The 187814-nt window shown below is 61.4% G+C and carries 179 protein-coding genes and 2 tRNA genes; 120 read left to right on the forward strand and 61 right to left on the reverse strand.

Annotated features, from left to right (window positions below; translation table 11 throughout):
* Positions 1-438: 438 nt before the first annotated feature.
* Positions 439-1176, reverse strand: a complete 738-nt coding sequence (gene ompR / locus AC1D13_RS18205) for an osmolarity response regulator transcription factor OmpR (RefSeq protein ID WP_007866319.1) — start codon at positions 1174-1176, stop codon at positions 439-441.
* A 362-nt stretch (positions 1177-1538) separates the two neighbouring features.
* On the opposite strand from ompR, the gene AC1D13_RS18210 reads away from it, so the two are divergent.
* Positions 1539-2255, forward strand: coding sequence for an SIMPL domain-containing protein (locus tag AC1D13_RS18210; protein ID WP_457280540.1), 717 nt, complete (start codon positions 1539-1541; stop codon positions 2253-2255).
* On the opposite strand, the gene AC1D13_RS18215 is transcribed toward AC1D13_RS18210, so the two are convergent.
* On the reverse strand, positions 2224-2766 hold the full coding sequence (locus tag AC1D13_RS18215; protein WP_457280541.1) for a multidrug/biocide efflux PACE transporter: 543 nt from the start codon (positions 2764-2766) through the stop codon (positions 2224-2226). The two genes, AC1D13_RS18210 and AC1D13_RS18215, sit on opposite strands and share 32 nt — an antisense overlap.
* 125 nt (positions 2767-2891) lie before the next feature.
* On the opposite strand from AC1D13_RS18215, the gene AC1D13_RS18220 reads away from it, so the two are divergent.
* Positions 2892-3800, forward strand: a complete 909-nt coding sequence (locus AC1D13_RS18220) for a LysR family transcriptional regulator (RefSeq protein ID WP_477690048.1) — start codon at positions 2892-2894, stop codon at positions 3798-3800.
* Positions 3801-3943: 143 nt separating this feature from the next.
* On the opposite strand, the gene AC1D13_RS18225 is transcribed toward AC1D13_RS18220, so the two are convergent.
* Positions 3944-4567: an outer membrane beta-barrel protein gene (locus tag AC1D13_RS18225; RefSeq protein WP_477665843.1), complete on the reverse strand. Its 624-nt coding sequence runs from the start codon at positions 4565-4567 to the stop codon at positions 3944-3946.
* A gap of 215 nt (positions 4568-4782) precedes the next feature.
* Between AC1D13_RS18225 and AC1D13_RS18230 the strand changes: the two genes are divergently transcribed.
* The 3 genes from AC1D13_RS18230 to AC1D13_RS18240 all read left to right on the forward strand — a co-directional run bounded on the left by AC1D13_RS18230 (position 4783) and on the right by AC1D13_RS18240 (position 7852).
* On the forward strand, positions 4783-5628 hold the full coding sequence (locus tag AC1D13_RS18230; protein WP_477690049.1) for an N-formylglutamate amidohydrolase: 846 nt from the start codon (positions 4783-4785) through the stop codon (positions 5626-5628).
* 72 nt (positions 5629-5700) lie between these two features.
* Entirely contained in the window at positions 5701-6747 is a 1047-nt protein-coding gene (locus AC1D13_RS18235) for a histone deacetylase family protein (protein WP_477665845.1), read from the forward strand.
* A 1-nt stretch (position 6748) separates the two neighbouring features.
* Complete coding sequence (locus tag AC1D13_RS18240; RefSeq protein WP_477690050.1) at positions 6749-7852, forward strand: NAD(P)/FAD-dependent oxidoreductase; 1104 nt, start codon at positions 6749-6751, stop codon at positions 7850-7852.
* Positions 7853-7855: 3 nt separating this feature from the next.
* Here the strand turns inward: AC1D13_RS18240 and AC1D13_RS18245 are convergent, their stop codons facing one another.
* Positions 7856-8638 (reverse strand): 3-hydroxybutyrate dehydrogenase, encoded by a 783-nt coding sequence (locus AC1D13_RS18245; protein WP_477690051.1) that lies wholly within the window; start codon positions 8636-8638, stop codon positions 7856-7858.
* Between the two features lie 118 nt (positions 8639-8756).
* Here AC1D13_RS18245 and AC1D13_RS18250 point away from each other — a divergent pair, with 118 nt between their 5' ends.
* The 5 genes from AC1D13_RS18250 (at position 8757) to rimO (ending at position 14418) form a co-directional block, all read left to right on the forward strand.
* Positions 8757-9668, forward strand: a complete 912-nt coding sequence (locus AC1D13_RS18250; RefSeq protein WP_477665848.1) for an alpha/beta fold hydrolase — start codon at positions 8757-8759, stop codon at positions 9666-9668.
* An 82-nt stretch (positions 9669-9750) separates the two neighbouring features.
* Positions 9751-12012: a RelA/SpoT family protein gene (locus AC1D13_RS18255; RefSeq protein WP_457280549.1), complete on the forward strand. Its 2262-nt coding sequence runs from the start codon at positions 9751-9753 to the stop codon at positions 12010-12012.
* Between the two features lie 90 nt (positions 12013-12102).
* A tRNA-Val gene (locus tag AC1D13_RS18260) sits at positions 12103-12179 on the forward strand.
* A 185-nt stretch (positions 12180-12364) separates the two neighbouring features.
* Entirely contained in the window at positions 12365-12943 is a 579-nt protein-coding gene (gene phaR / locus AC1D13_RS18265; protein ID WP_457280980.1) for a polyhydroxyalkanoate synthesis repressor PhaR, read from the forward strand.
* A gap of 65 nt (positions 12944-13008) precedes the next feature.
* Entirely contained in the window at positions 13009-14418 is a 1410-nt protein-coding gene (gene rimO, locus AC1D13_RS18270; RefSeq protein WP_457280550.1) for a 30S ribosomal protein S12 methylthiotransferase RimO, read from the forward strand.
* A gap of 135 nt (positions 14419-14553) precedes the next feature.
* On the opposite strand, the gene AC1D13_RS18275 is transcribed toward rimO, so the two are convergent.
* A tRNA-Leu gene (locus tag AC1D13_RS18275) sits at positions 14554-14638 on the reverse strand.
* Between the two features lie 167 nt (positions 14639-14805).
* Between AC1D13_RS18275 and rnr the strand changes: the two genes are divergently transcribed.
* Together rnr and AC1D13_RS18285 are read left to right on the forward strand one after the other, a co-directional pair.
* Entirely contained in the window at positions 14806-17127 is a 2322-nt protein-coding gene (gene rnr / locus AC1D13_RS18280) for a ribonuclease R (protein WP_477665849.1), read from the forward strand.
* Between the two features lie 75 nt (positions 17128-17202).
* On the forward strand, positions 17203-17772 hold the full coding sequence (locus AC1D13_RS18285) for a YggT family protein (RefSeq protein ID WP_457280552.1): 570 nt from the start codon (positions 17203-17205) through the stop codon (positions 17770-17772).
* A 36-nt stretch (positions 17773-17808) separates the two neighbouring features.
* Here the strand turns inward: AC1D13_RS18285 and AC1D13_RS18290 are convergent, their stop codons facing one another.
* The 3 genes from AC1D13_RS18290 to AC1D13_RS18300 form a co-directional block, all read right to left on the reverse strand.
* A complete protein-coding gene (locus tag AC1D13_RS18290; RefSeq protein WP_477690052.1) occupies positions 17809-19350 on the reverse strand; it encodes an NAD(P)H-hydrate dehydratase in 1542 nt (513 codons plus the stop codon).
* Between the two features lie 71 nt (positions 19351-19421).
* The gene (locus AC1D13_RS18295; RefSeq protein WP_477665851.1) at positions 19422-20681 is read right to left on the reverse strand and encodes a D-amino acid dehydrogenase; all 1260 of its coding nucleotides are present in this window, start codon (positions 20679-20681) and stop codon (positions 19422-19424) included.
* A 121-nt stretch (positions 20682-20802) separates the two neighbouring features.
* Complete coding sequence (locus tag AC1D13_RS18300; protein ID WP_477665852.1) at positions 20803-22146, reverse strand: amidase; 1344 nt, start codon at positions 22144-22146, stop codon at positions 20803-20805.
* Between the two features lie 162 nt (positions 22147-22308).
* Between AC1D13_RS18300 and rpsB the strand changes: the two genes are divergently transcribed.
* The 20 genes from rpsB to AC1D13_RS18400 all read left to right on the forward strand — a co-directional run bounded on the left by rpsB (position 22309) and on the right by AC1D13_RS18400 (position 43564).
* Positions 22309-23061, forward strand: coding sequence for a 30S ribosomal protein S2 (gene rpsB, locus AC1D13_RS18305; protein ID WP_457280556.1), 753 nt, complete (start codon positions 22309-22311; stop codon positions 23059-23061).
* Between the two features lie 126 nt (positions 23062-23187).
* Positions 23188-24102 carry a translation elongation factor Ts gene (gene tsf / locus AC1D13_RS18310; RefSeq protein ID WP_457280557.1) on the forward strand — a complete coding sequence of 305 codons (915 nt, stop codon included), beginning with the start codon at positions 23188-23190 and terminating at the stop codon, positions 24100-24102.
* A 61-nt stretch (positions 24103-24163) separates the two neighbouring features.
* A complete protein-coding gene (gene pyrH, locus AC1D13_RS18315; RefSeq protein ID WP_036838012.1) occupies positions 24164-24874 on the forward strand; it encodes a UMP kinase in 711 nt (236 codons plus the stop codon).
* Positions 24875-24926: 52 nt separating this feature from the next.
* A complete protein-coding gene (frr, locus tag AC1D13_RS18320) occupies positions 24927-25487 on the forward strand; it encodes a ribosome recycling factor (RefSeq protein ID WP_457280558.1) in 561 nt (186 codons plus the stop codon).
* A gap of 26 nt (positions 25488-25513) precedes the next feature.
* Positions 25514-26254 carry a polyprenyl diphosphate synthase gene (uppS, locus tag AC1D13_RS18325; RefSeq protein ID WP_457280559.1) on the forward strand — a complete coding sequence of 247 codons (741 nt, stop codon included), beginning with the start codon at positions 25514-25516 and terminating at the stop codon, positions 26252-26254.
* Positions 26254-27114 carry a phosphatidate cytidylyltransferase gene (locus AC1D13_RS18330; RefSeq protein WP_457280560.1) on the forward strand — a complete coding sequence of 287 codons (861 nt, stop codon included), beginning with the start codon at positions 26254-26256 and terminating at the stop codon, positions 27112-27114. The genes uppS and AC1D13_RS18330 overlap by 1 nt, the downstream gene beginning before the upstream one ends.
* A 13-nt stretch (positions 27115-27127) precedes the next feature.
* Entirely contained in the window at positions 27128-28315 is a 1188-nt protein-coding gene (ispC, locus tag AC1D13_RS18335) for a 1-deoxy-D-xylulose-5-phosphate reductoisomerase (RefSeq protein WP_457280561.1), read from the forward strand.
* A 1-nt stretch (position 28316) separates the two neighbouring features.
* Positions 28317-29690: an RIP metalloprotease RseP gene (gene rseP / locus AC1D13_RS18340; protein ID WP_457280562.1), complete on the forward strand. Its 1374-nt coding sequence runs from the start codon at positions 28317-28319 to the stop codon at positions 29688-29690.
* A 13-nt stretch (positions 29691-29703) separates the two neighbouring features.
* Positions 29704-32001 carry an outer membrane protein assembly factor BamA gene (gene bamA, locus AC1D13_RS18345; protein WP_457280563.1) on the forward strand — a complete coding sequence of 766 codons (2298 nt, stop codon included), beginning with the start codon at positions 29704-29706 and terminating at the stop codon, positions 31999-32001.
* Positions 32001-32507, forward strand: coding sequence for an OmpH/Skp family outer membrane protein (locus tag AC1D13_RS18350; RefSeq protein ID WP_457280564.1), 507 nt, complete (start codon positions 32001-32003; stop codon positions 32505-32507). The genes bamA and AC1D13_RS18350 overlap by 1 nt, the downstream gene beginning before the upstream one ends.
* A 48-nt stretch (positions 32508-32555) precedes the next feature.
* Positions 32556-33620, forward strand: a complete 1065-nt coding sequence (lpxD, locus tag AC1D13_RS18355; protein ID WP_457280565.1) for a UDP-3-O-(3-hydroxymyristoyl)glucosamine N-acyltransferase — start codon at positions 32556-32558, stop codon at positions 33618-33620.
* Positions 33617-34057: a 3-hydroxyacyl-ACP dehydratase FabZ gene (gene fabZ, locus AC1D13_RS18360; protein ID WP_457280566.1), complete on the forward strand. Its 441-nt coding sequence runs from the start codon at positions 33617-33619 to the stop codon at positions 34055-34057. The genes lpxD and fabZ overlap by 4 nt, the downstream gene beginning before the upstream one ends.
* Before the next feature lie 155 nt (positions 34058-34212).
* Complete coding sequence (lpxA, locus tag AC1D13_RS18365; protein WP_457280567.1) at positions 34213-35007, forward strand: acyl-ACP--UDP-N-acetylglucosamine O-acyltransferase; 795 nt, start codon at positions 34213-34215, stop codon at positions 35005-35007.
* Between the two features lie 92 nt (positions 35008-35099).
* On the forward strand, positions 35100-36236 hold the full coding sequence (gene lpxB, locus AC1D13_RS18370; protein ID WP_457280568.1) for a lipid-A-disaccharide synthase: 1137 nt from the start codon (positions 35100-35102) through the stop codon (positions 36234-36236).
* Positions 36208-36825 (forward strand): ribonuclease HII, encoded by a 618-nt coding sequence (gene rnhB, locus AC1D13_RS18375; protein WP_477665853.1) that lies wholly within the window; start codon positions 36208-36210, stop codon positions 36823-36825. The genes lpxB and rnhB overlap by 29 nt, the downstream gene beginning before the upstream one ends.
* Complete coding sequence (locus tag AC1D13_RS18380) at positions 36822-37613, forward strand: TrmH family RNA methyltransferase (protein ID WP_457280570.1); 792 nt, start codon at positions 36822-36824, stop codon at positions 37611-37613. The genes rnhB and AC1D13_RS18380 overlap by 4 nt, the downstream gene beginning before the upstream one ends.
* A 470-nt stretch (positions 37614-38083) precedes the next feature.
* Positions 38084-39268, forward strand: a complete 1185-nt coding sequence (gene carA / locus AC1D13_RS18385; RefSeq protein WP_477690053.1) for a glutamine-hydrolyzing carbamoyl-phosphate synthase small subunit — start codon at positions 38084-38086, stop codon at positions 39266-39268.
* Positions 39268-42498: a carbamoyl-phosphate synthase large subunit gene (gene carB, locus AC1D13_RS18390; protein ID WP_457280572.1), complete on the forward strand. Its 3231-nt coding sequence runs from the start codon at positions 39268-39270 to the stop codon at positions 42496-42498. The genes carA and carB overlap by 1 nt, the downstream gene beginning before the upstream one ends.
* A gap of 134 nt (positions 42499-42632) precedes the next feature.
* On the forward strand, positions 42633-43109 hold the full coding sequence (gene greA / locus AC1D13_RS18395; RefSeq protein ID WP_457280573.1) for a transcription elongation factor GreA: 477 nt from the start codon (positions 42633-42635) through the stop codon (positions 43107-43109).
* Positions 43110-43126: 17 nt separating this feature from the next.
* Positions 43127-43564, forward strand: coding sequence for a DUF4149 domain-containing protein (locus AC1D13_RS18400; RefSeq protein WP_477690054.1), 438 nt, complete (start codon positions 43127-43129; stop codon positions 43562-43564).
* A gap of 99 nt (positions 43565-43663) precedes the next feature.
* On the opposite strand, the gene folD is transcribed toward AC1D13_RS18400, so the two are convergent.
* The 3 genes from folD to AC1D13_RS18415 all read right to left on the reverse strand — a co-directional run bounded on the left by folD (position 43664) and on the right by AC1D13_RS18415 (position 47858).
* The gene (folD, locus tag AC1D13_RS18405) at positions 43664-44530 is read right to left on the reverse strand and encodes a bifunctional methylenetetrahydrofolate dehydrogenase/methenyltetrahydrofolate cyclohydrolase FolD (RefSeq protein WP_457280575.1); all 867 of its coding nucleotides are present in this window, start codon (positions 44528-44530) and stop codon (positions 43664-43666) included.
* Between the two features lie 83 nt (positions 44531-44613).
* The gene (locus AC1D13_RS18410; protein ID WP_348047552.1) at positions 44614-45240 is read right to left on the reverse strand and encodes a response regulator transcription factor; all 627 of its coding nucleotides are present in this window, start codon (positions 45238-45240) and stop codon (positions 44614-44616) included.
* 50 nt (positions 45241-45290) lie between these two features.
* Entirely contained in the window at positions 45291-47858 is a 2568-nt protein-coding gene (locus AC1D13_RS18415; protein ID WP_457280576.1) for a PAS domain S-box protein, read from the reverse strand.
* Positions 47859-48209: 351 nt separating this feature from the next.
* On the opposite strand from AC1D13_RS18415, the gene aceE reads away from it, so the two are divergent.
* The 5 genes from aceE (at position 48210) to AC1D13_RS18440 (ending at position 57112) form a co-directional block, all read left to right on the forward strand.
* Positions 48210-50945, forward strand: coding sequence for a pyruvate dehydrogenase (acetyl-transferring), homodimeric type (gene aceE, locus AC1D13_RS18420; protein WP_457280577.1), 2736 nt, complete (start codon positions 48210-48212; stop codon positions 50943-50945).
* A gap of 44 nt (positions 50946-50989) precedes the next feature.
* Positions 50990-52657 carry a dihydrolipoyllysine-residue acetyltransferase gene (gene aceF, locus AC1D13_RS18425; protein WP_477665861.1) on the forward strand — a complete coding sequence of 556 codons (1668 nt, stop codon included), beginning with the start codon at positions 50990-50992 and terminating at the stop codon, positions 52655-52657.
* A gap of 13 nt (positions 52658-52670) precedes the next feature.
* Complete coding sequence (locus AC1D13_RS18430) at positions 52671-53261, forward strand: Ntn hydrolase family protein (RefSeq protein WP_457280579.1); 591 nt, start codon at positions 52671-52673, stop codon at positions 53259-53261.
* Complete coding sequence (gene lpdA, locus AC1D13_RS18435) at positions 53258-55126, forward strand: dihydrolipoyl dehydrogenase (RefSeq protein WP_477690055.1); 1869 nt, start codon at positions 53258-53260, stop codon at positions 55124-55126. Before AC1D13_RS18430 ends, lpdA (AC1D13_RS18435) begins: the two co-directional genes overlap by 4 nt.
* Before the next feature lie 558 nt (positions 55127-55684).
* A complete protein-coding gene (locus AC1D13_RS18440) occupies positions 55685-57112 on the forward strand; it encodes a reverse transcriptase family protein (protein WP_477690056.1) in 1428 nt (475 codons plus the stop codon).
* 63 nt (positions 57113-57175) lie between these two features.
* On the opposite strand, the gene AC1D13_RS18445 is transcribed toward AC1D13_RS18440, so the two are convergent.
* The 12 genes from AC1D13_RS18445 to AC1D13_RS18500 all read right to left on the reverse strand — a co-directional run bounded on the left by AC1D13_RS18445 (position 57176) and on the right by AC1D13_RS18500 (position 67972).
* Positions 57176-57970, reverse strand: a complete 795-nt coding sequence (locus AC1D13_RS18445; protein ID WP_477690057.1) for a bestrophin-like domain — start codon at positions 57968-57970, stop codon at positions 57176-57178.
* A gap of 361 nt (positions 57971-58331) precedes the next feature.
* Positions 58332-59243: a polysaccharide deacetylase family protein gene (locus AC1D13_RS18450; protein ID WP_477690058.1), complete on the reverse strand. Its 912-nt coding sequence runs from the start codon at positions 59241-59243 to the stop codon at positions 58332-58334.
* A 7-nt stretch (positions 59244-59250) separates the two neighbouring features.
* Positions 59251-59616 carry a nuclear transport factor 2 family protein gene (locus tag AC1D13_RS18455; RefSeq protein WP_477685860.1) on the reverse strand — a complete coding sequence of 122 codons (366 nt, stop codon included), beginning with the start codon at positions 59614-59616 and terminating at the stop codon, positions 59251-59253.
* 110 nt (positions 59617-59726) lie between these two features.
* A complete protein-coding gene (locus AC1D13_RS18460) occupies positions 59727-60707 on the reverse strand; it encodes a Bug family tripartite tricarboxylate transporter substrate binding protein (protein ID WP_477690059.1) in 981 nt (326 codons plus the stop codon).
* Between the two features lie 338 nt (positions 60708-61045).
* Positions 61046-61717, reverse strand: coding sequence for a sulfur oxidation c-type cytochrome SoxA (soxA, locus tag AC1D13_RS18465; protein WP_477690060.1), 672 nt, complete (start codon positions 61715-61717; stop codon positions 61046-61048).
* Positions 61718-61815: 98 nt separating this feature from the next.
* The gene (gene soxZ, locus AC1D13_RS18470; protein ID WP_457280586.1) at positions 61816-62139 is read right to left on the reverse strand and encodes a thiosulfate oxidation carrier complex protein SoxZ; all 324 of its coding nucleotides are present in this window, start codon (positions 62137-62139) and stop codon (positions 61816-61818) included.
* On the reverse strand, positions 62139-62612 hold the full coding sequence (locus tag AC1D13_RS18475; RefSeq protein WP_457280587.1) for a SoxY-related AACIE arm protein: 474 nt from the start codon (positions 62610-62612) through the stop codon (positions 62139-62141). Before AC1D13_RS18475 ends, soxZ (AC1D13_RS18470) begins: the two co-directional genes overlap by 1 nt.
* A 4-nt stretch (positions 62613-62616) precedes the next feature.
* Positions 62617-63063: a sulfur oxidation c-type cytochrome SoxX gene (soxX, locus tag AC1D13_RS18480; protein WP_457280588.1), complete on the reverse strand. Its 447-nt coding sequence runs from the start codon at positions 63061-63063 to the stop codon at positions 62617-62619.
* Positions 63060-65267, reverse strand: coding sequence for a xanthine dehydrogenase family protein molybdopterin-binding subunit (locus tag AC1D13_RS18485; protein ID WP_457280589.1), 2208 nt, complete (start codon positions 65265-65267; stop codon positions 63060-63062). Before AC1D13_RS18485 ends, soxX (AC1D13_RS18480) begins: the two co-directional genes overlap by 4 nt.
* A complete protein-coding gene (locus AC1D13_RS18490) occupies positions 65264-65767 on the reverse strand; it encodes a (2Fe-2S)-binding protein (RefSeq protein WP_457280590.1) in 504 nt (167 codons plus the stop codon). The genes AC1D13_RS18485 and AC1D13_RS18490 overlap by 4 nt, the downstream gene beginning before the upstream one ends.
* A gap of 166 nt (positions 65768-65933) precedes the next feature.
* Positions 65934-67058, reverse strand: a complete 1125-nt coding sequence (locus AC1D13_RS18495; protein WP_457280591.1) for a winged helix DNA-binding domain-containing protein — start codon at positions 67056-67058, stop codon at positions 65934-65936.
* A gap of 2 nt (positions 67059-67060) precedes the next feature.
* Positions 67061-67972, reverse strand: coding sequence for a glycosyltransferase family protein (locus AC1D13_RS18500; RefSeq protein ID WP_457280592.1), 912 nt, complete (start codon positions 67970-67972; stop codon positions 67061-67063).
* 532 nt (positions 67973-68504) lie between these two features.
* Here AC1D13_RS18500 and AC1D13_RS18505 point away from each other — a divergent pair.
* Complete coding sequence (locus AC1D13_RS18505; protein ID WP_457280593.1) at positions 68505-70208, forward strand: ShlB/FhaC/HecB family hemolysin secretion/activation protein; 1704 nt, start codon at positions 68505-68507, stop codon at positions 70206-70208.
* A 41-nt stretch (positions 70209-70249) separates the two neighbouring features.
* On the forward strand, positions 70250-75295 hold the full coding sequence (locus tag AC1D13_RS18510; protein WP_477690061.1) for a beta strand repeat-containing protein: 5046 nt from the start codon (positions 70250-70252) through the stop codon (positions 75293-75295).
* 91 nt (positions 75296-75386) lie between these two features.
* Here AC1D13_RS18510 and AC1D13_RS18515 read toward each other — a convergent pair whose 3' ends face one another.
* Positions 75387-76088 carry a C40 family peptidase gene (locus AC1D13_RS18515; protein WP_457280982.1) on the reverse strand — a complete coding sequence of 234 codons (702 nt, stop codon included), beginning with the start codon at positions 76086-76088 and terminating at the stop codon, positions 75387-75389.
* A gap of 244 nt (positions 76089-76332) precedes the next feature.
* On the opposite strand from AC1D13_RS18515, the gene AC1D13_RS18520 reads away from it, so the two are divergent.
* Positions 76333-77493, forward strand: coding sequence for a PQQ-dependent sugar dehydrogenase (locus AC1D13_RS18520; protein WP_477690062.1), 1161 nt, complete (start codon positions 76333-76335; stop codon positions 77491-77493).
* Positions 77494-77505: 12 nt separating this feature from the next.
* Here the strand turns inward: AC1D13_RS18520 and AC1D13_RS18525 are convergent, their stop codons facing one another.
* From AC1D13_RS18525 to AC1D13_RS18535, 3 genes are read right to left on the reverse strand one after another with little or no spacing between them, the layout of a single operon-like run.
* Entirely contained in the window at positions 77506-77982 is a 477-nt protein-coding gene (locus tag AC1D13_RS18525; protein WP_477690063.1) for a RidA family protein, read from the reverse strand.
* 49 nt (positions 77983-78031) lie between these two features.
* The gene (locus AC1D13_RS18530; protein ID WP_477690064.1) at positions 78032-78679 is read right to left on the reverse strand and encodes a LysE family translocator; all 648 of its coding nucleotides are present in this window, start codon (positions 78677-78679) and stop codon (positions 78032-78034) included.
* Between the two features lie 47 nt (positions 78680-78726).
* Positions 78727-79083 carry a hypothetical protein gene (locus AC1D13_RS18535; RefSeq protein WP_477690065.1) on the reverse strand — a complete coding sequence of 119 codons (357 nt, stop codon included), beginning with the start codon at positions 79081-79083 and terminating at the stop codon, positions 78727-78729.
* Between the two features lie 198 nt (positions 79084-79281).
* Here AC1D13_RS18535 and AC1D13_RS18540 point away from each other — a divergent pair, with 198 nt between their 5' ends.
* Complete coding sequence (locus AC1D13_RS18540) at positions 79282-80754, forward strand: aminotransferase-like domain-containing protein (RefSeq protein WP_477690066.1); 1473 nt, start codon at positions 79282-79284, stop codon at positions 80752-80754.
* 87 nt (positions 80755-80841) lie between these two features.
* Here AC1D13_RS18540 and AC1D13_RS18545 read toward each other — a convergent pair whose 3' ends face one another.
* The gene (locus AC1D13_RS18545; protein ID WP_477690067.1) at positions 80842-81492 is read right to left on the reverse strand and encodes a LysE family transporter; all 651 of its coding nucleotides are present in this window, start codon (positions 81490-81492) and stop codon (positions 80842-80844) included.
* Between the two features lie 102 nt (positions 81493-81594).
* Here AC1D13_RS18545 and AC1D13_RS18550 point away from each other — a divergent pair, with 102 nt between their 5' ends.
* Genes AC1D13_RS18550 through AC1D13_RS18565 form a run of 4 tightly spaced genes read left to right on the forward strand, consistent with a single transcriptional unit; the run spans position 81595 to position 84482 of the window.
* On the forward strand, positions 81595-82401 hold the full coding sequence (locus AC1D13_RS18550) for an MlaE family ABC transporter permease (RefSeq protein WP_457280601.1): 807 nt from the start codon (positions 81595-81597) through the stop codon (positions 82399-82401).
* A gap of 40 nt (positions 82402-82441) precedes the next feature.
* Positions 82442-83467 (forward strand): MlaD family protein, encoded by a 1026-nt coding sequence (locus AC1D13_RS18555; protein ID WP_457280602.1) that lies wholly within the window; start codon positions 82442-82444, stop codon positions 83465-83467.
* Positions 83464-84144, forward strand: a complete 681-nt coding sequence (locus AC1D13_RS18560) for a hypothetical protein (RefSeq protein WP_477690068.1) — start codon at positions 83464-83466, stop codon at positions 84142-84144. The genes AC1D13_RS18555 and AC1D13_RS18560 overlap by 4 nt, the downstream gene beginning before the upstream one ends.
* 32 nt (positions 84145-84176) lie before the next feature.
* Positions 84177-84482 (forward strand): hypothetical protein, encoded by a 306-nt coding sequence (locus AC1D13_RS18565; protein WP_477665874.1) that lies wholly within the window; start codon positions 84177-84179, stop codon positions 84480-84482.
* 21 nt (positions 84483-84503) lie between these two features.
* On the opposite strand, the gene AC1D13_RS18570 is transcribed toward AC1D13_RS18565, so the two are convergent.
* Together AC1D13_RS18570 and AC1D13_RS18575 are read right to left on the reverse strand one after the other, a co-directional pair.
* On the reverse strand, positions 84504-84743 hold the full coding sequence (locus AC1D13_RS18570; RefSeq protein WP_457280605.1) for a hypothetical protein: 240 nt from the start codon (positions 84741-84743) through the stop codon (positions 84504-84506).
* Between the two features lie 20 nt (positions 84744-84763).
* Positions 84764-84958, reverse strand: a complete 195-nt coding sequence (locus tag AC1D13_RS18575) for a hypothetical protein (RefSeq protein WP_477665875.1) — start codon at positions 84956-84958, stop codon at positions 84764-84766.
* Here AC1D13_RS18575 and AC1D13_RS18580 point away from each other — a divergent pair.
* Both AC1D13_RS18580 and AC1D13_RS18585 read left to right on the forward strand, forming a co-directional pair.
* Positions 84957-85391 carry a nuclear transport factor 2 family protein gene (locus AC1D13_RS18580; RefSeq protein WP_477690069.1) on the forward strand — a complete coding sequence of 145 codons (435 nt, stop codon included), beginning with the start codon at positions 84957-84959 and terminating at the stop codon, positions 85389-85391. The two genes, AC1D13_RS18575 and AC1D13_RS18580, sit on opposite strands and share 2 nt — an antisense overlap.
* 18 nt (positions 85392-85409) lie before the next feature.
* Positions 85410-85868: a MerR family transcriptional regulator gene (locus AC1D13_RS18585; protein WP_477690070.1), complete on the forward strand. Its 459-nt coding sequence runs from the start codon at positions 85410-85412 to the stop codon at positions 85866-85868.
* Here the strand turns inward: AC1D13_RS18585 and AC1D13_RS18590 are convergent.
* Complete coding sequence (locus AC1D13_RS18590) at positions 85865-86443, reverse strand: TetR/AcrR family transcriptional regulator (RefSeq protein ID WP_457280609.1); 579 nt, start codon at positions 86441-86443, stop codon at positions 85865-85867. The genes AC1D13_RS18585 and AC1D13_RS18590 overlap by 4 nt on opposite strands.
* A gap of 121 nt (positions 86444-86564) precedes the next feature.
* On the opposite strand from AC1D13_RS18590, the gene AC1D13_RS18595 reads away from it, so the two are divergent.
* The 3 genes from AC1D13_RS18595 (at position 86565) to AC1D13_RS18605 (ending at position 88936) form a co-directional block, all read left to right on the forward strand.
* Positions 86565-87032: a nuclear transport factor 2 family protein gene (locus AC1D13_RS18595; protein ID WP_477690071.1), complete on the forward strand. Its 468-nt coding sequence runs from the start codon at positions 86565-86567 to the stop codon at positions 87030-87032.
* A gap of 129 nt (positions 87033-87161) precedes the next feature.
* A complete protein-coding gene (locus AC1D13_RS18600; RefSeq protein WP_457280611.1) occupies positions 87162-87683 on the forward strand; it encodes a hypothetical protein in 522 nt (173 codons plus the stop codon).
* Complete coding sequence (locus AC1D13_RS18605; protein WP_457280612.1) at positions 87680-88936, forward strand: Hsp70 family protein; 1257 nt, start codon at positions 87680-87682, stop codon at positions 88934-88936. Before AC1D13_RS18600 ends, AC1D13_RS18605 begins: the two co-directional genes overlap by 4 nt.
* 28 nt (positions 88937-88964) lie before the next feature.
* Here the strand turns inward: AC1D13_RS18605 and AC1D13_RS18610 are convergent, their stop codons facing one another.
* Positions 88965-89825, reverse strand: coding sequence for a LysR family transcriptional regulator (locus tag AC1D13_RS18610; protein ID WP_457280613.1), 861 nt, complete (start codon positions 89823-89825; stop codon positions 88965-88967).
* A gap of 120 nt (positions 89826-89945) precedes the next feature.
* Here AC1D13_RS18610 and AC1D13_RS18615 point away from each other — a divergent pair, with 120 nt between their 5' ends.
* From AC1D13_RS18615 to AC1D13_RS18630, 4 genes are all read left to right on the forward strand, one after another.
* Complete coding sequence (locus tag AC1D13_RS18615; protein ID WP_477690072.1) at positions 89946-91295, forward strand: class-II fumarase/aspartase family protein; 1350 nt, start codon at positions 89946-89948, stop codon at positions 91293-91295.
* Positions 91296-91313: 18 nt separating this feature from the next.
* Positions 91314-92288: a tripartite tricarboxylate transporter substrate-binding protein gene (locus tag AC1D13_RS18620; RefSeq protein ID WP_477690073.1), complete on the forward strand. Its 975-nt coding sequence runs from the start codon at positions 91314-91316 to the stop codon at positions 92286-92288.
* 175 nt (positions 92289-92463) lie between these two features.
* On the forward strand, positions 92464-92790 hold the full coding sequence (locus tag AC1D13_RS18625; protein ID WP_457280616.1) for a helix-turn-helix domain-containing protein: 327 nt from the start codon (positions 92464-92466) through the stop codon (positions 92788-92790).
* A 3-nt stretch (positions 92791-92793) separates the two neighbouring features.
* Positions 92794-94131 (forward strand): type II toxin-antitoxin system HipA family toxin, encoded by a 1338-nt coding sequence (locus AC1D13_RS18630; RefSeq protein ID WP_477690074.1) that lies wholly within the window; start codon positions 92794-92796, stop codon positions 94129-94131.
* Here AC1D13_RS18630 and AC1D13_RS18635 read toward each other — a convergent pair.
* On the reverse strand, positions 94128-94895 hold the full coding sequence (locus AC1D13_RS18635) for a glutathione peroxidase (RefSeq protein ID WP_477690075.1): 768 nt from the start codon (positions 94893-94895) through the stop codon (positions 94128-94130). The genes AC1D13_RS18630 and AC1D13_RS18635 overlap by 4 nt on opposite strands.
* 244 nt (positions 94896-95139) lie before the next feature.
* Here AC1D13_RS18635 and AC1D13_RS18640 point away from each other — a divergent pair, with 244 nt between their 5' ends.
* Together AC1D13_RS18640 and AC1D13_RS18645 are read left to right on the forward strand one after the other, a co-directional pair.
* A complete protein-coding gene (locus AC1D13_RS18640; protein ID WP_457280618.1) occupies positions 95140-95592 on the forward strand; it encodes a DUF2721 domain-containing protein in 453 nt (150 codons plus the stop codon).
* 384 nt (positions 95593-95976) lie between these two features.
* Positions 95977-96531 carry a hypothetical protein gene (locus AC1D13_RS18645; RefSeq protein ID WP_457280619.1) on the forward strand — a complete coding sequence of 185 codons (555 nt, stop codon included), beginning with the start codon at positions 95977-95979 and terminating at the stop codon, positions 96529-96531.
* A 21-nt stretch (positions 96532-96552) separates the two neighbouring features.
* Here AC1D13_RS18645 and AC1D13_RS18650 read toward each other — a convergent pair whose 3' ends face one another.
* On the reverse strand, positions 96553-97539 hold the full coding sequence (locus AC1D13_RS18650; RefSeq protein WP_477690076.1) for a LysR family transcriptional regulator: 987 nt from the start codon (positions 97537-97539) through the stop codon (positions 96553-96555).
* 91 nt (positions 97540-97630) lie between these two features.
* Between AC1D13_RS18650 and AC1D13_RS18655 the strand changes: the two genes are divergently transcribed.
* The 8 genes from AC1D13_RS18655 to AC1D13_RS18690 all read left to right on the forward strand — a co-directional run bounded on the left by AC1D13_RS18655 (position 97631) and on the right by AC1D13_RS18690 (position 103442).
* The gene (locus AC1D13_RS18655; RefSeq protein ID WP_477690077.1) at positions 97631-99049 is read left to right on the forward strand and encodes an acyclic terpene utilization AtuA family protein; all 1419 of its coding nucleotides are present in this window, start codon (positions 97631-97633) and stop codon (positions 99047-99049) included.
* A complete protein-coding gene (locus AC1D13_RS18660; protein WP_477690078.1) occupies positions 99046-99417 on the forward strand; it encodes an AtuA-related protein in 372 nt (123 codons plus the stop codon). Before AC1D13_RS18655 ends, AC1D13_RS18660 begins: the two co-directional genes overlap by 4 nt.
* Before the next feature lie 83 nt (positions 99418-99500).
* A complete protein-coding gene (locus tag AC1D13_RS18665; RefSeq protein WP_457280623.1) occupies positions 99501-100508 on the forward strand; it encodes a Bug family tripartite tricarboxylate transporter substrate binding protein in 1008 nt (335 codons plus the stop codon).
* Positions 100509-100840: 332 nt separating this feature from the next.
* Positions 100841-101410, forward strand: a complete 570-nt coding sequence (locus AC1D13_RS18670; protein WP_477690079.1) for a TetR/AcrR family transcriptional regulator — start codon at positions 100841-100843, stop codon at positions 101408-101410.
* Positions 101411-101449: 39 nt separating this feature from the next.
* Positions 101450-102073: an isochorismatase family protein gene (locus tag AC1D13_RS18675; protein ID WP_457280625.1), complete on the forward strand. Its 624-nt coding sequence runs from the start codon at positions 101450-101452 to the stop codon at positions 102071-102073.
* 103 nt (positions 102074-102176) lie between these two features.
* The gene (locus AC1D13_RS18680; RefSeq protein WP_457280626.1) at positions 102177-102593 is read left to right on the forward strand and encodes a hypothetical protein; all 417 of its coding nucleotides are present in this window, start codon (positions 102177-102179) and stop codon (positions 102591-102593) included.
* A gap of 63 nt (positions 102594-102656) precedes the next feature.
* Positions 102657-103019: an energy transducer TonB gene (locus AC1D13_RS18685; protein ID WP_477690080.1), complete on the forward strand. Its 363-nt coding sequence runs from the start codon at positions 102657-102659 to the stop codon at positions 103017-103019.
* Positions 103020-103067: 48 nt separating this feature from the next.
* Complete coding sequence (locus tag AC1D13_RS18690) at positions 103068-103442, forward strand: lysozyme inhibitor LprI family protein (RefSeq protein WP_477665889.1); 375 nt, start codon at positions 103068-103070, stop codon at positions 103440-103442.
* A 70-nt stretch (positions 103443-103512) separates the two neighbouring features.
* Here AC1D13_RS18690 and AC1D13_RS18695 read toward each other — a convergent pair whose 3' ends face one another.
* On the reverse strand, positions 103513-103875 hold the full coding sequence (locus tag AC1D13_RS18695) for a hypothetical protein (RefSeq protein WP_457280629.1): 363 nt from the start codon (positions 103873-103875) through the stop codon (positions 103513-103515).
* Between the two features lie 92 nt (positions 103876-103967).
* Between AC1D13_RS18695 and AC1D13_RS18700 the strand changes: the two genes are divergently transcribed.
* The 7 genes from AC1D13_RS18700 to AC1D13_RS18730 all read left to right on the forward strand — a co-directional run bounded on the left by AC1D13_RS18700 (position 103968) and on the right by AC1D13_RS18730 (position 110170).
* Positions 103968-104480, forward strand: a complete 513-nt coding sequence (locus tag AC1D13_RS18700; protein WP_477690081.1) for a DinB family protein — start codon at positions 103968-103970, stop codon at positions 104478-104480.
* Positions 104481-104572: 92 nt separating this feature from the next.
* A complete protein-coding gene (gene arr, locus AC1D13_RS18705) occupies positions 104573-104968 on the forward strand; it encodes an NAD(+)--rifampin ADP-ribosyltransferase (protein ID WP_477690082.1) in 396 nt (131 codons plus the stop codon).
* 148 nt (positions 104969-105116) lie between these two features.
* A complete protein-coding gene (locus AC1D13_RS18710) occupies positions 105117-105350 on the forward strand; it encodes a Cif family virulence factor (protein WP_457280632.1) in 234 nt (77 codons plus the stop codon).
* A gap of 368 nt (positions 105351-105718) precedes the next feature.
* A complete protein-coding gene (locus AC1D13_RS18715; protein WP_457280633.1) occupies positions 105719-106237 on the forward strand; it encodes a DUF2199 domain-containing protein in 519 nt (172 codons plus the stop codon).
* A 202-nt stretch (positions 106238-106439) separates the two neighbouring features.
* The gene (locus AC1D13_RS18720) at positions 106440-106784 is read left to right on the forward strand and encodes a hypothetical protein (RefSeq protein ID WP_457280634.1); all 345 of its coding nucleotides are present in this window, start codon (positions 106440-106442) and stop codon (positions 106782-106784) included.
* A 463-nt stretch (positions 106785-107247) separates the two neighbouring features.
* Positions 107248-108225, forward strand: coding sequence for an acrylyl-CoA reductase (NADPH) (gene acuI, locus AC1D13_RS18725; protein ID WP_477690083.1), 978 nt, complete (start codon positions 107248-107250; stop codon positions 108223-108225).
* Positions 108226-108259: 34 nt separating this feature from the next.
* Positions 108260-110170, forward strand: a complete 1911-nt coding sequence (locus tag AC1D13_RS18730; RefSeq protein ID WP_477690084.1) for a propionate--CoA ligase — start codon at positions 108260-108262, stop codon at positions 110168-110170.
* 58 nt (positions 110171-110228) lie between these two features.
* Here the strand turns inward: AC1D13_RS18730 and AC1D13_RS18735 are convergent, their stop codons facing one another.
* The 4 genes from AC1D13_RS18735 to AC1D13_RS18750 all read right to left on the reverse strand — a co-directional run bounded on the left by AC1D13_RS18735 (position 110229) and on the right by AC1D13_RS18750 (position 112988).
* Positions 110229-110636: a hypothetical protein gene (locus AC1D13_RS18735; RefSeq protein WP_477690085.1), complete on the reverse strand. Its 408-nt coding sequence runs from the start codon at positions 110634-110636 to the stop codon at positions 110229-110231.
* Between the two features lie 52 nt (positions 110637-110688).
* Positions 110689-111216, reverse strand: coding sequence for a hypothetical protein (locus tag AC1D13_RS18740; protein WP_477690086.1), 528 nt, complete (start codon positions 111214-111216; stop codon positions 110689-110691).
* A 175-nt stretch (positions 111217-111391) separates the two neighbouring features.
* Positions 111392-112078, reverse strand: a complete 687-nt coding sequence (locus AC1D13_RS18745; RefSeq protein ID WP_457280638.1) for a hypothetical protein — start codon at positions 112076-112078, stop codon at positions 111392-111394.
* Between the two features lie 34 nt (positions 112079-112112).
* On the reverse strand, positions 112113-112988 hold the full coding sequence (locus AC1D13_RS18750; RefSeq protein ID WP_477690087.1) for a lysostaphin resistance A-like protein: 876 nt from the start codon (positions 112986-112988) through the stop codon (positions 112113-112115).
* A 219-nt stretch (positions 112989-113207) separates the two neighbouring features.
* On the opposite strand from AC1D13_RS18750, the gene AC1D13_RS18755 reads away from it, so the two are divergent.
* From AC1D13_RS18755 to AC1D13_RS18765, 3 genes are all read left to right on the forward strand, one after another.
* Positions 113208-113672, forward strand: coding sequence for a (2Fe-2S)-binding protein (locus AC1D13_RS18755; protein WP_477690088.1), 465 nt, complete (start codon positions 113208-113210; stop codon positions 113670-113672).
* 11 nt (positions 113673-113683) lie between these two features.
* On the forward strand, positions 113684-115834 hold the full coding sequence (locus AC1D13_RS18760; protein WP_477690089.1) for a xanthine dehydrogenase family protein molybdopterin-binding subunit: 2151 nt from the start codon (positions 113684-113686) through the stop codon (positions 115832-115834).
* Between the two features lie 62 nt (positions 115835-115896).
* A complete protein-coding gene (locus AC1D13_RS18765) occupies positions 115897-116925 on the forward strand; it encodes an XdhC family protein (RefSeq protein ID WP_457280642.1) in 1029 nt (342 codons plus the stop codon).
* 117 nt (positions 116926-117042) lie between these two features.
* On the opposite strand, the gene AC1D13_RS18770 is transcribed toward AC1D13_RS18765, so the two are convergent.
* The gene (locus tag AC1D13_RS18770; protein ID WP_477690090.1) at positions 117043-119247 is read right to left on the reverse strand and encodes an O-linked N-acetylglucosamine transferase family protein; all 2205 of its coding nucleotides are present in this window, start codon (positions 119245-119247) and stop codon (positions 117043-117045) included.
* A 44-nt stretch (positions 119248-119291) separates the two neighbouring features.
* On the opposite strand from AC1D13_RS18770, the gene AC1D13_RS18775 reads away from it, so the two are divergent.
* Positions 119292-120308 carry a glycosyltransferase gene (locus AC1D13_RS18775; protein WP_477690091.1) on the forward strand — a complete coding sequence of 339 codons (1017 nt, stop codon included), beginning with the start codon at positions 119292-119294 and terminating at the stop codon, positions 120306-120308.
* A 19-nt stretch (positions 120309-120327) separates the two neighbouring features.
* On the opposite strand, the gene AC1D13_RS18780 is transcribed toward AC1D13_RS18775, so the two are convergent.
* The 3 genes from AC1D13_RS18780 to AC1D13_RS18790 form a co-directional block, all read right to left on the reverse strand.
* On the reverse strand, positions 120328-121647 hold the full coding sequence (locus AC1D13_RS18780) for a FecR family protein (RefSeq protein ID WP_457280645.1): 1320 nt from the start codon (positions 121645-121647) through the stop codon (positions 120328-120330).
* Positions 121648-121714: 67 nt separating this feature from the next.
* Positions 121715-123130 carry a FecR family protein gene (locus tag AC1D13_RS18785; RefSeq protein ID WP_477665899.1) on the reverse strand — a complete coding sequence of 472 codons (1416 nt, stop codon included), beginning with the start codon at positions 123128-123130 and terminating at the stop codon, positions 121715-121717.
* Between the two features lie 39 nt (positions 123131-123169).
* Positions 123170-124501: a surface lipoprotein assembly modifier gene (locus AC1D13_RS18790; protein ID WP_457280647.1), complete on the reverse strand. Its 1332-nt coding sequence runs from the start codon at positions 124499-124501 to the stop codon at positions 123170-123172.
* A gap of 254 nt (positions 124502-124755) precedes the next feature.
* Between AC1D13_RS18790 and AC1D13_RS18795 the strand changes: the two genes are divergently transcribed.
* From AC1D13_RS18795 to AC1D13_RS18860, 14 genes are all read left to right on the forward strand, one after another.
* Positions 124756-125139 (forward strand): ArsR/SmtB family transcription factor, encoded by a 384-nt coding sequence (locus AC1D13_RS18795; protein WP_457280648.1) that lies wholly within the window; start codon positions 124756-124758, stop codon positions 125137-125139.
* An 18-nt stretch (positions 125140-125157) separates the two neighbouring features.
* Positions 125158-126492, forward strand: a complete 1335-nt coding sequence (gene soxC, locus AC1D13_RS18800; RefSeq protein ID WP_477665900.1) for a sulfite dehydrogenase — start codon at positions 125158-125160, stop codon at positions 126490-126492.
* Positions 126479-127666 carry a c-type cytochrome gene (locus tag AC1D13_RS18805; protein WP_477690092.1) on the forward strand — a complete coding sequence of 396 codons (1188 nt, stop codon included), beginning with the start codon at positions 126479-126481 and terminating at the stop codon, positions 127664-127666. The genes soxC and AC1D13_RS18805 overlap by 14 nt, the downstream gene beginning before the upstream one ends.
* Before the next feature lie 149 nt (positions 127667-127815).
* The gene (soxY, locus tag AC1D13_RS18810) at positions 127816-128283 is read left to right on the forward strand and encodes a thiosulfate oxidation carrier protein SoxY (RefSeq protein WP_457280651.1); all 468 of its coding nucleotides are present in this window, start codon (positions 127816-127818) and stop codon (positions 128281-128283) included.
* Between the two features lie 159 nt (positions 128284-128442).
* Entirely contained in the window at positions 128443-128754 is a 312-nt protein-coding gene (gene soxZ, locus AC1D13_RS18815; RefSeq protein WP_457280652.1) for a thiosulfate oxidation carrier complex protein SoxZ, read from the forward strand.
* Between the two features lie 63 nt (positions 128755-128817).
* Entirely contained in the window at positions 128818-129624 is an 807-nt protein-coding gene (gene soxA / locus AC1D13_RS18820; RefSeq protein WP_477665902.1) for a sulfur oxidation c-type cytochrome SoxA, read from the forward strand.
* An 18-nt stretch (positions 129625-129642) separates the two neighbouring features.
* Positions 129643-130302, forward strand: coding sequence for a sulfur oxidation c-type cytochrome SoxX (gene soxX, locus AC1D13_RS18825; protein WP_477690093.1), 660 nt, complete (start codon positions 129643-129645; stop codon positions 130300-130302).
* Between the two features lie 106 nt (positions 130303-130408).
* Positions 130409-132124, forward strand: a complete 1716-nt coding sequence (soxB, locus tag AC1D13_RS18830; RefSeq protein ID WP_477690094.1) for a thiosulfohydrolase SoxB — start codon at positions 130409-130411, stop codon at positions 132122-132124.
* A gap of 276 nt (positions 132125-132400) precedes the next feature.
* Positions 132401-135289 carry a 2-oxoglutarate dehydrogenase E1 component gene (locus AC1D13_RS18835; RefSeq protein ID WP_457280656.1) on the forward strand — a complete coding sequence of 963 codons (2889 nt, stop codon included), beginning with the start codon at positions 132401-132403 and terminating at the stop codon, positions 135287-135289.
* Between the two features lie 57 nt (positions 135290-135346).
* Entirely contained in the window at positions 135347-136603 is a 1257-nt protein-coding gene (odhB, locus tag AC1D13_RS18840) for a 2-oxoglutarate dehydrogenase complex dihydrolipoyllysine-residue succinyltransferase (RefSeq protein ID WP_477665905.1), read from the forward strand.
* A gap of 8 nt (positions 136604-136611) precedes the next feature.
* Positions 136612-137085, forward strand: coding sequence for a hypothetical protein (locus AC1D13_RS18845; protein ID WP_477665906.1), 474 nt, complete (start codon positions 136612-136614; stop codon positions 137083-137085).
* A gap of 6 nt (positions 137086-137091) precedes the next feature.
* Positions 137092-138519, forward strand: a complete 1428-nt coding sequence (gene lpdA / locus AC1D13_RS18850) for a dihydrolipoyl dehydrogenase (protein WP_477665907.1) — start codon at positions 137092-137094, stop codon at positions 138517-138519.
* A 19-nt stretch (positions 138520-138538) separates the two neighbouring features.
* Positions 138539-139642 carry a cell division protein ZapE gene (gene zapE, locus AC1D13_RS18855; protein WP_477665908.1) on the forward strand — a complete coding sequence of 368 codons (1104 nt, stop codon included), beginning with the start codon at positions 138539-138541 and terminating at the stop codon, positions 139640-139642.
* Positions 139639-140298, forward strand: a complete 660-nt coding sequence (locus AC1D13_RS18860; protein ID WP_457280661.1) for a hypothetical protein — start codon at positions 139639-139641, stop codon at positions 140296-140298. The genes zapE and AC1D13_RS18860 overlap by 4 nt, the downstream gene beginning before the upstream one ends.
* Here AC1D13_RS18860 and AC1D13_RS18865 read toward each other — a convergent pair.
* Positions 140287-141072: a PP2C family protein-serine/threonine phosphatase gene (locus AC1D13_RS18865; RefSeq protein ID WP_457280983.1), complete on the reverse strand. Its 786-nt coding sequence runs from the start codon at positions 141070-141072 to the stop codon at positions 140287-140289. The two genes, AC1D13_RS18860 and AC1D13_RS18865, sit on opposite strands and share 12 nt — an antisense overlap.
* A gap of 82 nt (positions 141073-141154) precedes the next feature.
* Here AC1D13_RS18865 and AC1D13_RS18870 point away from each other — a divergent pair, with 82 nt between their 5' ends.
* The gene (locus AC1D13_RS18870; protein WP_457280662.1) at positions 141155-141358 is read left to right on the forward strand and encodes a DUF465 domain-containing protein; all 204 of its coding nucleotides are present in this window, start codon (positions 141155-141157) and stop codon (positions 141356-141358) included.
* Positions 141358-143364 (forward strand): ATP-dependent DNA helicase, encoded by a 2007-nt coding sequence (locus AC1D13_RS18875; RefSeq protein ID WP_477690095.1) that lies wholly within the window; start codon positions 141358-141360, stop codon positions 143362-143364. Before AC1D13_RS18870 ends, AC1D13_RS18875 begins: the two co-directional genes overlap by 1 nt.
* Here AC1D13_RS18875 and AC1D13_RS18880 read toward each other — a convergent pair.
* Positions 143327-144151 carry an outer membrane protein assembly factor BamD gene (locus AC1D13_RS18880; RefSeq protein ID WP_457280664.1) on the reverse strand — a complete coding sequence of 275 codons (825 nt, stop codon included), beginning with the start codon at positions 144149-144151 and terminating at the stop codon, positions 143327-143329. The two genes, AC1D13_RS18875 and AC1D13_RS18880, sit on opposite strands and share 38 nt — an antisense overlap.
* Before the next feature lie 17 nt (positions 144152-144168).
* On the opposite strand from AC1D13_RS18880, the gene AC1D13_RS18885 reads away from it, so the two are divergent.
* The 23 genes from AC1D13_RS18885 (at position 144169) to AC1D13_RS18995 (ending at position 166980) form a co-directional block, all read left to right on the forward strand.
* A complete protein-coding gene (locus tag AC1D13_RS18885) occupies positions 144169-145203 on the forward strand; it encodes an RluA family pseudouridine synthase (protein ID WP_457280665.1) in 1035 nt (344 codons plus the stop codon).
* Between the two features lie 124 nt (positions 145204-145327).
* Entirely contained in the window at positions 145328-146101 is a 774-nt protein-coding gene (scpB, locus tag AC1D13_RS18890) for an SMC-Scp complex subunit ScpB (protein ID WP_477690096.1), read from the forward strand.
* A gap of 3 nt (positions 146102-146104) precedes the next feature.
* Positions 146105-147715, forward strand: a complete 1611-nt coding sequence (locus tag AC1D13_RS18895) for a pseudouridine synthase (protein WP_457280667.1) — start codon at positions 146105-146107, stop codon at positions 147713-147715.
* A gap of 125 nt (positions 147716-147840) precedes the next feature.
* Positions 147841-148266 (forward strand): nucleoside-diphosphate kinase, encoded by a 426-nt coding sequence (ndk, locus tag AC1D13_RS18900; protein WP_457280668.1) that lies wholly within the window; start codon positions 147841-147843, stop codon positions 148264-148266.
* 79 nt (positions 148267-148345) lie between these two features.
* Positions 148346-149494 carry a dual-specificity RNA methyltransferase RlmN gene (rlmN, locus tag AC1D13_RS18905; protein WP_457280669.1) on the forward strand — a complete coding sequence of 383 codons (1149 nt, stop codon included), beginning with the start codon at positions 148346-148348 and terminating at the stop codon, positions 149492-149494.
* Positions 149491-150300, forward strand: coding sequence for a type IV pilus biogenesis/stability protein PilW (pilW, locus tag AC1D13_RS18910; RefSeq protein WP_457280670.1), 810 nt, complete (start codon positions 149491-149493; stop codon positions 150298-150300). Before rlmN ends, pilW begins: the two co-directional genes overlap by 4 nt.
* Entirely contained in the window at positions 150293-151303 is a 1011-nt protein-coding gene (locus AC1D13_RS18915) for a RodZ domain-containing protein (RefSeq protein ID WP_477665911.1), read from the forward strand. The genes pilW and AC1D13_RS18915 overlap by 8 nt, the downstream gene beginning before the upstream one ends.
* Positions 151303-152580 (forward strand): flavodoxin-dependent (E)-4-hydroxy-3-methylbut-2-enyl-diphosphate synthase, encoded by a 1278-nt coding sequence (ispG, locus tag AC1D13_RS18920; protein ID WP_477690097.1) that lies wholly within the window; start codon positions 151303-151305, stop codon positions 152578-152580. Before AC1D13_RS18915 ends, ispG begins: the two co-directional genes overlap by 1 nt.
* A 5-nt stretch (positions 152581-152585) precedes the next feature.
* On the forward strand, positions 152586-153935 hold the full coding sequence (gene hisS / locus AC1D13_RS18925) for a histidine--tRNA ligase (RefSeq protein WP_477690098.1): 1350 nt from the start codon (positions 152586-152588) through the stop codon (positions 153933-153935).
* A 92-nt stretch (positions 153936-154027) separates the two neighbouring features.
* Positions 154028-154720, forward strand: a complete 693-nt coding sequence (locus AC1D13_RS18930) for a YfgM family protein (RefSeq protein ID WP_457280984.1) — start codon at positions 154028-154030, stop codon at positions 154718-154720.
* Positions 154717-155871, forward strand: a complete 1155-nt coding sequence (bamB, locus tag AC1D13_RS18935) for an outer membrane protein assembly factor BamB (RefSeq protein ID WP_457280674.1) — start codon at positions 154717-154719, stop codon at positions 155869-155871. Before AC1D13_RS18930 ends, bamB begins: the two co-directional genes overlap by 4 nt.
* 29 nt (positions 155872-155900) lie before the next feature.
* Positions 155901-157244: a ribosome biogenesis GTPase Der gene (der, locus tag AC1D13_RS18940; protein WP_477690099.1), complete on the forward strand. Its 1344-nt coding sequence runs from the start codon at positions 155901-155903 to the stop codon at positions 157242-157244.
* Between the two features lie 51 nt (positions 157245-157295).
* Positions 157296-157565 (forward strand): RNA chaperone Hfq, encoded by a 270-nt coding sequence (gene hfq / locus AC1D13_RS18945; protein ID WP_411883131.1) that lies wholly within the window; start codon positions 157296-157298, stop codon positions 157563-157565.
* A gap of 17 nt (positions 157566-157582) precedes the next feature.
* Positions 157583-158743, forward strand: a complete 1161-nt coding sequence (gene hflX / locus AC1D13_RS18950) for a GTPase HflX (protein ID WP_457306705.1) — start codon at positions 157583-157585, stop codon at positions 158741-158743.
* 57 nt (positions 158744-158800) lie between these two features.
* Positions 158801-160225 (forward strand): FtsH protease activity modulator HflK, encoded by a 1425-nt coding sequence (gene hflK / locus AC1D13_RS18955; RefSeq protein ID WP_477690100.1) that lies wholly within the window; start codon positions 158801-158803, stop codon positions 160223-160225.
* Between the two features lie 11 nt (positions 160226-160236).
* Positions 160237-161139 carry a protease modulator HflC gene (gene hflC, locus AC1D13_RS18960; protein ID WP_457280677.1) on the forward strand — a complete coding sequence of 301 codons (903 nt, stop codon included), beginning with the start codon at positions 160237-160239 and terminating at the stop codon, positions 161137-161139.
* A gap of 6 nt (positions 161140-161145) precedes the next feature.
* Positions 161146-161334 (forward strand): DUF2065 domain-containing protein, encoded by a 189-nt coding sequence (locus tag AC1D13_RS18965; protein ID WP_457280678.1) that lies wholly within the window; start codon positions 161146-161148, stop codon positions 161332-161334.
* Positions 161335-161463: 129 nt separating this feature from the next.
* On the forward strand, positions 161464-162654 hold the full coding sequence (locus AC1D13_RS18970; protein ID WP_457280679.1) for an ATP phosphoribosyltransferase regulatory subunit: 1191 nt from the start codon (positions 161464-161466) through the stop codon (positions 162652-162654).
* 45 nt (positions 162655-162699) lie between these two features.
* Positions 162700-164040, forward strand: coding sequence for an adenylosuccinate synthase (locus AC1D13_RS18975; RefSeq protein WP_457280680.1), 1341 nt, complete (start codon positions 162700-162702; stop codon positions 164038-164040).
* Positions 164041-164113: 73 nt separating this feature from the next.
* Positions 164114-164638: a phosphoribosyltransferase gene (locus tag AC1D13_RS18980; protein WP_411877599.1), complete on the forward strand. Its 525-nt coding sequence runs from the start codon at positions 164114-164116 to the stop codon at positions 164636-164638.
* A 53-nt stretch (positions 164639-164691) separates the two neighbouring features.
* Positions 164692-165477: a hypothetical protein gene (locus tag AC1D13_RS18985; protein ID WP_477690101.1), complete on the forward strand. Its 786-nt coding sequence runs from the start codon at positions 164692-164694 to the stop codon at positions 165475-165477.
* A gap of 68 nt (positions 165478-165545) precedes the next feature.
* On the forward strand, positions 165546-166727 hold the full coding sequence (locus AC1D13_RS18990) for a PLP-dependent transferase (RefSeq protein WP_477690102.1): 1182 nt from the start codon (positions 165546-165548) through the stop codon (positions 166725-166727).
* A 67-nt stretch (positions 166728-166794) separates the two neighbouring features.
* Complete coding sequence (locus AC1D13_RS18995; RefSeq protein WP_457280683.1) at positions 166795-166980, forward strand: hypothetical protein; 186 nt, start codon at positions 166795-166797, stop codon at positions 166978-166980.
* A gap of 154 nt (positions 166981-167134) precedes the next feature.
* Here the strand turns inward: AC1D13_RS18995 and mnmH are convergent, their stop codons facing one another.
* Together mnmH and AC1D13_RS19005 are read right to left on the reverse strand one after the other, a co-directional pair.
* The gene (mnmH, locus tag AC1D13_RS19000; protein WP_457280684.1) at positions 167135-168202 is read right to left on the reverse strand and encodes a tRNA 2-selenouridine(34) synthase MnmH; all 1068 of its coding nucleotides are present in this window, start codon (positions 168200-168202) and stop codon (positions 167135-167137) included.
* The gene (locus AC1D13_RS19005; RefSeq protein WP_477690178.1) at positions 168199-168804 is read right to left on the reverse strand and encodes an arylesterase; all 606 of its coding nucleotides are present in this window, start codon (positions 168802-168804) and stop codon (positions 168199-168201) included. Before AC1D13_RS19005 ends, mnmH begins: the two co-directional genes overlap by 4 nt.
* A 103-nt stretch (positions 168805-168907) precedes the next feature.
* Here AC1D13_RS19005 and AC1D13_RS19010 point away from each other — a divergent pair, with 103 nt between their 5' ends.
* Complete coding sequence (locus AC1D13_RS19010; RefSeq protein WP_477665915.1) at positions 168908-169654, forward strand: ABC transporter ATP-binding protein; 747 nt, start codon at positions 168908-168910, stop codon at positions 169652-169654.
* 112 nt (positions 169655-169766) lie between these two features.
* On the opposite strand, the gene AC1D13_RS19015 is transcribed toward AC1D13_RS19010, so the two are convergent.
* Complete coding sequence (locus tag AC1D13_RS19015; RefSeq protein ID WP_457280686.1) at positions 169767-172046, reverse strand: protein kinase domain-containing protein; 2280 nt, start codon at positions 172044-172046, stop codon at positions 169767-169769.
* 59 nt (positions 172047-172105) lie between these two features.
* Positions 172106-172984, reverse strand: coding sequence for a c-type heme family protein (locus AC1D13_RS19020; protein WP_457280687.1), 879 nt, complete (start codon positions 172982-172984; stop codon positions 172106-172108).
* Positions 172985-173143: 159 nt separating this feature from the next.
* Between AC1D13_RS19020 and rlmB the strand changes: the two genes are divergently transcribed.
* Positions 173144-173896, forward strand: coding sequence for a 23S rRNA (guanosine(2251)-2'-O)-methyltransferase RlmB (gene rlmB, locus AC1D13_RS19025; RefSeq protein WP_477649216.1), 753 nt, complete (start codon positions 173144-173146; stop codon positions 173894-173896).
* Complete coding sequence (locus AC1D13_RS19030) at positions 173893-175044, forward strand: NAD(P)/FAD-dependent oxidoreductase (RefSeq protein WP_457280689.1); 1152 nt, start codon at positions 173893-173895, stop codon at positions 175042-175044. The genes rlmB and AC1D13_RS19030 overlap by 4 nt, the downstream gene beginning before the upstream one ends.
* An 18-nt stretch (positions 175045-175062) precedes the next feature.
* On the opposite strand, the gene AC1D13_RS19035 is transcribed toward AC1D13_RS19030, so the two are convergent.
* From AC1D13_RS19035 to AC1D13_RS19050, 4 genes are all read right to left on the reverse strand, one after another.
* Positions 175063-175647: a chromate transporter gene (locus AC1D13_RS19035; protein WP_477649214.1), complete on the reverse strand. Its 585-nt coding sequence runs from the start codon at positions 175645-175647 to the stop codon at positions 175063-175065.
* Positions 175644-176219, reverse strand: a complete 576-nt coding sequence (locus AC1D13_RS19040; protein WP_457280691.1) for a chromate transporter — start codon at positions 176217-176219, stop codon at positions 175644-175646. The genes AC1D13_RS19035 and AC1D13_RS19040 overlap by 4 nt, the downstream gene beginning before the upstream one ends.
* Positions 176220-176383: 164 nt before the next feature.
* The gene (locus AC1D13_RS19045; protein WP_477690103.1) at positions 176384-177373 is read right to left on the reverse strand and encodes a bifunctional helix-turn-helix transcriptional regulator/GNAT family N-acetyltransferase; all 990 of its coding nucleotides are present in this window, start codon (positions 177371-177373) and stop codon (positions 176384-176386) included.
* A 67-nt stretch (positions 177374-177440) separates the two neighbouring features.
* Positions 177441-177797, reverse strand: a complete 357-nt coding sequence (locus AC1D13_RS19050; protein ID WP_457280693.1) for a cupin domain-containing protein — start codon at positions 177795-177797, stop codon at positions 177441-177443.
* Between the two features lie 98 nt (positions 177798-177895).
* Here AC1D13_RS19050 and AC1D13_RS19055 point away from each other — a divergent pair, with 98 nt between their 5' ends.
* The gene (locus tag AC1D13_RS19055; protein WP_477665917.1) at positions 177896-178753 is read left to right on the forward strand and encodes an AraC family transcriptional regulator; all 858 of its coding nucleotides are present in this window, start codon (positions 177896-177898) and stop codon (positions 178751-178753) included.
* Between the two features lie 2 nt (positions 178754-178755).
* On the opposite strand, the gene AC1D13_RS19060 is transcribed toward AC1D13_RS19055, so the two are convergent.
* Positions 178756-179106: a hypothetical protein gene (locus AC1D13_RS19060; protein ID WP_477658772.1), complete on the reverse strand. Its 351-nt coding sequence runs from the start codon at positions 179104-179106 to the stop codon at positions 178756-178758.
* 272 nt (positions 179107-179378) lie between these two features.
* Here AC1D13_RS19060 and AC1D13_RS19065 point away from each other — a divergent pair, with 272 nt between their 5' ends.
* Positions 179379-179984 carry a hypothetical protein gene (locus AC1D13_RS19065; RefSeq protein ID WP_457280696.1) on the forward strand — a complete coding sequence of 202 codons (606 nt, stop codon included), beginning with the start codon at positions 179379-179381 and terminating at the stop codon, positions 179982-179984.
* A gap of 64 nt (positions 179985-180048) precedes the next feature.
* On the opposite strand, the gene fabG is transcribed toward AC1D13_RS19065, so the two are convergent.
* The 4 genes from fabG to AC1D13_RS19085 form a co-directional block, all read right to left on the reverse strand.
* Positions 180049-180792 carry a 3-oxoacyl-ACP reductase FabG gene (fabG, locus tag AC1D13_RS19070; protein WP_477690104.1) on the reverse strand — a complete coding sequence of 248 codons (744 nt, stop codon included), beginning with the start codon at positions 180790-180792 and terminating at the stop codon, positions 180049-180051.
* A gap of 65 nt (positions 180793-180857) precedes the next feature.
* Positions 180858-183005: a 3-hydroxyacyl-CoA dehydrogenase NAD-binding domain-containing protein gene (locus AC1D13_RS19075; RefSeq protein WP_477690105.1), complete on the reverse strand. Its 2148-nt coding sequence runs from the start codon at positions 183003-183005 to the stop codon at positions 180858-180860.
* Positions 183006-183010: 5 nt separating this feature from the next.
* Complete coding sequence (locus tag AC1D13_RS19080) at positions 183011-184219, reverse strand: acetyl-CoA C-acetyltransferase (protein WP_477690106.1); 1209 nt, start codon at positions 184217-184219, stop codon at positions 183011-183013.
* Between the two features lie 196 nt (positions 184220-184415).
* Entirely contained in the window at positions 184416-184820 is a 405-nt protein-coding gene (locus AC1D13_RS19085; protein ID WP_457280700.1) for a GFA family protein, read from the reverse strand.
* Between the two features lie 61 nt (positions 184821-184881).
* On the opposite strand from AC1D13_RS19085, the gene AC1D13_RS19090 reads away from it, so the two are divergent.
* Complete coding sequence (locus AC1D13_RS19090) at positions 184882-185397, forward strand: MarR family winged helix-turn-helix transcriptional regulator (RefSeq protein WP_477690107.1); 516 nt, start codon at positions 184882-184884, stop codon at positions 185395-185397.
* 35 nt (positions 185398-185432) lie between these two features.
* On the opposite strand, the gene AC1D13_RS19095 is transcribed toward AC1D13_RS19090, so the two are convergent.
* The 3 genes from AC1D13_RS19095 to AC1D13_RS19105 form a co-directional block, all read right to left on the reverse strand.
* Positions 185433-185603 (reverse strand): hypothetical protein, encoded by a 171-nt coding sequence (locus AC1D13_RS19095; RefSeq protein WP_477690108.1) that lies wholly within the window; start codon positions 185601-185603, stop codon positions 185433-185435.
* A 103-nt stretch (positions 185604-185706) separates the two neighbouring features.
* Positions 185707-186885, reverse strand: coding sequence for an ROK family protein (locus AC1D13_RS19100; protein WP_477690109.1), 1179 nt, complete (start codon positions 186883-186885; stop codon positions 185707-185709).
* Between the two features lie 15 nt (positions 186886-186900).
* Positions 186901-187680 carry an ATP-binding cassette domain-containing protein gene (locus AC1D13_RS19105; protein WP_477690110.1) on the reverse strand — a complete coding sequence of 260 codons (780 nt, stop codon included), beginning with the start codon at positions 187678-187680 and terminating at the stop codon, positions 186901-186903.
* Between the last annotated feature and the right edge of the window lie 134 nt (positions 187681-187814).

Consider the following 187814-nt stretch of genomic DNA (forward strand, 5'->3'; position numbering starts at 1 on the left):
AAGGTCCGCCAGAACAGGCTGAAACCCCTGCGCGGGCGCATTTCCAGCGGGGCCGGGGCGGTTTCGAGGGGAACTGGGTTGGTAGCGTCCATAGGAGATCAGTGCATACCGCAAAGCGCGGGCGAAAAATGGACGTTAGCACGATACAGCTGGGCAGCGGCAGGCAAGCTGTTGCCGCCTGTTGCTGGCGCGCCATACAGGCCCCCACGGTCGCTCACTTCGTGTGGCTCCCTGCCCCCCCGAGGGGGCCGCCCGCCTGCGGCCTGGCAAAGCCAGTTCCGCGGCTCATGCTGGGTTGAAAAATTCCAGCGGGCACAGTGGGAGCACATGTTTTTACCAGCATGAGCCGCAGGGCCGGCTTTGCCGGACTGCAGGCGGGCGGCCCCCTCGGGGGCAGCGCATTACACGAAGCCGAAGGCGCAGTGAAAAGCGTGGGGGCTAGTTCGTGCCGTCCGGCACAAACACGTAGCCAATACCCCAGACCGTCTGAATGTAGCGGGGCACCGCTGCGTCCACTTCGATCAGTTTGCGCAAACGCGATACCTGCACGTCCAGGCTGCGGTCAAAGGGCTCGAATTCGCGCCCGCGTGCCAGTTGTGCCAGTTTTTCGCGGGACAGCGGCTGCCGCGGGTGGCGCACCAGGGTTTTCAGCATGGCGAATTCGCCGGTGGTCAGCGGCAGCTCTTCGCCGTTCTTGTGCAGGGTGCGCAAGCCCATATCGAAGGAAAACGGCCCAAAGGTAATCACTTCCTGGTCGCTGGACGGCGCACCCGGCACTTCGGCCGTCGGCCGGCGGCGCAGCACGGCGTGGATGCGGGCGAGCAATTCACGGGGATTGAACGGTTTTGCCAGGTAATCGTCGGCGCCGACCTCCAGGCCGACAATGCGGTCCACGTCCTCACCTTTGGCGGTCAGCATGATGATGGGCGTACGGTCATTGGCGGCGCGCAGGCGGCGGCAGATGGAAAGGCCGTCTTCGCCGGGCATCATCAAATCCAGGACGATCAGGTCGACGGCGTCGCGCAGCATGATGCGGTTCAGCGCTTTGCTGTCTTCGGCGAGGATGACCTCAAAACCTTCCTGGGCCAGGTAGCGGCGCAGTAGATCGCGAATGCGGGCATCGTCATCAAGGATCAGGATTTTGTCGGCACGGGCGTTGGGTTGAGCTTGGGTCATAGTCATCTGGTAATTTGTAACAGAGCCATTTTGAAGGCTGAAAAGGCGGGATGTCGCATTTTTCAGTCGGTTTGACACACTGTTACAAAAGTTGCGGCCACATGCAAGTGTGCGTGTTGACTATGGCAATGCGCCTACATTCGATTGAAAAAACACATGTAAAAATAATCGGCCGCTCCCCGGGCACCGCGCTGGCGGGCCTTTGCAAGAGCAATACCGGGCGAATGCGCCTGGTTACTTGCGGTGAACAGGCTGCTTGATTTGCAGCGTTCCGGATGTTCACCGCGATTTTCCCCTCCATTTCACGCTTGTCTTTTTTAGCCAGAAGCGGCTGAAATTCACCACCCCGAAAGGTAATTCTGATGCGAGCTCCAAAATCGATCGCTTTGTGTGTCCTGTTGGCAGGCGCAGTGCTGGGTAGCCATGCCATGGCCCAGACCAACTTCCACGAATCCCTGCAGAACGTGGCCCAGTTATCGGTCAGCGGCTCGGTGGAGGTGCAGCAGGACCTGTTGTCGATTTCATTGACCACAACCCGTGACGGTGTTGACGCAGGCGTCGTGCAAAGCCAGCTCAGGCAGGCGCTTGAGACCGCGCTGACCCAGGCCAAGCAGGCGGCAGTGCCCGGACAGATGGACGTGCGCACCGGGAATTTCAGCCTGTATCCGCGCTATGGCAAAGACGGCAAGATCAATGGCTGGCAGGGCTCCACCGAACTGGTGCTGGAAGGCAAGGACTTCCCGCGCATCACCAGCACGGCGGGCAAGATCCAGACCCTGACCATGGGCAACGTCAGTTTTGCATTGAGCCGGGAGCAGCGCGCCAAAGTCGAGGGCGAGGCACAGGCGCTCGCGATTGAGCGTTTCAAGGCCAAAGCCAGCGAGGTGGCGCGCAGTTTTGGTTTTGCCGGCTACTCGCTGCGCGAAGTCTCGGTGAATGCCAACGACCAGGGCTCTCCACCGCGTCCCCGCATGATGGCAATGTCGGCCAAGGCCGAAATGGCCGATGCATCAGTGCCTGTGGAAGCCGGCAAGAGCACGGTATTGGTCATCGTGTCGGGCTCTGTGCAGATGAAGTAAGACACTTGCCGGCGGGCGCTGCACAAAGCAGCGCGGGCGCCGGCTGCTGCCCGCCGGCCGTACGGCTGGCCATCTGGGCTTTGCGCGCGTGGCGCGCCACCACCCGTGAGCGGACATGGTCGTAAGCCCAGTTAAAGCAGAAGGTATAGGGCAGGAAGAACAGCACGATCGCAATGTCCAGTACAAAGGCTTCCCACAGGCCGATGTCCAGCCACCAGGCCGCCAGCGGAACCACCGCGATGATCAGGCCGATTTCAAACAGCACGGCATGCACGGCACGCGCCGCCAGGGTGCGCTGAAAGCCCATGCGGCGCTGCGCCCGGTCAAACAGGACGTTGAACAGCATGTTCCAGCTCATCGCCATCAGCGAAACCATCAGGGTCAGCAGGCCCATGTGCGCCAGCGAATAACCGAGGAGCCAGGTGCCGAGCGGCGCGCAGATGGCAATGGCCAGAATTTCAAAGCCGAGGGCGTGGAAAAAACGTTCTTTCAGGGATTTTTGGAGGCTCATGACGCGCGTTCTAAATGATTTACCGACCGTTGAGGCGAGATGCCTTACTGTCATGACGGTATTTTCATCGTTATTTCGAATACATTAAAATCAATAATCATCGAAAAAATAGATAGAAGACCGCCATGCGCCATTCCCCGGAAGCCTTGACCGCTTTTGCCGAGGCTGCGACCCTGGGTTCGTTCTCGGCCGCGGCCCGCAAGCTGGGAAAAAGCCAGTCAACAGTGAGCAGTGCGATTGCCAATCTGGAAATCGACCTTGGCTTGAACCTGTTTGACCGGAGCAGCCGAAAGCCGGCATTGACGGAACACGGACGGGTCATGCTGGGCAAGGTGCAGGAAATCCTGGCGGCCAGCGACCGGCTTGACCGCACCGCCAGCCAGCTTGGGGGAGGCCTGGAGCCCAGGCTCAGCGTGGTCTGGTCAGATACCTACCAGTCTGACCGGTTTGAAGAAATGCTTTCGGCTTTTGAGAAAAGCTTTCCCGACCTGGAGTTTGAATGCCTGATTGCCGAACACGGCGACCTGGTGTCGTTGGTGCAAACAGGGCGGGCAAACATTGGCGTGGTAGCCGCCCAAGGCGCCTATCCGCCCGACATCGGTTCGGCCACGATTGCCGAGCAGTCTGAAATCACGCTGTTTGTGGCCACCGCCCACCCATTGGCCAGCATGAAAGACATCACGCCCGACGTTCTGGCCAATTTCAGGGAACTGCGGCTGGATACCTATATAGAGATGGAGCAGGGGGCCCAGGGAGCCCGGGGCTCGCATGGGGCGCGCCAGTCGCGCAGCGCCTGGTCCGCTCCCAGCTACCTCATGCTGCTGGAAATGGCGGTGTTGGGTTTTGGATGGGCAGCCATTCCACGCTGGATGGTGACGCGCTTTGCGACCGGCAAACTGGTCGAACTTCATGCGCGCGGCTGGCCGCGCAGGGTGCCTGTGGACGCCGTGTGGTCACGCCAGCGCCCCCTGGGCCGTGCCGGAATCTGGCTGTTGCAGGAGATGCTGGCACCGCATCTGCCCGCGGTTTTATAAGAAGAAAGTGCTTGAAAGCAAAGAAGAACGGGCGCAAGCAGCTATGAAATTGATAGTGAATGCATGAAGCGAAAATGTGAAAAAGCCCGCATGCCATGAAAGGCATGCGGGCTTTGGGCTGGTGGCTACGCTGCCACAACGGTCTAGAAGCGGTAACGCAGGCCTATGCTGGTGGTACTGAGGCGTTCCTTGCCGCCACCGGGGTACTTCATGTCATGTTCGTCCCACTGCAGCACCGCCGACAAGGTAGGGGTGAATGCCCATTCGGCACCCAGGCCGTACGACACGCCCCAATTGCTTTCGCTGCCTGTTGCAATGCCGGACGCAGGTGCAGCGGACACGTGGCTGCGTCCATAGGTCGTCCCCAGCTTGCCCAGCAGGTTGAAGGAGTTGCTCATTGGCAAACGGCCGACCAGGCTCAGGTTGATGCCTTCTGCATCGGTCTGCCCGCCGCCACGGTTGATCTTGCCGAAATCGGTATAGCCCAGTTCCAGTCCGAAGTTGTTGTTGAAATAGCTGCCGCCGTAGATGTTGTACGACGTGTCCCTGTTGTCGGAAGGAAAACCGCCGGCACCGCTTGGCAGGGAAAAGTCTGAGCTCCCCACGTTCAGGCCGAAATAGCGCGAGCCCGGTGCGTAAAACGAATAATTGCTGCTGGACGTGGTGTTGGACGATGTCGAACCGCTTTGGGCGTTGGCCCCTGCGGCCGCAGCCAGGGCAGCGGCGGCCAGCACGGTTGCGGAGAGTCTGCGGGTCAAGGATGGCATGGTGTTTCCTTCAATGGCTGAAATTTCGGAATGCACTTTTTCGTCTGGAAAAAGCGGCTTGATTGGCTTTCCGCTGTGAAATTTAAGGGTCGTACCCACACGCTGTTGTGAGGCTAAAAGTTAAAACGCTGTAGGACAAACGGAAGTTTGCGAAGGGGCTGAACCGCGGGGACGCTACCGCTGGTTTGCCAATGTGCTGCTGCTAAAGTCAGGGCATGCCCTCCATTACCTGCCTGCCCGGAAGCACTCCGCTGGTTCTTGATTCCCCGCACAGCGGGACGGTGTATCCGGCTGATTTCAGGCATGCCTGCGAGTTCGCCGTGCTGCGCAGCGCCGAAGACACTCATGTTGAAAAACTGTATGACTTCGCGCCGGCGTTGGGTGCGCATTGGGTTGAGGCGCATTTCCCCCGAAGCTACCTGGACGCCAACCGCAACACCACCGAAATGGATGTGTCCCTGCTGGATGCGCCCTGGCCCGAACCGGTAGACGACGATCCCCGGGTCATGTCCAAGGTCCGCCTGGGCAAGGGGCTGATCTGGCGCACCACCGACGAAGGCGTGCCGCTGTATGACCGCAAACTGGGAGTGGCGGAAATCCAGGCGCGCATCGAGCAGTGCTGGAAGCCCTACCACGCCGCCGTGGCGCAGGCAATTGATGCCGCCTGGCGGCAGCACGGCTACAGCATCCACATCAACTGCCACTCCATGCCGGCAGTGGCTTCGGGCAGCGCCACCGATTTTCCGGGTGAGGCGCATGCGGACTTTGTGGTCGGCGACCGTGAAGGCACAACTGCCAGCAAGGCGTTGTCGACACTGGTGTGTGAGCACCTGCGCGCGCATGGTTACAGCGTGGCCTATAACCACCCCTATAAAGGCGTGGAACTGGTGCGCCGCTACAGCAACCCGGCCGGGCACCGGCACAGCATCCAGCTGGAGATCAACCGCAAGCTGTACATGGACGAAACCACGCTGGAGATGACACCGGGCGCCGGGCCGCTGAAGGCGACGTTGCGCTCATTGGTCGAGGTGTTGCTGAAGACCGACCCGCGCACACTTTGATGGCGGCGCGCTGCGCTGTTCGGGTGACCACCATCACCTCCTTTTCATGAACGAACCAAACCATTCGCCACCATGCTCACTTTTTTCAGCGACAGCCACCACGACCATGCCCCTGTGTTTGAGTTTTACCGCGGTGAGCGCGTGCCGTGCTTTGAAACCCCGGCGCGCGCCGAATACATCAAGGCCCGCCTGAGCGAGCGCGGCCACGAGCTGCGCACACCCCAGGCCGACAGCCGCGCGCTGTTGGCCAAAGTGCATAGCGCCCGCTACCTGGCGTTTCTCGAGCATGCCTGGCGCGACTGGGTGGCGCTTGAAGAGGGCAACGACCAGCGGCAGCCTTTTCCCTCTGTCTGGCCCGTGCGTACCTTGCGCAGCGATGTGGAGCCCCTCAATTTCACCGCACGGCTGGGGCTTTATTCGATGGACAACGGATCACCGCTTTCCGCGGGGACCTGGACGGCCGCCAAGGCCGGTGCAGATGCCGCCGCTGGGGCTGCCGCCTTGTTGGCGACTGGTCAGTCCGCCGCGCGCGGCGTGTTCTGTTGCAGCCGTCCGCCGGGCCACCATGCAGGGGCCGATTTCATGGGGGGCTACAGCTTCCTGAACAACGCTGCGGTCGCTGCCCAGGCGTTTCGGGACGGCGGCGCCGCGCGCGTGGCGGTGCTGGACGTGGACTACCACCACGGCAACGGGACACAAAGCATTTTTTATGACCGCGCTGACGTGCTTTTCGTGAGCCTGCATGGCGACCCCTTGACTGAATACCCGTTCTACCTGGGCCATGCCGATGAAACCGGAGCGGGCGAGGGCGAGGGCTTTAACCTGAACCTGCCGCTGGCCGCCGGCTGTACGGTGCTGCGCTGGTTTGAGGCGCTGGAAGCGGCATGCCTGCGCATCAAGCAGCACCGCGCCGACGCGCTGGTGGTGTCACTGGGGCTGGACACCTTTGCCGAAGACCCTATCTCCAAATTCGCGCTGCTGCCTGGCGACTTTATTCGCCTGGGCGAGCGCCTGGGCAAGCTGGGGTTGCCCACGGTATTTGTGCTCGAAGGCGGTTACGCTGCCGCGGCGCTGGGCACCAATGCCGTCAACGTCATTGAAGGTTTCGAGGGCGTCTGATATGGACCAGGTCGACTGTGTGGTGATTGGTGCGGGTGTGGTGGGCCTGGCGGTGGCGCGTGCGCTGGCCTTGCAGGGCAGGGAGGTGATTGTGCTGGAAGCCGCCGACGCGATAGGCACAGGCACCAGCTCGCGCAACAGCGAGGTGATTCACGCCGGCATTTACTACCCACAGGGTTCGCTCAAGGCGCAGCTGTGTGTGGAAGGCAAGGGCCTGCTGTACGACTACTGCGCGGAACGCGGCATAGGCCACAAGCGCTGCGGCAAGCTGATCGTAGCGACCAGCGAGGCTCAGGTGGCGCAGCTGCAGGCCATCCGTGAAAAGGCCGCCGCCAACGGCGTGAACGACCTGGTGCTGCTGACCCGCGAAGAAGCCCGGGCGATGGAGCCGCAACTCGAATGCGTGGCGGCGCTGCATTCGCCCAGCACCGGTATTGTCGACAGCCACGGCCTCATGCTGGCGCTGCAGGGCGATCTTGAGAATGCTGGCGGACTTGTGGTGCTCAATTCGCCCCTGACCCATGCGGAGTGTGCGCAAGCAGCTATTAATTTAATAGCAAAAGACGGTACGGAGCTGCAGGCCAGGACTGTCGTCAACGCCGCCGGGCTGCAGGCCCAGCGCCTGGCCAGCCGCTTTGCAGGTTTTCCGGCGCAGCATGTGCCGCCCAGCCATTACGCCAAAGGCAACTACTTCACCTTGCCCGGCCGTTCGCCCTTCAGCCGCCTGATCTACCCCGTGCCCGAAGCAGCCGGCCTGGGCGTGCACCTGACCATCGACCTGGGCGGCCAGGCCAAGTTCGGCCCTGATGTGCAGTGGGTCGAGTCACCCGACGACCTGGTGGTGGACCCGAAGCGCGGCGATGCCTTTTACGCCGAAGTGCGCAAGTACTGGCCCGCATTGGCCGACGGTGCGCTCATGCCGGGTTACTCGGGCATGCGTCCCAAGATCCAGGCGCCCGATGAAGCCGCCAAAGATTTTCTGATCCAGGGACCGCGTGATCACGGTGTGGCAGGGCTCGTCAATCTTTTTGGTATTGAATCACCGGGGCTGACAAGCTCACTGGCGATTGGCGACTATGTGGGCCGGATGTTGCAAACGGCTTGATCTTTACTGTGCCGCCCAGCCGCCATCCATGTTCCAGGCCACGCCACGCACGTTGTTACCCGCGGGTGAGCAGAAAAACACTGCCAGCGCGCCCAGCTCTTCGGGCGTGGTGAACTGCAGCGAAGGCTCTTTTTCGCCCAGCAGTTGCTGCTTGGCTGCCTCGTTGCTGATGTTGCCCGCCGCGGCTTTGGCATCCACCTGTTTTTGCACAAGGGGCGTCAGCACCCAACCGGGGCAGATGGCGTTGCAGGTGACACCGGTGGTGGCGTTTTCGAGGGCGGTGACTTTGGTCAGGCCCACAATGCCGTGCTTGGCGGCAACGTAGGCCGACTTTTCGGCGGAGCCTACAAGGCCGTGGACCGACGCCACATTGATGATGCGTCCCCAGCCCTTGCCTCCATTGGCTGCCAGCATGGCAGGCAATGCCAGGCGGCTGGCATGAAAGGCGCTGCTCAGGTTGATGGCGATCACGGCGTCCCATTTCTCGACGGGGAAGTTTTCGATGCGGGCCACGTGCTGGATGCCGGCGTTGTTGACGAGGATGTCGACCTGGCCGAATTGCGCGGCAGCAAACCGCATCATGTCCTCGATGTCGGAGACCTTGCTCATGTCGGCCCCATGGTAGGCCACGCGTACACCCAGCGCCTCGATCTCGGCCTTCGGACCGTCCACGTCGCCAAAGCCGTTAATGACGATGTTGGCGCCTTGGGCTGCCAGCGCCTTGGCGATGCCCAGGCCGATCCCGCTGGTCGAGCCGGTGACGAGGGCTGTTTTACCTTTGAGCATGATGTTTCTCCGGATGATTTACGATGGTTGAGCTGGGATTCTGAACAGCGCGCGGTGCAGGCTGCGCATCACCGATTTTTCAAGCAATTATCAAGCCTTTGAATTGAACTGCCGCACCATGACCCAACCTACGCTGAACTACGTAAATTGCCCGGACGCCGCAGGCGGGCATCGCATGGCGTACTGGCAATGGGGCCGGCCGGACAGCGCGCACGTCGTGGTGTGCGTGCACGGCCTGTCGCGGCAGGGGCGCGATTTTGATGTACTGGCGCGCACGCTGTGCGAGCAGGCGCCGGACGGCATTCGCGTGGTCTGCCCCGATGTGGTGGGCCGTGGGGAAAGCGACTGGCTCAAAGACCCCATGGGCTACCAGCTGCGGAGCTATGCCGCCGACATGCTGGCGCTGCTGGGCCAGCTGCACGTGCAGGCGCCCGTGGTTTCGCTGGACTGGGTGGGTACCAGCATGGGCGGCTTGATCGGCGTGGCGGTGTGTGGGACGCCTGGTCTGCCCTTGCCCACGGCAGTGCGCCGGCTGGTGCTCAATGACGTCGGGCCGGCCATCCAGTGGCAGGCAATCGTGCGAATCGGCACCTATCTGGGGCAGGCCGGTCACTTCGGGTCGGTGCAGGAGGCGGCCGATGCGATGTGGGCGATTTCCCAGAGTTTCGGCCCGCACACGCCCGAACAGTGGTTGGCGCTGTCGCGTCCCATGCTCAGGCGCGTCTCGGACGCCGCCGATACCAAGTGGCGCCTGCATTACGACCCGGCCATCGCCGTGCCTTTCAAGCAGGAGACCGAGGACTCCGCGCGCCAGGGTGAAGCCGTGCTCTGGCAGCTCTACGACAATATCAAGGCCGAAACGCTGGTGATTCGCGGCAAGCAGTCGGACTTGCTGAGCCCCCAGACGGCCCAGGCCATGACGGCCCGCGGCCCGCGCGCCCGCGTGGTGGAGTTTGACGGCGTAGGCCATGCACCCACGCTGGTGGCTGCGGACCAGGTGACCGCCGTGGCGGGTTTCCTGCTTGGGTAGCACCCTGGTATTGAATTGGGTAATGCTGGGTAAGTGCCGCAATGCTGCACTGCCAGCCTCGCAACTATTTGACTGAAGTTTCATGAAAAGCAATGTGGTCGGGCCCGGTAGCCCCGCAGCCTCCCAGGGGGTGAATGCCTCCATCGTGACCGCCACGGCCGACAGCCTGCCGGACCAGCCGCATGCGCTGGCCCGTGCCCGGGCGTTTGCCGAGCCCCTGATTGCCAGTGAAACGCACGACACAGGCGAAAACATCCTGGCGCACGCTGATGCGGTGGCGGCCATCCTCAAAACCATAGGCGGCTCGGAAGCCATGCAGGCGGCCACCTACCTGGTGTATGCCTGCCAGCACCTGACCAAGCCGCAGGAAGTGATCACCAAGGCCTTCGGCGCCAACTACGCGGCGCTGGCGATAGAGACCACCAAATTGGTGCAGGTGCAGCGCCAGGCGCGTTCGGCCAATGCCAAGGCGCAACTGCTGGACGACCCGGCTGCGCAAACCGAGAACGTTCGCAAGATGCTGCTGGCGTTTTCGCGCGACCTGCGGGTGGTGATGCTGCGCCTGGCCTCGCGCCTGCAGACGCTGCGCCACTACGCCTCGACCCGGCAGACCGCGCCCCTGTCGCTGGCCTACGAGTCGCTGCATGTGTTTGCACCGTTGGCCAACCGCCTGGGCATCTGGCAGATCAAATGGGAAATGGAAGACCTGGCCTTCCGTTTCCTGGAGCCCGATACCTACAAGCAGACGGCCCGCCTGCTGGATGAAAAACGCGTGGAGCGCGAAGGCTTCATGGAGGCCTTGCGTGCGCAGCTGGAGCGCGAACTGAACCAGAACGGCATTGCCGCGCTGGTGCAGGGCCGGCCCAAGCACATCTACAGCATCGTTAAAAAAATGCGCGGCAAGTCGCTCGACTTCGAGCAGGTGTTTGATATCCGTGCCTTGCGCGTGATTGCCGCCGACGTGAAGGGCTGCTATGCGGCGCTGGGCTTCGTGCATTCGCGCTTTACGCCGGTGGACGGCGAGTTTGACGACTACATCGCCAAACCCAAGACCAATGGCTACCAGTCGCTGCACACCGTGGTGCGCGATGACGCGGGCAGGGCGGTGGAGATCCAGGTGCGCACGCAGGCCATGCATGACCACGCAGAGCACGGCGTGGCCGCGCACTGGGCGTACAAGGAGGCGGGGGCCAAAGGCTACGCGGGCGTGTCGGCCAGCAGCGAGTACGACGCCAAGATTGCTGTTCTGCGGCAGTTGCTGGCCTGGGAGCGCGATCTCTCGGGGCCAGCTGCCCAGCGAGCGCGTGATGACAAGCAGGGGCTCTTTGAAGACCGCATCTATGTGCTGACGCCGGACGCGGCCATCGTGGAGCTGCCGCAGGGCGCGACCACGGTGGACTTCGCCTATAGCGTGCACACCAGCCTGGGGCATCGCTGCCGCGGCGCGCGCCTTGACGGCGTGATGGTACCGCTCAACACCCCGCTGCAAAACGGCCAGACGGTCGAGGTGATCACCGTCAAGGAGGGCGGGCCGTCGCGCGACTGGCTTAACCCGGAACTGGGCTTTTTGTGCAGTCACCGCGCGAAGTCAAAAGTGCGCGCTTGGTTCAACGCGCTGGCGATGGAGCAGACGGTTGCCAGGGGCCGCGAAGCGGTTGAAAAACTGCTGCAGCGAGAAGGCAAGACGTCCATGAAGCTGGACGACCTGGCGGTGCAGCTCGGATTCAAGACGGCGGATGATTTGTTCGAGGTGGTGGGCAAGGACGAGTTGTCCCTGCGCACGATCGAAAACATGCTCAGGCCGCCCGAGCCGGCCATGAGCCAGGACGACTACGTGCTGGCCAAAAAGGCGCGTGCGCCCAACCCGAATGCCAAAAAAGGCAATGGCGGTGTGCTGGTGGTGGGCATGGGTTCCTTGTTGACCCAGCTCGCCAAGTGCTGCAAGCCCGCCCCGCCCGATGAAATCCTCGGCTTCGTCACCAAGGGCAAGGGCGTCAGCATTCACCGCAGCGATTGCAGCAACTTCCGCAACATGGCGAGTGGCAGTCCTGACCGCGTGATTGAGGTTGAATGGAACTCGCCCAAAACCGCAGACGGTGCGGTGTATCCGGTGGATGTGGCGGTGGAAGCCGCCGACCGCCAGGGGCTGCTGCGCGATATCTCCGAAGTATTCGCCAAGGAAAAGATGAACGTCATCGGTGTGCAGACACAGTCGGTGAAAGACAACCGCGGCGGCACGGCCTGGATGACCTTCACGGTGGAAGTGGCGCAGTCAGGCCGACTGAACCAGGTGCTGGGCATCGTGGCCGAAGTGCCCGGCGTGCGGTCCGCGCGGAGACGTTGAACCCGGCTGCAGGACTTTTTTCGGCAAATTTTCGGGGCGAAGCAAGATAGCCGTTTTGCTTTGCTACAATACGAGCTTCGAACAGTCCTTAGGCGCGTAGCTCAGCTGGTTAGAGCACCACCTTGACATGGTGGGGGTCGTTGGTTCGAGTCCAATCGCGCCTACCAATTCCCTCGACGGTTCCTGATCCAGATCTGCATTCTTTGTAATGCGGACTGGCACACAGGGTAAACCAAGGGGATTGAGTACATCAGAATTCCTAGAATGTATTGAGTCCCGGCGTTTCGACGCCGGTCGTCATTCAGAGGAGAAATCAGTGCCAAAAAGCAAATCCACCAGCCCGTCATCCGGCATGCCGCCTTCACAGGGCGACGCCTCTGCCGACGGCACTTCCGGCGCCAAAAGCGGCCGGGCTGCCGGTAAGGCTGCGGCTTCACGTGTGATCAAGAAGTACCCGAATCGCCGGCTGTACGACACCGAGACATCGGCCTACATCACGCTCACGGAAGTCCGCCAGCTGGTGATGGACAGTGCCGATTTTGTGGTGCGCGATGCCAAGACCAATGAAGACTTGACGCGCAGCATCCTGCTGCAGATCATCCTTGAAGAAGAAACCGGCGGTGCGCCGATGTTTACCGAAGCCGTGCTGGCCAACATCATCCGTTTTTACGGCAATGCGATGCAGAGCTTCATGGGCGCTTACCTCGAGAAGAACGTGCAGAGTTTTATGGACCTGCAGGTCAAGATGGCCGAGCAGTCCAAAGGGCTGAGCCCCGAAATGTGGGCGCAGTTCATGAATGCGCAGTCACCCATGATGCAGGGCATGATGGGCAATTACGTGGAGCAATCCAAAACCGTTTTTACGCAAATGCAGGAGCAGATGCAAAAGCAGAGCGAGCAGATGCTGCAGGCTTTCGGCCTGAAACGTTGAGTTAAAAGCCAGGGGTTGAATCTCTGGTGGTCCCTGGAAATCAGGGACCTGAGACAATACACCCCATGAGCGAAGTTATTTCCCCACCTGTTTCCGTAAACACCAAGCCCGCGCCGCGCGTCGGCTTTGTCAGCCTGGGCTGCCCCAAGGCCTTGACCGATTCCGAGCTGATCCTCACGCAATTGAGCGCCGAGGGCTACCAGACCTCCAAGACCTTCGAAGGTGCGGACCTGGTCATCGTCAACACCTGTGGCTTCATCGACGACGCGGTCAAGGAAAGCCTGGACACCATCGGCGAGGCGCTGGCCGAAAACGGCAAGGTCATCGTCACGGGCTGCCTGGGCGCCAAGGCGGGCGAGGGCGGTGGCAACCTGGTGCGCCAGATGCACCCGAGCGTGCTGGCCGTGACGGGCCCGCACGCCACACAGGAGGTGATGGACGCGGTGCACCTGAACCTGCCCAAGCCGCATGATCCTTTCGTGGACCTGGTGCCGAATGCCTTTGGCATTGCCGGCATCAAGCTGACGCCCAAGCATTACGCCTACCTGAAGATCAGCGAAGGCTGCAATCACCGCTGCACCTTCTGCATCATCCCGTCCATGCGCGGCGACCTGGTGTCGCGGCCTATCGGAGACGTGCTCAACGAAGCGCGCGCCCTGTTTGAAGGCGGCGTGAAGGAATTGCTGGTGATCAGCCAGGACACCTCGGCCTACGGCGTCGATGTGAAATACCGCACCGGCTTCTGGGATGGTAAGCCTATCAAGACGCGCATGCTGGAACTGGTGCAGGCACTGGGCGAGATCGCCGAGCCGTATGGCGCCTGGGTGCGCTTGCATTATGTGTATCCGTACCCAAGTGTGGACGAAGTGCTGCCGCTGATGGCCACCGGCAAGGTGCTGCCTTATCTGGATGTACCGTTGCAACACAGTCATCCGGATGTGCTCAAGCGCATGAAGCGGCCAGCCAGCGGCGAGAAGAACCTTGAGCGCATTGCGCGCTGGCGCGAAATCTGCCCTGAAATTGTGATTCGCAGCACCTTTATCGCCGGTTTTCCCGGCGAGACGGAAGCAGAGTTCGACCATCTGCTGGACTTCATGCGCGAGGCCAAAATCGACCGTGCAGGCTGCTTTGCCTACAGCGCGGTAGAAGGTGCGACGGCTAACGATATTCCCGGTATGCTGCCGCTGGCGTTGCGTGAAGAGCGGCGCGCCCGCTTCATGGCCGTGGCCGAAGCGGTGTCCAGCCAGAAACTGCAGCAGCGCATAGGTGCAACCATGCAGGTGCTGGTGGATTCGGCGCCGGCGCTAGGCCGAAAGGGTGGCACCGGGCGCTCTTATGCCGATGCGCCGGAGATCGACGGCATCGTCAAGCTGTTACCGCCCGAGAAAATCAGCAAGACGCTGAAAGTCGGCGAATTCACCCGGGCCCGCATTGTCGGAACCCAGGGCCATGACCTGGTTGCCGTGCCTGTTTGATTAACGATACTGCGGACGCTAAACCGGGCCTGAAGAAGAGGCCCGGCCACAAAAAAAGCCACTGGGTCACAGTGGCTTTAATCTTGCTTTACCCCAGAGTCAGTTTAAGAGTCTGGAGAAGCTGTTTGGTGTATCTGGTGCCCGGGAGAGAACTCGAATCTCCACATCTTGCGATACACGGACCTGAACCGTGCGCGTCTACCAATTCCGCCACCCGGGCACAGCTAGCAGTGTACCATTACTTCAATGCTTTCTCAGGCTCGGCCCCTCAAATTTTCCTGAAATATTTCGGCTGCATACTTAAACCCGGCAGCCTCCAACGAAAAGAGACTTTCTATCAAAACAACTCACTCCCATCCGGGCGGATCGTCCGCCCATTCATCCGGTTTGCTCGCTGAATTCGAGGGCACCGTTTCCGGCCACCGAGACGGCCATGGTTTCGTATTGCGCGATGACGGCGAAGCAGATATTTACCTGCCGCCCAACGAGATGCGTGCAGTCCTGCACAAGGATCGCGTCAAGGCCCGCATCGTGCGGCACGACCGCAAAAATCGGCCCGAGGGCCGCGTCACGGAAATCGTTGAACGATCCTCGAATCCCATCATCGGCCGCCTGCTGCAGGAAAGCGGCGTCTGGCTGGTTGCACCCGAAGACAAGCGCTACGGCCAGGACGTCCTGATCCCCAAGGGCGCTACCGGCACGGCCAAGGCCGGCCAGGTGGTGGTGGTGCAACTCACCGAGCCGCCGGCGCTGTTCGGCCAGCCTGTGGGCCGCGTCAAGGAAGTACTGGGCGAGATCGACGACCCCGGCATGGAAATCGAGATCGCGGTGCGCAAGTACGGCGTGCCGCATGAATTCAGCGACGAAGCGCTGGCCCTGGCCCGAACCCTGCCGGACGCCGTGCGGCCTGCCGACAAAAAGCACCGCGTTGACCTGACGGACGTGCCGCTGGTCACCATCGACGGCGAAGATGCCCGCGACTTTGACGACGCCGTGTATTGCGAGCCCGCCAAAGTGGGCCGCGGCAAAGGCTGGCGCCTGCTGGTGGCGATTGCCGACGTGAGCCACTATGTGGAAACCGGCAGCGCCATCGACATCGACGCTTACGACCGCGCTACCAGCGTGTATTTTCCGCGCCGCGTGATTCCCATGTTGCCGGAAAAATTGTCGAATGGCCTTTGCTCGCTCAACCCGAATGTCGAGCGCCTGTGCATGGTCTGCGACATGCTGGTCAATGCCAAGGGCGAGGTCCACGCCTACCAGTTCTACCCGGCGGTGATGTTCAGCCAGGCGCGCTTTACCTACACTGAGGTCGCCGCCATCCTGGCCAACACACGCGGCCCTGAAGCTGCGCAGCGCAAGGCGCTGGTGCCGCACCTGCTCGACCTGCACGACGTGTACCAGGCGCTGCTCAAGGAGCGTGGCGAACGCGGCGCGGTGGATTTTGAAACCACCGAGACCCAGATTGTTTGCGACGAAGCAGGCCGGATTGAAAAAATCGTCCCCCGCACCCGCAACGTGGCGCACCGGCTGATTGAAGAAGCCATGCTGGCGGCCAACGTCTGCTCGGCGGACTTCATCTCGCAAAGCAAGCACGTGGGCCTGTACCGTGTGCACGAAGGCCCAACGCCCGAGAAGAAGGAGATGCTGCGCAACTACCTGAAGGCGGCCGGCATCGGCATGACCATCACCGATGACCCGGCGCCCGGCGAATTCCAGAAGATCGCGCTGGCCACCAAGGACCGGCCTGACGCACAGCAAATCCACTCGATGCTGCTGCGCTCCATGCAGCAGGCAATCTATACGCCGATGAACAGCGGCCACTTCGGTTTGGCCTACGAGGCTTACACGCACTTCACCAGCCCGATCCGGCGCTACCCCGATTTGCTGGTGCACCGCGTCATCAAAGCTGTGCTGAACAAGGCCAAGTACCAGCTCCCGACCCTGCCCACGCCGGGCGAGGCTGAGGCCAAGCTGTCCAAACGCCTGGCCGCGCGCGTCAAGGAACCAACGCAAAAACCGAAAAAAGCCAGCGCCGACGAACTCGCCTGGCAGGCGGCCGGCCTGCACTGCAGCGCCAACGAACGCCGCGCCGACGAAGCCAGCCGCGACGTGGAAGCCTGGCTTAAGTGCAAGTACATGCGCGAGCATCTCGGTGAGGAATTCGGTGGCGTCGTCACCGCGGCCACGGGCTTCGGCATTTTTGTCACACTGGATGCGATGTACGTCGAAGGTCTGGTGCACATCACCGAGCTGGGTGGCGAATACTTCCGCTTCGACGAAGCTCGCCAGGAACTGCGCGGCGAGCGCACCGGCATCCGATATGCCATCGGCACGCGGGTGCGGGTGCAGGTCAGCCGGGTGGACCTGGACGGCCGCAAGATCGACTTCCGCCTGGTGAACGAGGGCCAGGACCTGGTCGGACGCGCCATGAAGGACAAGACAGGCGGCCATGCGGCGGAACTGCCTGTACAGGAACGCGGCGCCTCGCGCCATGCGGCGGAGCCCCGAAGCGGCAAGGCGGGCAGCAAAGGCGCTGGAAAACGCTCGGAGTCGCGCTCAGGCGGCCGCGGCGGCGGCACAGCCAGCCGCGGCGCCAGCAGCAGTGAAAGGGCGCCCAAATCGCCCATCCAGGCCCTCAAGGCGGCTGTCAAGAAGGCGGCAGGCAATCCGCCGGGCCGCAAGCAGGGCAAGAAGCCGCGCCGTTAGGCATCGGGACACCATGAGATTTCAGTTCAAACCCTTTTTCCCGACTGTGTTCCCTGCGCATAAGGCACGCCGCCCATGCTGATACGCGTATTGGCCTTCCTGCTTGAAACGCTGTTCTTCCTGTTGATTGCAGCGGCTTTGCTGCGAGCCTGGATGAACTGGGTCCGGGTCAACATGACGGCCCAGCCCGGCCGTTTTGTGATGGCCGTGACCGATTGGCTGGTCAAGCCCTTGCGCCGCGTGCTGCCCAGGCCGGTGATGCAGTCCCGGGTGGACTGGGCCAGCATTCTGGCGGCCGTGTTGCTGGCAGTGGCCTATGCGTTGCTGTGGGGCCTGTTGTTTGGCCTGCTGTTGGGGGGTACCGTGTGGACTGCCGGGGCTGCGCCTGTCGTATTGCTGACGCTGCTGTCCTTTGCGCTGAAGATGCTGATCCGGGTGGCGCTGCAAACCCTGTTCATCCTGGTGCTCGGTTTTGCCATCCTCTCGTGGGTGCAGCCGGGATCATCCGCGTATGGTTTGCTGGGGCGCCTGACCGAGCCCTTGCTGGCACCCCTGCGCCGCGTGGTCCCCACGGTGGGCGGCGTGGATTTGTCCGCGCTGGTGCTCATCGTCCTGATTCAAATCGCGCTGATGATCCTGGTGTAAGGCCTCATCGGCCTCATCTGCCATCTGCCGCGCAGGTCACTTGTGATGGCCTTGTGCACGGGCCAGTTCCGACGCCGTCAGGGCCATACCCGGGGCCTGGGCGGCCCAGTCATCGGCCAGGCGGCCATGTGCAAACACGGCGCTGCAGGCGGCGTCGAAAGCCTCCAGCCCGGCCGCCAGCCGTGCGCCCACCATGCCCGCCAGCACGTCGCCGGTGCCGGCCGTGGCCAGCAGGGCGTTGCCGGTGCTGTTGATGGCGCTGCTGCGGCCCGGCGCCGCGATCACCGTTCCTGAGCCCTTGAGCACCACCACACACTGAAACCGTTCGGCAAGCTGCCGGGCCGAAGCCAGCCGGTCGGATTGAACCGCGGCCGCTGTGGTTCCGGCCAGCCGGGCGGCTTCCAGCGGGTGCGGTGTCAGCACCGTGCGGTAGCCGCGGCCGTGACGTGCAATGAGCTGCGCCTGGAACTGCGTGTCCCCTGCAATGGCATTGAGCGCATCGGCATCCAGCACCAGCCGCCTGGCTGTCGACAGCACCCTGGCCAGCATGGCCCTGACGGCCTCGCCGCCGCCGCAGCCGCACACCACCACCTGCTGTGCGAGGTCCAGCGCCTCGGGCGCGCGGAACATCAGCTCCGGTTGTTGCGGGTCGACTGCGATGGTTGGCTTGCCGAGCAGCGCCACAAATACCCGGCCGGTGCCGGCATGCAGGGCGGCCCGCGCCGCCAGCAGCGCGGCGCCCGCCATATGGCTGTGGGCGGCGGACTCTCCCCCGAGCACGGCCACGTCACCAAAGCTGCCTTTGTGGCTGGCATGCGCGTTGGCTGACCGGGGCGGCTGGCCGGCCCGGTCGGCGCCCAGCAACCAGGCGTCGGTCTGGCCTGGTGTTGCAGCCTGCGTCTCATGGACGCCAAGATCGTTAAACCAGACCTGGCCCGCCCAATCCCGGCCGCCGGCGGTGAACAGCCCCGGCTTCAAGGTTAAAAGGCTTAAGGTAAAAATGGCCGTAGCGTCCGGTGAATGGGCGCAAGCAGCTATCAAATGTGTAGCAGACCCGGTGTCCGCGTCCAGGCCGGTCGGCACGTCCACCGCCAGCCGCGGCGCACTGCCGGCTTGCATTCGCGCCAGCCACTCCAGGATTAAGGCCGTGCCTGGGCGCTCAGGGTCCAGCGCGCCGCCTATGCCCAACAGGGCGTCGATGCAGAAATCAAAATCATCGGGCGGTTGCGCCGCCATGGGCACGCCCGCGGCGATGGCGCGCTCGCGCGAGGCATGGGCGTCGCGCGGCAGGCTGGTTTTTCCGGCGGGCAGGCCGGTCCAGGTTACGACCACTGTTTTGCCCCATTGGTGCAGATGCATGGCGGCCTCAAAACCGTCGCCGCCGTTATTGCCTGGCCCGCAGGCGATCCAGATGCGCTGCGCATGCGGCGCCAGGGCCAGCGCCAGGCGCGCCACCGAGAGGCCGGCTCGCTGCATCAGCGTGTGGGGCGGCAGCCCGGCGGCGGCATGCCGTTCAAGTTCACGCGAGGCCGCCACACTGTGAAGTGGCTCGCTGCGGGCGCTGGAAATTTTTCGCATGGCCCGATTGTGCGGCCCCGCAAAGTAAAAAGCCCGGCAGGCCGGGCTTTGGGCGTAGCCGCGGGGTGGTTTCAGCCCAGGCGGGCGATGCCCAGGCCTTCCATGTCGATGTCCGCGCTTTTGCCGGCCATCAGGTCGACCAGCGCCCGCGCGCTGCCGCAGCTGAGGGCCCAGCCGCTGGAGCCATGCCCCAGGTTGAGCCAGAGGCCGGGAATGCCGCTGTCGCCGATGATGGGCGGACCGTCGGGGAGCATGGGCCGGGCGCCTTTCCATTCCTGCACGCTGGCGCCGGTGTTGGAGAGCTGGGCCGCACCCGGGAACCAGTCGTGCAGCACCTTGTACAGCGTCTGGATGGACGATGCCCGTTTGCTTTCAAGCGTGCCGCCGATTTCGGCGCTGCCCGCCACGCGCACGCGGTTGCCCAGGCGGGAAATCGCGACCTTGTAGCGCTCGTCCATCAGTGCGCTGCGTGGTGCGTTCAGCGGTTCGCGGATCGGCGCGCTGATGGAGTAACCATAAACCGCTGCCATGGGAATCTTCAGGCCCAGCGGCCTCAGGAGTTCCGCAGACGCCAGGCCGGCGCACATGACCACATGGTCGAAGCCGCGGGGGCTGGCTTCGCCTGCTATCAAAATACTAGCTGGTTGCGCCCGTTCCAATTGGGCTACAGCCGTATTGAATTCAAAATTAACGCCGATGCGCTGGGCTTCGTTCTTCAGCAGCAGGGCAAACTGGCGGCAATTGGCCACCTCGTCGTTCGGCAGGTGCACTGCGCCCAGGAAGTCGGTGTCGGGGCTCAGTGCCGGCTCGATCTTGCGCACCTCGTCGGGGCCGATCTCCTTGAATACCACGCCGGCGTCGCGCAGCACGGCCAGGCCCGGCTGCACCAGCTTCGCGTCTTTTTCAGAGCGCAGCAGCACCATGTAGCCGGGGCTGCCGTCGTACTCGAGCTCCAGTTCGGCCGTCAGGTGGTGCAGCCTTTCGCGGCTGTAAAAAGCCAGGCGCTGCATGCGCGCGCGGTTGGCCAGATAGGTTTCGAGCTTGCAGGCGCGAAACCATTTCCACATCCAGGCCAGGTCGCGGGCCGACAGTGGCAGGCCGAGCTTGACCGGCGCGTGGCGGCTGAAAAGATGGCTGATGACCTTGCCCGGCATGCCGGGGGCAGCCCAGGGCGTGACGTAGCCGGGCGCTACCAGGCCGGCGTTGGCAAAGCTGGTTTCCTCGGCCGCCGCGCCGCGCCGTTCGAAGACGGTGACCTCGTGGCCGTCCAGGGCCAGCTCGTAAGCGGTGGTGATGCCGATGATGCCGGCGCCAATGACGGCAACCCTCATGCGAGGCTCCCGCGGTCATGTGGGGCAGGCACGGGGCGCGGGGCTGGGGAGATGTTTTTGTACATTTTTATAAGAAAAAGGCTTTGAAGCCAATAGGAATGAGCGCGAGCAGCTATCGTTTTTATAGCGAATTCGACAGGGCGGTCTCCACCTGCAGGGCCAGGTCCAGCACCGCGTCGTCATGCAACGCCGCATGCCAGAGCATCAGGCCCACGGGCAACTGGCCGGGTGTGTGACAAGGCAGGGAAATGGCGCAACCGTCGAGCATGTTCACCACGGAGGTGTTGCGCAGCAGCAGGCCGTTGACCCGGAAAAATTCGGCATCGTCATCCAGCACACCGGTGATCGGCGGCGCGACGATGGGGACGGTGGGCGAGAGCACGGCGTCAAAGCCTTGCAGGCATGTTTCCATGTGGGCCACCCAGGCCTTGCGGGCGGCCAGCAGGTCGATGTAGTCGGCCGCGCTCATGCCGGCGCCGCGCAGGATGCGCAAGGCCACGCGCGGGTCGTATTCGGCCTGGTGTCTGGTGATCAGCGTTCGGTGCCAGGCATAACTTTCCGCCGCCGAAAGGCCGCCGGTGGCATTGATGGCGGCCAGCTCGCCGATCTCTTCCAGGTCGATTTCTTCAATATGCGCGCCCGCCTGGCGAAGGATTCGCAGGCTGCGCCCAAACGCCTCGGCGACGGTGTTGTCCAGGTGGTCCTGCATCACGGTGCGGGCAACGGCCAGGCGACAGGAGGCGAGAGGTTTGCCGGCCAGTTGGACCTTGCGTGCCGCCAGGACCTCATGCACGGTGACTGCGTCGCGCACTGAACGGGTCAGGGCGCACACGGTGTCCAGGCTGGTGGACAAGGGTAGGGCGCCTTGCGTGGGCACCAGGCGCGCGGTGCTTTTGAAGCCGACGATGCCGCAAAGCGCCGCCGGGATACGGATCGATCCGCCGGTGTCGGAGCCGAGCCCGACCAGTGCCGCACCCGTGGCCACCGAGACTGCCGCACCGGAGGACGAGCCCCCGGGAATACGCGCCACCTTCGGGTCGGCCGGGTTGACGGGTGTGCCGTAGTGCGGGTTGATGCCGACGCCGGAGAAGGCGAACTCGACCATGTTGGTACGCCCCATGAACGTGGCGCCGGCAGCGCGCAGACGTGCCACGGCAGGGCAATCTTCTGCGGCAGGCGCGGCGCCTGCCAGTACGGTGGATCCGGCTGCGGTGGTGTGGCCTGCCACGTCGAACAGGTCCTTGACCGATACCGGGATACCGGCAAGCGGAAGGCCTGCAGCGTTCGAAACGGGGTTTTCCGCCGTTCCGGCGAGGTTTGGGCTCCCCGGCATGAAAACGTGGCGGCAGGCGTCACTTTGGGCCGTGGCCAGGGCCTGTTCGAAAACCCGCTGGGGGGAGGTCTGACCGGCGGTCATGGCCTGGCGAGTGGCATCGAGGTCGCCTGAGGGGGGTATCTGGCTCATGGGTCAGGAGGGTGTTATACTCGACAGGCTTTGCAAATGACGATTTTGTTGTTTGCAAGGCAAATCGCAAATCAGCCACTCAAGGTGTTGCCCCGGAAATCTCGAAAGAGGCCAACGGGACGATAAGCGCTGATTTTAGACACAACCTTTTGGAGTATTCCTATGTCGACCACTATGCGCGAAATGCTGGAAGCAGGCGTTCATTTCGGACACCAAACCCGCTTCTGGGACCCCAAGATGGCCCCTTACATCTTCGGCCATCGCAACCGTATTCACATCATCAACCTGGAAAAGTCGCTTCCGATGTACCAGGAAGCGATGAAGTTCGCGAAGCAGCTGTCTGCCAACCGCGGCACCATCCTGATGGTAGGCACCAAGCGCCAGGCTCGCGACATCGTCGCCACCGAAGCCAAGCGCGCCGGTGTTCCCTATGTTGACCAGCGCTGGCTGGGCGGCATGCTGACCAACTTCAAGACGGTCAAGACTTCCATCAAGCGCCTGAAGGAAATGAAGGCCCAGCAGGAAGCCGGCCTTGATTCCATCAGCAAAAAAGAACAGCTCACCTTCAAGCGCGAAATCGAAAAGCTTGAAAAAGACATCGGCGGCATTCAGGACATGAACGCCCTGCCGGACGCCATTTTCGTGATCGACGTGGGCTTCCACAAAATCGCGATCCTGGAAGCCAAGAAACTCGGCATTCCCCTGATCGGCGTGGTTGACTCCAACCACTCGCCTATCGGCATCGACTACGTGATCCCCGGCAATGACGACTCCTCCAAGGCTGTCGCCCTGTACGCCCGCGGTATCGCCGACGCGATCATCGAAGGCCGCGCCAATGCCGTGAACGACGTCGTCAAGGCGGTTTCGGCTGAGAGCTCGGATGAGTTCGTGGAAGTGGAAAACGCAGCCGCCTGATAGTTTTCGGCTCTGCGCCAGACGCGAAAAAGGGGCTCGCGTAGCCCCTTTTTCACAACCTAACGAAAAGCTGGGTGCGAATTGATCGCTTCCAGCGTGTCAAAAACGACAAACGGAGAAACAAAGATGGCAATTACTGCAAGCATGGTCGCTGAACTGCGCGCCAAGACCGACGCCCCCATGATGGAGTGCAAGAAAGCACTGACCGAAGCTGAAGGCAACTTCGAAAAAGCCGAAGAAATCCTGCGCGTCAAGCTCGGCAGCAAGGCCGGCAAGGCCGCTTCCCGCGTCACCGCCGAAGGCGTTGTGGCTGCGCACCGCGAAGGCGATGTGGGCGCGCTGGTGGAAATCAATTGCGAAACCGACTTCGTGACCAAGAACGACAGCTTCCTGGCCTTCACCAAGGCAGTGGTCGAAGGGATTGTCAAGAACAACCCGGCCGACGTGGAAGCTGTTGGCGCCATGCCTTTGTCGCTTGACGGCTTTGGCCCGACGGTCGAAGACGTGCGCAAGGGCCTGATCGGCAAGATCGGCGAAAACATGAGCGTGCGCCGCTTCAAGCGTTTCTCGGGCAGCAAGCTGGCCTCTTACCTGCACGGCACGCGTATCGGCGTAGTCGTGGAGTTTGAAGGCGACGAAGCCGCAGCCAAGGATGTCGCCATGCATGTGGCCGCGATGAAGCCCGTGTCCCTGTCCAGCGCTGAAGTTCCCGCCGAACTGGTCGCCAAGGAGCGCTCGGTTGCTGCAGCCAAGGCCGCTGAAGATGCCGCCAAGGCACAGGCTGAAGGCAAGGCCGTCCAGTCCGCTGAAATTGTTGCAAAGCGTATCGAAGGTGGCGTGCAGAAGTACCTGAAGGAAGTCAGCCTGTACAACCAGACTTTCGTCAAGAACGACAAGCAGACCGTCGAGCAAATGCTCAAGGAAAAAGCGACAACGATCAAGTCTTTCACGCTGTATGTCGTGGGTGAAGGCATTGAGAAAAAGGTGGACGATTTCGCTGCCGAAGTCGCCGCCCAGGTCGCCGCAGCCAAGGCTGCTTGAGCATTTCAGTCCAGCCGGAAGGCCGCTAAACTTCAGACAACCCAACAAAGAAAGCTCTCACATGCCAGCCTACAAGCGAATCTTGTTAAAACTGTCAGGTGAGGCCTTGATGGGGGATGATGCCTTTGGCATCAACCGCGCGACCATCGTGCGCATGGTGGAAGAGATTGCCGAAGTCACCCGCATGGGTGTCGAAGTGGCGGTCGTGATCGGCGGCGGCAACATTTTTCGCGGTGTGGCCGGCGGTTCCGTCGGCATGGACCGCGCCACCGCCGACTACATGGGCATGCTGGCCACCGTGATGAACGCGCTCGCCTTGGGCGACACGATGGACAAGGCCGGGCTGATCGCTCGCGTAATGTCGGCCATCGGCATTGAGCGCGTGGTCGAGCCTTATGTTCGTCCCAAAGCCCTGCAGTACCTCGAAGAAGGCAAGGTCGTCATCTTCGCGGCCGGCACCGGCAACCCGTTTTTCACCACCGATACGGCAGCCGCATTGCGCGGCGCTGAGATCGGCGCTGAGATCGTGCTGAAGGCCACCAAGGTCGACGGTGTGTACACTGCGGACCCCAAGAAAGACCCGAAAGCCACGCGCTACACCAACATCACGTTTGATGAAGCCATGGGCAAAAACCTCGAGGTCATGGATGCCACCGCTTTTGCGCTGTGCCGTGACCAGAAGCTGCCCATCAAGGTGTTCAGTATTTTCAAGCATGGTGCGCTCAAGCGCGTCGTGCAGGGCGAGGACGAGGGAACCCTGGTTCACGTCTGAGCCTCCTGTCCCAGCTTGTTCTTTTTCGCTATAAAAATCCGGAGATTCGACCATGAGCATTGTTGAAGTCAAGCAGCAGGCAGAGCAAAAGATGCAGCAGTCCATTGACTCGTTCAAAAATGGCCTGACCAAGATCCGCACTGGCCGCGCCAACCCCGGTTTGCTCGATACCGTGCATGTTGATTATTACGGCTCCATGGTGCCGATCAGCCAGGTGGCCAATGTGTCGCTGCTCGACGCCCGCACCATCAGCGTCTCGCCCTGGGAAAAAGGCATGGGCGCCAAGATCGAAAAGGCCATCCGTGATTCAGACCTGGGACTCAATCCGGCCGCGCAGGGTGACCTGATCCGCGTGCCCATGCCGGCCATGACCGAAGAGCGCCGTCGCGAACTTACCAAAGTCGTGCGCGCCGAAGGGGAGCACGCCAAAGTGGCTATTCGCAACCTGCGCCGCGATGCCAATGATGGCGTCAAGAAACTCGTCAAGGACAAGCTCGCTTCTGAAGACGACGAACGCCGTTCGCAGGACGATATCCAGAAGTTCACGGATCGTTTCATTGCCGAAGTCGACAAACTGGTCGCCGGCAAGGAACAAGACATCATGGCGGTTTGACGCCTCGTCGTCTGGCCTGATTCACCATGGCCACCGCCCATCCCATAGTCCCGCACCACGTTGCCATCGTTATGGATGGCAATGGTCGCTGGGCGACCAAACGGTTTTTACCCCGCATTGCGGGCCACAAGCAGGGCGTTGATTCGCTCAGCCGCTGCGTTCGCGCATGCCTGGACCGCGGCATCGGCGTCCTCACGGTTTTCGCTTTTTCTTCCGAGAACTGGAACCGGCCGGCTGAAGAGGTGTCCGGGCTGATGGAGTTGCTTGCCTATTCTCTTTCCAAGGAAGTCCCCAGCCTGAATGCCAACGGCGTGCAACTGCGTTTTGTCGGAGACCGCCTGCGGCTTTCCGAGAAAGTCCAGGCAGGGCTGGCGCAAGCTGAGCTCGACACCTCCACCAACCAACGGCTGGTTTTTAATGTGTGCTTCAACTACGGCGGCCGCTGGGATATTGCCCAGGCTGCCAACAGATTGGCCAGCCGCGGTGAAGCCATTACCGAGCTGTCGCTGGACAGGGAGATGGCACTGGCGCACGTGCCGGACCCGGATCTGCTGATTCGCACAGGCGGTGAGTTGCGGATCAGTAATTTTTTGCTGTGGCAGGCAGCTTATTCAGAGCTGCATTTCTCCGACAAGTTGTGGCCTGAATTTGACGAGACGGCGCTGGACGAGGCGATAGCCGTCTTTCGGACTCGCGAACGACGCTTCGGCAAGACCTCCGCCCAGGTCAGCGGCCGCAGCACCAATGAAAATACAAAGGCTGCCTGATGCTTAAACAGCGCGTGATCACAGCGATTGTCCTTCTGGCTATTTTGCTGCCAGCCCTTTTCTACAAGACGCCAGAGCCCTTTTGTGCCGTCGCGCTGCTGTTGATTGCTGCGGGTGCCTGGGAGTGGGGCCGGCTGAATGCACTCGGGCAGGGAGCCTCTGTGGGGCTCGCCGCCGTTTGTGTCGGGCTGTGCGCGCTCGCGTGGTACTTTGGCCTGCTCGTAAAGCCGCTGCCGCTTCTTTGGGCTGCTGCAGGTGCTGCCTGGGTGCTTGCCGGTGGCTGGTTGCTGCGCAATGGCGTGGCGGGCTGGCCGCGCATACCCAAAGTAATTCGCCTTCCAGGGGGGCTGGCTGCGTTGTTGGTCGCCTGGCTGGCTGTGGCACAGGCCCGTGTGGCAGGCATTGACTTTTTGCTGTCCGTTCTGCTGCTGGTCTGGGTGGCCGATATCTTTGCCTACTTTGCGGGTCGCGCCCTGGGAGGCCGGTTCAGCAAGGGCAAGCTGGCTCCTTCAATCAGCCCGGGTAAAAGCTGGGAGGGCGTGTGGGGCGGCATGGCCGGTGTGGTGGCGCTGTCGCTGGCCTGGGTGTGGCTGGGCCGCGCGGGCATTGGCGGTGGCTTCTGGGCTGACGCCACGCTTTACAGCCGGCTGGCTGATCATCACGGCATGGTCGTCATGCTGCTGGCGGTTATTTTCCTGGCCGCCATGAGTGTGGTGGGCGATCTGGTCGAGTCCCTTATCAAGCGCAGTGCCGGGGTGAAAGACTCCAGCGGCCTGTTGCCGGGCCACGGCGGCGTGCTCGACCGGGTCGACGCGCTATTGCCCACACTGCCCCTGGCGATGATGCTGGTTACCCTTTAGGCTTTGCTCCCGTATGTCCTTTGAAAAGCAGCGTGTGACCGTTTTGGGCTCCACGGGGTCCATTGGTGTCAACACGCTTGATGTCATCGCCCGCCACCCTGAGCGCTTTGAGGTGTTTGCCCTCAGCGCGGCAACCCAAACGGACTTGATGCTGGCGCAGTGCGCCCAGTTCAAACCCCAATACGCGGTGATGGCCAGTGAGCCGCATGCCCGTTTGCTGGCGGAGAAGATCAAGGTAAATCAGCTTCCGGTGCAGGTTCTATGGGCGCAAGACGCTCTCGAAATGATAGCGTCACACGAGTTGGTGGATACCGTCATGGCCGCTATTGTGGGCGCTGCCGGGTTAGGCCCATGCGTGGCGGCCGCAAAGGCGGGCAAGCGCCTGCTGCTCGCCAACAAGGAGGCCCTTGTCGTCGGCGGCGAAGTGTTTATGCGGGCGGTTCGTGAAGGGGGTGCCCGGTTGCTACCGATTGACAGTGAGCATTCGGCCATTTTCCAGTCATTGCCCGAAGACCCGGCGGTGTGGCCCCGGCGCATCGAAAAAATCATGCTGACCTCGTCGGGCGGTCCTTTTCGCGCCCGTGATCCGGCAACTCTGCGCGACGTAACGCCCGAGCAGGCCTGCACGCACCCGAATTTTTCGATGGGCCGCAAGATTTCTGTGGATTCGGCCACGATGATGAACAAGGCTTTGGAGGTGATTGAAGCCAAGTACCTGTTTGGTGTCGTGCCGGAGCAGATCGAGGTGGTGATCCATCCGCAGCAAATCATCCATTCGATGGTGCAGTTCCATGACGCATCGGTGATGGCCCAGCTGGGTACGCCGGATATGCGGGTGCCGATTGCCTATGGCTTGTCCTGGCCGGAACGGATCGAAAGCGGCACGGCGCGCCTGGATTTTGCCCGTATGGCCGCCATGACATTCGAGGTCCCGGACTTTCAGCGCTTTCCCTGCCTGCCTTTGGCCTGGGAGAGTTTGCGTGCGCCGCCGGGCACTTGCGTGGTACTGAACGCAGCCAATGAGATTGCTGTTGCGGCCTTTTTGGACCGGCGCATCCGCTTCGACCACATTCATCATGTAAACCATGCAACTTTGGAGGCCGCGGCAGTCTCTCAGGTGGACGATATAGCGGGCTTGCTGGCGCTGGATGAGCAGGCCCGCCGCGTTGCCACTCAAATCACCCAAGGTCTGGAGTCCTGAGATGCTGACACTGGTTTCTTTCGTTGTGACTCTCGGTATCCTGATTGCCGTGCACGAATACGGCCATTACCGCGTCGCAGTGGCGTGTGGCATAAAGGTTCTGAAATTTTCCATCGGATTCGGCAAACCGATTTACACCTGGAAGCTCAAAAACAAGTCGACAGAGTTTTCCATCGGCATGCTGCCTCTGGGCGGCTACGTCAAGATGCTGGATGAGCGTGAGGCCCCGGTGGATCCATCCGAGCGCCATCTGGCTTTTAATACCCAGCCGCTGAAATCGCGGGTTGCCGTGGTGGCCGCAGGCCCGGCCGCCAATTTGCTGCTGGCCATAGTGCTGTATGCCGTGGTCAACTGGAGTGGCTTGCAGGAGCCCAAAGCCATTTTGGCCAGCCCGGTGGCAGGATCGCTTGCCGAAAAGGCTGGCCTGGATGGCGGAGAAACGGTTCAGCAGGCGGCTTTTGAAGGTGACGACCTGGAGGTCGTTCATTCTTTTGAAGACTTGCGCTGGAGGCTCACGCAAGGTGCACTGGATGGTCGCGACCTCACCTTGGTGCTTGGCAGCGATGGCGCAGCGTCAGGGCAGACTGTGCGGTTGCCGCTCAGTACGCTGGGTGCACCCGAAGCAGATGCCGACCTGTTCAGGAAAATTGGCATTCTCGGCCCCTGGACCCGTCCCGTAATTGGTAATGTGATGCCCGGGGGCGCCGCCGAAAAATCCGGACTGCGTGCCGACGATCTCGTGCTTCGCATCGGCGAGACGGCCATTGTGGATGGGCAACAGCTGCGCGAGGTGATACGTACCTCTGCCCGCTCGCCCGGCGCCGGGGCTTCCGTCGTCCCGCAGGCATGGCAAATCAGCCGTGCCGGCGCATCCGTAGTGCTGCAAGTGACGCCTGAGCTCAAGGCGGTGAACGGAGTGATGGTCCCTCGGATTGAAGCCTACGTGGGGTCTCCTCCCGAGTTTGTCACGGTGCGCTACGGCCCTGTCGATGGTTTGTGGCAAGGCGCCGTCCGCACCTGGCAGGTTTCGCTGCTCACACTCAAGATGATTGGGAAAATGGTCATCGGCGAGGCGTCGCTTAAAAACCTGAGTGGCCCGCTCACGATTGCGGACTATGCGGGGAAGTCAGCCAGCCTTGGGTGGAGCAGTTATCTGCTGTTTCTGGCCCTTATCAGCGTGAGCCTTGGCGTCCTGAATTTACTGCCGCTGCCGGTTCTGGATGGGGGGCACCTGATGTATTATCTTTGGGAGGGGATCACCGGCCGGGGCGTGTCCGACGCCTGGATGGACCGGTTGCAGCGCGGTGGCGTTGCTATCCTGCTGGGCATGATGTGCGTTGCCCTGTTTAACGATGTCACCCGGCTTTTGGGCTAATTCCTTACATTTCATGCAAAAACAAATAAATCGCTTCAAAGTTCGTGCAGTTTGCGCTATCGCCGCCGGTCTTTTTGCAGCCAGTTCGGCTTGGGCCGTTGACCCTTTCACGGTGCGTGATATCCGGGTTGAAGGCTTGCAGCGCGTTGAGCCCGGAACCATTTTTGCCTCCTTGCCCTTTCGGGTCGGCGAAACCTATAACGACGACAAGGGTTCCACCGCCATTCGTGCGCTGTTTGGGCTGGGTCTGTTCAAGGACGTGCGGCTTGAAGTCAGTGGCGACGTATTGGTGGTGATCGTTGAAGAGCGTCCCACCGTTGCTGACGTGGACTTTGTGGGTGCCAAGGAGTTCGACAAGGACGCGCTCAAGAAGGCACTCCGCGAGGCCGGTGTTGCGGATGGCCAGCCGTTCGACAAGGCGCTCGCCGACAAGGCGGAGCAGGAGCTCAAGCGCCAGTACATCAACAAGAGCCTGTACGGCGTTGAAATTGTCACCACAGTCACGCCGATCGAACGCAATCGGGTCAACCTGACTTTCAGTGTGACCGAAGGCGATGTCGCGAAGATCAAGGAAATCCACATTACAGGCAACAAGGCGTTCAGCGAGTCAACCCTCCTGAGCCTCTTTGACCTTGATACAGGGGGCTGGCTCAGCTGGTACACCAAGTCGGATCGCTACTCGCGCACCAAGCTCAACGCCGACATTGAAACGCTGCGCTCCTACTACCTTTCGCGGGGCTACCTCGAGTTCAAGATCGACTCTACCCAGGTTGCGATTTCCCCGGACAAACAAAGCATTGCCATCACCGTCAACGTGACCGAGGGCGAGCGTTTTGTGGTTTCGGGCGTCAAGCTTGAAGGCAACTACCTGAACAAGGAAGAAGAATTCAAGACTTTGGTGAAAATCACGCCTGGTGAGGCCTACAACGCGGACGAGGTCGCTGAAACGACCAAGGCGTTCAGCGACTATTTCGGTACTTTTGGCTACGCTTTTGCCCGCGTCGAAGCGGTGCCGGAAATTGACCGTGTCAATAACCGCGTGGCATTTGTGCTTCAGGCAGAACCATCCCGCCGTGCTTATGTGCGGCGCATCAACGTGGCCGGAAACAATCGCACGCGCGATGAAGTTGTGCGTCGCGAGTTCCGCCAGTTTGAGTCGTCCTGGTACGACGGCGACAAAATCCGGCTTTCCCGCGACCGTGTCGACCGTCTGGGTTTCTTTACCGATGTGAATGTAGAAACGCAGGAAGTGACCGGTACAAACGACCAGGTCGACATTACGGTGAACGTGGTTGAAAAACCAACCGGTAATTTGCAGCTTGGTGCGGGGTATTCCAGCGCGGACAGCCTCTCACTGGTATTCGGTATCAAGCAGGAAAACGTTTTTGGCTCCGGCAACTACCTGGGCGTTGAAGTCAACACCAGCAAGTCAAACCGCCAGATTGTGCTCAGCACCATTGACCCATATTTCACGGCCGACGGTATTTCGCGCACCATTGATGTCTATGACCGTACGTCGAAGCCGACCTCGGGCCAAGGTGGTGACTACAGCCTGAAAACGCGTGGTGCAAGCATTCGTTTCGGTGTTCCGTTTACCGAGAACGACACGGTTTATTTTGGTACTGGCTACGAGCAATTGACGATTGTGCCGGGTACCAATTTGCCGGTCAGTTATCTGAACTATGCGAACCAGTTTGGCTATAAAAGCAACTCGATTCCGTTGACCGTGGGCTGGTCGCGCGACAGCCGCGACAGCGCGCTGGTGCCTACCTCGGGCCTGTACCAGCGTGTGTACGGTGATTGGGGTGTTGCCGGCGATATTAAATTTGTGCGAGCCAATTACCAGGCTCAAAAATACATTCCACTCAACAAGCAGTTCACGATTGCGCTTAACGGCGAGTTTGGCTGGGGTAAAGGCCTGAGTGGCCAGCCCTATCCGCTCTTCAAGAACTACTATTCAGGCGGCCTGGGTTCCGTGCGCGGATTTGAGCAGGGCTCACTGGGCCCGCGCGATGCGTCTGATCTCGCTATCGGTGGTCCGAAGAAGCTCACGCTCAATGCCGAACTCATTGCGCCGTTTCCTGGTGCGGGCAATGACCGTACCTTGCGCCTTTATGGGTTTGTGGACGCAGGCAACGTTTTTGGTGAGAATGAACGTTTCCGTGTGAATGACCTGCGGGCCTCCACAGGTATTGGTATCAGCTGGATTTCCCCAGTGGGGCCCTTGCGCATCGCTATTGCGACGCCGCTGCGCAAAATGCCAGGCGATAGAATAGAGCGGTTGCAATTCCAAATTGGTACATCTTTCTAATGAAGCATTTTTCAATCAAAATTTTCCTGGGCGTTGCCATTGCACTGGCGGGTTTCTCCGCAAGTGCGCAGGAGTTCAAGGTCGGGATTGTCAACCTTGACCGGATTTTCCGGGAAGCCAATTCCGCGAAAGCCGCCCAAACCAAACTCGAGCAGGAATTCAGCAAGCGTGAAAAAGAGCTGAACGATCTGGCGACCCAGCTGAAAACACTCTCCGACAAGTTTGAGCGTGAAGCCCCAACGCTTGCCGAGAGTCAGCGCGTTTCACGGCAAAAGCAGCTTGTTGACCAGGATCGGGACTTCCAGCGCAAGCGCCGTGAGTTTCAGGAAGACCTGAACACCCGCAAAAATGAAGAGCTCCAGCAAGTCATCGAACGCGCCAACAAAGTTGTGAAGACGCTGGCTGAGACGGAAAAGTACGACCTGATTCTCCAGGAATCGGTCTATGTCAATCCCAAGCATGACATCACCGACAAGGTGATCAAGGCGTTGAACGCTTCCCGTTGATTGCGGGGTGTTCACCACGATCACCATCGTGAAAATGGCAGGCGCAGTGTGACACTCCGTCTTGCCGATATCGTTGAATCCCTGGCCGGTGCAGTACAGCTCGAACTGGTCGGCGACCCCGGCCTGCAGATAGAGCGGCTCTCCACTTTGGAGGCTGCCGGTCCCGCGGACCTGAGTTTTCTCAGCCACCCCAAATACCTGTCCAAGCTCGCGCAGTCCGAGGCTGTCTGCGTCATTGTGGCGCCCGCCGCGCGCGAGGCCGCAGTCAAGCGGGGCGCCTGCATCGTCACAGACGATCCTTACCACGCTTTTGCGTTGGTCACCCAACTCTGGAAGAGGCGGCATTCCCCGCAGGTGGTTCCGCACATTCACCCCAGTGCCTATGTCGATCCTTCTGCCACTGTGGCGTCCGGCGTTTCGATTGGTGCATTTGCCTGCATCGGCCAAGGCGCGGCGATTGGTGAAAATGCGCGGATTGCGGAGCATTGCGTCGTCGGGCCGCATGCGCAAATCGGCGCGAACACCCGATTGTCGGCGCGCGTGACTGTCGCCGACGGCTGCCGCGTCGGGGAGCGCTGCATCGTACATTCCGGCGCGGTGATCGGCGCCGACGGTTTTGGCTTTGCGTCGCACCAGGGGCAGTGGGTGAAGATCGAGCAACTCGGCGGTGTGCAGATCGGCAATGATGTCGAGATCGGTGCCAACACCTGTATTGACCGCGGTGCGCTGCAGGACACGGTGCTGGAAGATGGTGTGAAGCTCGACAATCTGGTTCAGATCGGCCACAACGTCCGGATTGGCAAACATACCGCCATGGCCGGCTGTGCCGGCGTCGCGGGCAGCGCCACGATTGGTGCGCATTGCACGGTGGGGGGCGGCGCCATTGTGCTGGGCCACCTGACGCTCGCCGATGGTGTGCATGTCTCGGCTGCATCGGTGGTAACCCGATCCATTTTGAAGCCCGGGCATTACACCGGGCTCTTTCCCATCGACGACAATGCTGTCTGGGAAAAAAATGCCGCTACGCTCAAGCAGCTTCATACGCTTCGTGAGCGTCTCAGGGAGGTCGAAAAAGCCATCCTGCACTCAGGACACACTCAAGAAAAATCATGATGGATATCCACCAAATTCTCAAACAGCTGCCGCATCGTTATCCCATCCTGCTGGTGGACCGTGTGCTGGAAATTGAAAAAGGCAAACGCATCAAGGCGCTCAAAAACGTCACGATCAACGAGCCCTTTTTCATGGGGCACTTTCCCCATCACCCGGTGATGCCGGGGGTATTGATACTGGAAGCTATGGCGCAGGCGGCCGCGCTGCTGGCTTTCGAGACGCTGGGCGTCACGCCCGACGACAAGACGGTCTATTACTTCGCCGGTATCGATGGCGCACGCTTCAAGCGCCCCGTTGAACCTGGCGACCAGCTGATCATGGACGTCACACTGGACCGCATGAAGGCCGGCATTTTTAAATTCAAAGGGGTCACCAGGGTAGGTGACACCATTGCCTGCGAAGCCGAATTGATGTGCACCATGCGCACGATCGCGTGAATGGCCCCCACGCTTTTCGCTTCGCGTAATTCGCTGCCCCCCGAGGGGGCTGCTGCGCCTGCGGTCTGGCGGAGCCAGTCCCGCGGCCCCGGTGTGAAGGGGGACTTGCCCATGCGGCTTTTGGCCGACCTATTCGCTGAACAGTTGATTTTGTCATGACGGCTATACATTCCACCGCACTTATTAGTCCGCAAGCCCAGCTCCATGAATCGGTGAGCGTCGGTCCTTATACGGTCATTGGTCCGCACGTGAAGATTGGTGCCGGCACCACCGTGGGCGCCCACTGCGTAATCGAAGGACACACCACCATAGGCCGTGACAACCGGATTTTCCAGTTCAATTCACTGGGTGCAATTCCGCAGGATAAAAAATACGCGGGTGAACCTTGTGAACTGGTGATCGGCGACCGCAACACCATTCGCGAGTTCTGCACCTTCAACATCGGCTCGCCGGGCGACACTGGCGTGACCCGTGTGGGGGATGACAACTGGCTCATGGCCTATGTGCATCTGGCGCACGACTGCGTGGTGGGAAACAACACCATTTTTGCCAACAACACCCAACTGGGTGGCCATGTGCATGTCGGCGACTGGGTGATTCTGGGCGGCTTCACCGTCGCGCACCAGTTCGTGAAAATCGGTGCCCACAGCTTCACCGCCATGTGCTCGCTGCTGTTTGCCGATTTACCGCCTTTTGTCATGGCGCAGGGACAACCGGCCGAGGCGCGCTCCATGAATTTTGAAGGGCTGCGGCGACGGGGCTTTTCACCGGAGCGAATTTCCGCTGTCAAGGCCATGCACAAAGCGCTGTACCGTGACGACCTGACCCTGGACGTATCGCGCGAGCGCATTGCCGCTCTGACGGAAAAGTACCCGGATGCTGCGCCTGACGTGCAGATGATGCTTTCATTTCTGGAGCAAACCTCGCCGCAGCGCGGCATTGTCCGGTAAGACCTATGTCGTTGATGGAGCCAAGCCCTCTGCCAGCCCGTAGAGAGGCAGGCCTCCCCGTTGCGGATTCCCTGAGAGCCCGTTCCCCCTGCGTGGCGATGGTCGCGGGCGAAACCTCTGGAGATTTGCTCGCCGGCCTGCTGCTCGATGGTTTCAAGGCCCGCTGGCCGGCACTGACGTCAAACGGTATCGGCGGCTCACAGATGGCGAGTCGCGGTTTTAACGCCTGGTGGCCCAGTGAAAAGCTCGCGGTACGCGGGTATGTCGAGGTATTGCGGCATTACCGCGAGATTGTCGGCATACGCGAACAACTGAAGCAACGCCTGCTGGATCAGCGCCCAGACCTTTTCCTTGGCATTGATGCACCCGACTTCAATCTTGACCTGGAGGCGGCGCTCAAGGTCCAAGGCATCAAGACCGTGCATTTTGTCAGCCCCTCCATCTGGGCCTGGCGTGCCGACCGTGTTGAAAAGATACGGCGCAGTGTGGACCACGTGCTGTGCATCTTTCCTTTTGAGCCTGCGCTGCTGGCTGCTCATGGCATTGCCGCGACCTATGTGGGGCACCCGCTGGCCAATGTCATACCCCTGCAGCCTGACCGCGCAGCGGCCCGGCGCAAACTGGGTTTGCAGGATGAAGACACCGTGGTGGCCGTTCTTCCCGGCAGCCGGAAATCCGAAATAGAGTACCTCGCTCAACGATTCTTTAAGGCTGCAGCCCTTATTCAACGTGCGCAACCAGCTATCAAATTTATAGTTCCGGCCATTCCCGCGTTGAAGCACATGATTGAACGCCATGCCGACCTGGCAGGAATGAAACCCCATCTGCAGATCATCGAGGGCCAGTCCCACAGTGCACTGGCGGCATGCGATGTAACGCTGATCGCCAGCGGTACCGCCACGCTGGAGGCGGCGCTTTTCAAGCGGCCCATGGTGATCGCCTACAACATGAACTGGCTGTCATGGCAAATCATGCGGCGCAAAAAATTGCAGCCCTGGGTGGGCCTGCCCAATATCCTCTGCCGGGAGTTTGTCGTTCCGGAGCTGCTGCAGGACGCCGCTACGCCTGAGGCGCTGGCAGTGGGCGTGCTGAAATGGGTTGACGCAAAGTCTTCGGCACCTGACAAAATAGCGGCCGTAGAACAACGATTTACTGCGCTGCATGCGGAACTGCAGCGGGACACTTCAAAACTGGCGACAGATGCGATCCAGCAAATTCTTGAAAGCTGAGCAGACACCCTTGTCATGGGATACGCCTGGCCTTGTGGCTGGCGTGGACGAAGCTGGCCGGGGACCGTTGATGGGCCCGGTGGTCGCGGCCGCCGTCATTCTTGATGAGCTCAATCCCATTCAGGGGCTGGCCGACTCCAAGAAGCTCACGGCCGTGCGCCGCGAAAAACTCTATGACGAAATTCGCGCCAAAGCGTTGTGCTGCTCGATTGCGCTGGCAACCGCCGAGGAAATCGACAGCATCAACATCCTGCAGGCCACCATGCTGGCCATGCGGCGCGCGGTAGAGGGCCTGCGCCTCAAGCCCAACAAGGTGCTGGTCGATGGCAACCGGCTGCCGACACTGGTGATCCTGTCCGAGGCCATCGTGGGTGGTGACGCGCTGGTGCCTTCGATTTCCGCTGCGTCGATCCTGGCCAAGGTCTACCGCGACCGTTGGTGTGCGGAGTTCCATCTTGAGTATCCCCAGTACGGATTTGCCGACCATAAAGGCTACGGCACGGCCGAACATCTGGCTGCGTTGCGCGAACACGGCGCCTGTCCCCAGCATCGCAGGTCCTTTGCGCCGGTGGCTGAGGTCTTGCGGTGAGTTCCAGCTTCTCCGGGTCCTCCGGCTCCGCCACGTACATCACTTCGCGCGACAACCCCCTGATCAAAGAGCTGCGCAAACTGTCGCAAGACAGCACCGCGTACCGCAAGCAGGGCCGCGTCTGGCTGGAGGGGGATCATCTATGCCGTGCTGCACTGGCGCGCGGCCTGAAACCTGCCATCGCAGTTTTTTCTGAATCATTTTGGTCTGCAAGTCAGTCTGAATGGGCGCAAGCAGCTATCAAAAACATAGTGATTCCCGATGCAATGCTGCCGGAAATCAGCGGCCTGGAGTCACCCGCGCGCATGGGTTTTGTGATGGATTTGCCGGCGCCCGCCAGCCCGCAACCCCATGCATCCTCGGTCATTCTGGACCGGGTACAGGATGCCGGCAACGTGGGCTCCATCCTGCGCAGCGCGGCGGCCTTTGGGTTTGGCCAGGTTCTCGCCCTCAAGGGCACGGCGGCCCTCTGGTCGCCCAAGGTGCTGCGCGCCGGTATGGGCGCCCACTTTGCACTGCAGCTGGTGGAAGGCCTGGAGCCCGAGGCTCTGGCAGCATTGACCGTGCCCATCGTTGTCACCAGCTCGCACCAGGGCAGCTTTTTGCATCAGCAGAAGTTGCCTATGCCGTGTGCGTGGGCCATGGGCCACGAAGGGCAGGGCGTTAGCGACGACCTCATGAGCCGGGCGGCGCTCAAGGTCCGCATCGACCAGCCGGGGGGCGAGGAGTCTCTTAATGTGGCAGCCGCGGCCGCAATTTGCCTGTACGCAAGTTCGCTGAAGATATAGACCCACCCCCGTCCAGGCTCACTGCGTGTAGCCCGTTCCCCCTTGCAGGGGGCGGCGCCTGGGGCCGGCAAAGCCGGACCCGCGGCCCCCACTGGTGAAATACTCCCCTGCATTCGCCCTGAATCTTCAAGCCAGCATGAGCCGCGGAACCGGCTCTGCCGGGCCGCAGGCGCAGTCCCCTGCAAGGGGAAATGGGCTACACGTAGTGAGCCCGATAGGGGTGTGCCATTTTCGGCTTTGCCGGGCCGCAGGCGGGCGGCCCCCTCGGGGGCAGCGACTCACACGAAGCGGGGGAGCGTGGGGGCCACATCCCTAGGCTATAATCAAGGGCTTTTCAAAACACAGCTTCGCCCGAGCGCAGACAAAGCAAACACCCTCACAAAAGCAGCCAACTAAGGCAGCCAGCAAGAGTCTCCCAGAGACGTTTCTTGTGCACGCTTGGGCGAACCGTAACCAACCCGGAGAACCCAGTGCTTTTGTCTCTACAGGGATCACGCGAAAAATCCCCACACGCCATACTGGCGCTCGCAGACGGCACGGTCTTTATCGGCAATTCCATTGGAGCCGCAGGCTCCACAGTCGGCGAGGTGGTGTTCAACACCGCCATGACCGGCTACCAGGAAATCCTCACGGATCCGAGCTACTGCCAGCAGATCGTCACCCTCACGTACCCACACATCGGCAACTACGGCATCAATGCCGAAGACGTCGAGGCTGAAAAAGTCCACGCCGCCGGCCTGATCATCAAGGACCTGCCGCTGCTGGCCTCGAACTTCCGCATGACCATGACCTTGTCCGAATACCTGGTCAAGGAAAACACCGTCGCCATCGCCGGCATAGACACCCGCCAGCTCACACGCCACCTGCGTACCAAGGGCGCGCAAAACGGGTGCATCCTGGCTTTGCCCGCCGGCGAAGCGGTGAGCCAGCCAGCGATCGAAAAAGCCGTCGCTGCTGCCCGCGGCGCGCCCAGCATGGCCGGCCTGGACCTGGCCAAGGTCGTCTCGGTCAAGCAAACCTACGAATGGACGCAGACCGAGTGGAAACTCGGCGCGGGTTACGGCGTGCAGATCACGCCCAAATTCCATGTCGTGGCTTTCGACTTCGGCGTGAAGAAAAACATCCTGCGCATGATGGCCGAGCGCGGCACGCGCATCACAGTGGTGCCGGCGCAAACGCCTGCAGCCGATGTGCTCAAGCTCAAACCCGATGGCATCTTCCTGGCCAACGGCCCGGGCGACCCTGAGCCATGTGACTACGCGATTAAGGCGGTGCGTGAACTGATCGAAACCGGCATTCCGACTTTCGGCATTTGCCTGGGACACCAGATCATGGCGCTGGCCAGTGGTGCCAAGACCTTCAAGATGAAGTTTGGCCACCACGGTGCCAACCACCCGGTGAAAGACCTGGACAACGGCCGCGTCAGCATCACCAGCCAGAACCACGGTTTTGCGGTCGATGAAAAAAGCCTGCCCGCCAACCTGCGGCCCACGCACATCAGCCTGTTTGACGGCACGCTGCAAGGCCTGGCCCGCACCGACAAGCCAGCGTTCTGCTTCCAGGGCCACCCGGAAGCTTCGCCCGGCCCGCACGATATTTCGTATCTGTTTGATCGTTTCACAGCCCTCATGGAACAGCATGGAGGGAACAAATAATGCCAAAACGTACAGACATCAAATCCGTCCTCATCATCGGCGCCGGCCCCATCATCATCGGCCAGGCTTGCGAGTTCGACTACTCCGGCGTGCAGGCCTGCAAGGCGCTGCGCGAAGAGGGCTACAAGGTCATCCTGATCAACAGCAACCCCGCCACGATCATGACCGACCCGGCCACCGCCGACGTCACCTATATCGAGCCCATCACCTGGCAGACAGTCGAAAAAATCATCGCCAAGGAGCGTCCCGACGCCATCCTGCCGACCATGGGTGGTCAGACTGCGCTCAACTGCGCGCTCGACCTCTGGCACAACGGCGTGCTCGACAAGTACAAGGTCGAGCTGATTGGCGCCAAACCTGAAGCCATCGACAAGGCCGAAGACCGCCTGAAATTCAAGGACGCGATGACCAAGATCGGTTTGGGCTCAGCCCGCTCCGGCATCGCGCACAGCATGGACGAAGCCTGGGCCGTACAGAAGACCGTCGGCTTCCCGACAGTGATCCGCCCCAGCTTCACGCTGGGCGGCACCGGCGGCGGCATTGCCTACAACTCCGAAGAATTCGAAGTGATCTGCAAACGCGGCCTCGAAGCCTCGCCCACCAACGAGCTGTTGATTGAAGAATCACTGCTCGGCTGGAAGGAGTACGAGATGGAAGTTGTGCGTGACACCGCCGACAACTGCATCATCGTCTGCTCGATTGAGAATCTGGATCCGATGGGCGTGCATACCGGTGACTCGATCACCGTGGCACCCGCCCAGACGCTGACCGACAAGGAATACCAGATCCTGCGCAATGCCTCGCTGGCCGTGCTGCGCGAGATCGGGGTGGACACCGGCGGCTCCAACGTGCAGTTCTCCATCAACCCGGTCGATGGCCGCATGGTCGTGATCGAGATGAACCCGCGTGTATCGCGCTCCTCGGCCCTGGCCTCCAAGGCCACGGGTTTCCCGATTGCCAAGGTCGCGGCCAAGTTGGCGGTGGGCTACACGCTCGACGAGCTGCGCAACGAAATCACGGGTGGCGCCACCCCGGCGAGTTTTGAGCCCAGCATCGACTACGTCGTGACCAAAATTCCACGTTTCGCGTTCGAGAAATTCCCGGCCGCCGATTCGCGCCTGACCACGCAGATGAAATCCGTGGGTGAGGTCATGGCCATGGGCCGTACCTTCCAGGAGTCCTTCCAGAAAGCGTTGCGCGGCCTGGAAGTCGGCGTCGACGGCATGAACGAGAAGACGCAAGACCGCGAAGTGCTCGAGAAAGAACTCGGCGCGCCAGGTCCTGACCGCATCTGGTACGTGGGCGATGCTTTCGCCCAGGGTATGAGCGTCGATGAAGTCTTTGCGCTGACCAAGATCGACCCCTGGTTCCTGGTGCAGATCGAGCAAATTGTCAAGATCGAGCTCGAGCTGGAAACCACCTCGCTCGACAAGATCGACGCCGTCACGCTGCGCGCGCTGAAGCAGAAAGGCTTTTCCGACCGTCGCCTGGCCAAGCAACTCAAGACCACCGACACGGCCATCCGCGAAAAGCGCCGTGCGCTGGGCGTGCGCCCGGTCTACAAACGTGTGGACACCTGCGCCGCCGAGTTTGCAACCAACACGGCGTATATGTATTCGACCTACGAGGCCGAAGGCAGCGAGTGCGAAGCTGCGCCGACCGACAAGAAGAAAATCATGGTGCTGGGCGGCGGGCCCAACCGCATCGGGCAGGGCATCGAGTTTGACTACTGCTGCGTACACGCGGCGTTGGCCATGCGTGAAGACGGCTACGAGACCATCATGGTCAACTGCAACCCTGAAACCGTCTCTACCGATTACGACACCTCGGACCGCCTCTACTTCGAGCCGCTGACGCTTGAAGATGTGCTCGAAATCGTCGACAAGGAAAAACCGCTGGGCGTGATCGTCCAGTACGGCGGCCAGACGCCTTTGAAGCTGGCGCTGGACCTCGAAGCCAACGGCGTGCCCATCATCGGCACCTCGCCTGACATGATCGACGCGGCAGAAGACCGCGAACGCTTCCAGAAGCTGCTGCACGAATTGAAGTTGCGCCAGCCGCCCAATGCCACGGCGCGCACTGAACCTGAAGCGCTTGAAAAAGCCGCTGCGCTGGGCTACCCCCTGGTCGTGCGCCCCAGCTATGTGCTGGGTGGCCGCGCCATGGAAATCGTTCACGAACAGCGCGACCTCGAGCGTTACATGCGCGAGGCCGTCAAGGTCAGCCACGATTCACCTGTGCTGCTTGATCGCTTCCTGAACGACGCCATCGAATGCGACGTCGACTGCCTGCGAGACCCCGAAGGCCGCACCTTCATCGGGGGCGTGATGGAGCACATCGAGCAGGCCGGCGTGCACAGCGGTGACTCCGCGTGCTCTTTGCCGCCATATTCCCTGAGCGCCGAAACCGTCACCGAAATCAAGCGCCAGACCGCCGCGATGGCCGAGGCACTGACGGTGGTGGGTCTCATGAACGTGCAGTTCGCGATCCAGAACATTGACGGCAAAGACGTCATCTACGTGCTGGAAGTCAACCCGCGTGCCTCGCGCACGGTACCCTTTGTCAGCAAGGCCACCGGAATACAGCTGGCCAAAGTGGCAGCACGTTGCATGGTGGGCCAGTCGCTGGCTTCGCAAGGCATCAAGGACGAAGTCACGCCGCCTTACTTCAGTGTCAAGGAAGCGGTGTTCCCCTTCGTCAAGTTCCCCGGTGTGGACACGATTCTCGGCCCCGAGATGAAATCCACGGGCGAAGTCATGGGCGTGGGCAAAACTTTCGGCGAAGCCTTCGTGAAGTCCCAGCTCGGCGCGGGCACCAAACTACCAACCTCCGGCAAGGTGTTCCTTACCGTCAAGAACAATGACAAACCGCGTGCCGTGGAAGTCGCGCGCAAGCTGGCGGCCCTGAAGTTTGAAATCGTGGCCACCAAAGGCACTGCGGCCGCCATCCAGGCCGCGGGTATCGCCTGCACCGTGGTCAACAAGGTCACCGAAGGCCGGCCGCACGTGGTGGACATGATCAAGAACAACGAAATCGCCCTGGTCATCAACACGGTGGAAGAGCGGCGCAACGCGATTACCGATTCGCGCCAGATCCGCACATCTGCGCTGCTGGCCCGTGTGACGACCTACACCACCATTGCCGGCGCCGAAGCGGCCGTGGAGGGCATGAAGTACCTGGACAACCTGCCGGTTTATTCCGTGCAGGAGTTGCATGCTCAGCTAGGCTGACAGCCTCACGACCCGGGTTTTTTCCGGATTTCCGCAGGTCCGATTTGCATTAAACTTGTTTGATTGAAATTTTGGATTCAAGCGCCGCCGCCAGGTGACTGGTGGCGGTTTCGCTTTTGAGAGGAGCAAAAAACATGGCAACCATTCCCATTACCAAGCGTGGCGCGGAAAGCCTCAAGGCCGAGCTGCACCAGCTGAAAACCGTCGACCGGCCCTGGGTCATCAATTCCATTTCCGAAGCGCGTGCCCAGGGTGACCTGAGCGAAAACGCCGAATACGACGCCGCCAAGGACCGTCAGGGCTTCATCGAAGGCCGTATTCAGGAAATCGAAGGCAAGCTCTCCGCCGCCCAAATCATCGACCCGTCCGAACTGGACGCGGGCGGCAAGGTCGTGTTCGGTTCCACCATCGAACTGGAAGATGAAGATACCGGCGACAAGGTGACTTATCAGATCGTGGGTGAAGACGAGGCCGACATCAAGGCGGGCCGGGTCAACATCAGCTCGCCGATTGCACGTGCGCTGATCGGCAAGGACGAAGGCGATACGGCTGAAGTTCAGGCACCCGGTGGCCTCAAGCGCTATGAAATCATCTCGGTGATGTACATCTAAACATCCTGATTTCATTCATGAAGCAGCGCTTCAATGTGATGGTGGCAGCTCTCTGGTGGGGCAGCTTGACCAGTTTGGGATTCGTCATGGTCCCGATGCTGTTCGCCAATCTGGGAGCCCCCGCCGTGGCCGGTGCCATGGCCGCCAAACTCTTTACCGCGCAAACATGGCTGAGCACGGGCTGTGCGATGTTCCTGTTGCTGATTCTTAATAAAAAAGACGATCCAGCCCTGGCGTGGCAAGCGCAAGCAGCTATCAAATTCATAGTGGCCGGTTTGCTGCTGGCCCTGCTGGTGGAGTTCGGGGTTGCGCCGCGTATCGTCAGCGCACGCGCCGAAGGCGGCAATCTCAAGCTCTGGCATGGCCTGGGCACCGCCTTCTATGTGGTGCAGTGGCTGTGCGCCGGCCTGGCGCTGTGGCGCCTGAGTCGCTCGACGGTAACCGAAATCACCTGAGTTTCGCCGGCAAGCAGGGGCCGCGGGACCGGCTCTGCCGGACCGCAGGCGCAGCGGCCCCCTCTCGTGATGAAAGGGGCAGGGAGATGATGCCGCAGGCTACACGGAGTGAGCGACCGTGGGGGCCATTTCCGCGGCTTCCAGCGTATTGACCAGCAGCATGGTGATGGTCATGGGGCCGACACCGCCGGGTACCGGTGTGATGTAGCCCGCTACTTCCTTCACGCCGTCAAAGTCCACGTCGCCGCAAAGCTTGCCTTCATCGTTGCGGTTCATGCCCACATCGATGACGACTGCGCCGGGCTTGACCATGTCGGCCGTCAGCACATTCCGTTTGCCGACGGCGGCCACGATCACGTCGGCCTGTAGCGTCATGGCCTTGAGGTCTTTGGTGGCGCTGTGGCAAATGGTGACGGTGGCGTTCTTCTGCAGCAGCATCAATGCCATCGGCTTGCCGACAATGTTGCTGCGGCCTATGACCACGGCATGCTTGCCTTTGAGGTCGTAGCCAATGCTTTCCAGCATCTTCATGCAGCCGTATGGCGTACAGGGCCAGAAGCCAGGCTGGCCGACCATGAGCGCGCCTGCGCTGGCGACGTGAAACCCGTCAACGTCTTTTGCGGGCGAGATCGATTCGATGACTTTTTGCGCATCGATATGCGCCGGTAGCGGCAATTGCACCAGGATGCCGTGGATGGCCGGGTCGTTGTTGAGCGCCTCTACCCGTGCCAGCAGGTCAGCTTCACTCAGGGTGGCAGGGTATTGCTCAAGCACCGAATGCAGGCCGTTGTCTTCGCAGGCCTTGACCTTGTTGCGCACATAGACCTGGCTGGCCGGGTTTTCACCCACCAGCACCACGGCCAGGCCCGGTGTGATGCCGCGTGCGCGCAGGGCGGCGGCGCGTTGGGCGACTTCAGCGCGCAGTTGTTTGGAGAGGGCGTTTCCGTCGATCAGCTGGGCAGTCATTTTTATCGATTTTTCAAGTAAAAACGCCCGCAAATCCAATCATCACGGGCGCAAGCAGCTATCAAAAAGATAGCGAAAGGAGGTCAGCCCTTGGGTGCGTTGGATCCGAGGGCTATTTTGAGCAGGTCGGCCACGGTATTGGCGTTGAGCTTTTCCATGATGTTGGCGCGGTGCGCTTCTACCGTCTTGATGCTGATGCCCAGGTCGTCGGCAATCTGCTTGTTGAGGCGGCCGGCCACGATGCGCTCGAGCACCTGCGCTTCGCGCGAGGTGAGCTTGGCGAGCAGGGCGTCGCGGCTGGCAGATTGCTGGTAGTCGCTGAAGGCTTCCTTGGCCTGCTCAAGCATGCGTTCGACCAGGTTGACCAGGGCTTCTTCCTGGAAAGGCTTCTGGATGAAATCCATGGCGCCTTTTTTCATGGTGTTGACCGCCATGGGTACGTCGCCGTGGCCGGTAATGAACACGATGGGGAGCGGTGACTTGCGTTCGACCAGGCGGTCCTGCAATTCGAGGCCCGTCATGCCGCCCATGCGGATGTCGACTATCAGGCAGGCGACTTCACGCGGGTCGTAGCGGGAGAGAAAGGTTTCGGCCGAGTCGTAGCAGCGGACCCGGTAGTCCTTGCCTTCGAGCAGCCACTGCAGGGAGTCGCGCACGCCCTCGTCATCATCAACGACGTAGACGGTACCTTTTTTGGGAATCAAGCTCATGCCAAACTTTCTTTCGTGAACTTCTCGAAAAGACGGTTCTTGAAGGGGTTTCAATGAACGCCGGTATCCTTGGTTGCTATGGTATCGCTAGCAGGCACCACCGGTGCCAGCAGGGGCGTCACGGGGATCCAGAAGGTAAACCGGCACCCCACCACTTCGTCCCCATTGTAGAGGTTCTGGGCCTCCATTCTTCCCTGGTGGGACTCGACAATACTGCGGCAGAGTTTGAGGCCTATGCCCATGCCTTCGGCCTTGGTCGAATAGAAGGCTTCATACAGCCGGCCCATGACTTCAGGCGACAGGCCGCGCCCCGTATCGAGCACCGAAAACTCCACCACGGCCTGGTCTTCAATCTGCTTGGGCACCACGCGCAATTCGACGCTGCGCCGCGCCGTCGGCAGGTGCGCCTGTTCAATCGACTCAGCCGCGTTTTTCATCAGGTTGATCAGCACCTGCTCGATCAGGATGGGGTCCACCATGATGTCGGGCAGGCGGGCGGCGATGTAGTGGCTGAGCCGCACGTGATGGCGCCGCAGCTCGATGTCGGCCAGCTCCATCGCATTGCTCACGATAGTCGCCACGTCGGCGGAGCTGCGGTTGGGCTCGCTGCGTTTGACGAAGGACCGTATGCGCTGGATGATCTGCCCGGCGCGGTGCGCCTGTTTGGCGGTTTTCTCCAACGCCACCAGCAGGTCTTCGTTGCTGATCTGCTGGCCCTTGATGCGCGACACCATGCCGTTGCAATAATTGTTGATGGCCGTCAGCGGCTGGTTGAGCTCGTGCGCCACGCTGGAGGCCATTTCCCCCATGGTAATCAGGCGGCTCGCAGTCTGGGCCCGCTCGTTCTGCTGGGCCGCCTGCTCTTCGGCATGGCGCCGCGGTGTGATGTCGGTGGCAATCACCATCTGGGCCAGGCGGCCGTCCACCCACGTGAGGTAACGCGAGCGAACCTCCAGCCACTTGCTGAGTTCGGGCACAAAAATTTCGGCGTTTTCCGTCTGCGCCGCTGTCAGCGTGTCGGTCGGCAGGCCCGCCAGGCCATCGACCGCATCCAGCGCATCTTCGGTGGGTACGGCTGAAGGCACGCCGGCTTGCGCGATCAGGTTCAGGTGGCCGGAAACTTCACCGCCAAACCACGAACGGTACAGCTTGTTGGCAAACAGCAGCTCTTCACTGCCCAGCGGCGCCACGGACACGGCCGCGTCCAGCCCCTCAAGTACCGTGGTGAAACGTTCGTAAGAAGCTGTGAGTTCTTCGCGAATGCGCTTGGGCTCGGTGATGTCCGTCATGGACGTCATCCAGCCGGTTTGCTGGCCGCGCGGATCAATCAGCGGCGAGACATACATGCGAGCGTCAAAAATCTGGCCGTTCTTGCGCTTGACGCGCACCTCGAAACCACCGGGCGGCGTGCGGCCGTGCAGTTCATCGTCCAGCCGCTGCATCAGGGTCTCGATCTCGCCTTCCGGCCAATGCGGGAAGGGCGGCGTACGGCCCACCAGGTCGCCTTCAGTGAGGCCCGTCATCTGGCAAAACGCCGGGTTCACATAGGTGATGCGGCCCTGCAGGTCCAGCGCGCGCATGCCGGTCAGCATGGAGTTCTCCATCGCGCGGCGAAAGTTGGTTTCGGAAATCAGCGCCTGCTGGGCCTGCACACGGCGGCGCGTATGGCGCCAGGTGCCCAGCAGCATCCACACCGTCAGTGCGCTCAGGGCGCTGACCAGCCAGAAAAAGCCGCTGCCCACCACGCCCAGTGAGGCCCGATAGCCTTCCGCGCGAATCAAGAGGCCGTTGCCCACCGGTGAAACCGGTATTTCATATTCGGCGGCGGCATCGGTCCAGGGCAAAAGCCGGGCTGCAGGGTTGCGGGGCGGCGGGAGGTTGCCTGCCAGCACCGTGTTTTTGTCGTCGATCAGCGTGACCGCGTATTTGGCCGTCACGTCCGTCGGCACACCAAAGCGCAGCAGCCCGTCGATGGAGTATTCGCCCATGATGACGCCGGCAAATTTCCCCTGGTCATCGAGCGGCACCTGCAACTGCAGGGTAGGGGTGTTGTAGCCGCTGGCTTCCTTGGTCACCAGCGGGCGCGAATACACGGGTTGCCGCAGGTCTCTTGCCAGGTCGTAGGTGCCGTCTGTTTCGCCGACCTTGAGTTGCTCGCCCGCGCCGCGCAGCTGGCTGGCGTTGGCGCTGGGTGACACATAAGCCACCTTGATCCGCCGCCGGCTGTCCACCCAGGTGACTGCCATGAGTTCGGGGTACTGGTTGACCAGGGATTCGGCCTGCGAGATGAATTCTTCCGTATCCACTTCCTTGTTGGAGACATCCCGCCCTATGCGCATGAGCTGTTCCTGGCGCTCCAGCAGGCGCAGGCGCAGGCGTTGCTGGGCGTATTCCACATCGCGCTTGACGGCCTGCTGTTCGCGGTCGATTTCTTCGATGCGCAGGTAACCGAAGGCTGCGATCACGGCTGCCAGAAACAGTACCACGGCCAGCAAAGGCCCCAGGGTGATGAAACGGTCCTGGCGCGACGGCGACTGCTTGCGCCACCAACGCCTCCACAGGGCAAAGGTGGCGGAGTTCGCCATCGTGTCGGGGGGGGCAGGGGCTTGCTGGGTCATAGGGATGGTGCAGTTTAAGTGAGATGCCCCTCTGTGGTCAGGGTTGACCCTGATCTTTTAAGGTGAGGCTACAGGCTGCGCTGTCGCATCGTCGGTTTCAGTAACGCAGCCAATATTTGCCAGAGGCATTTGCCATGGGTATCGATTTGCCCAAGGCGTATGAAATTTCTTAATGTGAAATCAATAAGCACTATTTGAAATTTAACAAATATTGTGAGAAACTAGACGCTTGAATCTAATTTGCGTTTAAAACACGCTTAGGCGCAATTGGACACAGGCTCCGCGCACAGCCCGACAAGAGGCTGTATTGCGGATTAACAAAGCTTTATCAGGCTACTCAGGAGACAAAAAATGGCTGCCATTCCGAACCAAGCGGGCGACAACTTGCGCGCTGCCGCCAACGACGCGCTGGACAAGGACACCCAGGAAACCCGCGAATGGATGGACGCCCTGTCCGCCGTCATCGAAAGTGAAGGTCCCGAGCGCGCCCACTTTCTGCTCGAGCAACTCCTTGAGCACGCCCGCCAGAAAAGCATCGACATGCCTTTTTCGGCCAATACGGGCTATGTCAACACCATTGAAACCGACCACGAAGAGCGTTCCCCCGGCAACCTCGAGATTGAAGAACGCCTTCGCGCCTACATGCGCTGGAACGCCATGGCCATGGTCGTCAAGGCCAACCGCCTGCACCCCGCTGATGGCGGCGACCTGGGTGGCCACATCGGCTCCTTCGCCTCGCTGGCCAGCCTGTTCGGCGCCGGCTTCAACCATTTCTGGCACGCCGAGAGCGCTGAACCGGGTAAAGAGCACGGCGGTGACTGCCTTTACATCCAGGGCCATGTATCGCCAGGTGTCTATGCCCGCGCTTACCTTGAAGGCCGCCTGACCGAAGAGCAGCTGCTCAACTTCCGTCAAGAGGTCGACGGCAAGGGCCTGTCCAGCTACCCGCATCCCAAGCTCATGCCCGAGTTCTGGCAGTTCCCCACCGTCTCCATGGGCCTCGGCCCACTGATGGCGATTTACCAGGCGCGTTTCCTCAAATACCTGCACGCCCGAGGCATTGCCAACACCGAAAACCGCAAGGTCTGGGTCTTCTGCGGCGACGGCGAGATGGATGAGGTCGAATCCATGGGCGCCATCGGCCTGGCTGCGCGCGAAAAGCTCGACAACCTCGTCTTTGTCATCAACTGCAACCTGCAGCGCCTCGACGGCCCTGTGCGCGGCAATGGCAAGATCATCCAGGAGCTCGAAGGTGAGTTCCGCGGTGCCGGCTGGAACGTCATCAAGCTCATCTGGGGCAGCAACTGGGATCCGCTGCTGGCCCGCGACAAGGATGGCGCGCTGCGCAAGGTCATGATGGACACGGTGGACGGCGACTACCAGGCCATGAAGGCCAACGACGGCGCCTTCGTCCGCAAGCATTTCTTCGGCAAGGACCCACGCACGCTCGAGATGGTCGCCAAGATGAGCGACGACGACATCTGGAACCTGCGCCGCGGCGGCCACGACTCGCAAAAGGTCTATGCGGCATTCCACGCGGCCGTCAAGCACGAGGGCCAACCCACCGTCCTGCTGATCAAGACGGTCAAGGGCTTCGGCATGGGCAAGATTGGTGAAGGCAAGAACAACGTCCACCAGACCAAAAAACTGGCCGACGAAGACATCAAGGCTTTCCGCGACCGCTTCAATATCCCGATTCCCGACAGCCAGCTCGCCGACATCCCGTTTTACAAGCCGGCCGACGACACGCCCGAGATGCGTTACCTGCACGAGCGCCGCAAGGCCCTTGGCGGCTACCTGCCGCATCGCCGCGTCAAGGCCGACGAGCAGTTCACCGTGCCGGCCCTGGAGACCTTCAAGTCGGTGATCGAACCCACGGCCGAAGGCCGCGAAATTTCGACCACGCAGGCTTATGTGCGTTTTCTCACGCAACTGCTGCGCGACCAGGCCCTGGGCCCGCGCGTGGTGCCCATCCTGGTAGATGAAGCCCGCACCTTCGGCATGGAAGGCCTGTTCCGCCAGATCGGTATCTACAACCCTGACGGCCAGCAATACACGCCGGTCGACAAAGACCAGGTGATGTACTACAAGGAAGACAAACAGGGCCAGATCCTGCAGGAAGGCATCAACGAAGCCGGTGGCATGAGCAGCTGGATCGCAGCCGCCACCTCGTACAGCACCAACAACCGGATCATGATCCCGTTCTATGTGTACTACTCGATGTTCGGCTTCCAGCGTGTCGGCGACCTGGCCTGGGCGGCCGGCGACATGCAGGCGCGCGGTTTCCTGCTGGGCGGCACCTCGGGCCGCACCACGCTGAATGGCGAAGGCCTGCAGCACGAAGACGGCCACAGCCACATCCTGGCCGGCACCATCCCCAACTGCATCAGCTACGACCCGACCTTTGCGCATGAAGTCGGCGTCATCCTGCACCATGGCCTCAAACGCATGGTGGAAAAGCAGGACAACGTCTATTTCTACCTGACGCTGCTCAATGAAAACTACGCGATGCCCGGCCTCAAGCCCGGCACCGAAGAGCAGATCATCAAGGGCATGTACCTCTGCAAAGAGGGCGCCAAGCTCACGCCGCGCGTGCAACTGCTCGGCTCCGGCACCATCCTGCGCGAGTCCATTGCCGCGCAAGAACTGCTTGAGAAAGAGTGGGGCGTTGCCGCCAACGTGTGGAGCTGCCCGAGCTTCAACGAACTGGCCCGCGACGGCCAGGACTGCGAACGCTGGAACCTGCTGCACCCGACCGACAAACAGCGTGTGCCGTTTGTCAGCCAGCAGCTCGAAAAGCACACCGGTCCGGTGGTTGCATCCACCGACTACATGAAGGCCTATGCCGAGCAGATTCGCTCCTTCGTACCCAAGGGCCGTACCTACAAGGTGCTGGGCACCGACGGGTTTGGCCGCAGCGACTTCCGCAGCAAGCTGCGTGAGCACTTCGAGATCAACCGCCACTACATCGTCGTGGCGGCGCTCAAGGCGCTCAGCGAAGAGGGCACTGTGCCGGCGGCCAAGGTCGCCGAGGCCATCAAAAAGTACGGCATCAACGCCGACAAGATCAATCCGCTTTACGCTTGAGTTAAAACCCTGACGTAGCACCTGTAGCAACCGGAGACAAGAATATGGCAGTGGTAGACATTCAAGTTCCTGATATCGGGGATTTCGACGAAGTGACGGTGATTGAGCTGATGGTCAAGCCCGGCGACACCGTGAAGGCGGAGCAGTCGCTGATCACCGTGGAGTCCGACAAGGCCTCCATGGAAATCCCCTCCAGCCACGCGGGTGTGGTGAAGGAGCTCAAGGTCAAGCTCGACGACAAGGTCAAGCAGGGCTCCGTGGTCCTGACGCTGGAAGTGTCCGGCGCCGAAGCCGCCCCGGCTTCAACAGAAAAACCGGCTGCAGCGCCCGCTGCGCCTGCGCAAGCAGCTAGCAAATCTGTAGCGGCGTCGGCACCTGCACCTGTAGCGGCCCCTGCTGCTTCCGGTCCGGTGGAAGTCCGTGTGCCCGATATCGGCGACTTCAAGGACGTGTCTGTCATTGAAGTCCTGGTCAAACCCGGCGACACCATCAAGGCCGAGCAGTCGCTGATCACGGTGGAATCCGACAAGGCCTCGATGGAAATCCCGTCGTCTGCCGCAGGTGTGCTGAAAGAACTCAAGGTCAAGATGGGCGACGTCGTCAACATCGGCGACCTGCTGGCCATCCTGGAAGGTTCTGCGGCTGTGAGCGCATCGCCTGCGCCCGCGCCAGCCCCCGCTGCAGCGCCTGCCGCAGCATCTGCTGTTGCCCCTGCGCCGGCAACGTCATCTGCTCCAGCGAGCCAGCCGGCCCACAACCCCACCACCGCACCGCAGGGCAACCTGCCGCATGCCTCACCCTCGGTGCGCAAATTCGCACGCGAGCTCGGCGTGCCGCTGGCAGAAGTCAAAGGCACCGGCCCCAAAGGCCGCATCACGCAAGACGACATCCAGGGCTTCACCAAATCGGTGATGGACGGCAGCGTTCGCACCCAGGCGCAGGCCGCCAAGGCCCCCGCATCTTCGGGCGGCGGCGCAGGGCTCGATTTGCTGCCATGGCCCAAAGTCGACTTCACCAAGTTCGGCCCGGTCGAGCGCAAAGACATGTCGCGCATCAAGAAGATCAGCGGTGCCAACCTGTTGCGCAACTACGTGATGATCCCGCACGTCACCAACCATGACGATGCCGACATCACCGAACTGGAAGCCTTCCGCGTTTCGACCAACAAGGAAAACGAAAAGGCGGGCCTCAAAGTCACCATGCTGGCTTTCCTGATCAAGGCCAGTGTTGCGGCCCTGAAGAAATACCCCGAGTTCAATGCCTCGCTCGACGGCGACCAGATCGTCTACAAGCAGTATTACCACATCGGTTTTGCTGCCGACACGCCCAACGGGCTGGTCGTTCCCGTGCTGAAAGACGCCGACAAAAAAGGCGTGCTGCAGATCAGCCAGGAAATGGGCGAGCTGGCCAAGAAGGCGCGTGACGGTAAATTGACGCCAGCCGAAATGCAGGGCGCCAGCTTCACCATCTCTTCACTGGGCGGCATCGGCGGGCGTTACTTCACCCCCATCATCAACGCGCCGGAAGTCGCCATCCTCGGCGTGTCCAAGAGCCAGATGGAGCCGGTCTGGGACGGCAAGGCCTTCCAGCCGCGCCTGATGCTGCCGATGTCTTTGGCCTGGGATCACCGGGTGATCGACGGCGCAGGCGCTGCGCGCTTTAACGCTTACCTGGGCCAAATCCTCGCCGACTTCCGCCGCGTCCTCCTCTAAACGGGGCGGAACCATGACAACACTTGTAGTCGTCAAAAAGGCGGGGCAGGTTGCCATCGCTGCCGACACGCTGGTGACCTTCGGCGACACCAGCCTGGGCCACCGGTTTGAAGCCAACAGCAAGATCTTCAAGGTCGACACGCCTGCCGGCATGAGTTACGTGGGCATGGCCGGTACGGTGGCGCATTTTCCGGTGCTGCGCAAGGCCATGGCGGCCTTGCCCAAAGAGCAGCTCAAGTTGGGTTCGCGCGACGAGGTGTTCGACACCTTCGTCAAGCTGCATCCCATGCTGAAGGAAACGTTCTTCCTGCAGACCAAGGAAGACGACAACGATCCCTACGAGTCCAGCCAGTTCACCGTGGTCATTGCCAATGCCAGCGGCATTTACGGCCTCTACAGCTACCGTGAAGTCTTTGAGTTCAAGGAATTCTGGGGCATTGGCTCAGGCCGCAGCTTTGCGCTCGGCGCCATGCATGCCGCCTGGGACAAGGCCAAGACCGCGCGCGAAGTGGCCATGGCCGGCCTGAACGCGGGTTGCGAGTTCGACAAGAACTCCGCCGGGCCCGTCGACATATTCACCCTTAAATTGAAAGCCTCCAAATGAGTGCATCCCCTGTGATCGACATCAAGGTACCGGACATCGGCGACTTCGACGAAGTGTCCGTCATTGAAGTGCTGGTCAAGCCCGGCGACACCATCAAGGCCGAACAGAGCCTGATCACCGTTGAAAGCGACAAGGCCTCGATGGAAATCCCGTCTTCGTCGGCCGGCGTGGTCAAGGACATCAAGGTCAAGGTGGGCGACAAGGTCAAGCAAGGCTCCGTCGTGCTGACGCTGGAAAGCACCGGTGCTGCCGCTGCGACCGCCACAGATGCGGCACAAAAACAGGCTGCAGCGCCCGCAGCACCTGCGCAAGCAGCTCCTAAAACTGTAGCGAGCCCTGCCACCGCACCAGCCCCCGTTGCCGCCAGCTTCACCGGTTCGGCCGACCTGGACTGCGACGTGCTGGTGCTGGGCGCCGGCCCCGGCGGCTATTCCGCCGCCTTCCGCGCGGCCGATCTGGGCCTGAAGGTTGTGCTGGTAGAGCGCTACGCCACGCTGGGTGGCGTCTGCCTGAATGTCGGCTGCATTCCTTCCAAGGCCTTGCTGCATGTGGCCGCCGTGATGGACGAGGTCAAGCATTTCGACAGCCTGGGCGTGAGTTTTGGCGAACCCAAGCTCGACATCAACAAATTACGCACCCACAAGGAAAAGGTCGTCGGCAAGCTCACCGGCGGGCTGACGGCCATGGCCAAGATGCGCAAGGTCACCGTCGTGCGTGGCCTGGGCCAGTTCGTCGGTGCCCATCACCTGCAGGTTGAAGAAACCAGCGGCGCCGAAGGCCAGGAGAAAACCGGCAAGAGCCAGACCATTGCGTTCAAGAACTGCATCATCGCCGCGGGCTCGCAAGCGGTGCGCCTGCCCTTCATGCCAAACGATCCCCGCGTGGTGGACAGCACCGGCGCGCTGGCACTCAAAGAGGTGCCCAAGCGCATGCTGATCCTGGGCGGCGGCATCATCGGCCTCGAGATGGGCACGGTGTATTCCACACTGGGCGCACGCCTGGACGTGGTCGAAATGATGGACGGCCTGATGCAGGGTGCTGACCGCGACCTCGTCAAAGTCTGGCAAAAGATGAATGCGCCGCGTTTTGACAACATCATGCTCAAGACCAAGACCGTGGGCGCCAAGGCCACCAAGGCAGGCATCGAGGTCACGTTTGAGTCCGCGGAAGCTGGCGGCAGCGCCCCGGCCCCGCAGACCTATGACCTGGTGTTGCAAGCCGTGGGCCGGACACCCAATGGCAAGAAACTGGCTGCCGAAAAAGCCGGAATCACGGTCAGCGACCGCGGCTTCATTCCGGTCGACATCCAGATGCGTACCAACGTGCCGCACATCTTCGCCATCGGCGACATCGTGGGCCAGCCTATGCTAGCGCACAAGGCTGTGCACGAAGCGCACGTGGCTGCCGAAGTCATTGCCGGTGAACTGCAAGGCAACAAGGAACTGGCCAGCGCAGCCTTCAACGCCCGCGTGATCCCCAGCGTGGCCTACACCGACCCCGAAGTCGCATGGGTCGGCCTCACCGAAGACCAGGCCAAGGCCGAAGGCATCAAGGTCAAGAAGGGCCTGTTCCCCTGGACGGCTTCCGGACGCGCCATCGCCAACGGCCGCGACGAAGGCTTCACCAAGCTGCTGTTTGACGACAGTCCCGAAGCGCACGGCCACGGCAGGATCCTGGGCGGCGGCATTGTCGGCACGCATGCCGGCGACATGATCGGCGAGATCGCACTGGCCATCGAGATGGGTGCGGACGCCGTCGACATCGGCAAGACCATACACCCGCACCCGACGCTGGGCGAAAGTATCGGCATGGCGGCGGAAGTGGCGCACGGCAGTTGCACCGATTTGCCGCCAACGCGAAAGTAACGCTGAAAAGTTGCCAGAGGCGCTACTAAAGTCAGTAGCCGGCCGCGCAGACACCGCAAGGGTTGCGCGGTTTTTTTTATGGGTTGAGTTTGAACGCAGTCCTGAGAGAGCCTTGCCCAACCCAAGGCCGACGTGTAGCTGACGCCTTGCATGCGTTGGTGCGGCGTATCACCGATCTTCAAGGGAAAAGTGCCTCTAGCCCTTTCCAGATAAGCGCAAGAAGCTATTGAATTGATAGCGAAGTTCGCCCTCTTCGCGGACATATTTTTTGACATGCGTGGGCCGTGTAGACGTATACCAAAAGCATTCCCTGTTGTTTTGGCACCTTCACAGCGCGGGACAACAGCTCGTTGCCGAGGGCAAACCATTAGAATTTCGACGACGCCAGCATTCCAAGTGTTGCGAACGGTACGTGATTCGTTGCTGCCTGTCCGCACCATGGGGTACCCCCATGGCTTTTTTGTACTTTGCGATTTCGGCGCGTGAGCGGACTGCGCATTCTGCGCACCCAGCTCACGCAGGACCTGCTGGTTGGGATGCCGGTGTCAACCCAATTCCATGCGCGAAGCCAGCTTCCGACATTTGATTGCACGCGGCCTGGCTCGCGCACTGCTCGCCGACGCGGACAAGGCGGGCGGCACCACCTTGCGAGCTCTTCAGGCCAGGGCTGCCGCAGCCATCGGGCAACGCCCCGCGTGGCTTCGGGAACTGCTTGAACCGCTGTCTCTGTTGTCGGCCATCACCTGGCAAAAATTTGACGTCACTTCGCTGGCACGGCGGATGGAGGCATCGCATGCCTTTGATCTGGCCTTTCGGGAGGAGGGCGACGACGAAGACGAAGACGGGGAGCCCAATGACTCCAGGGAGCCGCAAGCCTCGCAACCGGATGATGACCGGGATGACCCCGAGCCGGAAAGGCCACCGCGCATTCGCCGGTTGATCCTGCGACCGGCGGTGATGCGCCCCCGGCCGTTGGGGCTGGAAGCTTGCGTCTTGCCCGACATCCCTACGGATGCCGATCTGGCGCGCTGGCTCCAGCTCTCCCGCGAGCAACTGCGCTGGCTGGCCCCGGCGACGCCGGCAGTTGTCGAGCATTACCGTTACGGCCTGCAGCCCAAGCAGACAGGTGGCCTGCGTTTGCTGGAGACGCCCAAGGCAGAACTCAAGCGTGTGCAACGTCACATCCTGCATACGCTGCTCAGTCAGGTGCCGGTGCATGAAGCCGCGCACGGCTTTACCGTCGGCCGCTCAGTCAAAACCCATGCGGCAGCTCACGTCGGGCAAGCCGTGGTCATCCGTTTTGACTTGCAGGATTTCTTTGGCAGCGTAGGGGCAGCCCAGGTCAATGCCGTCTGGCGCACGCTGGGTTACCCCGAAGGCGTGGCGCGAAGTCTCACCGCGCTCTGCACACACCGTACGGCGGGGATGGTGATCGAGCGTCTGCGCGACGATGGCGGGCTTGACTGGATGGGTGCCAAGCGCCTTGGTTCCGCGCATTTGCCGCAGGGCGCGCCCACCTCCCCGGCGCTGGCCAACCTCTGCGCTTTCAATCTCGATTTGCGGCTTGAGGGATTGGCCTGGGTGTTCGGCGCGAGCTATACGCGCTACGCCGATGACCTGGTATTTTCAGGCCCCGAGTCGCTGCGACGGCAGTTTCGCGCCTTGCACGCCTGGGTTGCAGAGATCGTTCGCGATGAAGGCTTTACCCTCCATCCGGACAAGACGCGTTGCCTGCCGCGGCATCAGCGGCAGCGCGTGAGCGGAGTTGTGGTCAACGTTCACCCGAACGTGCCGCGTGATGATTTCGATCGGCTTAAAGCGTGTTTGCATCAAAGCGTGTTGCACGGGCCGGCGTCGCAAAACAAAGACCGGCTTGCCGACTTTCGCTCGCACCTGCTGGGCCGGATCGGCTGGGTCGGGCAATTCAGCCTGGCGCGGCAGGCGAGACTCATGCGCCTGTTTGAGCAGATCAACTGGTCGACCTGACGGCTGCGAGGGCCGCGGAAGCGGCGCACCGCAGTTGTACGAATTTGCCGCCGCCGCGCGGCGCTAGCGCGGGGACGGCATGAGCCGTTCCTGAACCAGCTTCAGGGCGTCCGGCGAGACGCTCTCTTCGCCGCGGAAGGGGTGGTCCATCGCGGCGATGAAAAACAGCATCAAGCCGACAAAACTCGCCAGGATGCCCGACAGCACAAGGTGTAGTGCCAGCCGGTCCATGGAAAACAGCCACAGCAGCGAAAAGTTCAGCGCCGCTCCCAGGCACACCACCCACCACAGCACACCCGAGAGGGAGGTGCTGACGCTTTGCAGGCGCGCATACCGGGCCTCCAGAAAGCTGTTGAATTGCCGCAGTGTTTCGGCATGCAGGATTTCCTGGGTCCGGCTGGCGGGGGTAAATGACAGCAGCTTTTGATGAAGGTCTGAAACGCGCGTGGTGCCGCCAGCATGCAGCCGTCCTTGCCGCTGCTCGGGCCAGGCTTCGACGATCAGAAAGCGTACGTAGTCCTTCATCTGGCTTTCCAGGGTGGCGCGCGCAGGCTCCGGATAGTTCGAAAAATCACGGTACAGCGCCGCAATGGCGGTGGCCTCCTTGCCCACGGCTTTTTCTGCATCCGCGAAGTTCTGGTAGGTGGCAACCGCGATCAGGCCCAGCATCAGCCCGTAGAACACCCCATAAGCCGAAAGAAAGTAGCTGACAAATTCATTGGCGTCCGGCTGCGGGCCCACCCACTTGCGCATAAGCGGCCGCAGCAAAAGCAGGCCACCCCACGTGTAGGCCAGGCAGACGGCGCAAAAAAGCAGCGCCAGCATCCAGTGGGGTATGTCGTAGATCCAGTAGAACATGGTACCTTGCCTCCTCTTTGTATGCCGAACTCCACTCCGATGCGGATGATAACCATGGTTGCATGTCGGAAGCTTTCGGCCCGGCGGTCCCGGCAAATGCGGGGCAGTGCTGCGGCAGGGATTGAATATCTGAAAAATGTTGAAGTGAAAGTTGGCTGAAAGTCCTGTAAACACTGAGCAAGCAGCGATCAATTTAATAGCTAACTCGCTTTACGTGAACCTCAGGGCGTACACCGGGCGACTCCAACGCTGTGCCGTTCGCGCGGACATTCAGCTCAAGCTCCACCAGCTCCTGCGCGTAATAAGCAAAAGCCTCTGCCCGCGCTCCGGCACGCACACGAGCGCCTCTTTCAGGGGCCGCTCACGCGGCCAGCTGTACGGCGTGCCGGAAGATATCGCCCGGCGTGCTCATCCAGACCTGGCCCCGGTCACGTGCGGCGGCGACATGCTGAAGCGCGCGCCGCAGGTGGCGCAGGCGGTAAGGCTGGCCGACGATGTAGGGGTGCAGTGCAATGCCCATCACCAGTGGTGCTGAACCGCTGGCCTGCGATTGCTCCAGCATCTCATCAAGTTGATCGATGATCATCTGCGCAAAGTCTTTGCCGTCCATCTGACGCGCAATGATCATCGGGATGTCATTGAGTTCCTGCGGGTAAGGCACAGCCCACAAAGCCTTTCCGCTGCGGGTGCGCATTGGCAGCGGCTGGTCGTCGTGGCACCAGTTCAGGGTGTAGCCGTAGCCGCTTTCAGCGAGCAGGTCAGGGGTATGCAGGCTTTCCGAAATCCACGGTGAAAGCCACCCGGCGGGGGACTGGCCGCTCTCCTGTTGCATGCGCGTGCGGCACTGCACCAGCAGGCTGCTTTCGTCCGCTTCACTCATGGCGGCCTGGCGTTCGGCGTTGGTGTGGCCATGGCCGACCAGTTCATCGCCGCGCGCTACGCAGGCAGCCACCAGCTCGGGGCAGTGGTCATACAGTGCGGTGTTGATCAGGGCGGCCGCCGGCAGGCCCAGGCTGTCAAACAGCTCGAGGCAGCGCCAGCTGCCCACGCGGTTTCCGTACTCGCGCCAGCTGTAGTTCAGGACATCCGGCTGCGGGCTGGCCGGGCCGATGGTGGCACCCATGCCCTCGCCGAAGGCAAAGTGCTCGATGTTGAAACCCAGGTAGACAGCCAGACCAGCGCCGTTGGGCCAACGATAAGGTTTGCGCTGGTTGATCGCCTGGTAATCAAAGCGATTGTGCGTCGGCAGGGCGCCGCTGTAGCTTGCCGCCATCAGCTGATCACAGCACAGCCAGGCCTGCCCGCACCAGCAGCCATTCGGCGCTGTCGTTCCACACGTCCATGTGTGTGATCAGCCCGCTTTTGACGACATAGCGGTCCACATAGCGGTTGCCTTCGAAAGGCGTTCCGTCAGGCCATTCTCCATACAGGGTTCCCAGGCTGTAGACCACCGCTTCGTCGGGGGCGGAGCCGTTAGAGCCGGCGGCAACCGTTTCGGTGCGCTCAATCCTTTTTTTCACCCATTTGTAGCGCGATGCATTAAATTTGGTGCACTCAGCGGGGGCGCTCATGGCCCGGCCTCCGGTGAAAAGAATCTTCATGCCGGGTGCGGTGAACCGGCTGGCGGCCACCGGGTCAGGAAGCATGATGAGCCGGAGGAACTCATTGACCACGTCGGCAGCGCTTGCCGTGTCGCTGGAAAAGGTGTGAGTGCTGCTCAATCAGGATGCTCCTGCGGCTGTCGTTGCCGGAAAAATCATGTTATCACCTCGACGTTGGCCAGCTTGGCCACGCTGCGCCAGGTGTCGATCTGCGAATTGATCAACTGAACGAACTCTGCGCCGACCACCGCATTCTTGCGTGGCAGGGTCTGGATTTCTTCCAGTCTGGCTGCGATGTCCGGTTTGGCGAGAATTTCAGGGATCAGTGCCGTCAGCCGCGCAAGAATGGGCGCAGGCAGGCCTTTGGGCGCTGACAGCCCCAGCCACTGGGAACCCGTCAGCTTGGGAAAGCCGAGCTCGGCAAAGGTCGGAATGTTGGGAAGCGCTGGCAGGCGGCTCGGGGTAGAGACAGCCAGCGCGCGCAGGGACCCCGCCTTGAGTTGGGCCACGTTGGTGGTGATGGGATCGAGCAGGCTGTCGATCTGCCCGCCCAGCAGGTCTTGCATGGCCGGCGCGCTGCCTTGGTAGGGGATGTGGTCGTGTTGGGGCGCCTTGCCTTCAATCTTGAGCATTTCGCCAAACAAGTGATTGGCTGAACCGATGCCCGATGAGCCATAACGCACAGGCCGGGTTCTGGCGGCCGTCAGGTATTGCTCCAGGGTCTGGAAGGGCGACTGCGCCCGCACCAGCAGCACCATGGGCGCTTCGACCAGCATGCCCATGTGAGAAAAATCATTCACCGGGTCAAAGGGCATGACTTTGCGGGTGGCTGTGGCATAGATGTGCACCGACGCATGGCTGACCAGTAAGGTGTAGCCGTCGGCGGGCTGCTTGGACACATAGTCGGTGCCGATCAGGCCGCCCGCACCCGCGCGGTTTTCCACCACGACGGTCTGGCCCAGCGCCTGTGACAGGTGCGGCGCCGTCATGCGTGACACGGTATCAACCAGACCGCCCGGTGGGAATTGCGCGACCAGTCTGATCGGCCCACGCGAAGGCCAGGCGCTTTGGGCGCTTGTCCATGCTGGAGCGGTCAGGGCAGAGATGCCGGCGGCCAGGACGTGACGACGTTTCATGGAGTGCTCCTGAAGGGCTGAAGGCTGCATTGGCAACCATCAACAGGATTGAAAGCGGGGAAGCGGCTGATGACATCTGGCGATCAGCAACTTGTGTGCCAATTCGACTGTTCAGGCATTCGCGCTTTGGAGCCAGGTTTTCTTTGTGCCCCGACGCTGGCACCAGGAGGTGCCTCCCGGCCCAGGTCGTGTGACGGGATAAGCCTCATGTGACGGAAAGCCGGCACTGACCCGAACGGGACGGTCCGGTTTTGAGATGGTAAAAAGCGCAGCAGCCCCTCGCCGGATTTGCTCAATACGCTATGTAATTGATAGCATCCGCAGTACTGCCGCTCAAATCACGGCCGCACGCCCGGCGTCTCCATTGCCATGCCTTTTGCACGGGCATTCAGGTAAAGCTCCAGTTCCACCAGCTCCTGCGCGCCATAGGCAAACGGCTCGGCACGCACCCCGCTCATGCAGCCGCGGATGCGGCGCTGCAGCGAACCCAGCGCCTGCCATTCGAGACGGTACACCGGGTAGCCCGTGGGATGTGCCTCGGGAATCAGGCTGCTGGCCAGACGCCTGCCGGCCAAACCGTCATGGCACTGCGCGCAGGACAGGTTGAGCTGGCCCATGCGCTGCGCGAAAAGCTGCTGCCCACGCTGGCGGAAAGGCTCCAGCCGGGCATCATCGGGCGGTAATATTGGCAGGCCGCGCGACTGCAGCGCCACATAGCTTTCCAGGCTCAGCAGATCCTGGCTCTCCGGACGAAGTGGCGCGACCTGCTGGTGATGCTGGCGGCACTGGTTGATGCGCTGGCTCAAGGTGATGGGCCGGCCGAGTTGAATGTCAAACGCCGGGTATCGCGCCGACACGCCGCGCATGCTGTCCGGCGTTGTGTGGCAGCTGATGCACGCCTTTCCGTTGGCACCTGTTGGCTGTTTCCACAGCGCTTCGCCGTCCTTGACCCACAACATGCCGGGATTCAGCGCATCGTCTTTCTGCATGGCCTGGGTGGATGCGCTCATGTCCTCAAAGCCTGAACGGCGAAGGTCTTTTGGCGGCGCGGTCTGTGCGCCGGCATGGCATGCCAGCAGGAAAGACAAAAGGCCCGCGGGGATGCGCGTCATCCCGTGACGGCCAGGTTGATGCTTTCAGTCTGCGCAAAACCGTTGTCGCCTTCCCAGCGAAGCACCAGCGTACCGCTCTCGGTGGCCACGGTATGGAAGGCGAGGTAGGGATTGGCCGAGACGGCCGAAAACAGCTCGGCGCTGAAGACCAGTTCGCCGTTGTAGCGGCAGCTGAAGGTCTTGATGATGTTGCGCGGCAGGATCTTGCCGTCCTCGCCGGCGCGAAAGCCGGTTTCCATCGGGTGGCCTATGGTCGCGCGTATCTCGATGACTTCACCGCGTCTGGCGGTAGTTGGGGCATTGATGAGTGTGCGTGCCATCAGGGATCGCCTTCAATACAAGCCGCCAGGGTCACGATGACATTGACGGTGTGCGACCAGTAGCTGCCGTCGCTCATCAGCGCCACTGCCACAAGCTGCTGCGAAGTGGCGAGCCGGATGCGCGTGGTCACGCTGGCCTTGCCGGAGCGAGGCCCTAGCGTGAAGCGGGCCACATCGCGCTGGGGGTTTTTCTCGTTGAAGACGGCAATGCTTTTCACGTGGTCGGCCGCCGTCATGGGGCTGTCCACCGTGACGGTGATGGGCACCACATTGCCGTTGTCGACCAACTCGGCTATGTCAAGCTTGACTTTGCCCGCTCGTACCGGAGCGCTTTGGGCATAGGCCGCCACCGCTGCCGCCAGCTCACCGGCCTGCGCCGCTGCGGGACGCAAAACGACGCCCAGGCCCATGCTGGCCGCGCCCGCCAGAATCTGGCGCCGATTAAAAGAAATAAAACGGCCTGCTGTGGTCATGAGTTCACTTCAGTGTGAGCAGAAAGGCCACCACGTCTTCAATTTGCTGGGCGTTCATGATGGGCTTGCCCTGCCAGGCCGTACCCACGCGCACGAGGCCGTCGTTGCGGTAGTAGGCGGGCATGATGCTGGCCGGGTTCAGGCGTTGCGCGTCGGCAATGCGCAGGCGCAGCTGCCCTTCGTTCCAACGTGCGCCCGCGCCCGCCAGGTCGGGCGCCAGGTTGCCCTGGAAGCGCTCTTCGGGAATGGGCCCGGTGTGGCAGAGCAGGCACAGGCCGTGTTGGCGGCTCGCGACGATGGCGCGGCCGCGTGCCGGGTCGCCGGGCGTGACCGTCAGTGCCTGGGGTATCGCGTCGCCAACAACCTGCAGCGCCGGGACGGATTGTTGCGCGAAGCTGGTCCAGGGCGCCAGCATCATCACCCCGCCGGCGATGGCGCCATGCCAGTTCATGCCTTCTTGAGATCGTGGTTCTTCAGCGGCAGGTCGCGTATGCGTTTACCCGTCGCCGCGAACACGGCGTTGAGCACTGCAGGCGCGGCGACCGCGATCGTCGGTTCACCGACGCCGCCCCAGAAGCCGCCCGAGGCGACAATGATGGTTTCCACCGCCGGCATGTGCTGCATCTGTACGACGGGGTAGGTGCTGAAGTTGTCCTGCTCCATGCGTCCGTCTTTTTGTGTGCATTCGCCGAACAGCGCTGCTGACAGGCCGTAAGCAAAGGAGCCTTCGACCTGCGCCTCGATCTGCTGCGGATTGACCGCATAGCCCGGGTCGGTGGCGGCCACGATGCGGTGGACCTTGAGCACGCCGTCGCTGCTCACCGATACCTCGGCGCAGGCCGCCACGTAGCTGCCGAAACCCATGGTTTGTGCCAGGCCCCGGTAGACCTTCTGGCCGCCGACGTCGGGCGGGGGCACGTTCCACTTGACGCGTTCGGCCACGGCATTGAGCACGGCCAGGTGCTTGGGGTGGTTCGTCATCAGCTTGCGCCGCAAGGCCAGCGGGTCCTGCCTGGTGGCAACCGCGATTTCGTCGATGAACGATTCGAGGTAAATCGTGTTCTGGTTCAGGTTCACGCCGCGCCAGAAGCCGGGCGGCACACTGGGGTTGCGCATTGCATGGTCGATCAGCAGGTTGGGGAAGCTGTAGCCAATGGAGGCTTCAGGCCCCGGTGCGTTGAGGCCCTGAAACTGCACCGGGTCGAGTCCGTTGCGCACGTTTTGCGGCGCCACGCCGGCCAGGATGGACTGGCCTGAAATGCGCATGTGCAACGCGGTGACGTTGCCCTGCGCGTCCAGCCCGGCCTGCAGCTTGCACTGCGTAACCGGGTGGTAGCGCCCATGCAGCATGTCTTCCTCGCGCGACCACAGCAGCTTGACCGGCACACCCGGCATTTGTTTGGCAATGTCCACCGCCTGGCGTACCCAGTCGTGCACCGCGCCGCGCCGCCCGAAGCCGCCGCCCAGGTGAATCTTGTAGACCTCGCATTTGCCGGCCGGCAGGCCTGCCGCTTCGGAGGTGGCCGCCAGAGCCGCTTCACCGTTCTGGGTAGGCGTCCAGACTTCGCAGCGCTCGGGCGTCCAGCGTGCGGTCGCATTCATGGGCTCCATGGTCGCGTGGTTCTGGTGCGGGTAGGAATACACCGCTTCGATGCGTCTGGCCGCTGAGGCCAGCGCTGCTTTGGCGTCGCCGTTCTGGTTGCCGACGGCTGCGTCGGGCGCGTCCAGCCCGGCCTTGAGCATCTGGGCAACGCTGGCGCTGGAGTTGGCGGCATTGGGGCCGTTGTCCCATTCGATGGGCAGCGCGTCGAGTGCGGTCTTGGCGCGCCACCAGGTGTCGGCCACGACGGCCACCGCACTGTCTCCGACTGCCAGCACCTTCTTCACGCCGGGGCGTTTCTCAACTGCGGCGGCATTGAAGCTTTTGACCTTGCCGCCGAACACCGGGCAGTCCTTGATGGCCGCGTTGAGCATGCCGGGCAGTTTCAGGTCTGCGCCGTACACCTGCTTGCCGGTGACTTTGTCCATTGTGTCCAGGCGCGCCAGTCGCTTGCCCACGAGCTTCCAGTCTTTCGGGTCCTTCAGCTTGACCTCGGCGGGCGGCGCCACTTTGGCTGCCGCAATCGCCACTTTGCCGTAGGTGGTTTTGCGGCCCGATGGCGTGTGGGTGATCACGCTGCTGGCCGCGGTGCATTCGGCCGCCGGCACCTTCCATTCATCGGCTGCGGCCTGCACCAGCATCATGCGGGCGGTGGCTCCGCCTTTGCGCACATAGTCGTGCGATTCGCGGATGCCGCGGCTGCCGCCGGTAGAGAAGTTGCCCCAGGCCCGGTTACGCGCCAGGTTCTGGCCGGGTGTCGGGTATTCGGTGGTGACTTTGGCCCAGTTGCATTCCAGCTCTTCGGCTACAAGTTGCGCGAGCCCGGTCAGGCTGCCCTGGCCCATTTCAGAGCGCGCGATGCGGATGACCACCGTGTCGTCGGGGCGCACCACAACCCAGGCGTTGATCTCCGGCGAGGCTGCGCCCTGGGCAGCCGCCGTGCCGGCGAACGGAATGTGGAAACCTACGATGAGGCCGGCCGAGGCACCCGAGGCCAGGAAGCGGCGGCGCGAGAGACGCAGAGAGTTTGCGGAGGGCAGGGGGGTGGCGCTCATGTCGTGCTCCCGTCGGTGTGTTGAATGGCGAGCGCCGCGCTTTTGGTGTTACCGCCCGCGGCAACAACCTTGATGGCGGCGCGGATGCGGTTGTAGGTGCCGCAGCGGCAGATGTTGGTCATCGCCTCGTTGATGTCGGCATCGGTCGGGTTCGGCTTGGCCTTGAGCAGCGCTGCTGCCGTCATCACCATGCCGCACTGGCAATAGCCGCACTGCGGAACGTCCAGCGCAACCCAGGCCTTTTGTATGGGGTGCGAGCCGTCGGGTGAGAGACCTTCGATGGTCACGATTTTTTCGGTCGCACTCACCGTCGAGACGGGCCGCACGCAACTGCGTGTAGGCACGCCATCGATGTGCACGGTGCAGGCGCCGCAGGCCGCGATGCCGCAGCCGTATTTTGTGCCGGTGAGCCCAAGCTGTTCGCGGATGACCCACAGCAGCGGTGTGTCGTCCTCCACTTCAAACTCACGCACGGTACCGTTGACGTTCAGTTTTGCCATGGATGCGCTCCTCAATATTTGAAGGAAGGATGGGCCGGATGACTGGGGGATAGTAGCGCTGGTGCATGTCAAATGCACCCGGCAATGCTATACCTGAGTAATGTGCTGACTTGCGCTTGGCAATAAAGTTCGGCCGGGTAAACCCTTGTGAGACCGGCGCTTTTCGTCAGCGAGCTTCTGCCAGCGGCAGGCCGGTGAAAGCCGCGTAGCGTTGAGCGGCAAGCCGCAGTGCGCCGGCGCTGCCGCGCGGCAGTGGCGCGAAGGGCGCTGTGCTGATGCTGAGCGCGCCTTTTTTTACCTGCGCCTGCCAGGTGCCGGCCACGCGCCCGCCGACCAGCAGCGCCGGGCGGAACAGGCCATTGGGCGTCATGAGCTTGCCGGCGTGTTCGCTGTCGATGATGGCTTTGCGATCCGTATAGCCCAGCACGTATTCGTCGAAGCCGGCGAGTAATTGAAGCGCGGGCTTGCCGGCTGGCGGTAAAGGCGTGCGTTTGGACCACCACACGGTGTTCCCCTCAAACAGTGCCCGTGCCAGGCCGGTTTCGGCCATCTCCAGCGCCGCCCTGGCTTCGCCGGCGGCCAGCCCTGACCACCAGGAAAAATCGGCCAGCGTAGCGGGGCCATGGCTGGCGAAGTAGCGCTGCGCCAGTTGTTTGAGTGCGTCCTCGCGAAGCAGCTCCTTGCTGGCTTCGAGTCCGGGAGGCAGCCATTCATCGAGCAGTGTGTAGGTGGCCTGCTTGCCGCGCGGGTTGCCCAGGCAAATCAGCCCGACCTGGGCCGCGCGGTACAGGATGCGCCCCCCGCGATGGCCTTCAGTGTTGATACGGTGCTGCGCGAGTGCAGCAAAAAGTTCCAGGCGCGTGAGCTGCTGGCCGCCTTCCAGGCACTGCCGGATGGCCGGGAGGATTTTGCGGAAGGCTGCCTCATCCAGCTGGACCTCACGGTAGGCTGCCGCGGTGCGGGTCAGCAAAGCCGGTGCGGTCAGTGCCAGCAGCCAGCGCAGGTCGGCGGCCGCCACCAGGTGCAGCGTGCCGCGCAGGACCCAGCTGCGGACCACCTTGCGTTGAGCCAGTGCCTGTTCAATCGACGCGTCGGTGATGGCCGCAGCGGTTGTGAAGCGCGAGCCAACTGCCCATCGGGCGTGGGCATATTCCTGTGCCTGCACGGCGCCAAACCACTGCACGGCCTGATCGGTTCGTTTGAAATTTGAGGCCCCAGGCGGGGCGGTTGCAACAAGGCGCTGGCTGGCCTGCCGCAGCGCGAGCAGTTCCTGCCGCGAGATCTCCGCCATGCTCAGGCAACGTTTTCAAGCATGGCGAGCATGCGGCTTTGCCAGGCTGCGGAAGAAAACCGTTCACGCAGCAGTTGCTGCGACGCCTGCACCATGGCCTGGCGGCGGGGTACGTCTGCCAGCAGGTCGGCGCATGCCAGGGGCATGTCCTTGAGGTCTGCCATGACCAGATGAACGCCTGGCTCGATGCCGAAATCTTCAGCGCCTTCAAAGATGTCGGAAACGACGGCCGTGCCGGCCGCCCAGCTTTCGAATGTCCGGAACTGGTCGAAGTACGTGTGTTCCGGATCGGCATGGATGTTCAGGTTGATGCGCGCACCGGCGCGGCAGGCGTCGCGCGCGGCGCCCCACAGGCCGCTCCAGACGAATTCGGCCTTCAGGGTGGGCGCCGTGCCGGCGAAGTATTGCTCGGCATCCCGCCGCCGGGGCGTGTCGCCGCCCAGCATGATGATGTCGCGGGTTCTCTGCGCTTCAGGAAGGGGCGTTCGCACATGTTTGCCGGCCACCATATAGGGCAGCTGGCAAGTGGCAAGTGCCGGGAAATGCTGTGCGAGGTAGCGTGCTATGGAGGAATCCATCGCCAGCACAGCGTGCAAGCCGGGTGCGATGGCGTCGAAAAGATCGGTCTTGTACCGATGTACGGTAGCCAGTGCATTCTTTGTCAATGGATCAAACATCCACAGCACGTGCTTGCCGTTGCGCGGCAGGCCCTGCACGGAAAAACGGGGCAGTGCATAAATTCCGGCAATCAGCAGGTTGACGTCGCAGTGGCCGACATCGGGCAACGGCGCGTCGGTGCTGGTGCCCAGGTCAATGAACTCCACGTCATGGCCTGCCTTCACCAAAACGTCCATCCACAAGCGCGAAGCGTTGCCAAACAAGGTGTCGATGTCGGTGTAGATGTGGATTTTCAACGCGTCTTCCTGCGGCTTCTTTGTGTTGCTCTTCAGCTTATAGCGCAAGGCGCCAAGGTGGCCAGGGCCAAGCAGGCGTTGGCGATCCGCAAATAGACCCAGGAGTCATTGCCGCTGTGATCTGTTGTCATCGCCGTTCGACGGTCCGAATGGCGGCGCTTGTCGTTCCGGCAATGCCATCCGTGCGCGGTATCGGGGACCTGCGGCAAAACTTTACACAACGCACCTGGATTTCCTGGGGAATTCTTCACCGGCAAGAAAGATTTTCAGTAAGTCAAAGGTAACTGAATGTATGTCTTTCTGGCTCTAAATGTAACCAATAGGGCCGCGTAATGTGTGCAGAAAAGCCCTTTTTGAAAAAATTGGGGCGAAATCATTACATAAGACTGTTGGTAATTAATCACTTTTTCTCCCTTGTATCAGGTTTCACAATTGGTTACCGTGAATTAGTTCACAAAAAATACAGCCCGCAAGTGTCGAATCACAACACCTGCAGGCACTTCGGAAACCTTGATTTTCAACGGGGCTGGCGATGAAGCGTATCGATCATGTGGGCGTGCACAGGATGTGGACTGGTGCTTTTTCTGTGCTCATGGTCATTGCGACAACTGCGCTGGCGCAGCAGGCGCCATCCACCATTGACCCCGGCCGGGTTCGCGAGCGTTTTGATTTCCAGCCTGAGCCCGGCGCCTCAGCGGCACCTCCGGAAATCAGGACCGAGCCAACAGGGCCTTTGCCTGAATCACTCAGGGCCATTAAGGTCACGCTCAGGCGCATTGATATTGAAAGCAGTACCGTGCTGCCCGGTGGCATTCTTCAGGCGAATGCGGACAGCTATACCGGACGGGAGATTACCGGCAGCGAGATTCTGCAACTCGCGTCTTCGCTCACCGCGATGTACCGTAACGCAGGCTACATCCTGTCATTGGTGGTGGTGCCGCCGCAGTCTCTCGCCGACGGTACGCTCACCCTGCGTGTGGTTGAGGGCTACATCGACAAGGTGAACATTCAGGCAGGGGACGATGTCAGTGCCCATGTGAAGGAGCAGCTCGCAGCCATCGGCGAGAAGATCAGGGCGTCGCGGCCCATTCAGGGCCCCGTGCTTGAGCGCTACCTCCTGATCGCCAATGATTTTCCGGGTGTCGAGTTGCGCAGCGTGCTGGCCCCTGCGCATGCGCCGGGTGCGGCTGACCTCACACTGATCGCCAGCGTGAAGAAAGTCGAGGGCTTCGCTGCCGCCGACAACTATGGGTCGAAATACCTCGGCCCCGCCGAGATCGGCGTGGAAGTGAACATCAACCAGTTGCTGGGCGTCAACGACCAGTGGCGCTTTCGGGGCATGAGCAGCGGCAACTCCGAGCTGGCCTATGCACAAATTTCCTATAGCCAGGTAGTCACGACAGAGGGTCTCAAACTGTCCGCTGCCGTGTCCAGGGCTCGCACACGTCCAGGCGACATCCTGACGCCGTTTGATATGCGTGGCAACGCGGACACGATGACGGTCTCTGCTGCGTATCCGCTGCTTCGAACCCGCAATGAGAGCGTGACTGCACGGGCAACGTATGAGCACACCGACGTGCAAACCGACGTGCTGGGCACCCGGGTGATTGAAGACCATCTCCGTGTGCTGCGCCTGGGGCTTGGGTGGCGGGTGCTTGACCGCCTGGGCGGGCAGAACTCGCTGGATGTGGATTTCAGCCAGGGACTGGGTGGCACCCGGGAATCCGATCCGCTCAAAAGCCGGGCAGGGGCCAAAGGGGTGTTCAACAAACTTACCTTCGATTACGAGCGTACCCAGCCCCTTGCTTCGAACCTTGCACTTACGCTGGGCCTGAGCGGGCAGTGGGCCAACACCCCCCTGCTTTCGTCCGAGCAGTATGCGGTGGGCGGCCGGCGGTTTGGGCGGGCCTACGAGCCTGCTGAACTGGTGGGCGAGCGCGGGCTGGCGTTTCGCGCCGAACCTCGTTATTCCGGTTCCTCGGACTTCGCGGGCTTCAGGTCATGGCAGCTCTTTGCCTTTTATGACATCGGCAAGGTCTGGACGGTGGGCTGTACTTGTGTGGGCATGCCCAACAGCCAGAGCCTGGCATCGGCAGGGCTGGGGACTCGCCTCTTCCTTCCAAGGAACGTGGTGGCTGCGGTCGAGATCGCCTGGCCCCTGACCAAACCCATCGCGAGTTATCAGCCCCACGGAAAAGACCCCCGGCTACTGGGCACGCTGCTGGTGCGCTTTTGATGATTTGTTCAATGACTTTTCTTTGCCTCAAGAGGTGATCCATGAACGCTAAGCTGAACCCCCCGCGTATTTTTCCTGCCGTCCGGCGCCGGCGATCTTTTGCGCTGAAAGCCCTTCCGGCGGCGGTCGCCATGCTGTTCTCGCCGCCAGGCTGGCCGGTTGACATCGCCGGTGGCGCAGGCCTTCCCCAGAACGGCACGGTGTTTTCCGGCACGGCCTCAGGCTCGGTGTCGGGCAACCAGCTCACCATCAACCAGGGAACCGACCGCGCCGTGGTTAACTGGGGCTCGTTCGACATCAACCCCGGAAAGATGGTGCAGATCAACCAGCCCAACGCAAGCTCGGCCATGCTGAACCGCGTGACAGGCGACGCCAGCCCTTCCCAAATACTGGGCAGCCTTTCGGCCAACGGAACAGTGATGCTGATGAACCCCAATGGTGTGATGTTCGGGCAAAACGCCGTGATCAATGTGGGCTCGCTCATTGCCACCACGGGCAACATTGACGTCAACAACTTCATCAACACCGGCGGCGCACAGATCACCGGGGCCGTCGGCAGTATCACCAACCATGGCAGCATCACCGCGCAAAATGCCGGCCTGGTGGCTTTGGTCGCGCCGTCGGTCACCAACCACGGCAGCATCACCGCCACCGGCGGCACGATTGCCCTGGCCGGATCGACCGCCGCCACGGTCACCACGGTGTCGCTCAACAGCGGGCTGTATGAGTTCGCCATACCGGGCGGTGCAACGGGTTTGAGCGTGTCCAATATGAACCATGCCAGCCTGAACGGCGCGACCCTCTTGCTGGGCGTGGGCGATGCCGCCAACCTGCTGTCCGGCGTCATCAACCTGGAGGGCATTCAGCAAGCCAGCAATGCCATCGTTGTCAACGGCCATACGGTGGTGCTGAAGTCGGCACTGGACGCAACCCAGGTCAGCGGCAATGCAGGCCAGGTCGATGTGTACAGCGGGGCACGTATCCAGGACGCCGTCAACATTTCAAAGACCGGCACACCAGGAGCGGGGGGCTCTGTAGATGTTCACGGAGGCGCTTATGCCGAGCAGGTCACCCTGAACAAGGCCAACCTGACACTGACAGGCCTGGATGGCGCAAAAATCGTGGTGCCCGATGCCGGGCAGGTCAACGGCATCAGCATTACCGCCAACAACGTGACGGTGACCGGGCTGGAGATTGCCGGGCCTGTTAACCAGCCCTACACAAGTTATGCGTGGGGTTCCAACATCAGCCGCGGCATTGCCGTGGCCAATGGCGTCACCGGTTTCACGATCAGCAACAACAACATCCATGATGTGCGCAACGGCATCCTGATCGACGGGCGCAACACGGGCAGTGTGACGGGCAACCGGATTGAAAATACCAAGAGCGCCGTCTCCGTGCAGTACACCGACGGCAGCGGTATTGCCATGGCCGGTAACAGCCAGGGCCCGGTGGGCAACGAGTGGGGCCTGAACCTGCACCTGAACGGGCACATGGTTGGATCGAACCCCAACCCTGTCTCCAACAGCACGCCCATCGCTGCCGCTCCTACCCTGTCACAGCAGCAATCTCTGCTGGACCTGAGCGCGGCCAATGGCGGCTGGTCCGTGCAGGACCAGGCGTACACCTCGTCCAACCGCACGCACGTGACGGTGGCTACCACGGGCTCTTCGGGCGCACAGGGCAGCGTACTCACCCCGCTGGGAAGCATCCAGGGCGGCGTGGATGCCGTGGTCACGGGCGGCACGGTGAACGTGGCGGCCGGTAGCTACAGCGGCAGCGTCAGCATCACCAAGTCGCTGACGCTGGACGGCGCGGGGGTGGGGCAGACGGTGCTGCAGTCCGCCTCGGCTGGCACCGGCGACGCGGTCACTATCAACAATGCTTCCAACGTGACGCTCTCCGACCTGTCGATTGCCGACTACCTGTACGGCTTGCGCATCAACGGTACATCCAACGACGTGACCGTCAATCGCGTGGCTTTCAACAACAACACCTTCGGCATGCGCAACGGCACCACGACCCGGGCCGACAACTTCCGCATGCTCAACAGCACCATCACCGGCGGACAGATCGGTGTGCAGACCTACAACGGTTACCAGATGGTCGGTGGCGCTCCGGTGGCCACGGGCTCTTTTGAGAATGCACTGTTTGAGAACGTCACGGTGGACGGCCCCAGCTTCAAGGGCTTTTATCTTGAAACCGCGAACAACCTGACTCTCAGGAACGTCACCGTCTTGAATGCCGGCAACTATGGGGCGCCTGCATCTTCATCGCTGCATAAACGTTATGGCGCCGGCATCGACATCAACCTGAAATACGACAACTTCAATGCGATCAATTTTGACAACGTGACGGTCAAAAATTCTGGCGCGAGTTCGGGTGATCCGACGGCTGCGGCGGTGGTCATCAAAACACGCGGCATCGCCGGTGACAGCGCCGACTACATGGCCGCACCGGCCAGCTTGCAAAGCGTCAACATCTCCGGCGGCAGCATCGAGGGTTCCAGCCGGACAGGCATACGCTTTGAAACCATGAGCAATGGCCATGGCGGCCAGCCCACGGTCGCCATCGGCGGCGGCACCCAGTTCAAGAACAACGGGCAGGACATCTCGGTGGACGCTGTTGCGGTTGATGCTCGCGGCGCCGTCTTCGACGGTGCGGCCGACGGTTTCGCCATCGAAGACCGCGTGACCCATGCGCTCGATACCAACGGGCGAGGCCTGGTGACATGGACGGACGGCAATGTCTACGTCACGCAGGCCAGCGGCAGCATCCAGAGAGGCGTCAATGCCGTGGTTGCCGGCGGCACGGTCAATGTGGGCGGCGGCACTTATGTGCAGCCCTCCACGCTGGTGGTCGACCGTAGCGTGACGCTGGCCGGTTCGGGCCAGGGATCGACCGTGATTGACGCACACGGCGTCAGTGGTTACGGCATCAACGTGACCGCCGACAACGTGTCACTCAAGGACTTCACGCTCTACGGCCCGAGTGCCAACGTAGCCGGGTCCTACGGCATCAAGGTAGCGCCCGTCGGAGACGCATCAGCGCGGCTGCGCAACTTCTCCATCAGCAATGTCACCAGCCGCGGCGCGGGCCGGGCCGAGCTGGACCTCAATGGCGTTGACGGCGCGCTGATAGACCGTGTGACGGCCGACGGTGCGCCGGTGGGCAACAACACCGGCACGACGCAGGGCGCCGGCATACAGCTGACCGACAGCGCCAACGTCACCGTCAGCAATTCGACCACCCGCAACAACGCCTGGGGCGGCCTGGCGCTTTACCAGGCCAACCGTCATTACAACCAGCAGGTGAACAACATCACGGTGGCGAACAGCAACAGTTTTACCGAACGCAATCCGGTGTACATGCAGGATGAATCAGCGAGCCGCAACTTTGGCGCACTCAGCATCGCGGGCTTTGACTTTGCCGTACGCAATGCCGGTGCAGCAGACAACAGCTACCAGTACACCTGGCTGCAGGCCTCGCAGCAAAACGCCCTGGACTATGCCGTCAATCTGGGTAACGCGGGCTCCAGCTACGTTCAGGGCTGGAACGGCGCGCAGGCCACACAGGACTTCCAGGTGGGCATCGGCAATCTGCTGGGCGGCGGGACACAGGCGCTATCCATCGGGACGGCCATGGGCAATGCGGCAACCGGTGCCAATATCCGCGTAGGCACCGGTACCTACGCCGAGGACGTGGTGGTAAACAACCCCTACAACCTGTACTTCGGCGGCTCGACCCTGCACGGCCTGACGCTCAATGCCGGCGCGGGCGGCTCCGGCATCAGTGGCAACGTCACGGTTGACGGTGCGGGTGGCATCCTGTTCAATGCCCCGGTGAACCTGCTGGGCGACACAACGCTGGCAACCCTGGGCGCCAACATTACGCTCAACGGCGATGTGCAAAACGCCGGCAGCGCAGCCCGCGCGCTGCGGCTCGTCGCAGGCTCGGGCAGCACCCGCGGCAATGTGCACATGGTGACGGGCGGCACGGAAACCAACGCGCTCGGCCGGTTTGAGGTTGTGGCCAGTGACTTCAGCCTGGACAGCACCTTGTGGGTGAAAGGCTACGGCATTGACGCACTCGGCAATGTTGCCCTGAGCAACCACACGCTGCGCGGGCAGGACGCTGCACAGTCCAACACCCTGAACGCCGGCGGCGACGTGAGCGGCTCCACCATCAGCCTGGGTGCCGTCCAGGTCACCAGCGGCGGCGACGTTTCGGCCAACGTCACCGCCAGCGAAGTGGCGGTGGCCGCCGTAGGCGACGTAAGCGGCACCACCACCAGCCAGGGCAATGTGCAGATCAGCAGCAGTACCGGCGACATCAGCAGCAACATCACCGGCAACAACGTGGTGGTGCAGGCTCAGGGCGACGTAAGCGGCACCACCACCAGCCAGGGCAATGTGCAGATCAGCAGCAGTACCGGCGACATCAGCGGCAACATCACCGGCAACAACGTGGTGGTGCAGGCTCAGGGCGACGTAAGCGGCACCACCACCAGCCAGGGCAATGTGCAGATCAGCAGCAGCACCGGCAACGTCAGCGGCAACATCTCCGGTAACAATGTGGTGGTGCAGGCGCAGGGCGACGTGAATGTCGTGGTCACTGCCAGCAACTCGGCATCGCTGGCTGGCGACACCGTGGTGGCCAACGTGGTCGCGCCCATCATGGCCGTGGAGGCCGTCACCGAGGTGCAAATTTCCGGCACATCCGCCCAGGTGAGCATTGATTCGCCAAAAGGCAGCGTTAGCGGCAGCTTCGGGCAGGTGACCAATTCGGGCAGCGGCCTCGTTAATGTCAACGGCAAGCCGCAGGGCAACCAGCAACTTTCGTCCAATGCGGAAAATAACCGCGTGATTCCGGCCGGCAATAACGTGGCTGACAACGCCGGGGCTGACAACGCCGGGGCCGGGGCTGACAGTGCAGGGGCAGCTACGCCGACGCTTCAACTGGCGCTGGCCGGTGAAGGTACGACTTCTCTGGTTTCGAGCACCCCTGCCAAAGCAGGCGATGCCATCGACAACGGCCAGGCCGTGGAGCTGGACATGTCACCAGGCAATGGAAAAGAGAAGGAATGAGGATTGGCCGGTGAATTGCCGGGCTGGGTGCAGGGCCTGAGCTTGACCCGAAGATTGGCGCCGATGCGACGCCTGCACCCTTGATTTCGATTTAATTCCGGTATTGGTCCTGCTGCATCAGCAGCTCAGCCTGCCGCGCAGCCGACACCTGCGGGGCTGCCGCCTGAACGGATGGCTTGTCCGGCGCGGTGGCTTGCGGCTGCTGCGGGCGCGCGGGCAATACGGCCGCGCGGGGTGTGGCCTCTTGTGCCACCCCATTGGACGGCTGCACGCGGCGGGCGCCGTCAAAGCGGCGCTGCCAGTAGCTCACGCCCATGCTTTCGACGCGCACTTCAGCGCCGGGCTTGGGCGAGTGGATGAACTTGCCGTCGCCGACATAAATGCCGACATGGCTGAAAGCGCGCTTCATGGTGTTGAAAAACACCAGGTCGCCAGGTTGCAATTCGGTTTTGTCGATGCGCTGAGTGGCGGCGGCTTGTTGCTCGGCGCGGCGGGGCAGCAGCAGCCCGACGCTTTGTTCGTAAATGGCGCGTACAAAACCGCTGCAGTCAAACCCGGTTTCAACGGTGTTGCCGCCGCGCTTGTAGGGCACGCCCAGGAAGCCCATGGCGTTGACGACCAGCTCGGACGCCTTGTTGGTGACACTGTGGCGGACGTTGTCAATCTGGGTCAGCAGGCCCTTGTCGGCGAGCAGTTTGTCCATGTCGTTGTCGCCGCCTGAATTGCCGGGTGCCGCATGTGCGCCGGCTGCCAGCAGGGCGGCAGAGGCTATGACGAGGGCAGGGGCAATCATTCGCATGGCGCCAAGCATACTTGACGGATTAGTCCTACGTCAACTCATGTTGTTTCTTGATAACGTTGACAAGCCATTGATTTGTAACGAATTTGTAGGGGATTACCCGATTTATTACCCCTGTATGCCATGTTTTACACCGCCTTGGCCCCCGCTTGGACATGATCAAAAGGCGGTTTTCCCGGTCAAATGGGCCTGAATGGGCCGATCAATGTGCTTTCGGGGGCTTTTTTTAGGGTGAAATATGGCTTTAAACCAATACCAACGGGCGCAAGCTGCTATATCTTTAATAGCGGCCAGCACGCTGTTTCAACCCGCCCAGGCTCAGAGTGTTCGTCCTGAAACCGTGGCGGCGGGCCTGGAGAACCCCTGGGGCGTGGCTTTTTTGCCGGGCGAGCGTTTTCTGGTCACGGAGCGCCCCGGCCGCCTGCGAGTCGTTGGGCCGGGCGGCAAGCTGGGCGCGCCGGTGGCGGGCCTGCCAGAGATTGCCGCCGGCGGGCAGGGTGGCTTGCTGGACGTGCTGGTCGACAGCGACTTTGCCCATAATCGAACGCTGTATTTCTGCTTTTCCGAGCCGGCTGCCACCGGTAACGGCAACAGCACGGCGCTGGCACGCGCCAGCTTGAGTGCTGACGACACCCGGCTGGAGAACGTCAAGATCATCTTCAGCCAGAAGCCCAAGGTGGCCAGCACGGCGCATTTCGGCTGCCGCATCGTGGAAAGCCGCGCGGCATCGAACGGCGCGCCCGATGGCAAGCTCTTTCTCACGCTGGGTGAGCGCTTCAGCCGCAAGGACGACGCCCAGAAGCTGGACAACCACCACGGCAAGATTGTCCGCATCAATAAGGACGGCTCGGTTCCCCAAGACAACCCTTTTGTCGGCAAAGCGGGGGCCTTGCCTGAAATCTGGAGCTACGGCCACCGCAACGCCCAGGGCGCCACACTGGCGCCCGACGGCACCTTCTGGATGCATGAGCACGGGCCGCAGGGCGGCGACGAAATCAACCTTCCCAGGGCCGGGGCCAACTACGGCTGGCCCGTCATTACCTACGGCGAAAACTACGGCGGCGGAAAAATCGGCGAAGGCCTGACCGAAAAGGCCGGCATGCAACAGCCGCTGCATTACTGGGTGCCGTCCATCGCGCCTTCCGGCATGGCGTTCCTGACCAGCGAGCGTTACGGCAAGTCCTGGCGCGGCAACCTGTTTGTGGGTTCGCTCAAGTTCGGCTACCTGGACCGGATCGAACTGGCGTCGCCGTTCTCCGGCAAGGTGGTGCGCGAAAGCAAGCTACTGTCTGAAGCCGGTGATCGCATTCGCGATGTGCGCCAGGGGCCGGACGGGCTGCTTTACGTGCTGACCGACAGCAACAACGGCAAGCTCATACGCCTGCTGCCCGGTGGCTGAACGCAGGCAGGCCTAGCCGGCCACCGCGATGAGATCGATCTCGACCGAGGCACTCTTGGGTAGCTGAACAACGCCCACCGACGTACGGGTGTGGGCCCCGGCAGGGCCCAGCACGGCATACAGCACTTCAGATGCGGCATCGGCGACTTCGCTTTGCTGGGTGAAATCCTGCGCCGACTGCACAAACACCGTGATGCGCAGAATGTGCTTCACGCGGTCCAGGCTGCCGAGGCTTTGCCGCAGCAGCGCCAGCGCGCGCATGGCGCAGATTTTTGCCGCCAGCTGGGCCTGCAGAACAGACGTTTCCGAGCCTACGCGGCCGGTCACGACCACGGTACTGCCGACACGCGGAATCTGCCCGCTGACAAAGACCTGGTCGCCGTGCTGCACGACAGGCACGTAATTGCCGCCTATCTTGATCTCACCGTCAAAGCTGTAGCCGAGTTCGGCCTGCACTGCGGCGAACCGGGTGTCGCGTGAATCTTCCATGGGCAGGAATTCCTCTTTATGTAGTTGGATGGAGCGTAATGCGGGTGTTTCAGGCAGGGCTCTTGAGCCGTAGCAGGCTCAGACCCAGCAGGCCAAACGCACCGCCACAGAGACGGTTGAAAATGCGGGCCCGGCGGGGCGTGCCAAACCATTGGTGGGTGTGTTTGGCCAACAGCACATAGGTGAAGTGGGAGACCAGCACGCACGCAGCGAAGGCGCTGGTCAGTGCGAAAAATTGCGGCAGCATCGGCGCCTCCGGGTGGATGAACTGGGGGAACAGCGCGGTGAAGAACAGGATGCTTTTGGGGTTGGTCACCGCCACCAGCAGGCCTTGCCGGAACAGTGCGGCATTGCTTTTTCCGGCGGATGTTCCGACGGGTGTTCCATCTGGCAAGGGCGTGTCGAACATCGACGTCTTGCTGGTCCACTGCCGCCAGCCCAGGTACATGAGGTAGACGGCGCCCACGGCCTTGAGCACCGCAAACAGCCAGGCCGAGGTGTGAAGCAAGGTGCCCAGGCCCGCCATGGCCGCGGTGGAGACAGCGAACACGCCGAGCACATTGCCGGTAGAGCTCCACATCGTCTTGCGCGGCCCCCAGGCCACGGCGTTGGAAACCGCCAGCAAAATGCCCGGCCCGGGGCTGAGCGCGGTGACAAGTGAGATGGTGATGAAGAGCAGCCAGGCGGAAGTGGTCATGGTGAGATCAATTAAAAAATGATGAGGCGATTTATTTCCGGCGGCGGCTATGCCGCCTCGGCGCCATGCAACCAGCTGCGCACGGCCTTCACGACTCCTGAAAAGTACCTTAAAAGCACGCTTCCCGTCTGGCCCGGGGCTTTTGCCGGGGCTTGGTTCAGCACGCATGCTGCGCCCCCGTGCTGGGCGGTCACCGTGATCCATCCAGTCTGGGCGACGGTATGCGACTGCCCCGCCTCCAGCGGCATGCTGTCGCGAAAGACCTGCTCGCCGAGCCAGCGCGGGGTGCCGGTCACCAGCAGCGTGCCCGAGGTGCTGATCAGGGCACTGCCCGCTTGGGTGTGAAAAAACAGGGACTCACCGGCGTCCAGGTGAAGGTGGCGAGGGGCGAATTGCTCTTTCATGGCGGCTCCATTCATGGGTGGGTGAACTGGAAAAACGGGGGAAGGAGACACCAAGGTTAAAGAGACCGACACTATCCCGACAGAGCCAAACAAGTCCTTTCTGTATCGGTACAGATGGCTATTTATTCATCTGTTATGGTCTGATTTCGCCCCATCTGTGGCTGTGTCCCGGCTTCCCCTTCACGGATCATTCGGTTTATGGACATGCAACCCTCGCCATCCCTGTCGCAACCGCTCTATCTACAGCTCTCCAGCCACTACCGCCAGGCGATCCAGTCCGGCGTTTTGTCGCCCGGGCAGCGTATGCCGTCCGTCAGGGCGTTGACGCGGCTGCACCAGGTCAGCCTGTCGACGGCGGTGGAGGCCTGCCACACGCTGGAAGACGAAGGCCTGCTGGAGGCGCGGCCGCGTTCGGGCTACTTTGTGCTCAAGCGTCGCCGGATGGATATCCAGCCACCCAGCGAGCCGGAATGCGGCCACAGGCTGGACCCGGCACAGTACGTCGGCATCCATGACCGGGTGTCCGATTTCGTCGCCAAATGCGATGTCTACCCGCTGGTCACCAACCTGGCAGGCACCTATGGTTCGCCCGAGATGTACCCCGCCGAGGCCCTGAAAAACGCCGCCACGCGTGCGTTGCGCAAGCACCCGCAGCTGCTGGTGAACCCGCCCGACTTTCTCAACGATTCACCGCTCAATGCCGTGCTGGCCAAGCGGGCGCTGGAGGCCGGCATGCGGCTGTCAGCGGAAGACATCCTGGTCACGCACGGCTGCATTGAATCGCTGAACGTGGCCCTGCGCGCGGTGGCGCGGCCGGGCGACACCGTCGCCGTCGAGTCGCCCACCTACCACGGCCTGCTGCAGATCCTCGAAAGCCTGGGCCTGCGCGCGCTGGAGATTCCCACCAGCCCGAAGCTGGGGATTTCCGTGGAGGCACTGGATTTGGCCTTCCAGACACACGACCGCATACGCGCCGTGGTGGTGATCCCTAATTTCCACAATCCGCTCGGCAGTGTGATGCCCGACAGTGAAAAGGAAAAGCTGGTCGCGCTGTGCGAGCGCCAGCAGGTGGCGTTGATCGAAGACGACACCTACGGCGCCCTGGGGCCCGATGACATTCCGCTGAAGGCGGCCAAGGCCTGGGACCGCAGCGGCTCGGTGATTTACTGCGCGTCGCTGCGCAAGACCCTGTCGCCGGGGCTGCGCCTGGGCTGGGTTGCCGGCGGGCGTTGGCAGGCGCGCATCAAGATGCTCAAGTACGCGCAAAGCCGCGCCAACGACATGCTGGGCCAGCTGGCCGTGGCCGAGTTCATGGCCTCCAGCGCCTATGACCGCCACCTGGCCCGGCTGCGCCGCATGCTCAACGTGCAGCGCGAGCAGATGGCCGAAGCGATTGCGGCGCACTTTCCTGCCGGAACCCGGCTGTCGGTGCCCCATGGCAGCATGATGCTGTGGGTGGAGCTGCCGGCAGGCACGTCCGCGCAGGCGGTGTTTGACACTGCCATCCGGCAGGGCATACGGGTGGCGCCCGGTTCCATGTTTTCCAACTCGAACCGCTTTGACCACTTCCTGCGCATCAGTTGCGGTTCACCGTTTTCCAGCGAGACCGACAGCGCCCTGCGCAAGCTGGCAGGTATTGTGTCGGCGCAAGCTGGGCCCCGGCCGGCTTGAGGGCATGCGCTGCTATTTTGAGAGTTTCAGGGTTCTAGCCCTTTAGGTGCGCGCGCGAGCAGCTATCTTTTTGATAGCACAATGCGCTTAATGCGCCGCAGCGTGGCTGCGTTTCACGAAAAACAGGCCCGCACCTACGGCCATCAGCATGCCGCCGAACAGCCGGTTTTGCAGCCGCACCGCACGTGCATTCCTGAAGAGCTTTTGCAAGCGGCTCGCGGCAAACGCGTAGCCGTGCATCACCACAGTGTCGACTGCCACAGTCGTGAGCGCCATCACTAGCAGTTGCGGCCACAGCGGCCGGGAAGGGCTGATGAACTGCGGCAGCACTGCCACCATGAAGAGGATGCCTTTGGGGTTGGTGACGTTGGTCAGCAGCCCGGTGAGAAAGCGCCTGCGCGCTGAAATGCCGTTCGCATCAGCTGCCGGGCCGGCATCTTCCGCCGCGATGCCGTTTGATGACCGCCATTGCGACCAGCCGATATAGATGAGGTAGAGCGCGCCCAGCACTTTCACGACGCTGAAGGCCAGCTCGGACGCCACCAGCAACGAGCCCACGCCCGCCCCGGCCACCAGCAAAATCACCACCAGCCCGATCTGCAGGCCCGCGATGGTGGCACGCGTGCGCTGCATGCCGTAGCTCAGGCCATGGCTCATGGCCAGCACCGCGCCCGAGCCGGGTGAGAGCGCGATCAGAATTGAGGCGAGGAAGTAAGCGGTCCAGGTGTCGATGGCCATGATGAAGCGGTGGTGAAAAGGGAGAGAGGAGAGGGTGCCCGCACCGGGCGAAAGCCTGCCATCCTACATGGACAGGCAATAGCCCGCGGGTATCATGGCCCAATGGCTTCAACAGCATCATCCTGGCAAGGCCGCCTCTCGCAAACACGCCGCACCGCCCAGCACTGGCTGATCGAATGGTGGCGCCTGGTGAAATTGGGCGCGATCATCCTGGTGTTGACCCTCTCGCCTTCCAGCTACAGCCCGCAAAGCCGCACGGTGCTGTCCCGCCACATCTACATCAACACGGCGCCCATCCTGCTGGGCTTTACCTTGCTGTGCGCGCTGGTCACCGTGGTGCTCACGCGTATCGTGCTGGTGACTGCGCTGAGCTACGGCTTGTCGCAGTACGCGTTGCAGGTGGTCATCCGTGTGCTGGTGCTTGAACTTATTCCGCTGACGGCGGCGCTTTTTGTGGCGCTGCGCTGCACCATCCCTGATGGCGCCGAACTCACGGCCATGCAGGCCAGCGGTGAGCTTGACGAGATGCGCGAGCGCGGCATCGAGCCGGTGCGGCGCGAGGTGCTGCCGCGCGTGGTGGCGGGCATGTTCTCCGGCATCACGCTGGCTGCGCTCAGCTGTGTGGTCGCGCTGGTGGTGGCCTATATGGCGACCTACGGCTTTGCCTTGTCGGGCCTGGCGGCCTACACCCGGCTCTTCGGCCAGGTCTTCAGCCCTTCCGTCACGCTGATCTTTGTGCTCAAAACGTTGTTCTTCTGCCTGGCCGTATCGTTGATCCCCATGGCTTCGGCACTCTACGGCATGGGCGAAGCCAGCGTGCGCACCAGTGCCGAGATGCGCGGCCTCGTGCGCATGTTCGCCGTGATTTTGCTGATTGAAGTGGCTTCGCTGGTCGGCAACTACTATTGACCTGCTTAAAAAAATACCAAAAACAACACCAAAACAAACCATGAGTTCACCCCACGACCCTTCATCCCCGGAGCACGGCCGGCCGGATCCGCTCCAGCCGGCGCGCGAGGCAGAGTCTTCGCCGGCGGAGATCGCCAGCCTGGAGTTCAAGGCCCGGCTGCTGCTGCTCTTCATGCTGCTGTTGGTGGTGGGCTCGGCCCTTTATGTGATGTATGCGCGCGGGGCGTTTGAGTCCACGCAAAGCCTGGTACTCATTGCGGAGGATTCCGAAGGCGTGGTGGTTGGCATGGACCTGACTTTCTCGGGTTTCCCGATAGGCCGTGTCAAGCGCATCGAATTGGCCAGCGACGGCAAGGCCCGCATATTGGTGGATGTCGCCTCCAAGGATGCCCACTGGCTGCGCACCACCAGCGTCTTCACACTGGTGCGCGGCCTCGTCGGCGGCACCAACATCCGCGCCTACACCGGCTTGCTGAACGACCCGCCGCTGCCCGACGGCGCGGAACGCACGGTGCTGCTGGGCGATGCCGCCGGCGAGGTACCCAAAGTGATCGCTGCCGCCAAGGACCTGATTGAAAACCTCAACACCCTCACGGGTAGCGGCGGCGCGGTGGGCACCAGCCTGGCCAACCTGCAGACGCTGACGGAGCGGCTGAACGGGCCGGGCGGTGCGTTGACGGTGTTGCTGGGCAGCGAGGCAGAGGCCAAAAAGTTTGCTGCCACGCTGGAGCGCACCAACTCGCTACTCACCAAACTCGACGGGCTGGCCGCCAAGACCGACACCCAGGTGTTCGGCGACAAGGGACTGATGCCCGAAACCCGGGCCACCGTGGTTCAGCTCAACGCCATGCTGGGCGAGGCCCGCACCAGCCTCAAGAAGGTGGATGCATTGTTGCAGGATGCCCAGGCCGTCACCCGCAACGCCAAAGATGCCACTGACGACCTGGGCGCGCTGCGCGCCGACGTGGAAGCCAGCCTGCGCAAGGTCGAGGGGTTGATCAACGAAATCAGCCGCAAATGGCCCTTCGCCAAAGACGCCCGCGATGCGGAAATGAAGTTGCCATGAAGAACACCTTTACGCATACCGCCGCGCTGACTTCGGCCTTGCTGCTGGCCGCCTGTGCCGGCGGCCCGCAACCGCCCGACTGGCAACTTGAGGCCAAAGGTTCGATGGACCGCTCTGTGGCCGCCTACATGGAAGGCAACAGCCGTGTCGAGATGGCCGAACTCGGGCGTGCCCGCACCCAGCTGACACGCTCCGGCCGGGCCGAGCTGTTAGCCACTGCCGAGCTGCTGCACTGCGCCACCCGGGTTGCCAGCCTGGTGCTTGATGAGCCGTGCACCGGCTTTGAGAAGCTGCGTGAAGACGCCACCGATGGCCAGCGCGCCTACGCTGATTACCTCAAGGGTCAGGTACAGCCGCAGGGCATCGCGCTGTTGCCTGAAGCGCAGCGCCGTGCCGCGGCCGGCGACGCCGGCGCTGTGGCGGCCATTGCCGACCCTTTGTCGAAACTGGTGGCTGCCGGCGTGCTGCTGCAGGCCGGTAAAGCCAGTCCTGCGGTGATCACCCAGGCGATTGATACGGCGTCTGTGCAAGGCTGGCGCCGGCCGCTGCTGGCCTGGCTGGGCGTTCAGCTGCGCCGGGCAGAGCAGGGTGGCGACACCCAGGAAGCGGCAAAGCTGCGGCGCCGCATCGAGCTGACGCAGGGCATGCCTGCACCGGTGAAACCGCAAACACCCTGATCCTTGTCCGTTTTGCCTTGAGAGAAACAACCGTGAGCTACCGCCTCAGGCTTTACGCCTATGAAGACGCCTCCGCAGAAGAACTGCAGGCCGCCGAGCAACGCTTCAGGACGGCGCTGGAAACCGAGCTGGGAGACGAAAGCCTGGTCTGGCCGGTGTATGCGGCCTACATGAAACTGGTGGCGACGTATGGCGAAGCGCCGGCCGAAGATGTCCTGTCAGGCGACGAAATGGAAATCTTCAACCAATGGCAGGCAGCCGAGCTGGCCGCCGTGACGGCGGCGCTGGGCCCCAACCGCTACATGGGCGACGCGCAGTTTGAAATTCGTCCGGCCTGAAAGGGAGCGGACCTGAAGCGTTCAGGGAGAGCGGCTCAGCCGCGGTGAGGCCAGCGCCTGGAGCTGGTCGGCAATCGCAATGTCGACAGGCTTGAGCTGTTTGAGCAGCTGCGCTTTTTCCAGCGCGGCGTGCAATTGCTGCAAGTCCTTGCTGCTGGTGGTCGCCTTGATCTGGGCCAGCGCTGCCGGGGTGTTGCCGGTTTTCAGTACAGCCAGCATCTTGCTGACCCATTCACTCGTTGCAGGCTTTTTGGGGTTCATGCGCCATTGTAGGTTTGCTATTAAAAGAATAGCTGTTTGCGCTTTCCCACATTGCGCCGGCGGCCGATTTTATGGTGAATTTTCCGGCACCCGGCCCCGGGGGCTTGACCTTGAGTGCACTCAAGGTATTCCAATCCTTTCAGGGCCCCGGCAATGTTGCCGGCCTCCATCCACTTCGCATTCCGTGCGAAGAAGCCTTCAAGGAGTTTCATCATGAGTGCAGCATCCACCAACAACATCACAGCCGCCAACCGCCAGCGCATGCAGGAGGTCATGGCTGAACTGGACAAAGGCAACGGCCAGGCATTTGTCGGCGCCATGGCAGATGATTTTTGCTGGACCCTTGAGGGCAGCACGCCCTGGTCGCGCACCTACCGCGGCAAGCAGGCGGTCGTCACCGAGCTGCTGCGGCCGCTGTTTGCCCAGTTCGCCACGCCCTATGTCAGCACCACAGGGCGCGTGATGGCCGACGGCGACATGGTCGTCATCGAGTTCCGCGGGCAAGTTACCACCCATGCCGGCAAGGCCTACAACAACCGCTATTGCTATGTTTGCCGCATGGAAGGCGGGCAGATGAAAGAATTGACGGAGTACTTCGACACCGCCCTGGTGAGCGCTGCGCTGGAGGCGCCCGCGCTGGCCGCCTGAGCCGTTATACAGTCGGGCATGGCTGAAAGTTTTCTGATCGGGCAGCTTGCCGCACGCACCGGCCGCAGCGTGCACACCATACGCTGGTATGAGGCGCAGGGCCTGATCCCCGGCGTGACGCGCGACGCCGGCGGCCGACGCGTCTATGGCGACCTGCACATCAGCTGGCTGGACCTGATGGACCGGCTGCGACGAACCGGCATGTCGATTGCCGAAATGCGGGAGTACACCGCGCTGGTCAAGCAGGGCAGCAGCACGCTCAGGCAGCGGCAGGCGCTGCTGGCCGCGCACCGCGCGCAGGTGAAAGACATGATTGCCGAATGGCAGCTGGCGCTCAAGCTGCTGGACAGCAAGATCGACTTTTACGGCGAGTGGGTGGCGTCAGGTAAACGCCCGGCCGTGAAGGTCGCTGAGCGTGCGGGCGTTGCGCTTGCGTCGCGGCCCAAAGACAAATCGCGGCGGCCGGGTAAGGCCTAGCGATTGCCTGTCCTGGCGGCCTGGTTGTCCAGCGCGTCCAGCAGCAGGCGCAAACCCGCCAGTGCGGGATCGCTGCCCTCCATCTGCGCCCGCACGATGGCGCCGTCCACTGCCAGAGCCGCAGCCCGCGCCGCCTCGGTTTGGCCCGCGCCGTATGGCAGCAAATCGGCAATGACCTGCTGCATGTCCTGCTTGTGCCGGCGTGCAATGTCTGCCACGCCCGGCAGGGTGCCGCCCACTTCCGCCACGGCATTGATGAAAGCGCAACCGCGAAACGCCGGGTCGGCAAACCACTCGGCCATGGCCTGCACCAGCGGCGCCAGCCCACCGCCGGGTTGCGCGCCATGGCGGCCCAGCGCGTCGACAAACCAGCCCATCCAGCGTTCATGCCGGTAGTCCAGGAAGGTGCGGATCAATTCGTCCTTGCTGGGAAAGTGCCGGTAGAAGGTGAGCTTGGCCACGCCCGACTCGGCAATGATGCGGTCGATGCCGGTGGCGCGCAGGCCGTCGCGGTAGAAAAGTTCGTGTGCCGTAACGAGGATTCGCTCGCGTGCGGGGAGGGTGGAAACATCCATGGCGCCATTGTAGATGCAACATAGACAGATCTGTCTACATGTGTCAGAATTTCACAAAAGTAGACAAACTTGTCTACATCTGGTTTTTTCCAAATTTTGTTCAACCCCCCAGGAGATCCCCATGGAATCACGGCCGCCGCTTCCCCCTTTTACTTTTGAAACCGCCGTGCAGAAAGTCCGCGCCGCCGAAGACGGCTGGAACACGCGTGAGCCTCAGCGCGTGGCTATGGCCTACACACCGCAAAGCAAATGGCGCAACCGCGCCGAGTTCGTCACGGGTCGTGAGGAGATCGCGGGGCTGCTGACGCGCAAATGGGGGCGTGAACTGGACTACCGCCTCATCAAGGAGCTCTGGGCCTTTGGCGGCAACCGCATCGCCGTGCGTTTTGCGTACGAATGGCATGACGATGCGGGCAACTGGTTTCGCTCTTACGGCAACGAGAACTGGGAGTTCGACGAAAACGGCCTGATGGCCGTGCGCCACGCCAGCATCAACGACCTGCCCATCAAGGCCGCCGATCGCAAGTTCCATTGGCCGCTCGGGCGCCGGCCCGATGACCATCCGGGCCTCAGCGATCTTGGGTTGTGAGGGGTTTGGGGAGGGCTGTAAAATCCGCTCCCCCTGCGCACCGTGTTGTTTGATGTTGTTTGAAGGCGGTGCGTGACCTGAATTTGCCCCCGGCCCCTTGCCGGGGCGCTCCACCCGAGTGACCGCGTTTTGACTGACTCCCACACCCCGCCGGCCGGCCTGGCCGATGAATCCCCCAACGACACCCAGCCCATCCAGGAACCCAGGCTTTGGTGCGGCGACGGCTGGACGGCCAAGGTCATCAAGAATGAAGACGACGACGGCTGGGCTGTCGCCATGATCAAGGACGGCGAGCCCGAGCCCGCGCTGGTGGGGCCGTGGACCATGGGGCGCGACAAGAAGAACCCCAAGCCGCTGGATGGCCCGGCCTTCAGCACGCTGGTCAAAACCGCTTCCGAATTTGTGCGCCGGCATGAGCAGCAGCTGCACGCCACGCTGCACCAGAGCATTACCGTGACGGCCAACGCGGCGCGTGTCACCGTCTCGCTCGACATCGTACCGGACGAAGACAACCCACACGGCCTGCTCGGCGCCGCCGACGAAGCGGGCGAGCAGCTTGCACAAGTGCGCGTGGCGCCGTCCTTCAAGCTCAACCGCGCCAGCGCTGTGGCGTGGGCCGAAAGCGGCTTCGCCAAGCCGGCAGGGCGGTGAGCGCACCCCGCGCCTGTGGGATCGACTTCGGCACCTCCAACTCCACGGCGGGCTGGAGCCGGCCGGGGTTTCCCGCATTGCTGGCGCTTGAAGGCGGCAAACCCACGCTGCCGTCGGTGGTGTTTTTTCATGCCGAGGACGAGCATGTGAGCTACGGCCGCGCGGCGCTGGCCGACTACCTGGCCGGCTATGAAGGCCGCCTGATGCGTTCGCTCAAAAGCCTGCTCGGCACGTCGATGATCGACGACCACACCGAAGTCGCCGGCCGCGCGCTGCCGTTTCGTATGCTGTTGGCGCAGTTCATCGGTGAGCTCAAGCACCGCGCTGAAAGAGCCGCCGACCAGCCTTTCATGCAGGCCGTGTTGGGTCGCCCGGTATTTTTTGTCGACGACGATGCTGCCGCGGACAAGAAAGCCGAAAACACATTGGCCGAGATCGCCCATGCAGTGGGCCTCAAAGACATCGCCTTCCAGTACGAACCGATTGCGGCGGCGTTTGACTATGAGTCGCAAATCCGGCGCGAAGAGCTTGTGCTGGTGGTCGACATCGGCGGCGGTACGTCGGACTTTGCGCTGGTGCGCCTGTCGCCCGAGCGGGCCCGCAAGGCCGACAGGCGCGACGATATTCTGGCCAGCGGCGGTGTGCACATAGGCGGCACGGACTTCGATAAATACCTGAGCCTGGCCAGCGTCATGCCCACGCTGGGCCTGGGCAGCCTGCTTCACAGCGGGTTGCAGGTGCCGTCGGCCCAGTACTTCAATCTGGCGACCTGGCACACCATCAACCAGGCCTACAGCAAGAAGTCGTGGACGCAGATCAGCGATATCCGGCGTGGCGCAATCGAGAAAGACAAGCTGGACCGCCTGCAGAACCTGGTGCGCGAACGGGCAGGGCACTGGCTGGCCATGCAGGTCGAGGCGGCCAAGATTGCGCTGTCCGATGCACCCGAAACCGTCATGGACCTGGGGCGCATTGCGCCGGGCGAGACGCTCACCTTGCACCGGCCCGATTTCGACGCGGCCATCAATGAGCTGGTCGGCACTGTGGCGCGTACCGTGATGGGACTGGTCAAGGACGCGGTTGTCAACGCCGACGACATTGACACCGTGTTTTTCACCGGTGGCTCCAGCGGGGTGCCTTTGCTGCGCGAGCAAATTTCAGCATTGCTGCCGCAGGCACGCAGTGTGGAAGGCGACCGTTTCGGCAGCATCGGCGCCGGACTGGCACTGGATGCAGCGCGCAAATTTGGTTAGGGGCTGTGTTCTGATACCGTGCGCTTGCTCACAGCAGGTTCATGAATTGCTGCAAGGCTTGGCCGGGATGCTCGTCGCGCCGGCGGATAAAAAGTGTTTTGACGGCGTATTTCTTGCCCGTCGATGGATGGCAGCGTAAGGCGGACCTGTTGGCAGCGTTTTCGACAATGGACCGTGGAAGCAGCGAGATGCCGACCTCCGCAGCTACACAGCCCAGGATGCCTTCCAGTGTGCCCATTTCAAGCCGGGTGTACCTGGGCCAGCCGCGCTCGCTCAGAAGCTGTTCGAACCGCTGGCGATAAGAGCAGCCGGTCTTGAACATGATCGCCGCCGCGCCGTTTTCCAGGCGCCTGCCGAGCTCACTGGAGCGCACCCAGCTGGCAGACGAGACGAGCACCAGTTCTTCTTCGAACGCGACCAGGCTGAGCAGCGCATGGTTGTTGAGCGGGCCGGCGATGAACGCACCATCCAGGCGCCGCGTGAGCACGGCCTCGATCAGTGTCGCGGTCGGGCCGGTTTCCAGCGTGATGGCCACCTGCGGAAGCACGCGGCGGTATGCGGCGAGCAGCGACGGCAGCCGGACCGCAGCGGTGGTCTCCATCGAGCCGATTGTCAGGACGGCGGGAGCGTCTTCCTCCCCTTTGGCCGCGGCCTGCGCTTCATCCATCAGCGCCACGATGCGGTTGGCATAGGGCAACAGCCGCTGGCCCGCACGCGTGAGCTCCATGCCCCGGCTATGGCGCTTGAAAAGCGCCAGGCCCAGCTCCGATTCCAGCAGCCGGATGCGCTGGGTGATGTTGGATTGCACGGTGTGCAGCGTTTGCGCGGCGGAGGTAATGCCGCCCTGGCTGGCGACGGCGGCAAACGTTTTCAGGCCCAGAACATTCATGGTCAACCCATCGCTAAAAGAGAACGGAGGGATCACAACAAATCGTTTTTACAGAGACATCATATTGGATACAGTTTGTTTCACCTAGCAACATCTGTGGCAGCGCAAAGGGCCTGACGAATGAACCAGCTCTTCAGTGATTTGCATGACGGCGGGGCCATCGCTGGCATCTTTTCGGAGCGGAATTTTGTCGACCGCTGCCTTCGTTTCGAGCGTGAACTCGCTGCCGTGCAGGCTGAACTGGGTGTGATTCCTCAGGATGCGGCGGATGAAATCTGTCGCGTTGCCCACGTCGAAAACATCGATTTTGCGCAACTCAAGCAGAAGACACGCCTTGTCGGCCTGCCCATGGTGGGGCTGGTGAACCAGGTGGTCAAGCTGTGCCACGGCGATCTGGGCCAGTATGTCCACTATGGCGCAACGACCCAGGACGTGATGGATTGCGCACTGGCGCTTCAGATGCAGGAAGCGTTCGCACTGATCGGCGATTCGCTGGCGCAATTTTCGGGGGCGCTGGGTGCATTGGCCACGACCCACCAGCGCACCATCCAGGCGGGCCGGACCAATCAGCAGCATGCGTTGCCCGTCACGTTCGGCTTCAAGGCTGCGGTCTGGAATTCCGGCGTGCTGCGGCAGATGGACAGGCTTGCACAGGCTGTGCCGCGCGTGGCCACCGGGCAACTGGGTGGCGCTGTGGGCACGCTTGCTTCATTCTCCGGCGCGGGGCATGAAACACGCCGGCGCCTGATGCAAAAGCTGGGGTTGAACGAACCGGATATTGCGTGGCATTGCATGCGTGACGGCCCGGCCGAGGCGGTGCTTCTTTTGTCACAGATCGCTGCGACGCTCGGAAAGATCGGCCGGGACCTGCTGATGCTTTCCAGCACGGAAGTCGGTGAAGTGGCTTTTGCCGCCGGCAGGGGCGCCAGCAGCACCATGCCGCAGAAAAACAATCCGGTCGCGGCGTCGTCCGTCGTCGCTCTTTCGAGAATGCTGTTCCACACGGCTCCGATGATGCTGGACGCGGCGATCGTGGAGAACGAAAGGTCGCTCGACGCCTGGTATGTCGAGCTGCATGCAGTGCCGCTGTGCTTCTCTCTGATGGGAGCCCTTCTGGTGCAGGCCACGACCATGCTGGACGAGCTGGTGGTGGACTCCGCAAGGATGGCGCGCAACGTCGCCCTCACAGACGGGGCGATCGTCACCGAGACCGTGCAGATGGCGCTGGCCAGACGCATCGGCCTGAACCGCGCGCATGAACTGGTTGCCCGTGCCTGCCAGAAGTCCAGGGTGGAGGGCGTATCGATAGCGGCTGCCCTGGTGGGCTTGCAGTGCGGGCTGGACGAAGCCGCAGTGAATGCGCTGCTTGATGTGAACGAACACCTGTCTTTTGGTGCGCGCGAGGTGGACGCATCGCGCAGGCCACCGTTTGGCGCCGAAGGCCCGGCAACGCAATCCGCATCCGTTTAATCAACCCGAGGGGGATTTATGACCAGAGCCATCTGCATTGCCTTCATGTTCACCTTCTGCGCTGCGTCTGCGTGCGCTCAGGATGCCTATCCCACCAAACCGGTCACCCTCATCGTGCCCTTTGCAGCCGGGGGGCCCATGGACAAGCTGGCCAGGGAGCTTGCCGTGCCGATGCAGGCCCAGCTGCGCCAGCCTGTGGTTGTCCAGAATCTGTCCGGCGCCGGCGGCAACCTCGGCACGGTCATCGCCATGCGGGCTCCGGCCGATGGCCACACGCTGCTGATGGGGCACATCGGCATGGCGACTTCGCCGGCGCTCTACCGGAACCTGGGCTTCAAGCCGGATGTGGATTTCGCGCCGCTGGGGGTGGTGGTCGATACGCCCCTGGTGCTGGTTGCACGGCCGCAGGTGCCTGCGGACTCCTTGGTGAGCCTGATCCGGTGGATGGCCCGGCAGCCGCAGGTCAGGCTGGCGCACGCCGGTGTGGGCTCGTCATCGCACCTGTGCGGCTTGCTGCTCCAGTCTTCATTGAAAGTCAGCATTACGACCGTGCCCTACCGTGGCAGCGCGCCCGCAGTGGCAGACCTGCTTGGCGGGCATGTGGACATGATCTGTGACCCCACCCCTACGACGGTCGGCCATATCCAGGCCGGCAAGCTCAAGGCAATTGCCGTGACCTCCGCCAAACCCCTGACCGGCACGTCGCTCGCCGCCGTTCCGACCATGGCACGGTTCGGCATTTCGGGTGTCGAGCTGAGCATCTGGTTTGCCCTTTATGCGCCGAAGGACACGCCGCCGCACATCCAGCAGCGGCTCAATGATGTGCTGCGGGTGGCCATGAAAACACCTGCCTTCAGGCAGGCGCAAATTGCCTCAGGCATACAGGTTGTGGAAGATGACCGTGCCACACTGGCCGGGCACCGCAGCTTTCTGGGCAACGAAATTGCCCGGTGGGGGCCCATCATCAAGGCGGCCGGTGTTTATGCCGACTAGCCGTGGATGCTGTCCCATGTATGTGGCAGCGCTACAGGAATTAAAAGAAGAAGTCAGTCCTTGATAAACGATATTTAACTATTGTTTTTGTATAAAACGCTAGTTTAGTATTGATTGATCTGACTTAATTGGATAAAATACTATCGTTTTAACAAGAAACGATATTTTTCTATCTATGAAAACATTGTCTGAAGTTGCTGCCAGCCTGGAAAGCCAGCGCCAACGCCTGGGACTGGATTACCAGGCCGTTGCCGAAAGCACAGGGCTGACGCCTTTGTCGGTGCGCAGCGTCCTTCAGGGCAAGACGGCGCCGCGCGTGACCACGCTGATGGCCATTGCCGACCAGCTCGGGCTGGAGGTGCTGCTCCTGCCCAAGCTGGTGGCTGCAGGGCTGCAGCCGCAAGCCGCCGAAGGGCCGGCGCCGGCCTTGTCGCGGGTGGACCGCATCGTGGCCGAAACTTCCCAGCTCGCTGCGGCAAACATCAAGAACGTCAGGCCCTGATCCATGAACGTTCTGGCGCTCGATATTTATATCGGCACCTTGCGTGCCGGCCTGCTGTTCCAGTACGGCACGGGCAGCAGCGCGCTCACACGTTTCATTCCAGACGAGGTTTTTTGGTCCAACCCGGATTCACCGGTGTTCTCCTGGGCCGCTACCGACGACGACCCGCAGCGCCGGGAGATTTTCTGGCGCAGTTATGTGAACACGCCGTTCTTCAATGCCGAAGGCGGGCGCCTGCCGGCCTTCTTCCAGAACCTGCTGCCCGAAGGGCCGCTGCGCCGCCACCTGGAGCAGTTGCGCGGTTGCGGGCCGAACGACCATTTCGACATGCTGGCCGCCTGCGGCACAGACTTGCCGGGCAATGTGTATGCCTACCCTGCGCACCTTGATGCCGACGCGCTGGCAGGGGTGGTGACGCAGCACAACGATGCGCTCGAAATGTCCGTCACGGCCGATCCCTTGCCCGACGCGACATCGCTGTCGGGCGTGCAGCCCAAGCTGGCATTGGTGCAGCAGCCGGGCCGCTACGTGGCGCGTACCCGCGACGCGCAAGGCACCCACATCATCGCCAAGCTGCCCACGGCCGAATTTGCCCTGTTGCCCGAAGTGGAAGAGCTTTCCCTGCGGCTTGCGCGGGCAGCCGGCGTGAACGTCTGTGAAGCCTGGCTGGCGCCCATGGACGAGATCGTCGCCGAGCAACCCTTTGTGCTTGGCGAAAGCCGGCATTTCCTGGCCGTCAAGCGCTTTGACCGCGGGCCTGAAGGGCACATTCATTGCGAAGACTTTGCGCAGATCCTGCGCATCCAGCCGGAAGAAAAATACACGCATCCCGCCGCAACCTACGCCGCCATGGCCCGGACTTTGCGCGAAGGCATGAGCCTGGATGCGCACGTGGGCGAGGGCGCTGCAGAGGAGTTGATCCGCCGCGTGATGGTCAATGAAATGCTCGGCAACTATGACGCTCACGTCAAAAACTTCGGTGTGGTGTACCCGGGTGGCCGCACACCCGAGTTGTCTCCGGCCTACGACGTGGTGGCTTACGCGGCCTACCTGGGCGGCAGGGGCCACGCGCTGCGCTTTGTGCCCGGTGGTGAAAAGCAGGCCAGGCTGACCGCCAAAACGCTGCGCAGTTTTTGCAACGCCACGGGCATGTTTGAAACGCGCATGCGCGGCGTGCTCAATGAAGCAGTGGGAAAAGCGTGTGAGTCATGGCCGCAGATGATTGCCGCCAGTTCGCTGCTCGAACGGCAAAAGCAGAACCTGCTCAAGCACTTTGACGCCTGCGAGGCGGTGGTCAGCTGGCGCGCCCGGCGCAGGGCGAAAAGCGCCGCAGCCGGCTAGCTGAGAAACTGGCGCGGTTCCGGCTGTGGCCGGGACTCTTTCAACCAGGCTTGCAGGTCCTCCGACCCGCCGATTTTTTTCCCGCCTGCGAATACTTGTGGCGCCGTTCCCGCGCCTGCAACCGCTTGCAGCGTACTGGTGGTGATGCCCTGGCCCAGGATGATCTCCTCATAGCTAAGACCTGCTTCGTCCAGCATGGCCCGGGCTTTCGCGCAAAACGGGCAGCCCGGCTTGCTGAAGAGGGTGATGGGCTCGGGCGCCACGGCTTGCGGTGCAAGGTACTTGAGCATGGTGTCGGCGTCCGAAACCTCGAAGGGGTCGCCTTCCTTTTCAGGCTCAATGAACATCTTCTCGACCACGCCGTCCCGCACCAGCATGGAATAACGCCAGGAGCGCTTGCCGAAGCCGAGATCACTCTTGTCGACCAGCATGCCCATAGCCCGTGTGAAGTCGCCGTTGCCGTCCGGGATCAGGGTGATATTGCCGGCCTCCTGCGCCTTTCCCCATTCGTTCATCACAAAGGCGTCATTGACCGAGAAGCAGACCACGTCATCAATGCCGTGGGCCTTGAAGGTGTTGGCCAGTGCATTAAAGCGCGGCAAGTGGGTGGAAGAGCAGGTGGGCGTGTAGGCGCCAGGTAGTGAGAACACCACGACGTTTTTGCCGGCAAACAGGTCAGTGCTTTTCACGTCGGCCCACTGGTCGTTCTGGCGAGTTTTGAAGGTGACGTCGGGGACGCGCTGTCCCTCGTTGTTGGGGAGCATGGGAAATCCTTTGGCTGGTATGTGTGCGGGGGAGCGGTGTGGCATGGCTCTTGATCTAAAAATCAGGGCGCCGATGTCGGTCGCAACCTTGCCGTCTGATTCATTGTGGAGAGCGTCAACGGCAGGACATGTCGGACAGCGACGACATCTGTGTAGGGCATCGTCAGCAAGGCAGGCGACCGGCAGGCCTGCTGGCCTGATGTTTGCATGACAATACCCATTTCATGAACCCCCGGAGCCCCGCATGAACTTTGCGCCCGACCTTGCGACGGTCACCCACGGTATTCAACTGGCAGTGGCGCCGGTGTTTTTGCTCACCGCGGTGTCGGGCATGATCGCCGCCGTCGCCGGGCGGCTGGCACGCATCATCGACCGCGCGCGTTTCCTGGAGAACCGGCTGGAGACCGGCGGCGTGGAAGAGGCCCGTGCGCACCGCATGTATGCCGAACTGCGCGAGTTGCGCCAGCGCGGCTGGCTGGTCAACATCTGCATCGCCTTTCTGACCTTTTGCGCCATGCTGATCGGCACTACCATCATCCTGCTGTTTTTGGGTGAGACGAGTGAGTTGCCGACCCTGCGCATTGCCACTGTCTGTTTTTTGTCGGGCGTGGTGTGCTTTCTTCTCGCGCTGGTCTGTTTCCTGGCTGAAACGCTGCTGGCCACACGCCTGCTCAAGTTTGCCGAGCCGAAAAAATAGCGCGGTGGTTTGAGGTTTGATTGTTTTGCAGGTCTTAAATGCCTGCAGGCCAATTGGAACAAGCGCGAGCAGCTATAAAAAATATAGCAATCGGGTTTTTCTCCTGTCGTAATAGTGGCCGGCAGAAAACGCCAGACCTTCAGATACGTGACAACGTATGACTGTGAAACAGCTTGTTTCCTTACATCCCCATGCTGTGTTTCTCCGCCAGAATTGTGCAGCTCTGCGTGTAGCGGCACGCCCGTGCGGACGTGCCCGCAGCGTGCAGCGCGGCAGGTGAATGCCCTGTCAACGGCAACCGCAGGCCGCCGTTGAAAAAGGGACGCTGTGCACTTGTTGCCTGTGTCCGGCGAGCCCTGTACTGAAAACCACTGGAGAACCACGATGACAACAACACACACACCGACAACAGGTTTGCGCCTGACCAGCCGCAGCCTGGCACTTTTGATGGCAGGCGCGCTGATGTGCTCCGCGAGCTTTGCCGAGAAACCCGAATGGGCCGGCGGCGGCAAGAACAAGGACAAGGGCGGCAAGCACAGCCAGGTGGAGCAGTCAGACCAGGACGATCACGGCGGTAAAAAAGACAAGAAGTCCAAAGGCAAGAAACACGAAGACGTCAGGGTAGGCGGCTATTTTGTTCCCGAGCAACGTGTGGTGCTGCAGGACTACTACGGCAAGCAATTCAAGTCTGGCCATTGCCCTCCGGGCCTTGCCAAGAAAAACAACGGCTGCATGCCCCCCGGCCAGGCCAAAAAGTACGCCATCGGGCAACCGCTGCCTGCCGGCGTGGTGTATTACCCGGTGCCTGCATCGGTGGTGGTGCGTCTGGGCCCTCCGCCCTCAGGCCACAAGTATGTGCGTGTCGCGACCGACATTTTGCTGATTGCGCTGGGTACCAGCATGGTGGTGGATGCCGTGCAGGATCTGGGCTCGCTCTAAGCCCTAAAAAGTCCTGAAGCCCTAAGGCTTTCCGGGTTTGCGGCGTTTGAGCTGCTGCAGCCCGGGTTGCCACGCTTTCATGCGCTCCATGACCAGGTCGTGCAGCGCCTGTGCCGCCACCGAAAGGCTGCCTTCCTGCCGGCGCACGGCATAAATTTTTCGTGACAGGCCAGGCGTGGCCAGCGGCCGCGTCAGCAGGTTCTTTCGCTCAAAGTGAAAGAGCGTGAGCGCCGGCACCACGCTGATGCCGATGCCAGCCTCAACCATGCCGGTCACCGTCGCCAGCTGGTCTACTTCCAGCACCGTATGGGTCTGCAACGGGTGCAGCGCTGCGTCCAGCGCCTGTCGCACGCTGCTATTGCGCGACATGTGGATAAACGGGAAGGCCGCCAGTTTCTTCAGCGTCAATACTTTTTCTGCGGCCAGGGGATGGTCCGTGCGGCAGACCAGGTGAAAACGGTCGGTGCAAAGCAGCTGCGTGGTCAGGCCCGCGTGCGTGGCGCCTGTCGAGGCGAGCGCGAAGTCGGCTTTGCCGCTGCGCACCAGCTCAATGCAGGCGTCAGACAGCAGGTCGCTGAGGTTCAGCTCAATGCCGGGCCAGGCCAGCCCGAACTCCGCAAAAATGGAAGGCAGCCAGCCCGCCGCGAGGGAGGGCAGGGCCGCAACATGCACGCGTCCCTTGCGGCGCTCGACGTGATCGCTCAGTTCACCCACCGCGGCGCTGAAGTCACCCAGCAATTGCCGCGCCGGCGCTTCAAACAATCTTCCCTCCGCTGTCAGCTGCACGCTGCGCGTGTCGCGGTCAAACAGCCGGGTATTCAGCTCTGCTTCCAGTGTCTGGATCAGGGCGCTGAACGCAGGCTGCGACAGGTGGCAGGCGGCCGCGGCCCGGGTAAAGCTGCTCAGCTCCACCAGCGCCAGGAAAGCCCGCAGCTGGCGCGTCGACAGGTTGGGGCTGCGTGCAGGCAGGCGGGCCGCATTTTTCGGGGTGGTAGTGGACGCAGCCATTAATCTGATTTTCAAGTCAATCAATAGGAATTTTGCATTTTACAAATAAAAGGTTGGGGCTTAAATTCGTGGCATTCAACGCTTGGCCATGATGACCTCTACCACCGCCGCTGCAGCCGCCCGTACCGCCACACCGCCCGTCAGCCTGCTGATCGGTTGCGCGGCCGGCTTTTCGGGTGACCGTGTGGACGCGGCCGGCCCAGTGGTAGACACCCTGATCGCGCGGGGCGGGCCGGCCTTCCTGATTTTCGAGACGCTGGCCGAACGCACGCTGGCCCTGGCGCAACTGCGCCGCCGCGCCGACCCCGGCGCCGGCTTCGAGCCGCTGCTGGACGACATGCTGCGCCCCGTGCTGGCGCGCTGCCTGCAGCACAACATCCGCATCATCAGCAACTTCGGCGCGGCCAACCCGATGGGCGCGGCGCGGCATATTCAGGCCATGGCCCGGGAGCTGGGTTTGGCTGCACCGCGTATTGCGGTGGTCGAAGGTGACGACCTCTCGGAAGAGCGGCACCGCGAGCTGCTGCGCACCCAGCTGGGCAGCGCGATGGACGGCATCCGCATGGTCAGTGCCAACGCCTACATTGGCGCTGAAGCGATTGCCGCCGCGCTGGACGCCGGCGCGCAAATTGTGGTGGCCGGCCGCGTGGCCGATCCGTCGCTGGCCGTCGGGCCTGCCATGTCGCACTTTGGCTGGCGTGCCGATGATTGGGACCTGCTGGCACGCGCCACCATGGCCGGCCATTTGCTGGAATGCGGGGCGCAGGTTTGCGGCGGCTATTTTGCAGACCCCGGCTACAAGGACGTTCCCGATTTGCACGCCGTCGGCTACCCGATTGCCGAAATCAGCGCCGACGGCAACTGCATCATCGGCAAGGCTGCCAACACAGGCGGGCTGGTGAACCTTGCCAGCGTCAAGGAGCAGTTGTTGTATGAAGTGCATGACCCGGCTGCCTACCTCACGCCCGACGTTGTGGCGGACATCACCACGGCGCAGATTGAACAAGCCGGCCCCAACCGCGTGGCGCTGAGCGGTGTGCGCGGCCATGCCCGGCCTCCCAGCCTGAAGGTCAACCTCTGCCATGAGGGCGGCTGGCTGGCCGAAGGTGAAATCTCTTACGCCGGCCCGCGCGCCGAGGCCCGCGCCCGTCTGGCGGCCGATGTGCTGCGCCGGCGCCTGCCGGCCCTGGCGCTGCGGGTGGACCTGGTCGGCGCACTCAGCGTCATGGGTGACGATGCCGGCAACCTGCTCGCCGCAACGCCGCCCGGTGACGCGCGCGACATACGCCTGCGCGTGGCCGCCACACACACTGACCGCCTTGAGGCCGAGCGGCTGACGCGGGAAGTCACCGCCCTGTACTGCTGCGGCCCAGCCGGCGGCGGCGGCGTGCGCACGACACTGACACCAAGGCTCAACACCTTGCCCTGCCTGGTGCCCCGAGACGCTGTGAAGGTGTCGTTCAGGATGCTCGATACCGCAGCGCTGGCTACCGCAGGGGAGGCCGCATGAGCCAGGCCATGATCACGGTCCCGCTGTACCGCGCCGCGCACGGGCGAACCGGCGACAAAGGCAACCGTTCCAACATCAGCGTGATTGCCTGGCACGCTGAGCTTTATCCCGTTCTTTTGCGGCAACTGAGCGAAGCCGCAGTGGCGCGCCACTTTGCCCACCGCAAGCCCAGCTGTGTGCAGCGGTTTGAACTGCCCTTGCTGGGCGCGCTGAATTTTGTGCTTGACGACGTGCTGGATGGTGGCGTGAATGACGCGCTCAACCTCGACACGCACGGCAAGTCGCTTTCATTCTGGCTGCTGGATCTACCCCTCGAGGTTCCCGCGGCGCTCGCAGGCCTGTTGGCCGGAGGAGACCACGCTTTTTAACGGAGCCGATTCACCAGGACACCAGGACACCAAGACGAGATCAACAACGTCAGATACGCCTCATCACAACATCAGGAGACAACATGAAAACCGCCACTCAAAAATTCGTCCACAGCCGCATCCGCCCCGCCATGCTCGGCATCGCCGCGCTATGGGCCATCGCGCCTCTCGCCGTGCCCATGGCGGCACAGGCGCAGGGCTTTCCCGAAAAGCCGATCACCTTTGTCGTGCCGTTTGCGGCCGGCAGCGCGACCGACCAGCTGGCACGCGCCATCGGCCAGGCCGTGACCAACGACACCAAGGTCAGCGTGGTGGTCGACAACAAGCCCGGCGCCAACAGCTTCATCGGCGCCCAGGCAGCCGCCAAGGCGAAGCCCGACGGCTACACCGTGTTCATCACCACCAACACCACGCAGTCGGCCAATGAGCACCTGTTCAAAAAGCTGCCTTACGACCCGGTCAAGGACTTCGCACCGCTGACCGCGCTGGGCCGCGGCGGCCAGATCATGGTGGTCAACCCGGCACTGCCGGTCAACAGCGTGGCGGAGTTCATTGCGCTGGCCAAATCGAAACCCGGCAAGCTGTCTTTTGGCAGCGGCAGCTCGTCCAGCCGCGTGGCGGGCGAGCAGTTCAAGCAGATGACGGGCACCTACATCCTGAACATTCCGTACAAGAGCAATCCGCCCGCGGTGACGGACCTGCTGGGCGGCCAGATCGACATGATGATCACCGACATGGCGACCGGCCTGCCGCAGGTCAAGGGCGGCAAGCTCAAGGCGCTGGGTGTTTCCACCCGGCAGCGTTCACCGTTGGCGCCCGAGGTGCCGACCATCGCCGAGGCCGGCGTCAAGGGGTATGAAATGACCTACTGGTTTGCCGCCTACGCGCCCGCCGGCACGCCCGCGGACGTGGTGGCGAAGCTGAGCGACATGCTGGTCAAGGCGGCCCGCAGCCCTTCGGCCGCACCGTTTTACCAGGCCAGCGGCACTGAAATCTTCACCAGCAACCCGGAAGAGCTCCGCAAGTTCCAGGCGGCAGAAACGCTGAAGTGGGGAAAGATCATCAAGGCTGCGGGAATCGAGCCTGAATAACGGTGTGGGGCTGGATCTGAATTAAATGGGCCTCCAGCCCTTTGTGGGCGAGCGCAAGAAGCTATCAAATTAATAGCTAATGGGGCCGGCTGGCCTGGCCTGCCCGGCGGTGGGGCAGGCCAATACCGCGATGACCGGCTGGTCATCCGCCTGCAGGGCATCAGTGCTTCCTGTGCGTCATTCTTTAAATTTAAACAATGTTCAATTTTTAGAACAAGCGTTAATTTTTACCAAAAATGGCGCCATGGGCGGGTGGTCTTTCCGCCTATATTCAATTGATGCAAGCCCGAATAGACCGCCAGCAAGCCCAAAGTGATTTACGCCGAACCCTGATGCTGGACGCCGCCCGGTCCGTCTTCGAACGCCTGGGCATCGACGGCGCCAGCATCCGCGAGATCGCCAAGGAGGCGGGCTACACCGCCGGGGCCATCTATTCCTATTTTGAAAACAAGGAAGCCATTTACGGAGCCTTGCTGGCCGAGTGCCTGGAGCGCCTCAATGGCGTGGTGGCGTCTGCGGGTGAGGCGCGGGGCGGCCCGGCTGAGGTGCTGGAAGCCAAGGCCAGCGCCTGGTTTGGTTTTTTTGCGGCCAACCCGCGCGACCTGGACCTGGGTTTTTACCTCATGCAGGGCATGCGCCCGCGCGGCCTGGGCACCGAGCTGAACCAGCAGCTCAACGACCGCCTTCACGACGCCTTGCGGCCCTGCGAAACGGCCTTGAAGGCCATGGGTTTGAATGCTGAGGACGCATTGCGCGAAAATACAGCCTTGTTCGCGCATGGCATGGGCTTGCTGCTCCTCAAACATACCGGTCGCATCCGCATGTTCGGGCAGGACGCCACGCTGCTGTTCGATGCTTATGTGATCGGCCTGGTGGAGCGCCTGCAGCGCAGTCCGGCCTGATCTTTCCGAGAACTCCTCCAGAATTTCCCAGGACCCCCGATGCTGCTTGACGCCGACGACTCCCAACTTGTGCTGGTCGACTACCAGACCCTTTTGATGCCCGCCATTTTTGAAGGCGGCCTGGTCATGGCCAACGCCGTGAAGCTGGCCCGCATGGCCAAATTGCTGGATGTACCGGTGTGGGGTACGGAAGAAAACCCCGAAAGCCTGGGCGCCACCGTGCCCGAAGTGCAGGCTGCCATTCAAGCCGCTGGCGGCAAGATCATGGACAAGATGTTCTTCAGCGCCGTGGCCGACGGCCTGGGCGACATGCTGCGCCCACCCGTGCGCAAGGCGCCGACAGGCGGCAACGCCCGCAGCCTGCCCAAACACCTGCAAAAGCCGGCGCCCGAACCGGAAGAGGGCAGAAGCACCATCGTCATCGCCGGCTGCGAAGCCCACGTCTGCCTGATGCAGACCGCGCTGGACCTGCTCGAAGAAGAGTTCGAGGTCTGGGTGGTCACCGACGCCTGCAGCTCACGCACCGAGCGCAACCGCGATGCGGCGTTTGACCGCCTCGCCGGCAACGGCGCCGAGCTGGTGACGACCGAGATGGTGGCGTTTGAGTGGCTGCGCACCGCTGAGCATGAGGTGTTCAGGGATGTGCTGGGGTTGGTGAAGTAGGGTGCGGACCAAACACACCTGATACAGATAAGCCCGCCCGGTCTGCCGTTGGTTCGCTCAAAATGTCGAACGTTCAGGTCAAGGGTGGATAACCAGCCACTGAGTGCCGACCACCTTCAGCGCCACCTCCATCCCAACTCAGGCCTCAATGAGAAATTACGCATTACCGGTAGCCATTCGGCTCCTGGCATTTATAGCGCCACTACTCTTTTTGCAACTGTATTCACAAAGAGCGTTCGAGTACGCACGCACACAAGAGCGTCACGGAGATACTGGCCTGGGGATCGCCATTCTTCTTGGTTTCATGACCTTCATCATGCTGGGCGCGTTCCTGATCGATCTCATCATCCAGATCCGAAAGAGACGGCCTTTCGCCTATTTGACTGACGCTTTCATCTTGCTGATGCTGCTCATGCCGTTTGGCTGGTTTGCGTGCAGTTGGTTTGGGTTGCACAACAGTCTTGCTTGCAGGATTCCCATGGTATTTTTCAGCCAGGTCCTAAGCTGGCTTGATCTGTGAGGCTTTTTGGCTGCCTGGCAGGCGTTTGAGTTTTGTCCAGTTGCAACCCGTACCTTGTTCCGAATGAAATACCTATCTCGCGTCTTCCGCGTCTTTTTTATCTCCCTGGTGCCGATGGTGCTGACAGCCTGTGCGTTTGGCACGGGTGAAATTGTGCAGCCTGCTAGCCAGGTCGATTCACCAAGGCTTGCGTATCCGGCGCATGCCAGGCGCCTTGAAGAGCAGGGCGTTGTCAGGTTGCGGGTGCAGGTCCTTGCGAGTGGCAGCGCGGGCGAGGTGCGGCTCCGTCAAAGCTCGGGTTCTGCCACGCTGGATGCGGCCGCAGTCGAGGGCGCGAAAAAGTTCAAGTTCAACCCAGCCAGAACAAAGTGGGGCCGTGCCGTGGACTCCTGGGTGGATCTGCCGATCAAGTACGCTCTTGAGTAGCTGGCCGGGCGGTCCTTGTTGCTCTTTACTTCCAACGTTAGTCCCACAATGAAATACTTTCTTGCATCAGTGGCGATGTTCATTTCGTTTGCGGCCTCTGCCGGCGATTGTCCAGGTGGTTCCCCCTCGACTGACGGCTGTCAGAAGCTTCTCGAGCCGCTCGAGAGGCAACTGGCTGCAGCAGAGAAAGCTGCAGAGTTCAAACTCTCAGCGGCCCTGCGTGAAAATGGCCCGGAGTACGTGACTGAAGCGGTGAAGGCGTTGCGCGAAAGCAGTCAGGCCTGGCGAAAATTGAGAGATTCGGAATGCTGGTATCTGGCGCTCAAGGATGGAATGAGCATGTCGCCGGACTATGCAAGCCCAGTTGCGGCCGCCTGTAGGGTGGACCGCACGCGGGACCGCGTCTCGTGGATGGCCAAATGATGACTACGTGGTTCTTCGACGGGGACGCGCTGTTGCGTCCGTGCGCTTTTGGCTTATGCGCCGGTCAACGTTAGGCGCTTTGATAATGAAACCCAGCCCGAAGCACGCCGCGGTCGCGCTCGTCACGTTCGGGGTGTTGTTTGGTGTTGCTGCGGCACTCTGGCCAAAAGCCGAGGTTCAACAGTCCGTCGAGTGCGTTGAAAAAAGTGCCTGTCTGCCGAGCTACAGGAATACGGCTGTATGCGAGACGCTCCTTGTCGGAGTATCGGAAAGAGAGCTCATCGTTCGTCTCGGGCAACCGGTCCAGGTGAAAGGTTTGTTGCTGTACTTTGAAGCTGGCGCGGACGAGCGAGGTCCGATTGAAGTAGAACTCGGTGAGAATCGGAATGCAATTCGTCTGTCTTGTCGGCCAAGCGTCTAACGCCTCCTGCAAGCGGACGCCTTGCTGCGTCGCTTAGGCCCAACGCTGGGCCCAATCGGCTTCGCAGCGTGCGAATACCAAACTTAAAAGGAACGCCACCTGCCATGAACACCATTCTCGTTTCACTGTTCGAGTACAAGGCATGGGCGAACACCGAGCTCCATGCCGTCCTCGAAAAGTTTGATGCGCAGCAGCATCCCGGTGAGTTTCGCGCCATGCTTCACACGCTTGATCACGCCAACGTTGTGGATCGAATTTTTCAAGGCCATCTGACCGGCGTCGCCACGCAGCTCTTCAAGGCAACGCACTCCGAACCTACTCCGAGCTTGCCGGAGTTGCGGGAGATCGTGAAATCCACAGACGAGTGGTACCTGCAGTTCGTACGCGGTGTCAGCGCCGAGCGTTTGAAACATCGGGTGCGTTTCACATTCACTGACGGTGACAGCGGCGAGATGTCTTGTGAAGAGATGCTGCTCCACGTCATTACGCACAGCGGCTATCACCGCGGGAGCATTGGCCAGATGCTTGAAGACTTGGGAACCGACTCTCCGCCAGACTCCCTGACAAAGTTTTTGCACAGGCATGAACCGGAGCGTCGACTCGGAGACAGGGGTTAGCGAGGCGGGCGCACGGCAACGCATGCAGTGACGGCGTCTAACCCCTCATCCAACTCTCCCTTGGCACCAACCCCGTTTGCACTTAACAACTCATGGCAGCTTTGGACACCGGCCCTTTTTTTCACGGCACGAAAGCCGAATTGCAGGCAGGCGATCTGCTAACGCCAGGCTTTAAATCGAATTACGATGAAAGCGTCGTGATGAATCACATTTATTTCACAGCCCTCCCCAAAGGCGCGGGGCTTGCCGCAGAAATAGCCAAAGGCAGCGGCAGGCCGCGGGTCTATATCGTTGAACCGACAGGGGAATTTGAGAACGATCCCAACGTCACAGACAAGAAATTCCCGGGCAATCCGACTCGGTCCTATCGAAGCAAACTGCCTGTAAAAGTTGTTGGCGAACTCGAAAGCTGGGAACCCTATGACTCCCAGTTCATTCAACAACTGAGAGACCGCATAGAAAATGGCATGGGAAAAATCATCAATTGATGTGAGACTCCCCCTATGAAACGAGTATTCAGTCGCGGCGATAGGGCGCCTAACCCCTCGCTCAAGCGCCGACCCGTTTTGGCCGGCACCGTCGGCTTCGCTCTAACGTCAGGCGCCATAGCAATCTGGGAGACGTAGGACTAAACCCATGACCAAGATGAAAAAGCCTGAAGATGCGCCCGGTGCATTTCAAGCCGCCTGGAATGGCCACGACATGGCTGCTCTCGGTGTGCTGTTCGACCAGGACGCAACGTTCGTGAATCGCTTCGGGCACCATGTCCGGGGCGTTGCAGAGATCGTGGCACTCCACGTTCCGATTCAAAGTTGCCAATCGGTTCTAACATATGCCGAAATTTCCCATCCCCATAGATTCGATGCATAACATGTCGTGGTGGCTCTGGTTCACCGCGGCCTGCTTGGCGGTTCTAAACTTTGGCGTCTGCGTTGCCGTGTCACGGAGCGGTAACTACACTCGAGCGCAGGTACTACTTCAATCCGCGCTTGTATGGATGTTGCCGGTTTTCGGAGCAATATTTGTCGCGCTTGTTCTTCGTGCGGATGCAACGCCGCGCACGAGGGCTGGACCGTTTATCCCGCCCACTGATGACCCTGGCGGCGCCAGTGGGGACCTTGGCGGAGGTGGTGGCCATGTTCCATAAAATATCAATTAACGCGGACCCACAACAGCAGGGAGCGGTTGTGCCGCAAGTGTTGGTGGTCCGGTCATCTTTACTTTAGGCCTCCAATTTCATGGGAGCAATCTTTGCATTCAAATGTTCATGCTGCGGTGAGCTGCATGAGGGCTCACCGAGCTTTGCATTTCAGGCGCCAGATCCATACACCTGGCTAACAGAGGAGCAGAAGCAAAGCATCGGGCAGGTGTCCGACGACCTCTGCGTTATCCGTCATGCTGAAAGAACCGACTACTTCGTCAGAGCTGTTTTGGAAATTCCAATACACGGCGTTAGTGAGCCCTTTGTTTGGGGTGTGTGGGTTTCTGCAAGTCAACAGAGCTTTGAGCGCTATGTTCAAACCTTTGACACCCCAGTGGAAGGTGACGGTTTCTTTGGCTGGCTCTGCAACCAAATTGACCTGTATCCAACCGAGCAATCCAGGTCCGCAGATGTGTACATACAGCCTGGAGGTCTTCGGCCCAAGGTTGTGTTGCATTCCGCAGCCAATGAGGCTGATCAACTGGCAGTTGACCAGCTTTCGGGCATTACAGTTGAACGTGCCCAGTACCTGGCTGAGAAGGCTATGCACCAATGAGAAAGCGGCCTACGGTCATGTTCGGTTTGGCCCACATCCATTCCTAATGGACCTCTTTTTCGATGGGAGCAGCGGGCTGCCGTTGTGGTGCAGATCCAGCAGAAATCCGCGCTGCGGCCGCACAGGGTTAACAGCGAAGCCATTTCCAGCGAAGTCCCAGCGCGCCGGTATCATGGCGAGCCCGTAATCCCCTGAGAACCGCATGACCATCCTGCTGCTCCCCCTCGTCCTTTTTGCCCTCATCACCCTGATGCCGGTGAAGTGGGCCGCCGGGTTTGTCGATGCCGGCAACACCAGTTATGGCGCTGCAGCCATCGCGGCCATCACCGCGCCCGCTGTGAGCCTGGTGGTCTTCAAGCTGTCCGGCGGGTTCATGGGCTTCGTGTTTGCCTTTATGGCCGGCATTGGGATTTACGCCGCGATTTTCCGCGTGCCAGGCCGGTCCCTCATCGGCTTCTCCATCATGGTCGTTGCCTTGCAGGCTGCTGTGCTGTTTGCTTTGATCTCATTTGGCGTCACCACGGGGCAGGGGCTGGTCCTTCGATAAGTAAGTGCGTCTGGCGCACGCCCGGGTTCTTTCGGGTGATTGGCTCGACTGGATGACGGAGCCTGGGTTTGCGCTTGCGCCAGCATACGAGGGCGGCTGACCCTTGGTTTTATGTGCTATCAAAACAATAGCTGCTTGCGCTCGCCACAATTGGCTTTCGGGCTGATTTCACTCATAAAAATCGCCAAAATCTGCCATTGAGGCACCCTTGGGGCCTCAAAAGCGGCGCAAAACCGCTCCAAACCACCTCCGGGAAGCCACAACACACTCTATTTGAACAGTGAAAGTAGCTTTTATCCAATAGGGACAAGCGCAAGCAGCTATCAAAACAATAGCGAAATCCGGCGCACCAAGGGCCGCGTCAGCCTCCTGAAAGCCCGTTATCCATAATTAAGAATTCAGTTTTGCTGATTTTCCAACGTTTCTGGCCGCTTGAGACAACAACCCCTCTGGAGACAACGCCGTGTTCAAGTCACTTCTGCTCACCAAGTCCGACGCCGGCTTTTCAGCGGCCATCACCGACACCGACGAGGCCCAGCTCCCCGCCGGTGACGTGCTGGCGCAGGTCGAATATTCCACCCTCAATTACAAGGACGGCCTGGCCATCACCAACAAGGGGCCGGTGGTGCGCAGCTGGCCCATGGTGGCGGGCATTGACGGCGCGGGCACGGTGCTCGAGTCGACTCACGCCGGTTGGAAGACCGGCGACCGCTTTGTGCACAACGGCTGGGGTCTGGGTGAAACGCGCTGGGGCCTGATGGCCGAACGCGCGCGCTTGCAGGGCGACTGGCTCGTGAAATTGCCGGCAGCCTTCACCACCCGCCAGGCCATGGCGATTGGAACGGCGGGCTATACCGCCATGCTGAGCGTACTGGCGTTGGAGGCGCACGGCGTGAAGCCCGGCGACGGTGAGGTGCTGGTGACGGGCGCGACCGGTGGCGTGGGCAGCGTGGCTGTCGCCTTGCTGGGCAAGCTGGGCTACACCGTGGTGGCCGCCACCGGCAAGGCCATTGAAGAGGCTTATTTGAAGCAGTTGGGCGCCAGCAGCGTGATTGACCGGGCCGAGCTGTCTGCGCCCGGCAAGCCGCTGCAAAAAGAACGCTGGGCGGGCGTGGTGGACGCCGTTGGCTCGCACACGCTGGCCAATGCCTGCGCGCAAACGCGCTACGGCGGTGTGGTCACGGCCTGCGGGCTGGCGCAGGGCGCGGATTTCCCGGCGACGGTGATGCCGTTTATCTTGCGCGGCGTGACGCTGGCAGGCATCGACAGCGTGATGGCGCCCTTGGCCAAACGCCAGCAGGCCTGGGAACGGTTGGCAAAAGACCTGGACACTGCCAAGCTCGAGGCGATGCTGGAAGAGATTCCGATGGTGAAAGCGGCAGAAAAAGCGGCCGACTTGATGTCGGGCAAGGTGCGCGGCCGCATCGTCGTCAAAATCTGAGCACGAATTCAAAAAGCAAAAACGGAGACGAGACATGACGAGCTACGCAGACTTCTACCGCCAGTCCATCGACCAGCCCGAGGCCTTCTGGACCGAGCAGGCCCAACTGATCGACTGGCACCAGCCTTTCACCCGCGTCTGCAATGACGACAATCCGCCGTTTGCCCAGTGGTTTGAAGGCGGGAAAACCAACCTGTGCCACAACGCGGTAGACCGGCACCTGAAAGACCGGCCAGACCAGCCCGCGCTGATCTACGTCTCCAGCGAAACCGGCATTGAAAAAACCTATACCTTCACCGAGCTGCACGCCGAAGTGCAGCGCATGGCCGCCAGCCTGCTGGCCATGGGCGTGGTCAAGGGCGACCGCGTGCTCATCTACATGCCCATGATTGCCGAGGCCGCCTTTGCCATGCTGGCCTGCGCGCGCATAGGCGCCATTCACTGCGTGGTGTTTGGCGGCTTTGCCAGCGGTTCACTGGCTTCGCGCATCGACGACGCCACGCCGCGCGTCATCATCAGCGCCGACGCCGGCTCGCGCGGCGGCAAGGTGGTGGCGTACAAGCCCTTGCTTGACGAAGCCATCCGCCTGTCAAAACACCAGCCCGAAGCCGTGCTGCTGGTGAATCGCGGCCTGGCGCCCATGCCCATGGTGGCTGGGCGCGATCTGCATTGGGAAAATTTGCGCGCCAAGTACATGCACGCGCTGGTGCACTGCGTGTGGCTGGACTCCGCCGCCATCAGCTACACCATCTACACCAGCGGCACCACCGGCAAGCCCAAGGGCGTGCAGCGCGACACCGGTGGCTATGCCGTGGCGCTGGCCGCCAGCATGAAGCACATCTTTGACGGTCGCGCCGGCGAGACCTATTTTTCGACCAGCGATATCGGTTGGGTGGTGGGCCACAGCTACATCGTCTACGGCCCGCTGATCGCCGGCATGGCCACCATCATGTATGAAGGCCTGCCCACGCAGGGCATGGACAAGCAGCCCAACGGCGCGATCTGGTGGAGCCTGGTGGAAAAGTACAAGGTCACCGGCATGTTCAGCGCGCCCACCGCCGTGCGCGTGCTGAAAAAGCAGGACCCGGCCCTGCTGAAAAAACACGATCTCTCCAGCCTGCGCGCCTTCTTCCTGGCCGGCGAGCCGCTTGATGAACCCACAGCCCGCTGGATCAGCGAAGGCCTGAACGTGCCCATCATCGACAACTACTGGCAGACTGAATCAGGCTGGCCCATCATCACGATTGCCAACGGCGTTGAAAAGAAGGCCAGCAAGTTCGGCAGCCCCGGCGTGCCCATGTACGGCTACAAAGTCAAGATCCTGCATGAGTCCACCGGCGAAGAGCTGACCCAGCCCAACGAGAAGGGTGTGGTCGTCATCGAAGGCCCGACGCCGCCGGGCTTCATGCAAACCATCTGGAAGGACGACGCGCGCTTCGTCAACACCTACTGGAAGAGCGTGCCCGGCAAGCAGGTCTACAGCACTTTCGACTGGGGCATACGCGACGAAGACGGTTACTACTTCATCCTGGGCCGCACCGACGACGTCATCAATGTCGCAGGCCACCGCCTGGGCACGCGCGAGATTGAAGAAAGCATTTCAGGCCATGCCGGCGTCGCCGAGGTGGCGGTGATCGGCGTGGCCGATCAGCTCAAGGGCCAGGTGGCGATGGCTTTTGCTGTGCCCAAGGATTCGAGTGTGCTGGCTGACAAGGCTGCAGCAATGAAGCTTGAAGGCGAAGTCATGAAGCGCGTGGACGGTGATCTGGGGGCTGTCGCCCGCCCGTCGCGCGTGCACTTCGTGTCGGCGTTGCCCAAAACACGCAGCGGCAAGATGCTGAGGCGTGCGATTCAGGCTGTGTGCGAGGGCCGGGACCCAGGAGATTTGACTACGATGGATGACCCGGCGGCGCTGCAGCAGATTCGGGATCGGGTGGCTGGGTAGGTCGCCCCCACGAAGGACCGTGCGTCACAAAATCATCGGATACGCTTATGCAGGCGCTTCACAATTTCGTATCCCGCAGGCTGAATATCGCTTCGAAGTGAAGGTCTTTGCAGCGCCCGGCCAGTTGCGACAACACGGCTTTACCCAGGGCCGAGCGCGCCCTGGGATGCGTGATAAGTATGCGAATCCCCCGATCGGCTCTTGCTTGAGGAAAAGCTTTGCCTAGCTCTGCGCTATGCACCCATTCCGAATAGGCATTGAGTTTGCGGATGGCGCGTGGTTTGGTCAGGCCGTCTTCCAGTGGCCGGTCAATGACCAGAAGCAGCGTAATGGTGCCTGATTTGTCATCTACCTGAATGCCGTCCAGCTGGTGTATGTCGTTGACTCCCAGGCCAGCCGCAGGCGCGAATTTTGCGCAAAGAAGCAGCAGGCTGATGAAAGAAATACGCCAAAACAGAGATCGCATAAGAGGTTGGTAATTCGCAGTTTTAACTTTGGCGGAGACGTGAAGGGCGTTGCTAGTCCGGTAAGGCAAGCGCCATGCCTTCCATCATGCCTTTCGCTTCTGGTTCCGGGGACTCTGTCCAGACGCGGTTCCCGTTGGTAGCGGTGGGGCGGTTAGCGGCCTCCTGGATAAGAGCACCGACTAAACCAAAAAACTGACCAAAGCCACCACTTGGCTGTGAAAACGTCGCGAGTAGATAGAAAAAACGCCGTTCGTCTGATTGCACGCTGATCTCGGTAACGCGTTCCTGGCCCGCAGGGGTGGCGGCTGTGAGCCGCCGGGCGCCGGGCGCGACGCCGATGGCTGTATAGCTATTCGGTGGCATGGTGGCTACTTTGACGCCATCCACCAGCACGGTCACTGTCTCCATATCTCCGGAAATTCTCACCAGATACAGCAGCGCTTGCCCCGGCATGGGGTCTTGCAACTGTATTTCTTTTGGCTGCGGTGTGGCCGTAGCTGCGGGGGGATTGGCCCAGGCGCAGACGCTCGCAAGCAAAAGTATTCCTGATAGTGCGTGCCGGATCATCTTGGCCTTCAAGTTCGGGTGAATCGAGCCGTAGCGGCTGCTTGGCGTTGCTGATTCTAGAGGGCCGGGCGAACAAAAATGCCTTTGAGGGACCCGGGAGATTTTGACCACGATGGATGACCCGGCGGCGTTGCAGCAGATTCGGGGTCGGATGGTGAGATAAGGGTTTTTTCAGGGCTACGCATGCTCACTTTGTACCTGCCGCCACGGTGGCCAGCAATAGTTCTGTTGCCTGCTGGATAACCGGGCCTGCCAAGGGTTCGCGTTGCATCACGGACATAGGGCCTTCGCCGAAGTACAAGCCGTCTGACACCAGAAAGCTCAAGCGCACATTGCCCGGCTTGGGCGGACCAAGGCGTGGCTTGTCCCAGGGGCCGATGCGTGAAACGATGCGCTCAGATGCAACGAACAGGCGCTGGACCATGGGAAGGAAGCTATCAATCCCTTCAATGATGACGAGCTTTCCGGATTGATTGACGTAGCGAACTCCACCTTCCGAAAAGGCGGCCAGCACGTCAAGGCCGCCGGCGAGGGGAACTTCGATGATGACGCCGAGAAGGACTTTGGGCGGGACCGCTTTGCCGGCCTGCCTGAGCTTTGAGAAGGCCAGGTATCGTACCCGTCCTTCCTGCGAGGTGTCGCAAGCCAATGTCTGCAGTTGAGGCGCGTCGGCGGGCACCGAGAAGAGTGTGGCCTGCCAAGGTGTTTGCTTCTGCCCCGGGGATGCATTGAAAGCGGCGGCGTCGTCGCAAAACAGCAGGTTGTAGATGGCATTGGCGGCATCGCCGGCATATGGTGTGTACGGAGGATTGGCTGTCGCCGCACTGGCGGGCGCACTGCTCACGCCGACGGAGGCGAGGAATTTTTTAAACATGAATGGGCCTCTATGGTGAAGTTCGATGCTGACACTAAGACAACAAGGTTCTGTCACGAAGCATGAACTGGAGCACGGATGCGCCTACAAAAGCCAGAAAAAAAGCGCCAATCCAGATCGAGAGCGGCAAGTCACTGAAAAAGGCTATGTTGCCGGATTTGTCACTGAAGTTTTGACAGAAGAATGAAATCGTCGAGTTGTACATGCAGTGAAGCGCAATGCATGGCCATAAGGACCTGCTTCGTTCATAAAGCCAGGCAAGGACAGATCCGGCAATCAATCCCACCATGAACTGGTAAATATTCAGATGAGCGGCACCAAATAACGCCGCTGAGGCAAAAATAGCGAACTTCCTGGGATATTGCGCCAGAAAACTGCGCACGATAATGCCGCGAAAAAGCATTTCCTCCAGAACGGGAGCCAGGATGCAAACCGTGATGACAGACATGGGATCGTTTGTCATCATTCTCTGGAACATCATTTCCTGTGATCTTGACAAAGGGAATGCCGAGACCATCACTGCATCCACCGACATCATGGTCAGCACCAGTGCAGGAATCAGCATGGCGATAGGAAGCATCAACAGCATGATGGTGACGCTTGCCGAATTTCGGGACGCATGAAACAAGGCCCGGTAGCTCAGCTGCTTGTGATGCAGCACAAGGCTGAACACGCCGGCATAGCCAAGAACTGTTGCGATGCCCCAGACGCCGTTGAGTGCATCTCCGCGCAACCCGAGCATATCGGCAAGCGCCACCAATGCGACGTATTCAAACAGGAATAACGCAAGAACGATCAGCGCAGCCTGGCCCAGGGTTGGGAAGCTTGCGTACTTTTCTGTGGCCCTATTCATGCCGCCAACCTCGGCTGGCTTCCGGTCGCGAAACTGCGGGGCGATGTGGTGCGCCATCCATTTTGTGGTCCTCCCAAACTCTTGTAAGGCATGAGTTATATCAGTTGTCTCATCTTGAGAAAAAGTGTTGAGACTTTGTTTCAGCCAAGGGTTTCTACCCGGATACCCCCCGATGCCCGGTCGTAGCATGAGTCCCGCAAGGCCTTCGGGTAGTAGCTGACTTTTGGGGGCCTGCCCGATCCTGTGATGACAGCGATTCAACAAAGGGGACCCCACATGACAACAAAACTCAACGTGAACGGCAAGGCCGTTTCCGTCAACGCTGAACCTGACACGCCCCTCTTGTGGGTGATACGCGATGAGCTGGGCATGACCGGCACCAAGTTCGGCTGCGGCGCGGCACTATGCGGCGCATGCACCGTGCACCTCAACGGCAAGCCGGTGCGGTCGTGTCAGACACCGCTGTCTGCAGCTGCCGGCCAGAAAGTGGCCACGATTGAAAGCCTTTCACGCAACAACACACATCCGCTGCAGGTAGCGTGGATCAAGCATGATGTGCCGCAGTGCGGCTACTGCCAGTCGGGCCAGCTGATGAGCGCGGCGGCCTTGCTCACGAGCAACAAGAACCCGAGCGACGCGGATATTGACGCGGCGATGAGCGGCAACATCTGCCGCTGCGGCACCTACCCGCGCATCAAGGCGGCGATCAAGGATGCCGCTTCAACCATGCGCAAAGCCTGAGGAGAACGATCATGACTATCACTTCACTGATTTCTCCGAACCGCCGTACCTTCCTCAAGACATCGTCTGCGCTGACAGTTGCCGGCGGCGGGCTGATGCTGGGCGTCACGCTGGGTGTGCCCTCGGCCGCGCAGGCCGCAGGCACGCTCTACACGCCCAACGCCTGGGTGCACATTGCCGATGACAACACCATCACGCTGTTGTCGGCCCGCTCCGAGATGGGGCAGGGCGTGTACACCTCCATGCCGATGTTGATTGCTGAAGAGCTGAACGTGGATTTGCGCAAAATCAAGGTGGCGATTGCGCCTCCGGGCAAGGTCTACACCAACGCCTTGCTGGGCGCGCAGATCACCGGCGGCTCGACCTCAGTGCGGGACGGCTGGGAAAAGCTACGCATTGCCGGCGCGCAGGTGCGCATGATGCTGGTGTCGGCGGCGGCTGCCAAATGGAATGTCGATGCCTCCACGCTCAAGGCTGAGAACGGCATGGTGATTGGCCCCAATGGCAAGAAGGCGACCTATGGTTCGCTGGCCGAGGCAGCTTCGAAACTGCCGGTGCCGGAAAATGTGGTGTTGAAAGACCCGAAAGACTTCACCGTGATTGGCAAGCCGACCAAACGGCTGGATACACCGATGAAGGTCAATGGCACGGCGGAGTTCGGCATTGACGTGAAGCTGCCCGGCATGGTGTACGCCAGCCTGCAGCAATGCCCGGTGATCGGCGGAAAAGTCACCAGCTTTGACGCCACCAAGGCCAAAGCCATGCCCGGCGTGATCGACGTGGTGCAGATTCCCGACGGCGTGGCCGTGGTGGCCGACAGCTACTGGCATGCCTACAAGGCGCGCCAGGCACTGACAGTGCAGTGGGACGAAGGCCCGGTCGCGGCCATCAGCAACGCGAGCATGCTGGACGGCATCCGCAAGGCGGCCGACAGCGGCAAGGTGATACCCATCATTGCGCCCAAGGGCGATACGGCGGGCGCCATGAAGGGCGCGGCCAAGACCTTGAAGGCCGAGTACGTATCGCCCCTGCTGGCGCACGCCACGCTGGAACCGATGAACTTCACGGCCGACTACAAGAACGGCAAGATCCTGCTGATCGGCCCGACGCAGTTCCAGCAGGGTGCTGAAGGCAGCGTGGCGGCGGCGCTGGGCATCAAGCCCGAAGACATCACGCTGAAGACGACCTTTTTGGGCGGCGGCTTTGGCCGGCGGCTGGAGCTGGACTTCATCGTGCAGGCGGCGCAAATCTCGAAGGCCGTGGGCAAGCCCGTCAAGCTGCTGTGGAGCCGCGAGGACGACACCACGCACGACTTCTACCGGCCCATGGCGGTGAACCAGCTCTCGGCCGGGCTGGGGGCCGACGGCAAGCCAGTGGCGCTCAATTTCAAGGTGACCTCGCAGTCCATTACGCAGCGCGCCTTTGGCCTGCCCAAGGACACGCTGGACCCTTTCATGGCCGAAGCCGGCGTGATGCCTTACGACATCCCGAACACGCAGTACGACCTGGTGATCCACGACAGCGGGCTGCGCGTGGGCTACTGGCGCTCGGTGAGCCACGCGCTCAATGCCTTTGCCAATGAAAGCTTTGTCGACGAAATGGCGCTGGCAGCCGGAAAGGACCCCTATGCCTACCGGATGTCTCTGCTGGAAAAGCAGCCGCGCTTTGCCAATGTGCTGAAGATGGCAGCCGACAAGTCCGGCTGGGGCACACCGCCGCCCGCAGGGCGTAGCCGCGGCATCGCGCTGATGGAGGGTTACGACACCTACATGGCGCAAGTGGCGGAGGTGTCGGTGAAGGACAACCAGATCACGGTGCACAAGGTGACGGTGGTGGCCGACCTGGGCCGCATGGTCAACCCCGACACGGTGCAGGCGCAGATCCAGTCGAGCATCGTGTTTGGCCTGTCAGCCGCGCTGAACAACCAGATCACGCTGGACAAGGGCCGGGTGCAGCAGACCAACTTTGGCGACTACCCCGTGCTGCGCATGCATGAGTCGCCGGTGATGGACATCACCCTGGTGCCCAGCACCGAGAAGCCGGGCGGCATTGGCGAGCCGGCCACGGCGCTGGTGGCGCCCGCGGTGGCGAATGCGGTGTTTGCCGCCACCGGCAAGCGGGTGCGCACGCTGCCGCTCAATGACAACCTGGCGAAGGCTTGAGGCCGCAGGGCTTTGAGGCCGGGCCGAGGCAGAAAAAACTGCGGGCTGCTAGCATTTGACGCATGGATAACATTGACCTCGAAGTTCTGAAGACCTCATCGCAGTGGCTGGCTGCGGGCCTGCGCTGCGAGCTGGTGACTGTGCTTAAAACCTGGGGCTCCAGCCCGCGGCCTGAAGGCTCCATGCTGGCCATCTGTGAAGACGGCCGGGTGGTGGGTTCGGTGTCGGGCGGCTGCATTGAAGACGACATGATCGACCGGGCCCGCCGCGAGGGCCTCAGCCAGACGCAACCGGCCATCGTCACTTATGGCGTTTCAGCCGACGAGGCGCGCCGCTTTGGCCTGCCTTGCGGCGGCACCATTGAGCTGGCCATAGAACCTTTGTCAAAAGCCAGCCGCATTGACGAGCTGCTGCAGCGCCTGCAGGCCGGTGAGCTGGTGGCGCGCCGCCTTGATTTGCAGACGGGCGCCGTCACGCTGAGCACGGCGCAGCCCAGCCAGGGCATGCAGGTGTCTGAAGCGGCGCTGGTGACCTTGCACGGCCCGCGCTGGCGACTGCTGATCATCGGTGCCGGACAACTCTCCCGCTTTGTGGCGCAAATTGCGCAGGGCATGGATTACGCCGTGACGGTGTGCGACCCGCGTGAGGAATACCGTGACAGCTGGCAGGTAGAAGGCGTGGAGCTGGCCACCGGCATGCCCGACGACGTGGTGCAGGCCATGAAGCTGGACGCCCGCTGCGCGGTGATTGCGCTGACGCACGACCCCAAGCTGGACGACCTGGCGCTGATGGAGGCGCTGCGCTCCGACGCGTTCTACGTCGGCGCCATCGGCTCCCGGCTGAACAACCAGCGCCGCCGCGAAAGGCTGGCCGAACACTTTGACATGACGGCCGAAGAGCTAGGCAAGCTGCACGGCCCGATCGGCCTTTACATCGGCAGCAAGACGCCGCCCGAGATTGCGATTTCCATCCTGGCGGAGCTGACGGCAGTCAAGAATGGTGTGACGTCGGGACAGATGGCCAATGTCGCCGCTGCCAAGAGCCAGCTTGGTTTGCCGCCGACCGGCGAAGTCTGCGCCATCACGCAGTAGGCACGGCCGCCGCAAGTACGGCCGCAGTTTGGCGGGTCAAGCCGCAAATTCAGAAGAAAAAACGCCTGCAGGCCAATAGGGGTGTGCGCAAGCAGCTATTGTATTGATAGCAACTGATCAGGTGTCGACGGCCTGTGCGGCGCTCACGTCGAATGCCACCGGTGGCAAGCCTGCGCGTGAGCGTTCCGCCATGTGGGCCCAGGCTGCTTCCCGGTCCTTGACGCGCGCAGCCGCATCAAACAGGGGCGGGGGCGGTGTTTTGTTCCGCGCTGCGTGCAGCCTGGCCTTTAGCTGCTGCAACGCTTCTGGGTTGCGGCCTAGCCGCACAGCCTCCGCAACATAAGCCTGCGGGCTTTCCAGAATGCATTCAGGCAGGCCGGCAGCCTGCAGAATGCTTGCGCCCATGCGCGCGGCCATGCTGCTGCCGGGGCAGGTGATCGCAGGAACGCCCTGGCGCAGGGCTTCTTCCAGTCCGGGCGCGGCATTGAGGCGCAACGTGTCCAGGAACAGGTCGGCACAGCCCAGGTGGGCGGGTATCTCGGGCCAGGCGGCAAGGGCTGAAAAGATGAGCCGCTGTGCGCCCACGCCCGCAGCCTGTGCTTCGCGCACGAGGTTGGCTGCGGCCCGGCTGCAAAAAGGCAGCCACAGCACCGCGTCGGGCAGCGACCGCAGGATTTTCATCCAGCCGGCGAAGGTGGCCGCATCCAGCAGGGGCGGCAACAGGCATGAACACAGCACCAGGGTGTCCGCGGGCAACCCGGCTTTTTCGCGGGAAGGGGTCGTGGGCTCGGCATCCATGCCAAAGCTTCCCGGCCAGCAAGTTTGCGGCAGGCGGACGATGGGGCCGGCCTGGTCCTCCACCTGCGGGTGGATGAAGTGATCGGAAAGGGTGTAGTCCCATGCGCCCGGTACATGATGGCTGTAAAGGCCGGGCTCGCGCAGCTGCACGGGCGCGACTCGCATCAAGGCGATTTCCTGCCGCGTCCAGGCCGGGTTCAGGGCCTGTTCAACGTAAATATCAAGCCTGTCCAGCCGGATGCGCCCCACCGCTTCGAGGTCGGTCATGTGCCCCAGTTCATTCACACTGGCCGCATGGCGGCGCAAAACCTCCAGGTGCTCCGGCTGCGGACGTCCTGTGAAGGCGTAGACATGCATGGCAAAGCGGCTGCTGTCGTGCAGTGCGAGTTGCTGCTCGAGCGCCCGCATTTGCCGGGCGTCGGCCAGGCTTTGCACAGCGAGGCCGACGTGGATGCGGCTGTCGCTCTGCAGGCGGCGTGTGCGCGAATCGGGCTTGAACGGCGGGCAGGGTTTGAGCCGGCTTTTCACTGCGTCGAGAGTTTGCCGGCGCATCTGCTGGAGTGCGTCCTCATCCATGGCGAATACCAGACCGTGGAAAGGCGCATCGCCCCAGTCGCGGGGTTTTTGGGCGGCAAGGGATTCAGCCAGGGCTTTCTGCAGGATATCCGTGAGCTTGTGGTGATGCCGCCAATCGCCGATGGCGATATTGCGGAAGGCTTGCCGGATGTGGATTTGCAGCGCGTCGTCGGCCACGTGGTCGGCGGCCTTGCCCTGGATGGTGCCCTCCAGCGCAGCACCTTCGGCGGTTTCCAGTTTCAGCAGGAACTCACCCAGCAGGTTGCGGGTGTTGCCATCGAGGTCTTTCAGGGCCGCGTCGGCTTTTTCGAGCTCACCGGTGAAAGCCAGAAGCGCGAGGTGCCGAAGTTTCAGTTCGACGTGTTCCGGAAATTGCGCCAGGGCAAGCCGGGTAGCCTCCACGGCCTCGGCATAGCGCCGCGCGCCTGAGAGGTATTCGGCGAGGTTGGCGTGGTAAGGCGGGTGGCCGGGCTGAAGATCAAGGCACTTGCGGGCCAGGTGAATGGCCAGGTCCCACTGCGATGAACTCGCCGCCAGGATGGCGACGTTGTTCAGGGAGCGCAGGTGGTCGGGGTTGAGTTCCAGGGCCCGTGCGTAGGCCGCCTGGGCCTTTTCAAGATCGCCGCAACCCTCTGCTGCAATCGCCAGGTTGGCTGCGCCGTCGGCGTCCTGCAGCAGCGATGCTTCAACGCCCAGCAGGGTGCGGTAGGCGGCCTGCGGGCGATCCAGCACGCTGAGCAGGGTGGCACAGGCGGATGCCGAATTGACATTCGTCGGCGAGAGGGCATGCGCCTTTTCAAAAGCCGCAAGCGCCAGCTCGGGCTGGCCGGCGCTGTCCAGCTGGCTGCCTTGCGACATCCAGGCCTCGTGATCCGCCTCACCGATACCGGGGCGGGTTTTATCCATCGCAACTGTGTCGCCGTCGTGCATGCAGGAATTATGTGGCACGGTGGGTTCGGGGATTCAGGCGGGCGCGGAGATAATCGCGGCTAATGACCCAAGGCCTCACTTCCACCGACCCCGGCGCGCTGCACCTGCTAGGCCGGTTCGGCGAGTTGTACACGGGCGCGGAGCGGGAACTGCTGGACCTCGCGCGGCTTCTGGCCGGCAGGCGCGCGGTCAAGCTGTGGTCCGATGCGCCGGTGCACCCGGCGTACGCGCCCGAGGGCATTACCGCCGTGCAGCCCTTTGCGCACAAGTTTCCCAGGGACGGCACGCTGCTGATAGGCGGCGTGCATCTGCAGCCGGGAATCTGGCTGAAATACACGCGGTTTCAACGAATCATTCTTTTCCACAACATTTCACACCAGGGGCAGCTGTTTGCCATTGTCGAAGGCGTGCGGGAATACACCGGCCTCGACCCTGAGATTGTTTTTGTGTCCGACTGGCTGCGCCGCACTGCGGCATTGACCGGGCGCGTCATTCCCAGCCTGCTCGACCTCACGCCTTTTGCAGAGGTTGCCGTTGAACGTTTTGCCCGATGGCCGCATGGTGGAACCCAGCCGCGGCCCTTCACGGTCGGGCGTGCCAGCCGTGATCTGCTGGAAAAGCACAGCCCGCAGGACCTTTCGCTTTACCGCATGCTGGCCAGCTGTGGCATACGGGTTCGCATCATGGGAGGAACCTGCCTGGCGCCGGGTTTGGCCGGAACCGAGGGCATTGAGTTGCTGCCTGCGGGTGCGGAGTCCGTGCCGGATTTTTACCGTTCACTGGATGCGATGTTCTACCGCACCGGAAACTTTTTCGAGGCGTATGGACGGGTGGTGCTGGAGGCCATGGGTGCCGGTTTGCCGGTAGTGGCCCACGTGAACGGTGGCTACGCCGAAGTGATCGAGCAGGGCGTCTCGGGGTTTTTGATCCGCTCGCAGGAGCAGGCTCTCGACGCCCTGATGTCGCTCAATGATTCGGTGGATTTAAGGCTTCAGCTGGGCATGGCAGCGCAAGAGCGGGCCAGCCAGGTGCACGGCCCCGACGCAACGGAGCGCGACCTGGCGTTCTATCTCAAGTGAACGGTGACCGGCCGCCCCATCAGGGCGCGGCAAATGCTGCTGCGCCTGAATAGCGAATGTTTCCGTTGGTGCCGGTGTAAACCATGCCGGCGCGGCTTGCATTCACCCCGGTGAAGAAACCGTCCACGGTGAAAACCGGTCCACCGTTGGAGTAGCTGAACTGCCCGCCTGCAACACTGATATTGGATGCCGCAAAACCGCCAAGTGTCGTGACCACGCCCATGCTCAGCTTGGCCGTGCCGAAGTTGACGCTGAACGTTGCGGATGTCAGGGTTCCGGAGGCCACTGCCGCCTGTACGGACGTGTCGTAACCCGTGACTGGCGTCTGGCCGATCAGGTTGTAGCTGAGGGTGCCCGTTGTGGGCATCACCAGGGTAGGCTGGCCGATGATGTAGTGGAGATCATTGATGTTGGTGGTGCTCGGGTTGCGTGTGCCCGTGGTCCACGAACCCCAACCGATAAAGTCGCCCGCGTCGGTAGAGCCCGCCGAGCCTGCAAAGGCGTTGATGGTGGGGGTGAAATCCTTGCCATTGGCGCTGAGCGCGGTCAGTTTGCCGGTGTCAATGGTTGCGGAAGTGCCCGTGGCAACAGGCGAAATGGTGGAAGGTCCGAAATTGCCCTGCGAGTGGTAGGTTGCGGTTGACTTGAAATTTGTGAACGTGCCTGTGTTGACTGGCTTGACATCGGTCACAACCGCTTTATTGATGATGATGGGCTCTATTGGAGGTTCGGGCGTGGGTATGGGCGGGCGTACATTCGTTCGTTTCGGCGTGTCTGTGTTGTTGACCACCCGGACAGACTCACCTGCCGTCAGCCCGACACATCCCCCCGAATTGCAGACCTCAATCGCATCCAGCTCGGTTGTCACGCTCAGCGAGCCGTCCGGGTTGTACCCTGCATTGAAGCCAGAGCCGCGGATACCGATGGTGGCCGTCGTGGTGGTGACACGATAGTTTTCACGGTTGCGTTTGCCGATCAATCCGGTGATGGCCCGCATGCTGCCGCGCAGCAGGTCTACCAGGAAGCGGTCTTCCTTCGGGTCGGCCTTGTCCACATAGTTGGCGACCTTGAACTCTGTTCCCGGCTGCAGCGAAACGACACCGCCATCGGAGAACTTCACCTGGGCGCGGCCATCGAGGCCGGTGATGATGGCCTGGCCACTTTCGATGTCCTTGCCTTTGACCAGCGCGTCGGTCTTGCCGTCCGTGCGCCGCAAACTGACTTCGCCGGTGGTGAACTGGGCCACGCCCGCGGAAGGCGCTGCCAGGGCCTGCAGTGGGTAAATGGCGGCCAGCGCAATAACCAGGGCGGTGTGTTGGAGCTTGATGTGCGGGGTCATGGTGGTTCTCCGAGTATTCAATTAATGCGGACTGGGCGGCGCGCGGCGTTAAAAGGGGTGGCCTTGGTCACTGGGGTGGTCTCAGGACCAGGGTGGTCTGCTGGAAAACGGCCGCACCGGAAACCTGGCCCGCGTTGGGGCCCGCGCCGGTAACCGACGAGGCGCTATAAACCAATGCGGCGCGGCTGGCCTCGTTGCCGGTGAAGAAGCCAGTGACATTCGCTCCTGAGGAGTTCGTGATCTTGGCGTTGTTGATGTCGATGCTGCTGCTGACGCCATAGTCATTTCCGCCAAAGCGCGTGGTGAGGTCCACGCTGCCATAGCCTTGTCCGACGCCGAAATTGGCGACCAGCGAACCGCTGACAAGCTGACCCGCACCCAGCAGGCTGGAGAACGCAGTGCCGCCGGCGAACTGGTAGGTGCCCTGCATGTTGTCGGCCGGCATCTGGGCCGTCGGCGTCGGCCGGCCCATCACAAAGTGAACGGATTCAATCGCGCTGGGCGAGCCCCCCACGAACTTTTGCCCCGTCACCCAGCTGCCCCAGCCGACGAAGTCGGGATCGGACGGAGCACCCAGCGCGCCTTTTTCCATCGTGGTGAGGCCGGGCGTGCTGCGGAACTGGGTCAGGACGTTGCGGCTGTCGAGGCTGTCGACATCGATGGGTTTGCCGCTGAGGAAGCTGGTCAGCACAGCGGTGCCGGCCTCGGGGTAGTAGCTTTCGACCACCGGGTTGGCCGCGCTGTCGGTGAACGCAATCGCGGCGGCCAGGTCGGTGAACACCTGTTTGACGGGTGTGGTGGGGACAATGGCGGGCTTGCCATCGGACGTGGTCTGGTTGCCCGCAACGACCACCTCCTGGACGGGCGGCGGCGTCGGCACGTTGGCCCGCGTATTGGTGCGAACTGGCGCCTCGGAGCTGGTAATGACCCGCACCGACTCGCCGGCCGTCAGGCCGACGCAGCCACCGGCGTTGCAGACCTCGATGGCGTCCAGTTCCGTCGTGATGCCCAGTGATCCGTCCGGGTTGTAGCCCACGCTGAAGCCGGAACCGCGTATGCCTATGGTGGCCGTGGTGGTAGTGACCTTGTAGTTCTCGCGGTTGCGCTTACCGATCAGGCCGGTGATGGCCCGCATGCTGCCGCGCAACAGGTCGACCAGGAAACGGTCCTGCTTTGGGTCAGCCTCGTTGACATAGTTGGCGATTTTGAACTCGGTATTGGGCTGCAGTGACACCAGGCCGCCATCCGAAAACCGGACCTGGGCGCGGCCCGCGGCACTCGTCAGTATGGATTCGCCGCTTTCAAGCGGTTTACCCTTGGCCAGTGCCTCGGTTTTGCCGTTCGCGCGCAGCACGTTGACGTCGCCGGCGATGAACTGGGCCACGCCGGCTGATTCGGCGGCGAACGATTGCACGGGGAAGGCCGCCGCAATCACGACCGACAGCACGGCGTGTTTGAGAGAGCGTTCCCGGATGGTTTTCATGGGGTGTCTGGCGGGGCGTGTTCAGTCGGCACGGCAGGTTTAGAAGTCGCGGCGCACGGTCACGGAGAAAAGGCTGCGGTTGTAGTCGGAAATGGCAATGTTCGACTTGACGGAGGTCAGTGACAACTGCGGCGTCACGCGCCAGAGTTTGGCGGGCACCCAGTTGAGGCCAAGGTTCAGGTTGAGCTGCCTGTCGCTGCGGGTGACCAGGAACAGCGGATCGGTGCCGCCGTATTTGCGGTCTTCATAACTGATATTGCCAAAAAAGGCGAGGTCGTCCCTGATGGATTTCTGTGTACCCAACCGGATGCCGAACAGGTGGTGGCCCATGTGCGGAACGCCGCTGGCTTTTTCCTTCTCGGCACCCACATAAATGCCCCCGAAAACCAGCAAACCGTCGCGGAATGCATGGGCGTAGGACGTACCCAGCACGGTTCGGTCCGCATCACGAAGCGATTGACCTGGATAGCTCAACTCGCCCCATTGCAGGTAAGTGCTCCACTGGCGGAAGCCGTCGATGCGGTAGGTCCATTCGCCGACCAGGCCTTGCTGGTCGCGCGCGCGGGATCCGGCGACGGTATAGCTGCCGGCCTGCACGACACCGGTGAATTCGTGCTTTTCGTAGCGGTAGCTGGCACCGGCGTTGACATCAACCTGGCCGGTGTTGAAGTCGTTGTACTTGGCATTGATGCGCGAATTCCCGCTTGCGTTCGCGATCAACGACCAGCGCGGGTCGACGACGTAACGGGCTGACAGCCCGCCGCCCAGGGTCATGAAGGCATCTTTGGTCTCAACACCCGAAGCATTGAGGGTGAAAATTGCGCCGCCAAAAAGCGGAACCGCGACATTGGGATTGCCGGGGCCGCTGTTGACATTGGTGTCGTAGCCAACGCTGGCTTCCAGGTACGGTTTGACAGACGAACGGGCAGCTTCTTCCGTACGGTCGATGGCCTGCAGGAATTGGTCGATGGTGGCGGCGGCCTCCGCCGGGATGTTGTCTTGTTTGGCTTCCATTAACACCTTGCGTGAGCCGGCGTTGTCCCCGACGGCAAAAAGTGCCCGTCCAAGCTCCGCGCGCGCACGGGAGTTGGCCGGCTGCACCGCCAGCACGCGTTCGAGCGCGAATATGGCGCGGGTGAATTGCCCTGTGTCGTTGGCGGCGATACCCAGCACCGTGTCGAAGTCGGGGTCGCCTGCGCGTGCGGTTTCCTGGGGCTCAAGCAGATCGAAGGCTTTTTGTGCCTGGCTCTGGTCGAGCAGCGTACGCGCCTGACTGACCAGTGCATCGACTTCCGCATGCGCTGCAGCGGCCATCATGACGGCGAGAAGGATGCCGGTACTTTTGAAGATGAAGGTTTTTTTTGAAGACATAAGTATTGGGTTTTACCGGTCCCGGGTAACAACTCGTAAGTAACAAAAGTTTTATATCACGACGAGGGGTCTTTCAACGCTTTTTTACACCCCAGCCACCCCGCTCAAGTGCATGGAGGCAACACCTTTTGAGCGTTTGGCGGGTTGGTTGGTGATATTTACGTGTTCGCCTTGCGTGCCTAGGGTATTTACGGGTTTTTTGAGGCGGCTTCAGGCTTAATATCAGCAATTACTTATATTAAGAATAAATCGCTATGAACGAGATGATCCAAACCAGTGCGCAAGTCGAGAGGGGCCGTGTGTTTGAACTGGCGGCCGAGTTGTTCGCCGTGCTCGCGACGCCGATGCGCCTTCGCGTCTTGAGCGCCCTGTGCGAGCGTGAAAAGTCCGTGAACGAGTTGCTGGCGGAGATCGACACCACCCAGCCCAATCTTTCCCAGCACCTGGCCGTGCTGTACCGCACCGGTGTACTGGCCAAGCGCAAGGAAGGCACCCAGGTGATTTACCGCGTTCAGAGCGAAAAAGCCGTGGCGCTGTGCCGCAGCGTCTGCACCCAGATCGCCATTGAGCTGGATGAGCCGGGCGGATTGTCGCCGGCCGAAAGCTTGTCGCCGCGATCCGCCTCCCACGACGCCTGAACCGAAAGAACGCCTTTTATGCTGAGCCGTTTCATACAGCGCGCACCGGAGAATTTCCTCTCAGGAGCGCAAATAGCGGACGTGCGCGCCGGGCGCCGCGGTTTTCTGGCCGGGGCGTTTGCGGCTGCGTCAGCCGGGGTGGCGGCGGTGGGCCAGGCACGGGCAGCGACTCCGGAAGGCGATACCAATATCCTGAACCTTCCCGCCCACAGCAAGGGACTGGGCCAGCCCGTGGCGGCCCGTGGTTACGGCCTGCCCAGCGAATGGGAAAAAAACCTGCAGCGCCGCGAAAGCCCGGGCCTTACCCGCATCGGCCAGGCCAGCGTGAGCTTTTGCCCTTTGCAGGGTCTCTTCGGCATCATCACGCCCAGCGGCCTGCACTTTGAGCGCCACCACCAGGGCTGGTGGGACATCGACCCGTCGAAACACCGGCTGATGGTCAATGGCTCCGATGACGCCATGCTCAAACGCCCCATGGTCTTCAGCATGGATGAGCTGATGCGCCTGCCGAACGTCAGCCGCATGCACTTCATCGAATGCGGCGCCAACACCGGCATGGAGTGGGGCAACTCGGCGGTGCCAACAGTGCAGTACACCCACGGCATGCTGAGCTGCAGCGAATTCACCGGCGTGCCCTTGCGCACCCTGCTGGAGCTGTGCGGCGCCGACCTCAAGCGCGCCAAATTCATCCTGGCCGAGGGGGCCGACGGCTCGGGCATGACCCGCACCATCCCCATGAGTCTGGTGATGAGCGGCGAAGTGCTGGTGGCCTATGGGCAGAACGGTGAAATGCTGCGTCCTGAGAACGGCTATCCGTTGCGGCTCATCGTGCCGGGCGTGCAGGGCGTGAGCTGGATCAAATACCTGCGGCGCATCGAGGTGGGCGACATGCCTTATGGCGCCAAGGATGAGACGATCCATTACGTTGACTTGCAGCCCAGCGGCCTGCACCGGCAATACACCAGCATCCAGGAAGTCAAAAGCGTGGTGACCTCGCCCAGCGGCGGGCAGGTGCTGCTGCAAAAGGGCTTTCACAACGTCACAGGCCTGGCCTGGAGCGGCCGGGGCAAGATCAAACGTGTGGACGTTTCCGTGGACGGTGGGCGCAACTGGGCGCCGGCGCGCCTGGAGGGGCCGGTGCTGGCCAAATGCCTCACGCGTTTTAATGCCGATTTTGTATGGGACGGCAAACCCGCCATTTTCCAGAGCCGCGCTGTTGACGAGACCGGCCAGATCCAGCCGACGTACAACGAACTGCGCAAAGTGCGAGCGTCCCGCAGCATTTATCACAACAACGCCATCCAGTCGTGGTCGCTGGAAGAAAACGGCGAGGTGAAAAATGTCCAGATCTAAGGCTTTGTCCGTTTCTCATGGCGTTCGCGTTGCGATGGGCTCACTGCTGCTGGCGGGTGTCACCCAATGGGCTGCGGCTGCTGACAAACCGGCGGTTCTCTCCGGCATCGGGCGCACGGCGACACCAGCGGAAGTCAAGGCCTGGGACATCGATGTGCGGCCCGACTTCAAGGGCCTGCCCAAAGGGCAGGGCTCCGTGCGGCAAGGTGAAGTGATCTGGGAGGCGCAATGCGCGTCCTGCCACGGCAGTTTTGCCGAGTCGTCCGAAGTGTTCACGCCGATTGCCGGCGGCATCACGGCCGACGACATCAAGAATGGCCGTGTGGACGGCTTGATGCCTGGCTCCAACCAGCCGAACCGCACCACGTTGATGAAAGTCTCCACGCTGTCGACGCTCTGGGACTACATTAACCGCGCCATGCCCTGGAACGCCCCGAAAACATTGACGGCCGACGAGGTTTATGCCGTCACTGCCTACATCCTGAACCTGGGCAATATCCTGCCCGACAACTTCACCTTGTCGGACGCGAACATCCGCGACGTACAGGCCCGTTTGCCGAACCGCAACGGCATGACGACGTCGCACGCGATGTGGCCGGGCAAGGAGCTGGGCGGCACGGCGCGCCCCGATGTCCAGGGCTCGGCCTGCATGAAAAATTGCGCCGGCGAGGTGGTGGTCAAAAGCTTTTTGCCTGACTACGCGCGCAACGCCCATGGCAACCTGGCCGAGCAGTCGCGGATGGTGGGCGCCAGCCGGGGTGTGGACACCACCCGGCCGCCAATGGCCGCAATAGTTGAATCAAATACGGCCCTAAACCAGACAGGACGTGCGCAAGCAGCTCCTGAAAAGATAGCAAACTCCACGCCGGTTGCTGCTGTGCAGCCGCCAGCTGTCGTTAAAACCGCCGCGCCCGGCGTTGCGTCCGTCATGCCGTTGCTGCAAAAAAATACCTGCACCGCCTGCCATGGCATGGACAGCAAGCTGGTGGGGCCATCCTTCAAGGATATAGCCAACAAATATAAAGACCGCGCCGATGCGACGGTTTACCTCTCGGGCAAAATCAAGGCCGGAGGGCAGGGTGTCTGGGGGGCAATCCCCATGCCGCCGCAGGCACTGAGTGCGGCGGAGTCGGCGCAGATTTCCCAATGGCTGGCTCAGGGCGCGTCAAAATGAGGTGCATGGAAATTGACGATGTCGAGACAGCCGGCTTCAATTTTTTTGACAGCATGCTCGGGATAAGTACCGTTCCGCGGCTTGACGTTTTTGTGTCCAATCGTTGTTAGTTTTTCAGACATTCAAGTTATATAAAAAAGGAGTTCACCATGGAACGTCGTGATTTTCTGGCCAGCAGTTCTGGCGCCACTGCGCTGGTGCTGGTAGCGGCCACCGGGCTGAACCCGGCCCACGCGCAAAACGCGCCAGGCTGGAACAAGGCCGCTTTTGACAGCAAGTCCCTGGCCGATGCCGCCAAGGCCATGGGCGCGACCAGCGCTCCGGTTGAAAGCAAGGACCTGCTGCTGCAGGCGCCTGAAATTGCCGAGAACGGCAATGTGGTGCGTGTCGGCGCGCAAAGCAACATTGCCAACACCACCCAAATTGCGCTCGTTGTCGAAAAGAACCCCAGCGCGCTGGCTGCCATGTTTGAGATTCCCGCCGGCACCGACGCCAACGTCTCGACCAACATCAAGATGGGCCAGTCCTCCAATGTTTACGCGCTGGCGAAGGCCGGTGACAAGTACTTTTATGCAGTGAAGGAAGTGAAGGTCACTTTGGGCGGTTGCGGCGGTTAACCGGCTACTGCGCGGCTGTGATCCGTCGTTGCGGGGCCCGTCCGGAAATCCTCACGACCCTCAAGGTCGCTCCGGTTTCCAGCCACCCGCGCCTAGGCTGACAGCCGCTCGCTACGCCGGCAACGTTGCTAAGAGAATTTAAGGATTGAAGGAGAAAAAATGTCAGAACCGATGCGAATCCGGGCGCAGGCCCAAGGCGATAAAACCACCGTGCGCGTGCTGGTGAGCCACGAAATGGAAAGCGGCCAGCGCAAGGACGCGGCCGGCAAGACCGTCCCGGCCTGGTTTATCCAGAACATCAGCGCCACCTGGAACGGCAAGACCGTGATGAGCGCGCAGTGGGGCACGGCCGTGTCCAAGAACCCTTTTGTGCAGTTCAGCTTCAAGGGCGGCAAGGCCGGCGACAAGATCGCGGTCAGCTGGGTCGACAACCACGGCGACAAGCGCACCGACGAAGCCGTCATTGCCTGAATCCCGGCCGTTTTCCCGCAGCGGCACATTGGCTGCCCCACAATGATATTTGAGGAGTCCACGATGAAGTTGAGCCTGTTTGGGCTGGCGGCCCTGGCCGCCATGGCCACCTTGTCATTGCCTGCGGCGGCGCAAAAGAGCACCGCTGAAGGTATTGCCGAATACCGCGCCATGCTGGCTGACGGCAACCCGGCCGAGCTGTACGAAGCCCGTGGCGAGGCACTCTGGAAACAGGCGCGCGGCCCCAAAAATGCCTCGCTTGAAAAATGCGACCTGGGCAAGGGCCCGGGCGTGGTGAAAGGTGCTTTCGTCGAGCTGCCGCGTTTCTTTGCCGATACCCAGCGGGTGCAGGACATGGAGTCGCGCCTGCTGACCTGCATGGAGCAGCTGCAGGGTTTTAATGCCGCCGAGATCGCCAAAACCCCTTTCGGCGTGGGTGAGCAGAAATCCATCGAGTCGCTGGTGGCCTATATCTCGGGTGAATCGCGCGACATGACCTTCAAGGTGCCGCAGTCGCACGCCAAGGAAAAGCTGATGTACGAAGTCGGTAAAAAAGTGTTTTACCTGCGCGGTGGGCCCTACGACTTTTCCTGCGCATCGTGTCATGGCGAGGACAACAAGCGTGTCCGCCTGCAGGATTTGCCCAACCTCACCAAACAGCCCGGCGCCGGCAACGGTTTCGGCGCCTGGCCGGCCTACCGTGTCTCCAGCGGTGACCTGTGGAGCATGCAGCGCCGCCTGAATGACTGCTATCGCCAGCAGCGTTTCCCTTTCCCGGGCTACGCCTCTGATGCCACCATCGCCCTGGGGGTGTACATGGGCGTCAACAGCAAGGGCGGTGCTTCCATTGCGCCGGCCCTCAAACGCTAATCAGGCAGGAGAGAACTGATGAACACGATTTACACCAAAGCCGCACTGTCCACCGCCTGTCTGGCATCGACGGCCTTTTTCCTGTCCAGCTGCGCCATTGCGCCCACGGCGCAGGAGGTAGACGAAGCCACCCAGCAGGTGCTGAAAAGTTCCTTCCGTGAGCAGGGCATCGCGAAGATGGACCGCCTGACGCTGGACGCTTCCAACCAGGCCTGCTCGGAAGCCGCCGGCAAGCCGCTGGAGGAAAAAGCAGCCAAAGCCATTGAAGAAGCCAACCTCAAAACCGTGAAACTGCCTTCCGATGGCAAGTACCTCGGCAGCTGGAGCGAAGGCGAAAAAATTGCGCAGAACGGCCGCGGCCTGACCTGGAGCGACAAGCCCGGCGAAGCCAATGGCGGCAGCTGCTACAACTGCCACCAGATCAGCAAGGCTGAACTGTCTTTCGGCTCCATCGGCCCCAGCCTTTACAACTACGGCAAGCTGCGCGGCGTAAGCAATCCGGCGTCGCCCGAGAGCAAACCCATCGTGGAGTACACCTGGGGCAAGCTGTGGAACGCCAAGGCCTACAACGCGTGTTCCGACATGCCGAGGTTTGGCCATGCTGCCATCCTGAACGAGCAGCAGATCCGTGACGTGATGGCGCTGCTGCTGGATCCGAACTCGCCCATCAACAAATAATCTGAGTTCTTTATGCCGCCAGGCCAATAGTGGCGGGCGCAAGAAGCTCCTGAATTGATAGCAACTTGATACTTTGCCTGGGTAGCCGGGCAGGATGACCAACGCCATGAACCTGTCCCGCCGAGAGTTTGCAAGTGTCATGGCTGCTGCGCTGGCTGCCGGTTTTCCTTTGCGTGAGGCCGGCGCCGTCCAGGCCGCCAGCTTGTACGAACTGCCCCGTACTGGCAATGTGCACTTGCTGCACATGACCGATTGCCATGCCCAGCTGCTGCCGATCTACTTTCGAGAACCTTCCGTCAACCTGGGCGTGGGTGCGATGCGCGGGCAGGCGCCGCACCTGGTGGGCGAACATTTGCTGAAGGCTGCCAGCCTGAAGTCGGGTACGCCCGAGGCGCATGCGTTGACCTTCCTGAACTTCGAGCGGGCCGCGGGCCAGTACGGCAAGGTGGGCGGTTTCGCACACCTTGCGACGCTGGTGAAGCAGCTGAAGGCTGGCCGCCCCGGCGCCTTGCTGCTGGATGGCGGCGATACCTGGCAGGGTAGCGCTACGGCGCTCTGGACGCAGGGCCAGGACATGGTGGATGCAGCCAGGCTGTTGGGCGTGGATGTGATGACGGGCCATTGGGACTTCACCTATGGCGAAGAGCGCATCAAAAAAATCGTCGAGCAGGACTTTGCCGGCAAGGTCGACTTTATTGCGCAAAACGTCAAAACCAGCGACTTTGGCGACCCGGTGTTCAAGCCCTACGTCATCAAGGAAATGAATGGCGTGCCCGTCGCCATCGTCGGCCAGGCTTTTCCCTACACGCCGATTGCCAACCCTGGCTGGCTCACGCCGAACTGGACTTTCGGAATTCGCGAAAGCGAAATGCAGGAAACCGTGAACGAGGCACGCGCCAAGGGTGCGCAGGCCGTGGTGCTGCTCAGCCACAATGGCATGGATGTGGACCTGAAGATGGCCTCGCGCGTCACGGGAATCGACGCCATTCTGGGCGGCCACACCCACGACGGCGTGCCGGTGCCTGTCATCGTCAAAAACCCGGGCGGGCAGACCATCGTGACCAACGCCGGCAGCAACGGCAAGTTTTTGGGTGTGCTGGACCTCGACGTCAAGGACGGCAAGGTGGCCGGTTTCAACTACCGGCTACTGCCGGTGTTCGCCAATCTGTTGCCGGCCGATGCGGCCATGAATGCGCTGATCGACAAGGTGAGGGCGCCTTACACCGCCAAACTGGGTGAAAAACTGGCGGTGACGGAAGGCACGCTGTACCGCCGCGGCAACTTCAACGGCAGCTTTGACCAGCTGATCCTGGACGCCCTGATGAATGTGCGTGGCGCCGAGATCGCCTTTTCGCCCGGATTCCGCTGGGGAACTTCGCTGCTGCCCGGCCAGGCCATCACGCGCGAGCACGTGATGGACCAGACCGCGATCACTTATCCCTGGACCACGCTGACGGACATGCGCGGCGACATGATCAAGACCATCCTGGAGGACGTGGGCGACAACCTGTTCAACCCCGACCCGTATTACCAGCAGGGCGGCGACATGGTGCGTGTGGGCGGTTTGACCTACACCTGCGAGCCCGGCGCCAAAATGGGTGAACGCATCCAGGACATGCGTCTGGGCGGCAAGCCCATCGAAGCCGGCAAGACCTACAAGGTGGCTGGCTGGGCGCCGGTGGCGGAGGCTAGCAAAAATGCCGGCCCTCCGGTCTGGGAGGTGGTGGAAAGCTACCTGAAGGCCAAAAAGGTCATTCAACCTGTCAAACCCAACACTCCGCGGCTTGTGGGTGTGACCGGAAATCCGGGCCTTGCCGTCTGACTTTCAGCCCCCAAATACAGCAGTAACTTCAACGCATGTGAGAGCATGTAAGAGGTATGTGAGAGCGTTGGGGGTGCGCAGAAACCATGGCCTTTTCAGGTATGGTCATGAGCACCGTCTTTCCGCTGTCACAGTTCGGTGGCACAATCTGGGTTGTTTCTGAAGGCCCTTCCTGCCACAGTCGCATCCGCTAATCGGTCCAGCCGTGTTGCGGAAGGTTAATTAACAAGCTTTAACCAGCTAATGTTTCCCAAAGGGAAACGGAGGTCAGCGGATATGAGTTCCAACCCGGCAGCGTCGTCTGTCTATTCTGCCTATCAAGGCAACACTTATCTCTTCGGCGGCAACGCGCCCTATGTCGAAGAGATGTACGAAAACTACCTTGCCAACCCCGGCAGCGTGCCCGACAACTGGCGCGAGTATTTCGACGCACTCCAGCACGTTCCCGCCGTAGACGGCAGCAATGCCAAGGACGTTCCACACCTGCCGGTCGTCAACGCCTTTGCCGAGCGCGCCAAGCAGGGCCAGACCAAAGTTGTGGTCGCCAGCGGCGCCGACTCCGAAATGGGCCGCAAGCGCACGGCCGTCCAGCAGTTGATCGCCGCCTACCGCAACGTCGGCGCACGCTGGGCCGACCTGGACCCGCTCAAGCGTGCCGAACGCGACAAAATTCCCGAACTCGAGCCGTCTTTCTACGGTTTCAGCGACGCCGACCAGGAAACCGTGTTCAACACCAGCAACACGTTCTTCGGCAAAGACACCATGAGCCTGCGCGAGCTCATGAACGCGCTGCGCGAAACCTACTGCGGCACGATTGGCGCCGAGTACATGTACGCGACCGACCAGAACCACAAGCGCTGGTGGCAGCAAAAGCTCGAATCGATTCGCAGCAAACCCAATTTCACCAAGGAAAAGAAGCTCCACATCCTGGACCGGCTGACTGCAGCCGAAGGCCTGGAGCGTTTCCTGCACACCAAGTACGTCGGCCAGAAGCGCTTCTCGCTCGAAGGCGGCGAGAGCTTCATCGCCTGCATGGACGAGCTGATCCAGCAGGGCGGTATCAAGGGCGTGCAGGAAATAGTGATCGGCATGGCCCACCGCGGCCGCCTGAATGTGCTGGTCAATTCCCTGGGCAAAGTCCCCGCCGACCTGTTCGCCGAATTCGACCACACCGCACCTGAAGACCTGCCCAGCGGCGACGTCAAGTACCACCAGGGCTTCAGCTCCGACGTGACCACCCCTGGCGGCCCGGTCCACCTGACTTTGGCTTTCAATCCCTCTCACCTGGAAATCGTCAACCCCGTGGTTGAAGGCTCGGTGCGCGCCCGCATGGATCGCCGTGCCGACCCCAAAGGCCTGCAGGTGCTGCCGGTGCTGGTGCACGGTGATGCCGCTTTTGCAGGGCAGGGCGTTGTGATGGAAACGCTGGCGCTGGCCGAAACCCGTGGCTATTTCACCGGCGGCACGGTGCACATCGTGATCAACAACCAGATCGGTTTCACCACCAGCGACCCGCGCGACAGTCGCTCGACGCTGTACTGCTCCGACGTCGTCAAGATGATTGAAGCGCCGGTGCTGCACGTCAATGGCGATGACCCGGAAGCCGTGGTGCTGGCTACCCAGCTGGCCCTCGAGTTCCGCATGGAGTTCCAGAAGGATGTCGTGGTCGACATCATCTGCTTCCGCAAGCTGGGCCACAACGAGCAGGACACGCCAGCGCTGACCCAGCCGCTGATGTACAAGAAAATTGCACAGCACCCCGGCACCCGCCGCCTGTACGCCGACAAACTGACGGCGCAGGGCATGGGCGACACCCTGGGCGACGACATGGTCAAGGCCACGCGCGCCGCGCTGGATGCCGGCAAGAGCACGTTTGATCCGGTTCTCACCAACTTCAAGAGCAAGTATGCGGTTGACTGGGTGCCTTACCTGGGCAAGAAGTGGACCGATGCCGGCGACACCGCCATCCCGATGGCCGAGTGGAAGCGCCTTGCCGACAAGATCACGGCCATCCCCGCGACCGTGACGCCGCATCAGCTGGTCAAGAAGGTGTATGACGACCGCGCAGCCATGGGCCGCGGCGACGTCCCTGTGGACTGGGGCATGGGCGAGCACATGGCGTTTGCCTCACTGGTGGCAAGTGGCTACCCGGTGCGCCTGTCGGGCGAAGATTGCGGACGCGGCACGTTCACGCACCGCCATGCCGTCATTCACGACCAGAATCGCGAAAAGTTCGACACCGGTACCTATGTGCCGCTGCAGAACGTGGCCGACAACCAGGCTCCGTTCGTTGTCATCGACTCCATCCTGTCTGAAGAGGCGGTGCTGGCGTTTGAATACGGCTATGCATCGAACGACCCGAACACGCTGGTGATCTGGGAAGCCCAGTTCGGCGACTTCGCCAACGGCGCGCAGGTCGTGATCGACCAGTTCATCGCCTCGGGCGAAGTCAAGTGGGGCCGCGTCAATGGCATCACCCTGATGCTGCCGCACGGCTATGAAGGCCAGGGCCCGGAGCACAGCTCGGCACGCCTGGAGCGTTTCATGCAGCTGTCGGCGGATACCAACATGCAGGTGGTGCAACCGACGACCGCCAGCCAGATCTTCCACGTGCTGCGCCGCCAGATGGTGCGCAACCTGCGCAAGCCGCTGGTCATCATGACGCCCAAGTCGCTGCTGCGTAACAAGGACGCCACCTCGCCGCTGTCCGAATTCACCAAGGGTGGGTTCCAGACCATCATCCCCGAGACCAAGGATGACATCAACAAGAAGGCAGACAAGGTCAAGCGCATCATCGCGTGCTCGGGCAAGGTGTATTACGACCTGGCCAAGAAGCGTGAAGAAAAGGGCATTGACGATACGGCCATTATTCGTGTTGAGCAGCTTTATCCGTTCCCGCACAAGGCTTTTGCGGCCGAGCTGAAAAAGTACCCGAACGCCACCGACATCGTGTGGTGCCAGGACGAGCCACAAAATCAGGGTGCCTGGTTCTTTGTGCAGCACTACATCCACGAGAACATGTTCGAAGGTCAAAAACTGGGCTATTCCGGCCGTGCTGCTTCGGCATCACCGGCTGTGGGTTATTCGCACCTGCACCAGGAGCAGCAAAAGGCGCTGGTGGACGGCGCGTTTGCCAAGCTCAAGGGCTTTGTGCTGACCAAGTAAGGTCGCCCCTTCCCGAACCAAGAACACGAATACAAGAACGAACCCGAAAGAATCAACATGGCTATCGTAGAAGTCAAAGTCCCCCAGTTGTCCGAGTCCGTGGCCGAGGCCACCATGCTGCAGTGGAAGAAAAAAGTCGGTGATGCAATCGCGGTGGATGAAATCCTGATTGAGATCGAAACCGACAAGGTGGTGCTGGAAGTGCCAGCGCCTTCCGCCGGCGTGCTGACCGAGCTGGTCGTCGCGGACGGCGGCACGGTGGTGTCAGATCAGGTGATTGCCCGGATCGACACCGAAGGCAAAGCGGGTGCCGCTGCTCCGGCGGCGGCCGCTGCAGCACCTGCCGCTGCTGTTGTCTCCGCGCCTGCACCCGCAGCCGGTGGCTCCATGGCTGGCGTTCCCATGCCGGCTGCAGCCAAGCTGATGGCCGACAACAACCTTGCCGCTGGTTCGGTGCCTGGAACCGGCAAGGATGGCCGCGTTACCAAGGGCGACGTCCTCGGTGCGGCTGCTGGCGGTGCCAAGCCGGCCGCTGCTGTTGCCATTCCCACAGGCGTGCCTACTGCGGCCTTGCCGCAGGTTGCTGCTTCCGCCAAACCTTCCGATCTGGGTGACCGTCCCGAGCAGCGCGTGCCCATGAGCCGCCTGCGCGCGCGTATCGCCGAGCGCCTGCTGCAATCGCAGGCCACCAACGCCATCCTGACCACGTTCAATGAAGTGAACATGGCGCCGGTGATGGAAATGCGCAAGCGCTTCCAGGAGAAGTTTGAAAAAGAACACGGTGTGAAGATCGGCTTCATGAGCTTCTTCGTCAAGGCCGCTGTGCATGCGTTGAAGAAGTACCCCGTGCTCAACGCATCGGTTGACGGCAATGACATCGTTTACCACGGCTACTTCGACATCGGCATCGCCGTCGGTTCCCCGCGCGGCCTGGTGGTGCCCATTCTGCGCAATGCAGACCAGATGAGCTTTGCCGACATCGAGAAGAAGATTGCCGAATACGGTGCCAAGGCACGCGACGGCAAGCTGGGCATTGAAGAAATGTCCGGCGGTACTTTCTCGATCTCCAATGGCGGTGTTTTCGGCTCCATGTTGTCCACGCCCATCATCAACCCGCCGCAGTCGGCGATCCTGGGCGTGCATGCGACCAAGGACCGTGCCGTGGTCGAAAACGGCCAGATCGTGGTCCGTCCGATGAACTACCTGGCAATGAGCTATGACCACCGCATCGTCGACGGTCGTGAAGCTGTGCTGGGCCTGGTGGCGATGAAAGAAGCGCTGGAAGATCCTGCACGCCTGTTGTTCGACATCTAAGGCTGTCGATGCGCCGCCTCGTCGCCTGCCTGGCCTGCACGTTGAGCGTGGGCCTGGCTGCGGCTGCTGCGCCGGCTGGCGACAACTGGAGCGGTTATTACGGGCTGCAATGGGTCAGTGTTTCGCAGGCGGAGTCCCGGCTGGTATTGGCGAAGGCGCCGGATGCTGACCCGGGGAAGCTGGTTGAAACATACCAGTCGGACCTGGCGCGATGGACCATTGCCGATGTGCGGACCCCTGCGGAAACCGTATTCCTGCGCCGCTTTCTCGCGGAGGAGTACGAGGGCTTTGGCTGGGCCGCGCTGCATGCCGCCGGCGGGATTGAATGCCTCGATGCCAGACATTTGTTTGTCTGCAAGACCACGCCCGGAACGACCGTGAAAATTGGCCGCGATGGTCCCCAGCAGGAAAGCCTGCAGGCGCGCACCGGTGTATTTGGAATCGTCCTCCATGCGGGGGCGTTTGAACTCAAGAAGGAATAAAGAAATATGTCTAAACAATTCGACGTCATCGTCATCGGTGGCGGCCCCGGCGGTTACATTGCCGCGATTCGCGCCGCCCAACTGGGTTTCAACGTCGCCTGTATCGACGAATGGAAGAACGCCAAAGGTGGCCCGGCCCTGGGTGGCACCTGCACCAACGTGGGCTGCATTCCGTCCAAGGCGCTGCTGCAATCGTCCGAACATTTCGACCACGCCAGCCACCACTTTGCCGATCATGGCATCGAGGTCAAAGGCCTCGGCCTGGATATCACGAAGATGCTTGCCCGCAAGGACACGGTCGTCAAGCAGAACAACGACGGCATCGTCTACCTGTTCAAGAAGAACAAGGTCACCTTTTTTCACGGCCGCGGCTCCTTTGTCGCTGCAAAAGACGGCCTCTATGACGTCAAGGTCGCCGGTGCCGCTGAGGAAACCATCTCCGGCAAGCACATCATCGTGGCCACGGGTTCCAACGCCCGCGCTCTCCCGGGGGCACCATTTGACGAGGAAAACATCCTGTCGAATGACGGCGCACTGCGCATCGGCGCCGTGCCCAAGAAGCTGGGCCTGATCGGCTCCGGCGTGATCGGCCTGGAAATGGGCTCGGTCTGGCGCCGCCTGGGTGCAGACGTGACGGTACTGGAAGGCCTGCCGACGTTCCTGGGCGCAGTCGATCAGCAGATCGCCAAGGAAGCAAAGAAAGCATTCGACAAGCAGGGTCTGAAAATCGCGCTCGGCGTGAAGGTCGGCGAGATCAAGAGCGGCAAGAAAGGTGTGAGTGTTGCCTATACCGATGCCAAGGGCGAAGCCCAGACCCTGGAAGTGGACAAGCTCATCATCTCCATTGGCCGGGTAGCCAACACCCAGGGCCTGAACCCTGAAGCCGTTGGCCTGAAGCTCGACGAGCGCGGCGCCGTGGTGGTGGATGAGGAATGCAAAACCAGCCTGCCCAATGTCTGGGCTATCGGCGACGTGGTACGCGGCCCCATGCTGGCGCACAAGGCCGAGGAAGAGGGCGTTGCGGTTGCCGAGCGCATTGCTGGGCAGCATGGTCACGTCAACTTCAACACGATTCCCTGGGTGATCTACACCAACCCTGAAATCGCCTGGGTGGGCCAGACCGAAGAGCAGCTCAAGGCTGCCGGCCGGGCATACAAGGCAGGGACTTTCCCGTTCATGGCCAATGGCCGCGCACGCGCGCTGGGTGACACGACTGGCATGGTGAAGATGCTGGCCGATGCCGCGACGGATGAAATTCTCGGCGTGCACATCGTCGGTCCGATGGCCAGCGAACTGATCGCCGAATGTGTGGTGGCCATGGAATTCCGGGCCAGCAGTGAAGACATTGCCCGCATCTGCCATGCCCATCCGTCCCTGAGCGAAGCGACCAAGGAAGCCGCGCTGGCAGTCGACAAGCGCACCTTGAACTTCTGAGCATGCAGGCAAGAAGTCGGTGAATCAACCGGTGCGCTCGGCGTACGACGCCGAACTTGCGGCGCGGGGCTATCAAAGCGATCCTGCCCAGTTGCGGGCAGTCGAAGCGCTTGAGCGTTGCGCCTCTGAGTGGGCGGCGTTCAAGGAGCAGCGCTCCAATGCCATCAAGAAGCTGATAAACCGGCCTGATATCCCTCGTGGCGTGTACATGCACGGAGGCGTTGGCAGGGGAAAAAGTTTCTTGATGGACTGCTTTTTCGGGGCTGTCCCGCTCAGGCGCAAGGTACGGCTGCACTTTCACGAGTTCATGCGCGAGGTGCACCGGGAGTTGCAGGACCTTCAGGGTACGGCGAATCCGCTGGATGAGCTGGGCCGGCGCATTGCGAAGCGATACCGGCTCATCTGCTTTGACGAGTTTCATGTGGCGGACATCACCGACGCAATGATTCTTCATCGTCTGTTGTCGGCGCTGTTTGACAATGGAGTCGGCTTTGTCACAACTTCCAACTTTCAGCCGGACGAGCTGTATCCGAATGGCATGCATCGCGACCGTGTTCTCCCGGCCATTGAACTCCTGAAGGCCAAGCTGGAGGTCATCAGTGTTGACAACGGGACGGACTACCGCGGGCGCACGTTAGCCCAGGCGAAGCTCTATCACACCCCGCTAGGCCTTCAGGCCGATGCTGAAATGACTGAAACTTTTAATGCGCTGGCAGAGTCTCAGGATGAGAACCCGGTATTGCAGATTGAGTCCAGGCAAATCCAGGCCAGGCGCAAGGCGGGGGGAGTCGTCTGGTTTGACTTCAAGACGCTGTGCGGTGGTCCGCGTTCGCAAAACGATTACCTGGAAATAGCCACGCAGTTTCATACCGTGCTGCTAAGCGATGTACCGCATATGCCGGTGCGTATGGCGTCGGAGGCACGGCGGTTTACCTGGCTGGTGGATGTGCTGTATGACCGCCGGGTCAAGTTGATCATGTCGGCAGAAGTCGCTCCTGAGGCGTTGTACACCGAGGGGCCGCTGGTACACGAATTCCCCCGTACGGTTTCCCGGCTCAACGAAATGCAGTCAAAGGAATTCCTGGCGCTTGAACGCAGAAACGTGGATACAACACTCACATGAAGCATCTGGTTACCGCCTGTTTTCTCATCGCTTTAAGCGTGCTCGCGAATGCGCAGTCCACGGTCGAGACGGCTGCACCCGCTGACCAGATGCGAAGCATTGATGCCGAGCGGACGAGAATCAGCGCCGAACGCAACAGGCTGGAAGCGGGATTTTTGGCTGAGGATGCAGCCTGCTACGACCGGTTTGCCGTCAACAGCTGCCTGGGAAAAGTCAATGACCGGCGGCGCGAAGCCATGGCAGACCTTCGCCGGCAAGAGCTGTCGCTCAATGACGAGGAACGCCGCATCAAGGGTGCGGAGCAGATCCGTAAAACGGAAGAAAAATCGTCACCGGAGAAACAGCAGGAAGCCGCGGATCGTCGGGCGAAGGCTCTGGAAGACTCCCAGTCTCGTCTTGAGCGGGAAAAAAAGAAAACCGAAGACCGTGCGGCGGCCAAGGCAGGTGAGCAAGGTAGTAGTGACGCGAACGCTGCCAGATTAAAAAGCGGTCAGGAAAAATCCCAGTCCAGAAGCGAAAAGCAGGCTGTTGCAGCGGAAGAGGCTAAAAAATTCAACGACCGCCAAAAGGAGGCGCTGGAGCGCAAAGCCCAGCATGAAAGAGATCGTCTGAAGCAGACCAAGCCGCCAGCGAAGTCCTTACCCTTACCCGACTAAGCGGGCCGGTGGCTCAGCGGCCAAAGGCTCGAGTTTGACAATCACCAGCGAGAGATTGTCACCGCCGCCTCGCGCGCGGGAACGTGCTTTCTGAATCAGGAATTCAGTGGCTTCACGGGGTGACAGCATGGACAGGGCTGAGCCCATTTCACTGGTGCTGAAATAGTGCCAGACCCCATCGCTGCAAGCCAGCAGGACGTCTTCAGGCCGGAGTTGCGGGATGAAATGGTGGGTAATAGGTGGCGCATCTTCCGTACCCAGGCAACCCATCAGGATGTTTGACTGCGGATGAACATTGGCTTCTTCCTCAGTAATCTCGCCTTTGTCCACCAGAGTCTGCACATACGAATGGTCCACCGTCCTGTGTACCAGCTTGCTGCCCTGGTAATGGTAGATCCTGGAGTCTCCGGTATGTACCCAGTGACAGTCCCCACCCGGGTTGATCAGAAATGCCGCCAGCGTGCTGTGCGGTTCCTGCTCAGCCGAGATCGCAGTCAATTTGATGACGATATGGGCCTCTTCAATGACCTGCTTGAGCATCGCAGGCGCATCGTCCGTTTCCGGGGCATAACGTTCAAAAAGCTGCTTGGCCGTCAACATGACCTGATCGGAGGCTTTGCGCCCCCCGCTACGGCCTCCCATACCGTCCGCCACGATACCCAGCATGCAGCCGGGAATGCGTGAGTGACTGAACAGGTTGACCTGATCCTGCTGGTAGTCCCGATCGCCTTTATGGATACCGGTGGACGCTGTGATTCGATAACCTTTGGACATTGTGTGGTCGTTCAAGCGCGAGCTCGATTTATGGTCGCAATCGACGTATTATCAAGCGAAGCAGCGTGTACGGATAAAAACCTTGGACTTAAATCTACATTCCCCGGAACGCCAGCTGATCGAACTCAAAATGGAGCACGCCGATCTCAATGCGCTGGTGGACCTGACCGCGCACGCCTTTCCCATTGACGAGTTGTTGCTCAGGCGCCTCAAAAAGCGGCGTTTGCAGCTTCGTGACCAGATTGCACAGCTTGAGCTGTCGCTGGATCCCCCAGAGCCTGCTTGATGACCCTTGCGATTGAAGTCGAAGAGGCCTTCGCGCCGGGAGGCGTCCTGTCGCGTGCCGCTGAGCATTTTGTGCCTCGCAGCGGCCAGACCGAAATGGCCCTGGCCGTGGCGCGTGCCATCGAGGGTGCATACCCCTTGGTGGTCGAGGCCAGCACCGGCGTCGGTAAAACTTTTTCCTACCTGGTCCCCGCTTTGCTGAGCGGCGAGCGTGTGTTGTTGTCGACGGCGACCAAGGCCTTGCAAGACCAGCTTTTCGGTCGTGATTTGCCGCGCCTGGTGGAGGCGCTGGGTCTTCCGGTCAGCACGGCGCTTCTCAAGGGGCGGGCCAGCTACCTGTGTCTGCACCGCATGGAAATGGCGCGTCAGGAGGCTTATTTGCCCGGCGGCGTTTCCGTGCGCGCCCTGGCCAAAATTGAAGAATGGTCCAAGCTCACGCGCACCGGCGACCTGGCCGAACTCCCGGGGCTGGACGAACGTTCGCCGATGATTCCTCTGGTGACCTCCACGCGTGAAAACTGCCTGGGCGCCACCTGTCCGCGTTTTCGGGCCTGTCATGTGAACCTGGCCCGCAGGGAGGCCATGGCTGCCGACGTGGTGGTGATCAACCACCACCTGTTCTTTGCCGATCTGGCGGTGCGCGAATCCGGCGTCGCTGAGTTGCTGCCTTCCGTGCGCATCGCCATCTTCGATGAAGCGCACCAGCTCAACGAGACCGGTGTGCAATTTCTGGGAACAAACCTGACCACGGGCCAGCTTCTTGATTTTGCAAGGGACATGCTGGCAACTGGCCTGCAGCTGGCCCGCGGGCTGGTGGACTGGCAGGAGGTGGTGTCGACCGTCGAGCACGCTGCGCGCGAGCTGCGTCTGTGTGCCGGGAAACAGTACCCAGGCACCAAACTGCGATGGGTGGGTGAGTCTCCGGAGGGGTTGAATGCGGCTGAGTGGACCAGTGCGTTGCAAGTCATTCACACGTCTTGCGAGCAGGCTTCTGCCGCCCTGGATACGGTCAGTGAAATCGCGCCTGATTTCGTTCGCCTCCATGAGCGTGCCGAGGAGCTGGCGGAACGCGCCCAGCGCTTCGTTCAGGCATGCGAGGCGGGCTGCGTGCGCTGGGCTGACGTGGGAACCCAGCTCCGGCTGGTCGAATCGCCGCTGGATATTTCGAAGGCGGTGAAAAGCAAAGTGCTGGGCGCTTCCGCCGGCTCGGCAAAGTCATGGATATTCACTTCTGCCACACTGGGAGATGACGACAAGCTCAGCTGGTTTACCAAGCCTTGCGGGCTGGAGGATGCCGAGGTCTTGCGGGTAGGAAGTCCTTTTGATTACGAGAGGCAGGCGGCGTTATATGTGCCTGGGGTGTTCCCCAAACCGGGAGACCCCGCGCACACCATGAAAGTCGCCGAAGCTGCAGCCAGATGGTCGAGACGTCTCGGGGGGCGCACTATGGTTTTGACGACCACACTGCGGGCTTTGCGCACCATTGGTGATGCACTCAGAGAGGTTTTTCTGAATTCGCCGGACATGGAGGTGCTGGTTCAGGGGGCCATGCCCAAGCGTGTGCTGATTGAACGCTTCCGAGAAGGCAATGCCAAAGGCGGCAAAGGCTGCGTGCTGGTGGCTTCGGCGTCATTTTGGGAGGGCATTGACGTGCCTGGCGACGCGCTTCAACTGGTTGTCATTGACAAGCTGCCTTTTCCTCCTCCGAACGACCCGCTGGCAGAGGCGCGCTCAAAGCTCCTCGAATCACAAGGACGCAGTGCTTTTAACGACTATTTTCTGCCCGAGGCGGCGGTGGCTCTCAAGCAGGGTGCCGGGCGTCTGATACGCCGAGAAAGTGACCAGGGGGTGTTGGTGGTGTGCGACAGCCGCCTGGCAACCATGGGTTATGGGCGGCGTTTGCTGAGAGCTCTTCCGCCGATGCGGCGGTTGGCATCCGAGGAGGAGCTGTTCGACCGGCTGGAAGCTCTTACCAGAACTTGTACCAAGGATTGTCTCCCGACTTGAATCCCTTGCTTAAGTATTCGCTTTGCGGGTAGCTCTTTTCGAGGATACGGCGGGTATCGTCACGCAATTCAACCATACCCAGCGCTTCGTAGGACTTATAAAGAATGAAGGTAGCCTCTTCCAATGCGGGTACATCGCGGTAGTCGGCGATTGCACTCTGCGCACGGTTGATTGCCGCCACGTAGGCACCCCTTGAGTAATAGTACCGCGCGACATGCACTTCGGATTGGGCCAGCGAGTTCACGATATAGCTCATCCGCAGACGGGCATCCGGCGAGTATTTTGACTCTGGAAAGCGAGTCACAAGGTCCCTGAATGACTCAAAGGATTCCTTGGCTGCTTTTTGGTCCCTTTCGGACAAGTCCTGACGGGAGATAAACCCGAAAATGCCGAGATTGTCATTGAAGTTCACCAGGCCTTTGAGGTACAGCGCATAGTCCAGGGCCGGGCTGGCCGGATGCAGTCTCATAAACCGGTCCAATGTCGCGATGGCCTGGGCTTGTTCTCCTCCCTTGTACTGGGCATAAGCTTTCTCAAGCTGCGCTTGCTGGGCGAGGGGGGTACCTGCAGCACGGCCTTCCAGTTTTTCGTACAACGGGATCGCCTTGTCATAGGCCCCGCCGCTGGCCTCATCCTTTGCTTCGGCGTAAATCTTGTTGGGGCTCCATGTGGCCGTCTTGTCGGGCGCAGGGGTGCTCGAGCATCCGGCAATCACAAAAGATAAAGCGCAAACGGCTGCAAAAAGCGGCATTGCATTGGGAACAACCGATAATTTGGTGGAAAACATTGCAATCGACCTTCTTGATGACTGATTCAGAACAAAGCAAATTGATTATATCGGGCGCTACTGCGCCTGAGGAGGTTCCCGATGAGGCGCTGGAGGAGGGCGATACGGCTGTCGAGGTGGAGTTGCGGCAGGTAGCTGTCCCGGTCGAAAGCCATGGCAGCCGTCTCGACCGCGCGTTGGCCGCCATTGTGCCCGAGTTCTCGCGCACGTATCTTCAGCAGTTGATCGACTCAGGCATGGTGAAACTCGGGGGCTCTACAGTCACCAAGACATCCACGAAGGTCAAGGCTGGTGATGAACTCGCCATTGAGTTGCGTCCAACGCCGCAAAGCCAGGCATTCAGGCCTGAAGCGATGGCACTGGACATCGTGTTCGAGGACGCTTACCTGATGGTGATCAACAAACCTGCCGGGCTGGTTGTGCATCCGGCGCCCGGCAACTGGAGCGGGACCTTGTTGAACGGCTTGCTCGCGCATGATCCGCAGGCCGTCTTCCTGCCACGCGCCGGCATTGTTCACCGCCTTGATAAAGACACCAGCGGTTTGATGGTGGTCGCCCGGCAGCGGACGGTGATGGACCAGTTGGTCGGCCTGATCGCCGCCCGCGACGTGAGCCGGGAATATGTCGCACTGGCCCACGGTGCCTGGCTGGGCGGGAAAACCCGGCAGGTAGAAGCTGCCATTGGGCGGGATCCACGCAACCGTTTGCGGATGGCCGTGGTGGACTTGGAAAAGAATGCCGGGAAGTCGGCATCCACTATGGTGTCGCTGCTTCAAAGTGCCGGTGAGCACTGCCTGGTCAAATGCAAGCTGCACACCGGTCGCACGCACCAAATCCGGGTCCATATGGCCTTCATTGGCCATCCCCTGGTATCCGACGAGTTGTACGGGGGGGCTCCTGCTCCTGGGCTTGGCCGTCAGGCGCTGCATGCGTGCCGGCTGGCATTCGAGCATCCGGTGACTGGCAAAGTGATGGAATTCCGGTCGGACCCTCCGGCCGACCTTCAGGCCGCTATTTCCGGTTTGGGCCTGATATACAATCAAATCCAGTAGTTTTCAGCTACCTGCACCATGGCATCCTGATCAGGAGATTGCGTATTGGGTGCCCTGCGCGCCAAGCGCCGAACCCACGTTTTCCCGGCCTTTTTTTCCGCTTTTTTTCGGAACGACCACAATCATGAATACGACGGATGCAAAACGCGTCCTCGAAACAGCACTTATTTGCGCGCAGCAACCATTGCCCCTGCGCGAAATGGGAGTTCTGTTTAACGGGGTATTGACTGCGGACAGCCTCAAGCTGGTGCTTGAGGAGTTGCAAAGCGATTGGTCTGGTCGTGGCGTGGAACTTGTTCACGTGGCGACGGGATGGCGCTTTCAAAGCAGGCCGCAGATGCGTGAATATCTGGACCGGCTGCACCCCGAAAAACCCCCGCGTTATAGCCGTGCCACACTGGAAACCTTGGCCATCATTGCGTATCGTCAGCCGGTGACGCGCGGTGACATGGAGGACATCCGGGGAGTCACGATCAACAGCATGATCCTCAAGCAGCTCGAAGACCGCGGGTGGGTGGAGGTGATCGGCCATCGGGAAACTGTCGGCCGGCCGGCACTTTATGCCACCACCCGGCAGTTTCTTGACGACCTTGGGGTCGAGTCGCTGGACCAGCTTCCCGTGATGGACGACAGCCCGAATCAGCTTCCGATGCTCGAGCAGATTGAGTTTGGCATCTCTGAACTTGCGGGCAAGCCGGAGGCGGACACGGATGGTACAGATGTTGAGCGGCTGGAGTCTGCTGTGCTGGAGCCCGTGTCAGGCACGGTTGAAGAGTTTGAGATTGGTGAGATCGCCGAGGCGCCAACTCTGTACACGCAATCAGAGGTCGCTGGCGACAGTGATACCGAGCCTCTTGAGAGCAATGAGACCGGTGGCGATGAGCCCACCCGAATGTAAATCATGACCCAACAAGACCCTCCTGCTTCCGAATCTGCGGACACACCTCGTGAGCCGCAGGACAAGGTGCTCATAGAGGAGCAAGCCTTGCAAGATTTGCCGGAAGCAATAGCACGCTCCGAGTCCGGCCCCGCGCAAGCCATCCGTGCTCCAGCGCCGCGGCCTTCAGCCGGCCGCAACGCCCCAGCCCCGGGTGCCATCCGGTTTGAGGATGTCGTGACGGGGCAATTCGATGCTGATGAGGAAGACGTTGCCTTGGCATTGCCCAAGCGAGTGCTCGCGCCCCAGCCCGAAACCCCCAAGTTGCACAAAGTGCTTGCCCAGGCGGGGCTGGGTTCACGGCTGGAGATGGAGCAACTGATTCTGGAGGGGCGAATCTCGGTCAACGCTGAGCCTGCCCATATAGGACAACGCATCCAGTTTGGCGATACGGTCAAAGTCAATGGCAAGCCAATCCGGGTGCGTATCGACCCACCGCCGCCGAGGGTGATTGCCTATCACAAGCCCACCGGAGAGGTGGTCACGCATGATGACCCGCAAAACCGTCCGACCGTTTTTCGCCGTTTACCCAAGCTGTTCCAGGGAAAGTGGCAATCGGTCGGTCGCCTCGACTTGAATACGGAGGGCCTTCTGCTGCTGACCAGTTCGGGTGAATTGGCCAACAAGCTGATGCATCCGCGTTTCGGCCTGGAGCGTGAGTACGCTGTCCGTGTGCTCGGTGCGCTCAGTAACGAAGAGAAAAAACGTCTGCTCGAAGGTGTGAACCTGGATGACGGCATGGCCCAGTTCAGCTCCATTGAAGCCGGAGGGGGGGAAGGCGCTAACTGCTGGTACAAGGTCACCATTTCCGAGGGGCGTAACCGCGAGGTCAGACGGATGTTTGAGGCAGTGGGGCACGCTGTCAGCCGCCTTATTCGCATCCGCTATGGGGCCATGGTTCTCCCGCGCGGCCTTAAGCGTGGCGCGTTTGTCGAGCTTGATGAGCGCGATATTTGGGCCCTGACAAACGCTTTGACCCGTTCTGAATCTCGCGCAGTGCTTGAGGGGGCGCAGGGAGCCGGCATTCATGGGGAGGGGGGTGAGCCACCGAGACGGGGACCGCGCCGAAACGAACGACAGCGCGGGGACCGCGGACGGCCGTCAGCGCCAAACAGCGAAGCATCTCAAGCGCCGGTACAAGGCGGATCGGGGGACGATCAGGAGATTCATGATCCACATGAGTTGCAACCGCCGCTGAATCTTAACGATTCTGCATCCCGTGGAAACCGGCGCCGCGGTGGCAAGGGGCGCAACCAGGGCGGCAATCCGGGTGGTGGTTTTAGGACCGGCCAGCCGCAAGGCAACGGCAATGGAGTACAGGGACAAAAACGGCGGGATGACCGTGGTGACAAAGCTGCCGGAGGAGCGCAGCCCGATCCGATGAAAACCTCATTTGGTTATATCGGTGCGGACACTTTTACCCGGCAGCGACAGGGGCAAGGCCAGGGTCAGCAGCGTCGCGGGGGCGGTGGTACGGGCGGAAACGGTACCGGTGGACCGCGCCGCGGCGGTGCCGGTGGTGGAAACCGGGGGGGCGGCAATCGCGGCGGTGGGAGCCGTGGCGGAAATCGATGACCCCGCAGAGGCACCTCAAACCGCAAGGTTGATTTGAGCCAATACGCCTACAGGTTAAAATCATGGGCTTTATTCAAATTTTTGAATAATTTACGACTCCAAAAAATTTAAGTTAAGGAAATCTCATGGCAATCGAGCGCACTCTCTCCATCATCAAACCCGACGCCGTGGCGAAAAACGTCATTGGGCAAATCTATGCGCGTTTTGAAGCTGCTGGCTTGAAGATTGTGGCCGCCAGGATGGCTCACTTGTCGCAAGGCGAGGCTGAGGCTTTTTATGCGGTGCACAAAGAGCGCCCATTCTTCAAGGACCTGGTTTCCTTCATGATTTCCGGTCCTGTCATGATCCAGGCGCTGGAAGGTGAGGGCGCCATCCTGAAAAACCGTGATCTGATGGGAGCTACCGATCCGAAGAAGGCTGCCGCCGGCACCATTCGTGCGGATTTCGCAGACAGCATTGATGCCAATGCCGTCCATGGTTCGGATGCCGCTGAAACGGCCAAGGTGGAAATTGCTTTCTTCTTTCCCGGCATGAACGTTTACTCGCGTTAACTATGTCTCGCCCCATGCTTTGCTACACCCAGCCAGGGCCGTCGCTTGCTTGGGGCAGTTCAGTCGGTTCTCTACTGCGATGACTGCCAACCTTCTTGACTACGATCTGGATGGTTTGGCGGCCTTTTGTGGGCAGCTTGGTGAAAAGCGTTTTCGCGCCACACAGCTTTTCCGCTGGATCCACCAAAAAGGGGTTGCGGATTTCGGGCAAATGACGGATTTGGCAAAATCCCTGCGCGACAAGCTGGCAGGATCAGCTCAGGTCGTAAGCCCCACGGTGGTTTCCCGGCACGATTCCGCCGATGGCACTATCAAATGGTTATTTGATGTCGGTGCAGGCGATATCATTGAAACTGTTTTTATTCCCGAAACCGATCGAGGAACATTGTGCATTTCCTCGCAGGCCGGTTGTGCTGTTGGTTGCCGGTTCTGCTCCACGGGTCATCAGGGTTTCAGCCGTAACCTGACCACGGGAGAGATCGTTTCCCAGCTATGGTTTGCCGAGCATTTCCTGCGGCAACATCTAGGCAGGGATGAACGGGTGATTTCCAACGTCGTCATGATGGGCATGGGTGAGCCCCTGCAGAACTACTCGCAGCTCCTGCCAGCCCTGAAGGTCATGCTTGACGACCATGGTTATGGCCTATCACGCCGACGGGTGACGGTATCGACATCGGGCGTTGTGCCCATGATTGATCGGTTGGCCGGGGACTGCCCGGTAGCCTTGGCTGTATCGCTGCATGCACCGGAAGATGGACTGCGCGACAACCTTGTGCCTTTGAATAAAAAATACCCCATAGCCGAACTGCTTGCGGCTTGTACCCGCTATCAGTCATCGGCACCCCGGGACTTCATCACGTTTGAGTATTGCATGCTCGATGGTGTGAACGACCAGCCAGAGCATGCGCGTCAGCTCGTATCGCTGGTTCGGGCCCAGGCAGCGCAAGGGCTCTCCTGCAAATTCAACCTGATTCCCTTTAATCCATTTCCGGCTTCGGGGTTGAAGCGTTCTGACATGCCGCAGGTGATGGCATTTGCGAAAATCCTGATGGATGCGGGTATTGTGACAACCGTCAGAAAAACCCGGGGGGACGATATCGATGCAGCTTGCGGGCAACTGGCTGGCGATGTACAGGACCGCACAGGTGTGGATCAGCGCATGGCGGCGCAGCGGCAAGGTATGCTCGGGGGAATCAAGGTCGTAGTGGCCAAAGGGATGGGTACATGAGATTTCGCGCCAATATGATCTGGGTTCCAGCCTGCTGGCTGGCAGTATTGCTCGCAGGATGCGCCAATCACGCAGGCGCTCCAGGGTCTCCGGGCAACCGCACTGACATTATTACGGAATCAGACGAGCCTGATCAGCGCAGGCGTGCGCGTCTTCGGCTTGAATTGGCTTCGGGCTACTTCGAACAGGGGCAAACCAATGTGGCTCTCGACGAAATCAAGCAGTCGCTGACCACGGATCCAACTTTTGCGGAGGCCTACAACCTGCGCGGACTGGTGTACATGCGTCTTAACGATATTCCTCTGGCTGAGGATAGTTTTCGCAGGGCTCTTGCATTGAATCCCCGCGATGCGGATGTTGCGCATAACTATGGATGGTTGATGTGCCAGCAAGGACGCTATAACGAGTCTTCTCGGTTCTTTGCCCAGGCCGTGGCGAACCCAACATACGCAGGCAAGGCCAAAACGCTGATGGCGCAGGGGGTTTGTCAGGTTCGTGCTGGACAGCATGCAGAAGCCGAGCAAAGCCTCCTGCAGTCTTATGAATTGGATGCAGGAAATCCTGTTACTGGTTACAACCTGGCTAGTCTTTTGAACGATCGTGGCGATCTAACTCGGGCGCAGTTTTACATACGACGACTGAACAACAGTGATCTTGCAAATGCTGAAACCCTGTGGCTAGGCATCAAAATCGAGCGTAAATTAAACAACCGGGATACGGTACGGCAGCTCGGTGATCAGCTAAAAAAGCGTTTTGCGCAGTCCCGGGAGGCTGCTGCTTATGACAAAGGGGCGTTCAATGAGTGACGCTGACGTTGTTGCATCGGCTGGGGAGGCCATATCTGGAATGGCTGCGTCTGGCGTTGACCGGGGTACTGACTTCGAGCCCACGGCAGGCACACTGCTTCGTGAGGCAAGAGAGGCTGCAGGCATACATATCGCGGCCCTCGCAGTATCTTTGAAGGTTCCGGTAAAAAAACTCGAAGCGCTGGAGCTGGATCGCTTTGACTTGCTGCCGGATGCTGTTTTTGTTCGGGCCCTGGCTTCCAGCGTGTGCCGTAGCCTGAAACTGGATGCGGCCCCTGTGCTTGAACGCTTGCCTCAAACCAGCGCCCCCAAGCTGATATACCAAGGTGCTGGCATCAATGCACCGTTTCGCTCGCCAGGGGAAGGCCCCCGGCCTGCTGTGTGGACCCAGGTTTCGAAGCCTGCAGTGCTGGCTGGCCTGGCGTTGTTGCTTGGTGCTCTGGTATTGATTTTCCTGCCAGTCATCAAGCCGGATGCCACGAAGGGTCAGAGTGATAGCGAGATGCAAGCTGGCGGTGCCGAGGCCGCCAAACCGCTGCCCGCAGCTGTGGCGATGACGGGCGGAGGATTGGTAAACGACGCCAAGCCTGTTTTTCCCACAGAGCAGAGTCATGAGACTTTTTCAGGCACCGGTGCTGCCACGGTTGCCGGCTCTTCTGCCGGCCCTGTTGTGACGACAACTACCTCTCTACCTGGTCCGGCCGTTCAGCCTGCTCCGGTGCCAGTGGCAAGTGGTGTTGCTGCACCTGTATCGCCAGCGGCACCGGCGGGTATCGTGACTTTTCGCGCCAGAGGCGAGTCCTGGGTGGAGGTGACGGATGCCAAGGGAACGGTTGTGCTGCGCCGTACTCTGACCGCCGGAGAGGTCGCTGGGGCGTCCGGGGCGTTGCCACTGGCCGCCGTGGTGGGTAAGGCAGATGTGACGCAAGTGCAGGTGCGCGGTCAGGCTTTTGATCTGAGCAGCGTGGCCAGGGACAATGTTGCCCGATTTGAGGTGAAATAATGACGAAGGGTTGCCTCCCGATCGAGTCCGCTTTTCCCAAAGCGCGGCGCTCTCTCCAGTCACAGGTGTCATGGGGCGGCCGTATTTTGACTGTCGGCGGTGATGCGCCGGTGCGCGTCCAGTCCATGACCAATACCGACACGGTGGATGCCATTGGTACCGCGATTCAAGTCAAGGAACTGGCGTTGGCGGGTTCCGAGATGGTTCGCATCACCGTCAACACGCCGGAAGCGGCGCAGGCTGTTCCGCATGTGCGTGAGCAACTCGATCGGATGGGGATCGACGTTCCACTGATAGGGGACTTTCATTACAACGGCCATAGGTTGTTGACGGATTACCCCGCTTGCGCGGAGGCGTTGTCCAAATACCGCATCAATCCTGGAAATGTTGGCAAGGGCGACAAACGTGACCGGCAGTTTGGCCAAATGATAGAGGTTGCCATGCGCTGGAAAAAACCAGTGCGTATCGGTGTGAACTGGGGCAGCCTTGATCAGGAACTGCTGGCCAGCTTGATGGATGAGAACAGTGCACGTGCAGTCCCTTGGGATGCCAGGCAAGTCATGTATGAAGCATTGATTACGTCCGCGATCGATTCCGCCCGGCGCGCTGAAGAAATGGGAATGCCTCGTCACCAGATCATCCTTTCCTGCAAGGTAAGCGGTGTTCAGGACCTGATTTCGGTCTATCGAGAATTGGCCCGGCGCACAGATCACGTGCTTCACCTGGGGCTGACGGAAGCAGGTATGGCCACCAAGGGCACGGTGGCTTCTGCCACGGCGTTATCGATCCTGCTGCAAGAAGGCATTGGCGATACCATTCGCGTTTCCCTAACACCCCAGCCGGGTGAGGCCCGCACCCAGGAGGTGGTTATTGCGTCAGAGATTCTCCAGGCGCTTGGTTTGCGGACCTTTGTGCCCAGTGTGACGGCATGCCCAGGTTGCGGACGTACCACCAGTACGACCTTCCAGGAGCTGGCCAAGCAAATTGACGATTTTCTGCGTGCTCAGATGCCTGTCTGGCGCGAACAATATCCCGGCGTCGAAGGGCTCAAGGTCGCCGTCATGGGCTGTATCGTCAATGGACCGGGTGAAAGCAAACATGCCGATATCGGCATCAGCCTGCCCGGCTCCGGCGAGGCGCCGGCCGCACCGGTGTTTATTGATGGTGAAAAAAGACTGACCTTGCGTGGCGACAACATTGCGCAGGAATTCCAGGTCATTGTTGAAAACTACATTGAAAAACGCTTTGGCACGCACATCGTCGCTGAAGCTGCGTAACACCCATGGTTGAAAAAGCAGCTACCGGCCCGGTAGAAAAATCCGCCGTGGCCAAAGTGGAAAAACTGACAGGCGTCAAGGGGATGAACGACATCCTGCCCCAGGAGTCGGCTCGTTGGGAGTGGTTCGAAGCCAAGGTGCGCGCGTTGATGGCTCGCTATGCCTACGCCAATGTACGCACGCCGATCGTCGAGCCGACCGCGCTGTTTGTGCGTGGTCTTGGCGAGGTGACCGATATCGTCGAAAAGGAGATGTATTCCTTTGTCGATTCGATGAATGGCGACCGGCTCACATTGCGCCCTGAGGCTACTGCCGGTATTGTGCGCGCGATGATCGAACACAACGCGCTGTACAACGGGCCGATACGGGTCTGGTCGGCGGTGCCGCTGTTTCGTCATGAGCGGCCACAGAAGGGGCGTTATCGCCAATTTCACCAAATCGACGTTGAAGCTCTGGGCTTTGCCGGACCCGATGTGGATGCCGAGCAAATTCTCATGTGCCGAGCGCTGCTGCACGACCTGGGCATTCCGATGGAGCACGTGCGGCTCGAACTGAACAGCCTGGGCCAGCCCAGCGAGCGAATGGCGCACCGTGCCGCGCTGATCACGCACTTTGAGGCGCATGCCGGCGTGCTTGACGAAGATGCAAAACGCCGGCTGCACAGCAACCCGTTGCGCATCCTCGATACCAAAAATCCTGCCATGCAATCCGTCGTGGAAGCCGCTCCGCAGCTCATGGACTTCCTTGGCGAGGCCTCGCTGGCGCACCTGAACGCGGTGCGCGCGGTGCTCGACGCGGCAGGGCTGGCCTATCGCATTAATCCGCGCCTGGTGCGTGGCATGGATTACTACAACCTCACGGTGTTCGAATGGGTCACCGACAAGCTTGGCTCACAGGGTACGGTTTGCGGCGGTGGCCGTTACGACGGCCTGTTCGAGCAGCTTGGCGGCAAGCCAACGCCTGCGGTAGGGTGGGGCCTGGGTGTGGAACGAATGCTGCTTCTGCTTGAGGCGGTGGGCGTGTTGCCGCCGGTGAGCGGCCCCGACGTCTACGTGATCGTTCCGTCTGCCGAGATGATGCCAACCGTGATGGCAACCTGCGAAGCCTTGCGCGCTGCTGGCATCAACGTGCAGATGCACGCCGGCACAGGCGATGGCATGGGCAGCATGAAGTCCCAGTTCAAGAAGGCTGACGGTAGCGGTGCGCGCTACGCCCTGATTTTTGGCGAAACCGAGTTCGCTCAAGGCTGTGTTGCCGTCAAACACCTGCGGGGCGAAAAAGACCAAGCCTTGCAGGCCCAGGCACTCCAGCCCTTGGGGGATGTCATGGCCTGGGCTCACAGCCTGCGCGGCTGAGCCGCCACGGCCGGCCATTTGGAGTGCTGGCCGGGCCTCTACAATCACCCCAACTCAATCCGCACCATTTCCGGGGCAGAACAAAGACTTTTATGGCAAAACATCTCGATTTGGAAGAACAGGAACAGCTTGACGAGCTCAAGCACTTCTGGAAGCAGTACGGTGACATGATCACCTGGGCCCTGATTGTGGTGCTTGGCGCCTTTGCCGCATGGAACGGATACCAGTACTGGCAGCGTAACCAGGCAGCCCAGGCTTCGGTCATGTATGACGAAGTCGAGCGCGCTGTGCAGTCCGGTGACGTGGCAAAAATTGACCGCTCATTGGCCGACATGAAGGATCGTTTTGGCCGGACAACGTACGCGCAACAGGCGGGACTGCTTGCCGCCAAGGCTTATTACGACAAAGGCAATGTCGACGCATCGCGTGCTGCCCTGAATTGGGTCGCTGAAAAAGCCTCTGATGAGGGCTATCAGGCCATTGCCCGGTTGCGCCTGGCGGGGCTGCTGATTGAGAAGAAGTCTTACGACGAGGCCCTGCAGCAGGTTTCGGGCCCATTTCCGAAGGACTTCACGGCATTGGTCGCCGACCGGCGTGGCGATATTCTGGCAGCGCAGGGAAAGAAGTCAGAGGCGAAAAGTGAATACGAAAAGGCTTACAAGGGGCTTGACGAGCGCTCCGAGTACCGGCGTCTGGTTGAGGTCAAGCTCAACGCGCTGGGGGTTGATCCCAGCGCAGGGACAACCAAGGCCGATGCGCCATCAAATAAAGAGGTGAAGAAATGATTTATCAATCTTTTAGGCCTCTGGTCCAAGCGGTGCGTGCGCCGGCAGCTATTGTTTTGATAGCGATTCTGAGTGGCTGTTCCTTTTTCGGTGGCGGTCCTGCAAAACCGCAACCCGCGGAACTTCAGCCGGTCACTGGATTGGTGTCTGCGCGCCAGATATGGACCACCCGCGTGGGGCAGGTGAACTTCCCGCTTGAGATGGGGGTTTCGGGCAACACCGTGGCAGTGGCCAGTGGTGACGGCACAGTGGCTTTGCTGGATGCCCAAACTGGCCGCGATTTCTGGCGCCTTGCGCTGAATACACCCTTGGCCGCCGGTGCTGGAAACGACAGCAAGGTCGTTGCCGTGGTAACCAAGGCCAATGAAGTCATCGCGTTGCAGGATGGCAAGGAACTCTGGCGCCAAAAGCTCGGCGCCCAGGCATTTTCCGCTCCCTTCGTGGCTGGCTTGAGGGTATTTGTCCTGGCCGCAGACCGTTCGGTCACGGCCTTTGACGGGCTGACGGGTCGCAAGCTTTGGGCGCAGCAGCGGCCCAACGAGCCCCTGGTGCTTCGTCAGTCCGGCGTCATGCTGGCGGTGGGCGATACGCTGGTCGTCGGTTTGGCCGGACGCCTCGTGGGTCTTAACCCGTCCAACGGTAGCATCCGTTGGGAGGCGCCGATTGCCACGCCTCGCGGCGTCAATGACGTGGAGCGGCTCGTCGACCTGGTGGGACGTGTCAGCCGGCAGGGCGATATCGTTTGCGCGCGGGCGTTCCAGGCGAGCGTTGGATGCGTCAACGCTGTGCGCGGCAACCTGTTGTGGGCCAAGCCGGCCAATGGTGTACAGGGCATTGATGGAGACGATCGCCTGCTGTTCGGCACGGAAGCTGATGGCACTGTGAACGCCTGGCGCCGCACCGATGGTGAGCGTGCGTGGTCCACCGACCGCCTGCGCTACCGCAGCCTCACGGCGCCGGTGGTCGTCGGGCGCTCTATCGCCATGGGCGATTTTTCCGGCTACATCCACCTGCTTTCCCGCGAAGACGGCTCACTGCTCAATCGCCTGCCTACCGATGGCTCAGCCATTGCGGCAACGCCCGTGCTTGCTGGCAATACGCTGATCGCCGTGACGCAAAACGGTGGTGTTTACGGCTTCCAGCCTCAATAAGGGCCTACGGTCCTGCCAGAAACTGATTGATGAAACCTGTCATAGCGCTAGTCGGCCGTCCGAATGTGGGCAAGTCGACGCTTTTCAACCGGCTGACCAAGACGCGGGATGCGATCGTGGCCGACTTTGCCGGCCTGACGCGGGATCGTCATTACGGTAACGGGAAGCTGGGACCCCACGAATACATCGTGATCGACACCGGCGGATTTGAACCCGATGCGGCGTCCGGTATTTACAAGGAAATGGCCAAGCAGACCCGGCAGGCGGTCGCGGAGGCCGATGTGGTCATCTTTGTGGTCGACGCCCGCGCCGGCATCAGTGCGCAGGACCACGATATTGCCAAATACCTGCGAAAGCTGGGCAAACCCACCATCCTGACTGCCAACAAGGCCGAGGGCATGACTGAAGGCGTGCAGCTGTCCGAGTTCTTTGAATTGGGCCTGGGCGAGATGCTGGCGGTTTCCGCCTCACACGGCCAAGGCATGCGCACGCTGATTGACATGGCCTTGGCGCCGCTCAATTTGCCGGATCCGGACGAAGAGGCTGAGCCTCAAGATCCTTCTGTGATTCGTCTGGCCGTGGCAGGACGCCCCAACGTGGGGAAGTCCACATTGATCAACACCTGGCTGGGCGAAGAACGCCTGGTGGCCTTTGATTTGCCCGGGACAACCCGCGACGCCATTTCTGTGCCTTTTGAGCGTGCCGGGCAGAAGTTTGAGCTGATTGACACGGCAGGACTGCGCCGCAAAGGCAAGGTTTTTGAGGCCATCGAGAAGTTTTCCGTGGTCAAGACCCTGCAGGCCATCGAAAACGCCAATGTAGTGCTGCTGCTGCTCGACGCCACCCAAGGTGTGACCGATCAGGACGCCCATATTGCCGGCTACATCCTCGAAAGCGGCCGTTCGGTAGTACTGGCCATCAACAAGTCGGACGCTGTGGACTCCTACCAGCGTGAGCTGCTCGAGCGCTCCATCGAGACCCGGTTGGGTTTCCTCAAATTTGCCGCCATCCATCCAATCTCAGCCATCAAACGGCAGGGCCTGGGGCCGGTCTGGAAGTCGATTGTTCAGGCCCATGCATCGGCCAACCGCAAGATGTCCACACCGGTGCTCACCCGGCTGCTGCTGGAAGCCGTGCAGTTCCAGCAACCCCAGCGCTCGGGTGTTTTCCGCCCCAAGCTGCGTTATGCCCATCAGGGCGGCATGAACCCACCCATCATCATCATCCACGGCAATTCGCTCGAGCATGTCACCGAGTCGTACAAACGCTATCTGGAAGGACGTTTCCGCAAGGAATTTGACCTGGTCGGCACGCCGCTGCGTATCCAGATGAAGAGCTCCCACAACCCCTTTAAAGACAAGGAATCGGCCTAGGACTACATGACCCGGGCCACGCCCTGTGGTAAGGTCAAGTTCTATTAACTTTTGAACACGGAAAATATCGTGAGCAATAACAAAGGCCAGCTCTTGCAGGACCCATTTCTCAACACCTTGCGTCGCGAGCATGTTCCTGTTTCCATTTATCTCGTCAACGGGATCAAATTGCAGGGCCAGATCGAATCCTTCGATCAATATGTGGTTCTGCTTCGCAACACTGTGACCCAAATGGTCTACAAACATGCGATTTCCACCATCGTTCCAGGTCGCGCCGTAAATTTCGCGACCAACGAGTCTGAAGAAAGCCCCGCCAGCTGAGTTCGTACGATGCTCCGGTGAGCCCGAAACCCCTGGTCCTTCTTGTAGGGGTCGATCTGGGGTTGCCAAACTTTGATGCTGATCTGCAGGAACTGGGTTTGCTCGCGCAAACAGCAGGCCTGCAGCCGGTTGCGCGCGTCACCTGCAGGCGCAAGGCGCCCGACGCCGCGCTCTTCATCGGCAGCGGAAAAGCCGACGAAATCAAGCTGATGGCGCTGGATACCGGCGCCACGGAAATTCTGTTCGACCAGTCTCTCAGCCCGGCGCAGCAGCGCAACCTGGAGCGGCACCTGGACATGCCGGTCAACGACCGGACCCTGCTGATTCTTGAAATCTTTGCCCAGCGCGCGCGTAGCCACGAAGGCAAGCTGCAGGTTGAGCTGGCCCGGCTGCAATACATGTCTACGCGACTGGTGCGGCGCTGGTCCCACCTGGAGCGGCAAACCGGCGGCGCCGGCGTGCGCGGCGGCCCGGGTGAGAAGCAGATCGAGCTCGACAAACGCATGATCGGTGACGCGATCAAGCGCACCAAAGAACGCTTGCTCAAGGTCAAGAAGCAGCGGCAAACGCAGCGAAAGCAGCGCGAGCGCCGCAATTCCTTCACGATTTCCCTGGTGGGTTACACCAACGCGGGAAAATCCACGCTCTTCAATGCGCTGGTCAAGGCGCGTGCCTACGCGGCCGACCAGCTGTTCGCCACGCTCGACACCACCACAAGGCAGCTTTATTTGGGTGACGCCGCGCGTTCCGTGTCGCTGTCGGACACGGTGGGGTTCATCCGCGACCTGCCGCACGGCTTGATTGATGCCTTTGCCGCAACGCTGCAGGAAGCAGCGGATGCCGACTTGCTGCTGCACGTGGTGGACGGCGCCAATCCCGACTACCTCGAGCAGATCGAGCAGGTCCAGCGTGTGCTTTCGGAGATTGGCGCGGCCGATGTGCCGCAAATACTGGTGTTCAACAAGCTGGACGCTATTGAAAAGGACAGCTTGCCCCTGCACCTGCAAGACATGTTCGAACTGAGGGACGCGTTTGAAGGCTCAAGCCGCAGCGTTGAACGGGTGTTCGTGAGTGCGCAGACAGGTGAAGGCCTGCCGCTTTTGCGGGCGCTGCTGGCTGGCTATGCGGTCAACCCGCCCGCCGACGAAATCCCCCAAACTGCCGAGGACCTTGCCTGATATGGCGGTTTCATTAGGCACAATGTCGGTGTAACGAAAAAAAGTGAGTTTGATCCCATGAATCTGAACCCCGTGCTGCAGACCTTGACGAGCTTGCCAGGCCGGCTCAAGCAACGCGCCCAAGGCATGTTCAATCTCAATGATCCGCGCTGGGGTCGGGATGACGACAAACCGTCCTCCGACGACACCAAGCCCGAAGCTCCGCGGGAGGACAAGCAACCGACCCGGCCCGCCAACCGCCCACAGGGGCAGGGACCTAACCAGGGCCCACCCGACCTGGACGAACTCTGGCGCGACTTCAACCGCAAGCTGGGCGGCCTTTTTGGCGGCGGCAAGAACAACCCCAACCGTGGTGGATTTGGCCGCGGTAATGGCGGTGGAAACAACGGCGGCAGCGGCGGCGGCTTTCAGCCCGACATGAAAAGTGCCGGCATTGGTGTCGGACTGATTGCCAGCGTCGCGGTGCTGATCTGGCTTGGCACCGGGTTTTTCATCGTCCAGGAAGGTCAGCAGGCCGTCATCACCCAGTTCGGAAAATACCACTCCACCGTGGGCGCGGGCTTCAACTGGCGGCTTCCGTATCCTGTGCAGCGCCACGAAATCGTTGTGGTCACGCAGATCCGTTCAGTGGATGTCGGCCGTGACGTCATCATCAAGGCGACAGGCCTGCGCGACTCGGCCATGCTGACTGAAGACGAAAACATCGTTGAAATCAAGTTTGCCGTGCAGTACCGCCTGAACGATGCGCGCGCCTATCTGTTTGAAAGCAAGGACCCTGCAGCGGCGGTGGTTCAAGCTGCCGAAACAGCCGTCCGTGAAGTGGTCGGGAAAATGAAGATGGACCTGGCCCTGGCGGAAGAGCGTGACCAGATCGGGCCACGCGTGCGCGCCCTGATGCAGACCATCCTCGATCGTTACAAGGTCGGCGTTGAAGTTGTCGGCATCAACCTTCAGCAGAGCGGTGTGCGCCCCCCCGAGCAGGTGCAGGCAGCGTTTGACGATGTGCTCAAGGCCGGCCAGGAGCGCGAACGCGCCAAGAACGAAGCCCAGGCATACGCCAACAATGTGATCCCGCGTGCCGTGGGTTCCGCGTCCCGCCTCAAGGAAGAGTCTGAAGCCTACAAAGCCAAAATCGTGGCCCAGGCACAGGGTGATGCCCAGCGCTTTCGTTCGGTGCTGACCGAATACCAGAAGGCGCCCCAGGTGACCCGTGACCGTATGTACACCGACGCCATGCAGCAGGTTTATTCCAGTGTGACCAAGGTGATGGTCGAGTCCCGTCAGGGCTCCAACCTGCTGTACCTGCCGCTGGACAAAATCATGCAGATGACGACGCAGGGTGATGCCGGCAGTACCGCAGAGCCCGCACTGGTTCCCGGCGCAGCGTCTTCGCCAACGGTGCCTGCCGCGCCTGTTTCCAGCTTGCCCCTTGATGCCCGATCCCGCGATGCTTCCCGCACGCGCGATCGTGAAACACGCTAAGGAAGACGATCGTGAATAGAGTTGGATTTATCATTTCTTCGTTGCTGGTGATCCTGGCATTGCTCAGCTCCACGCTTTTTGTGGTGGACCAGCGGCAGTTCGGCGTGGTTTATGCGTTGGGGCAGATCAAGGATGTGGTCACTGAGCCGGGCCTGCATTTCAAGATGCCGCCGCCGTTCCAGAACGTCTCCTACATCGACAAGCGCCTGCTGGTGCTCGACAGCGTCGACGCCGAACCCATGCTGACGGCAGAAAAGCAGCGTGTCGTGATCGACTGGTACGTGCGCTGGCGCATCATCCAGCCCACCGACTACATCCGCAACGTCGGCCTGGACGAAAAAACCGGCGCCAACCAGCTCAACCGCGTGGTGCGCAATGCCTTTCAGGAAGAGATCAACAAACGCACCGTCAAGGACCTGCTTTCGCTCAAGCGCGAAGCCCTGATGGCCGACGTCAAGCGGGAAGTGCTTCAAGCCGTGCAGGGTGCGCAGCCCTGGGGCGTTGACGTGGTCGACGTGCGTATCACGCGCGTGGACTATGTGGAAGCCATCACCGATTCCGTCTACAAGCGCATGGTTGCGGAGCGCCAACGTGTGGCCAATGAACTGCGTTCTACCGGTTTGGCAGAAGGCGAAAAAATCCGCGCCGACGCCGACCGCCAGCGAGAAGTCACCATCGCCAACGCCTACCGCGATGCGCAAAAGGTCAAAGGCGAGGGCGATGCCGAAGCGGCCCGCACCTATGCCGAATCCTTCGGCCGCGACCCGCAGTTCGCTCAGTTCTACCGCAGCCTCGATGCCTACAAAGCCAGCTTCAACAAGAAGAGCGACGTGATGGTTCTGGACCCTTCATCCGACTTTTTCAAGGCGATGCGCGGCCCAGGCTCCGGCAACGCCGCACCCGCCAAAAAATAAGCCGGCGTGGACGGCAACACGTTCTGGATGGCGCTGGCCCTGATGCTGGTCATCGAGGGCCTGTTGCCTTTCATCTCTCCCGGCGGCTGGCGCCGCATGTTCGAGCAGATTCTCACTCTGGGCAACGGCCAGATCCGCTTCTTCGGCTTGTGCAGCATTGCGGCGGGCCTGATCCTGCTGGCTGTGCTGGCCTGATTTCGCCTCCCCCGGCAAACCGGACACCGGCAGGTATTTCCGCCAGAGTGCGTCATTGGGCCTTCAGCAGGCCGAAAACCCGCTTCAAGCCCGGTAAAATGCTGTTTTTAACAGCCCACGAAAATCACAATGCCCGCCTGGTCGTCATCATGGCAATTGCCCGATCAAATTGCCGATGTCCTGCCCTCCGAGGCGCGCCACATCGAAGAGCTGCGCCGTCTGTTCCTCGACACCGCCCGCAGCTATGGCTATGAGCTTGTCATGCCGCCGCTGCTGGAGCACCTCGAGTCGCTCCTGACCGGTACCGGCGAGGCCCTAGATCTGCAGACTTTCAAGCTGGTGGACCAGCTCTCCGGCCGCACCCTGGGCCTGCGTGCCGACACCACGCCCCAGGTAGCCCGCATTGATGCGCATTTGCTCAACCGCAGCGGTGTTGCCCGCCTGTGCTATTGCGGCCCGGTGCTGCACACCCGTGCCGACCGCCCTCATGCCACCCGTGAACCGCTGCAGTTTGGCGCGGAAATCTACGGCCATGCCGGACTGGAAGCAGACCTGGAAGCCCAGCAGCTGGCGCTGGAAGGCCTCAAGGCGGCCGGTGTCACTGAACTGAGCGTGGACATGGCGGACGTCCGCATCGTCAACAGCCTGCTGGCTGGCGCCACCGTCAACGGCAAAACACTGGCGCTCATCCATGCCGCGCTGGCGGCCAAGGACGCGAGCGAACTCGGCAGCCTGATCGCCAGCCTCAAGGACGGCATTTCGGCTGTGGCGCGAGACGGTCTCAAGGCGTTGCTGCAGCTTTATGGTGACGAGAAAGTGCTGGCCGAAGCGGAAAAAATCCTGCCGCCCTCAACAGGCCTTAAGGCGGCGCTGCAAAACCTGAAATGGCTGGCCGCACACACCAGGGGTGAAAAAGGCGATGTCAAGGTCAGTTTTGACCTGGCCGACCTGCGCGGCTACGCCTATTACAGCGGCACCCGCTTTGCCATTTACGGCCAGGGCGCCGAACTGGTGCGCGGCGGCCGCTATGACGAAGTCGGTGCCGTGTTCGGCCGCAACCGGCCTGCAGCAGGCTTCAGCCTTGACCTCAAAGAGCTGGTCAGTGTGCTGCCACCCCGGGCCCTCAAGGCCGCCATCCGTGCGCCCTGGGGTGAAGATACCGGCTTGCGTGCCGCCATCGCCCGCCTGCGTGCGGGCGGCGAAACCGTGGCCTGCGTGCTGCCCGGCCACGAACATGAAGTCAATGAGTTTGATTGCGACCGCGAACTGGCAAACGCTGCCGGTCAATGGGTGGTCCAGCCCCTTAAAAAAGCCGCTTGAGGGCCTGCGCCCGGCTTTATCCCGAAACCTTAACGAGAATTGAAGATGACAAACAAACAAACCGCAGCCGCGGGCCGTAATGTCGTGGTCGTGGGCACCCAGTGGGGCGACGAAGGCAAGGGCAAGCTGGTCGACTGGCTGACCGAGATGTCGCAAGGCGTGGTGCGCTTTCAGGGCGGCCACAATGCCGGCCACACGCTGGTCATCAATGGCGTGAAAACGGCGCTGCACCTGATTCCCAGCGGCATCATGCGCCCCGGCGTGAAGTGCTATATCGGCAACGGCGTGGTGCTGTCGGCCGCCAAATTGTTCGAAGAAATTGAGGGGCTGGAAAAAGCCGGCGTTGAGGTGCGTTCGCGCCTGCGCGTCAGCGAAGCCTGCCCGTTGATCCTGCCTTTTCACGTCGCGCTGGATGTCGCGCGCGAGGCTTACCGCGAGAAGGGCGGCACGACCAAGATCGGCACCACCGGCCGCGGCATCGGCCCCGCGTATGAAGACAAAATTGCCCGCCGCGCGCTGCGCGTGCAGGATCTCAAGTACCCAGACCGTTTTGCCGCCAAGCTGCGTGAACTGCTGGACCTGCACAATTTCGTGCTGACCGGCTACCTGCATGCGCCGGCAGTCGACTTCGACACCGTCTACGCCGAAGCCATGCGCCACGCCGAGTTGCTCAAGCCCATGATGGCCGACGTTTCGCGCGAACTCAACGATGCCAACGAGGCCGGTGCCAACCTGCTGTTTGAAGGCGCGCAAGGCACCTTGCTCGACGTCGATCACGGCACCTATCCCTATGTCACTTCCAGCAACTGTGTGGCCGGCAATGCCGCCGCGGGCGCGGGCGTGGGCCCGGGCATGCTGCATTACATCCTTGGTATCACCAAGGCTTACTGCACCCGCGTGGGCGGCGGGCCTTTTCCGACCGAACTCGACTGGGAAAAGCCCGGCACGGTGGGCTACCACCTCAGTACCGTGGGCGCCGAAAAAGGCGTGACCACGGGACGTAGCCGCCGCTGTGGCTGGTTTGACGCCGCGCTGCTCAAGCGCTCGGCCCAGGTCAACGGCCTCTCGGGTTTGTGCATCACCAAACTCGACGTGCTGGACGGCATCGACGAGCTCAAGCTGTGCACCGGCTACGAGCTTGACGGCCACATCACCGACATCCTGCCGATGGGTGCTGAAGAGATCGAGCGCTGCAAACCCATTTACGAGACCTTGCCGGGCTGGAGCCAGAGCACCGTGGGCGTCACGCAATACGACAAGCTGCCGGCTGCCGCGCAGAAATACCTGCACCGCATCGAGGAAGTGACTGGCGTGCCGATCCACATGATTTCGACCAGCCCGGACCGTGACCACACCATCCTGCTGCGCAATCCGTACGCCGCCTAATCAGAAAATTGAGAAAAAATGCGTCTAACCCAATAGGGACGGGCGCAAGCAGCTATCAAATCAGGAGCATTTCATGTTGACAGAAGACGGCAAGCATCTCTATGTGAGCTATGACGAGTACCACAACCTGATTGAAAAACTGGCCATCAAGATCCACCAGTCCGGCTGGCAGTTCGATACCATCCTGTGCCTGGCCCGCGGCGGCATGCGTCCCGGCGACATCCTTTCGCGCATTTTCGACAAACCGCTGGCCATCATGTCCACCAGCTCGTATCGTGCCGACGCCGGCATGACGCAGGGCAACCTCGACATCGCCAGATTCATCACCACGCCCAAGGGCGAGATCGCCGGCAAGGTGCTGCTGGTCGACGACCTGGCCGATTCGGGCCACACGCTCAACGCAGTCATCCACCAGCTGAAGAACAACTACAAACCCATCACCGAGCTGCGCAGCGCCGTGATCTGGACCAAGGGCGTCTCTACTTTCCAGCCTGACTACTCGGTCGAGCTGCTGCCCACCAATCCGTGGATCCACCAGCCGTTTGAAGGTTATGACTCTCTTTCCCCGGCCCAGTTGATGGCCAAATGGAAAATTTGAACTGGCGGATGCCCTTGGCAGGGTGCGCGGTGACGGCCTAGATGTCGCCTAGGTTGATATCTCGCCTGGGCTATGCCGCGTTGTTTGTGGCGGTTGCGGGCACCCTGTTGCTGGCGCTGGCAAATCGCGAGCAATCGCTCCAGACAAATTCGCTCCCCGAGTCCGCCTCAGCGCAACTGCAATGGCGCCACGCAGGAAATTCATCGTGGAAAGAGATTCGCTACGAAGCGAACAAGACATATACAGCGCCCGATGGACGAGCGGTGGACTCCAGGGTCGAGTCGCGATTGGAAAACCTGGGCAATGGGCTAGTCCGCAGGTCTGACAACTGGTATCCCAAGCTTGCTGGTAACGCGCTTGTCTATGAAGAGCGTTATCTCCTGTATGCAAATCTCTTCGGGCTTACTGCCCGATACAGGGAGCCCGCACCGGTTTTCCACGCCATTTTTGAAAATACCGGCTGGTTCGAAAACAAACTGGTAGAACTCGAATTCCGGCCACCCGACTTGAACGTATTTAGCTCACAGTGGCTGCTCGAAGCCAGACTTACACAGCTCCAGGATCGTTTTCCAGCCACCGTGGATGGCAAAACGGCTGAACTGGTTACCAAGGACATCCGGTGTCTTCCGGTTTTGCCTGACGCAAGCGGCAAGCGGACTACCGTGTCTTGCCAGATAAAAAGCCAGGATGGCACAACGCGAAATTCCATCTATACCTTCGTGCATGAAGTTGGAATTTTTATTTTGAGCGAGTACCGGCAAGTCAAAGACGGTGAGTCCGAGTCAGTTCGCGGCGTTATACGCAAGGTTCGGGTTGATGGAATCGAACTGCAGCTCTAAACGGCCGCCAGGGCGGTTCAATTAACCAACAGAATCTGAAATGCGCGACAAGTTGCTACCATTTCCGGATGACAGACAAATCCACCACCCTGATCCATCACCCCTACAAGCCACCCGCCGGGTTTGACGCCATCCCGCCCGGGGTCTACAAGGCTTCCACCATTGCATTCCCGACCGTCGCCGCGCTGCGCACCCGCGACTGGAAGCACAAGACCGGCTACACCTACGGCCTGCACGGAACCCCCACCACCTTCACGCTGGAAGAGCGCATCGCCACCCTGGAAGGAGGCAAGTACTGCACCCTGGTGCCCAGCGGCCTGGCGGCAGTGGTGCTGGTTGGCATGGCGCTGCTCAAGGCCGGCGACGAGCTGCTGATTCCCGACAACGCCTACGGGCCCAACAAGAGCTTCGCGCAGGGCGAACTGGCCGCCTGGGGCATCACCCACCGCTTCTACGACGCGATGAACCCCGCAGACCTCGCCGCCAAGCTGGGCCCCAAAACCCGGCTGGTATGGATCGAAGCGCCGGGCTCCATCACGCTGGAGTTTCCCGACATGCCGGCGCTGGTCGCCGCGGTCAAGGCGCACCAGAATGCGCATCCCGCCGGCATCGTGACCGCACTCGACAACACCTGGGGCGCCGGCCTGGCTTTCAATGCGTTTGACCTGGGGCTCGATATTTCGGTCCAGGCCCTGACCAAATACCCCAGCGGTGGTGCCGATGTACTGATGGGCTCCGTCGTCACGCGCGACGAGGCGCTGCACCACCTGGTCCATTTTTGCCACATGCGCGTGGGTTATGGCGTGGGCGGCAACGATGCCGAACTGGTGTTGCGCGGCCTTAACAGCATGGCCTTGCGTTATGCCGCCCAGGATGCTGCGACGCGGGAGCTGGCCGGCTGGCTGCAAACCCGGCCGCAAATCGCAGCCATGCTGCATCCAGCGTTGCCCGGCTCGCCTGGCCATGAAACCTGGAAACGCGACAGCAGGGGCGCCGCCTGCCTGATGAGTGCCGTTTTCAAGCCGGAGTTCACGCAGGACCGGGTGGACCGCTTTTGTGACAGTCTCAAGCTCTTCAAACTGGGCTACAGCTGGGCGGGCCCCATGAGCCTGTGCGCGCCGTACGACATACCGGCCCTGCGCACCACCACGCCATGGCCATACAAGGGGGGCCTGGTGCGCTTTTCGGTGGGCCTGGAGGCCGTTGCAGACCTGCAGGCGGACATTGCCCAGGCGCTGGAAAAAGCCTGACCAAAGGCTTGGCATACCGTGACGGCAATGCAGTACAGTAAGGGTTACCTATTCACGAAAGCACGCAGTGGCAACTCCCAATTACTCTTACGAAAAGCGCCAGAAAGAGCTTGCGAAAAAACGCAAAAAAGAAGAAAAGCTCAAGCGCAAGGCAGAGGGCAAGCCGGACGATGCCGCTGACGACGGGACCGATACGCCCGATGTCGACGGTGAGGCGCCCGGTGGCCTTCCACCTGTAGACCCGGCCCCCTGAGCCTCCCCGATTCTTGATGAAAAAAGGCTGTAGCCCTTGATGGACAAGCGCAAGCAGCTATTGATCTGATAGCAACAAAACGCAAAAAAGCCAAAAAAACGGCAGGCAATCAAAAACCCGGCAACACCTGTGAAGGTCAGCCGGGTTTGTCGTTTCAGGGGGCGGAATTTTCAGCCTGTAGGGCTTGCGCCAGCGCGGTCATGGCTGCGGTGCTGTGATCCTGCGGCGAGAGCACTCGGGCCGTGGCGTGCCCGGAAAAGTTGCGCTGCATCGACTGCAGGTAACCCGGGTCGTAGTGCTTGACCAGCAGCTCACGCACCACCGAAGCCACGTCGCCGCTGCGGGCGCGGGCCTGCCAGTCCTGCACTGTGGCCTTGCCGCGTGCTTCCGTCAGCGCACCCAGGCGCTCGCAGAAGAAAGCGATGTCTTTCACGAAAAAGTCATAGTCTTCCAGCAGCAGCGCTACGCGTTCATCCTCCGGCAGGTCCAGCTGCAGGCAAGGGCTGGCCCGCATGGCGGTGATCAGGCCTTCCGGCACGGCCACATTGCCGACTTTCTTGCTTTCACTTTCAATATAGACCGGTTGAGCCGGATCAAAACGTTTCAGCGCAGCCCAGATGCTGCTGTCAAACGCCTTCTGGCTGGGCTGCTGCACGCCGGGGATGGCGCCCAGCACCGAGCTGCGGTGGTTGGCCAGCGCTTCCAGGTCCAACACCTGCGCGCCTTCGGCCGCCAGGGCCTGCAGCAGCCGGGTCTTGCCCGAACCTGTGGGGCCGCACACCACCCGGTAGTTAAAGCGGCCGGCCAGCTGCGGCAAATCCGCCACCAGCGCGGCGCGAAATGCCTTGTAACCGCCGTCCACCAGCGTCACCTTGAAGCCGATCTGGTCCAGCACCAGCGCCAGCGAGCCGCTGCGCTTGCCGCCGCGCCAGCAGTACAGCAGCGGTTGCCATTCGCGGGGTTTGTCCAGTACATCACGCTGGATGTGCTCGGCAATGTTTTTGGCCACCAGCGCCGCGCCCAGTTTTTTGGCTTCGAACTGGCTGATCTGCTTGTATTTGGTGCCGACGATTTTGCGTTCCTCGTCGTGCAGGCTGGGCCAGTTCACCGCGCCCGGGAGGTGGTCTTCGGCGTATTCGCCTTCGCTGCGGGCGTCAATCACCCCGGAATAACGTCCGAGCGTTTCGAGCGCTTCTTCGGCGGAAATGCGGTCCAGGCTCACTTGACCAGTTTCTTCAGCTCGGGCCACACATTGGCAAGCATCTTCGCCTGCGACTGCTCGTTCGGGTGGATCCGGTCAGCCTGGAAGTTGGCCACCGGGTCGGCCGCGTCGGCAATGCCCTTGAGAAAGAAGGGCACCAGGGCCACTTTTTCTGCCTTGGCAACCTTGCCGAACAGCCCTGAAAACGTGGCCGCGTAGGCGCTGCCATAGTTGGGCGGTACCTGCATGCCCACCAGCAGCACCCGGGCCCCTGTTTTTTTGGACGCCTGCGTCATCGTGACAAGATTCTTTTCGGTCATGTCCAGCGGCAATCCCCGCAGGGCATCGTTGCCGCCCAGCTCAATGACCACCACGGCAGGCTTGTGCTGTGCCAGCAGCGCCGGCAGGCGGGAACTGCCGCCCGAAGTGGTGTCACCGCTGATGCTGGCGTTGACGACTTTGGCAGTCTTTTTTTCGCTGGCAAGCTGTTTTTCAAGCAGCGGCACCCAGCCGGTTCCGCGTTTCAGGCCGTATTCGGCGCTGAGTGAATCACCGACCACCAGAATGGTTTCCCCTTTGGGCGCCGGCGTTTGCGCTATTGCCGCCGGAGCGCCGCCACCCATCACGGCGGCCACAAGCAGCGCCCCGAAAGGTTTTAGCAAACGCTTTGCCGCCGCAAGGGCAAGCTTGGTAAAGTCTGAATTCATATTTCCTGACAAGGCCGACATGTTTGAACCCGTGGTGAGTGGCGTGAATGATGGTTCCAGGGCTGCGGCTTCCGCTGTGCCCGCACCGTCCCCGACGTCTTCAATTATTTCCGTTGAGCATGTTTTCAAGTCGGTCACCGACTCCACCGGCACATTGGCCATTTTGCGCGATATTGACTTCGCCCTGGCTCCCCGGGAAACCGCTGCCATTGTCGGTGCGTCGGGTTCCGGCAAAAGCACCTTGCTGTCCATCATCGCAGGGCTGGACACGCCCACGCAGGGCACGGTCAGGCTGGCGGGGCAGGACATCTTTGCAATCAGCGAAGACGACCGGGCCGCCCTGCGTGCGCAGAAGGTCGGGTTTGTCTTCCAGAGCTTTCAGCTCATGGGCAATTTGACGGCGCTTGAGAACGTCATGCTGCCGCTGGAGCTGTCGGGCGCCAAAAACGCACGCTCGCTGGCCACCGACATGCTCAAGCGTGTCGGCCTGGGGGAGCGGCTGGGCCACTACCCGAAAGTGTTGTCGGGTGGCGAACAGCAGCGTGTGGCGCTGGCCCGTGCTTTTGTGGTGCAGCCGGCGGTGCTGCTGGCCGATGAGCCGACAGGCAGCCTGGACTTTGCCACCGGCGAGACGGTGATGTCGCTGATGTTTGAGCTCAACCGCGAACTCGGCACGACCCTGGTACTGGTGACGCATGACCAGGCCATCGCGTCGCGCTGTGAGCGTCGCATCACCATTGATGCGGGGCGTGTCAGCCCGGCGTGATGCCGAGAGTTCCCCAGCGGAAAAGCGTAAGGGGAAATGGCCTGAAGGCCTTTGTCATCGGGCGCAAGCAGCTATCAAAAGCATAGCGTATTGCGGGGCGTAAAAGCCGCCCTCAGCGCCCGCCGTGCATTTTCTGCGCGATGGCCAGAAATTTCGCGCGATCATCAGGCCGGTCAATCTGCTGCGCCAAAGCGTGGATCAGTGCCAGAAAGGTAAGCTGCCGGGCTGCTTCCTTGCGCACCAGGGTTTTGGCGAGCGGGCCGATATGCTGGCTGAGCGCGCGTTCCAGCTGCGCCTGCAGCTCCGCATTGAAATTCTGCACATTGATTGATGTGGAGGATGCCGAGGTCGTTCCGGATGTCGTTGCCGACGTGGACAGGGGCCGGCTCATGTCGCTGCGCAAGGGGCGGGAAAACGTCGAGGAAATGGGCCGGCTGTAGCTGCTGCTGCCGCCGGTAGACCGCAATGGGCCACTGGCGCCATGCAGCCCCGAATTCACCGTCGCGCTGGCGTGGCGCGGCTTCAGGAAGGCTTCGCGGGCCGTCGCATCGGGAATGGAAATGGCCAGCAGGTCGCGCAGCCCCTGGGCGCTGACCGTGCGCGGAATGGCTTTCTTGACCAGCACCTTGGCCAGCGGCCCGATGGCCTTGGCCAGCTCGTTTTCAATTTCCAGCGCGATTTCCGGGGTGAGCGACGCCAGCGCGGCAAAAGAGGCGGTGTGTTCGAACTCCATGTTGCGGGACATCGGCGCGGCCGGTGCGGCGTTCGGGTCCAGCACCGCATAGATCTCGTGCGAGCGCAGATGCTTGTCCATGTGCGGGCCGAGGTAGTCGAAGAGGCTGGCGGCGCTGTCGGTGATGCGTGAAATCACGTCGTAATAGGCACGCGAGACCACGATCTGGTTGGGCCTGGAAAAGTCCATGATGCGCTGAGCCACATTGATGCCGTCGCCCACCACATTGACGCGGTTGTTGATGTCAAACACCATGCGGATTGGCCCCAGGTGCAGGCCCACCCTCAGGGACAGCTTGCGGCCGTACTTTTGTACCAGCAGGTCGCGCAGCAGCAGGGCCGACTGCAGGGCCTCTTCGGGGTCGCCCAGAAAGCAGATCGCCGCGCCGTCGCCGGTGTCGATCATGATGCGCGACGACTCCTTCACGCCGCCGATGGCCTTGGTGATGAGTTCGTTGAACAGGGTCTTCAGTGCCACCTGTTGGTCAACCGAATAGGTGGAGTAGGACACCAGGTCCAGGAACATGATCGTGCCCAGTACGTTCTTGCGCAGGTTTTCGGCACTGTTGAGCGGAATGGACTGGGAATTGGCCGCGTAGGCGAGCACGGCGCTTTCGGACAGCAGCTTGCTTGTCTTTGTGGTTGACGTATCGGTCTGCGGCGCTACCGTCGCTACCGGGGCAATGGCGGCTGTGTTGGACGACGGGTTGGCGGCGCGGATGGTCTGCGTCTTGAGAAAGTCCGAGCTGATCAGGGCCTGGCGCAGGGCTCCGACGTCCTGCGGGCGCTGTGTTTCGTTGGGCATCATGGCCCAGTCGATGGCGCGCAGCAGGGGCGCACCGAAGACCACCGCGCTGGCCGTGTCGGCCGCCTTGGGCATGGTGTCCTCGCGCACCCGCGAGGCCGACTCCATGGGCTTGTGGCCCGTCGTCATCCAGTACATCACCGCACCCAGCGAATAGACGTCCGTCCAAGGCCCCTGGTGGCCCTTGCTGTGGTACTGCTCAAACGGTGCGAAGCCCGGGCTCACGATGTTGGTCATGTCGTGGTTGCCGGTCACGCGCCGGGCGGCACCGAAGTCGAGCAGCACCGGCGTGCCGTCGGCGCGGATGTAGATGTTGTCCGGCTTGATGTCGCGGTGCAGGAAATTCACCTTGTGCACCGCTTCCAGCCCGTCCATCAACGGGTAGATGATCTTCAGCAGGCCCTGCTGGTCCAGCGCCGGCTGCCTGGCCAGCCAGCGCTTGAGCGGGTCGCCGGACTCGTATTCCATGACGATGTAGGCGGTCCCGTTTTGCTTGAAGTAACGCAGCACCCGCACGATGTTTGGGTGGCGAAAGGACGCCAGCGCCCGCGCTTCGTCGAGGAAACGCTCCAGCCCCCAATTGAACTGGCCGTTGTTCGCGCTTGAGCGCACGTGCACTGACAGGTCTTCCGAACGCACGGCCAGGTCGCCGGGAAAGTACTCCTTGATGGCTACCGGCAGCTGCAGGTTGATGTCCTGCGCCAGATAGGTGATGCCGAAGCCGCCACCGCCCAGCATCTTGTCGATGCGATATTCAAAAACGGTTTGCCCCGGCAGAAGCGCAGCCGCGTCCTTGCCTTCGCCGCCTGTGGGACGCACGGGCAGGGCTTGCGTTGTTTCTTCCGGTTCTTCCATTCGTGGGATCGATTCGTGGGGGCTGAGGGTGCCTGTGAATTATTGAGCCCGGCCGGACATCAGGCGCCGTGGTCGATCATCTGCATGGCTTTTTCGAGGCTGCGCCGCATGCGGTTGAACGCGCCGCCGAGCACGGACACTTCGTCTTTTCCGCCGTCAGCGAATTCCGGTACATCAAAGTCACCGGTGCTCACCTTGTCGGCGGCCTGGGACATGCGGCGGATAGGCCGCACGATGAGCCAGCTCAGCATCAGGTTAAGTACGACAAAAACCACGGCGAAGACAGTTGCCAGCGAGACCATGAAGGTCTTGAAGGTGCGGTCTGCGTTGCGGATGGGAATGTCCATGGGAACGGTGACAACCTGCGCGCCGATGATTTCGTTGTGTTTCCAGCCGAAGCCGTTGGCCTCGCCGTAGATCTTGATCATGCTGGCGGGCGCATTGGCCGGCACGCTGTGGCACTGCAGGCACGCCGCGTTGGTGATCTGAATGGGCTTGGCTATATAAAGCAGGCGGCCGGTGGCGGCGGCACGCTCGGAAATCAGTTCTTTCGATTCGGCGTTCTGGCGGAATTGCTGGACGATGTCCGCTTCCCAGTCGGTGGCGCGGTCGCGCGGGTTGGTCGGGTTCAGCGTGGCTTCCTTGTAGCCGTAGTCACGGTACTTTTTCTGGATGTGGCCCAGCGTTTCGGTGGCGGCGTAGGCCGGAACGGTCTGGGGCAGGAACACTTCCTCGAGTTGTTTGTCCAGGTGCGGCTTGATCTGCTCGACGGTGTAGGCCCGTACGGAAAGCGCGGTGTCCATCATGAGGCGGGCGTTGCGCAGAACCTCTTCGCGCGCATTGTCCTGCAGCAGCTGGCGCGAGATGTAGCCGGCCGCGGCAAAGCCGGCCAAAAAAACCACGACCAGCACCAAATTGAATTTCAGTCTCAAGCCCATAGCGCCTCCAGGTGCCCTGCAGTCAGCAGAGCGGGATTATTCAACAGGTTCAACAAATTGTTACTATTTTAGTCCTGCCCGGAGGTCATTGTGCCCCGCTCGTCGCACCCGATACACCGGTAGTAATGCCAATTACGGCCAACAGTGATAATCGCAGCCATGTCTTCTTCTCCCAAAGTGCTTTTTGGCTTCCATGCCGTCGGCGTTCGTATCAAAACAGCGCCCCAGTCCGTCCTGGAAGTGTTTTTCGATGTGTCCCGCCGCGATGCGCGCATGCGCCAGTTCACGGACCGGGCCCGGGAGGCGGGTGTGCGATTGATCGAATCCGACGGTTTGCGCCTGGCAAAGATGTGCGGCAGCCACGGCCACCAGGGCGTTGTGGCCCGGGTCGACGCACTGGCGCAGGTCAAATCGCTCGACGAATTGCTGGAGCAACTCGAAGAAGCCGGTGTGGCCCAGCCGCTGCTGCTGGTGCTCGACGGCGTGACCGACCCGCACAACCTCGGCGCCTGCCTGCGTGTGGCCGATGGCGCCGGCGCCCATGCTGTCATCGCGCCCAAGGACCACGCGGCCGGCATCAACGCGACCGTCGCCAAGGTCGCCAGTGGCGCCGCCGAAACCATGCCTTATTTCATGGTGACCAACCTGGCCCGCACCCTCGGCGAGCTCAAGGAACGCAACATCTGGTGCATAGGCACCAGCGACGATGCGGAAAAAACAATTTACGACGTGGACCTGAAAGGCCCCGTGGCGCTGGTGCTCGGCGCTGAAGGTGAGGGCATGCGCCAGCTCACGCGCAAGACTTGCGATGAACTGGTCAGCATCCCGATGCATGGCGCGGTGGAAAGCCTGAATGTGTCCGTAGCCAGCGGTGTGTGCCTGTACGAAGCCCTGCGCCAGCGCAGGGCATGACGACGCCGCAGCACTTCGACCTGGTCGTCATAGGCGCCAGTTTTGCCGGGCTGGCCTGCGCGCGCGCCGCGGCCAGGGCGGGCCTGCAGGTCGCCATTGTCGAAAAGAAGACTTCTTCCGGCGACAAGCTGCACACCACCGGCATCATCGTGAAAGATGCCATAGACACCATCCCGTGGTTGCGGCAAGTGCCCGCGGCGCTGGTGCGGCAGGTGGACGGTGTGAGGCTTTATTCGCCCAATCTTCGCCATGTCGATCTGCACGCGCCCGGGTATTACTTCTGGGCAACCGACACGCCGGCCCTGCTGGACTGGATGTGTGCGTCCGTCGTGGCGGACGGTGTCACCTTGCTGGCCGGCACGCTGTTCGAGCAGGCTGCGCGAGACAGCGGCGGCTGGGCCGTGTCGGTCAAGTCGGTCACCTCGCAGGAGCCGATGGTGCTGCAGGCCCGCTACCTGGTCGGCGCCGACGGCCCCCATTCACGTGTGGCCAAGGCTTTGGGCCTGTCGCTCAATACCCAGTTTCTCTTTGGCATCGAGCATGAATACGGCCAGGCCCGGCTGGATGCCAACCTGCTGCACTGCTTCATAGACCGCCAGCTCGCGCCCGGCTACATCGGCTGGGCCGTTGCGGGTGCCGGCATTCACCAGATCGGGCTGGCCAGGCGGATGTCGCCTTCAGGCGCGTCCGTGCCTGCCAAACAGGCATGGATGGGTGCTTTCATGGAAAAAATCGCGCCGCATGTGGATGTCGGCAACGCAAGTCCGCTGGCGACGCGCGCCGGCATGATTCCTTGCGGCGGGGTGCTGAAGCGGGTGTCCGATGCACGCGTCATGCTGGTCGGTGACGCTGCCGGCATGGTGTCGCCCGTGACGGCCGGTGGCATCCATACGGCCCTGCAGCATGGCGATGCGGTGGGCAGCGCGGTAGCCGCCTTTTTGCAGGAGGGCGCGGTCGACGGCAGCGACCCGGCCGATCCGGCGCAAGGGCTGGTGCGGCACTATCCGAAGTTCCGCGCCAAGCGCACCTTACGCTGGCTGTTTGACCGCTTTCAGGCAGACTGGATCTTCAATATGGCCCTGGACACCGAACCCATGCGGCAGGCTGCGCGCATGGTGTACTTTCACCGGCGCGGCAAACCAGAGTAGCCGCCCCGGAACGGGCCTCTAGACCAGCCCATACCAGCCCAGCAATGCGCCGGCGCCCAGCAGCCACAGCAGATGGATCTTGCTGCGCCAGACAATCACGGCGGTGGTGGCTGCCAGCAACCACACCGGCCAGTCTTTCAGCGAACTGCCGTTGGCGGTGGCCAATATCCAGCTTGTCGCGATCAGCAAGGCCACCACGATGGGCCCCATGCCCTGCTTGAAAGCCCGCACCGCGCGCAGCTCGCGGTTGCGGTGCCCCCACTGCGCAGCCAGGTAGGTGAGGGTGGTGCTCGGAATCAGGATGCCCAGCATCGCCAGGAAAACGCCCAGCAGCCCGGTCAGCATGCCCCCTGCGTTCAGCCCCACATTCCAGCCCAGCAAAGCGATGAACAGCACATTCGGCCCGGGGGCTGATTGCGCAATGGCAATGGACGCGTTGAACTGCGCGTCGGTCAACCAGTGCTGTTTGTCGACCAGGAAACGGTGCATGTCGGGAGCGGTGGTGATGGCCCCGCCTATCGACAGCAGCGACAGCGAGAGGTAATGCAGGAAGAGGTCAAACCACTCCCGCGCGCCGAAGACGAGGTGCAGCGATTCGGTCATGGTGCCAGCCTGCGGTAAGCGAGCACACAGGCCACGCCGCCCAGCCCCAGCAGCACATAGGCCAGGGGAAAGCGCAGCAGGGCGATGGCCACGAAACATGCCACACCGAACGCGGCGCACAGCTGCAGGCCCAGCACGTTTTTCTTGAGCGCGCCGAACAGTTTCAGGCCGGTCGCGCCGATCAGCCCGGCTGCCACGGCGCCCATGCCGCGCAGCGCGCCAGCCACGCCGGGATGCCCGGCAAACTGGGCATAGACCACCGCCAGCAGCAGCACGAGCACCAGCGGCACGGTCAGCATGCCGGCCAGCGCGGCCAGGGCGCCCTTGAGGCCGAAGTAGCGGCCACCTATCATCAGTGAGATGTTGACTACATTGGGCCCGGGCATGATTTGCGCGACGGCCCAGTCTTCAATGAATTCCTCGCGCGTCATCCAGCGCTTTTTTTCGACCAGCTCGCGTTGCACGACAGCCAGTACACCGCCAAAGCCCTGAAGCGCCAGCAAGGTGAATGAGATGAAAAGGTCGGAGAGGGATCGGGGTTTCGGGTGGTCTTCGGCGGGAGGGGTGCTCATGCACCAATTATCGCCGCTTCATTGATGCACCACAGCCCGTACACAGGAGACCAAGGGCCGCCGTTTGCTATTAATAAGATAGCTGCTTGCGCTCGTTGGATATGGGCTGGAGGCCAAAATGGCGTAAATTTTTGAGCCAGCGCCCGACATGCCCTGCATGGCGGCTACAGCCGCAGCTCCCAGGTTTCGCCCACCAGGTTTTCTTTCCCAAAGCCATGGTAGGGCTCGCTCCTGGTCAGCTTGAAACCACGCCTGGCGTAAATGGCGCGCGCTGCGTCCAGGCAGCTGTTGGTCCAGAGCACCATTTTTTTGTAGCTCTTGCTGCGCGCAAATGTGATGCACTCGTCGGCCAGGCGCCCGCCCAAGCCAAGTCCGCGCGCCTGCGGCGTGAGGATCAACATGCGCAGCTGGGCCACGGTGGCTGATTTACGCGCCACAAACACCGCGCCCGCCCGCTCACCGTCGACTTCGGCTACCCAGCACTTCTCCCACTCCGGCTGGTGGTTCTTGAGGTACTTGCCGGCAATATCGGCCACCAAGGCCTCGAATTCGCTGTTCCAGCCGTATTCACGCGCGTAAATTTCACCGTGTTGCTGCACCACCCAGCCGATGTCGCCGGGCCCGGGGTCGCGCAACAGCACGGTTCGTGTCGCGGCAGGTTCCGTGCTGCTGGCCAAAAGCCGCTGCACCGTGGTCATGGCCGTCACCACCTTTTGCTGGTGGTCCGGCGCCAGCGCGGCCAGCAGGGCGGCGGCTTCGTCACGGGAGCGCTGCTGCAGCGGCGCAAATGTAGCGTGGCCGGCCTTGGTCAGCTTCAGCAGGCTTTGCCGCGCGTCCGCTGGCGAAGGCGCGCGCGCCAGCCAGCCCTGGCTTTCGAAGCGGCGCAGGATGCGGCTCAGGTAACCCGCGTCCAGCGCCAGGTCGCGCCCCAGCTCAGTGGCCGTGGGCTGGTCGCGGTGGGCCAGTTCATACAACACCCGCACCTCCGTCAGCGAAAACTCGCTGTCCAGATAAGGGTCCAGCACGCCGATGCGCTGGGTGTAGAAGCGGTTAAAGCTTCGCACGGCCTTGACGTGGGCTGTAGAAGCGGAGGGCGCTCCAGTCTGGGGCGGGGCAGGCGTGCTTGAGGCGGTGGTATTAATTGACGAGGCCATGGCTGATATCGTCAATCAATTAGTTGACAAAGTCAAGTATCTGGCATTTGCCCGGTCTCAACCGGCCTCAGATCACCCGGCGCGGCGCCGCTGTGGCCGCATCGCCGCTGTTGGGCGCGCCGGTCGGCTCAATCAGCAGCAGGTGCGCCTCTTGCGGTGCCCGCGGACGATGACGCACCCCGCGAGGCACCACGTACAGCTGGCCGGGCTTGAGCGTAACGGTGGGCTGGCCGTCGATGTCGATGTGCAGCTCGCCCTTGAGCACCAGGAAGAAATCGTCGCTCTCCGGGTGCGAATGCCAGCTGAATTCCCCCTGGACCTTGACGACCATCACGTCGTGCCCGTTGAATTCGCTCACGGTGCGCGGTTGCCAGTGGCCTTCAAAGGTCGCGAGCTTGGTCTGCAGGTCTACGGCTTCTTTCATGTGAACTCCTCTTTCATGGCGGTTGAATGCGGTTGAAGGGGAGTCTCCTTGTCCAGGGCTACCGCGTCTTGTACGATTGTTTCCTTTACGATTGTTTCATGCACGACGCCCAGGCCCCCACGCCCAAAGACTGGGCCCGCTTTCGTCCCGGCGCACTGGCCGGTGTGACGCAGATGAACGCCCACTTCACTGAGCACACCTTCGAGCGCCACAGCCACGAAACCTATTCCATCGGCGTCACCGCCTCCGGCGTGCAGACCTTTCACTGCGGCGGCACGCTGCACGCCAGCCTGCGCGGCGATGTGATTCTTTTTAATCCCGACGAGCCGCATGACGGCCAGCGCGGCACGCAGGAAGGCTTTGGCTACAGCATGCTGTATGTGTCGCAGCAGGTGGTGAACGAATGCCGCGACAAGGAAGCTGGCCTCGACATGGCGGCCTACTTTTGCCAACCTGTGGTGCGCGACGCCGCCATGGGTCGTGCGCTGGCGCGTGCCATAGGCGCCGGCGGACAGGCGCAAGAGTCGCTGCGCGCTGAAGAGCTCACGCGCAATGTGCTGGTGCGCTTGCTGCAGCGCTATGGAGAGCGGCGCTCAGGCGATGATGTGAAGCCGGCTGGCGTTGCACGCATGGCCCGCATTCGCGACTACCTGCGCAGCCACTTCGACCAGGACATCACCGTCGATGCCCTCGCAGGCGAGGCCGGCTTGTCGCGTGTTCACCTGACCCGCGCCTTCGCCCGGCAGTTTGGCGTACCACCGCATATCTACCTCAACGCCGTTCGCATCGAACGCGCCCAGTCAGCCATGCTGGCCGGGCAGGGCCTGGCCGAGGTGGCCGCCGCCTGCGGTTTTGCCGACCAGAGCCATTTCAGCCGGCGCTTCAAGGGCAGTGTGGGTTTGTCGCCTGGCGCTTGGCTGCGGCAGATGAAACCTTCCGCGGCCACAATCGGGTGAATCTATTGCAGGTCGGCAAATAAGGATTCCCCGCGGTCAAGCGGGTCCACAACCACGTTATAGATCTCGTTGATGCGCCAGATCGGGGTTTCATAGGCGGCCTGGCCCTGTACCTTCACCAGGAACGCGCTTTTCCTCTCGTGAGCGGCAAGGGTCAGCTCACAGGAGAACTCGATTTGCCCAGTGTCCGTCGAAATGGCGCTCACGAGTTCATGGCCGGCAAGGGAGAGGCGCTCGGCGCTTTCGTGAGGCAAGAGTTGGTCAACCTCATAGGTCCGCAGCACGATCGCAGTGATGCGATCGATGAGGTCGTCAACTACCGAGTTCGGATTTGTGACCATCTGTGGATGCATTTTGGGGATTCTCCTGCATCTCCCAAAGAACTAAAAAGCTATATCGATATTGCAGATTGTCATGAGTGGCATGTTGAATCGTGGAAGCCGTGAATAGGCAACAGGATTGGCTATTTGCCCGCACCAGCCTGTTTTTGAAGAATACAGCTCGCAAGTTGCACGCATAGAATCACCAGCAAGCATGGGCGCGTCTTGTTTGCTTCAAGGTCGGCCCCCCGAGAGCACGGAACGGGCGTCACCATGTTGAGTCATCAATCATTCCAGAGGATCCCTTGAAAAAAGTATTGCTACTTCTCGCCATTGCTCTTCTTTCAGCTTGCGCGACTACATCTTTTCGCTCGAACGCGCCTGAATTCGCGGGAGAGAATCGTGTAAGTTCGGTTTACGTCTACTCATTTCTTGACTTGCGTGAAGGAGCTCTGGGAAGGAAATTCCTGGCAGAAGTAAAGCGTCAGCTAAATGATTCATTGAGCAAGGAAAATATCTCGTCCAAGCAACTTTGGTTTAACGATTCCCCATTTGCCACCCAGTTCTCCCTGGAAGAAAAAGGCCCAAACCCTTCCAACACCAGTACACGTGTTCCAGTTGAAGAGGTAATCAAGGCCACACAGGACGAAGAAAGACTTTTTGGCGCTTCGCATCGTTTGATTGTGTTTCCTGCCTCGGTCATGCAATCTAATACCGGAGCAAGTTTTAGTATCCGATGGTCTTTAGTCGATCTAAAGACCAATCAAACTGTCTGGGCCACTACTTCAGTGAGCAACCACGCGAAATGGTTTCTTGGTGATGAGAACCCGGAAGCACGAGCTACCACTTTTGTTGAAGAGTTGATGAGCGAGCTTAGAAAATCAAAAGCTATCCGTGAGCGCAGGGCCTGATTGTTCGGTCAAGCATGGTTCCCGACAGCAGGAAGTCATTTTCGCGATACCACCCGATACCACCCTAGACCGACATCCCACCAGAAACCTCAATCACTGCCCCATTGATATAACTCGCCTCATCGCTCGCGAGGAAGGCATAGACATTGGCAATCTCCTCGGGCCGTCCGAGGCGCCTGAGCGGCACATGGGCCTCCATCTCCTTCAGTACCTTGTCGGGGATAGTGCTGAGGATGGGCGTTGAAATAAAACCGGGGGCCACGGCATTCACGCGCACGCCCTTGGGGCCTAGCTCGCGGCTCCAGGTTTTGGTGAAACCGATTACACCGAACTTGCTGGCGGCGTAATTCGTCTGGCCGAAGTTGCCGTAGATGCCGACGACTGAACTCGCATTGAGGATCACGCCGCTGCCTTGCGTTGTCATGGTGTCGGCCACGGCTTGTGCGCAGTGAAAGACGCCGCGCAGGTTCACGTCGATTACCTTGTCGAACTGTTCGAGCGTCATTTTCTGCAGGCGTGCGTCCTGGGTGATGCCGGCGTTGTTGACCAGCACGTCGACGCGGCCGAACTGGTCTTTGACCTTGCCGACCACCGCATCCACCATGGCGCGCTGGGTCACATCCATCACATAACCGACGGCCTGCGCGCCCAGGGCCTGGCACCGCTTGACGGCATCATCCACCCCGGCTTGTTTCACGTCGCAGACGATGACGGTGGCGCCTTCCTGGGCAAACTTGAGTGCAGTGGCGAGGCCTATGCCCTGGGCGGCGCCGGTGATGATGCTGATCTTGTTTTGGAGTCTTGGCATGAAGTGGATATTTGGATATGGATCGATGAGATGAATGGGAGGATGGGTGAGTTAAACGAAGCAGCTCAGTAAACCGGCTGATGCTGGCGGATCGCATCTTTGACCGCACCCGTGAGCGTAAAGCCGGGCCCGAATTTTTTGGCCAGTTCGCCGCAGCGAGAGACAAAGGCGTCAATCCCCATGCCGTAGATAAACTGCATCGCGCCGCCGGTCCAGGCCGGAAAGCCTATGCCGAAGATGGAGCCGATGTTGGCGTCGTGCACGGTGGTCAGCACGCCTTCGCTGAGGCAGCGGGCGGTTTCCACCGCCTGGCGGTAAAGCAGCCGGTCTTTGAGTTCGTTGATGTCCCAGGCGGCGCCGGGTTTTTCAAACAGGGGCTTGAGTTCGGGCCACAGGTGCTTTTTCGCGCCGGGCCCGGTGGGGTAGTCGTAAAAGCCGCCGCCGGCCGCGCGGCCGGGGCGCTTCAACTCTTTTACCATGCGTTCGACCAGCAGTTCACCGGGCGTGGCGGTGTAGGCCTTGCCTTCTGCGGTGAGGTCGGTGCGTGTCTGGTCCAGCACATGCACGCTTAATGACAATGCGGTTTCGTCGAGCACGGCCAACGGGCCAACGGGCATGCCTGCCTGAATGCCGGCGTTTTCAATCGCGGCGGCGGGAATGCCTTCGCCCAGCATGGCCGCGCCTTCCATCACAAAGGTGCCGAAGGTGCGGCTGGTGTAAAAACCGCGCGCGTCGTTTACCACGATGGGGATCTTGCCCAGGGCCTGCACATAGTCAAAAGCGCTGGCCACGGTTTCATCGTCGGTCTGCCGGCCGCGAATGATCTCGACCAGCTTCATCTTGTCGACCGGGCTGAAGAAGTGGATACCGATGAATTTTTCGGGCCTGTCGCTTGCCGTGGCCAGGCTGCTGATGGGCAGGGTCGAGGTATTGGATGCGAAGAAACCGCCGGACGCCAGCAAAGGCTCGGCCTCCTGCGTCACTTTGGCCTTGAGGTCGCGCCGCTCGAAGACGGCCTCGATGATGAGGTCGCAGCCGGCCAGTTCCGTCACCTGGTCGGTCGCGGTGATGCGTGAGAGCAGGGCGCTTTGCTCGGCGGCCGTCATACGGCCTTTCTCCACACGCGGCGCGGTGATCTTGCTGCTGTAAGCCTTGCCGGCTTCGGCCTTGTCCTGGCTCACGTCCTTGAGCACGGTGGCAATGCCTTTGCTGGCCTGTGCGTAAGCGATGCCCGCACCCATCATGCCGGCGCCCAGCAGGCCGACCTTGGCAGGCCTGAAACGCCCTACGCCTTTGGGCCGCGACTGCCCGCTCTTGATAGCGTTCATGTCGAAGAAAAAGGTGTTGATCATGGCCTTGGCATTGGTGCCCGTCATGAGTTTGGCGAGGTAGCGGCTTTCGATGCGAAAGGCGGTTTCCAGGTCCACCTGTGTGCCTTCCACCATGCAGGCCAGGATGGCTTCAGGCGCGGGGTAGAGGCCGCGCGTCTGCTTTTTGAGCATGGCGGGCGCGGCGCTGAGCGCCGCGGCGATCTTCGGGTTGGCCGGCGTGCCGCCCGGGATTTTGTAGTCCCGGGCTTCCCAGGGGTGCTGGGCCGTGGGGTTGGTGGCTATCCAGGCAAGTGCTTTGCCGCGCAGCTCATCGGCATCGGCCACCAGCTCGTGCACCAGTCCCAGCTCAAGCGCCTCACGCGGGTTAAAGGTTTTACCTTCGACCAGATAGGGTTGCGCGCCCATCAAGCCAAGGTGGCGCGTCATCTTGCTCACGCCGCTGGCGCCCGGCAGCAGGCCCAGCGTGACCTCGGGCAGGCCAAACTGTGTTTTGCGGTCGTCCACCGCCACGCGGTAGTGGGCGACCAATGCGACTTCCCAGCCTCCGCCCAATGCCGTCCCGTTAAGGCAACTAGCCACGGGGATGCCCAGCGTTTCGAGGGTACGGAAGTTTTTCTTGACGCGTTCGATCTCTGCGTAGGCCTTGGGCGCGTCGGCCGGTGTGAGGCGCATCACGGCCTTCAAGTCAGCGCCGGCAAAAAAAGTGCTTTTGGCGGAGGCGAGGATGATGCCTTTGAGGGCGTCTTTGTCTTTCACCACCTGCGCGGTGACTTCAGTGAGATCGTCCTGCCACTGCAGGCACATGGTGTTGACGGGGGAGTCTGGTTCGTCAAACGTGATGGTGGCAATGCCGCCCTCGATTTGGTACTGGATGGTCTTCATGGCATTCAGACTCTTTCAACAATCGTTGCGATGCCCATGCCACCGCCCACGCACAGCGTGGCCAGGCCGTAGCGCAACTTGCGCCTGTGCAGCTCGTCGACCAGTGTGCCGAGGATCATCGCGCCGGTGGCGCCCAGCGGGTGGCCCATGGCAATGGCGCCGCCGTTCACGTTGACCTTGTCGTGCGGCACCTTCATCTCTTTCATGAAGCGCATCACCACGGCGGCAAAGGCCTCGTTGACTTCGAACAGGTCGATCTGCTCCACCGTCATGCCGGCCCTGGCGAGTGCCTTGCGCGTGGCGGGCATGGGGCCGGTCAGCATGATGGTGGGGTCGGCGCCGCTCAGGGCGGCGGCCACGATGCGGGCACGCGGCTTGAGGCCGTGGATTTTTCCGGCGGCCTCCGAGCCCACCAGCACGGCGGCCGCGCCGTCCACAATGCCCGACGAATTTCCGGCGTGGTGCACGTGGTGGATGCGCTCGACCTGCGGATAGCGCTGCAGCGCCACCGCATCAAAGCCCATGCTGCCCAGCTGCTCGAAAGCCGGTTTGAGTGAAGCCAGTCCTTCCAGCGTGGTGTGGGGTTTGATGAATTCGTCTTCGGCCAGAATCGTCTGGCCGAGAAAATCCATGACTGGTACAACGGAGTTGGCGAAGTGGCCGGCGGCGCGGGCTTGGGCAGCGCGCTGCTGGCTTTCGAGCGCAAAGGCGTCCACGTCGGCGCGGCTGAAACCTTCCATCGTGGCGATCAGGTCGGCGCCTATACCTTGCGGCACAAACAGGGTGGCGCTGTTGGTTTCCGGGTCTTGCGCCCAGGCGCCGCCGTCGGCGCCAATCGGTACACGGCTCATGCTCTCGACGCCACCGGCCACCACCAGGTCTTCCCAGCCGGAGCGCACTTTTTGCGCGGCCATGTTCACGGCTTCCAGGCCCGAGGCGCAAAAGCGGTTGACTTGCACGCCCGAGGCGCGGAAATCCCAGCCTGCCTTGAGCGCGGCCACCTTGGCAATCACCGCACCCTGTTCACCCACCGGTGAAACCACGCCCATCACTACGTCGTCGATGGCCGCAGTGTCGAAGCCGCTGCGCCGTTGCAGGTCGGTCAGCACGCCGGCCAGCAGGTTGACGGGCTTGACCTCATGCAGGCTGCCGTCTTTTTTGCCTTTGCCGCGCGGCGTGCGGATGGCGTCGTAGATAAAGGCTTCGATGCTCATGATGGCTTTCCTCGGGAAGGCGGGAACGCAGGGCTGGCGGGGAGGGGCCGTTGAAGTATATGCATTTCGCCAAGCAGTCGCTTTGCATAAATAGACGAACGGAAAGCCGCGTTGCGTTGTAGTGGGCTGAGGCCGGACCTGACCTTCCTCAATTCCTGACCGACATCGTTCAGGGGAGGTGGATGCCCGCGATGAATCAGAGGTGCCGTGTCTCGGCAGGGGTGTTCCACCAGGCGTTGTTGCGCCCGTCCGCGTAGTTGACCGGCGCGCTGATCAGTTCAGCCGGTTCGGCGTTGTCCAGCGCGGCGATGTTGATGGATACATAGTCGCCGCCTATCTGCTCCACGTAACCCCGACCGAAAGGCCGCACGCCGCAGTGCCTGCAAAACAAGTGGTGGCCGCTTTTGGTGCCGAACTGGTAGTCGTTCAGTTCGTTCTCGCCGGCCAGCAGCCGAAATGCGTCGGGTTTGATGATGGCGCCCCAGTTGCGGGTTTTGGTGCAGATGGAGCAATTGCAGCGGCCTGTGCCTTTGCTGAGGTCGATGTCGGCTTCAAAACGGACGGCGCCGCAGTGGCAGCTTCCGGTATAGGTCTTTTGCATGGGGCGAACTCCTTGATGGTTGCAGGTTGTTGGGAAAATCCGGATATGACAGAATGTTGTCATGTCTGAAAGTATAGTTAAACGACAGCATGCTGTCAAATTAGAAATTGCCAACGAAGAGGTCAAGCGCACGCCGGCCGCCAATTCCCTGAGTTGGTTGGTGGTGCAGGTGATGCAGCTCAACGGCTTGTTGACGGCGGCCGGCGATGCGCTGGCGGCGCCGGCCGGGCAGACTTCGGCGCGCTGGCAGGTGCTGGCTGCTGTGGAAGACGCGCCGCTGTCGGTGGCACAGATCGCACGCGCCATGAACCTGACGCGGCAAAGCGTGCAGCGGGTGGCGGATTTACTGGTGGAAGAGGGGCTCAGCGTCTATGAAAGCAATCCGGCTCATGCACGCGCCAAGCTGCTGCGGCTCACTGCCAAAGGTCGCAAGGCCTTGCAAACCATACAGGCAGGGCAAAAAGTATGGGCCAATGCGTTGGCTGATGGGATGAATGAGGCCCAGCTACGCGCCGCGAGCACCGTGCTGGCGCAGTTGCAGCAGGCCTTGATGGCGCAGGAAGCGCCGCAGGAATAGTGGGAGATTGGTGTGAGATTGCCGGCGCGTGCCGCTTAAGACGGGTCTTTGCTGCGCGCGCGGCTCACGGCGCTGAAGATTCCTATCCCCAGGAAGATCAGCGCACCTATGCCGATGTACAGATGCGGCACGCCGGCCACCACGGCACCCCAGATGACACCGGCCAGGAAAATCACGAAACCGATCATGTAAAGCGCAAAAGACATTTTCTTCTCCACGAAATGTTGTGGCACCACTATGCGTGCCTTGGTGCCGGCGCTTTATCGGGTAGATGCGCTGATGGGTGTCAGCGAGGGCCTACGAATGGTTTCAGGAGGCTGCGGCCAATTCCGTCACCCGGGGCTTGAAGCCCTCCGGGAGGCCATTGCTCACGAGGCGGCCGCGGGGATGCATGGGACGCAGATATTGGTGCAGCACCAGGGCGGCAGCACCTACCGCTGAAGCCAGCAGACCGTAACGCGCCACGCGCACCATGGGAGCTGTTACGCCGGCATGGGTGGCGTAGTTTTGCAGCGTTTCCCTGGCAACCTCCACCAATTCCGGAAAATGCTGACAGGATGCGCCGCCCACCACCAGCACGCTGGGATCGAAGGTGGTCCACAGGTTCTGCAGCAGCACACCCAGGTAGTGTCCTGACCGGCGAGTGTCCGCCAGCTGGCCCAGAGCACCCGAACCGATGAAGGCCTCCGCGCACCCACGCCGTCCGCAGGAGCACGCGGGTCCGTCGAGCTCCAGAATGCTGTGGCCGATCTCGCCGGCCATGCCCCGCATGCCGGTGAACAGCCGGTCGTTGAGCACGATGCCCGCGCCCACGCCGACATCGCAGGTCACAAAAATCAGCGAGTCCTTGCCGTCGTTCTCCGAGAATTCGTATTCGCTCAGCGCGGCCGTGTCGGCTTCGTTTTGCACGTGTACCGGTACCGGGGGCAGGCCTGCATGAATCAGTGCCTGGGTGATCTGCGGCAAGAAGTCCACGTTGCGCCAGCCAAGGTTGGGGGCAAATCGGACCACACCGGTGGTTTCGTCAAACGCGCCGGGCAGGCCGATGCCCACACCTGAAAGCTGCGCGCCGCGCAATACCAGCTGCGCCTGGGCCACTACTGTCAGGTCGGCAATCTGGCTGCAGACGTCTTGCGGCCGGGTACCACGCAAAGGTTCTTGCGTTGACCACAGCACCTGCCCCAGCAGGGACACGCTCACCACACGCAAGGTGTCGACTGCCACTTCCACACCAATCAGGCCGCGCGACCGGCAGTCGATTTGCAGGGGCGTGGAGGGCCGCCCCACACCGTTGGCGGCGGCCATGCTGATTTCACTGAGCCAGCCTTCATCAATGAGTTCTCGCACCAGCAGGCTGACTGTCGACTTGGTCAACCCGCTATGGTTGGCCAGCTGCGCGCGCGAGCGCCCAGGCTGGTTGCGCAGCAAGCGCATCAGCACACTGCGGTTGATGCGTTTGACGAGTTGCTGGTCACCTGTGGTTTTCATGGCCGATGGCATGGTTCAGGCAATGCGGTGCGGCGCCTGTGTTTTCCCTTCCGGCTGCTTGCCGGCGATGATCATGCCGAGAATCTGGTCTTCGTTCAGGTCGGCCGTGCGGTAGGTGCCGATCAGGCGGCCGTTTTTCATCACCGACAGGCGGTCGCTGAGCGAAAAAACATCCTGCATGTCATGCGTGATCAGGAAAATGCCCACGCCTTCGGCCTTGAGCTGCAGAACCAGGTTGGCCACCATGGCGGACTCCTCCGGGCCCAAGGCGGCGCAGGGTTCGTCCATGATCAGGATGCGGGCATTGAAGTAGATGGCGCGCGAGATGGCCACCACCTGGCGCTGCCCGCCCGAGAGGCGCCGCACCGGGGTGTGGATGTTGGTGAAGTTTTTATTCAGGCGCCCAAATACCTTGCGTGCCTGCGCCTCCATGAAGTAGTCGTCCAGCGTATTCCAGGTCGTCATTTTTTCACGGCCCAGAAAAAGGTTGGCCACGGCGTCCAGGTTGTCGGCGAGCGCCAGCGTCTGGTAGATGGTCTCGATGCCCTGGTGCTGTGCATCGGCCGGGGTCCGGAGATTCACTTTCTGCCCCATCACATGGATCTCGCCCGAATCGATAGGGAAAGCGCCGGCCAGCATTTTCATGAGGGTTGATTTGCCCGCGCCGTTGTGGCCCAAGACGGCGACAACTTCGCCTGGGTACAGGTTCAGGTTCACGCCGTCCACGGCATGAACGCCGCCAAAGGCCTTGCGGATGTCCTTGAATTCGACCAGGGGTTCGGTAGTGATTTGCATTTCAGTGATCCATTGCGCTGCGCGCCACCCGCGACACATGAAACCGCACGGCAAAGGCCAGGGACACCGCGGAACCGGCTTCGCCGGGCCGCTGGTGTGCCTTGCAGGCCGCGTGGCTGCCGGAGGCAGCCACC

This window comes from Polaromonas sp. P1_E12, from assembly GCF_056405975.1.

Bases quoted from the DNA above. Each gene is read 5' to 3' on its own strand.
- ompR (WP_007866319.1), bottom strand. From the start codon at position 1,176: ATGACCCAAGCTCAACCCAACGCCCGTGCCGACAAAATCCTGATCCTT.
- AC1D13_RS18210 (WP_457280540.1), top strand. From the start codon at position 1,539: ATGCGAGCTCCAAAATCGATCGCTTTGTGTGTCCTGTTGGCAGGCGCA.
- AC1D13_RS18215 (WP_457280541.1), bottom strand. From the start codon at position 2,766: ATGAGCCTCCAAAAATCCCTGAAAGAACGTTTTTTCCACGCCCTCGGC.
- AC1D13_RS18220 (WP_477690048.1), top strand. From the start codon at position 2,892: ATGCGCCATTCCCCGGAAGCCTTGACCGCTTTTGCCGAGGCTGCGACC.
- AC1D13_RS18225 (WP_477665843.1), bottom strand. From the start codon at position 4,567: ATGCCATCCTTGACCCGCAGACTCTCCGCAACCGTGCTGGCCGCCGCT.
- AC1D13_RS18230 (WP_477690049.1), top strand. From the start codon at position 4,783: ATGCCCTCCATTACCTGCCTGCCCGGAAGCACTCCGCTGGTTCTTGAT.
- AC1D13_RS18235 (WP_477665845.1), top strand. From the start codon at position 5,701: ATGCTCACTTTTTTCAGCGACAGCCACCACGACCATGCCCCTGTGTTT.
- AC1D13_RS18240 (WP_477690050.1), top strand. From the start codon at position 6,749: ATGGACCAGGTCGACTGTGTGGTGATTGGTGCGGGTGTGGTGGGCCTG.
- AC1D13_RS18245 (WP_477690051.1), bottom strand. From the start codon at position 8,638: ATGCTCAAAGGTAAAACAGCCCTCGTCACCGGCTCGACCAGCGGGATC.
- AC1D13_RS18250 (WP_477665848.1), top strand. From the start codon at position 8,757: ATGACCCAACCTACGCTGAACTACGTAAATTGCCCGGACGCCGCAGGC.
- AC1D13_RS18255 (WP_457280549.1), top strand. From the start codon at position 9,751: ATGAAAAGCAATGTGGTCGGGCCCGGTAGCCCCGCAGCCTCCCAGGGG.
- phaR (WP_457280980.1), top strand. From the start codon at position 12,365: ATGCCGCCTTCACAGGGCGACGCCTCTGCCGACGGCACTTCCGGCGCC.
- rimO (WP_457280550.1), top strand. From the start codon at position 13,009: ATGAGCGAAGTTATTTCCCCACCTGTTTCCGTAAACACCAAGCCCGCG.
- AC1D13_RS18285 (WP_457280552.1), top strand. From the start codon at position 17,203: ATGCTGATACGCGTATTGGCCTTCCTGCTTGAAACGCTGTTCTTCCTG.
- AC1D13_RS18290 (WP_477690052.1), bottom strand. From the start codon at position 19,350: ATGCGAAAAATTTCCAGCGCCCGCAGCGAGCCACTTCACAGTGTGGCG.
- AC1D13_RS18295 (WP_477665851.1), bottom strand. From the start codon at position 20,681: ATGAGGGTTGCCGTCATTGGCGCCGGCATCATCGGCATCACCACCGCT.
- AC1D13_RS18300 (WP_477665852.1), bottom strand. From the start codon at position 22,146: ATGAGCCAGATACCCCCCTCAGGCGACCTCGATGCCACTCGCCAGGCC.
- rpsB (WP_457280556.1), top strand. From the start codon at position 22,309: ATGTCGACCACTATGCGCGAAATGCTGGAAGCAGGCGTTCATTTCGGA.
- tsf (WP_457280557.1), top strand. From the start codon at position 23,188: ATGGCAATTACTGCAAGCATGGTCGCTGAACTGCGCGCCAAGACCGAC.
- pyrH (WP_036838012.1), top strand. From the start codon at position 24,164: ATGCCAGCCTACAAGCGAATCTTGTTAAAACTGTCAGGTGAGGCCTTG.
- frr (WP_457280558.1), top strand. From the start codon at position 24,927: ATGAGCATTGTTGAAGTCAAGCAGCAGGCAGAGCAAAAGATGCAGCAG.
- uppS (WP_457280559.1), top strand. From the start codon at position 25,514: ATGGCCACCGCCCATCCCATAGTCCCGCACCACGTTGCCATCGTTATG.
- AC1D13_RS18330 (WP_457280560.1), top strand. From the start codon at position 26,254: ATGCTTAAACAGCGCGTGATCACAGCGATTGTCCTTCTGGCTATTTTG.
- ispC (WP_457280561.1), top strand. From the start codon at position 27,128: ATGTCCTTTGAAAAGCAGCGTGTGACCGTTTTGGGCTCCACGGGGTCC.
- rseP (WP_457280562.1), top strand. From the start codon at position 28,317: ATGCTGACACTGGTTTCTTTCGTTGTGACTCTCGGTATCCTGATTGCC.
- bamA (WP_457280563.1), top strand. From the start codon at position 29,704: ATGCAAAAACAAATAAATCGCTTCAAAGTTCGTGCAGTTTGCGCTATC.
- AC1D13_RS18350 (WP_457280564.1), top strand. From the start codon at position 32,001: ATGAAGCATTTTTCAATCAAAATTTTCCTGGGCGTTGCCATTGCACTG.
- fabZ (WP_457280566.1), top strand. From the start codon at position 33,617: ATGATGGATATCCACCAAATTCTCAAACAGCTGCCGCATCGTTATCCC.
- lpxA (WP_457280567.1), top strand. From the start codon at position 34,213: ATGACGGCTATACATTCCACCGCACTTATTAGTCCGCAAGCCCAGCTC.
- rnhB (WP_477665853.1), top strand. From the start codon at position 36,208: ATGCGATCCAGCAAATTCTTGAAAGCTGAGCAGACACCCTTGTCATGG.
- carB (WP_457280572.1), top strand. From the start codon at position 39,268: ATGCCAAAACGTACAGACATCAAATCCGTCCTCATCATCGGCGCCGGC.
- greA (WP_457280573.1), top strand. From the start codon at position 42,633: ATGGCAACCATTCCCATTACCAAGCGTGGCGCGGAAAGCCTCAAGGCC.
- AC1D13_RS18400 (WP_477690054.1), top strand. From the start codon at position 43,127: ATGAAGCAGCGCTTCAATGTGATGGTGGCAGCTCTCTGGTGGGGCAGC.
- folD (WP_457280575.1), bottom strand. From the start codon at position 44,530: ATGACTGCCCAGCTGATCGACGGAAACGCCCTCTCCAAACAACTGCGC.
- AC1D13_RS18410 (WP_348047552.1), bottom strand. From the start codon at position 45,240: ATGAGCTTGATTCCCAAAAAAGGTACCGTCTACGTCGTTGATGATGAC.
- AC1D13_RS18415 (WP_457280576.1), bottom strand. From the start codon at position 47,858: ATGACCCAGCAAGCCCCTGCCCCCCCCGACACGATGGCGAACTCCGCC.
- aceE (WP_457280577.1), top strand. From the start codon at position 48,210: ATGGCTGCCATTCCGAACCAAGCGGGCGACAACTTGCGCGCTGCCGCC.
- aceF (WP_477665861.1), top strand. From the start codon at position 50,990: ATGGCAGTGGTAGACATTCAAGTTCCTGATATCGGGGATTTCGACGAA.
- AC1D13_RS18430 (WP_457280579.1), top strand. From the start codon at position 52,671: ATGACAACACTTGTAGTCGTCAAAAAGGCGGGGCAGGTTGCCATCGCT.
- lpdA (WP_477690055.1), top strand. From the start codon at position 53,258: ATGAGTGCATCCCCTGTGATCGACATCAAGGTACCGGACATCGGCGAC.
- AC1D13_RS18440 (WP_477690056.1), top strand. From the start codon at position 55,685: ATGCGCGAAGCCAGCTTCCGACATTTGATTGCACGCGGCCTGGCTCGC.
- AC1D13_RS18445 (WP_477690057.1), bottom strand. From the start codon at position 57,970: ATGTTCTACTGGATCTACGACATACCCCACTGGATGCTGGCGCTGCTT.
- AC1D13_RS18450 (WP_477690058.1), bottom strand. From the start codon at position 59,243: ATGGCGGCAAGCTACAGCGGCGCCCTGCCGACGCACAATCGCTTTGAT.
- AC1D13_RS18455 (WP_477685860.1), bottom strand. From the start codon at position 59,616: ATGCTTCCTGACCCGGTGGCCGCCAGCCGGTTCACCGCACCCGGCATG.
- AC1D13_RS18460 (WP_477690059.1), bottom strand. From the start codon at position 60,707: ATGAAACGTCGTCACGTCCTGGCCGCCGGCATCTCTGCCCTGACCGCT.
- soxA (WP_477690060.1), bottom strand. From the start codon at position 61,717: ATGAGCGCATCCACCCAGGCCATGCAGAAAGACGATGCGCTGAATCCC.
- soxZ (WP_457280586.1), bottom strand. From the start codon at position 62,139: ATGGCACGCACACTCATCAATGCCCCAACTACCGCCAGACGCGGTGAA.
- AC1D13_RS18475 (WP_457280587.1), bottom strand. From the start codon at position 62,612: ATGACCACAGCAGGCCGTTTTATTTCTTTTAATCGGCGCCAGATTCTG.
- soxX (WP_457280588.1), bottom strand. From the start codon at position 63,063: ATGAACTGGCATGGCGCCATCGCCGGCGGGGTGATGATGCTGGCGCCC.
- AC1D13_RS18485 (WP_457280589.1), bottom strand. From the start codon at position 65,267: ATGAGCGCCACCCCCCTGCCCTCCGCAAACTCTCTGCGTCTCTCGCGC.
- AC1D13_RS18490 (WP_457280590.1), bottom strand. From the start codon at position 65,767: ATGGCAAAACTGAACGTCAACGGTACCGTGCGTGAGTTTGAAGTGGAG.
- AC1D13_RS18495 (WP_457280591.1), bottom strand. From the start codon at position 67,058: ATGGCGGAGATCTCGCGGCAGGAACTGCTCGCGCTGCGGCAGGCCAGC.
- AC1D13_RS18505 (WP_457280593.1), top strand. From the start codon at position 68,505: ATGAAGCGTATCGATCATGTGGGCGTGCACAGGATGTGGACTGGTGCT.
- AC1D13_RS18510 (WP_477690061.1), top strand. From the start codon at position 70,250: ATGAACGCTAAGCTGAACCCCCCGCGTATTTTTCCTGCCGTCCGGCGC.
- AC1D13_RS18515 (WP_457280982.1), bottom strand. From the start codon at position 76,088: ATGATTGCCCCTGCCCTCGTCATAGCCTCTGCCGCCCTGCTGGCAGCC.
- AC1D13_RS18520 (WP_477690062.1), top strand. From the start codon at position 76,333: ATGGCTTTAAACCAATACCAACGGGCGCAAGCTGCTATATCTTTAATA.
- AC1D13_RS18525 (WP_477690063.1), bottom strand. From the start codon at position 77,982: ATGGAAGATTCACGCGACACCCGGTTCGCCGCAGTGCAGGCCGAACTC.
- AC1D13_RS18530 (WP_477690064.1), bottom strand. From the start codon at position 78,679: ATGACCACTTCCGCCTGGCTGCTCTTCATCACCATCTCACTTGTCACC.
- AC1D13_RS18535 (WP_477690065.1), bottom strand. From the start codon at position 79,083: ATGAAAGAGCAATTCGCCCCTCGCCACCTTCACCTGGACGCCGGTGAG.
- AC1D13_RS18540 (WP_477690066.1), top strand. From the start codon at position 79,282: ATGGACATGCAACCCTCGCCATCCCTGTCGCAACCGCTCTATCTACAG.
- AC1D13_RS18545 (WP_477690067.1), bottom strand. From the start codon at position 81,492: ATGGCCATCGACACCTGGACCGCTTACTTCCTCGCCTCAATTCTGATC.
- AC1D13_RS18550 (WP_457280601.1), top strand. From the start codon at position 81,595: ATGGCTTCAACAGCATCATCCTGGCAAGGCCGCCTCTCGCAAACACGC.
- AC1D13_RS18555 (WP_457280602.1), top strand. From the start codon at position 82,442: ATGAGTTCACCCCACGACCCTTCATCCCCGGAGCACGGCCGGCCGGAT.
- AC1D13_RS18560 (WP_477690068.1), top strand. From the start codon at position 83,464: ATGAAGAACACCTTTACGCATACCGCCGCGCTGACTTCGGCCTTGCTG.
- AC1D13_RS18570 (WP_457280605.1), bottom strand. From the start codon at position 84,743: ATGAACCCCAAAAAGCCTGCAACGAGTGAATGGGTCAGCAAGATGCTG.
- AC1D13_RS18580 (WP_477690069.1), top strand. From the start codon at position 84,957: ATGAGTGCAGCATCCACCAACAACATCACAGCCGCCAACCGCCAGCGC.
- AC1D13_RS18575 (WP_477665875.1), bottom strand. From the start codon at position 84,958: ATGATGAAACTCCTTGAAGGCTTCTTCGCACGGAATGCGAAGTGGATG.
- AC1D13_RS18585 (WP_477690070.1), top strand. From the start codon at position 85,410: ATGGCTGAAAGTTTTCTGATCGGGCAGCTTGCCGCACGCACCGGCCGC.
- AC1D13_RS18590 (WP_457280609.1), bottom strand. From the start codon at position 86,443: ATGGATGTTTCCACCCTCCCCGCACGCGAGCGAATCCTCGTTACGGCA.
- AC1D13_RS18595 (WP_477690071.1), top strand. From the start codon at position 86,565: ATGGAATCACGGCCGCCGCTTCCCCCTTTTACTTTTGAAACCGCCGTG.
- AC1D13_RS18610 (WP_457280613.1), bottom strand. From the start codon at position 89,825: ATGAATGTTCTGGGCCTGAAAACGTTTGCCGCCGTCGCCAGCCAGGGC.
- AC1D13_RS18615 (WP_477690072.1), top strand. From the start codon at position 89,946: ATGAACCAGCTCTTCAGTGATTTGCATGACGGCGGGGCCATCGCTGGC.
- AC1D13_RS18620 (WP_477690073.1), top strand. From the start codon at position 91,314: ATGACCAGAGCCATCTGCATTGCCTTCATGTTCACCTTCTGCGCTGCG.
- AC1D13_RS18625 (WP_457280616.1), top strand. From the start codon at position 92,464: ATGAAAACATTGTCTGAAGTTGCTGCCAGCCTGGAAAGCCAGCGCCAA.
- AC1D13_RS18630 (WP_477690074.1), top strand. From the start codon at position 92,794: ATGAACGTTCTGGCGCTCGATATTTATATCGGCACCTTGCGTGCCGGC.
- AC1D13_RS18635 (WP_477690075.1), bottom strand. From the start codon at position 94,895: ATGCTCCCCAACAACGAGGGACAGCGCGTCCCCGACGTCACCTTCAAA.
- AC1D13_RS18640 (WP_457280618.1), top strand. From the start codon at position 95,140: ATGAACTTTGCGCCCGACCTTGCGACGGTCACCCACGGTATTCAACTG.
- AC1D13_RS18645 (WP_457280619.1), top strand. From the start codon at position 95,977: ATGACAACAACACACACACCGACAACAGGTTTGCGCCTGACCAGCCGC.
- AC1D13_RS18650 (WP_477690076.1), bottom strand. From the start codon at position 97,539: ATGGCTGCGTCCACTACCACCCCGAAAAATGCGGCCCGCCTGCCTGCA.
- AC1D13_RS18655 (WP_477690077.1), top strand. From the start codon at position 97,631: ATGACCTCTACCACCGCCGCTGCAGCCGCCCGTACCGCCACACCGCCC.
- AC1D13_RS18660 (WP_477690078.1), top strand. From the start codon at position 99,046: ATGAGCCAGGCCATGATCACGGTCCCGCTGTACCGCGCCGCGCACGGG.
- AC1D13_RS18665 (WP_457280623.1), top strand. From the start codon at position 99,501: ATGAAAACCGCCACTCAAAAATTCGTCCACAGCCGCATCCGCCCCGCC.
- AC1D13_RS18670 (WP_477690079.1), top strand. From the start codon at position 100,841: ATGCTGGACGCCGCCCGGTCCGTCTTCGAACGCCTGGGCATCGACGGC.
- AC1D13_RS18675 (WP_457280625.1), top strand. From the start codon at position 101,450: ATGCTGCTTGACGCCGACGACTCCCAACTTGTGCTGGTCGACTACCAG.
- AC1D13_RS18685 (WP_477690080.1), top strand. From the start codon at position 102,657: ATGAAATACCTATCTCGCGTCTTCCGCGTCTTTTTTATCTCCCTGGTG.
- AC1D13_RS18690 (WP_477665889.1), top strand. From the start codon at position 103,068: ATGAAATACTTTCTTGCATCAGTGGCGATGTTCATTTCGTTTGCGGCC.
- AC1D13_RS18700 (WP_477690081.1), top strand. From the start codon at position 103,968: ATGAACACCATTCTCGTTTCACTGTTCGAGTACAAGGCATGGGCGAAC.
- arr (WP_477690082.1), top strand. From the start codon at position 104,573: ATGGCAGCTTTGGACACCGGCCCTTTTTTTCACGGCACGAAAGCCGAA.
- AC1D13_RS18710 (WP_457280632.1), top strand. From the start codon at position 105,117: ATGACCAAGATGAAAAAGCCTGAAGATGCGCCCGGTGCATTTCAAGCC.
- AC1D13_RS18715 (WP_457280633.1), top strand. From the start codon at position 105,719: ATGGGAGCAATCTTTGCATTCAAATGTTCATGCTGCGGTGAGCTGCAT.
- AC1D13_RS18720 (WP_457280634.1), top strand. From the start codon at position 106,440: ATGACCATCCTGCTGCTCCCCCTCGTCCTTTTTGCCCTCATCACCCTG.
- AC1D13_RS18730 (WP_477690084.1), top strand. From the start codon at position 108,260: ATGACGAGCTACGCAGACTTCTACCGCCAGTCCATCGACCAGCCCGAG.
- AC1D13_RS18735 (WP_477690085.1), bottom strand. From the start codon at position 110,636: ATGCGATCTCTGTTTTGGCGTATTTCTTTCATCAGCCTGCTGCTTCTT.
- AC1D13_RS18745 (WP_457280638.1), bottom strand. From the start codon at position 112,078: ATGTTTAAAAAATTCCTCGCCTCCGTCGGCGTGAGCAGTGCGCCCGCC.
- AC1D13_RS18750 (WP_477690087.1), bottom strand. From the start codon at position 112,988: ATGGCGCACCACATCGCCCCGCAGTTTCGCGACCGGAAGCCAGCCGAG.
- AC1D13_RS18755 (WP_477690088.1), top strand. From the start codon at position 113,208: ATGACAACAAAACTCAACGTGAACGGCAAGGCCGTTTCCGTCAACGCT.
- AC1D13_RS18760 (WP_477690089.1), top strand. From the start codon at position 113,684: ATGACTATCACTTCACTGATTTCTCCGAACCGCCGTACCTTCCTCAAG.
- AC1D13_RS18765 (WP_457280642.1), top strand. From the start codon at position 115,897: ATGGATAACATTGACCTCGAAGTTCTGAAGACCTCATCGCAGTGGCTG.
- AC1D13_RS18775 (WP_477690091.1), top strand. From the start codon at position 119,292: ATGACCCAAGGCCTCACTTCCACCGACCCCGGCGCGCTGCACCTGCTA.
- AC1D13_RS18780 (WP_457280645.1), bottom strand. From the start codon at position 121,647: ATGACCCCGCACATCAAGCTCCAACACACCGCCCTGGTTATTGCGCTG.
- AC1D13_RS18785 (WP_477665899.1), bottom strand. From the start codon at position 123,130: ATGAAAACCATCCGGGAACGCTCTCTCAAACACGCCGTGCTGTCGGTC.
- AC1D13_RS18790 (WP_457280647.1), bottom strand. From the start codon at position 124,501: ATGTCTTCAAAAAAAACCTTCATCTTCAAAAGTACCGGCATCCTTCTC.
- AC1D13_RS18795 (WP_457280648.1), top strand. From the start codon at position 124,756: ATGAACGAGATGATCCAAACCAGTGCGCAAGTCGAGAGGGGCCGTGTG.
- soxC (WP_477665900.1), top strand. From the start codon at position 125,158: ATGCTGAGCCGTTTCATACAGCGCGCACCGGAGAATTTCCTCTCAGGA.
- AC1D13_RS18805 (WP_477690092.1), top strand. From the start codon at position 126,479: ATGTCCAGATCTAAGGCTTTGTCCGTTTCTCATGGCGTTCGCGTTGCG.
- soxY (WP_457280651.1), top strand. From the start codon at position 127,816: ATGGAACGTCGTGATTTTCTGGCCAGCAGTTCTGGCGCCACTGCGCTG.
- soxZ (WP_457280652.1), top strand. From the start codon at position 128,443: ATGTCAGAACCGATGCGAATCCGGGCGCAGGCCCAAGGCGATAAAACC.
- soxA (WP_477665902.1), top strand. From the start codon at position 128,818: ATGAAGTTGAGCCTGTTTGGGCTGGCGGCCCTGGCCGCCATGGCCACC.
- soxX (WP_477690093.1), top strand. From the start codon at position 129,643: ATGAACACGATTTACACCAAAGCCGCACTGTCCACCGCCTGTCTGGCA.
- soxB (WP_477690094.1), top strand. From the start codon at position 130,409: ATGAACCTGTCCCGCCGAGAGTTTGCAAGTGTCATGGCTGCTGCGCTG.
- AC1D13_RS18835 (WP_457280656.1), top strand. From the start codon at position 132,401: ATGAGTTCCAACCCGGCAGCGTCGTCTGTCTATTCTGCCTATCAAGGC.
- odhB (WP_477665905.1), top strand. From the start codon at position 135,347: ATGGCTATCGTAGAAGTCAAAGTCCCCCAGTTGTCCGAGTCCGTGGCC.
- AC1D13_RS18845 (WP_477665906.1), top strand. From the start codon at position 136,612: ATGCGCCGCCTCGTCGCCTGCCTGGCCTGCACGTTGAGCGTGGGCCTG.
- lpdA (WP_477665907.1), top strand. From the start codon at position 137,092: ATGTCTAAACAATTCGACGTCATCGTCATCGGTGGCGGCCCCGGCGGT.
- AC1D13_RS18860 (WP_457280661.1), top strand. From the start codon at position 139,639: ATGAAGCATCTGGTTACCGCCTGTTTTCTCATCGCTTTAAGCGTGCTC.
- AC1D13_RS18865 (WP_457280983.1), bottom strand. From the start codon at position 141,072: ATGTCCAAAGGTTATCGAATCACAGCGTCCACCGGTATCCATAAAGGC.
- AC1D13_RS18875 (WP_477690095.1), top strand. From the start codon at position 141,358: ATGACCCTTGCGATTGAAGTCGAAGAGGCCTTCGCGCCGGGAGGCGTC.
- AC1D13_RS18880 (WP_457280664.1), bottom strand. From the start codon at position 144,151: ATGTTTTCCACCAAATTATCGGTTGTTCCCAATGCAATGCCGCTTTTT.
- AC1D13_RS18885 (WP_457280665.1), top strand. From the start codon at position 144,169: ATGACTGATTCAGAACAAAGCAAATTGATTATATCGGGCGCTACTGCG.
- scpB (WP_477690096.1), top strand. From the start codon at position 145,328: ATGAATACGACGGATGCAAAACGCGTCCTCGAAACAGCACTTATTTGC.
- AC1D13_RS18895 (WP_457280667.1), top strand. From the start codon at position 146,105: ATGACCCAACAAGACCCTCCTGCTTCCGAATCTGCGGACACACCTCGT.
- ndk (WP_457280668.1), top strand. From the start codon at position 147,841: ATGGCAATCGAGCGCACTCTCTCCATCATCAAACCCGACGCCGTGGCG.
- rlmN (WP_457280669.1), top strand. From the start codon at position 148,346: ATGACTGCCAACCTTCTTGACTACGATCTGGATGGTTTGGCGGCCTTT.
- pilW (WP_457280670.1), top strand. From the start codon at position 149,491: ATGAGATTTCGCGCCAATATGATCTGGGTTCCAGCCTGCTGGCTGGCA.
- AC1D13_RS18915 (WP_477665911.1), top strand. From the start codon at position 150,293: ATGAGTGACGCTGACGTTGTTGCATCGGCTGGGGAGGCCATATCTGGA.
- ispG (WP_477690097.1), top strand. From the start codon at position 151,303: ATGACGAAGGGTTGCCTCCCGATCGAGTCCGCTTTTCCCAAAGCGCGG.
- hisS (WP_477690098.1), top strand. From the start codon at position 152,586: ATGGTTGAAAAAGCAGCTACCGGCCCGGTAGAAAAATCCGCCGTGGCC.
- AC1D13_RS18930 (WP_457280984.1), top strand. From the start codon at position 154,028: ATGGCAAAACATCTCGATTTGGAAGAACAGGAACAGCTTGACGAGCTC.
- bamB (WP_457280674.1), top strand. From the start codon at position 154,717: ATGATTTATCAATCTTTTAGGCCTCTGGTCCAAGCGGTGCGTGCGCCG.
- der (WP_477690099.1), top strand. From the start codon at position 155,901: ATGAAACCTGTCATAGCGCTAGTCGGCCGTCCGAATGTGGGCAAGTCG.
- hflK (WP_477690100.1), top strand. From the start codon at position 158,801: ATGAATCTGAACCCCGTGCTGCAGACCTTGACGAGCTTGCCAGGCCGG.
- AC1D13_RS18970 (WP_457280679.1), top strand. From the start codon at position 161,464: ATGCCCGCCTGGTCGTCATCATGGCAATTGCCCGATCAAATTGCCGAT.
- AC1D13_RS18975 (WP_457280680.1), top strand. From the start codon at position 162,700: ATGACAAACAAACAAACCGCAGCCGCGGGCCGTAATGTCGTGGTCGTG.
- AC1D13_RS18980 (WP_411877599.1), top strand. From the start codon at position 164,114: ATGTTGACAGAAGACGGCAAGCATCTCTATGTGAGCTATGACGAGTAC.
- AC1D13_RS18990 (WP_477690102.1), top strand. From the start codon at position 165,546: ATGACAGACAAATCCACCACCCTGATCCATCACCCCTACAAGCCACCC.
- AC1D13_RS19005 (WP_477690178.1), bottom strand. From the start codon at position 168,804: ATGGGTGGCGGCGCTCCGGCGGCAATAGCGCAAACGCCGGCGCCCAAA.
- AC1D13_RS19010 (WP_477665915.1), top strand. From the start codon at position 168,908: ATGTTTGAACCCGTGGTGAGTGGCGTGAATGATGGTTCCAGGGCTGCG.
- AC1D13_RS19015 (WP_457280686.1), bottom strand. From the start codon at position 172,046: ATGGAAGAACCGGAAGAAACAACGCAAGCCCTGCCCGTGCGTCCCACA.
- AC1D13_RS19020 (WP_457280687.1), bottom strand. From the start codon at position 172,984: ATGGGCTTGAGACTGAAATTCAATTTGGTGCTGGTCGTGGTTTTTTTG.
- rlmB (WP_477649216.1), top strand. From the start codon at position 173,144: ATGTCTTCTTCTCCCAAAGTGCTTTTTGGCTTCCATGCCGTCGGCGTT.
- AC1D13_RS19030 (WP_457280689.1), top strand. From the start codon at position 173,893: ATGACGACGCCGCAGCACTTCGACCTGGTCGTCATAGGCGCCAGTTTT.
- AC1D13_RS19035 (WP_477649214.1), bottom strand. From the start codon at position 175,647: ATGACCGAATCGCTGCACCTCGTCTTCGGCGCGCGGGAGTGGTTTGAC.
- AC1D13_RS19040 (WP_457280691.1), bottom strand. From the start codon at position 176,219: ATGAGCACCCCTCCCGCCGAAGACCACCCGAAACCCCGATCCCTCTCC.
- AC1D13_RS19045 (WP_477690103.1), bottom strand. From the start codon at position 177,373: ATGGCCTCGTCAATTAATACCACCGCCTCAAGCACGCCTGCCCCGCCC.
- AC1D13_RS19050 (WP_457280693.1), bottom strand. From the start codon at position 177,797: ATGAAAGAAGCCGTAGACCTGCAGACCAAGCTCGCGACCTTTGAAGGC.
- AC1D13_RS19055 (WP_477665917.1), top strand. From the start codon at position 177,896: ATGCACGACGCCCAGGCCCCCACGCCCAAAGACTGGGCCCGCTTTCGT.
- AC1D13_RS19060 (WP_477658772.1), bottom strand. From the start codon at position 179,106: ATGCATCCACAGATGGTCACAAATCCGAACTCGGTAGTTGACGACCTC.
- fabG (WP_477690104.1), bottom strand. From the start codon at position 180,792: ATGCCAAGACTCCAAAACAAGATCAGCATCATCACCGGCGCCGCCCAG.
- AC1D13_RS19075 (WP_477690105.1), bottom strand. From the start codon at position 183,005: ATGAAGACCATCCAGTACCAAATCGAGGGCGGCATTGCCACCATCACG.
- AC1D13_RS19080 (WP_477690106.1), bottom strand. From the start codon at position 184,219: ATGAGCATCGAAGCCTTTATCTACGACGCCATCCGCACGCCGCGCGGC.
- AC1D13_RS19085 (WP_457280700.1), bottom strand. From the start codon at position 184,820: ATGCAAAAGACCTATACCGGAAGCTGCCACTGCGGCGCCGTCCGTTTT.
- AC1D13_RS19090 (WP_477690107.1), top strand. From the start codon at position 184,882: ATGTCTGAAAGTATAGTTAAACGACAGCATGCTGTCAAATTAGAAATT.
- AC1D13_RS19095 (WP_477690108.1), bottom strand. From the start codon at position 185,603: ATGTCTTTTGCGCTTTACATGATCGGTTTCGTGATTTTCCTGGCCGGT.
- AC1D13_RS19100 (WP_477690109.1), bottom strand. From the start codon at position 186,885: ATGAAAACCACAGGTGACCAGCAACTCGTCAAACGCATCAACCGCAGT.
- AC1D13_RS19105 (WP_477690110.1), bottom strand. From the start codon at position 187,680: ATGCAAATCACTACCGAACCCCTGGTCGAATTCAAGGACATCCGCAAG.